The sequence below is a fragment of the Robiginitalea aestuariiviva genome (genome assembly GCF_029537735.1).
Classification (GTDB): domain Bacteria; phylum Bacteroidota; class Bacteroidia; order Flavobacteriales; family Flavobacteriaceae; genus Robiginitalea; species Robiginitalea aestuariiviva.
Map to the genome: position 1 here is coordinate 596152 of NZ_JARPUQ010000001.1, position 230686 is coordinate 826837.

Genomic DNA, 230686 nt, shown 5'->3' on the forward strand with positions numbered 1-230686 from the left:
TAATCTGAGCCTTCCCGCCCCAGGGTGGTTGTGAAATTGTTTTCGTCACTACCCAGGAACCCCTGGGTGATGAAGAGTTCGCGCGTCCCGGCCAGCTCCGATATGGCCTCCTGGGTCCGGTCCCAGTCTACATTCCCATCCCGGTAATTCGCATCGGTCTTGATATATTCTCGAATATCCAGCCAGGTATTGGACAAACCCTCGGCTTTCAGGTAAGCACTAACAATGGCCGTGGAAAGAAGTTCTCCATAGCCTACCACCTGGTCATAGACAAAACTGTATTTGGGGGACTTGTTCCAGGCCAGGAACCCGCGGACCTCGGCAAAAAGGTCCCGAACCCGGGTATAAACCGGATGGGTTGCAGCCGGGAAGAGGTCCCCGAGGATGCGCGTATGAAATTCCTCCACCTGGGCCAGGGCACCCGAGAGGGCCTCCTTATCCTCAAAATAAGCCCGCACCACGGCTTCCATGGCATTGGTGGTCTTGCCCATGGCAGATACTACCAGGAAGGTTTGTTCGGTTCCGGTCTCGCGCAGAACCTGTAAAACATTGCGTACGCCTTCGGCATCCTTTACCGATGCACCGCCAAACTTAAATACCCGCATAGGTCTTCAGATATTGGTCGATCCCTTCCCGGTCCAGCTGTACCACATCCCAGTCCCTCAGGATTCGCGCGCCCCGGGACTTGTAGAAACGGATGGCCGGTTCGTTCCAGTCCAGTACCTCCCAGCTTACCCTGCCGGCCCCGGTGTGCTGTGCATGCCGGATCACCTCGGTAAGGAGGGCGCTGCCAATTCCGGAGCCACGGGCAGGTTCGGTCACGATCAGGTCTTCCAGGTGTAGGGCAGGACCTTTCCAGGTAGAATACCGGGGGTAAACCAGGGCCATCCCGTCCACACCCATCCCGCTATCCGCCACAAAGCACTGGAATTTGGGATTGGGGCCAAACCCATCTTCCCGGAGTTGCTCCACGGTCACTTCCACCGCGTCAGGCTCCTTCTCATAGATGGCCAGTTCGGTTATCAACCGGTGAACGGCCGGCATATCGGCTTCGCGGGCAGGTCGGATCGTATAATTCATAATTGTTGCAAATAAAACATAAAGTTATATATCTTCATTTTCTTCGGGCTACGAAAACGTTATAGTTTCACAAAATAAGCGATATTTGTGGCCAGAAACACCTAACCCACCCGCTATGCAGTGGAAATCGAAGACCCTGGGCGAATTTATCATCGAAAACCAGGCCGAATTCCAGTATTCCACCGGAGAACTCTCCAAGCTCATCAATGCCATCCGCCTGGCCGCAAAGGTAGTTAACCACGAGGTAAACAAGGCCGGCCTGATCGATATCCTGGGTGCCGCCGGGGAAACCAACGTGCAGGGGGAAAGCCAGCAGAAACTGGATGTCCTGGCCAATGAAAAATTTATCCAGGCGCTCCGGAACCGGGAAATCGTATGCGGCATTGCCTCGGAGGAGGAGGAAGACTTTATTGCCATCAATTCCCAGGACGATAACCACCAGAACAAATACGTAGTGCTGATCGACCCCCTGGACGGCTCCTCCAACATTGATGTGAATGTCTCCGTGGGCACCATCTTCTCCGTGTACCGGCGGGTAACGCCCCAGGGCAGCCCGGTAACCCTGCGGGATTTCCTGCAGCCGGGGGTGAACCAGGTGGCCGCCGGGTATATCATCTACGGCACCTCCACCATGCTGGTGTATACTACCGGGCACGGGGTCAACGGCTTTACCCTGAACCCCGCCATCGGCACCTTCTACCTGTCTCACCCGAACATGCAATTCCCCGAAACGGGACGCATCTATTCAGTCAATGAGGGGAACTATATTCACTTTCCCCAGGGGGTCAAGGATTATATCAAATATTGCCAGATGGAAGAAGGCGACCGCCCCTATACCTCAAGGTATATAGGCTCCCTGGTGTCGGACTTTCACCGGAATATGATCAAGGGCGGGATATATCTGTATCCCAAGAGCAGCATCAACAATAACGGCAAACTCCGGCTGCTGTACGAATGCAACCCGATGGCGTTCCTGGCCGAACAGGCCGGGGGCAAGGCGTCGGACGGGTACCAGCGGATCATGGAAATCCAGCCCACCGAATTGCACCAGCGGGTTCCTTTCTTTTGCGGGAGCCGGAAAATGGTAGAAACCGCCGAGGAATTCATGGCCCGAAGGGCCTGAACCTCAGTGTTCTTTCTGAATCAGGTACAGGTAGTCTTCAAAGGGGATACGCCCGGTAAAGATCGCTACGGACTTGGCGATAACCTCGTCTGCCTTTTTATGGGTGAACCCGATGCCCAGGGCGTATTTTTTCACCAGCGCCATTTCCTCGTTATCGATCTGGTGGTCCGAGAAAATGATGCGGAAAAAATCGAAGAGGCGTTCGTACCGCTGTTCCATTTCGAAGGGGGCTTCTATGGGGTACTGGTTCTCCTTTTTCATCACCTCCTTGTACTCCTCGGGGGTTATGTTCAACTTGGAGGCAAACCGGTCGATCACTTCTTTTTCCGGGGGGGTGATGGCACCGTCCACGGCAGCCAGGGAAGCCAGGGCCGCAAAGTGAGCCAGATTACGCCGTTTTTCGGAGTGGTTGTACAGATCCAGGATGGGCATATTGTGCGATTGAATTTAGGGCAAATATACCGCTTTGTTCCTTTTTTACCCAGTGGGATACCGCATTTCTTACGCCGTCTCCAGGGGTCTCTGGCCCTATGGAAAATTGCAGAATTCCGTACCTTCATGCCGCTATGAGAAAGCCCCTCCTGGAATTTACGGACAAAGGGATTTATTGCGCCAGGGCCGGAGTATACCTGGACCCCTGGAAACCGGTCGAAAAAGCCCTCATAACCCACGGGCATTCGGACCATAGCCGTTGGGGGCATGGCTCTTACCTGACCCACCGCCTGAACGTCCCTATTATCCGCCACCGTTTGGGGGAGATTAAAACCCAGGGGGTGGAATGGGGGGAACCTATCCGGATCCGGGGGGTGGAATTCTGCTTTCACCCGGCCGGGCATATCATTGGCTCCTCCCAGATCCGCGTGGCCTACAAAGGTGAGGTCTGGGTATTTTCCGGAGATTACAAAGCCCATGCCGACGGCTTGGCCACCCCTTTTGAACCTGTGCCCTGCCATACCTTTATCACCGAATGCACTTTTGGGCTCCCTGCTTTTTCCTGGCTTCCCCAGGCAAGGGTTATGGAAGACATCCACGCCTGGTGGGCCCGCAACCGGGAAGCGGGTAAAACCTCGGTACTGTTCGCCTATTCTCTGGGCAAAGCTCAGCGGCTGCTTGCGGCCCTGGATACCGGGATTGGCCCCATTTACACCCACGGCGCCATCGAAAATATGAACGAGGTGGTACGCACCCTAACCCCCCTGCCTGCAACCCGACGGATCACCAGGGAAACCCCGGCCTCGGAAGTTCGTGGCCAATTGGTGCTGGCCCCTCCAAGTGCCCATGGCAGCCCTTGGATCCGGCGCATGGTGCCCTTTGAAACCGCCACGGCCAGCGGCTGGATGGCTTTTCGCGGTGCCCGCAGGCGACGGGCGGTAGACCGGGGCTTTGTGTTGAGCGATCACTGCGACTGGGAGGAGTTGCTGGCAAGTATCCGCGCTACGGGGGCGGAAAAAGTGATCTGCACCCATGGATATTCCGATATTTTTTCCCGCTACCTGCGGGAGCAGGGCTACGATGCACGCACCGAGCAGACCCAGTACGAAGCGGAAACCCCGGAATCCGAAACCTCACCCGAGGCCTGATATGGAAGCTTTTGCCCATTTGATCCGCACCCTGGACAGCACCAACAAGACCAATGTGAAGGTTGCTGCCCTGGCCGCGTATTTCCGGGAAGCCCCGGATCCGGATAAGGTGTGGACCATTGCCATCCTCTCCCACCGCCGGCCACCGCGGCCTGTAAACACGCGCTTGTTGCGGGAATGGGCTGCAGAAATGGCCGGCATCCCTATGTGGCTCTTTGAAGAGAGTTACCACATTGTGGGCGACCTGGCCGAAACCATCGCCCTGGTCCTGCCCCACCCTGAAAATGGAGGTGCCCCCCTGCCTTCCCTGTCCGAATACCTGGAGGACATGGTAGGACTCAAGCCCCTAGACGAAGTGGAAAAGAAGGCCTATGTTTGGAAACAGTGGGGACGAATGGATTACTACCAGCGCTTCGTCTTCAACAAATTTATTACGGGAGGCTTCCGAATTGGCATCAGCCAGAAACTCATGACCCGGGCCCTGGCGCAGGCCACAGGCGTGGACGAACCCCTGTTGGCCTACCGCCTGATGGGCAACTGGGACCCGGCCACCACCGGGTTTGCGGAACTCGTGCTGGAAGCGCGGGATTCCGATCGGGATGCAAGACCCTTTCCATTTTACCTGGCCTATGCCCTGCAAGATGGCCCCGAGGCCCTGGGCGACCCGGCCGCCTGGCTCATGGAACACAAATGGGACGGGATACGGGCTCAGGTACTGCTGCGCAACGGGGAGGTGTATGTCTGGAGCCGGGGGGAGGAACTCGTTACCGATCAGTACCCGGAATTCCAAAGCCTGGTGAACACCGTTCCGGAAGGCACCGTCCTGGATGGCGAAATACTGCCCTACCCGAAAGGGGAAATCGGCAGTTTCCGGGACCTGCAAAAACGCCTGGGCCGAAAAAGCATAAGCGCCGCCCTGCTTAAAAAAACCCCGGTAATCCTCAGGGCCTACGACCTGCTGGAGTGGGAGGGGAAGGACATCCGCCACCTGCCCTTCCGGGAGCGCAGGGCCCTTTTGGACCCCTTGGTTGCCCCCCTGGCCCCGGACCCGGAAATTCCCCTGGACCTCTCCGTAACAGCAGAGGTAAAGGACTGGAAAGCAGCAGCCTTAGAAAGGGGCCGGGCGCGGGAACTCCGGTCGGAAGGACTTATGCTGAAACACCGGGATGCCCCCTACGGGGTGGGTCGCAAAAAAGGCGACTGGTGGAAATGGAAGGTGGACCCCTATACGGTGGATGCCGTACTCACCTACGCCATGCGGGGTCACGGCCGGCGCAGCAACCTCTTTACGGACTACACCTTTGCCCTTTGGGACCAGAAGGAGGACGGAAAAAGGGAGCTGGTCACTTTTGCCAAGGCCTATTCCGGCCTGACCGATGCCGAATTCCGGCAGGTGGATGCCTGGATCAAACGCCATACGCTGGAACGTTTTGGTCCGGTGCGGTCTGTGGAACCGGAACAGGTCTTTGAAATTGCCTTTGAAGGTATTGCGGCTTCCGGCCGGCATAAAAGCGGGGTGGCCACCCGCTTCCCGAGAATCGTGCGCTGGAGGAAAGATAAACCGGCAGCCGAAGCCGACACCCTGCAAACCCTAAAGCGCTGGATCCCGGAATTGTGAAGCCCCGTACTCCAAAATACAGTGAATGGACCGATCAGGCACAAGCCTGGTTCCAGAGCCAGGGATGGAAGCCCTTCCCGTTCCAGGAGGAGACCTGGGAGGCCTTCATGGAGGGCAAACACGGCTTGCTTAATGCCCCCACCGGCAGCGGCAAGACCTATGCCCTCTGGTTTCCGATCCTGCTCAACTACATGCGGGCGCACCCGGACTACGCCACAAAACACCGCAAAGGGCTGAAAGCCATCTGGATTACCCCTTTAAGGGCCCTGTCCCAGGAAATCCGACAGTCTGCCGAGCGCATCCTGGAAGACCTTCAAATCCCATTTGAAGTAGGCATCCGCACCGGCGACACCTCCACGGCCGAACGCAACCGGCAGCGCAAGACCATGCCGGATTTGCTGATCACCACCCCGGAGAGTTTGCAACTGCTGCTCGCCACCAAGGGATACGCCAAACTCTTCCGGGAGTGCAGTGCGGTGGTTGTGGACGAATGGCACGAATTGCTGGGCAGCAAGCGGGGCGTGCAGATGGAGCTGGCGCTTTCCCGCCTGAAAAGCGTTTGCCCAAACCTCAGAATCTGGGGAATTTCGGCCACCATCGGCAACCTGGAGCAAGCCCGGGAGGTTTTGCTTGGGCCAGCCTCGGAAGCCCTGGAAAATTCCGTGATGATCCGGGCCCACGTCCCCAAGCGCATAACGGTGAAGAGCCTCCTCCCGGAACAAATGGATACCTTTCCCTGGCGGGGCCACCTGGGGCTGCATATGCTGGAAGCCATTATCCCCATCCTGGAGCAGAGCAAAACCACGCTGATCTTTACCAATACCCGGGGGCAGTGCGAAATCTGGTTCCAACAACTCCTGGAACGCCACCCGGAACTGGCCGGGGAAATTGCGATGCACCACGGCAGCATAGACAAGGAAACCCGGTTGTGGGTAGAACAGGCCATCCGCAACGAAAGCCTGAAAGCCGTGGTGTGCACCTCCAGCCTGGACCTGGGGGTGGATTTTGCCCCGGTAGAGACCGTCATCCAGATAGGCGGGCCCAAAGGGGTGGCCCGGTTCCTGCAGCGGGCCGGGCGCAGCGGGCACCGGCCCGGGCGTGAGAGCGTGATCTATTTCCTGCCCACACACGCCATAGAACTGGTAGAGGCCGCTGCCCTGCAACAGGCGGTAAAACTGCAGGCCGTGGAAGACCGGACCCCCTACCTGAACAGTTTTGACGTGCTGGTGCAATACCTTACTACCCTGGCCGTTTCGGATGGGTTTTACCCGGAGGATATCTACAGGGAAGTTTCACAGACCTTTTGCTACCAGGCCATGTCCCGGGAGCAGTGGGAATGGCTGCTGAACTTCCTGGTGCTGGGCAGCCAGAGCCTGCAGTCCTACGACGAGTACAAAAAGGTGGAGGTGGCCGAAGACGGCCGGCTGCAAGTGACCAACCGCGGGGTGGCCATGCGCCACCGGTTCCAGATCGGGACCATAGTCGGGGATGCCCAACTGACCGTAAAATACCAGAAAGGCGGTTATATCGGGACCATAGAGGAATACTTCATCTCCCAGTTAAAGGCGGGCGATGTCTTCACCTTTGCCGGCAGGAACCTGGAATTCCTGCGCATACGCGACATGGTAGCCCTGGTTCGTCATTCCCCGAAGAAGGCGGGCAAGACCCCCAGTTGGATGGGCGGGCGGCTTACGCTTTCCAGCGAGATGTCCCGCATCCTGAGGGAAGAACTTTATTCTGCCGCCATGCCCCTGGGCCAACAGGCTGTCGAAATCCGGGCACTGCAACCCCTCTTTGAAAGGCAGCGGCTGGAGAGTATCGTGCCCGGCCCGGACCAGTTCCTTTTGGAAACCTTCCGCACCCGGGAAGGGTACCACTATATCTTTTACCCCTTCGAAGGGCGTTTTGTGCACGAGGCCATGGCCAGTTTACTGAGTTACCGTATTAGCCTGCTGACCCCCATCACCTTTTCCCTGGCCTATAACGATTACGGCTTTGAGCTGCTCTCGGACCAGGAACTGGATGTGCAAATGGTACTGGACAACAACCTGTTCAGCCCGAAATACCTCCTGGACGATCTGCAAAAAAGCCTGAATGCCACGGAAATGGCCCGCAGAAAGTTCCGGGATATTGCCGTGATCAGTGGGTTGGTCTTTACCGGCTACCCCAACAAGGGGGTAAAGATGAAGCACCTGCAAAGCAACTCCCAATTGCTCTTTGAGGTGTTCCGGGATTACGAACCGGACAACCTCCTGTTCCGGCAAGCCTTTACGGAAACCTTCGAACACCAGCTGGAGGAAGGGCGGTTGCGTCTGGCCCTGGAACGCATCGAAGAACAGGAAATCGTATGGCGCGCCTGCGAGAAACCCACCCCTTTTTCCTTCCCGATTATCACGGACAGGCTTCGGGAAAAACTCTCCAGCGAGAAACTGGCGGATCGCATCCGCAGGATGACACGTATCCTGACCGGGGGCGGGCGCTAGGCGAAGCACGGAATTGATACCTTTGCGCCATGGTCCATACGGAAATTATTGGCGGGGAAACCCTGGAGATGCACCCCTGGGGGGTCCTGTACTGGAAGGCCCGGGGTATGCTGTTGCTGAGCGACCTCCACCTGGGGAAGGTCACCCATTTTCGGAAATATGGGGCCGCTGTACCCCTGGAAGCTCTGCAACGAAACTTCAACCGCCTTCGCCACCTGACGGACATTTACCGCCCGGAGCGCATTTGTTTTCTGGGCGACCTCTTCCACTCCCACATGAACCGGGAATGGGAGCTTTTTGAGGCCTGGGTCAAAACCTGCGCGGCCCGCCTGGATCTGGTGGTAGGCAACCACGACATCATTGATCCGGTACGCTTTGAAGCCCTGGGCATATCCTGCCGGGACCAATGGGAAATAGGCCCCTTTAAACTGACCCACCACCCGGCCGAAAGCGAAGACCGTTTTAACATCTCAGGCCACATCCACCCGGCAGTGCGCCTGGCCGGGGCTGGCCGCCAGCGCCTTCGATTGCCGGTTTTTTACCTCCGGCAACGGCAATTGATCCTCCCGGCCTTTGGAGCTTTTACCGGCACCCATGTGGTTTCCCCGGAACCCGGGGAGCGCCTTTACGCCCTTGCGGGGGAAACCGTACTGCCCCTGGATGCCCTGGACGCACGCCTGAGCCGCAGGTAACCTACAGTTTGCCCGGGTGGACGGGGCCGCGTATTTTTGCAAAAATTTTTGTCTTTGAGTCTGGCCGCTATCCGGGAACGTTTCCAACAGGCCCCCATCTTCGGGGATCTGAGAAACCTCCTATCCCAACCCAAGGCGGCCGTAAGCCTGAAAGGCCTCTCCGGGTCCTCCCTTTCCTTTGTGGTGGCCGAAGCTTTCTCCAGCCTGGAAGCCCCATTCCTGCTGGTCCTGGAAGACAAGGAGGAAGCCGCTTACTACCTGAACGACCTGGAGGCTTTGCTGGGGCAGGAGCACGTCTTGTTCTTTCCGGGTAGCTACCGCCGCCCTTATGAAATTGAGGAAACGGACAACGCCAATGTGCTGCTGCGGGCCGAGGTGCTGAGCCGGATCAATTCGCGAAAAAAGCCGGCCCTGCTGGTCAGTTATCCGGAAGCCCTTTTCGAAAAGGTGGTAACCCGCCAGCAACTCAAGCAAAATACCCTGGGCCTGCGCGTGGGCGACACTCTTTCCCTGGACTTCCTGAATGAAACCCTTTTTGAATACCACTTTAAACGGGTGGATTTTGTAACCGAACCAGGGGAGTTTTCGGTACGTGGGGGGATTGTGGACGTATTCTCTTTTTCACACGACGAACCTTATCGTATAGAATTCTTCGGGGACGAGGTAGACAGCATCCGTAGCTTCGAGGTAGAGAGCCAGCTCTCTACCGGGCCTCTGAAAAAAATAAGCATCATCCCCAACCTGGCCGATAAGATGCTGCTGGAAACCCGGGTGAGCTTCCTGGAATACCTGCCCGAAAATACGGTGGCCTGGATCAAGCAGCCCAGGTTGGGCCAGACGCGGCTGCAGGATCTCTTCAAAAAGGCGCAGGAAACCTTCGACGCCCTGGAAGGCGAAGTGGCCCGGGCAGAGCCGGCGGCCCTGTTCCTGGACGGGCAGGCCTTTGCCAACGGCCTTTCCTCCTTCCGTCGGGTGGCTCTTGGTGCAAGCTGGGAAGATCGGGCAGATGCCCCTGCCCTGGAGTGGCCTGTAACCCCCCAGCCGGCCTTTAACAAGCACTTTGATTTACTTCGGGACCGCCTGGTGGAAAACCACCAGAAAGGGATGCAGAATTTCCTGTTCTGCGCCTCCGAGCAGCAAGCCAGGCGCTTCCACGACATCTTTGATGAAATCGGCAAGGACGTACCTTATGAGACCCTGGTCCACCCCTTGTACCAGGGCTTTGAACTGGAAGCCCTGGGCCTGTGCTGCTATACCGACCACGAGATTTTTGAACGGTACCACCGATTCCACCTGCGGGACGGGTACGCCAAGAAGCAGGCCATTACCCTGAAGGAGCTCAACAAGCTGGAAATCGGGGATTACGTGACCCACATCGACCACGGGATCGGGAAGTTCGGAGGCTTGCAGAAGATACAGGTGGAAGGCAAAACACAGGAAGCCATCAAACTGATCTACGGAGACCGGGACATCCTGTATGTGAGCATCCATTCCCTGCATAAAATTGCCAAGTACAACGGGAAGGACGGCACCGTCCCGAAAATCTACAAACTGGGGTCCGGTGCCTGGAATAAAATCAAACAAAAGACCAAATCGCGGGTCAAAAAGATTGCCTTTGACCTGATTGAGGTATACGCCAAACGGCGGATGCGCAAAGGGTATGCCTATAACCCGGACAGCTACCTGCAGCACGAGCTGGAAGCCTCCTTCCTCTACGAGGACACCCCGGACCAGAGTACGGCCACCGAGGCCGTCAAAGCCGATATGGAGAGCGAGACCCCCATGGACCGGCTGATCTGCGGGGATGTGGGCTTCGGGAAAACGGAAATCGCCATCCGGGCGGCATTTAAGGCTGTGGACAACGGGAAGCAGGTGGCCGTACTGGTGCCAACCACCATCCTGGCCTTCCAGCACTTTCGCACCTTTAAAGAACGGATGGCGGATATGCCCGTTACCGTAGATTACCTGAACCGGTTCCGCTCTGCCAAGGACCGGCGCCAACTGCTGGATAATCTGGCTTCAGGAAAACTGGATATTGTGATCGGGACTCACCAGCTGGTCGGGAAGCAGGTGGCTTTTAAGGACCTGGGGTTGCTCATCATAGACGAGGAACAGAAATTCGGGGTTTCCGTAAAGGATAAGCTCAAGAGCCTGAAGGAAAACATCGACGTGCTTACCCTAACGGCCACGCCCATCCCGCGTACCTTACAATTCAGCCTGATGGCGGCACGGGACCTCTCGGTGATCAACACCCCGCCCCCCAACCGCTACCCGATTGAAAGCCGGGTGATCCGCTTTGACGAGAACGCCATCCGCGATGCCATTGCCTATGAGATCCAGCGGGGCGGGCAGGTATTCTTTGTCCACAACCGCATCGAGAATATCCGGGAAGTAGCCGGAATGCTGCAACGCCTGGTGCCGGATGCCAAGATTGCCGTGGGCCACGGGCAGATGGACGGCAAAAAGCTGGAGCAGCTCATGCTGAATTTTATGAATGGGAGCTTTGATGTGCTGGTGTCGACCACCATTATTGAAAGCGGGCTGGACGTGAGCAATGCCAACACCATCTTTATCAACAACGCCAACAATTTTGGCCTGAGCGACCTGCACCAGATGCGGGGCCGGGTGGGCCGGAGCAACAAAAAGGCCTTTTGTTACTTCATTACCCCGCCCTACGAGGTCATGACCCCGGAAGCCCGCAAACGCATACAGGCCCTAGAGCAGTTTACCGAATTGGGCAGCGGCTTCAACATCGCCATGAAGGACCTCGAAATCCGCGGAGCCGGAGACCTTCTGGGGGCCGAACAAAGCGGGTTTATCAATGAAATCGGGTTTGAGACCTACCAGAAAATCCTGGCCGAGGCCGTGGAGGAGCTTAAGGAAAATGAATTCCGGGAACTCTACCAGGAGGAGCGCGGCAAAAAACGGACCTATGTGCGGGAAACCCAGATCGACACCGATTTTGAACTGTTGTTCCCGGACGAGTACATCAACAACATTACCGAGCGCCTTACCCTCTACACCGAGCTGAACGCGTGCCAGGACGACGATGCCCTGCATACGTTCCGGGAACACCTGAAGGACCGTTTTGGCCCCCTGCCCCCTCAGGCCGAAGCCCTGCTGGAGTCCGTACAGCTCAAAGGGCTGGCCTCCAAATTGGGATTGGAAAAACTGGTAATGAAAAACGGCAAACTGGTCGGGTATTTTGTGGCGGACCAGGATTCGGACTTTTACCAGAGTCCCGCGTTTACTTCCCTGATCCGCAAGATCCAGGGCGGGTACTCCGACGGCAAACTCAAGGAGAAACAGACGCGAAATGGGTTGCGGCTGCTGCTCACCTTCGAAGGCGTGAAAAGCGTACGGCAGGCCCTGGAATCCCTGCAGGCCCTGGCCCTTTCCCCTGCCACCCCGGAAGCCTGAGGCCCGGGTGAAGTGCGGGTGAATTTCCCTATCTTTAATCGCGTTTCAAAAAATACTTTATTATGAGGCTGAAAACCCTCCTTTTCTTCCTGGCACTCGGGCCTTTGGCCTGGGCCCAACAAGTGGATTCCATTTACCTAAGGCAACATTACGACCTGCAGGAATACCACATCCCCATGCGGGACGGGGCCGAACTCTTTACTGTGGTTTACACCCCCAAAGACCAGAGCCGTACCTATCCGTTTTTGATGAACCGCACCTGTTACAATGCCTCCAATTACACGGATTACCACGCGCGCCGGTATCCGTCGGATTTTCTGATCCGTGACGGGTACATCCTGGTGTACCAGGACGTGCGCGGCCGCTATATGAGCGATGGGACCTTCGACAACATGCGGCCCAACATTCCGGGGAACGACCCATCGGACCCGGAGGCCATCGATGAGAGTTCCGATACCTATGACACCATTGAATGGCTGCTGGCCAACATCGAAAACAACAATGGCAAGGTAGGGATGTATGGGGTCTCCTACCCCGGGTTTTACACGGCGGCAGCCCTTCCGGATGCCCACCCGGCCCTGAAAGCTTCTTCCCCCCAGGCCCCCATCTCGGACTTCTTCTTTGACGACTTCCACCACCAGGGTGCCTATCTGCAGAGTTACACCGCTGCCTTTGCGGTTTTCGGCTACCAGAAGACGGAGCGTACCCGCCAGCCCTGGTATCGGGATAAAATGATGCGCTTTTACGAAGAACCCGCGGCCGACGGCTATGACTTCCACCTGCGGCAAGGGCCCCTGAAAACCATCACCGAGAAATTCCACCACGACAATTTCTTCTGGAAGCAGATTGTGGAACACCCCAATTACGATGCCTTCTGGCAAAAGCGCAACATCCTGCCCCACCTGCGCAATATTGACCATGCGGTTATGACCGTAGGCGGCTGGTTTGACGCCGAGGACCTCTATGGCCCCTTAAACATCTACAAGACCATTGAAGCGAATAACCCCAAAGCGCATAACACCATTGTGATGGGGCCCTGGGACCATGGCGGATGGGCGCGCGAACGGGGGCAGACCACCCACAACCATATCTATTTCGGAGATAGCATCTCTACCTATTACCAACGGGAAGTGGAACGGCGGTTTTTTAATTTCCACCTGAAAGGGGAAGGAACCGATACGCTGCCCGAGGCTTTTATGTTCGATACGGGCCTGAAAAAATGGGAAAGTTTTGCGCAGTGGCCCCCGGAGGAGGTGCCGCCCCTGGCCCTGCGCTTTGAAGCCGGCGGGCGCCTGGTGATGGGGCAATCCGTGGATGCCCGGGCGGAATTTTCCTATGTCAGCGACCCCGACAAACCCGTGCCTTATACCTCCCAAACCGAAGGCCTCACCTTTACGCCCCGCAGGTTCATGAGCGACGACCAGCGGCATGCCTCCCGTCGCACGGACGTACTGACCTTTGAGACGGAACCCCTGGAAGACCCGCTTACGGTAGCCGGGGAAATCCTGGCCCAGCTGCAGGTTTCCATGACCGGCTCGGATGCGGACTTTGTCGTAAAGCTAATAGACGTATACCCCCAGGACCATCCCAAATACGAACACAACCCGGATAATATTGTAATGGGCGGCTACCAGCAACTGGTGCGTTCCGAAGTATTCCGAGGGCGGTTCCGCAATAGTTTCGAGCACCCGGAACCCTTTGAACCCGGATCGGTTTCCGATGTGAATTTCAGGCTGCAGGATGTACTGCATACCTTTAAGAAAGGGCATCGGGTCATGATCCAGATCCACAGCACCTGGTTCCCGTACATCGACCGGAATCCGCAACAATATGTGGAGAATATCTACGAGGCCAAAGAAGAAGATTTTGTCCGCTCTACCATTACCGTGCACGGCAGCTCCGCCATCTGGGTTGGCGGCAAGGTGGATCAGGGCAACCCCCTGTCCAACGCTTTTGAAGGGGCCGAAGTGATTCGGGATTAGAGGGACTTCAGGTCCTTGATCACGGAAAAGGCCGTATCTACCTGCTGCTCGTCTACCAGGATGGTAAATTCATTTGTAGTGGAAATGACCTCGTAAAGCACAATGCCCTCCCAGGCCAGGCGCTGGAAGATAAAGTAATAGATGCCGGGCACGGAAACGTTTTCTGCCGGGAGCTTTACCGTGATGGAAGAGAGGTTTTCGGCCTTCTGGGTAAGGCGTTCGCCCTGGAAGGTCCGCTCCACAACGGGATTCAGGCTGTTGCTCACCACGATATTCAATTCGTTTACCCCCCTGGATGAGGTGTAAAACACATCCTGGTTACGGTTTACTTCCTCCAGCAACTTGCCCTGGTGTTTCAGGATGGTATCTGAAATCAGGAAGGTGTAATCCGTCAGGGAGGAGCGCACGGTAATCTCACCTATATTCTTGAGCACCTTTACAATGCGGTGGGTGGCGCGGAATTCCAGGTCGTCGGAAAGCCGTTTCAGCGCCATTACGATAGCCCCATTACGCACTTCCTTTCCCAGTTGGGATTCAATCTCCGGTTTTACCTGGCGCGAAAGGGAGGTCAGGTTGATAATCCCCTGGGCCAGGGCCGTCTGTAAAAAGGGCTTTTTCTTGATGTATTGCTCAACAACAGAGGAGATTGTTTTCATGGTTCCGGCGGTTTGAAATTCAAAAATAACAATTTGTTATAAAACAAACAAATGTTTAAAAATGGTAGAAGGCATCCTCCAGGTGGATCAGGTTATACCCTGAGGCCGTACGCAGCACCTGTACCACATCAAAGCGGACCTCCCCTGCCCATCGCAACTCCTGGGCCAGGTGGTTGGCTGCGGCCACCAGGCGACGGATTTTACGGGGCGGGATGCTTTCGCTCAAGGCCTCGTAGAACGCCCCCGTGCGTGTTTTCACCTCAACGATCACCAGCACCTCACCTACCTGTGCCACCAGATCAATTTCTGCCTTGCCATGGCGGTAGTTCCGCTTCAGGATCCGGTATCCCTTCCTGACCAGGAAGGCCGCAGCCTGTTGCTCTCCCCTGGAGCCCAATTCTACTGTCGTTTCCATAGGAAATTGGCTTGAAATGTGAATTTTTGCGGTATTTCATCGAAAAAAAAGCGCATTTCACCGCAATTTCCATGCAAACCCTCTAAATTTCTCATCGCAATACATCGAAAACAGGTATCCAACCATACTAAGCCGATCGTACGCGCGTTAAGAATCTGCCCCCCAAACACATGAACGTTCTTAAAGCCTACAGCGACTATGGAGTATTTCATGAACTGTAATACGGCCCCTCTGGCGCCGTATACCCCTCCTCTGGACCGCAGCCGGGTGGAACATCTGTTTCGCAGGCTGGGCTTCAGTGCTTCTGTGGACCGGGTAAACCAGGCCATAGGCCAAACCGCCAACGCCCTGGTGGACAGCCTGATTGCAGAAGCCCAGGGCCTGCCGCCCCAACCCGCCCCGGCTTGGGCCACATGGACCCGCGCCAACTATCCGGCAGACGATGATGCTGCGGGAGCCGAGGTACGCAGCCAGATTGCCGCCTGGCGCCTGGAATACACCCAGGGCTTGCTTACCAACAACCTCCGGGACCGGTTGAGCTTTTTCTGGAGCAACCATTTTGTGACCGAGATCGACATTTACCAGGGGCCGGCCTTCCTCTATGAATACACCAACTGCCTGCAGCGCAATGCCCTGGGCAACTTCAAGACCTTTGTGAGCGAAATCGGGCTCACCAACGCCATGCTCTTTTATCTGGATGGCGCCTACAACAATGGGGAGAACCCCAATGAAAACTACGCCCGGGAATTGTATGAGCTCTTTACCCTGGGTGAAGGGAACGGATATACCGAAGAGGACATCATTGAGACGGCCCGTTCCCTGTCCGGCTATACCAACCGCGGAGACATCCGCTGGACCCCGGTCACCTTTGATGCTACCACCCACGATGCGGGCAGTAAGACCATCCTGGGGCAGACCGGCAACTTTGGGTACGCCGAAACTATCGACGTGCTTTTTGCCCAGCGTGCCAACCCCATTGCGGAATTTATCTGCCGCAAGCTTTACGAGTATTTTGTGCATCCGGATTCTACAGATGCCACCGGCAATGCGCAGGCCATCATCGACGGCATGGCTTCTACCTTTGTGGCTTCCAATTTTGAGATTGCCCCGGTGCTGGCCCAGCTTTTTAAAAGCCAGCATTTCTTTGATGACAATGCCATTGGGGTAATTATTAAAAGCCCCTTCGACCTCTACCTGCACTTTATCAACGAATCGAACTTTACCTACGATAATACCAACCTCTCCTTTGCTATGGACTCGGCTGCCCTGCTGGGGCAGGAGGTATTTGACCCCATTGACGTGGCCGGCTGGCAACGGGACCGGGCCTGGATCAATACCAACTTTATCATTGGCCGCTGGCTGACCTCGGAGGTATTGATCCAGGGCTTTTTCCAGAGCAACCCGGAACAGTTCCGGACCCTGGCCATGGATGCCGTGGGGCCCGCCAATGCGAACACGAGCAACCCGGAAATCGTGACCCGTGCCCTGGTGGACAAGTTCCTGCCCAAAGGCCTGCTTACCGAGCAGGATTTCCAGAATGCCCTCTCCGTTTTTATGATCGAAGACGTGCCGGAGAATTACTACGGTTCCGACTACACCCCCGGCGGCCTGGGGCTGTGGATGCTCTCCATCAGCATGGAAGTACCCCAGCAGGTATTCCTGTTGCTGATGTACCTCTCCCGACAGCCCGAATTTCAACTTAAATAACGCCTACCACCATGTGCAATAACCATATTCCCGTACCCGGAAATCACGATCATGCGCACGACCTGGAACACAAGGTCTGGAGCCGGCGCTCCTTCCTGCAGGCCCTGGGGATTGCAGGATCCGGGTCCATGATGCTGGGCAGCAACCTGCTTACCGCTTCGGCCCCCTCCCCGCTCACCGCGGCCATTGCCAATGCCCCTGGCGATGGCATCCTGATCCTGATCCGCCTTTCCGGCGGCAACGATGGCCTGAGTACGGTCATCCCCATCCAGCAATACGACACCTATGCCAATGCCCGGCCCAATATCTACATCCCGGAGAGCAAGGTGCTGAAGCTCACGGACGACTTTGGCATCCCCTCCTATATGCAGGCCCTGGAAACGATGTGGGGCGAAGGCGCCTTTAAGGCCGTTCACGGGGTGGGCTACCAGAACCAAAGCCTGTCCCACTTTACCGGCTCGGACATCTATGCCAACACGGACCTGACCACCACCGGAATATCCGGGGAACCCACCGGGTGGATGGGCCGTTATTTTGAAAACCTCTACCCGGACTATCTGATGAATCCCCCCGCCTCCCCGGCCGCCATCCAGATCGGGCAATACGGGAACCTGGTGTTCCAGGGGGAAGAAACAAACTACGCCTTTGTGACTTCCAACGTAGACCAACTGGAGGAAATCGCCCAAACCGGCACCCAGTACAACCTGGACCCGGCCTTGTTCGGGAGCTGTATGTACGGGGACCAGCTGCGCTTCCTCCGGGGCGTGGCCAATACCACCTACGAATACGCCGGCCTGATCCACGCCGCCTATGAGCGCGGGCAGAACCAGGTGGAATACCAGGACAACGGCTTTGCGCGGCAACTGGCCCTGCTGGCCCGCCTGATCAAAGGCAACCTGGGCACCCGGGTCTATATGATTTCTATGGGCGGTTTTGACACGCACGGGAACCAGCCCCTGGCCCATGAGCGCCTGATGTCTAACCTCTCCATTGCGGTAAAGGACTTTTACGACGACCTGGCCTTTACCGAACAGGACGACAAGGTGCTGAGCATGACCTTTTCGGAATTCGGGCGACGCATCTATGAAAATGGCTCCAACGGGACCGACCACGGCAAGGCTGCCCCTACCCTGTTCTTCGGGGCAGGGCTGAACGGCAGTGCCTTTGTGGGCGAACACCCCTCCCTGGACGACCCCAACAGCCGGGGCAACCTGGAGTACACCATGGACTTCCGGGACCTGTATGCCACCGTCCTGGCCGAATGGCTCTGCGTGGATATCCCCCTGGTGGAACAGCACCTGCTGGGCCATGCCTATAACCCGGTAAACCTGGGCTTTAACTGCTCCGGCACCACCTTCCCGGACATCGTATACAGCGATGACCCGCCCACCCCGCCAACGCCCCCGGGCCAGGGCGATGGGGAAGAGGCCTCGGACGAAATGATCGACGCCATAGTGCACCGCCCCTATTACCCTTCGGATTCCAGCCCCCACATCCATGTAGAGATGCCCTTCAGCGGGCATATCGATGTGACCCTGTACAACATCCTGGGGCAAAAGGTAGGGACCCTGTTCAATGCCATGGTCTTTGCCGGCAGCCTGGACATCAATGTGCGGGACAATGCCCCCAGGCACCTGGCAACCGGAAAATACATTTACCGCATCGGGGTACAGGATCGCTTCCTGGCCAAATCCATCATGGTGGCCTGACCCTGGATTACCACAGATAATGCCCTCGGACGCCGGATGCCCCTGATGCCATATCAGTCCGGTGTCTCGGGGGCTTTTTCTTTTGGGCGCCCCCTTGCCCCGGGGCTGGCAATTTTGGTTATTTTTGTGGCGCAACAAACCCAGCCTATGCCCCAGAAGAACCCCGCTTTTAAGCGCACCACCATAACGGCTGCCCTGCCGTATACCAATGGCCCCATACATATTGGACACCTGGCTGGCGTATATGTGCCCGCGGATATCTACAGCCGCTACCTCCGGCTTAAGGGTGAGGAGGTCCTCTTTGTCTGCGGCAGCGACGAGCACGGGGTGGCCATCCCCATGAAGGCCAAAAAGGAAGGGGTAAGCCCGCAGGAGCTGATCGACAAATACGACGGCATTATCCGTAAGTCCTTCGCGGATTTTGGCATTGCCTTCGACAATTATTCCCGGACCTCGGCCCCCATCCACCACGAAACCGCCTCGGATTTTTTCAAAACCCTGCACACCCAGGGCGATTTTATTGAGGAAGTTACCGAGCAACTCTACGACCCCGAAGCCGATCAATTCCTGGCCGACCGTTTTGTAACCGGCACCTGCCCCAAATGCGGGTATGAAGAAGCCTATGGCGACCAGTGCGAAAACTGCGGCTCCTCTCTGAACGCCACAGACCTGATTGGCGCGAAATCCGTGATCAGCGGGGCCATCCCGGTCCTGAAAAGCACCAAGCACTGGTTCCTCCCCCTGGACCGGTACGAAGGTTTCCTGAAATCCTGGATTCTGGAAGGGCACCGTGAAGACTGGAAGCCCAATGTTTACGGCCAGTGTAAATCCTGGATAGACGACGGGCTTAAACCCCGGGCCGTAACCCGAGACCTGGACTGGGGCATCCCGGTACCCGTAGAGGGCGCCGAGGGCAAGGTGCTGTACGTCTGGTTTGACGCCCCCATTGGCTACATCTCCTCCACCCGGGAATGGGCGGCCCGCGAAGGGGAGGACTGGGAGCGCTGGTGGAAGGACCCGCAAACGCGGTTGCTGCATTTTATAGGGAAGGACAACATCGTATTTCACTGCATTATCTTCCCGGCCATGCTCAAGGCTCATGGGGAATACATCCTGCCGGAAAATGTGCCGGCCAACGAATTCCTGAACCTGGAAGGGCAAAAGCTTTCCACCTCCCGCAACTGGGCGGTCTGGCTGCACGAATACCTGGAGGAATTCCCGGGCATGCAGGACGTGTTGCGCTATGCGCTTACGGCCAACGCGCCCGAAACCAAGGACAACGACTTTACCTGGAAGGACTTCCAGGCGCGCAACAACAACGAATTGGTGGCCATTTTCGGCAATTTTGTAAACCGGGTTACCGTGCTCACCCACAAATACCTGGACGGCCGCCTGGCCCAGCCCGGCCCCCTGACCGATACCGACCGGGAAACCCTGGAAGCCATCCGTACCTATCCGGGAAAAATAGGAAATAGCCTGGACCGCTTCCGCTTCAGGGAGGCCTCCCAGGACCTGATGAACCTGGCCCGCCTGGGCAACAAATACCTGGCAGACGAAGAGCCCTGGAAGGTGGTTAAAACCGACCCGGAACGAGCGGCTACCATCCTTTACGTGGGGATGCAGGTTGCGGCGGCCCTGGCCGTATTGAGCGAGCCCTTCCTTCCTTTTACCGCTGCCAAACTCAAATTTCTTCTGCAGATGGATAATACGGAAGCCGCTGCCAGCTGGACATCCCTTTCCACCCTTGAAACGCTTTTGCCCGCCGGGCACCAAATCGGGGAATCCCAATTGTTATTCCGCAAAATCGAAGACACGGAAATCCAGGCCCAGCTGGAGAAGCTGGAAGCCACCAAAAAATCCAACGCCATGAACGAAACCCAGGTTACGCCACAAAAAGAAACCATCACCTTCGACGACTTTTCCAAACTGGACCTCCGGGTGGGGACCATCCTGGAAGCCGAGAAAATGCCAAAGGCAGACAAGCTGATTGTAATGAAGGTAGACACGGGCATCGATACCCGCACCATCGTTTCCGGGATTGCCATGCATTTCAAACCCGAAGAACTGGTCGGGAAACAGGTAACCGTGCTGGTGAACCTGGCCCCCCGCCCCTTACGCGGGGTAGAGAGCCAGGGCATGATCCTGCTGGCCGAGGACCATGAGGGCAAGCTCGTTTTTGTGACCCCCGAAGCCGCGATCGCCAACGGGATGGTTATCCGATGATGGCTCAAAGCATCCGCCTGGCAGTCGTTTTCCTCCTGTTTTTTGTAAACCCCCGGGCCTGGGCGCAGGACAGCCTGGCCCACCATGCGGTGGAGGTTTCCCTTTATGGCACGCCATCTTCCAGCCTTGCCATTACGGACCATGCATCGCGCACCTTACTGGTTTACACCTATCCCAATGCTTTCAGCCTCCTGGAATACGACGGACAATTTAACCTGACCGGGCAACAAACCATTTATAAGGAGGTTTCGGGCTTTGACAAGAGCCAGGGGTATGCCCTGGAACCGGGAGGGACCCTGCACCTGTATTTCTCCAAAGCTTCCCAGGAGGAATTCCTGGTAGTGAGCCTGGCCCCGGACGGCAGCGTTACCCGCACTACCGTGGCCCTGCCCATGGAAAAGGAAAAACCCATCGATGCCATATCGCACAACGGGCGCTTCCACCTGCTTACCTATACCCAGAAGAGTTCCATCGTAAACCGGTATACGTTCTCCGGTACCGGGGTGGAAAAAGTAGTCTACGACCTGGGAGAAGCCGGCTATTGTGAAAAGTGGAACGGTGAGTGCGACCTGCGGGACGTTTTCAAGAAAGGGAATATCCTTTTTGTGGAACCAGACCTGCCTACCCCCTTAGGGGAAGCGGTAAAAACCCTTAAAATCTATCCCCAGGGAAACCGCCTGAAGATTACCACGGACCACCGCCTGGGGACCACGGTGCTCTTTGATCTGAGCCTGGACACTAATCAGTACGCCATCCGCTATTACGGCTTCGATTACCATGAATTCCCCCTAAACGGGAACAAAAAATCCAATTCCTTCCTCTACGGCAACCACCTTTACCAAATCCTGGTTTCCCGCAAACAGGCCAAAATCCTGGTTAAGGACCTGGCAGATAACCGGACCGTGAAGACCCTGACGTTTAACCAGAAGGACCCCATCGCCTTCCTGAATTCGGAAATCTATCAGGATAATGGCTCCTTTTCCTCCGCATCCGAACGGCTGTCCAGCGAAAAGCAATTCCTGGCCACCCTGATGGACGGCCGCGTGGGCATTACCGCAGAACCCTATTACGGCAAAACAAAAATGGTTTTTGGGGGGACGCGTACCCGCTCTACCCCAATGTATCCGGGAATCCCACTGGGTTCTTTTCAGTTTGGCAGTCTGAATATCGGGCTCAGCTTCTTTATCTCCGCGAGCAACTCTGAGGCCACCTATGCCCGGGCCCTGCTGAACCCGGAAAATCTGGAGCAGGCACAGGGCTTTGCCGGGATCAATATTTTCGAGACCCTGGCGGTCTATAAACAGGAAGAAGCCCAGCTTAAAGGCATCGACCACGAAAATGTTTTCCTTTTCGGGGACCGCATGATCTACGGGTATAATCGCACAAAAGAGAAAACCTTTACGCTTATGGGGTTTTCCATGCGATAGTTATCCTCAGGCACAAGGCGCTTAACAGGCATCCCCTGGTGTTATACGTTCCATAAGTAGGTTTAATCTTACGCTATGGCCATTTTTTAGTATCTTATGGATGTCATTAAACCCACTAACCCTTGCGTATTGTCTACATTTTCCTGCTCGCCACCCTGTATCCATTCCTTGCCTTGGGGCAACCTGCCGACGCGGTGAACCAAACCCTCCAGGCTTTTGAGAAATACAGTGAGCTCCCAAGGGAGGTGGCCTATGTGCACCTGAACAAATCCATTTACCTGAAAGGGGAAGACATTGGGTTTAAAGCTTACGTTTACGACAAGGATAACAAGCGCCCTTCCCAGGAAACACGGAACCTGTACTGCGTAATTGCGGACAGCAACCTGCGAATCGTCAAATCTCAGCTGGTGCAGATTAGCAATGGGGTGGGCCAGGGCCTGTTTGAACTGGACAGCCTTTTCCAAACAGGTACCTATACCTTCCGCGCCTATACCAATTGGATGCGCAATTTTTCTGAAACCAACTATTTCGAACAACGCCTCAATATTGTAGATCCCGAAACGGATTCCGCCCTGCCCGTACAGGAAATAACCCCCGGCCTGGACGCCCAATTCCTGCCTGAAGGCGGGCATGCCGTAACCGGGGTGGAGACTGTGTATGGCGTAATTATTAAAGATACCCGCAGTTTCGGGGCAGCAGGTCTGGAAGGCCGCATTGAAGACAACCGGGGGCAGGAGATTACCCGGTTCAAACTGAATCGCTTCGGGATCGGGCGGTTTGCCCTTACCCCAAGCGCAGGGGACTCCTATTGGGCCTTTTTTGAATACCAGGGAAAAACCTATCGCCTTCCCCTTCCACAGGCTGAATCCCAGGGTATAGGTATGAAACTGACCGAAATGAACACGCGAATTGGTTTGGAATTCAAGGCCAAAGGAAAGCGAGCGACCAGAAACCAGAACTACCTCCTGACCCTTCATAATGGGGATAGCATCAAAGCCCTCCCGATACAACTGGATGAAAAGGACTCCCAAATTCAGATTCTTAGAAAATCGGACCTGTACAAAGGGGTGAATGTCCTCACCCTTTTTGACGCGGATATGACCCCGTTACTGGAGCGCCTGTATTTCAATGCCCAGGGATTGGTCTTCCATCGGAGCGACGGGCCATACACGCGCCAGGTTGCCGACTCCCTCGAGGTTACCTTTCACCTCCCGGAGCTCGATCCTAACTACTTCAGCAGCCTCAGCATATCCGTCTTACCCGAATGCACCAAATCATATGGCAGTCACCACAACCTGCCATCCTATACCCTGTTACAGCCATATGTCAAAGGACCGATCCAACAGGCCTCATACTACTTCCAGGATTGGGATGCCAAAAAGCAATATGAACTGGATAACCTACTGCTTACCCAGGGGTGGAGCAGTTACGACTGGCATACCCTGGCCCAAAAACCACCGCCCCAACCCATTTTTGACTTTGAGAAAGGCATTTCCCTAACCGTACGATTAAACGCTGCGCGGGAAGGGAAGTATTTGATTTTACCCACCGCGAACAATATCTCTCAAATTGTAGAAACCCTCCCCGGGCAGGAGTCCTTCGGCCTGGATGGGTATTTCCCAAGGGAAGGTGAAAAAATTTCCCTGGCGGCCGTAAAGGAAAACGGGATGTCCCGGCCCATAGGGGCCTATATACAATTTAAACCCTCGGGGATTCCCGAATTCAAAACCGGCGGTGCGGTTGTATTGCCCAACCCGGTTGGGGCGCGACTGGCGGAAGTGGATATCCCCCCAATATCCTTCGAAAACCTGGAACGGCTTCAAATGCTGGAAGAGGTAGTGATTACCGAAAACCTTCAAAGAACCCGGATGGAAATGCTCCGGGACCGTTCAATTGGAAAACTCGATTATTTTGAAACGAACGACCCCAGGCGGAACCAGTTTCTGAGCAACTACCTAAGTGGCAGGGGATACATTGTAGACGAAGGCCTGGGCACCGTACAGATCCGGGCCCGTAACCCCAATTCCCCCAATAATTCACGACCCATCGTATACCTGGACGGGGTTTTACTTACGGATTTTGACATCCTTTGGCGATTCCGGCTTGATATTGTCGACTACATTGAAGTGAACCCGGCGGGCATTGGCTCCGGAATTATGGGTGGCGGGGGTGTGATCCGGATCGTGACCGACCCGAACTTGCGGATCGGGTCCGATCCTTCCCGCAATGCCTTCAATAGTTACGATGTTCCGCTGGCCTTTGGGATTCCCAAACGCTATTACACCCCGGTGTACGCCTCCCACAGCGGACCATTCTTTGAACATTACGGCACCCTGGACTGGATTCCGGATTTGAGGCCGGGCCCGGACGGACAATTCTCGCTTCGGCTGAAGGATTACGGCCTGGAAAGCTTTACCCTCTATGTAGAAGGCATTGTGAACGGAGATGATTATATTTCGCGGGTGATTCGCGCCAGCAAGGCCGATCCCTGAAGGAATCCCTACGTGCTCAAAATCGCTTACCACCCCATCTACAAGCACCCGCTGCCTGAAGGGCATAGGTTCCCCATGCAGAAATACGATTTATTGCCCCAGCAATTGCTGCATGAAGGCACCTGTACCCCGGAGCACTTTTTTGCCCCGGAGCTGCCGGACGATGCCGACATCCTGAGGGCGCATACGCCGCAGTATTACGGAGAACTCTGTGCCGGGCGCATCCCCCCCAAAGCCATGCGGAAGGTGGGGTTCCCCTGGAGCGAGGCCCTGGTAACCCGGGAGCGCCGCATTACACAGGGCACCATACAGGGTTGCCATTACGCCTTGCAGCACGGCATTGCCATGAACATTGCCGGGGGCACCCACCACGCCTATTCGGACCGGGGGGAGGCCTTCTGTATGCTGAATGACCAGGCCATTGGCGCCCATTACCTGCTTGCCAACGGCCTGGCCCAACGCATCCTGATCCTGGACCTGGATGTACACCAGGGCAACGGCACAGCCGAAATTTTCCGGGATGTCCCCCAGGTATTTACCTTCTCCATGCACGGAAAGGCGAATTATCCCTTCAAGAAGGAGGTGTCGGACTGGGACATTGCCCTGGAAAGAGGAACGGATGATGCAGCCTATCTGAACATCCTGCATGAAAGCCTGGAATCCCTTTGGGAGCGCGTGCAGCCGGATTTTGTCTTCTACCTTTGCGGGGTGGATATCCTGGGCACCGACAAGCTGGGCACCCTGGGCCTGACCCCGGAAGGCTGCCGCCAACGGGACCTGGGGGTCCTGCAATGGTGCCGGCATCACGGCCTGCCGGTACAGTGCAGTATGGGCGGGGGGTATTCCCCCCAACTCCGGATTATTGTGGAGGCGCATGCACAGACCTTCCGCCTGGCCCAACATTTGTACTTCTGAACCACAGGCCGGAATGCTCCCGTTTTGTACCTTTATATAAAATTTAGTTCCATGCTGAGCAAAAAAGTTGAAGCTGCGCTGAACGCGCAAATCCGAGTAGAAGCCGAATCCTCACAGGTCTACCTTTCCATGGCTTCCTGGGCCGAAGTAAAAGGGTTGGAAGGTATTGCCCAATTCCTGTACCGGCATTCGGACGAAGAGCGGATGCACATGCTGAAGATGGTCAAATATGTAAATGAACGCGGCGGTCATGCGTTGGTTTCGGACCTTGCGGCCCCTGCTACCGATTTTGGCTCCTTCCAGAAACTTTTCCAGGAACTTTTTGACCATGAAATCATGGTTTCCGAGTGCATCAACAACCTGGTGCACGTGACCCTGGAAGAAAAGGATTATGCCACCCATAATTTCCTGCAATGGTATGTGGCCGAACAAATCGAGGAAGAAGCCCTGGCCCGCACCATTTTGGATAAAATCAACCTGATCGGCAACGACAAGGGCGGGCTTTATCTCTTTGACCGGGACATCCAGCAGCTTTCCGTGGATAGTGCTGCCTCAGGCACAGGCCCTGCCTAAGATGTTAAATCTTATTTAGATTTATTAAAAATTATTACCTTTGACTGTATACAGTCATGGGTAAGAAGAAAAAGACATCCAAAAAGGCCGAGAAAGCCGAAAAACTGCGCCAGAAAAGGCTGGTTACGCTGGCTGTGGCTGCCTGCCCTCCCGAAGGCTGTAAATCCAAGTGCTGTAAAAAGTATAAGAAGTGTGAAAGCAAACGCTGTAAGAAGTGCCCCTGCTTTGACCTGCTCCAATCCCTGCAGCCTGCAGGAGGCTTCTCCCAGGTAGCCTGAACCCACCCTTAGTACCGACGGTTAACCACGGTGGCCAATCCTTTTGTATCCCCGGTCATCTGGGCATAATACGAAGCCTGCAGCCAATAGTAATCCCCATGGTTGCATGCGGGCAGACAATGATGGGATGCATATACCCCCCGCTTGGCCCGGATATATATCCGGTGTGCCCGGGGTTTCTGACCCTCCAGGGATTTTTCAAAGGCGCGCTGGTCTTTCCAGTAATCCCATTCGTCCTGGGCATCGGTAAAACGCATGCGTTGCTCAAACAACCCGTCTGCCTGCCCCATCCGGGTATAAAAGGATGTCTCGTCCTTTTGCGCATAGAGCAGCCCCGGCCCGGTAAGGGCGCAAAACAACAGGAAACAGCAGATGCGTGGCATGGGTAAAGCCTTTGTTTGTTAACATGACGAGGGGGAACACTTTAAGTTACGCCTTTTCCGTAGAATCCTACAAAAAAAGAGGCCAAAAGCCTCTTTTATCGTTCTTTGATGCCCGGGGTTATTTCCCAAGCAACAACAATTCCGTGCATTTTACCTCGGTAATATACTTCCGTTGCCCGTCGTCCGTGTCGTAATGACGGTGAATAAGCTTCCCTTCCAGGGCAACTTCCCGGCCCTTTTTCAGAAACTGTTCCACGATTTCCGCTGTCTTACCCCAGGTAACCACCTGGTGCCATTGGGTGTCCGTCACTTTTTCCCCTTTACTGTTCCGGTAGGTTTCGTTGGTAGCCACAGAAAACCGGGCCATCTTTCCGCTTTCCAGGTCGCTGACTTCCGGATCCTGCCCCAGGTTTCCGATCAGTTGTACTTTGTTTCGCAATGCATTCATAGGCAATATGGGTTTGAAAGGTTACAGGTGGTAAAACTATGGGGCCAGGCGAGTTGCTTCCGTACATTAAGCAGTTGTATCCGGATATACGCGTTTATTCACGCCCGGATCTTGCCCCAGCCCGGAATGCCAGAGCGCCCCTGCCAAAGGGAATATTGTGTATCTTTCCTCTCATCGCCAACCCAACCGATTATGAAATCCGCCAAATTCCTCGCTTTTTTGCTGTTCCTGGCCCTGGCCTGCCGCCAGCAGCCCGAACCCGAAACTACCACCGCATTGCACCCCGCCCCCCCGGAGGCCGCCGGGCTCTCCCCGGAACGCCTGGCGCGAATTGACCAGATGCTGGAAGGGGCCATAGCTGAAAACCAGATCCCAGGGGCGGTGGCCCTGATTGCGCGCCACGGCAAAATAGTGTACCACAAGGCCTTCGGGCAGTCCGATGCCGGGGCGGGCACCGCCTTTAACCCCGATGCTATATTCAGGATCGCTTCCCAGACCAAAGCCATCACCAGTACTGCGGTCATGATGCTATGGGAAGAAGGGCACTTCCGCCTGGACGACCCTATTTCCGATTATATCCCTGAATTTGCCCGAACCGGCGTGATGGAAAACTTTAATGAGGCAGACAGCAGCTTTACGGTAACGCCCCTGGAAAAACCCATCACCATCCGTCACCTGCTGAGCCACACCTCCGGGATCGGATATGGTATTATTGACGGGGACCCCCGCTTCCGCAAGGCCTTTGCCAAGGCCGGGATCATTGACGCCTTTACCGCACAACCGATCCGCCTGGAGGACAACATCCCCGAACTGGCCCTTATGCCCCTGCACCACCCACCAGGGGAAGGATGGACCTACAGTGAGGGCCTGGACGTATTGGGCCGCCTGGTGGAAATCGTTTCCGGGCAACCTTTTGATGCCTTCCTGAAAACCCGCATTTTTGATCCCCTGGGGATGTCAGACACCTGGTTTTACCTTCCGGATTCCCTGGCCGGCCGCCTGGTACCCGTACAGCATTATACCGAAGGGAAATGGCAGCGCTTTCAGACCGATGTCTTCGATATCGATTACCCCATATCCGGAGCCCGGACCTATTTTGCCGGGGGCGCAGGCCTCTCGAGCACGGCCCGGGATTATGCCATTTTCCTGCAAATGATGTTGAACCAGGGCACCTACAATGGCACCCGCCTGCTGAGCCGGACAACGGTAGCAACCATGTTGGCCAACCAAATCGGAGACATGTGGGCCGGCGGGCCCAAGGATTTCGGGCTGGCCTTTGCCGTGGTCAATGCCAATGGGGTGGCCTACGGGGGGGAAGGCGGCCCCGGCACCTTCGACTGGGGCGGGTATTTCAACACCCAGTACTTTGCCGACCCCGGGGAAGGCCTGATCGGCATCCTCATGAAGCAAACCCAGAACACCCAAACCGACGAAACCGGATGGAAATTCCGCCAAATGACCTTTGCCGCCATCGCCGATTAAACCACCCAACGCCTAAACCAACGACTCATATGAAAACCTGGATGATCTCTGTAGCTGCCTGCCTTATGGTGGTGGCTACCGCCTTTCCCCAACGCCGGAAACAGGCCCCGCCTCCCCCAACCCTGAAGGATAGCCTCTACACCGGGCTGCAGTGGCGCAACATCGGGCCCTTCCGCGGGGGGCGCAGCGTGGCTGTGGCCGGGGTGGCCTCCCAACCCGGCACCTACTACATGGGCGCTACCGGGGGTGGGGTCTGGAAGACCACGGACGACGGCCTGCACTGGACCAATGTGTCGGACGGATTCTTTAAAACCGGAACGGTCGGGGCCATCGCCGTATCGGCCAGCAACCCCAACGTGGTCCTGGTGGGCATGGGGGAACACGCCGCCCGGGGGGTTATGACCTCCATGGGAGACGGGGTCTACCTTTCGCGGGATGCCGGCAAACACTGGACCCACCTGGGGCTGGACCAGAGCCGCCATATTTCGGATGTCATTATTGATCCAAGGGATGAAAACACCTTCTATGTTGCCGTGCAGGGCGCCCAGTACGGGTCCAGTGCGGAACGGGGTGTGTATCGCAGCACGGACGGGGGCGCTACCTGGAACAAAGTCCTGTATGCCGGGCCGGATACCGGGGCTTCCTCCCTGCATATGGATCCGGACAACCCGGCGGTACTTTATGCAGCGATGTGGCAGCACCGGCGCTACCCCTGGACCATGGAATCCGGCGGACCGCAATCCGGGCTCTTCCGCTCCCGCGATGGGGGTACTACCTGGGAAAAACTATCCAAGGGCCTGCCTGAAGCCTTCGGAAAAGCGGGGATTTCGGCCTCCGGAGGTCTTTCGGACCGGGTGTATGCCGTCCTGGAAGCGGATGGTGATAAAGCCGGGGTATACCGCTCGGACGATGGGGGAGACACCTGGCAACAGGTCAACAAGGACCGCATTAACGTGGCCCGTTCCTGGTATTACATGGAAATTTTTGCAGACCCCACAGACCCCAACCGGGTATATGTACTGAATGCCCCGGTAACCCGATCCATTGACGGGGGGAAGACCTTTCAGCCTGTACCTACCCCCCACGGAGACAACCACGATCTGTGGATCAACCCCAACGACCCCAACCGGATGATCAATGCCAACGATGGAGGGGCCAACATCACCAACAACGGGGGTCAAAGCTGGAGTACCCAGCAAAACCAGCCTACCGCCCAGTTTTACAGGGTGATTACAGACAACCGCTTTCCGTACTACGTCTACGGCGGGCAACAGGACAATTCGGCCATTGCCATTGCCAGCCGGACCAATTATGCAGGCATCGACTGGAAAGACTGGTACTCCGTAGCCGGGTGCGAAAGTGCTTTCCTGGCCTTTGACCCGGATAACCCCGAAGTGGTCTATGGCGGGTGCTATCAGGGCATTATCGAACGCTGGCTGGCAGCCAGTCGCGAGGGCAAGGCCATCAAGGAATACCCGGAACTTTCCCTGGGCAACGCCCCGGAGGATTTCCGCTACCGCTATAACTGGAACGCCCCCATCCTGACCGACCCTCACGACCGCAATACGATCTACCATGCAGGGAATGTGGTCTTCCGCTCCCGAGACGGTGGGCTTAGCTGGGCGGTGATCAGCCCGGACCTGACCCGGAACGAACCGGATAAACAGGGCCCCGGGGGGCAACCCTATACCAACGAGGCGGCAGGGGGCGAAAATTACAATACGCTCATGTCCCTGGCCACCTCCCCCCACCAGGCTGGTATCCTTTGGGCCGGGAGCGACGACGGGTTGGTCCACCTAACCCGCAATGGGGGTGAAACCTGGGAAAACGTAACCCCGGAGGGCATGTCCCGGGGCATTGTAAACAGCATCGAAGTGTCTCCCCACGATCCGGCCACGGCCTACATCACCCTGATGCGCTACAAAGCCATGGACCTGGACTCTTACATCTATAAAACGACCGACTACGGCAAAAGCTGGACCCGGATTACCGGAGGGCTGGACGACCCCCATGGTTTTGCACGCGTGGTGCGGGAAGACCCGGTTCGGCCCGGCCTGCTCTATGCGGGCACCGAAACGGGACTGTACATTTCACTGAACGGGGGCGGGTTGTGGCAGCGATTCCAGCTAAACCTTCCGGTAGTCCCCATTAACGACCTTACCTTCCGCCACAATGACCTGATAGCCGCTACGGCCGGGCGGGCCTTCTGGATCCTCGATGACCTGGCCCCCCTGCAGCAAACCCGGTCTGCCGGCAGCCCCCTTATCCTGGTGACGCCCAGGGACACTTATCGGTTTATAGGCGGGCATTCCGAGAAACCGGTGCCCGGCCTGGGACAGAACCCGAAAAGCGGGGTTATGCTGAGCTATTTCCTGGAAAAAGCGGCCGATTCGGCTAAATTGCAGCTGGAAATCCTGAAAGACGGTAAGGTGGTCCGGACGCTGACCAACCAGGCCCCTAAGGCCTTCAAATCCTGGCCTGGAGGGCCGGATAAGCCCCAAACTCTGCCCGCCAAAGCAGGAATGAACCGCTTTGTCTGGGATTTCCGAAGGGATCCGCTCCCGGCGGTCAACGGGGTTTTTGTCTATGGGGATTACAGCGGTGGGATCGTAGCCCCGGGCACCTATACCGCCCGGCTGCAGCTGGGGGAATCCACTGCAGAACAGGCCTTCAGCATCTTACCCCACCCGGGAATTGAGGCTTCGGATGCCGCCTACCAGGAGCAGGAAACTGTATTGATGCAAATTGAAGGAGCCATCCGGGACATGCACCAGGCTGTGAATGACCTCAGGAAGGTGAAGGACCAACTGGAGGGCTATGCGACTTTGCTGGAAGGACGGGAAGACGCCCAACCCCTGCTGGAACAGGGCAAAGCCCTGTTGGAAGAAATCTCGGCATGGGAACAGGAATTGATTCAGCCCAAACAGAAAACCTTCCAGGATGTAATCAACTACAACAACCAGCTGAACGCAGAGCTCATGTACCTGAAATCCTATGTGGATGCTGCCGAACCGGCTGTAACGGCCGGGGCACGGGAACGCCTGCAGGACCTGATGGCCGCCTGGGGCCAATTGGCCCGGAAAAGGGACCAGCTTGTAGAAGAAGGAATGGAAGCCTACAACCAAAAATACCGGGAACTGGGACTGCCTGCCCTGCTGCGGCCTGAATAAGCTGCTGGGATTTTTCAGGGGAGGCGGTGATCTTGGGGGCATGGAAAAGCCCCTTTGCCCGGAATGCCACAGCCCCATTAGGGGAAGGACAGACAAAAAGTTCTGTTCGGACCCCTGCCGTAATGCCTACCACAACCGCAGGAACCGGGAAAAGAACCGTACCATTCGAAATATCAACCGGATCCTACGGGAAAATTACCGCATCCTGCAGCACTGGGGAGAAACCTTTCCCCAACGTATCCTGGGGCGCGACTCCCTGCTGGAGGCCGGATTTTCCTTCAGGGCCCATACCTATAGCGAAAAGGGGCCGGCAGGCCTTTCCTGGTTCTGGGTTTACGATCGCGGATACGAAGTCCTGCCCGGAAACCGCTACCGAATGCTCCCAGGTGGTCCTGCCGATAAAGGGGAAGGATTATTTCCAGTTATGTGCCGTGAGTTTAAGGGCCGCAACCACAATATCCTTGCGGCTGATCTGGCCGATGAGCAACCCGTCCCGCATTACGGGTAAGCGCCTGCGGTTGTTCTTGTGGAACACCCCGGCGGCATCGAAAATACTCATATCGTGGGGGATGGTTTCCACCTCCTTGGTCATAAACCGCTCCACATTTTTATCGAGGATGGGTTGGTTGAAGTATCGGCTTTCGGAAATCTGCTTCATGCAGTCCGCTTCCGAGATAATCCCAACCAGAAAACCATTATCGTCCAGTACCGGTCCTCCGGAAATACGGTGTTTGGTGAAGGCTTCCATGACCTCGAGAATGGATTGTTCGGGATGGAAAGTAACGAGCTTTTGACTCATATAGTCCGTTACCAATATGGGGGCGTCGTACTCTTTTTTCGAGACCTCCCGGGCCCTGCGGCCTTGAAAACTCTTGATTGCCATGGACTTGTTTATTTTGTTAGGTGAACATGTAATATAGCATTTTCCTGGAATATCGGTAAAAGAAATCGTTCAACGGGCAGGCCCCCTTCAAATTTTCATACTTTTAAAAGGCCAAAAAACACCTATGAAACCGACTGTTGCCGTATTGTGCATGTTGCTGCTGGCCCTGATGGGGTTTACTGCCTTCCAGGCCTCCATGCCCGCCTACCACCCGGATGCGGATGCCCCGCAAACGGCCTTTTCCACGGACCGCGCCATGACACATGTCCGTCAGATGGCACAGGCCCCCCATGCCGTGGGTTTCCCGGCACACCGGGAAGTTCGCGACTATGTGATGGAGGTTTTGCACGAAATGGGCCTGAAACCAGAACTGCAGACCGGATATACCGCCGGGGATTGGGGCAACCTGAGCCGGGCGGAAAACATCCTGGTGCGCATTCCCGGGCGCCGGCCGGGCAAAGCCCTGATGCTGATGTCCCATTACGACAGCAACCCCCATTCCTCCCTGGGCGCCAGTGATGCGGCCAGCGGGGTGGCCGTGATCCTGGAAGGCCTAAGGGCCTATCTGGCCGGCGGGAACACCCCGGAAAACGATCTGATCGTCCTGATTACAGATGCCGAAGAACTGGGCTTAAACGGGGCCGATGTGTTTGTGAATCAGCACCCCTGGGCCGGAGAGGTAGGGCTGGTCCTCAATTTTGAAGCCCGCGGCAGTGGAGGCCCCGGGTATATGCTCATTGAAACCAACCGGGGCAATGCCCGTCTGATTGAGGAATTCGTATCCGCCAACCCGAAATTTCCCGTGGCCAATTCCCTGGCATACAGCATCTATAAAATGCTGCCCAACGACACCGACCTGACCGTGTTTCGGGAAGACCGCGATATTGAGGGCTTTAATTTTGCCTTTATCGACGACCATTTTGACTACCATACAGCCCTGGACATCCCGGAGCGGCTCGACCCCAATACCCTGGCCCACCAGGGCAGCTACCTGGTACCCCTGCTGGACCACTTTTCCCAGGCAGACCTCTCCGGGCTCAAATCCCTGAATGACCAGGTATACTTTAACCTGCCTTACCTGGGGCTGGTTCATTATTCACAGGACCTCTCCTGGCCTATGTGGGTGTTGGCACTCCTGGCCTACTTCGTCCTGCTGGTCTGGGGTCTGAAAAAGGGTCGCCTAAGCGGGACAGGGATTGCCAAAGGATTTTTACCCATGCTTTTCTTACTGGCCCTGAACGGGTTTGCGGGTTACTTTGCATGGCCAATGCTCAAAACAGCCTACCCGCACTATCAGGACCTCCTGCACGGCTTTACCTATAACGGGTATTACTATATTGCTGCGGCCGCCTGTCTGGCCATCGGCAGCGGTTTCTGGATCTACCGGAGTTTTAAAATCGGCACCCCGGATGTCCTGGCGGCCCCCATCCTGCTGTGGCTGGTGCTTTGTGCAGCGCTGACCAAAACGCTGCCCGGAGCAGCTTTTTTCCTGATACCGGGCCTGGCCTTGCTGGCATCCTGGATTGTGGTCCTATGGAGCGATAAACCGAACCCCTATGTGCTTACGGCCCTGGCCCTGCCTGCTCTGTGGATCTTTGCCCCTTTTGTAAAGATGTTTCCGGTAGGCCTGGGACTTAAAATGCTGGTAGCCGCCAGTCTGATGACCGCTTTTATTTTCTTGCTGCTACTGGCCCTGTTAATGCAAATCCCTCACCGTAAGCGCTGGGGAAGCCTTGGGTTGATAGGGGCACTTGCCCTGCTCATTGCCGCACATTTTCAAAGCGATTTTACCCCGCATCGGCCCAAGCCTACCAGCCTGGTCTACGTGCAGGATGCCGATGACGGAAAAACCTACTGGGCCACCTATGAGAAAACCCCTTCGGACTGGACCCGGGCGTATCTGGGGAATCCTCCCCAGCCGGCAGAACACCTGGGAGGTCGGATCCTCAGCAGCAAATACGGCACCGGGTTTTCCTTTATGGCCGAAGCCCCGGCAAAAACGATTCCCGGCCCGGAAGTACAGGTGTTGCAGGACACCGTAACCGGGGCCTCCCGACACCTGATCCTGGACATCCTTTCCCGGAGGGATATCAATCGCCTGGAAGTCTTTACAGGAACAGCACTAGAGGAAGCCACGGTAAACGGCATTGCCCTGGATTCCTTTTACCTGGCCCGCAGGCGCAGGGGCAAACTGATTACCCATTATGTGAGCGACAATGAACCCACCCGCCTGGAATTGACCTTCCCCGTGAGCGCCGCCCTGGAACTTGAAATCTATGAGGCATCAAATAATCTGCTCGGGCATCCTGAATTCACCGTCCCGCCCAGGCCCGAGGACCAGATCCCCATGCCCTTTGTATTGAATGACGCCGTGCTGGTGGTGAAAAAAATAGCCTTTTGAAAAAGAAGGTTGGGATATTGGGCTGCGGATGGCTGGGTGCCCCCCTCGCATTGGAACTGGCGGCCGCCGGTTATGTGGTCTGCGGCACTACAACACGGGATGAAAAGGCCAGGGAAATGGAACAACAGGGTATTTCCATGCATGTCATCCGGTTAAACGAATCCGGCTTCGAAGGCCCCATTAAAGCCTTTCTGAAGGGACTGGATGTATTGATTTTCAATATCCCACCAGGGCTGCGGCGGGATAGCTCCGGAAATTATCCGGTACGGATCAGCCACCTGAGGAAAGTCCTTGAGGACGTTGGTATTCCACGGCTCATCTATGTAAGCAGCACTTCGGTATTCGGAGCCCAGGGAGTGGTAGATGAAGACACCCTGCCTCTACCGGATTCCGAAAGCGGGAAACAGTTGCTGGAAGCCGAACGCCTCCTGGCAACAGGAAGGCCCCCATACAACCTCTTGGTCGTAAGGCCCGGCGGGTTAATGGGAGACGGGCGCCACCCGGTAAAATACCTCTCCGGCAAAACCGGGCTGCAGGGCGGGCAGGACCCGGTTAACCTGATCCACGGCACAGATGCCCGGCGCATCCTGGCCCTGGCGGTAAACGACCCCGAATGGACGGGGGTTGTCCATGCCGTTTACCCCGCACACCCGGCCAAAGCGGATTACTACCACGCCCAGGCAGAGTCTATGGGACTGCCCCCACCGAAGTACCAGCCTTCCCGGCCCAACCCCATGGCCAAAGAAGTGCATAGTAAGGTATTGGAAGCCCGGGAATTTACCTGGAATGACCCCATCGCATAAATTGTGCAGACCACGTGCAGAAGGCCGGTACGGGATGGGATAGAAATGTAAAAAATAACGTAGTTTTGCCGTCCTACCAATGTATTGCAAATGAAACGAATTGCCCTCCTCGGATGCCTGCTGATTGCCCTGGGCGCACAGGCGCAAACCAATGACGCCCTCAAGAGCCATTACCAGGCCTACTACCTGCAGATGAAAAAGCAGGGGGATGTACGCGGGGTCATCAATGCCCTTACCCATATGTATGTGCTGGAGCCATCCATGGCCCGTCGGGATACCCTGGCCTATGTATATGCCAACAATGAACAGTACATTCCTGCCCTGAACCTGATTGGGGTGGACATTAACCCGAACGATTCGGATATTGCCCTGCAGGTCAAAGCGCTTTCCCTGAAATCCATAAACCAGCCCAACCGGGCCCTGCAGCAGTTTCAGGAATTGTTTAAACGCAATCCCAACGCATACCTGGCTTATGAGATCGCAGACCTGAAAATCCAGGTTGGGGAAAATGCCGGGGCATTAACGGATATCGAATACGGGGTAAACAATGCCACCGCAGAAATGAAGTATGCTTTTTACGAACGGCAGCAACCCTATGAAGTATCCCTGAAGGCGGCCTTTATCCATCTGCGCGGGCTGGCCTTGTACAACATGAACAAGAACAACATCGACAAAGCCATTGCCAGTTTCGATGAAGCCCTGGCCATAGACCCGAATTTCAACCTGGCCAGCCTGAGCAAACAGGCGCTGGAATCCCGCAAGGCCCAGGCAGCAGAAAACCCGGAATAGGCAGAACGGCGACCTTTGGCGCAAAGACCAGGGTTTAATCTTCGGCAAGCAGGTCCCTGAAGCCCAGGGCCACCCCATTGCTCCACCCAAACCCATCCTGGGTGGGGTATTCACCCCCGCCGGAAAGCAGGGTGGTATCTGCCACATTGTACTTTTCCATCATCTTGCCGGTATCCCGATACACCTTTTCGTTCAGGTGCAACCAACGGCTGGCAATATCCCGGGCTTCCCCGGCGTAGCCGTATCGCTCCAGGCCTTTAACGGCCATCCATTGCAAGGGAGCCCATCCATTGGGGGCATCCCATTGCTGGCCTGAAGCCTTGAGGGTAGTGCGTAACCCACCGGGTTGCAGGAAATCCTCCAAAAGCCGGTCTTTAACGGCTTCGGCCTGATCCGGGGTGGCCAGGCCAAAATACAGGGGGAATACCCCTGCCAGGGTAATTTCCGGGGTCTGCACCCCATCCACCACATCGAAATCCCTGAAAAACCCACCCTGGGCATCCCACATCCGTTCCCGGATAAAAATAGCCCGTATGGCCGCCTTTTTTGCCATGGCTTCGGCCTGCTCCACATGCCCGCGGGCCCGATATCCTTCGGCCAGGAAGGTTTCCATAAAGTACATCAGGGCGTTCAGGTCCACCGGGGCCAGTTCCGTGGTCTGGGTAGAGGCAAATTCCCCCTCAGTGGCATACCAGCGGCTGCTGAAATCCCACCCGGAAGCTGCAGCAGCCCTCAGGTTCGCGTAAAGGACAGCCTTCGCACTGTCTGAAGGGAGGCCGGAAGCCAGATGAAAATCCTCGGCATAGGATTCCGGACGCGGGGTGGTGCCGCTATCCCAATAGCGATTCAGCACGGTATCCCCGCCCATGGCGAAAATGCGCTTTGTACTTCCGCCTGCGGGCAAGCCTTCAGAACCGGCCATCCAGTACGCATATTCCTTTTCTACCTGGGGGAAATACCGATCCGCCACCGTGCTGTCTTCCTGTGCCAGCAGGTCTACCATAAGGCTGAAGAACGGCGGTTGCGACCGCGTCAGGTAATAGTCGCGGGTCCCGTTCGGGATAAAACCAAGGGTGTCGATCAGGTAGGCGAAATTCGCCAGCATATCGTGTGCCAGTTCGGCCTGGTCGTCTGCCACCAGACCAATCATGGTAAAATAGCTATCCCAATAGTAGATTTCCCGGAAACGGCCACCCGGCACCACATACGGATGGGGTAAGGGAATGCGGGAAGAAAGGGAATCCGACGGGTCGGGCCCGCGACGGAGCACCCCCCACATCCCGCTGATGTGTTCATACATGGTGCGGGTGGTATCCGTATGGAAATTTTTCTGCTGGGACAGCGGTTCGGTGAAATGGGCAGCCACGAAGGCACGGAGGTCAAAATCCGGTTTGTCCTTTTCCGCTAAATACAAGGCTTCCATGTCGGAGGGGGAGCGGTCCCGCAGCAGGTCCACCACCGTTTTGGAATCCTCAAAAAACCGCGCCATCTGTATGGCGCGAAAGACCTCGGTTTCGTAAAAGGAGGTGACTTGCGGCTGGGCTTCCGGCGCCTGCCGGCATTGGAAAGTGAGCAACGCCAGGGTTGCCACTGCCATCCCGATAACATACTTTTTTATCATTCCAGGTTAGTGTTTAGGTAACAAAGCGCGCAGGCTGCGCAAAGTAATGCTGTCCTTTTCCCGTTTCAGGGCTATGGCGCCTTCCACTTTTTCATTGGGGATGGTGAGCGAAAGCACATAGTGGGCAATCTTCCAGCCCCCTTCGGTGCGCACAGCAACCCCGGAGCCCCTGCACAGCTGCATCCAGGTGTCCAGCAATTCGTCGAACCAGGCGGTTTGCCCGTCTTCGGAAAAGTAAATATGGCGCTCCACCGCCGAAAAACTCCAGGCCTTCCCATTATCGAAATAGGGTTTGGAAAACGCCATGAATTCCTCTTTGTTCCAGTTTTCGGATGCATCCGTCCCTATAAATACGGATTCGGGAGCCATGTGCCCGAAGTAGGCTTCAAAATCCGCATCCGCAGCAGCCTGATGCCACTCGGTAAGTACGCGGTCTACCGCCAGAATATCTTCCTGCTGCGCCCCGCAAATCCAGGGCATCCAAAGCAAGAGCCAGAATACATTCCTATTCATCGTCAAAAATACTGGGGTCCAGTTTACTGGACACAATATGGTTAAATTGTTCGCGCAGGCCATTGTAGGCCTCAAACGCCTCGGCCACCGGGGCATTATAATCCGTGCGGTAATGCAGGGCCGCCTGTGCCTTCAGCAAATAGGTTTTGACCAGGGTAAGGCGGCTGCGCACCGAAATGCGGTCGAAAGGACTCGGGAAAGCCGCGGTTTCTAGGTCCGTCAACAGGCCAATGAGTTCTTCCAACAGCAACCCAGCCTCTTCTGGGTTTCCCACGCCGGCCAAAACATCCATCCGGGCTTCAAGTTGTTTGAATTCCGGCCAGGAGTCCGTAACCGCCCGTGCCTCCGGGACCAGTGATGCCGGGGCTGGCAATTCCATGGCGTTCGAAGTTTCTTCTACCCCGGGGGTATTTACCTCCTCCGCAGGGGTTTCGCGACACCCGCCCAGCAAGGCCATACAGGCAGTAATAAACATGAAATACCGCATAAAGCGAATGTACAAATTTTACAATGAGTTATCTTTACGCCGCTATTAAACAAACGGCCATCATATGGGCAAAACCATTCTCATTCTGGGCGCCTGCGGGCAAATCGGGACAGAGCTCACCCTGGCCCTGCGACAGCTTCACGGCAGTGATAAAGTAATTGCCAGCGACATCCGGGAAGGCGGGACCGAACTGATGGCCTCCGGCCCCTTTGAAATCCTGGATGCCACGGACTCCAACGCCCTGGAGGAAGCGGTCATCCACTATGAAGTGGAAGAAATCTACCTGATGGCCGCCATGCTGAGTGCGACGGCGGAAAAATTTCCGGACCGCGCCTGGCATTTGAATATGAGTACCTTATTCAACGTGTTGCGCCTGGGAAAGGAGCGCATGATCAACAAGATTTTCTGGCCTTCCAGCATTGCCGTATTTGGCCCCAACACCCCTAAGGAAGACACGCCCCAGTCCACCATTATGGAGCCCAGCACGGTTTACGGGATCAGCAAGCAATCCGGGGAACGCTGGTGTGCCTATTATCACAAAAAATACGGGGTGGACGTGCGCAGCCTTCGGTACCCGGGGCTCATCAGCTGGAAAACCGAGCCAGGGGGAGGTACCACCGACTACGCCGTAGAGATTTTTCACAAAGCCCTGAAGGAAGGGCAATACACCTGTTTTCTGACCGAGGGGACCCGCCTGCCCATGATGTATATGGACGATGCCATCCGGGCTACCATTAACCTGATGCAGGCCCCGGCAGAGGCCCTGAGTGTGCGTTCTTCCTATAACCTGCACGCCATGAGTTTTGAGCCAGGCCAGCTGGCCCGGGCCATTCAGAAGCACCTCCCGGAATTCGAGATTCGCTACGCCCCGGACGAACGCCAGGCCATAGCCGATTCCTGGCCCAGCAGCATAGACGACCGCGAAGCGCGGCAAGACTGGGGTTGGGCCCCTCAGTTTAACCTGGAGGAAACCACCGCTACCATGCTGGAAGCCCTGCAACGGGCGGGGAATTAATCCTGGGGCTGGTACCTCAGTTTTTTCTCGATGGCGCGGATCATCACGTCCGCGATATCCTTCCCTGTGGCCTGCTCAATCCCTTCCAGACCGGGAGAAGAATTCACCTCCAGCAATAAGGGACCCCGGTTAGACCGGATAATGTCCACGCCGGCCACGGACAGGTTCAGTACCCGTGCCGCCTTAACCGCCAGCTTGCGTTCCTCTGCCGTGATCTTAATTTTGGAAGCTTTGCCCCCCTGGTGGATGTTGGCGCGGAATTCCCCTTTCTCGGCCTGGCGCTGCATGGCAGCCACTACCTTGCCGTCCACCACAAAACAACGGATATCCTGGCCGTTGGCCTCTTTGATAAATTCCTGCACCAGGATGTTGGTCTGCACGCTTTTAAAGGCGTTGATCACACTCTCCGCCGCCTTGTTGGTCTCGGCCAGGACCACGCCCTTGCCCTGGGTACTTTCCAGTAATTTAATAATCAATGGGGCCCCGTTTACCATTCGGATCAGATCCTTGGTATCGTTAGGGGACTTCGCAAAACCGGTAATGGGGATATGGATGTCATGCTTGGAGAACAACTGGGAGGCGAACAACTTGTCCCGGCTCTGGGAAATGGCCTCGGCAGCATTCTGGCAATACACGCCAAGATAGTCGAACTGCCGGATCAGGGCACATCCGTAAAAGGTGACCGAAGGCTTGATCCTGGGAATCACCGCATCGAATTCACCCAGGATGTTGCCTCCCCGATACCGGATTTCGGGGGCATTGGCGTCCAGTTTCATGTAGGCTAGCTCCACATTCAGAAAGACAATTTCATGCCCGCGGGCCGCAGCGGCTTCCATGATGCGTTTGTTGGAATACAATTCCGGGTTGCTGGCCAGCAGGGCAATCTTGAGCCCGTTCTTCTGTTTCAGGTAAGGCGCATAGCGCTCGTTGATTTCATCTTCGGTAAAGGGCTGCAGCCGAAAACTGGAGGCCGGATCTACGAGGTAGCGGCCGGAAAGGGCCTCCCTCCCCAACAGCATCCGGTATTCCATGGTATCGCGGCTGGCCAGGGTTACCTCGATCTCAAACTGGTCCTCCCCCAGGCGGATGGGGGTCCGGATCACCGGTCGCTCTTCTGAAATCCCCATGGAACTGCGGATTACCCTGCGGTCTACCACCCGGGCCTGGCAGGGGATGGCAATGCTGCGGTTGTCCTGCAGGGGGTTGATTTCGAACTGCACCCACTCTTCCGCATGGCGCATGAAGATGCGGATATTACTCGCCTGGAGGGAAGAGGTTTTGGCTCCGGAATCTACCCGAGCCTTCACAGCCGGAATCCCCAGGTCCTCGAATACGCACCACTCTTCGCTGCCTGCAACTTTCATCATAAAATTCTTGGATTTGATCCCCGGTGATGGGATGGCCGCACGGGGAAAAAGAAGTTATTGGGTCCGGAAAACGTCTTCCGGCTCCAGGAAATGCTTAAACTCCACCTTATACCCGTTGGGATCTTCTACAAAAAAAGAACGATGGGCCCCGGTCTTGCCTTCCAGGAAGAGCGCATTGACCTCAAAATGGACACCTTGAGCCTGTAGCCGGTCCCGCAAAGCCTCCCATTGGGAGGCACTTACCAGCACCCCAAAATGAAATGCCGGCAGCACGGCGTCCTCAAATTTGTATGTCTTGTAATGAAAGTCGAATTCGCCTTTGGTAAAAGTAATCTGGTTGCCAAACAGGTCAATGTCCGCCCACCCCGTAGCCGAACGCCCGGGGATCGCCCCCAGCACATTCAGGTAATAGGCTTTGGTCTTGGTTACGCTGTAGCAAGGCAGCGACAGGTGAAAGGCAGCTTGTTCCATAGCTCTGTTTTGGGCATCTGCCATTCCTATTCCTCCTCCGAATCTATGGGGACGTCGGGAATGGCCGTTGGGTCGTCGTCATCGAAATCGGCGTAGTCGTCTTCGTCGTAATTGGCCATGGTTTTCTCCAGTTTGGCACTGATCTTAACCAGGTATTTGGTGTCGGAGGTGGTAACCTCCACAGCCTCCACGCGCTCGCCCTGGGCGTTGCGGAAGGTAATGATATGGTCGTCGTCGTAACCGTCGGGGTATTTTTCCACCAAAAGCTTCAATACCTCCGGGGTAAGTTTCTTAAAATCTACTATGACGCGCCTGAGATTGTCCATAATTACATGTTCAAAATATAAGCAAAAATCAAAGGTGCAACAATAGTCGCATCGCTTTCCACGATAAATTTCGGGGTGTCGATACCGAGTTTTCCCCAGGTAATCTTCTCATTGGGGACAGCCCCGGAATACGACCCGTAACTGGTGGTGCTGTCACTGATCTGGCAGAAATAGCTCCAGAAGGGGGTATCCGTGCGCTCCAGGTCCTGATACAGCATGGGGACTACACAGATCGGGAAATCCCCGGCTATGCCCCCGCCAATCTGGAAAAAGCCGATGCCCTTGCCGGAGTTGTCGGTATACCAGTCCGCCAGGTAGGTCATATACTCAATCCCGGACTTCACTGTGCTGGCCGAAAGTTCCCCTTTCAGCACATAGGAGGCAAAGATATTGCCCATGGTGCTGTCTTCCCATCCCGGGCATACCAGGGGGAGGTTTTTTTCCGCGGCCGCATACATCCAGGAATCCTTGACGTCAATTTCGTAATACTGCTCCAGTACCCCGGAAAGCAGGAGTTTATACATAAATTCATGGGGCAGGTAGCGTTCGCCTTTGGTTTCGGCCTCCTGCCATAGCTCATGGATGTGTTTCTGCAGGCGCCGGAAGGCCTCTTCCTCCGGGATGCAGGTATCGGTTACCCGGTTCAGCCCCTGCTCCAGCAAATCCCATTCCTCCTGGGGCGTAAGGTCCCGGTAATTGGGTACGCGGCGGTAATGACTGTGGGCCACCAGGTTCATCAGGTCTTCTTCCAGGTTGGCCCCGGTACAGGATATGATATGGATTTTATCCTGACGGATCATCTCGGCCAGGATTTTTCCCAATTCGGCTGTACTCATAGCCCCGGCCAGGGACACAAGCATTTTGGAGCCTTGCTCCAATTGGGCTTCATAGGCCTGGGCCGCATCCACCAGGGCGGCGGCGTTAAAGTGTTTATAGTAATGGGTAATGAATTTAGAAATCGGGCCTTTCGTGCTCATTTTGGTCTAATTTACCGGACAATCCAGAGATGCCTCCTCGTTCAGGAAGGGTCCTGCTGTCCGTGGAATTTATAACTCAGCATTTTATAATAGAGTTTGGCGGCCAGGAAATCCGGGGCGCGGTTGGCCGGATTGGGGCAGAGTTCCACCAGGTCGAACCCGACCACATTGCGCTCCTCAAAAACCCTCCGGAGAAACTCCAGGGTCTCATACCAGAACAGGCCTCCGGGTTCCGGGGTGCCTGTAGACGGCATGATGGAAGGGTCCAGTGCATCCAGGTCGAAGGTAATGAAAACATGGTCCCCCATCAAGTCAATCACCTTGTCCATCCAGTACTCGTCCGTGGCCATCTCGTGCGCAAAAAAGGTCTTTTCCAGGTCCATATAGGTCTTTTCGATGGCATCCATGCTACGGATACCTACCTGGATCAGGTTGGTGGTCTGTGCTGCCTCATGCACGGCACAGGCGTGGTTATACGGCGTACCTTCATATTCCTTGCGCAAATCCGCATGGGCGTCGATCTGCAGCACCGTCAGGTTGTCGAACCCTTCATTGAAGGCCCGGATGGAACCGATGGAGAGGGAGTGTTCCCCCCCGAACAGGGTTACGAACTTATTGCGTTTAATGTAGCCTTTGGTAACGCGGTGAACTTCCTCTACCAGGGTTTTCGGATCTTCTGCGGTTACGGGGTCTGCCAGATAAATGCCCTGGCGATAGACTTCGGATTCCGTTTCGATGTCGTACAACTCCATGTTCTCAGAGGCATCCAGGAAGGCTTCCGGGCCGCGGTCGGCCCCTTTGCCCCAGGTGCTGGTTCCATCAAAAGGCACAGGGATCAGGACAACCCCTGCCTTTTCCAATTGGGCATACCCGTCCGGGATGCCGGCGTAGTTTCGTTTTGCGTTCATGAGGTCATTAAGTATTCTTTACTTTTTGTTTTTGGGGCAACACCAACGGTTCTTCGGGTTCGGTCCCGTTGTGGTAGCCCAGGGTATGTAAATGGTCTTCTGCCCGCTGCTGCCGGCTGAAGAGCTGGAAGGTGATCTCCCCGTTGGCATCCCGGTCTATGAGCAGGTGCTGCGGGTGTGGGATCAGGCAGTGCTGCAGCCCGCCAAAACCTCCAATGGATTCCTGGTAGGCACCCGTATGGAAAAACCCGATGTAAAGGGGTTTGTTCGCATGATATTTAGGCAGGTAAATGGCGTTCATATCCTGCTGGCTGTTGTAATAATCGTCGCTGTCGCAGGTTAGCCCACCAAGCAGCACCCGCTCATAGGGCTCATCCCAGCGGTTGATCGGCAACATAATAAACCGCTTGTTGATGGCCCAGGAATCCGGCAGGGTGGTGATAAAGGAGCTGTCGATCATATTCCACTTCTCCCGGTCGTTCTGTTGTTTCTGGTAGAGCACCTGATAGATGGCCCCGCCGCTCTCGCCAACGGTAAAGCTCCCGAACTCTGTAAAAATATTGGGCGGCGGAATGTTTTCCTCCTCGCAGGCCAGGCGGATCTGGTTAACGATTTCGTCTATCATATAGGCGTAATCGTATTCAAAGGCCAGGGAGTTCTTGGTCGGAAAGCCCCCGCCAATATTCAGGCTATCCAGGGTAGGGCAAATCTTGCGCAGGCGCACATACACCTTGAGGCATTTGATCAGCTCGTTCCAATAATAAGCGTTGTCCCGTATCCCCGTATTGATGAAGAAATGGAGCATTTTCAGTTCCACCTGCTCAGAATCCCGGATCTGGTTTTCATAAAAAGGCACGATATCCTTATATCCGATGCCCAGGCGCGAGGTGTAAAACTCAAATTTGGGTTCCTCCTCCGAGGCAATCCGGATACCTACCTGAAACGGAGTATCAATGGCCTCCTGCAAAAGGGCGAGCTCTTCGTAGTTATCGATAATCGGGATGCAGTTCCGGTGCCCATTGTTGATCAGGCCGGCAATATTGTCTACATAGGCCTCCCGTTTAAAGCCATTGCACAGCACATAGGTGTCGTCTGTAATCCGGCCTTCTTTTTTCAGATGTTCCACTATGGCAATGTCGAAGGCCGAAGAGGTCTCGATGTGGATGTCGTTTTTAAGCGCCTCGTGCAGCACATACCGGAAATGGGAACTTTTTGTGCAATAACAATAGTAGTATTTGCCCGGATAATCGTACTTGGTCATGGCATCGTTAAACCACTGCTTGGCCTTGTTGATGTTCTCGGAAATCTTGGGCAGGTAAGTAAATTTCAAAGGGCTGCCATAACGCTCCACCAGTTCTGCCAGGGGTACGCCGTGAAAACGGAGCCCGCGGGTATCCAGGTCAAATTCTTCGGTGGGAAAATAATACGTCTGGTCAATCAGATCGCGATAGGTAATATTCATCTTCGCATTTTTGGGTGGGAACTATTCCCATTCAGCATTTTAAGGTTGATATGGCTTGGGTCCGAAAGGCGCAAGAAGGCGTGCGCCCAATGTGGGCGGCGGGTCGCAGCCCCAAAAGGCCGGGCATAGGCAAGGCGGAAGCTAGCTTTAAATTCCGGTCGCCTATCCCATAGGCTGCGGCCGGATATAACTTCCTTTTCCCCGGCTGCCCGAACATAGAAACACTTTTCAACATGTTCAGCTACACGTTGCAGGAACCTTCCTGAAACGCGGGTGCAAATGAAGTCCTTTTTTGGAAATATCAATGCGCCATCCCATTTTTTTTTCGGACTGCCAGACCTGCCCGGACTTCGGAGGGCCTGCAAGGCATCGAAATATATTGTAAATTCGGATAACCCATTAGCCCTTGTAAATTATGAAATTATTAAATACCAAAGCTGCGGCCCTGGCCTTGTTGCTTTTAAGTACCGCCCTGCCATTATTGGCACAACCCGAACCCGGGGTATACCGGGCCACCGAATTTACGGATTCGGCAACCCGGCAATACCTACTCATGGTCTCTGACCGGTACATCCTGCATACCACTTATGAGGAAGGGCCGAACCACTTCCTGCAGACTATGGGTGGCTTTTACACTGTGGAAGAAGACAGCCTGATCATCCCGCTGGAATTCAATTCAGATTTCAAGACTACCGGGGAGAACACGCACCGGGTGTCCTACGGGTTTGTAGATGGAAAGCTGATCTTTAACGGGAATGAATCCCGGCCGTATACCCGGGAACCCGGTCTTGAACAGGACCTGGACGGCGCGTGGCTCTTTGCCACCCGCGGACCGGACACCGGGCAGGAACGACGTGGGGACAACACTCCGCGCAAAACGCTGAAATTCCTGATGGACGGCTATTTCCAATGGATTGCCTACAACACCGAAACCATGGCCTTTATGGGCACGGGCGGGGGGCGTTATGCGGCCGTGGATGGCGCCTATACCGAACTGATCCGGTTTTTTTCCCGGGACGACAGCCGGGTAGGGGCCGAACTGAACTTCGAATACGAACGCATGGGAAACGACTGGCACCACAAGGGCAAAAACAGCCGGGGAGAGCCTATGTATGAAATCTGGTCCCTGCGCGGCAGCCCCGTCGACTGAAAATTACCATTCGTCGACAGTGACCCTCCGCCTAACCCTACCGCCACGGAAAGGCGATGCCTGGGTTGTATGTTTGACACAGTTAAGTTACTCGTTCATTTATATGCTATGCTAAACACCCATTCACTAACCTACACCTCCCCATAGTAAAATGACCGAAACACCTTTCCTGGCGTTCATAGTTCCCCTTAGTCCTTAAAGGTGCTTAACAAAAAACCCAAATCTGAAAACGAAAAACGGCTGCCGAGCAGCCGTTTTTTTATGGGGTTTATTTTACGAGGATATCAGACTTTCCGCCCCGTTTTTCCAGCAGGCGGATCTTTCGGATCTCTATACCCTTATCCAGGGGTTTGAGCATGTCATAGAGGTTTAACGCCACCACGCTGGCACCGTGCATGGCCTCCACCTCCACCCCGGTTTTGTATATGGTCTTTACGGTAACCCGTATTCGGATTTCCAGGCCATCGGTCTGGTAGTCCACCCGGGCTGCCTCAATGGGCAGGGGGTGGCAGTCCGGCAAAAGGTCCGGGGTTTTCTTGATCCCCAGCAAGCCTGCAGCCCGGCTCATCTCGTAAACATTCCCCTTGGGCACCCGGTCTTCTTCTATGGCCTTAAGGGTTTCAGGATCACTGAGGCAAACCAGGGCCTCGGCAACGGCTGTTCGCAAAGTGGGGTTTTTATGTGTAATATCGACCATGCTTCAGGTATTGACTTTCCAGGAATAGCCCTGGTCCGCAAACAATTCCTTCCCGAAAACGGGAAGTTCTTTTTTTATGCGCTCCACTACATAATGCAGGGCCTCAAACACCGGCTGGCGATGGGCAGAAGACACAAAGACAAACAAGCAAAGTTCCCCCACCGGCACCTCCCCCAGGCTGTGGTAGACATGCATACAACTCAGGTCGAAGCGGGAAAAGGCATCTTCCCGTATCTCGTACATTTTTTCAAGGGCCATTTCCTCGTATGCGGAATACGCGATGGCCGTTACCGTTTTGCCTTCAATTTCATCGGCACGCACCTGCCCCAGGAATATGTCGTGGGCCCCAATGGCCGTCTTGCTTTGGTGCTTGGTGATGGACTCTGCAATGAACCCGGGCGCAATGGGTCCGTCCATAAATAAATTGATCTTTTTCTTCGGCTTCATGGGCTCTTGCTTTCCCTACGAATTTAGGGAAGTTTTGGAAAAGTATGATTAAATTCGCAGCCCCTTCGACCCCGTAGTTCAATGGATAGCCCCGATAGCTATCGGGGGAAGTTTCCCAACTCCATCTCCGGTTATGTATTATGTATACATTATAAAATCCGCAAAGGACGGTTCTTTCTACATCGGATCTACTTATCATCCAGAGGATCGGATTTTATGGCATAATGACCCCGAGCGAAATACAGGGAAATCCAGGAGTAAAATGCCATGGGAATATTTCCTGATTATGGAAGTTCCTAACAACAGAGTAGGCTTACGTTTGGAAAAACATATCAAGCGTATGAAAAGCCGCAAATACATCCAGAATCTCAAAGATTATCAGGATTTGAGAACAAAACTGATCAATCGCTTTACCGATGAGTAAAAGAAGAGTGATTTCATGCCAAGGGGCAAGGAGATTTTATTAAACAATCAGTAAATTCGCAGCCCGCTGCGGCCCCGTAGTTCAATGGATAGCCCCGATAGCTATCGGGGGAAGTTTCCCAACTCCATCTCCGGTTATGTATTATGTATACATTATAAAATCCGCAAAGGACGGTTCTTTCTACATCGGATCTACTTATCATCCAGAGGATCGGATTTTATGGCATAATGACCCCGAGCGAAATACAGGGAAATCCAGGAGTAAAATGCCATGGGAATATTTCCTGATTATGGAAGTTCCTAACAACAGAGTAGGCTTACGTTTGGAAAAACATATCAAGCGTATGAAAAGCCGCAAATACATCCAGAATCTCAAAGATTATCAGGATTTGAGAACAAAACTGATCAATCGCTTTACCGATGAGTAAAAGAAGAGTGATTTCATGCCAAGGGGCAAGGAGATTTTATTAAACAATCAGTAAATTCGCAGCCCGCTGCGGCCCCGTAGTTCAATGGATAGAATAGAAGTTTCCTAAACTTTAGATCCAGGTTCGATTCCTGGCGGGGCTACAAATAAGCGCCAAAACACCCCGGCAGATGCCGGGGTGTTTTATTTTGAGGACGCGCGTAAAAAGCTTGCTTTTTTAAGCGCGGACGAGAAATAAAACCCAGGCCTGCGCCAGCAGGGCGGAGTTTTGGTATTTTCAGCATGAGCGCCTTTCAGGAACAACGCTGCGAAGCGGCGTTATCTCCTGGCGCTGACAGAAACCCAGGCCTGCGAAGCAGGGCTGGTGTTATGGTAATTTCAACCTTCATAGGCCTCACAAGCCTCGATGATTTCCTCCAGACGGGTTTTTGCTTCGTAGTAGTATTCGAGGATAAACCCGTTTACGTAAATCCGAGAAACCAAAATGCTCTCGAAGTCCTGCATCCTGAGCAACTCTTCGTTCGATCCCGGGAATCGCGATTCATCTAACGGAAACCTTCCGCCTATATTCAGGTTCCGGTTGTTACCATTCGCTTCCAAAAAAGCAAAGTACTGCTCCCCTCCGGATACATAAAAATCGAACCAGTCTTCCAGGTTTCCGTAAAACATCTCCCATTCAATAAGTTTCTGTTTCAGGTCTTCACTACTCAATGTCGCCAGCTTTCCCGAGGTCTTGATATTGCTCAGCGTATAGGAACTCGAGTCCCAAACGTCCATCCGCGGGGTCAGAGATATAAGGCTGTCCACCGAAGTCAACGTACCGTTTTCATAGTCCGGGCCGGTAAACTGCAGTAAATACATGCCAGCCCCTTTAATCGCTTCCAACGCCTTAATACTGCCCTGCAGGTCTGCCAGGTTATTCTCGAATTCAAGCCTCAACCCCTTCACCATAGCTTTTTCCTGTTTCAATTCATTTTTGCGCTGATTCCAATTGTTGATTTGCAGGGCGATTAATATCCCGATGACCACGAGTACGATTTCTCCCAGGGCGTATACCAGGTATCGAGAAATTCGGTCTTCCCTGAGTAAATTCCTCCGGAGACTTCTGAAAAATCCTATCATCTTATGTGCTTCGGTTTCTTTAAAAATAGGATTTTTTAACCGTTTCCCCAGGCATACAGAACCCCCGGCTCCGGTCCCATTTTGCCTCCCGAACAGATTTTATTTAAAAACCAATAATTCATTTTATCTTTGCATCCGCATTGGCTCCGTAGTACAATGGATAGTATGTGGGTTTCCGGTACCCAAGATCTAGGTTCGATTCCTAGCGGAGCTACAAATAAGCACCAAAACACCCCGGCAGATGCCGGGGTGTTTTATTTTGAGGACGCGCGTAGAAAACTTGTTTTCTTAAGCGCGGACGAGAAATAAAACCAGGCCTGTGAAGCAGGGCTGGTGTTTTGATATTTTCAGCATGAGACCCTGTTAGGAACAACGCTGCGAAGCGGCGTTATCTCCTGGCGCTGTTAGAAAACCAAGCTTGCGCCACCTGCCCCGTTCGGATTCTGTGGGGTTTCAACCCAAAAAATCCTACATTTAAAGCAGCCGGGCACGGTAAATATGGCCTTTGCATCTCTGACTTAATCCCCCCGCCCCCTATGGAACCAGCATCAACCCCTCCCCAAAGCCTGAAGGTAGCCCTGGCACAAATTGCGCCGGTTTGGCTCAACCGGGATAAAACCCTGGAACGGATTGCAGCCAGCATGCGCGATGCCGGCAAGCAGGGGTGTGAACTCATCGTATTCGGAGAGGCCTTGTTACCCGGTTATCCCTTCTGGGTGGCCCTTACCAACGGCAGCGACTTTGACTCCCCTGTACAAAAGGCCCTTTATGCCCACTATGCCCAAAATGCCATACAAATAGAAAAAGGGGACCTGAACGGAATTTCGGCCCTGGCCCGGGAGTTGGGCATGGCCGTATACCTGGGTACCATCGAACGGGCCGTAAACCGGGGCGGGCATAGCCTGTATTGCTCCCTGGTTTATATCGATGCCCGGGGAGAAATCCAATCCGTGCACCGAAAACTCCGGCCCACCTACGAGGAACGTCTGGTCTGGTCCCCTGGGGACGGGAACGGTTTACGAACCCACCCCTTGAAGGCCTTTACGGCCGGCGGGCTCAATTGCTGGGAAAACTGGATGCCCCTTCCCCGCGCGGCACTTTACGGAATGGGCGAAAACCTGCATATAGCCGTCTGGCCTGGTTCCGACTATAATACCGCAGATATTACGCGCTTTATTGCCCGCGAATCGCGGTCCTATGTGTTGTCCGTTTCCAGCCTGTTGCGCACTGCGGACATCCCAAAAGACCTGCCCCACCGGGAAGCCATCCTGGAAAACGCGCCGGAGGTCTTAGCCAACGGCGGGTCTTGTATTGCAGGGCCTTCAGGGGAATGGGTGATCCCTCCCGTAATCGGGAAGGAAGGCCTGATTACCTGTACCCTGGATTTTAATAAGGTGCTGGAAGAACGGCAAAATTTTGATGTGTCGGGCCACTACGCCCGCCCGGACGTAACCCGCCTGTCCGTGAACCGGCAGCGGCAGTCTGTATTGGATATACAGGACGGAGAGTAAATAGTGGATTACCCGCTTTCTTCGGGCCTTAATCCTCCACTTCCACCACCATCTCTACTTCTACGGCAATATTGCTGGGCAGGGAACCCATACCCACCGCGGCGCGGGCATGCTTGCCCCTTTCTCCGAAGACTTCAACCATCAGGTCCGAAAACCCATTGACCACCGCAGGTTGCTGTTCAAAATCCGGGGTGGCGTTAACCATCCCCAGGACCTTAACCACCCGTTTTACCTTGCGGAGGTCTCCCAACTCGGCCTTCAGGACTGCCAGTTGGCTAATTCCGACCAGGCGCGCGGCCTGGTAACCCTCCTCCACGGTCAGGTCTTGGCCCAGCTTCCCGCTCACGTAAGTGCCATCGGCCTGTTTGGGGCCTTTCCCGGCCAGGAAGAGCAGGTTCCCGGTGCGTACGGCATTCACGTAATTGGCCACCGGGGCCGAAGGTTCCGACAGGGTTATCCCCAGCTCCTGCAGGCGCTGCTCCGGCTGATAAGCCGGATCGATGGTGGTGCTGGCTTCCGCCATAGGGCGGTCTGCCCCAGTTTCGCCACAGGCTGCAAACGCCAGGGCCAAAAGGGGTAAAATCAAAGAAAAGGTTCTCATCACATCAGGGTTTTCCTAAAGATAATGAGAACCTGTTAAATCGATGGAGGGATTTTCCGGCCCTGCCCAGCGGACATCCTATTCGCCCTGGTAATGGAATACTTCTTCTACTGTTTGCCCAAATATCCGTGCAATCCGGAAGGCAGTCGGCAGGCTGGGGTCGAATTTCTCCTTTTCTATAGCGTTGATGGTCTGTCGCGATACCCCAACCGCATCGGCCAGTTCTGCCTGGGTCAGGTTTTTCTCGGCGCGCAACACCCGTATCCTGTTTTTCATATGGATCGGGTTAAGCCCTATTGGTAGCGGCGTTTGTTGATAAGCATACAGGCGATGTAGCAAAAACCCATAAAAAAGACCAGCATCCCAATTTCCGCATCCACCGGGATCAGGTTGGTGATGTCCATTACGGAATACGCGATCCCAACCACCAGGGTCAGACCCAGGGTCAGGCCCATGGACTCCAGTTGGATTTTCCGCTCCAGTTCATCGAGCAGGCCCATCAGGTTCCGGTAGGTAAAGACCATCCCGATTCCAAAGATCAGGTTAATCACGACCCCTATGATGGTTAAGGCCCTGGAGCCTTCCCAAAGGGTGTTGTGCCCGAAGACCACCAGGGCCTCGGTCAGGACCCAGCACAGGGTCCAGATGGACAGGCGCTTTAGCACAGCCTTGCGGCGCACTTTCAAGGGGCTTTGCTTGGTTTCCATACGCAAGTGTATTTGTCTTTTTGTAAAGTTTATTTGACAAATATATTTAAATTATCCAATATGTCAACTAAACTTTACATTTATTTTGAGGCAGAGCACACTTTTTACGTGCAAAATCCCGTTTTTAGGGATATGAAAAAGATTACCTGCCTCCTTTTATTTCTGATCACTACCCTTTCCTTGTCCGCTCAAGAATGGATGACGGACTTTGAAGCCGCCCAATTGGAATCCCATAGCAGCGGTAAACCCATTGTCCTGGTTTTTCAGGGTTCGGACTGGTGCGCTCCATGTATCCGGTTGGACCGGGAGGTCTGGAATACAGAAACTTTTAAGGCCTATGCCCCCGAACATTTTGTGATGTTGCTGGCAGATTTCCCGCGACGCAAAGAAAATGCCCTGCCGGAAGCCCAGGCCCAGGCCAACGCCCGCCTGGCAGAAAAGTACAACCCCAGGGGGTACTTTCCGCTGGTCGTGGTCATGGATGCCTCGGGCAGGGTTTTGGGTGAAACCGGCTACCGGAGGCTATCTCCCGAAGCCTATATCGAAGTACTCGAATCCTTCATTCCCAAAGGGTGAAAAAACTACTGCTGCTGGCCCTACTCGCCTCCGTAACTGCCCTGGGACAGCAGCCCTACAAGCGGGTGATCCTCCTGATGGGCAGCCGGTTTGAAATTACCGTGGTTGCATCAGATTCCCTGCAGGCAGCTGCCTGGACCGACCAGGCCATTGCCGAGATCACCCGGATCGAAAAACTGATATCTTCCTGGGACCCCAATTCCCAGACCTCCGAAATCAACCGGCAGGCCGGGATTTCTCCGGTTCGGGTAAACGAGGAGTTGTTCGCGTTAATCCAGCGCAGCCTGGGTATTTCCCGGCTTACCGATGGGGCCTTTGACATCAGCTACGCCTCCATGGACCGGATCTGGAAATTTGACGGCAGCATGAAGGCCATGCCGCCAGCCGATGCCGTTGCCGCATCCGTGGCCCGCGTAGGCTACCAAAAAATACAACTGGATCCCAAAACGTACAGTGTGTTCCTCCAGGAGCCCGGTATGAAAATCGGGTTTGGGGGTATCGGGAAAGGATATGCCGCAGACCGTGCCAAAGCCCTGCTAATGGCCGCCGGCGCCCCGGCCGGGATCATCAATGCCTCCGGCGACCTGACTACCTGGGGCATACCCCCCGGGGGCAAACCCTGGCAGGTTGCCATTACCAACCCCATGGACAAAACCCATGCCTACGGAGTAGTCCCTGTGGAAAACCGGGCCGTGGTCACTTCAGGGGATTATGAAAAGTACGTTACCCTGGACGGGAAACGCTACACCCACATCATTGACCCGCGCACCGGCTACCCTTCCCGGGGCATCCTGAGCGTAACCATTTTTGCCCCCAAGGCAGAGTTGGCAGACGCCCTGGCCACCTCCGTTTTTGTGATGGGGCTGGAGGCGGGATTGGACCGGATCGAGCAACTTCCGGGCATTGACGGCATCATAGTAGATGAACACGGGCGCCTTTATACCACCCGAGATATCCAAATACAACGTAACCGATGAAACGAATCCTTTTGTGCTGCCTGCCGCTTTTGGCAACCCTGCAGTCCTGCGTGGTGGTTCGGGAATACGAGAAAGTAAGCCTGAACGACCCGGACATGTCGCTCTTCGACATGAAGTGCGACCGGAACCTTTTAACCGCCCATTCCTACCGGGAAGGGGCCTCCGGAGGAAACGGAGGAAAAACAGGAGGCGGATGCGGCTGCAATTGAGAACCCCCACATGGTGCGTCCTCGCTCTTTTTACCCTTTTGGGGCTTCAAGGCCAGGATGCCCAAGGGACCCCCTATAAAAAACGGGTGCTTGAAGCCGCAGAGGTGGACTTTCTAAGCAGCTATTACCAACAGGACGGCGAAAACGCTGCGGTGACCGGGGGCATTGGAACGGAGTCCCTTTCCGATGCCACAGCTACCATAATAGTCGCCATCCCCCTGAATACAGACGATGTGCTGCAAATTGACGCCGGGATCTCGGCCTATACTTCGGCCTCTTCCAGCAATGTCAATCCCTTCGACAGCGGCCCGCCCGATCCGTATACGGCCAGTTCCGGGGCGTCGCAGTCGGACCTCTGGTCTAACCTGGTGCTTCGCTACAGCCATAACAGCGAAGACCGCAACCGCATCTGGAATGCACAGTTCTCGGCCGCCGTGGAATACGATTACTTTTCCATAGGCCTGGGGGGCGGCTATTCCTGGCTCTTTAATGAGCGTAATACGGAGGTGAGCCTGAAGGGCAATGTGTATTTCGACAAATGGAATGCGATCTACCCCATTGAACTCCGGCCTTTCGAACCCGATGGTTTTGGGTTGAACGATGCCCTGTTTGCCTTGTATCCGGTTAGCGGGAATCCCAATTACGACCCGGATTTTGAGCCCTTTTCCAAAACCCACCGCAATTCCTATTCCCTTGGGTTGGGCTTCTCACAAATCCTGAGCCCGCGGCTGCAGGGCAGCCTGTCCGTAGATTGGGTGCGGCAGGAAGGCCTTTTGTCGACCCCCTTCCAACGGGTGTATTTTGAGGATGTGGAAGACAGTTTCCTGGGAGGGTTCCACCTGGCGGAGGATGTGGAACACCTGCCGGATATCCGGCAGAAACTGGCCGCCGGTACCCGCCTGAATTACTACCTGAACGCTTCGGTAGTATTGCGCGGATCCTACCGATATTATACGGACGACTGGGGCATCACCTCCCATACCACCTCCCTGGAGGTCCCGGTAAAGGTGAGTCCGAGTTTTACACTTTACCCGTCCTACCGCTATTACCAACAAACAGCCGCCGATGCCTTTCGCCCCTACAACCAACACCTGTCTGCCAGCGCCTACTATACTTCGGATTTTGACCTTTCCGGATATACGGCCCACCAACTTGGGTTCGGCGTGGGATATACCGACATTTTCACCCGCCTCCATATCCTGGATTTCGGTTTGAAAAGCATACAGCTAAAAGCCTACCACTACAGCAGGGATTCCCCATTTTCCAGCTTTATCATTACCGGGGGCGCTACCTTTGTGATGGATGCTCCGGGAAATTAGTCTGTAGGCGGGTTTTGGCCTTCGCCCTGCAAATGGTAGAGGTCGGCCAGGTTGCGCATCAGGTGCTCCACAATCCTGCGGTTGCCCGCCCCTTTCTGATGCATGGCAAATGCAGGGCGCATTTGTTCGCGAAGGAAAAAATCCAGATCGTCAGAACCGTAGGGGTTAAAGGATTTCCAGTTGCGCAGGCCTTCCAGCATGCGCCGGTGTGCCAGAAAACGCCGCCGCGTCACCTCCAGTTCCTCTTGTTTGGCCCGGTCGTTCTCGTACCTGGGTTGGTGCGCTTCCAGATATACCCGCTGATAGGCACGCGTAACCCGCCGGTCCGAATTCAGGGCATCCGCAATCAGCCTGAAGTATGCCCTGCTAACCAGTTTGGGATAAAGTTCCATGAATTCCGGACTCACGGTACGCAGGGTGGCCCATTGCACTTCCGGCAGGGCATAGTAGCGGGAGTCCGGGGCGGGAACCACGGCCTCAGGGTCCGAAACGGAAGCCTGCCATTGGGAAGATTCCAAGACCCCCTGCCAGGCAGCCGCATACCGGTCCTCTGTCCGGGCTGACCCGCAGCCGGTCAGGAGAAACCCTCCTAAAAACGCCATTACCAAACTGGACCTCAACATTTTATTGGTTGCTTCGCAAAAGAAACAAGATTTCCCCCGCTCCCGGAAATCCCCTTGGCAAAATCACGGATTTCCTCGACTAAAGACCCCGGGGCTGCCTCCATAAACCTAATTAGGTGGTGTCCCTGGGTAGTACAAGGCCCCAACCCCAACTTCCCTCAGGGCTTCGTTAAATGCAGGGACCTTTTCCCGGATCAGCTCCAGGGCCGTAGCCCTGTACTGTGCCCAGCGGGAATCCAGCTCGCCCAGCTTTTTTCGCGTGCCCGCATTCACCCTGGGGATGTCGCTATCTGCATGGTTCAGGGCGGTCAGGTACTCGGCCGTAAACCCATTCACAAAATTCTCAACATCGTCATAAGCCTGGGAAAGGCGTTGTACCATAAGGCCATCCCATTCCTCCAGGGATGCGGCTAGCTCCCTGGCTGCGCGGGCCTGTTGGGTATAACCCATTTCGTCCAGGTGGGCCGTTAAGGTTTGCAACCGCCCATGCATCCGTCGCAAGCGGTTGGTCATTTCGGTCATTTCACGGTAAGTAGCCTCGGCATGGGTCATAAAGGCATGGTACTGCCCAAAGTCTTCGCGTAACGCCGGCACCAGGGGGTTCTCCAGGATACGCGCCTGGGCCTCCAGGGTTTTCCCCCCGTATTCCAGCTGGATTGTGTACATCCCCGGGCTGGCACGGTGGCCCCTGAAAGACCCCTCAATATAAACCTCAGGGGCCCCAGGCAGGCTTTCATAACGCAGGTCCCACACCAGGCGGTTCACCCCTTTCCGGGCCGGGAGCAGCCGTGCGCGGGGCGGGGCGCCTTCGTAGGCCTGGTAGGAAGCATCGGCAACCGAGCTGTACTGGCGTACGAGCTGGCCCGAAGCGTCGCGTACCCGCAAGAGCACTTCGGTAGAATCCGGCAACTCCGGCAACTCGTAATACACCACCATCCCGCTGGCCGGGTTTACCCCTTCGGTAGCGGCCGTACCCGTTGGGTTGGGGCTATTCATACTGCTATACCAGTTGGGGTAATAGGTATCTTCCGGGGTGTAAAGGTGCCCTGCGGGAGCGCCCCCTCCGTATTGGCGAAGCAGGCCCATATCGTCCAGAATCCAGAAGGACCGGCCCTGGGTGGCCACGATCAGATCCCCGAAGCGAATCTGCAGGTCGGTAACAGGCACTACCGGCAGGTTAGACTGGAATGGCGTCCAGGTACTGCCCCCGTTATAGGAGAGGTAAATCCCCAGTTCCGTACCGGCCACCAGGAAGTTGGCCTTAACGGGATCTTCCCGGACCACCCGGGTGTAGGCGCCATAGGGGATACCCTGGTCTATCCGGGTCCAACGCTGGCCGTAATCGGTGCTCTTATACAGGGCCGGGGCAAAGTCATTAAACTTATATCGGGTGGCAGCCAGGTATACAGTAGCCGGATCGTGGGGGGAAACCTCAATGGCGTTGACCAGGGTCTCACCCATTCCCTTCGGGGTAATGTCTTTCCAGTTTGCCCCGTTATCGCGGGTGAGGTACACCTTTCCGTCGTCGCTGCCGGTGTAGATTACGCCAGGCTCGTGCTGGGATTCGGCCACATATGCTATAGTCCCGTAATTCTCGGCTCCTACCGCCTCGTTTGTGTAGGGTCCGCCCCCGTTGCCCTGTTTGGCATCCTGGTTCCCGGTCAGGTCCGGAGACACTACTTCCCACTGGTTGCCCTCGTCCCGGGTTCGCAACAGGTACTGGGCCGCGTGGTAATAGGTGTTGGGCTCGTGCATGGATTTGATGATGGGCGCATTCCAGTTGAACAGGTATTTCATCTCCCGCGCCGGCAGGCCCAGGTATAGGTTGGGCTCGATCATCACCTTCGTTCCCACTCCGGCAGCCACGTTCAGCAAGTCTACTGTACCCAGGTAACTCCCCCCCATCACCTTGGTTGGATTTTTCGGGTCAAAGGCCAGGAAGGCGCTTTCTCCTCCTGCGGATGCCTCCCAGTGTTCGCGCCCGATCCCGGAACCTCCCATACCAATGCTGGCGATCTTAACTGAGGAATTGTCCTGTTGGCCCCCGTACAGGTTATAGGGGAAGAGGCTGTCTGTCGCCACCCGGTAAAACTGGGCCGTGGGCATCTGGTCCTGCCTGGACCAGTGCTGGCCACCGTCAAAAGTGATCTCGGCTCCCCCATCGTCGGAGATGACCATATTGGAGGGGTTATGGGGATTGATCCAAAGGTCGTGGTAATCCCCGTGGTGCGTTTGGATTTCCTCCCAGGTGCGCCCCCCGTCCAGGGAGCGGTAGGCTGCAGCGCTCAAAACATAGACCGTATGCTCATTAACCGGGTCCGGGAAGACTTCGATGTAGTACCAGGCCCGCTGCAACAACCGGTGGTCTGCACTGACCCGGGTCCAGCTGGCGCCGGCATCCGATGACGTAAACAGCCCCCCCTGTTCTTTCTGGGAATCGCTTTCCAAGAGGGCGTACACCCGGTCCGGGTTGGCCCTGGAAACGGCAATGGCGGTCTTCCCTTTGGCTTCCGGCATCCCCTTGTGGATGGGGTTCCAGGTTTCGCCCCCGTCCACGGATTTATAAAACCCGCTCCCGGGGCCCCCGCTGATCACCTTCCAGGGTTTGCGCTCGTGTTCCCACATGGCCGCATACAATACCTGGGGGTTATGCATGTCCAGGGAAAGGTCGCTGCAACCTGTGCTGGCATTCACAAACAGGGTCTGCTTCCAGGTTTTGCCCCCGTCGGTGGATTTGTACACACCCCGTTCCTGCCCCGGGCCGTGAAGGGCCCCCTGGGCCGCTACCCAGACCACGTCCGGGTTGTCCGGGTGTATTACAATGCGCGAAATATGGCGTGTGAGCTCCAGCCCCATATGCTGCCAGGTCTTGCCTGCATCGGTGGACTTGTAGACCCCATCCCCATAGGAGGTCATCACCCCCCTCGGGGCGTGTTCGCCCATACCGACATATACCACATTGGGGTGACTCTCCGAAACCGCCACGGTACCTACCGATCCGGTTTTGAAGTACCCGTCGGAAACATTTTTCCAGTACTGCCCCGCGTCCGTGGTTTTCCAGAGCCCGCCCCCGGTGGTGCCCATATAATAAGTTAGGGGATCTCCCACCACCCCGGAGGACCCCGTGGAACGCCCGCCCCGGAAGGGCCCGATATTCCGGTATTTCACAGGTTCAAAATAGGAATTCAGATCCTGGGCGGCCACAGGGGCAACCATCAGGGAAAACAGGAGTATCGGCAAGGTCCTTCGCATGGGTTTGGTTTTGAGAATGCCCCTAAATGTAGCGGATTACGCCCGTATAAAAAACAATGTCCCACCGAAAAGTGAAGGGGATTTTTGTACATTCCATGGGCAAACCTAACCCCTACACCATGATGTCTGTACTACTGCCGCGGGCGCATTTTCTGGCCCTCTTCCTGTTTTCGTCCCTGCTTGCGGCACAACCGCCTGAAAAAAGTATGGACCAGATGATCCGCCAGGGCATAGCGGACTGGGAGGTCCCGGGGATGGTCACAGCGGTGGTCCGGGACGGCAAGGTGGTATTTTCGGAAGCCTACGGGGTAAAAGACCTGGCCTCCGGTAGTCGGGTAGACCGGCAGACCCTTTTTAATATGGGGTCTACCACCAAGGCCATGGTTTGTATGGCCCTGGGGGTCCTGGTAGACCGGGGCCAGCTGCAGTGGGAAGACCGGGTAGCGGACCACCTACCCGAATTTGAATTGTCGGACCCCTATATCCGGGACGAAGCCCGGGTAAAGGACCTGCTGACCCATAACCTGGGGATATCTGAAGCAGACCTGATCTGGTTTGTGGATAGCACCTCCACCGCCGAAGCCTTAAAACGCTTTGCCCTGGCGAAAAAGGCCTACCCGGTGCGCGGGGGCTTTCAGTACAACAACCTGATGTACGCCGTGGCCGGGGAGGTGATCCGGGCTGTATCCGGAAAACACTGGGCGGAATTTGTCCGGGAGGTCCTGTTTGAACCCCTGGAGATGCACCGGACCGTAGCCCGCGCCTCCGAGATCTTCCCGGCCGGCAACTACGTAACGCCCTATTACCCGGACCTGGAGGGCAACCTCCACCCGGTGCCCTACAACCAGTCCGACCAGATCGGGGCCGCCGGGATGATCTGGACCTGCCTGGAGGATGTGGAACATTACCTGCAAATGCTAACCCAGGGCGGGCAGTATAAGGGCAGGCAGATCCTTAGCCCGGAGACCTTTGCCTACCTTTTCGAACCGCATGCCTTTGTGCCTTCAGCGGATTTCTACCCCACCCAGAAACTCACCCGGCCCCACTGGAAAACCTATGGTCTGGGCTGGTTCCAGCACGATTACCGGGGGCAGAAACTGGACTTCCATACCGGGAGCATTACCGGCCTGGTAGCCATGGCGGGCGTAATGCACCACGCCAGGACCGCGGTTTATGTGCTGGCCAACCGCGACCACGCAGAGCTGCGCCATGCTATCCTGTACAAAGGGATGGACCTTTGGGTTTTCGGGGACGACCAGCGGGACTGGAACGGGGAAATCCTGGAATTATACCGGCCCATGCAGGAACGCACCCACCAGCAGGAGAAGGCCCTGCAGGGAAAAAGGGTGGCAGGCACCCAGCCCAGACTGCCCCTGACCGGATACACAGGCACCTACCGGCACCCCATGCTGGGTACCGCAGAAGTATTGGAAACCCAGGAAGGCCTGGAACTCGTTTTTAACGGGTTTGCCCGCTTCCGGACCACGCACTGGCACTATGACACCTTCCGCTCGGATGCGGACAACCGCTACCGCCTGCGGCTAATGGCCCAATTCCGCCTCAACCCCAACGGGCAGGTAGGCGCCCTCGAGGTCTTTGGTGAAACTTTCCAGCGGGAGCCGGAGCCCTGATAACCGGTTATTTCGGGACCGAAATGGTCATATTCCGGTATTCCACCGGGCCGTGATCCCCCTGCAGGTAAATGGGGCCAGGCTCCCCTTCTCGACTGTCCAGGGCACCCCCAGTGATCCCGGGGATAATCTGGTTGTGGATAATGGTCTTGCCGTTGGCCACTACGGTGATGCGACGCCCCACCAGGGTAATGTCGTAGGATTGCCACTCCCCGGGTTTGGCTGCTGCATTTTCATTCGGGGTAAGGAAGCCGTAAACCCCGCCAAGGAAATGCGAATTGGGCTCCTTGCCATAGCTGTCCTCTACCTGTACCTCATAGCGGCCTCGCAGGTAAATCCCGGAATTGGAATGTTCAGGGTAACGGAATTCCACATGGAGTTTAAAATCCATAAACGCCTCCGTGGTCATCAGGTTGGCGCCTGAAGCCGGGCTTTTGAGTACGCCGTTTTCCACTACCCATTGATTGGGCCCGCTGCCCGGAGTGGTGGTCCATCCCTCCAGGGATCCTTTGGCAATCAGCGGGCGGGGCTTGGTCCATTCTTCAGGTGCCGGATATAACAGCTTCGGGGCACGCACCCCCCGAAAGGCACGGGGATGGCCCATATGGTCCAGAATATGGCCTTCCATGGCGTCCTGGTTTACCGTCCCGGTCAGGTGCATGTACTGGGAGCCTATCCACTGGGGTGGGATGGAAAATGAAAACAGCCCGTCTTTCTGATGGACCTCCGCAATCGGGCGGGCGCTGCCCGCGAGGCTCACAAAGCGGCCCACCAGGGCCTTGTTCCCCGAAGCCTCTACTTCCAGCCAGGCCGGGGCCCAGCGGCCATCGTATTCCACCTCCAGATCCCAGCGTCCGGTGAGTTCATTTTCCTGCGCCAGGAGTGCCTGGCTGCTGCACATAGCAAAAAGGGCCATACATCCCCAAATAGCGATTGGTTTCATCTTGGTTTGGTTTAGGGTTTTCCCTCCTAAAGGTAGGGATAATTCCAAGTGTTGGGTCCGTTCCACATCCCGGACAGATTTGCTACCTTGGGTGGCGAACCAACTACCCGGGTCCATGACCGATTTAAAACCCGCCACCACCCCGGATGATTGCAAAACCCTGGCCAGCCTGGCCGACCGGATCTGGCGGGAGCACTACATCCCCATTATCGGGAAACCGCAAGTAGACTATATGCTTCGCACCTTCCAGTCCGAAGCGGCCATAGCCCGGCAGATTAGCGAAGGCATGGCGTATTACCTGATCTATTCAGGCCATAGCCCGGCCGGCTATTTCGCCTTCGAAAAACAGGGCGACGACCTGTTCCTGAGCAAGATTTACGTGGCCCGGGAGTACCGCGGCAAAGGCCTGGGAAAAGCATCCATGGCTTATATCCGGGAGCAGGCCCGCCTGCAGCACTGCAAACGCATCACCTTAACCGTCAACAAGGACAATTCGGACTCCATTAACGCCTATAAAAGAATGGGATTTTACCAGGAAGCAGCCACCATAAAGGATATTGGCGAAGGCTTTATTATGGACGATTACCTGATGGTGCTGGACCTAGAAACAGCAGGCACCTAACGGTCAATCCGAAAATTCTCGAGTTTGATGTCGTCCAGGCCGTCGTCGTCGAAGGGGTATTCCAACTGATCCTGAATGTTGTAGAGGGTGATCAGGATAAACTGGGTGAGCAACACGATAAAATAGACGATAAACGCCCCCAGGGCCACATGGGTGTTGTAGACAATCGTTGGGGCGTAGATTAAAGGAAAGATGTAAATAAAAAGCAGGCAATAGGCCTTGAGGGAAACCGGGGTGCGGTGGATGTTGATGGCGTTCAGGTTTTCAAAGCCCTCGTGCAGGTCGTTCAGGTACTTATAGATCCGATCCTTGAGTTTTTCCGGGGCCGCGGCCCCCAAATCCAGCAAATAATTCTTGATGGCATTGATGCTGTTGTCCACCTCGCGGGTAGACTGGTGGTTGTTCCCCAGATGGGCAATGGTACGGTCGCTGATGGTCGATAACATAGCCTCCATTTCGCCCTTCTGTGTGGCCGAGAGCACCCTGTTGCTGGTAATGTAATAATCCAGGGTCTTCAGGGCGCTGCGGAACTGGCTGAAGTGCTGCAGGGCCTTTTCCCGACGCCGGAAGGAACCCCGGATAGAAAACACCAGGGGAAATACAATGGCAATACTCAGCAGGGTGAGGTCAATATCGAACTCCACCTCGTAAAACACCGTCAGGAAGGTGATCAGCATGGAGAGGAGCAGCACCCAGAGGGTGCGCAGGTTTATTATGGAAAGGTATACGTTAATAGCCTAAAATTTAGTATCTTCAGTACGCAATCTACCTAACTAATATAGTGAATTTTAACAGTTATACCATCCTCGCATGGATACTGTTTGGCCTGCAAAGCATTTTTGCCCAGGCCGTGCCGCAACCCGTGGCCGGGGAAACTACGGCCCTGTTCCTTGAACGCACGCCCCTTGAACTGAAACTGCGTTTCAGCCAGCGTGAACTCCTCACCGAAACCAACGACTCCACCTATCTCAACAGCATGCTGCTTTTCCGGCAGGATGGGGAGCAATGGGATTCCCTCCCGGTACGCGTCCGCGCCCGGGGCAACTTCCGCCGCGAAAACTGCTTCCTGGCCCCCATAAAGCTCCGCCTGAAAAAAAAGGACACCAAAGGCACCCTGTTTGAAGGGAATAAAGAACTCAAACTGGTGTTGCCCTGTTTCGAATCGGAACGGGGGGCGGACTATGTGCTTAAGGAATACATCGCCTACCGCATGTACGAGCACGTCACCCCTTTTCATTTTAAAACCCGGCCCTTCCAAATGGAATATGCAGATGCCCGGAGAAACAAAGACCGGGTTTACCACCTGCAGGGTTTTATGATTGAGGATATAGACCGGGTGGCTGAACGGGTAGGGGGGCATAAACTCAAGCGCAGCGTGCATCCCCTGCAGCAGGACAACATCTGTTCCGTCCAGAACGATTTCTTCCAGTTTATGATTGCCAATACGGACTTCTCGGTAGCTTACCAGCACAACGAAAAACTCGTTTTCGTAGACGGGCGCAAGGCCATTCCGGTACCCTACGACTTCGACATGTCCGGATTTGTGAATACGAGTTATGCTGTGGTCTCGGAAATCCAGAATGAAAAACTAGACATCGAAAAAGTGACCCAGCGGCTCTATCGCGGCTTTCGCCGTAACCCTGAGGTTTACGACCAGGTACGTCAGGATTACCTGGCCAAAAAGGACCGGATGCTTGGGGAGTTGGATGCCCATGCCGGGCACTTTAACGGCAAAAAACAGCACCAGGAATGCCGGGAATTTCTGAAAGCTTTTTTTGAGATTCTGGAAGACAGCTCCCTTTTCCGGGAGCAAATTCTGGCTGTGGCCAGGGATAACTAAACCGACCTATTCCTTCACAATTTCCATCAAAACCCTGCCGGTATGGTCCGCCGGGGGTGGAATCCTCAGGATACGTGCCACCGTAGGGGCAATGTCCCTGGGGTGTACTTCCCGGTCGCTTTCGCCATGGGGGATACCAGCCCCAAACCAAATCAGGGGCACGTGGCTGTCGTAGTCATGCCCAGAACCGTGCACGCTGCCCTTTACAGTTTCCAGGCGCAGGCGGTAGTCCAGGGTGGCCTGCACCCCCGGGGCATAGGCCAGCAACACATCCCCCGATCTGCCCGGTAAAAAGCCCGCCCGCATCTTGGCCGCCAGCCCCTCCCAAACCGAATCCCGCTGGAGTTCGGTCGCCGTTAAAGCGAGCTCTACGTACGGCTGCTGGCTCAGGAAGTCCGCTACATCCTGCTGGAACACCTCCAGTGGTATCCCTTTTTCGGCCATTATTTCGTGGTTCAGGTAGACCTGGTCTTCCCCAAAATGCAGGATCCAGTCCTGGGCCGTGTATTTCCGGGCCAGGTAAAACTGCAGGTCCTGCCGGTATTTGGCTGCCTGGGCCAGGCCTGCCGGCTCTCCCTGGTCGTGAAGGAAAGAAACCGGGGGCAAAGCCCCATGGTCAGAGGTCAGAAAGAGCAGGTACCGCCCCACCCCGACCTTTTGGTCCAGGGTATTGAGTAAAGCGGCCAACTCCCGGTCCAGGCGCAGGTAAATGTCTTCAAATTCCACACTTTCCGTCCCATAGGTATGCCCGGCTACATCCGGGACGCTAAAGCTGATGCAGATCAGGTCCGTAACCTTGTCTTTCCCCAGGCGTTCGGCCATAATGGCCTCCTCTGCAAATTCCCGCAAAAGTGTATTCCCGGCAGGGATACCCATCAGAAACTGATAATACCCCGGTCTGTTCAGGTACGCCTCCTTAATGGCTCCAAAATCGTATGGAAAGGTGGGGGTTTGCTTCCCCCCAATGGCCGTTTCATACGGGCTGTCGTCCGGCTGGCTTTCGGTATAAGCGGTCAGGGGTTTCATAGGTTCCCACCCGGCATCCAGATAGGCGTCACTCTTACCCAGGGTATTAAAGCGACTAACCCAGGCTGGGAGGGATTTCATGTAACGGCTGCTGCTGACAAAATACCCCGGGCTGGTCTCCCAATCGTACCAATACACGGCATCCGGCGCCTGCCCCCCGGGCTGAATAGCTCCGCGGTCTTTCAGGGAAAGGCTGATGGTACGCCCGCGAGACCCTGTAGCGGCCTCCAGGGCATCGGCCAGGGTAGGGCTCAGCAGTTGGGCGGAAGAAAGGCCATAGGGGTTTTCAACTACGGAACCCACCAACCGTGCGGTGGAATCCTCCACGTTACTTACCATCCTGCGCTGCTGCCGGTCATACCAGGTATTTCCGATAATTCCGTGCACGGCAGGCGTGGTGCCCGTATAAATGGAAGCATGGCCAGGGGCGGTTACCGTAGGGGTATAATCGTATTGGTTGTTCCTGAAGTTATACCCTTCGCGCAACAAGCGTTTAAAGCCCCCTTCCCCGTAATGGTCCGCATAGCGGTTCAGGTAGTCGTACCGCATCTGGTCAATGACAATCCCCACCACCAGCCGCGGGGGCTCCTGGGCGGAAAGCAGACCCCCGAGCAGGAGCCAAAATAGCAGTAATCTTCGCATTCCCATTCGTATATCCATCCCCTCCCGTGGTCCCAAAAAGGAACTTGAGGAAAGAACAGTTGCCAATCCACAAGGTACAAATATCGGGCCAGTTGGGCATGACCTTTGTCATAGGCATGCGGGAGGGCAGCCTACTCCGATTTCACCGTAGGGTATTCCACCCCCAACTGCTCCAGGTAGCTGTCGTATTTGGTTTCGTCAAAATAAAAGGGCTCCAGCTGCGGCCGGAACGTATCCATAATCCGGGTGTTGAGCTCAATGGGCGGCGGGTCGTTTTCGGAGATCATGGGCCGGTATTGAGTCTCTTTTTGCTGCACGTTTTCAAAATAGTCTTTCGCCTGGGCCACAAGCTCTGGTTTCATCAGGAAATCCAGCATGGTGGTCGCTACTACTTTAGCGCCTGCCGTGGCTCCCTTGTGTGCAATAGGGGTGGCCATGGCAATGGCATTGGACCAGTGGTGTCCCTGCAGGCCCGGGATGTTGGAAGGGAAACGCAGGGTAACGGTGGGGACGGTCCAGGACACATCCCCAATATCGTCTGAACCTCCGCTAACAGGCTCGGTAACCGGGAGCCCCAGCTTGGCAAGTTCGGTGGCCAGGCCCGTGGTATCGCGGGAATTGACTTCCCGCTGCACGGCGCGGGCGAGCTCCTGGTCTGCCTCGGACCACTCCGGCAGGCCCACCGTCTGTATGTTGGCAAACATGGTTTCGGCAATTACCTTATTGAAGTGCCGCGGCCAGGCTGCGCCAAGTACGCGAGAATGCATTTGGGTGTCGGTCATCAGGGCCGCGCCCTGGGCAATGTGGTTGGCGTCTTCATACATGTCCATGATGCCTTCATAGGTAACATCCCGCAGGTAAAACCAGATAGACGCCTTGGAAGGAACCACGTTGGGCTGGTCCCCGGCATCCGTAAAGATGGAATGCGAACGCTTCAGGGGGTGCAGGTGCTCCCGTTTGTAGTTCCAGCCCACATTCATCAGTTCGGCTGCATCAAGGGCGCTTCGGCCCCGCCAGGGGGCACCGGCCGAATGGGCCGCTTCCCCTTCAAAAGCGTATTCCACCGAAATAAGCCCGGTACCCCGGGCCTGACCATAGGAAACGGCCAGATTACTGCTTACGTGGGTAAAGATGCAAAGGTCGATCCCGTCAAAATATCCGTCCCTGACAAACCAGGCCTTTGAGCCCAGCAATTCCTCGGCAATCCCCGGCCACAACACCAGTTTGCCCTCAAGGTTTTCAGCTTTCATAATCTCCTGCACGCTCAGGGCTGCCGTAATCAGCAGGGGCAAACCGGAATTATGCCCTTCCCCATGGCCGGGCGCCCCCTCCACGATAGGCTTGTGATAGGCCACGCCAGGGTACTGGGACGCCTTGGGGATGCAATCCACGTCACTGCCAAGTGCTATGACCGGGCCGTCCCCCTGAGACCAGGTGGCCATCCATGCTGTGGGAATACCCGAAATGCCACGCAATATGGTAAAGCCGGCATCCTCCAGGATACCGGTCAGGTAGGCCGAAGATTCCTTTTCGTGAAAGCCGAGTTCGGCAAAGCTGAACACCTTGTCTACCATGACCTGGGTCTGTTTGTGCCGCTGCGCCACTTTTTCAAGTGCCAGGGCCTTTTGTTTCCGGATATAGGATTTGGAATGCTGTGCCTGTACCGGGAGTACCATCCCGAATAGGCCGGCCAAAAACAGGCTTGCCAGAAGGCGGAAGGATAGCGTTTTCATAAGGTTGGGTTTGGGTTGAACGGCCTTAATTTACAAAATGGCCTGCGATCTCCATCTACCTCAGAAGCTATTTGCAGGATTGATCCTACAAGGAGGGGTCCCGGTTAGGACCTTTTATGTATCTTTATAACCTTATGATACGCCTCTGGTCCTTCCTATTATCGACCGTAATGCTCCTGCAGGGCCTGCACTGGAGCCTGCCGGATCTGGCACAGCTGGACGATTTGCTGGAGCATGCACGTTATCATAAAGAAACGTTCGGCGATAACTTCCTGACGTTTGTTTCCAAACATTACGGAGACCAGAAAGCCGACCACAGCCAGAAACATCAGGAAGAACAGGAACAGCACGACCAGTTACCCTTTCAACATGCGCTGCACGCCGGAGCATGCCCTGTCTTTCTCATGAAAAACCCCGGCTTTGTGCTCACGCCCCAGGAAGATCCGGACACCGAATCCCTCAGGAACTTCTATTACCTGCTAACCGGCTCCGCGGGGTATCAAACCGGTATATTCCAGCCCCCCAGACAGGCGTAATTCCTCCTTGAACTACTTCTTTTCTCATTTCCGCAGGGACCTCCGGGTTTCAACGGCTTGCTTATTATTACACTTGTCTGCTACCTATGCTTCATCGTATCATTCGTTTCAGTCTCAGAAACAAACTCATCGTCCTGCTTTTTACCCTGGTCCTGGTGGGGTTTGGCCTGTATTCACTGGGGAACATCCCTATTGGGGCCGTGCCCGACGTCACCAATAACCAGGTACAGGTCATCACCACGTCACGCAACCTGTCTACCCAGGATATGGAGCGGTTTATCACCTACCCCATTGAACTGGAAATGGCCAACCTGCCCGGGGTCGAAGAAATCCGATCCATTTCCAAGTTCGGGATATCGGTGGTCACCATCGTCTTTGAAGACGACATGGGCACCTACCTGCCCCGCCAATTGATTGCCGAAAAAATCAAAGTGGCCTCCGAACGAATCCCGGAAGGCTTTGGCAGCCCGCAAATGGGACCGATAACTACGGGCCTTGGGGAAATATACCAGTATGTACTGGATGTAGACCCCAAATACAAGGATCAGTACAGCGCCATGGACCTGAGGACCATTCAGGACTGGGTGGTCCGCCGTCAACTCTCCGGCATTCCCGGGGTGGTGGAAGTCAACACCTGGGGCGGCTACCTCAAGCAATATGAGATTGCCGTAAAGACCGACCGGCTCAAAGCCATGGACATTACCATGGGCGACCTGCTGGGCGCCGTGGAACGCAATAACAGTGTTTCAGGCGGAGGGTACATTGAAAAAATCAGCCAGGCCTACTTTATCCGGGGGGAAGGGTTGGCCACATCCCTGGAAGACCTTAAAAACACAGTAGTAAAGACCGTAAACGGGTCTCCCGTTTACATTCGGGACGTGGCTACCGTTGGTTTTGGAAATGCCACCCGCTTTGGCGCCATAACCGGAAACGGGGAAGGAGAAAAGGTACTTGGGCAGGTCATGATGCTCAAGGGGGCCAATTCCAAGCAGGTGATCGAAGCCGTCAAGGCCCGGGTAGATGCCATTGCCGGGACCTTGCCGGAAGGGATTTCCATCAATGCCTTTTTGGACCGGAGTGAACTGATTGCCCGCACCACGGCCACGGTAGAAGAAAACCTGATCCTGGGGTGCCTGATCGTGATTTTCGTGGTGGTACTGCTCTTGGGGAACCTGCGTTCCGGGCTAGTAGTGGCCTCAGTTATTCCCTTGTCATTGCTCTTCGCCCTTTCCATGATGTATGTATTCGGGGTGGATGCCAACCTGATGAGCCTGGGGGCCATCGATTTTGGGATTATCATTGACGGGGCGGTCATCATTGTGGAGTTTATCGCCTTCCGGATCACTGGCCGGGCCGCAGAACTGGAATCCCTCCAACGTGCAGACCGAAGGGCATTACAAGACGAAATTACCCTGAAAGGGGCGTCCAAGCTTATGAATTCCGCTGTGTTCGGGCAGCTGATCATCCTGATTGTCTTTATCCCCATCCTGGCCTTAAGCGGGGTGGAAGGCAAGATGTTCAGGCCCATGGCGCTTACTTTCAGTTTTGCCCTGATCGGGGCCATGTTAATGTGTTTCACCTATGTGCCGGTTATGGCTTCCCTGGTGCTCAAGCCCTCCCGGGAAAACCGCAAACGCAATATCTCCCAACGCCTGGTGCCCTGGCTTACCGACCTGTACAGCCCCAGCCTGGATTGGGCGCTCACCCACAAAAAAACCGTGATTGGCCTGGCCGCGGGCTCCCTGTTGGTAGCCGGGTTCCTCTTTGCGCGGATGGGGGCCGAATTTGTACCCACGCTGGATGAAGGGGATTTCGTTATCCAACCTGTACTGAAAACCGGAACCAGCCTCAGTAAAACTATTGAGACTACCACCAAGATCGAAAAGATCCTGATGGAACAGTTCCCGGAGGTAGACCAGGTGGTTACCCGCATAGGGGCTGCAGAAGTCCCCACGGACCCTATGAGTATGGAGGAGAGCGATGTGATCATTACCCTGAAACCGCCGTCAGAATGGGTAAGCGCAGACAGCAAGGACGGCCTGGCCAACCAATTCAAGGAGGCCCTGTCCGTGATCCCGGGCATGGAGGTGGAATTCACCCAACCCATCGAAATGCGGTTCAACGAGCTCATTACCGGGGTACGGGCAGATATCGCCATTAAGGTCTTCGGGGAGGACCTGAGCGTGCTGGCGCGTCTGGGCGAACAGATCCGGGGCCTGGCCGCGCAGGTGCCGGGAGCGGCAGACATTTCGGTGGAAAAAATTGAAGGCCTGCCCCAACTCAACATTGCATACGACCGCACCAAAATTGCCCGGTACGGGCTCAACATCCAGGACCTCAACCGCATGCTTTCCCTGGCCTATGCCGGCCAGACCGTGGGCAACGTCTTTGAGGGCGAGCGCATGTTTGACCTGGTGGTACGTTTGGACCCCGCCCAACGCAACAACCTGGAGGAGATACAGGAGTTGTATGTAGACCTCCCGGGCGGTGGGAAGGTCCCCCTGGGGGAAGTAGCCCGGATCAGCTACCAGGAAGGAGCTGCCAAAATCTCCCGCGACAATACGCGCAGGCGGCTGGTGGTTGGCATCAATGTCCGGGACAGGGACCTGCAATCTGTGGTGGACGATGTCCAGGCACTGGTTGCAGAAAACCTGATCCTGCCCACGGGGTACAGCATCACTTATGGGGGGCAATTCGAAAACCTGCAAAGTGCCAAGGCCCGACTGAAAATAGCCGTACCCATAGCCTTAATATTGATCTTCCTGATGCTGTATTTCGCCTTTAATTCCCTGAAAGAGGCACTGGTTATCTTCTCGGCCATTCCCCTGGCCGCTGTGGGTGGGGTGTTGCTACTTTGGGTCCGGGATATGCCCTTCAGCATCTCGGCCGGGGTGGGCTTTATTGCCCTTTTCGGGATTGCAGTCCTCAATGGCATTGTACTGATCGAACACTTCAAGGAACTGCGTCACGATAAGAATGAGGACATCGAACTCCTTATCCGTCAGGGGGCGCTGGACCGGCTTCGGGCCGTATTGCTCACCGCCTCTGCAGCGGCATTGGGCTTCCTGCCCATGGCCGTTTCTACCAATGCCGGGGCCGAAGTGCAACGCCCCCTGGCCACCGTGGTCATCGGGGGGTTGGTGAGCGCCACCCTACTTACCCTGATTGTCTTGCCGGTCCTGTATTCCCTCCTCTCCAGGGAGCACGGGCCCAAAGTATGGGTGGGCAAGCCATTCCGGAAAACGCTCACCGTGCTGACCCTGTTCGGGGTATTTGTCCCGGCCCTCGGCCAGCAACAGCCTGTTGGCTTGGACAGCCTGCTGCACCTGGCCGAAGTCCGGAACGCAGGGGTGGAAGCCTCCCGGATCCGATGGGAAGCTGCCGAGGCCGGGAAAGGGACTGCCCTGGATTTTGGCAAAACCGAGGTTTTCTATGGCTATGACCAGAACAACCTGGCCAATGGCCAGCCCCTGGAAGTTTTCGGCCTGCGTCAGGGCTTTGCTTTCCCTACGGTCTATGCCAAACGTTTTAAGGCAGGGCATTACCAGGCACAGGCCGCCCGCAGTGAATACGAAATGGCCAAAAGGACGCTGGGCCACCAGCTTAGCCTGTTGTATAACCGCTTTCTGGTAGCCCGGCAAAAAGCCCGGATCTATGAAAAACTGGATAGCCTGTACCTGGGCTTTGCGGCGGCGGCAGACCGAAGGTTCGAGCTGGGAGCCACCAATTACCTGGAAAAGGTAACGGCGCGTTCCCGACAACGCCAGACGCGTTTGCAATTACAAGCAGCAAATACGCGGGCCGAAGCCCTGCATCGGGAAATAACCGGCCTGGTCCAGGCCGAAAACCCATTGGTGCTGGCAGACCCGGAGCCCATAAGACTGATGGCCTCCGCCCCCGAGCTCGGCAGCCTGCCGGAAGTGCAACTGCTCACCAACCGTTTACTGGCCCAACGTTTTGCCCGGCAAACCCAGGAACACCTGCTGTTGCCCGACCTGAGTCTGGAATATTTCCAGGGTAGCAACAGCGTGGTAAGCGGCAACCTGGAAGGCTATAGCCTGGGGGTCTCGATCCCCTTGTTCTTTAATGGGCAGGCCTCCCGTATCCGGATGGCCAAGAAGGCGGAACAGGCGCAAATTCAGCAAAACAAAGACCAGGGCATACAATTGCAATCCCGGTTGGAGCAGCTGCAAACGCAACTGCGGCAACAAAATGAGGCCATGTCCTATTACGAAACCGAAGGCAAGGCCCTTTCCGAAGCCATCCTGAAAGCTGCCGAACAGGGTTTCCGCAATGGCGAAATCGATTTTTTCCAATACATACAGAGCCTGGAAAACAGCTATGAAATCCGGCTTTCCTACCTGGACCAGTTGGAACGCTACAACGAAACCGTATTGAACATAAATTATCTTTCATTTTGATCCCTATGAAATCCATTTCAACCTTCTATATGCCGGCCCTTATGGGCCTGGCCCTAGTCCTTCAGGCCTGTAAAGGCTCAGGGGATTCCGGCGCGGAAAGTGCCGCTGCTGCAGCCGATGGGCTGATCCATGTCAGCAAAGCCCAGTTCGAAACCAACCAAATGGAGTTGGGGCAGCCCACCTTGCGGGCTTTCCCCGAGGTGTTGTTGGTAAGCGGGATGGTAGATGTGCCTCCGGAAAACCGGGCGGCTATCAGCGCCGTCCGGGGCGGGTTTGTGCGCGATATTTCCCTACTGGTCGGAGACCGGGTATCCCGTGGGCAACGCCTGGTGACCCTGGAAAGCCCGGAGTTTTTACAGCTGCAGCAGGAATATCTCGAAAATGTGGAACAACTCCCTTACCTGGAAGCCGAATACAAGCGACAGAAAACCCTTTTTGAAGAACAAATCAGTTCTGAAAAACTTTTCCTGCAGGCCGAAAGCCAGTACCGGACGGCCCTGGCCCGCGCCAACAGCCTGGGGAAACAACTGGACCTGCTCCACATTTCCCGAAAAGCCACAGAGGCCGGGGAGCTCACCTCGAACAGCCCGGTATATGCCCCCATTGAAGGGCACATCACCAAGGTAATGGTACGGAAAGGATCCTATGTTTCCCCGGCCTCAGAGATTATGGAAATCGTTAACCGGGAGCACCTCCACCTGGAGCTCCTGGTCTTCGAAAAGGACGTAGACCAGGTAAAAATCGGGCAGCGCATACAATTTAACTTACCGGAGCGCTCCGAAAACCTTTATGATGCCGAAGTCCACCTGATCGGGACCTCCCTGGATGAGAACCGCACGGTAAAAGTACACGCCCATTTGATGGACGAGGACCAGGATTCCTTTCTGGTAGGAATGTTTGTAAAGGCGCGGATTGAACTCGGAGAAGCAGATGGGAAGCCCTTACTGGCCCTGCCAGAGTCCGCAGTGGTGGCTTCCGGGGGCAAGCACTACCTGTTGGTCATGGAGAATGCCTCGGAAGACGGCTATGGGTTCAGGCAGGTTGCGGTAAGCGTGGAAACCACTGCCCAGGGGTATACCGCCCTGAAGCCCGGTTCCGGCCTGGACGAAAACAGCCAGGTGCTAACACAAGGGGCCTTTAACCTGGTTTCCCCGGAGTAAGGGTTTCAGTAGGAGGCTTGCGCCCCTTGCTTAACGCGGCATCAGCACCTGTCGGGAAGCGGCATGGGCTATAATAGAGTCCCGGCTGTAATACAAAGGGAAATAGGCATCTGCAGCCCAGGTCTCGAACAGGTTCCCGTAGTACGGGCTCTGGGGATTACCGGATTGCCCGGGGCTGTTGACCGCCACCGCACCGTCCCACTCCCCTACCGGGACAATGATGCGGAAGGTAGCCCCGCTGCTTTGGTTGAGGTTGTTGCCGGTAGACCCTACTGTGTATCCATTCCCGCCCCGGGGTACCGGCCCAAAGTCCAGGCTTTCGCCCTTTGGGTCCACCATAACCTTGCTAAGCGGGTGCTCAATGGTAATATGCTTGTATGCTGCCTGCCCATAGGCCCAGTTTTCGGGGTTCGGGCCCAGCCGACCGGACAGCCAGGCCATGGCCCCTTCAAAGGATGAAGCCAGGAAGGCGTCGCGGGCCGTTTCGCTTCCAAAATGGGGATTTGGCGCCGTTATCCACTGCAGGATGCGTTCCAGTTGCAGGCTCTGGATATAGTCCTTGGCCCTTGCCGGAACAAATTGCTCGTGGGCCAGGCGCTTGATTTCATTTTCCCAGGCCACGTAGATCCCCGCTGACAGAGAACCCGGACGCAGTTGAAAATCCCAACCCGAAAGCAGCCCCCGCAGGCTATCCGCCCGTTGGGAAAGTTCCAACCCTTCCAGATAGGGTACCAGGGTACGGGCCGGGATGGAAAAATAGTCGTTTTGCAATGCCTCCATCTCGGATCGGGTAAAGGGATTTGGGCTGCCAAGCACTTCTTCAATGCGTTGGCCCCTGTAGGAATCCGACCAGGAAAAGCCAATGGCATCCCACCGGTCATAGGTTTCCGGGGTTACGTGCTGGTTGGCCGTTTCAATATAGCCGCGGTCCGGATTCAGGGCAGAAGGTTTCTCCTTGATCGGCAGGTAGCCCTCCCACTCAAAACGACCGTCGCCGGGAACCGGTACCAGGCCGGAAAACCCCTTGCGCACCGGGGCAATCCCCACGGCCTGCCAGCCAATATCACCATCCGTCCCGGCCCAGATCATATTCTCCCCGGGAATATTGCTATAGGCACAGGCATCGCGGAACATTTCCCAATTTTCGGCCTGATCCATCCGCAGCGATGCCAGGTAGGGGGCCCCGCCCGGTTCCATCCAGGCACAACGCATGGCATATGCCCGGTTTTGAACCGTATCCTGGTAGAGTACCGGCCCGTGCCGGGTATAACGAAGCTCTACCGATACGTCCGCTTTACCTTTAACGGGAATGTCTTCCCGGATCACCTGCATCTCTTCCCATGCTCCCTGATAGCGGTAGCGATAGGGATGGTCCGGATCGGTTTCGTAAACCAGCAGGTCCTCCCCATCGGTCTCAAAGACGGTGAGTCCCCAGGCCCCGTATTCGTTATGGCCGATGGATACGCCCGGGATTTCCGGTTCTCCCCCGCCAATGACGTTCCATCCCGGGGCGGAAAGGTGCACCATATACCGCAGGGAAGGCACCCGTATACTCCGGTGGGGGTCGTTGGCCATCAGGGGCTTCCCGTTGGCCATTTTTTCTCCTCGTACTACCCAGTTGTTGCTCCCAATGCCCAGGCTGTCCGGCAAGTGTTTATCCGATACAGGAAAGCGCATGGCTTCGGCCTGGTTGCGGTACGCCGGCAGCAGGTCTTCGGGCAGGAAGGCCACCGGTTTCCGGTAGGCATTGTACAGCCCCAGAATATCCTGGGAAAGACCCTGCAAACCGATGTTGTCATGCAAGGTGAGGTCAGGTTCCCTGGGGTGGAACCAGAGCAGGGCCTTCACCGAATCTGCCCCGATGGCCGCCACGGCCCTTCCGATGGCCAGTTCTTCCTCACTATTGCCCAGCAGTCCCTGATGCCGGGATATGACTACCTCGGGGGTCCACAATTCCGGCAGGATCCCCAGGGCTTTGAATTCGATGGGCAGGTTTTCCGGATTTTCCCGGGCTTCCGAAATATAGGCGTTCACCCCATCGGTGTAGGCGCGAACAATTTCCGATCCCCGCTCGTGGTACTGGTTAAGGTCTGCCTCCAGGTCGCCCCTGTACTTAAATAGCCGGGTGCCGATATCTCGCTTCAATTCGCGTTCGCCCAGCATTTCTGCCACCGTCCCGGTGGCCTGGCGTCGCCATATTTCAAACTGGAATAGCCTGTCCCTGGCTGCCAGATACCCCTGGGCGAAGAACAGATCGCGTTCATTCAGGGCATAAATATGATTAATGCCATAGGGGTCGCGGTAGACTTCAACAGCTTCGGAGAGGCCGGGCACCTGGAATTCAGTTTCAGGTACAGCCTGTTGGCGGCAGGCGGCAATAGCCAGGCAACACCCGAGGGTTGCCAGAAAGGATCGGTTCATAGGCTGGGTTTCCCCTAAAGGTAATCAATTGGACCCAAGTGCCTAAGCCGGTTAAGGGAAGCCAGTTACCTATACGAGCAATAGGAGTACGGTGAGCAGGAACCCGGCCACCGCGAAATAAAGCCCCTTCTTGTATACGGGTGCACTGATGCGGAACATAAAAAAGGCCGAAACCGAAAAGAACAAGAGGGCCAGGCCAAAAAAGATCCCCAGCCAGAACAGGGGGTTGCCGGAGTGCATCTTGTGCAGGTTGTTCATTTTTTCGAGGACTATGGGCAGGCGCTTCTCGGTATACACCGCCGCCCCGGTAGCGCGGTTGTACTGCCCTCCGCTAAAGTAGACCAGGTCCCCCTCCACACGATCCGCCTTAAAGGCCCGTCTGCGCAGGGCGGCCCCCAGGGCTTCGTCATCCAGGCCGGGCTCCAGGTTGCGGGCTACCTCCACTTCACTTTTCATGTAGTCCGTATTCCGGAAGGTGAGAACAATGCCGCTAATGGCGTAGACCGCCATAATACCCGCCAGGAAAAAGCCCAGGTAGCGGTGGAACATTCGGAATTGGTCGGAAAGAAGCGGATTTTTACGTGCCATAAGGGGAATCGAATTTATGTTTCTTATTTTTACCTGAACCGGTCGGTCTGCAGAAATGGACTCCTTAGAGTCGGCTTCAGGGTTTTGGTTTAATCCGATCCCGGAAAAAGATGCCCAACCCAAAGTGCAAACTCCTTTGCGGAAAAGGGCCGGCTGCAAACAACCCAACCGCTAACCTCATACCTATGGATAACACAAAACCGACCATTCAAATTTCCAAAACCGGAAAAGTAACTGTTTTAAACGCCAAAGATATCCAACTTCTGGATGCCGAGGGCAATGAAATCCCCACCCGCAACCGCTTCTCCCTTTGCAATTGCGGCAAGACGGGAGACGCCCCGTTTTGCGACGGTTCCCACAACGGTTAAACCCGTTGTTTTCCATCCTGCAACCAACCTCCTAACACCAATACAATGAAAAGGCTCCCGACTTCTTTAATGGCCTGTATGGGCATGCTTTTGCTTGCTGGTACAGGCTGTAATTCTACCGGAAACTACGACCTCCTGCTGAAAGGAGGTATGGTTTACGACGGTAGCGGTGGGCCGCCACAGATAGCCGATATCGGGATCCGGGGCGATTCCATCGCAGCCATCGGGGACCTTGGGGATGCACAGGCCCAACGGGTACTCGAAGTGGGGGGCATGGCCGTCTCCCCAGGGTTTATTGACCTGCATACCCACCTGGACCCTGTTATGACCCATTCGGATTGCGAAAGCCACTTGCGGCAGGGGGTTACCACCAGCCTGGGCGGGCCGGATGGCAGCAGCCCATGGCCCTTTGACGCCTATCTGGATAGCCTTTCCAACTTAGGGGTAGGCATGAATGTGGGTTACCTGATTGGCCATAATACCGTACGGCGTAATGTGATGGGCCTGGACAACCGGGCGCCAACCCCGGAGGAACTGGAACAGATGAAAGCCCAGGTGGCTCTGGCCATGGAGGAAGGCGCCTGGGGCATCTCCACCGGCCTGAAGTATTTGCCCGGCAGCTTTTCGGAAACCGAGGAGGTGGTGGCGCTTTCCCGCGTGGCTTCAGAAGCAGGGGGAATTTACACCTCCCACCTGCGGGAGGAGGGCCTGGAGATCTTTGCTTCGGTGCAGGAGGCAATCACCATTTCTGAACAGGCCGATATTACCGTAGTGCTTACCCACCATAAAGTCATTGGTAAACCCATGTGGGGCAAAAGCCGGGAAACCCTGGCCATGGTAGACAGCGCCCGGGCCAAAGGCCTGGATGTGCGCATTGACCAGTATCCCTACAATGCCAGTTACACGGGGATTTCCGTGCTGATCCCGGCCTGGGCGCGGGCCGGGGGGCAGGAGGCCTTCCTGCAGCGCCTGGCGGACCCCATACTTAGGGATAGCATCCATGCCGGGGTAGTATTCAACATCCTGAACGACCGGGGCGGGGACGACCTGGCCCGGATCCAGTTTGCGCGGGTTTCATGGATGCCGGAACTGGAGGGAAAAACCCTGAAGTACTGGTGCGAGCAACAGGGCCTGGAGCCCACCCTGGAAAACGGGGCAGACCTGGTGCTGGATGCCCAGAAAAGGGGCGGGGCTTCCTGCGTCTTTTTTGCCATGGACGAAGGGGATGTACAGCAAATCATGCAACACCCGTATACCATGATTGCCTCGGACGGCCGGCTGGTTAACCCGGGGGAAGGGCACCCGCACCCGCGCTGGTATGGCACCTTCCCAAGGGTGTTGGGCAAATACGTCCGGGAGGAAAAACGCTTGCCCCTGGAAACTGCCCTTTATAAAATGACGGGGTTACCCGCGCACACTATGGGGCTTTCAGACCGGGGATACCTCCGGGTAGGCATGAAGGCAGACGTCACAGTCTTTGATCCCGAAACGGTCGCGGACCGCGCCACCTTTGAAAAACCGCATCAATACCCGGACGGCATTCCCTATGTGATCGTCAATGGGCATCTGGCGGTAGATGAAGGCGAACTGGTCCCTGCCAAAAACGGCAGGGTGCTTCGCAAAACAAAACCCTAAACCATTACCCAATACTAAAAAACCCCCGTGCGACTGCACGGGGGTTTTGCTTGTTGAAATACACGTTTTAGTCCTCCCCTTTGATATACGGGGCACCTGCAGCTTTGAATTTCGCAGACAGGGCCGGGACCAGTTGCCCGGCTATCCGATCCACGTCAGGCTCCAGCGCAGTCAGCATCTTACCCGCAAGGGCCAGGTTTTGCCGATGCAGGGTGGTGGGGCCATAGGTGGTGGAAAGGCCTCTAAAGGCCACGCTAAAATGCGATTGCACCGAAGGCGGGTTGCGTTCCCCAATCTCCTCACGGGCGGGACTGCCTTCCATACGGAGGTTTACCTCCCGGATGGCATCTTCCAGGGCAACCACGTCTGCAGCCAGGGCAGCAGTGGGGCCCGGGGTGCGATCCAGCGCCATCTTAAACCCGTTAAGCGCGGCTTCAGCCTGGTCAAAACGATCCCGCATCACTTCCAGCCTGCGCTGCAGGCCTGCCAGTTCTTCCCGGTAAGCATTGTAGCTGTCGAAATCCATCCCATGCAGGACCCCATCATGGATGGGTTTTACCTGGAAGCGGACTTCTTCGCCCAGGGGGGTTACCTGCCCGTCTTTTTCCAGGGCCATGGTGGCCGTATAGGTTCCCGGGGTGGCCATGGGGCCGCGGCCGGTCCATCCCCCTCCCCTTCCGGCGCGGTCGGGATCGATGGCCGAAGTACTGGCATGGCGCAGGTCCCAGGCCAGGCGGTGGGTGCCTTTGGCAGCCTTTTCCTTCAGGTGGCGAATCACATTCCCGCGGGAATCGCGAACAGTGATCCAGACCTGGGCGGGTTGTTCCTGGTTTTCAGCATCTATGGCTTCATATCCCGGGAAAGGGATGTCTGCCCCCCGGTCGTTGGGCGCTTTTTCCGCCTTTTTACGGGCCTGTTTGGCCGTAGTGAATTCCCCGGAGAGGTGGTAGGTGAATACCGCCCCGAATTCCGGGTTCTTGGCCAGGTAAAAATCGGCTCCGGTATTGCCCAGGTTACTACGGGGTACATACCATTTAGCCGTCCTGGGGGCGAAGAGCACTCCTTCTTCCTGCAAGGCTTCCGGGGTCATCGCGCGCAGCGGGCTGTAGTCGTCCAGCACAAAGAAGCCGCGGCCAAAGGAGGCGGCAACCAGGTCGTTTTCCCGCTTCTGGATGGCCAGGTCCCGGAAGCCCATGTTAGGCGTGCCGGGTAATTTCTGCCAGTTTGCACCCCCGTCCAGGGAAGTATACACCCCGAATTCCGTGGCCAGGAACAGCAGGTCCTTTTTTACGTGGTCCTGCACCAGGCGCCACAACAGGGTGCGCTTGGGCAGGTCAGAAGAAAGGGAAGTCCAGGTACGTCCCCGGTCCGTGCTTTTGAAGAGGTACGGATTAAAGTCGCCTTCCTTATGATTGTCCAGCACCACATATACGGTGTTCACGTCGTGGAGGTCCGCCTTGATGTCGTTCACAAAACTCCGGGCCGGCAGGCCCAGCCGGGTTACCGGGATGCGGTCCCAGCTGCCACCCCCGTCGCTGCTTACGGCAATATACCCGTCGTCCGTACCGGCGTATAGCAGGCCTTCCTGCAGGGGGGATTCGCTCAGGGAAGTGATGGTATTGTAATTGGACATGGCCCCTACATCCCAGGCGTTATCCCAGGATTGCTGCCGCCCCATGATGGGCAGTTCCAGCCGCTCTTCGTTCCGGGTCAGGTCGCCGGAAACCGGTGTCCAGCTATCGCCCCGGTCCTCGGACTTCCAAACCCGGTAGGAGGCAAAATACAGGCGGGCGGGGTTGTGGGGGGATACCAGGATGGGCGCATCCCAGTTGAAGCGCTCATGGGGCTCCCCTTCCCGGGCCTGGGGCTGGATAAAGACCGGTTCGCCCGTGGTAAGGTCTACCCGGTGCAGCCCACCCTGCTGCGTCTCTGCATAGATAATGTTATTATACTGGGGGTCCGTGGCAGACTGATGGCCGTCCGCAAAAAGGGTCTTGTACCAGTGCTTGTTACTGATCCCCTCCCGCTCGTCCGTGGCGGAAGGCCCGCCAGCGGAACCATTGTCCTGGGTCCCTCCGAAGACATGGTAGAAGGGTTCAGCATTGTTTACCGCCACCTTGTAAAACTGGGTCAGGGGGAGGTTTTTGTGATAGCGCCAGGTTTCGGCCAGGTCAAAACTCTCATAGATTCCCGCATCGGTGCCCAGCATCAGGTAATCCGGGTCGCTCATTTTAAAGGCGAGGGCGTGGTTGTCCGAGTGTTTGTCTTGCTCCTTGAGTTGTACAAAGGTTTTACCCCCATCTTCGGAGGTGAGCACCCGAACGTTCATGAGGTAGAGCCGGTCGAACTGGTGCGGGCTGGCATAAAGTTCCTGATAATAATGCGGGCCGGTACCGCCGGATACGGTGTTGGACATCTTGGTCCAGGAGGCGCCGCGGTCTGCAGAGCGGTATACCGCCCCGGATTTCCGGTCCAGCTCAATGGCCGCGTAAAGTACATCCGGTTGCTGGGGCGAGATAGCCATGCCAATTTTACCCAGGTTGGACTGGGGCAGGCCCTGGGTGAGTTCCTCCCAGGTTTCGCCCCCATCCGTAGATTTATGGATACCGGAACCGGGACCGCCACCCATCAGGGCTGCTACAGTGCGGTGGCGGTCCCAGGTGGCGGCATAGAGTACCTGGGGGTCCCTGGGGTCCATCAACAGGTCTGTCGCACCCGTCCAGGCTTCATCGCCCAGTACGCGCTTCCAGGTAGTACCCCCGTCTGTGGTTTTATAGACACCGCGTTCCCCGCCCTTACTCCACAGCGGGCCCTGGGCGGCTACCCAGACCACGTCCGGGTTGTCCGGGTGGACCAGGATTTTGGAGATATGTTCGGAGGCTTTTAGCCCCATGTTCTGCCAGGACTTGCCCCCGTCTTTGGAACGGTAAACCCCGTCACCATAGGCCACATGTCGTCCACCCACGTTCTCGCCCGTGCCGACCCAAACGGTGTTCGGGTTTCCGGGGTCCAGGGTAATGCACCCGGTAGAATAGGACGCTTCCTTGTCAAAAAGGGGCGTCCAGGTAGTGCCGGCATTTTCGGTTTTCCATACCCCGCCGGAACCCACAGCCACATACCAGGTATTTTCATCTTCCGGGTGGATGGCAATGTCCGCAATGCGCCCGGAAAGGAAGGCCGGGCCAATGTTGCGAAAGGCAAAGGCCTGTAAAGGGAGGTCGGCTTTGGCTGCCGGGGCAGCACTTTTACGTCTTTGGGCATTCAGGGGGTTCCCCTGAAAGGCGAATGCGGCACTCAGGGCCAGCATCAGGAGTACTTTCTTCATAGTGTGATTGGCTTTTCGATCCTTTAAATGTAACAAATTAAAAGGCGGTACCCGAGACCAGGGCCCGATACCTGAAAATAAAAAATCCGGACCGTTTTGGTCCGGATTTAACGGTTTCGGGGTAACCCGGCTCAGGATGCCGGGCTGAGTAGGGTATTTTGGATCACGTCTTCCAGCACGTGCTTGGGCAAAGCCCCGGCCTGCATCATAGGCTGTTGGGCCACCGGGATAAACAGGATGCTGGGGATGCTTCGGATCTGGAAGACCGCTGCCAGTTCCCGTTCCACTTCGGTGTCCACTTTATAGATAATCACGTCCGGATATTCGTCGCTCAATTCTTCGAGGATGGGAGCTACCATTTTACAGGGTCCGCACCAGTCCGCATAAAAGTCGATAATGGCGGGTTTTTCCCCTTTGTAGTTCCACTCGGTCTCGGTAGTGTAGTCAAAAACCTCCTCCTTGAACTTCTGAGCAGTGAGTTTTACTGTAGGCATAACGCAAAGATTTTATGGGGTAAAGGTAGGCAGGGGTTCCCGGGCCGGATGTAACATTAGTTGCACAAGCCCCTGACCATCAATGACATTGTCGTTTGACATGGAAATGCCCGATTTCAGGGCGATAAGGCCGATTCTTACCGCAGGATTCCTCCCTGGGCCCTAGGGCGCAGCAGGGGCGATGGCCATTAAATCCTTCAGGAAAACGCGGGTAAAGGCTTCTTTAAAATATATGTGGTGGGAGTCCCGCATCCACTTCTCGAAACGGGCGCTGTAAAGATTCCCTCCCGGGGAATAATCCAGCCACACCCTGCCCTTAGCCGCAGCCTTCAGGTATTTATATACCTCTTCCCGGTTCTTCTGGCTACGGGCAAAGGCCCGGTCTTCAGGGGAGGTGTAAAACACCACAGGAATGCCTTTGGAATCCAGTAATTCCAGAATGGCCCCGAAAGCCTCCAGCTCCCGTTCTGCCATTTGGGATTCGCCCCCGGGAAAAGTCCTCAGGAAGCCTTCATCCCCGGGGTCAAAAACGTAATTCACCCGGGTGGAATCCTGGTTGGGGTGGCGCTTTTTGGTGGCGTCAAAATCCTGGTAAGTGGCACCGCTTCGCTCCAGGGTCCGGGCCAGGGTAAGCAGGCCATTGGCCAGTTGGTTGCGCTTGTTCAGCAGTAATTCGTCCCAAAACAAAATGGGGTGGCGATATACAAATTGGGAGGCGTATTCCTTGTAGGCCAGGCGGCGGGTGTCGAAGGAAAACCAGGAAACCCCCAGGATCACCACTTCCGGCATTTCCCGGGCCTCCTCCAGGTAGGCCCTGAGCAGGTGGTGGGTATAGGTCAGGTTGGCCTGGTTAAACGCCAGGTTATAGGTTTGGGCCCCCAGACCGCGGGTAAGGGTAGCCGCATCCAGGGAAGCCGCCACCCTGGACGATCCCAGCACCAGCACCCTGGCATCGCCGTGTTCAAAGGCCTGCTGGTAGTCCCGGGCAAAGGTGCCCCGGTCTGCATGGTATCCCGTTGCCCCTGTGGAAAAGGCCAGCACCAATAGGAGCGTCAGGCCCAGATAGACCAGATAGGCAGTGCCCAGAAACCTGAATATTTTTAAAAGGAAGGCTTTGATCAGAATTGGAAATAAATAAATTGAACTTCCGAGGTAAACATCCGGTTATACACCAGAAACCCCATGATAATATATACGGCGTAGCGCAACCCTTTGTGGCGGGAAATCACCAGGCTGCGTTCGTCCCGCCTCAGGTGCCATTCCAACAACAGCAGCGGCAGGATATAGAGCAGGCCGGTGGTAGACCCCAGGGGGGTAAGGCCCTGGCTTATAATCCCATTAAGGTACCCCCAGGCCGCTCCCAAATCCGGACTGCGGAAAAAGATCCAGGCCAGAGTCACAAACCCAAAGGTTATCGCTATGCGCCAGCACTCGTACGCCGTGGGGAACCGCGCCTGTTGGGCCACCACCCCCTCCCGGAAGCGGCGGTTGCGCTTCAGGAAAAAGGAGGGCAGGTATAAGAGGGCATGCATGCCGCCCCAGGCGATAAAGGTCCAGTTGGCCCCATGCCAGAAGCCGCTTACCAGAAAGATGATAAAGATGTTGCGGATAGCTTTGGGCCTGGATACGCGGGAACCCCCCAGCGGGAAATACAGGTAATCCCGGAACCAGGTGGAAAGCGAGATGTGCCACCGGTGCCAGAACTCGCTGATATTCCGGGAGAAATAGGGAAACTTGAAATTGGACATCAGCTCAAACCCGAATAGCTTGGACACCCCGATGGCGATATCGGAATACCCGCTGAAATCCCCGTAAATCTGAAACGCAAAATACACCGCCCCCAAAAGCAGGGTGCCGCCGCTTACGTCCTGGTAATTCGAAAAGATATAGTCCACTTCCGGGGCCAGGGAATCCGCAATGACTACTTTTTTGAACAGCCCCCACAGGATGAGCCGCAACCCGTCCACACCCTGCCGGTAGATGAAGGTCCTGGGATGCCGGATCTGGGGCAGCAGGTGGGAGGCCCTTTCGATGGGACCGGCCACCAATTGCGGAAAAAAGGACACATAGGCGGCAAAGGCTATAAAGTCGCGCGTGGCACGGATCTGCCCCCGGTAAACGTCTATGGTATAGGAGAGGGTCTGGAAGGTGTAGAAGGAGATGCCCACCGGGAGTACGATGTTCAGGGTCCAGGTATGCTCCGCCGCAAACCCCATGGCGCGGAGCATGTCCACCCAGGAATCCACAAAGAAGTTGTAGTATTTGAAAAAGCCCAGCAGGCCAAGATTAAACAGCAGGCTACCCGCCAAAATGGCTTTCCTGCGCCAGGGGATGGTTGCCTTTTCCAGACCCAGGCCGGCGAAATAGTCCACCACTACGGACATCAGGATCAAGCCCAGGAAGCGGTAGTCCCACCAGCCGTAAAAGACGCAGGAGGCTACCAGGATCAATGCGTTCTGGTGGGAAGTTTTCCGATTGAAAACAAACCAGTACAGGGCAAAGACCACCGGCAGGAAAATGACAAATTCGAGGGAATTGAACAGCATAAGGCCCGGGTGCGTAGCAACAAAGAAACAAAATGCCGTTGAATTGGCCCGGCCTGGCGAGCACCGGCCGGGCAACAGGGTACGTCTGAATTTTCACTACATTCAGGCAAACCTTAGCCCACATGAAAAAACTGCTTCTGTTCCTGCTTTTGAGTTCCCCCGTAATAGTTGCCCAACAACTCCCCACCCGCTGGGACGAGCTGGTGGCCTCGGACTGGGAGCTCGCCCTTGAAAAATCAAATTACACCTGCATCCTGCCCATCGGTATCCTGGAAAAGCACGGGCCGGGAGTGCCTATTGGCTCGGACCTGATCCGGGCCCGGCAGTGGGCCAAACGGGCCACCGCCAACGAATATGCCGTGGTCTTCCCGGATTACTTTTACGGGCAGATCAACGAGGCCAAACAACAGTACGGTACCTTTTCCCTCCCTTCCAAACTGGCCATGGAGCTGCTGGAAGCCACTACCAAAGAGATTGCCCGCAACGGGTTTAAGAAGATCATCCTGATTAATAGCCACGGCGGCAACCCCCAGATGATCCGGTATTTTATCCAGAACCAGCTGGAGACCCAAAAGGATTATGTGGTCTACTTTTTTGAGCCGGATATGCCGGCAGACGTGGCCAAACAAATCCGTGAAACGCGCAAATCCGATCCCGCAACGGACCAGCATGGAGGCGAACGGGAAGCCTCCGAAATCCTCTACCTGCGGCCGGAGCTGGTAAAGCTGGAGCGCAGCACACAGGAATCCGGGGCCAACCAGGCGCGCCTGCAATTGCCGGGAACCCTGTACACCGCCATCTGGTGGTATGCCTCCTACCCTAACCACTACGCCGGGCAGGCGGAGGTTGGTTCCGAGGCCCTTGGGCGCATCATCACCGAAAACACGGTTGCCTCACTCACGCGGGCCATCCGCGCCGTGAAAGCGGATACCATTACCCTGAAGGTGCAAAACGAATATTTTGAGAAGGTGAAGCACTAGGTCAGCCGATGTGCTGTTACAAAGGTATTTTCTCATATCCCACGCTGGCACGTGCCATTTGGTCGGTTTCCGGATCCAGGTACAGCTCCTGCCCCACAAGGAGTTTTACTTTTTTGGTTTCCATCCCTTTTATGGAAATCGTTTGGACAATTTCCCCCTTTTGCTGTATCCGGATGGAAAAGGCCACTTCGCCCAGGTTTTTGACAATGGCATAACAGTCTTCCCCGGCATACGGGTTAATGGTGCCATCCTGCCCGGGACCCTTCCCATACATCAACATGCTTTGGTTGGGGTCCAGTTCAAATTCGGTTTGCGCCTGCAGGGGGATGTGGCCCAGACATAGCAAGGCACAGGTAATCCATAAGTGCTTCATGTATCCAGTTTTCCCAAAAGTTCGGGATTAAAAGGCGTATAGCATTGGAAAATGGGAGGGTTTTAACAATTTGACAAGCCTGTACACTGCCATGGGGCGTTCTCTCCCAACCACAGTGGAAACGCTGTTTGCGGTTTTAAGCCCGGCTTTATCCCTTCAGATGACTCTAAAATAAAACGTCCGTATTCGTTAGCTTTATGAGTGCTTAAGACAGATACGCCTAACTCAACATGAATTGATCCTTATGGAATTTCTCGAAACCCTGTATCAGGAAATCGTCGGATTTCTTGGCATTCGATCGCTCTGGGAGATTTTAAGTGCCGGTAATTATGAGGCCCTAAAAACCTATGAGGGTGTGGCATCACTCATTTATCCCATCATCCCTTTACTTATTCTGCTGGAGTTTGTGCTGGGATTGGTCTACAAAAAGCCACAGACCAAGGTGTACAAGGTCAATTTTCTGATCTATGTCTTCAACCGTATTGTAGGCCGCTTCATAGCCATTGGCATGGTTGGTTTTCTCATCGGATGGCTTCAACCCATCGCACCTTTTCAAACCTCGGGCACCTGGTACTGGTTTGTCTATGGATACATCGTGTGGGAATTTGCGCATTTCATCTACCACTATCTGGGACACAAGGTGCGCCTGTTTTGGTGCCTGCATGCCACGCACCACTCCCCCGAAGACATGAATTTGTCGGTGACTCACGCGCACTTCTTTTTAGAAGCTCCTTATGCCGATACCATTCGCACCTCTATTTGTATCCTGCTGGGCGTTCGACCTGAATTGCTCTTTTTGATCATGTTCATCGACGGCACCTATGGCGCCTTTATACACGTGGGTGAAAATCTCATTAAGGACGCCCGATTCGGATGGCTCAATTCCTTGATCCTGACCCCCTCACACCACAGGGTGCATCATGCCCGTAATCCATTGTATATGGATACGAACTTTTGCAACCTTTTAAACATTTGGGATCGCGTGTTTAAAACCTATCAGGAAGAGGACATGGCGCAAAAACCCGAATACGGCATCACCCGTGAAATCAATAGCGGAAGCTTTGTAGACGTCTATTTTGGCGAAATCATTGCATTGGCCAAGGACGTTTGGAACGCTCCGGGAATAGCCAATAAGATGGCCTACATCATAATGCCTCCCGGATGGAGCCATGACGGGCATCACAAGACCGCCAAACGCCTTCGACAGGAATATCTCAAATCCCTGAGTTGATCGCTCATCATCTCTGATGGGCCTTCTCTTCCCCACTCGGACTCGAACCCGGCCGAACGTTGGTTAAAAGTGAGGCGCGAGACAGTGCACTGGTAAAGCCCCTTCAATGAACTAGGTTTCCGCCTTATTCCCTCTTAATTGCATTAAGGTATGCCGCAATATCAGCTTTAACATTCGTTTTCCCATAGTGGTCTTAAAATACCGCTCTCTTCTAAGGGCATCCGATTTGGAAAGGTAGTATTCTGAATGTATCACCATCAAAGGTCTGCGGCCTTTGGTGCTCTTGGTTTTACCTTGGTTATGGTTGGCTAAACGCGCACCCAGGTTTGTCGTAAACCCATGATATAGCAGTACATCTCTTAGACTATAAAGCACATAAACGCAATAGGGAAGCATTTGCCAAAGATGCGCCGTGATCGTGCAATTAAACGGCATAAAAAAAGCCTTCGGTTTCCCGAAGGCTTAAAACTATTTGGCAGTAAAGCAGAACTGCGTTCGCTTTACCGCCATGAAGCGAGCCTCGCTCCGCTTCATGGCTCCCCCTCTTGGGCTCGAACCAAGGACCCTCTGATTAACAGTCAGATGCTCTAACCAACTGAGCTAAGGAGGAATAGATTTCAAAAGGCGGCCTTAATTCCGCATTTTGAGGTGGCAAATATAATGCTTTCTTTAAAATACCCCAACAAAAAAATCGGGATTCTTTATCTGGTAAACGCCTTGTAAATGTCGTTCCCGTTGGCAAAAACCACCAGGGCAATCAAGAGTAAAAAGCCCACCAGCTGTGCGTACTCCATAAACTTATCGCTGGGCTTGCGGCCGGAGATCATCTCGTAGAGCAGGAACATCACATGGCCCCCGTCCAGGGCAGGGATGGGCAGCAGGTTCAGCACCGCCAGCATGATGGACAGAAAGGCGGTAATGTTCCAGAAACCCTGCCAGCTCCAGTAGTCCGGGAAAATATCAAATATGGCTTTGAACCCGCCCACGCCTTTGTAGGCACCTGTACTCGGGGTAAAGATCTTTTTAAGCTGCAGCCAGTACCCCGCAATCTGCTTTACAAACTTTTGGCTTCCCACAGGGATGCTTTCCAGGAAGCCGTACTTCTTAATAACGGTATTGAAGTAGCCGGCATCCACATAATCCTTTACGGTACCACCGCCCCCGTAGACCCCCAGTTTGCCCTGGCCGTCTACCTGCAGGGAGAGGTCCATCAGCTGGCCGTCCCGCTCTACCTGTACAGCTACCGCCGTTCCCTTCAGGGTATCCAGCATCCCGGGCAGCTGGTCGTAATAGGTAATGGGCGCCCCGTTTACCCGGCGCAGCCAATCGCCTGGCTTCAGGCCGGCCGCCTTGTTATGGGAGCTGTCCGGCACCGAACGCACCACAAAGGGAATGCGCAGTTCAAAAAGGCTGATGTCCTCGCCGGTGGAAAGCTGCCCCAGAAAATCCTCAGGGAGCTTCACCGTCCGTTCCTGTCCGTTGCGGGCCACGGTGATCTCTTCTGCGGTTATCAGGTTCCGCCTGAGATCTTCGTAATTCTCATAGCGCTGCCCGTCTATGGCCACCAGGTTGTCCCCGGTTTGGATACCCAGGTCTACCAGTACGGGGTTGGTGACCTCGTACCCGCCTTTGATGCTATCGGTGGAGATGTAGGCATCCCCATAGTACCAGGAGGTAAGGATATAGATCACCAGGGCCACCAGGAAGTTCACCGTTACCCCGCCCAGCATAATGATCAGGCGTTGCCAGGCCGGCTTGGACCGAAATTCCCAGGGTTCGGGCGGGCCGGACATCTGCTCGGTGTCCATGCTCTCGTCAATCATTCCGGCGATCTTCACATACCCGCCCAGGGGCAGCCACCCGATGCCGTATACGGTGTCCCCGATCTTCTTTTTGAAAAGGGAATATTTGATGTCGAAAAACAGGTAAAATTTCTCCACCCGGGTCTTAAAGGCCTTGGCCGGGATAAAGTGCCCCATCTCGTGCAGGACGATCAGCAGGGAGAGGCTTAGCAGGAATTGTAATCCTTGTATGAGGATAGGCGACATAGGCGCTGGTAGATTTGAAATCGCACAAAGCTACATTATTAGCAGGGTTTTTTAAAAAATTAAACTTCCGGGCCACGGGGTTTAAGAAAGATTTAGCACCCAACCGGGCGAAATTCTTGAAGGCCAACCCGGGCTTGCGTACCTTTGTGGCAAATTGCTGGAGTGCGATCTTTTTTTGCCAAATACAAGCTTTTCGGGATAACCCTGCTCGGACTTTCGGCCGTAATCGTTATCCTGTTTTACCGGGCGCTGCAACCTAAAAAAGTGCTGCCGGTATACCAACCTGCAGATTTTGACCCGGAGCTGGTGGACCCGGAAATCGGATACGTTAAAAAGTACCATACGGTTGCCGATTTTTCCCTCCTGAACCAGAATGGGGATACGATAACCCAGGCCGATTTCGCCGGGAAGATCTACATTGCCGACTTCTTTTTCACCACCTGCCCCAGCATCTGCCCCATCATGACGGACAACATGGCCTACCTGCAGGCCGAATTGATGGAAGACCCGGAAGTATTGTTGTTGTCCCATTCGGTAACACCCGGCATCGACTCCGTGCCCCAGCTCAAGAAATACGCCCTGGAAAAAGGGGTGGTCGATGCCAAATGGAACCTGGTTACGGGCGACAAAAAGCAGATCTACGCCCTGGCACGCCGCTCCTATATGGCGGTAAAATCCGATGGGGACGGCGGGCCCTACGATATGATCCACACCGAAAATTTTATCCTGGTGGATAAGGAGCGTCGCATCCGGGGCACCTACGACGGTACCAAGCGGGAGGATATGGACCGGCTGTTGGAGGACCTGGCCATCCTAAAGCAGGAGTACCGGGAGTAAGGCAAGTTTTTCCCGAAGGCATGCCGGGATTGGGTTTTTTTTGCCGTACTTTTGTTTTCGCTTTATAATCAATCTAAATAAAAATTGAGTTACACCGTAGCCCATCTGAAACGCGGAGAAAAGGGGATCATCAAGGAGTTCGCCGAGGACATCCTGCCCATCAAACTCCTGGAACTGGGCTGCCTGCCGGGCTGTGAGGTGGAACTCATACAGGAAGCGCCCCTGCGCGACCCCCTGTACATCAATGTGAACGGCTCGCACATCGCCATCCGGCGGACTGTGGCCATGCAAATCGAAATCGAACCGTTCCCTGGGCATGAGTAAGGATATCAAAGTCGCCTTAATCGGAAACCCGAACACCGGAAAGACCTCCGTCTTTAACCGCCTGACCGGGCTCAACCAGAAGGTGGGGAATTACCCGGGTATCACGGTTGAAAAAAAACAGGGCATCTGCAAACTGCCCCGCGGCGTGCGCGCCCACATTACCGACCTGCCCGGAACCTACAGCCTGAACACCACTTCCCTGGACGAGAGCGTAGCCGTGGAAATCCTCCTGAATCGAAACGCCCCGGACTTCCCGGACCTGGTGGTGGTGATTTCGGACGTGGAGAACCTGAAACGGAACCTGCTGCTGTTCACCCAGATTAAGGACCTGCGTATCCCGGCCATCCTGGTCATCAACATGGCGGATCGGATGAAGCGCAAGGGGATTTCCGTGGACGTCCCGGAACTTGAAAAACGGCTGCAAACGCGCGTAGCCCTGGTGAGTACCCGGAAGAACACAGGCATTGAAGAACTCAAGGCGATTATAGAAAACTACCGCTGCCTTTCCTGCCAGCCCTGCATGGATATCGCCAGCATAGACCCCCCGTATTTTGATCGCCTGCGCAAGGCCTTCCCCAACGAAGACCTCTACAAACTTTGGGTGGTCATTACCCAGGACGTAAATTTTACCCCCCTGCAAAAGAAGTTGCCCGGGGGGGAAAAGAGCTTTGAAATCAAATCCCGGCAGGAGCTCAAAAAGCTACAGCACAGGGAAACCATCCGTCGCTACCAGCTGATCAACGATATCCTGAAAGAAACCTACCGGGTAGACCTGAAAGCCGCCAAGGGCCTGAGGGCCGGGATTGACCGCATCCTGACCCACCGCATTTTCGGATACCTGATCTTCTTTCTGATCCTGCTGACTATTTTCCAGGCCATTTTTGACTGGAGCGGGGTGCCCATGGATGCGATAGACGCCTTTTTTGCCTCGGCCAGCGAATGGGTAAAAACCAGCCTCCCGCCAGGCATCCTCACTAACCTGATTGCCGAGGGCATCATTGCCGGGATCGGGGGCATTGTCATCTTTATCCCGCAGATTGCCTTCCTGTTCTTTTTTATTGCCATCCTGGAAGAATCCGGGTACATGAGTCGGGTGGTCTTTCTGATGGACCGGCTGATGCGTCCCTTTGGCCTTAGCGGGAAAAGCGTGGTGCCCCTGATGTCAGGGACCGCCTGTGCCATCCCTGCAGTGATGGCCACCCGGAACATCGAAAGCTGGAAGGAACGGCTCATCACCATCCTGGTGACACCCTTTATGACCTGTTCCGCCCGCCTGCCGGTTTACCTGATCATTATCGCCCTGGTGATCCCGGAAGGGCGTTTTATCGGGTTGTCCTACCAGGCCCTGGCCCTGATGATCCTTTACCTGCTTGGGTTTGTGGCCGCCATGGTGTCCGCCTGGGCGCTCAACCGCATCCTGAAGATCCCCTCCCGGAAGTTCTTTATGGTGGAGATGCCCAATTACAAGATTCCCCTCTGGAAAAATGTCTTTTATACTGTGGTGGAGAAGACCAAGAGCTTTGTGTACGGGGCGGGGAAAATTATCCTGGCCATCTCCATTGTGCTTTGGTTTTTGGGGTCCAATGGATTTTCGGAGGAATTCAAAAATGCCGACCGTATTGTAACCGAACGGGTCAAAAAACAAGGCTTTACCACCTACAGTAAAAACTATATCGCGGACAACCTGGACCGGTACCGGGAAGCCCTGGATGAGGAAGGAACCACACCCCTGGGGCCGCAACGCCTGGCCGATTCTCTGGACGCCCGGCAACAGGACCTGGAGGCCCGTGCCCTGAGCCAGGAAATATCAAGCTACCGCCTGGAGCACTCCGTGATCGGGAAGATGGGCAAGCTGATTGAACCCATGGTACAACCCCTGGGGTACGACTGGAAAATCGGCATTGCCCTGATTACCTCCTTTGCCGCCCGGGAAGTTTTTGTGGGAACCCTGGCCACCATCTACAGCGTGGGCAGCGACGAGGAGGAAACCATCAAGAACCGCATGGCCGCCGAAATCAATGAGGAAAAAGGGGAGCCCCTCTTTAACCTGGCTTCCGGCATTTCCCTCTTGCTCTTTTATGCCTTTGCCATGCAGTGCATGAGTACCCTGGCCATTGTGAAACGGGAAACCAACAGCTGGAAGTGGCCCATGCTGCAATTGGGCTTTATGACCACCTTTGCGTACCTGGTGGCCCTGCTGGCGTATCAAATCCTGTCCTGATGGAATTCTGGCAACATCTTCTGGCATACCTGATCCTGGCCGGGGCCGTATTCTACCTGATCCGGAAGTTCCTGTGGAAGCCGCGCAAATCCAAAGGCTGCGATGCCGGGGACTGCAATTGCCACTGATCAGAAGAGGTTGGCCAGGAAAGCGTAGCCCAGCATCCCCCAGGCAGCCAACAGCAGCAAGCCCCCTACAGGGGTAACCGGCCCCAGGAATTTCCATTTCCTGCCTTGGTGTCCGCTGAAAACTAACCCGTAAATAGATCCGGAGAATAGAAGTACGCCCAGTACCAGCAGGCGCACCAGCCAGGTTTCTACGGGGGCGGTAAAGCTCAGGTTAAAGGAGAGCATGAGCAGCAACAGGGCGTGCAGCAACTGGTATCGCACCCCGGTTTCGAAACTTTGAAGGCGTTCTTCGGAGAGCTTTCCCTTAAGGCGGTGGGCCCCGAAGGCCCCCAACAGCACGCCGGTAAATCCGAAAAGGGCCCCGAAAACCTGGGCCAGCAATATGGTTTCCATAACGGGAAGTTTAGGTTGCGTTAAAGTTAAACCAAAACTATTGGGCTTTCCCGGTCCGTTGCCTATCTTTCAAAAAAGACCAACCCTATGCATGCTCGTTTATTCCTGGGTACCTTCCTTCTTGCCGCCCTCCTGTTGAACTCCTGTGGTAGCTCCAAAACCGCGAACCCAAATGGGGAAACGCTCCAACAAAACCTGGACCGCCAGAACAGCGCGGTGATCCCGCTACTGACCCGTATCCGTAGAATTCCCGGTATTGCCCTGGAAAACGGCGTACCAGTATTTGTCAAAAGCAACAATGCCCTGCAATCCGGCCGCACGGGAGAACCCCTTTATGTACTGGACGGGCTGATTATCGGAAGCTCCTACCGACAGGTTAAGGATATCGTAAACCCCGTAGATGTGGAGAGCGTTAAAGGGCTTTCCGGCGCCGATGCGGCCTTCTATGGCAGCCGGGGATCCGCAGGGGTAATCCTGATCACCACCCGGAAAGGAAATTAGTCGGAACTCGGTATTCCGCAATCCCTATCCCGGTTCCGACCAGACTCCGCGTGGGCGGGTTTGACACCCCCTTTTTTCTTATTAATTTCAAGCACCAATTTACAACACGATGAAATCACTCTGGACCCTTCTCCTGTGTGCAACAGGCTTTTCGGCCACGGCACAGGGTACCATGCTATTGCGGCAACCCACCGTATCGGATTCCGAAATTGTCTTTGTCTATGCCAATGACCTGTGGAAAAGCTCCCTTGCCGGGGGCAAAGCCGTACGCCTTACCTCGGACGAGGGTCAGGAATCCTTCCCCCATTTTTCGCCGGATGGCCGGCAGATTGCCTTTACAGCCGAATACGACGGCAATACGGATGTTTATATAATCCCATCCTCCGGCGGGCAGCCCCAGCGACTCACCTGGCACCCGGGGGCAGATGTGGTACAGGGCTGGACCCCGGGGGGAAAGGTGTTGTTCCGTTCATCGCGGGAAGGGCATCCCACCCAGCTGAACCGCCTGTATACCACCGTACCGGGGCAGGGAATGCCAGAGGCAGTAAACGTACCTCGGGCGGCCTTCGGGGAAATTTCATCTGACGGGTCTAAAATTGCCTACACCCCCATTACCTTCTGGGACCCCGAATGGCGCAATTACCGCGGGGGGCAGGCCATGCCGGTATGGATTGTGGACCTGCAGAGCGGCGCCCTGCAGCGCACCCCCCAAAAGGACCGGGAGCGGCACCTGGACCCCGTTTGGCACCAGGGGCAGGTCTTCTATATTTCCGAGCGGGATTACGCGGCCAACATTTGGTCCTTCGATCCGGCAACGGGAACCGAAAAACAGCATACCTTCCACAAACAATTCGACGTTAAAAGCCTGGATGCCGGCCCGGCCGGGATTGTGTATGAGCAGGGCGGCTACCTCCACCTGTTGAACCCGCAAACCAACGCTACACAACAGCTGCGCATTTCGGTGGAAGGGGACATGAACTTTGCCCGCCCACGCTGGGAGGAAGTTTCCGGCAGCGGGCTGGAGAACCCCCGCCTGAGCCCGAACGGCAAGCGCGCCCTTTTTGAGCACCGCGGCGAGATCTTCAGCGTTCCGGCGGATGAGGGCACCTGGCGTAACCTGAGCAATACTTCCGGGGTGGCGGACCGCTTCCCGGCCTGGTCGCCCAAGGGGGACCGGATTGCCTGGTTCCGGGATGCCAGCGGGGAATACGAATTGGTGGTGGCGGATCAGATGGGCGCCATCCAGAAGACCTACTCCCTGCCGGAGCCTACCTTTTTCTTTCGGCCCCAGTGGTCTCCCAATGCCCAGTATATTGCCTATACGGACACCCACTACAACATCTGGGTGCTGGCGCTGGCCGATGGGAAAGCCGTTAAGGTAGCCACGGATCGCTACGCCCACCCCAACCGGGAAATGAGCCCCGTCTGGTCCCCGGATGGCAAGTGGATTGCTTACAGCCGCCAGCTGAACAGCCATTATAAGGCGCTTTTCGCCTATCACCTGCCCAGCGGGAATACGGTACAACTTACGGACGGCATGGCCGATGCCCTGACCCCGGCCTGGGATGCCTCAGGCAAGTACCTCTATTTCCTGGCCAGTACCAATTATGCCCTGCAATCCGGATGGCTGGACATGAGTTCCCTGGATATCCCGTACACCCGGAATCTCTATGCCATTGTACTTTCCGCCACCGGCAAGGCTCCTACCCTGCCCAGGAGCGATGAGGAAGAAAGCGGTTCGGATGCCGATACCAAGGGAAAAGATGCCAAAACAGAGGTGTCGGTTACCCTGGATGCCCGGGGCATACAGGACCGGATCATTCCCCTGTCTTTGCCCGGGCGGGAATATGTGGGCCTGGAAGCCGGGCCGGAAGGCATTGTTTTTATTGCCGAAGCCGTACCCCATGCCCAGGGCCTTACCCTGCACAAGTACGAGGTGGACAAGCAAAAGGCCACAGCCTACAGCGAAAATGTACGGGCCTATGTAGTTTCCGATTCCCGCGACCAGGTCCTGGTGCGCCAGGGGAGCACCTGGAAGCTCGGCAAATCCAAAAGCAAGGACCTGTCCGATGCCACCAGCCTGAAGACCAGCATGCAGTTGAAAGTAAACCCCAGGGAAGAATACGCCCAGATCTTCCGGGAAGGATGGCGGTATATGAGGGATTTCCTCTATGTGGACAACGTACACGGGGCACCCTGGGATGCCATTTACCAGTGGTATTCTCCCTGGATTGAGCACGTCCGCCACCGTACCGACCTGAATTACGTGGTGGACATTTTAAGCGGGGAAGTCGCTATCGGCCACTCCTATGTGTCCGGGGGGGACCGGCCGGATGTGGACCGGGTACCGGTTGGGCTGCTGGGCTGTGACTTTACCGTGGAACAGGGGCGATACCGCATTTCTCACATCTACACCGGGGAACAATGGAACCCCGATTTATATGCCCCATTGGCCTTACCGGGCATGGGGATAAAGGCAGGCGATTTCCTGCTGGCCATTAACGGGAAGGAACTGAAGGAGGGGATCAACCCCTATGCCCTGCTGGAGCAAACCGCCGGGCGGGAGATATACCTGACCCTGGCTTCAAACGCCAGGGGCGACTCCAAACGCGAGGTTCTGGTAAAGCCCGTTCGCAGCGAATCCGGCCTGCGGACCTACCAATGGATAGAGGCCAACCGCCGCAAGGTAGACAGCCTCTCCGGCGGGAAACTGGCTTATGTCTATGTCCCCAATACTTCCGGACGGGGCTTCGAATCTTTTAATCGATATTACTTTGCCCAGCAGGATAAAAAAGGCGTAATCATTGACGAAAGAAACAACGGCGGCGGCTTTGCCGCGGATTACATGATCGACATCATGGACCGGGAACGGGTGGGATACTTCAACAGCAAAACGGCCGGCAACCGCCCCTGGACCACGCCCATGGCGGGCATCTGGGGGCCCAAAGTGATGCTCATTAATGAGCGCGCCGGCTCCGGCGGGGACCTGCTGCCCTATATGTTCCGGGTGAAAAAACTGGGGCCCCTGGTGGGAACGCGTACATGGGGCGGCCTGGTTGGGACCTGGGATACCCCGCGCTTTATTGATGGCGGCCGTATGGTGGCCCCGCGTGGCGGGTTCTTTGACCTGGACGGCAAATGGGCCGTGGAAGGCGAAGGGATCGCCCCGGACATCGAGGTGATCCAGGACCCGGCAGCCGTCCTCAAAGGCCATGATCCCCAATTGGAACGCGGGGTACAGGAAGCCCTGCGCCTGCTGGAAACCCAACGTTTTGAATTGCCCAAGGAACCGGAGGCCCCGGTGCGCTGGAAGCGCCCGGACGGGTTTGACCCGACTTCCGTGAAATCGGAATAATGAAAATTACTGCAGCGGGATATGGATGACCATATCCTGCTGCAACACCAGCATGCAATCCCGGAAACTGGGCGGGCCAAAAGGCTTGACCCGGGCGTTGGAAAAGCCTATGGGTTCTTTGGGGATCCCTATCCAATTGGTGTCCAGGCGCTCGTTGGCGTTCTGGTCGTGGAAAATGGCCAGGGCGTAATTCCCGGAAGGCAGGTTTTCAATCGAAACGCGGGTGACCCCCTTGGTGGCCTTGGCGGAATCGGTGCGGAACACCCCGGCTTCTTTCAGGAATTCCTTTTCGGTATTGTAGATCGCAACATGGATCAGTCCTTCAGAAGAGCCCACGCCTTCTACCTGTACTTCCAGCCGGTTCTGGCCAAAAGCCGCCTGGGAACTCCAGACAAACAATACAAGGGTCAACAGGACCTTCACACGTGCAGATTTGGCCGCAAAAATAAGAACTTCGGTCATTTTGCGCCCGGTTCGGTTTCAGCCATTTTTAACTCCAGCCATTGATAGAGAGCATCCGTCTCTACGGAATCCTGGAGGTTCAGGTACAACCAGAGGGAATCCCGGTACCGGATGCGGATTTTACGGTGCCTCAGGTTATCGACCAGTACCAGCACCTGCTGGTCCGGGTTCAGGGAGTCCCGAAAGCGCCCCTTTTCCATGGCCCAGGCCGAAAATCCGTGCTCTCGCTCCATCTGAGGAAGGCGGGGGACCCATTCCATCCGGTCTATGTCCCCGATGGGAAGGTCCAGGGTATAGACCCCGGAAAGCAGTTGGATCCGGTCCTGCTGTAGCCGTTTCCAGGTACGGGCATGGGCAGCCAGGGCCAGCAGGCAAAACAGCACGCTAAGGGCCAGGACCAGGTTCCAGAACCAATGTCTTTTCCGTGTACCCATCTAATCCGCAGTACGGTATTTTTCCAGCCAGGCCAGGGTATGTGCCACCTTGCTGATCAGATTGCTGGGGCGGTTGGCAATGCCGTGGCTGGCCTCCGGGATCTCCACCAGGGCCGTTTCCACCTTCCGCAATTTCAGGGCATGGTAGAGCTGTTTGGCTTCGCTGGGCGGGGTCCGCAGATCGTTCATACCTACCATAACTAGCGTCGGGGTCTGAATATTGCCCACCAAAGACAGGGGGCTGAATTTCCAGTAGTTTTCGACATTTTCCCAGGGTTGCCCGGGGTAGCGGTTTTCGGCATAATAGAAATAGTTGTCTGCCACCAGGGTTTTGCTGATCCAGTTTACCACGGGTTTGGCGACCACAGCCGCTTCAAACCGGTTGTTCTTCCCAACCATCCAGGCCGTCATGATACCCCCGGCACTCCCCCCGGTCACAAAGAGCTGGTCTTCCCGGGCAATACCGCGGGCAATGCAATAATCCACCCCATCCATCACATCCTGGTAATCGTCCCCGGGGTAATTGTTATACAGCAGGTTCCCGAACTCCTCCCCGTAACCGGTACTCCCGCGGGGGTTGGGATAGAATACCACATAACCTGCCGCAGCATACAGTTGCATTTCGGCCGAAAAACGGTCCCCGTAATTGGAGATGGGCCCGCCATGGTTTTCGACCAGGAAGGGATAATTTTTGGCAGGGTCGTACCCGGGCGGGTAAACCACCCAACCCTGAATGTTGCGCCCGTCTACCGTGGAAGGGTACCATACTTCTTCCACCTTGCCGAGCTCCCTGAACGCCAGAAGCGACTCGCTAAGCTGTGTAATGCGGCGGGGCTGCTGCCCGGGTTTATCCACTATAGCCAGGTCTGCCGGGTGTTCGGGCCGGGTGAGGGTAAAGGTCAGGCGCCCTCCGCGGGACACGCTGTAAGACCCGCCCCCGTAGGGCCGCCCAATGGACGTGCCCCCCAGGTTCTGTGCCAGGGTTGAAACCTGCCCGTCCAGGGTCACAAAACCCACCTTGGTGTTCCCCGCATCGTCGAAAGTGAAATAGACGCCCTTGCCCTTCGAATCCCATTGCAAATCCCCCACGCTGCGGTCCAGGGACCCGGTCAGGACCCTTTGGCCACTGCCGTCCGTGCGCATCAGCAACAGCTGGGTTACCTGGTAGGCCTGGGTCTTTTCTTCGTACCCCCGATAGGCAATCCATTGCCCATCCGGGGAAACTACCGGCTCCTGGTCGGGGCCGTAACGGCTGGTCAGGGTACGGTATGTCCCATCGGATACCGACACCGCATAGACCTCGTTGTTCCGGAAATCGTATTCCCAATCCTCGGTGCGGTTGCCGGAAAAATAGATCTCACCCCCGTTCGCAGACCAGGAAAGCCTGCCGCGATGGTGATAATTACCGGCGGTAACCTGCCGGTACGCCCCCCCATCTGCAGGGATTACAAAAATGTGGTTGAAGCCCGGGGCAATGTAGCCCCTGCCATCCGCTTCGTGATAGAGCCGATCTGTTACCCGTGGCGCACCAGCCCACTGGGCCCCCTTGGGCGCCTTGGGCAGTTTGGCCAAAACGGGTGGGGGCTGGGGAACATGCATGGAGAAAGCAAGCTGCTTCCCGTTGGGGGACCAGGTCAGGGAAGCAGGACTGAAAGGCAATTGCGTCAGGCGGGCCACTTTCCCGCCGGCCCTCCAGTACATGTAGATCTCGGACCCCTCCTCCGTGCTGCGCACAAAGGCCAGGCGATCTCCGGACGGGGACCACCGGGGGGAGGACTCGGAACCCTCCAGGGGGGTGAGCTTCTGGTGCCCGCTGCCATCGGTATTCAGGATCCAGAGGTCGCCCACGGCCCGGTCCTTAAGGATATCGAAGCGCATACGCCGGTACACCACGGTGTTACCCTCCGGATGGATTTGGGGATCCGAAGCGTATTGCAGCTGGAAAACATCCAGGGCTTCGAAGGGTTTGGTTTGGGAATAAAGGGTTGATAGTGCAAGAAGCCCGATGAAAAGGACGGAAGTAACAGTTCTCATATTAGCAGCGTTTGGGGTCTGTGGCCTAAAAATAAAACATCCGGGGTGTTTCCCGTACACTTTTGTCGCTAAATGCCCCCGTGAGGAGCACCCGGAATACGGATCGAAAAAAAGCCGATTTATTTGTTATCTTCAGGAATTGCCCCCGACCAACAACAAACATCAACTTTTAAATCCTTTCCAAATGAAAAAATTAAGCGTAGTGCTCCTGGGGTTGGTTGCCTTTAGCGCCTGGTCCCAGGAAGCCGTTGTCGTCCCCGGGATTTCCGGCATGCTCGAACAAACCCAGGGGAATATCATCTCCCTGGCAGAGGCCTTCAGTGAAGAACAGATGAACTGGCGCCCGGCCGAAGGGATCCGGTCCGTGGGGGAAACCATCCTGCACACCGCTGCGGCCAACTATTACATTGCCATGCGGATGGGCTATGCCATCCCGGAAGGGGTAGATATCATGCAGATGGAAACCATTGAGGGGAAAGCGGCCATTATTGACACCTACAAACAATCCTGCGCCTTTATTGCGGAGGTAATGGGGCTGGTTAAAGAAGGGACCCTGGGCGAAGAGGTAGACCTGGGCTTTACCAAGCTCAACCGGCTTTCCTCCCTGCTGGTGATCCTGGAGCACAACGGGGAGCACAAGGGGCAGTTGATTGCCTATGCCCGCTCCAACGGGGTAGTACCCCCCTGGAGTCAGGGACAATAAAAAACGCCGGCCTTCGGGCCGGTTTTTTTTATCCCAACCCGACGTCCAGCACCATCATGACAATAAATCCTCCGATAAAACCCAGGGTAGCAATATCCGTGAAATCGTCCAGCTGGGTTTCCGGGATGACCTCTTCCACCACCACAAAAATCATGGCGCCGGCCGCAAAGGCCAGAGCATAGGGGAGAATGGGCTGAAAAGTGAGTACGGCCCAGGCGCCCAGAACGCCCGCTATGGGTTCCACGATAGCGGAAGCCTGACCGTACATAAAACTCTTGCGGCGGCTCAGGCCAAAACGCCGAAGCGGCATGGCCACCGCAAAGCCTTCCGGGAAGTTCTGCAGGCCAATCCCAATAGCAAGCGCCACGGCTCCTCCAATGGAAGCGCCTTCAAAGCCTGCGGCCACGCCCCCGAAAAGCACCCCGACTGCAAGACCCTCCGGGATGTTGTGCAGGGTGATGGCCAGGGTAAGCAGGGTGGTACGCCTCCAGGGCGTTTGAATCCCCTCGCTTTCCTTGAAGTTAATGTGCAGGTGCGGCAGTACCTTATCGAGTCCGAAGATAAACAGGGCACCCAGAAAAAAGCCCACGGCCGCGGGAATTACCTTGACAAAGCCCTCCCCAGGGCTCATTTCGATACCCGGGGCCAGCAAGCTCCAGAAACTGGCTGCAACCATCACGCCCCCGGTAAAGCCCAGCATGCCATCCAGTACGGCGCGGTTCATGGTTTTAAAAAAGAATACCAGCCCAGCCCCCAGGGCGGTGAGCAGCCAGGTAAACAGGGTGGCATATAGCGCCGCCAGAATCGGGTTGATGGTTTCCAGATAGGCAATTACGGCTTCCATAATCAGGTAATGGGTTTAATATACAGGTTGGTGGCAATCTGATGGGAAATTTGCAACTGCTGCTCCCCCATCTGTATGGCCATGGAATCGTCGAACTCTTCCTTTTCCAGCACAGCAATCCGCGTGCCCAGGGCAATTCCGTTTTTATCCAGAAAGCGCAGGAAGGGGGAGGAGGAATCCTTAACCCCGATGCAAACCCCTTTTTCACCGGGTTGCAGGGTAGACAGCAGTCGTTTTTCACGGGTCTTGAAATGGCCCTCCTTGTCCGGTATGGGGTCGCCATGCGGATCAAAATCCGGATAATCCAGCAGGGCATCCAGGCGGTCGATCAGCTTTTCGCTGGCAATGTGTTCCAGTTGCTCCGCCACCTCGTGTACCTCGTCCCAGCTAAAGTCCAGCTTCTCCACCAGGAAGACCTCCCAAAGCCGGTGTTTGCGAATCACCCTCAGGGCCTGGGCCGTTCCCCCAGAGGTAAGGGTTACGCCTTTGTAGGGCTGGTAATCCACCAGGTCCTTGTCCGAAAGGCGTTTCAGCATATCGGTCACGGAAGAGGGCTTGGTTTCCATATGCGCCGCAATGGCGTTGGTGGAAACCGAGGCACGCCCGGCGTGGCTCAGGTGGTAAATCCCCTTCAGGTAGTTTTCCTCGGATTGTGTCATGGACGCACTTGGGTATTCCAAAAATACATTTTTTATATTAAAAACATATTTTTAGATTTGTCTAAATTTATTTTGCAACAATATGTACTTCCGTGTTTTCCTGTGGTTTTTGTGCCTTCCCCTGGGGGTCCTGGGGCAGGGCCAGCCCGTGTCCGGCACCATCCTGGACGACCGGTTGGAGCCTATCCCCCTGGCCCATGTGCGGCTCCGGAGTACACAGTGGGGCACCGCCACGGATACCCTGGGCCGGTTTCGGCTGGAAGGGATTGCGCCGGGATCCTACCAGCTTACGGTTTCTGCCCTGGGATATCGGCCACACGTACAACGCATCACGCTGGGGCAAGCCCCCCTGCAACTTCCCCCTGTATCCCTGGAACCCGATGTGGAACGCCTGAATGAAACCGTGGTGACCGGGACCATGAAGGCCGTTAAGCGGACCGAAACGCCCGTACCCGTAGAAGTTTATAGCCCTACGTTTTTTAAACGCAACCCCACGCCAAACCTCTTTGAAGGCCTGCAAAACGTGAACGGCGTACGGCCCCAGATCAATTGCAACGTCTGCAATACCGGAGACATCCACATCAATGGCCTGGAAGGCCCCTATACCCTGGTGCTCATTGACGGCATGCCCATTGTGAGCGGCCTGGGCACTGTATACGGCCTGAGCGGCATCCCCAACAGCCTGGTGGAACAAATCGAAATCGTAAAAGGGCCCGCTTCCAGCCTGTACGGGAGTGAGGCCGTGGGCGGGCTAATCAATATCATCACCAAATCTGCCCTGTCCGCCCCCAAATTTTTTGCCGATGCCATGGGCAGCAGCTGGGGGGAATACAACCTGGATGCCGGCGGCAAAGTACCCATAGGGCCCAAAACAGATCTCTTGCTGGGCCTCAATTATTTTAATTACGACCAACCAGCGGACCGCAACGGAGACAACTTTACCGACGTGACCCTGCAGGAGCGGATTTCGGTATTCCAGAAATGGAATTTTCGAAGGCCCGATGCCAGGGTATTCCAGCTTGCCGGTAGGTTATTCTATGAAGACCGCTGGGGAGGCGAAATGCAGTGGACCCCTGCCTTTCGCGGGGGCGACCAGGTGTACGGCGAAAGCATCTACACCCGCAGGTGGGAAGTGCTGGGCCGGTACCAGTTGCCGGTGGATGAACCCCTTATGCTGGCCGTATCCTACAATGACCATCACCAGAATTCCGTCTATGGGAACATCCCCTACCTGGCAGACCAGCGCATAGGCTTTGCACAACTCACCTGGGACAAATCTGCCGGGCGTCACGACCTGTTGGCAGGGGCAGCCCTGCGCTATAACTATTACGACGACAATACCCCCGCCACAGCATCCACCACCGGGAATGCCCCGGACCAATTCCTGCTGCCGGGCATATTCCTGCAGGACGAATGGGGCTTTACCGAAGGGCATTCCCTGTTGGGGGGGCTGCGCTTTGACCACCATCCCCGCCACGGGGGTATCCTGACCCCCCGCCTGGCCTACCGCTGGAAACCCTCGGAGTCCGATATTCTCAGGTTCAATGCCGGAACGGGTTTCCGGGTCGTGAATCTCTTTACCGAGGACCACGCCGCCCTGACCGGGGCCCGGGAGGTGATAATTTCGGAAACCCTGGAGCCGGAGCGCTCCTGGAATGCCAACCTCAACTACCTGAAAAAAATCTACACCCGGGGCGGGCATTTTCTGGGGCTGGACGCTTCGGTTTTCTACACCTATTTTACCAATGCCATCCTCCCGGACTACGATTCGGACCCGAACGAGATCCGCTACCGGAACCTGGACGGACATGCCATTTCCAAAGGGGTAAGCGCCAATCTGGACCTTGCCCTGGCCGGTGGGTTTAAAGCCATGGTGGGCGCTACCCTGCAGGAAGTTACCCAAACCCGGGACGGGGTGCGCAGCCAGCAGATTCTCACCGAGCGTTTTACAAGCACCTGGAGCCTGAGTTACGACATCCGGGCCCTGCGCCTCACCGTCGACTACACCGGTAACCTTTACGGGCCCATGCGGCTTCCCTTGCTGGGAAACCTGGACCCGCGTCGGGAATATTCCCCTACATGGAGTATCCAGAACATTCAACTGACCTATAAGGCCACCGGGGGATGGGAAGTGTACGGGGGGGTGAAAAACCTGCTGGACTGGACCCCCAACCGGGGGAACCCCTTTATCATCGCACGGGCCAATGATCCCTTTGACCGGGAGGTTACCTTCGACGCCCAGGGCAATGCCGTGGCCACTGCAGACAACCCCTACGCCCTCACCTTCGACCCCTCTTATGTCTATGGACCTAACCAGGGCATCCGGGGCTTTCTGGGGGTACGCTACCGCCTGGATTAACCCGCGCCCGAATTCGTACCTTTGAGCCGGCCGATACGGGCATATGCAACACTTTGACTACATCATTATCGGGGCCGGGGCTTCCGGCCTGCTACTGGCTGACGCCATGGGCCAGGACCCCTGGTTTGCCGGAAAACGCATTGCCCTGCTCGAACAAAACCCGGCCAAAGGCAATGACCGCACCTGGTGTTTCTGGGAGCGCGGGGCGGGGGTCTTTGATCCCCTCCTCCACCAGTCCTGGAATGCCATGCAGGTTGCGGGGCCAGGGTTTCGACGCACCAGCAGCCTGCACCCCTTCCGATACAAAATGTTGCGTTCGGCAGCCTTCTATGCCGCTTATGGCAAACGCCTGGACACCTACCCCCATATCACCCGGATAACCTCAACGGTTACTGCCCTGGAGGAGGCAGACGGGATGGCCCGGGTAACCACCCCGGAGCACACCTATACCGCAGGGCATGTCTTCAGCAGCGTGCTGTTGCAGGACCGGGACCAGCTAATGCAACCCTATCCGGTGCTGCAGCAGCATTTTACCGGCTGGTTTATCCGTTCGGAAAACCCGGTATTTGATCCGGAGGCCCCTACGTTTATGGATTTTGATCTACCCCAAAACGGGAATACCCGTTTTATGTATATCCTGCCGACCAGCCCCACCGAAGGTTTGGTGGAGTACACCCTTTTTTCCAAAGACCTGCTAGCCCCCGAGGCATATGAGGCCGCCCTTCGGGACTACATAGACCAGCGCCTGGGGAGCCAGGGGTATGAGATCCTGGAGTCCGAACACGGCAGCATCCCCATGACCAGCAACGATTTTACCCGCGCCAATTCGGCCCATATTACCCATATCGGGATTGCAGGCGGGTGGGCCAAACCCAGTACGGGATATACCTTCTGGAATGCGGTGCGAAATACCCCCAAAGTGATTCGGGCGCTGAAAGCCGGAAAAAATCCGGAAATCCGCCAGCCCTGGCGGTTCTGGATGTACGATCGGTTGTTGTTGGATGCCCTGGCCCGGGAAAATGGAAAAGGGGGGCACATTTTTTCAAGCCAGCTCCGGCGCCTGCCCATTCCCCTGCTGCTGACCTTCCTGAATGAGGAAACCCACCTGTTGCAGGAAGCCCGCGTTATTGCCACCAGCCCCAAAGGCCCTTTCCTGCGGGCCGCCTTCAGGGCCCTCTTTAGAAGTCGCGCTTAAGCAACCACTCCCCGAATTGCTTCAGGACTGCTTTGGCACGGGACCTGCCTTCCAGACGGTCCAGCCCGGAAAAGGCCTTTTCGGTGTACGCCTCAATGCGCTGGCGGGCCTGCGCTGCCGCACCACTCTCCTGGAATATTTGCCGTACCCGCTCTACCTTGGCCTCCGGCCTGGCCGGTTGGATGGAATACAAGTCCTGCAATTCCCGGGCTTCCCCGGCAGAAGCCAGCTCCAGGGCCTTTAAATAGAGGTAGGTTTTTTTGTTCTCGATAATATCGCCCCCTACCTGCTTGCCAAACCGTTCGGGGTCCCCAAAGGCATCCAGATAATCGTCCTGCAATTGGAAAGCAAGGCCCAGGGCAATCCCAAAGTCGTAAACGGCCTGTTGTTCCGCAGCCCCAGCCCCGGCCACTATGGCGCCCATTTGCAGGGCGCACCCCAGGAGCACCGCTGTTTTCAGGGCAATCATGTTCAGGTACTCCTCAAGGGAAACGTCGTCCCGGGATTCAAAATCCATATCGAACTGCTGCCCTTCGCACACTTCCAGGGCGGTGCGGGAAAACAGCCGCATCAGCTGCGGATAAGCCTCGCCGGTGTACGGCTCCAGTTGTTGATACGCCAGAATCAGCATGGCATCCCCGGAAAGGATGCCGGTATTCAGGTCCCACTTCTTGTGGACCGTAGCCCGGCCGCGCCTTAAGGGGGCGGCGTCCATGATATCGTCGTGGATCAGGGTAAAGTTGTGGAAAACCTCCACGGCTGCCGCCGCCGGAAGGGCATCCGAAACGCGGCCGCCAAACAAATCCGCGCTCAGCAGCACCAGCACGGGCCGCATGCGTTTACCGCCCATATCAAGGATATACCGGATGGGGGCATACAAACCGTCTGGTTCCCGCTGGGGGGCGTTTTGCTCCAGGTAGTTTAAAAAGGATTCCCGGTAAGAGGCAATAGCTTCGATCATGCATCAAAAATACGGCAAACCCTCCTCAACTGCCAAGGGAAAAGTCTTACGCCTTCCAGGGTTCCGGGTGTGGCAGGGGCTATGTTAAAAAATGGTAAAACTTTGGAAACTTTTTTTGTTTTTAAAGTTTCCAAGGTACATTTGCCCCCTATGAAAACGCAAATCCTGGATACCGCCACCGAACTTTTCCTGAACCTCGGGTTCAAGAGCGTCACCATGGACGATCTTTCGGAACACATGGGGATTTCCAAGAAAACCATCTACGCGCATTTCAAGAACAAGACCGACCTGGTAGACCAGTGCACCATGGGGCTGTTCCATAAGATATCGCACGGGATTGACTGCATTTGCGACCTGGGCAAAAACCCGATCGAGGAGCTGTACGAGATCAAGAAATTCGCCATGCTCCACCTGAAAAACGAAAAGACTTCCCCCCAATACCAGCTCCGGAAATACTACCCGGCCATCTTCCAGCGCCTGCAGCAAAAGCAATTCGATGTGATGCAGCAATGCGTGGTGCGCAACATCCGCCGGGGAATGGAAATGGGCATTTACCGGGCCAACCTGAATGTGGATTTTGTGGCGCGGATATATTTCACCGGCGTTACCAGCCTGAAAGACGAAACCCTGTTCCCCAAAAACCTGTTATCCCAGACCGAACTCATGGACATGTACCTGGAATACCACCTGCGGGGCATTGTAACACCCAAGGGAAGAAACGTACTTAATAACATCATCAACTCAAACTGCGAATAATGCGAAATTACATCGCCTTCCTGCTGGCCCTGACGGCCACCCTGGGGTACGGTCAGGAGCCACCTGCCCAATTCAGCCTGAAGGAAGCCGTCCAGTATGCCCTGGACCACAACACCAATGCGCTGAACGCCACCCGCGACCTGGAGGATGCCCAAAAGCAAAAATGGGAAACCATTGCCACCGGGCTGCCGCAGATCAGCGGCCTGGTTACCTATCAGGACCAGCTGAAGCAGCCCCTGTTCCTGCTGCCCGGGGAACTTTCCGGCGGGGATCCCGGCACCTTTACCCCGGTTACCTTTGGCCCGCCCCAGACTACGGCGGCCACGGCCACCCTGCGCCAGAAAATCTTTGACGGCTCCTACATTGTAGGGGTACAGGCTACCCAAACCTTCCTGAAATACAGCCAAAACACCAAGGAGAAAACGGACCAGCAGGTGCGCCAATCCGTGGTAGAGGCCTACGGGAATGCCCTGCTGGCCCGCGAAAGCGTGGCCATTTTGGAGAAAAACATCGAAACGGTGGCCACCAACCTCTTCGAAACCCGGAAACTCTTCGAGAACGGCCTGGCCGAAGAGGAGCAGGTGGAACAGCTGCAGATCACCCACTCCGGCCTGGAAAACCAACTCAAAAACAACCAACGCCTGGCCGAAATCACCTTACAGATGCTAAATGTGTTGATGGGGCTCCCGCTGCAGCACCCCACCGAACTCACCCAGGACCTGGACGACCTGGCCCAACAGGAAACCCAGCTGGCCCTGCTGGAATCTCCTTTTCAACTGGAAAACAATGTGGATTTCAAACTGGTCCAAAACCTGAACCAACAACGGGAACTGGAATTAAAACTGGCCAAAAGCCGGGCCCTTCCCACCCTGAATGCTTTTATCAATTACGGCAAAACGGCCACCAGCAGCCCCTTTCAATTTTTCGATAGCGAGACCTTCTCCTACGAAACTTCCGTCCTGGGCTTTGACCTGAACATCCCCATATTCAGTTCGCTGGGCCGCAGTGCCAGTACCCAAAGGGCCCGCATCGCCCTGGACAAGGCCAAATCCCAGCTCAGGGAAACCGAGAAGCAACTGCAACTGCAACTCGAAAAAGCCCGGACGGACTACCGCCTGGCCATCGAAACCTACCAAACCAGCAAAGCGAACCTGGGGCTGGCCGAGCGCATTGAAAACAAAAACCAGATCAAATACGGGGAAGGCCTGGCCTCCAGCTTTGAATTGCGGCAGGCACAAACCCAGTTATACGCCGCCCAGCAGGAATACCTGCAGGCCATGGTAAACGTGATCAACCGCAAAACGGCCCTGGAGAATATCCTGAACCCGGAATAAGACCATGCAACCCATCCAAAGCCCTTTTACTGAAAACCATCATTCCATCATGAAACGAACTGCAATTTTAATTTCCCTTTCCCTGTCCATCCTGCTGGCTTCCTGCGGGGGCCAGGGGGAGCAATCCCTGGATACCCTGCTGGCCAGCGGAAACCTGGACGCCATCAAGGCCCGGAAAAAAGAACTGGTAGCCCAGCAGAACAGCCTTTCCGAAACCATTGCCCAACTGGATTCCGCAATTGAAGCCCGGGGGGAGAAATCCAATGTACCCCTGGTGAGTACGCATCAGGTGAGCCCGTCGGTCTTCCGGCACTTCCTGGACCTGCAGGGCGACGTACAGACCCGCCAGAACGTCCTGCTCTATCCGGAAATGCCCGGTACCCTGGAGCGGGTGCTGGTCAAGGAGGGGGACCGCGTACGCAAAGGACAGGTCCTGGCCCGCATTGACGATGGGGGCCTGAGCAGCCAGTTGGAGCAATTGCGCACCCAGGCAGCCCTGGCCAAGACCACTTTTGAGCGACAGCAAAGACTCTGGGAGCAGCAAATCGGGTCCGAGATTCAGTACCTGCAGGCCAAAACCCAATACGAAGCCGGGGTAAGCGCCGTGCGCCAGGCAGAGGCCCAGCTGGCCAAGGCGAGCATCCGCGCCACCTTTAACGGCATAGTGGACGAAGTCCTGCTGGAAGAAGGCAGCACGGTAAACCCTGCAGCGGGCATGGCCGTTTTCCGCCTGGTTAACCTGTCGGACATGTACGTGGAGGTAGACGTTCCGGAACGCTTCCTCTCCAGCGTACAGGTAGGTAAGGATGTACAGATCTACCTCCCTGTACTGGGCGACACCATCCGGACCCAAATTCGGCAAACCGGTAACTTCATCAACCCCGCCAACCGCTCTTTCCGTGCAGAAATCCCCGTACCCAACCCCGATGGGCGGGTTAAGCCCAACCTGACCGCCAAAGTTCGCATTAACGACTATACCAAAGAAGGTGCCCTGGTAATCCCCCCGTCGGTAATTTCTGAAAATGCCGAAGGGGAACAATATGTATACCTGGCCACCGGGGCCGCGGAAGGCGGCCTGGCAACCGCCGTGAAGCGGGTGGTGGAAACCGGCCTGGTTCAGGGGAACCAGGTGGAGGTTTTGAACGGGATCGACGCCGGCGAAGTGTTAATTATTGAAGGGGCACGTCGCGTGCGCGACGGGCAGCAAATCCAAATCCTGCAGTAGGTATGAGCAAGCAGCAACGCAACGCGAGCAAGGAATTCCGGCCCTCTTCCTGGGCCATTGACAACCCTTCGGTAATCTATGTGATGATAGCCATCTTCTTTGTGGTGGGGATCAGCTCGTACTTCGGGATGCCCAGGGAAGATTTTCCCGAGGTTCAGGAAACCAAGATCTATGTAAGTACCCCATACCCCGGAAACACCGCCGAGGACATCGAGCGCCTGATCACGGACCCCCTGGAGGACCGACTGAAAAACGTGAGTAACATCGTTGACCTGACCTCGACTTCCCAGGAAGACTATTCCATGATTGTAGTGGAGTTTGACGAGAACATTAGCGTGCAGGATGCCAAGCTGAAGGTGCAGGACGAGGTGGATGCCGAAAAAGCCAGCGAGGACTGGCCCATCTTCAATGGGGCCAAGGTAGAGCCCAATGTCTTTGACCTGGTACTCTCCGAGTCCTTCCCTATCATGAATGTGAACCTGACCGGGGATTATCCGGTGGACCAGCTTAAGGCTTTTGGCGAAATGCTGGAAGACGAGATTGAAGACCTGGACGAAATTAAGGAGGTGGACATCCGGGGGGCGCAGGACAAGGAGGTGGAAGTAGCCGTGGACATCTACAAAATGATGGCCGCCAAGGTGAACTTCGACGACGTGCTGGGGGCCATTGCCAACGGCAACATGACCATGTCTGCCGGGAACCTGAAATCCGGGGGGCAGCGGCGCACCGTGCGTATCCTGGGCGAAATCGAAAACCCGGCCCAGCTGGACGATTTTGTGGTGAAGTCGGAAAATGGGAATGCCGTTTACCTGAAAGACATCGCCCAGGTGCACTTCCGCGAAGAGGACAAAACCACCTTCGCCCGAGAAAAAGGGGAGAGCGTGGTGATGCTGGACATCAAGAAACGCTCCGGAAAAAACGCCATAACTGCGGCCGACAAGATCCGGGAGATCGTTGCAAATGCCAAGGACACTTATCTGCCGCCGGACCTGAACGTAACTATTGCGAATGACTCTTCCAGCCGGACCCTGAACCAGGTAGACGACCTGGTGAACAACATCATCTTCGGGATCCTGCTGGTGGTTACCGTACTCATGTTTTTCCTCGGGTTCCGCAATGCCCTGTTTGTGGGCTTTGCGATCCCCATGTCCATGTTTATGTCCTTTATGATCCTCTCGGCCCTGGGGTATACCCTGAACACCATGATCCTCTTTGGCCTGGTGATGGGCCTGGGGATGCTGGTAGACAACGGGGTGGTGGTGGTAGAAAACGTGTACCGCCTGATGGATGAGGAAGGTATGTCTCGCATTGAAGCCGCCAAAAAAGGGATAGGCGAAATTGCTATCCCTATTATCATTTCCACAGCCACCACCGTGGCCGCCTTTGTGCCCCTGGGGATGTGGCCGGGCATTATGGGGGATTTTATGAAGTTCTTCCCCATTACCCTTTCCGTGGTCCTGGGCTCGTCCCTCTTTGTCGCCATCTTTATGAACTCCATGCTGGTATCCAGCTTTATGGAAACCGGGCAGAAGGAACTCAGCCGCAAACAGCTGGTGCGGGTAACCCTGATCCTGGTGCCCCTTGGCATGCTGATCTTTGTGCTTGCAGGCCCCATCCGCGGGCTGGGCAGCCTTTTGGTGGTAACCGCCGGTATGTTCTGGCTGTACAAATACGCCATCAAGAAATCCGCCAACCGCTTCCAGGATAAAACCCTGAAGAAGCTGGAGAATTTTTACGAAAACCAGCTCCAAAGGGCCCTGCGCGGAAAAAATGTTTACTGGTATTCCGGAGCCATGTTCCTGCTGTTGCTGCTGGCCTTTATCGGCTTTGGCCTTTCCCTTGGCAGCCAGCGCACCAAGGTGGAATTCTTCCCGGACAATACCCCTAACGAGATTTACGTCTATATCGAATACCCGCAGGGGACCGCTATTGAAAAGACCAACGCCCTTACCAAGGAAATCGAGAAGCGGGTTTACGCCATTACAGACGGGGATGAATACATGAAAGGCGAGGTAAACCTGCTGGTGGAGTCCACGGTTTCACAGGTGGGCCGCGGGGCCGAAAACCCTTTTACGGATGGGGGCTCTGCCGCCGAAATGCCCAACCGCGGGAAGATCACCCTCTCCATGCGGGAGTTCAAATACCGCAACGGTAAGGATACGGAGGTGCTTCGCGGAAAAATCTCCGAAGCCCTGGCCGGGATTTACCCCGGGGTGGAAATCTCCGTCGAAAAAGATCCGGTAGGCCCGCCGGCCGGATACCCCATCAATATAGAACTGGAAGGGCAGAATTACGACACCCTGATCCAGGTAGCCGAGCGGATGCGCACCTTTATCAATGCCCAGGGGATTGAGGGCATTGAGGAACTCAAAATAGATGTCAATAAAAGCAAGCCCTCCATGGAGGTGGTGGTAGACCGGGAGAAAGCCGGAGAACTGGGTGTTTCCGTGGGGCAGGTAGGTATGCAGCTGCGCCGCTCCCTCTTCGGGGACAAGGCCGGCATCTATAAAGAGGACGGGGAAGACTACGACATCAACGTCCGGTTTAACGAAGACCTGCGCTATAATACCAGCGCCCTGTTTAACCAGAATATTATCTTCCGGGATCCCTCCAACGGGCAGATCAAGGAAATCCCGGTTTCGGCCGTGGCCCGGCAACGCAACACCTCCGGCTTTAGCGCGGTGAAACACCAGGACGCCAAACGGGTGGTGACCGTGTACTCCGGGCTAAAGCCCGGCTTTACCGACGCGGGGGCCATTGTGGCCGAGATCCAGGATGCCATGAAGGATTTTTATGGGATGCCTGCCGGGGTAAAGGTGGACTACACCGGGCAGATCGAGGAGCAGAACAAGCAGATGCAGTTCCTGGTGGGCGCCTTCTTCAGCGGCCTGGGACTGATCATGTTACTGCTGGTCTTCCAGTTTGGAGGCATCTCCAAACCCACCATTATCATGACGGCGATCTTCCTGAGTTTTATCGGGGTCTTTGGCGGGCTGATTATCACCGGCTGGTCCTTTGTGATTATGATGACCATGATGGGGATTATTTCCCTGGCAGGGATTGTGGTGAACAACGGGGTGGTGCTGCTGGATTACACCCAGATCCTGATAGACCGCCGCAAGGTGGCCCTGGGCCTTGGCGACCGCGACCTGCTGCCACTCCCTGAAGTAACCGAAGCCATTGTAAAAGGCGGGCGGGCCAGGCTGCGGCCGGTACTGCTCACCGCCATTACCACGGTCTTGGGGCTGATCCCGCTGGCCATAGGCCTGAACATCGATTTCTTTGGCCTCTTTGCCCGCTTTAACCCGGATATTTACATGGGGGGGGATAACGTGGTCTTCTGGGGGCCACTGGCCTGGACGGTAATTTTCGGGCTGATTGTGGCCACCTTCCTGACCCTGATCATCGTGCCGGTACTCTTTAACATTACCTACCGCATTAAGCTGGGGCTGCGCAAGCGCCGGGGGCAAACGGCAGGAGAGGAACGGAGCCTTGGGCAGGCCGCCTGAGGCACAAGTCCGTTACCGGATATCATAGCGGCGGGAAGTTTAGAAAACCCTTGTAAGCTTCCCGCTTTCTAATGTACCTTTGCAGGCATAAAACGCTAACAGCATGTACCGATCGCATACCTGTGGGGAATTGAACGAATCGCATATCGGCCAGCAGGTCCGCCTGGCGGGCTGGGTCCAGAAAGTGCGGGACAAAGGATTTGTGGTATGGATCGATTTGCGCGACCGCTACGGGATTACCCAGCTGGTATTTGACCAGGAGCGCAGCGCCCAAGGCCTGCTAGAACAGGCCCGCAACGCCGGGCGAGAATTTGTGCTGCAGGTAGAAGGGGAAGTGATTGAACGGGCTTCGAAGAACCCCAAAATGCCCACCGGCGCCATTGAGGTACTGGTACGGGAATTCCGGGTCCTGAACCCTGCCCAGACTCCGCCTTTCACCATAGAGGACGATACAGACGGAGGGGAAGAACTCCGCATGAAATACCGCTACCTGGACATTCGCCGCAACCCGGTAAAAGAGAAGCTTATTTTCCGTTCCCGCGTGGCCATGGAGGTGCGCAATTACCTGTCCGGACAGGGTTTTATTGAAGTGGAAACCCCTTACCTGATCAAATCCACCCCGGAAGGCGCCCGGGATTTTGTGGTCCCCAGCCGTTTGCACGAAGGGCAATTCTACGCCCTGCCCCAATCCCCCCAGACCTTTAAGCAGTTGCTCATGGTTGGGGGCATGGACAAATACTTCCAGATCGTAAAATGCTTCCGGGACGAGGACCTTCGGGCAGACCGGCAGCCGGAATTCACCCAGATCGATTGCGAGATGGCCTTTGTGGAACAGGAAGACATCCTCTCCACCTTTGAAGGCCTGACCCGCCACCTGATCCAGGCCATCCACGGGGTAGACACCGGAAATTTTCCCCGCATGACTTACGACGATGCCATTCGCCGCTATGGGTCGGACAAGCCGGATATCCGTTTCGGAATGGAATTCGGGGAGCTCAATGCCGTGGCCCAGCACCGGGATTTTAACGTCTTCAACCAGGCCGAACTGGTGGTGGCGATTGCCGTTCCGGGTGCTGCAGCCTACACCCGTAAAGAGATCGATGCCCTGGTAGAGTGGGTGAAACGCCCCCAGGTGGGCGCCATGGGCATGGTATATGTAAAGTGCCTGGAAGACGGCAGCTACAAGTCTTCCGTAGACAAATTCTACACCCAGGAAGACCTGCAGCAATGGGCCGAAGCCACAGGTGCGCAACCGGGCGACCTTATCTGCGTCCTTTCCGGGGATGCGGGCCCCACCCGCACGCGCCTGAGTATGCTGCGTATGGAGATGGCCCACCGCCTGGGCCTGCGGAACCCGAAAGAATTCGCACCCCTATGGGTAGTGGATTTCCCCTTACTGGAATTCGACGAAGAAAGCGGCCGCTACCACGCCATGCACCACCCCTTTACGGCCCCCAAACCCGGGCAATTGCACCTGCTGGATACCGACCCGGCAGCCGTGCGCGCCAACGCCTACGACCTGGTTTTGAACGGGAATGAAATCGGCGGGGGATCCATCCGGATCCACGACAAGGAAACCCAGGCCGTAATGTTCAAACACCTGGGCTTCACGGCAGAACAGGCGCGGGCCCAATTTGGCTTCCTGATGGACGCCTTCCAGTTTGGCGCCCCGCCCCACGGGGGGATTGCCTTTGGCCTGGACCGGCTGGTGGCTATCCTGGGCGGGCAGGAATCCATCCGGGATTACATCGCCTTCCCGAAAAACAACAGCGGCAGGGATGTGATGATAGATGCCCCTTCGCCCATAGACGGGGAACAACTGGAGGAGCTCCATTTGGAGATCCGCCCCGGGCAGGCGTAACAGCCCCCCTGCAGGCCGGGCAATTTTTGTATTTTTAAGCGAATCCGAGCCAAAATGGGAAACCAACCCAACAACCTGCTTACCCGGTTCCTGAAATGGCGGTATAAGCACATTTCCCACAAGACCTTCACCCACCTGGTGAGTGTGGCCCTGGGTTTTTTGGCGGGCCTGGTTTCGGTTACCCTGAAGAACAGCACCTACCTGATTGAGTCTACCCTGGAACACGGGGTGCTCTTCCTGAGCACAGAGCTGTATTTCATCCTGCCCATTGTAGGCCTTACCCTGGTATTCCTCTATGTAAAATACATCCATAAGGAACGGCTGGAACACGCCGTGTCTTCCATTCTGTACGCCCTTTCCCGGAAAAAAGGCATTATCACCGCCAAGAAAATCCTCACCCCGCTGATCACGGCCCCTTTAACGGTAGGTTTCGGGGGATCCGTAGGATTGCTGGGGCCTGCAGTCGCTTCGGGGGCCGCCCTGAGTTCCAACGTCTCCCGCCTGCTGCACATCAGTTCCAAAGAACGCTCCCTGCTCATAGCCTGCGCCTCGGCCGGCGCGATTGCCTCGGTCTTCCAGGCCCCCATTGCCGCCATCATCTTTGCGGTGGAAGTCTTTAGCCTGGACCTCACCATGATTTCCATGCTGCCGCTCTTGCTGGCTTCCATTTCCGGGGTGCTTACCTCCTATTTTTTCCTGGGGGATGAATCCCTGTTCACCTTCGACCTGCAGGACAGCTTTGAGGTGCGGGACAGCTTCTATTACATCCTGCTGGGTATGGGTACGGCCATGGCCTCCATATATTTCTCCAAGATCTACTTCACCATCATGCGGTGGTTTAAACCCCTGCGCAGCCCCAAATACAGGCTGCTGGTAGGTGGGCTGGCCATCGGGGTGATGCTCTATTTTATCCCCCCGCTCTACGGGGAAGGCTTTGGATTTATCAACAACCTGCTGGACGGCAACCACCTGAAAGCCCTGGGGGTGACCCCTTTTGACGCCTATACCGGCAATATATGGGTGGTGATCGGGTTGCTCTTCGGGATTACCCTCTTTAAAGCAGTGGCCATGACCACCACTTTTGCGGCCGGGGGTGCCGGGGGGATATTTATCCCCACCATGGTGATGGGCAGCGCCCTGGGGAATGTGATGGCCAAGGTCCTCAACAACCTGGGGCTGGGCATTTCGGTGAGCGAATCCAACTTTACTCTGGTGGGGATGGCCGGGCTTATTGCCGGAGTGATACATGCCCCCCTCACAGCCATCTTCCTGATTGCGGAAATTACGGGCGGTTACGACCTGTTTGTACCCCTGATGATCACGGCGGCCATGTCCTACCTCATTACCCGCAGCACCATGGAGCACACCATCTATACCAAGGAACTGGCCCGTATCGGGGCCCTGCTTACCCACAACAAAGACCAGACGGTGCTCACCCTTATGGAATTAGACGAAGTAATCGAAACCGAATTCAAAACCGTGCACAAGGATATGACCCTGGGCCAGATGCTGCACCAGTCCGTGGCCAAATCGCCCCGGAATATCTTTCCCGTGGTAGACGGGGAAGGAAAGCTGCAGGGTATTGTGCTGTTGGACGACATCCGCGAGTTTATGTTCGACACGGAACTCTACGACAAACTGCAGGTCTCCACCTTTATGCAAAACCCCCCGGAACAGATTTTCTACGAACAGGATAATATGAAAAAGGTAATGCGGAAATTCCAGGACAGCGGTGCCTGGAACCTGCCAGTGATCCGGGAAGGGAAATACATCGGCTTTGTTTCCAAATCCAAGCTCCTAACCGCCTACCGCAGGAAGTTGATTACCTTTACCCCCTGAAGATGAAAAAGCCATCCCGCTATATCGTAGCCGCCATAGTCCTGGCCTCCCTGGGAGCCATCGCCTATGGATTTTCCCTGATGGACACGCGGGAGACCCTGGCTAACCAATATATCGGTTTTGGGGTAGTTGGGCTGTTTTTACTGGCCATGCCGCTGTTTCTGATTACCGAAAGCCGGGGCAAGCAGTTAAAGGATTATATGCTTACGGATGAGAACATTCGAAAAATGCGGGAGCGAAAGGAAAATACCCCTGAAAATCAATAATTTCTGAAATTTATTTCTGCTTTTCAAAGGACGATTCCATTTTTGCCCTAACTTCGCAGCATAATTGCTTATTTATTTTTTTAATGACTGGTACTGTTAAATTTTTCAACGAATCCAAAGGTTACGGCTTCATCACTAACGACGCCACCGGAAAGGACACCTTTGTACACGCAACCGCCCTGGGTGGTCTGCAACTGAACCAAGGAGACAAAGTAGAATACGAAGAGACCGAAGGTCGCAAAGGCATGGTTGCCGCCAACGTGCAGGTAATCGGATAACGATATTTTATTTTGAGCGTTTGAAACGCCGCCCCTCCCGGGCGGCGTTTTTTTTAGTTGAGGTTTCGCTTTTCAATAAAAAAGCGCTTAAGTAAATCGGAGGCCTCAGGCTCCATTACCCCGCCCGAAATCTGGGTTTTGGGGTGGAGCTTTCCGCCAAAGGCGGTAAAGCCGCGCTGGGGATCGTATGCCCCGAAGACCACCCGGGCCACCTGGCTCCAGTACAGGGCCCCGGCACACATCTGGCAGGGCTCCAGGGTTACATAAAGGGTGCACTGGGAAAGGTATTTGCCTCCCAGGAAATTGGAGGCGGCGGTAATGGCCTGCATCTCTGCGTGGGCAGTCACGTCCCGGAGTTGTTCAGTGAGGTTGTGGGCCCGGGCTATGATCCGGTCCTGCACAGCCACCACGGCCCCCACGGGTACTTCCCCTTTTTCGAAGGCCAATTCGGCTTCCTGCAGGGCCTTCTGCATAAAAAAGCGATCGTCCAGTACAAATTCCATGGGGTTAAAAATACAACATCCGGCATATACCAGAGCCGTCCCGGCATCGGCCAATTTACACTACCTTTACCGGGCCTATGGAGCTGTTGCCGCATATCGATACCCCGGCCGATCTCAGGAAACTGCCCGAAAGCGACCTGCCGCGCCTGGCCGAAGAGTTGCGGGCGTTCATCATAGATGTCCTTTCGGTAAAAGCGGGCCACCTGGGCGCGAGCCTGGGCGTGGTAGAGCTTACCCTGGCCCTGCATTACTGCTATAATACCCCTGAAGACCGCCTGATCTGGGATGTAGGCCACCAGGCCTACGGGCATAAAATCCTGACGGGACGGCGGGATGCCTTTCACACCCAGCGCCAATGGGGCGGGCTCTCCGGTTTCCCGAAACGGGAAGAAAGCCCGTACGATGCCTTTGGCACCGGGCATTCCTCCACCTCCCTTTCCGCCTTGCTTGGGATGGCCCTGGCAGGCCGCTTGCAGGGGGAAGCCCGAAAACACATTGCCGTAATCGGAGATGCCTCCATTGCCAGCGGGATGGCCTTTGAAGCCCTGAACCATGCCGGGGAAGCGGGGGCAGACCTGCTGGTGGTGCTTAACGACAACGGGATCGGGATAGACCCGAGTACAGGTGCGCTAAAGGCCTTCCTGGCCCGGGCCCGTTCCGGCAACCGCACCCAGGGCAACCTGTTTAGGGACCTCAACTTTGCCTACCACGGCCCGGTGGATGGCCATGACCTGCCGGCCCTGCTGGAGGCCCTGGGACGCATGCAGGCCCTGGACGGGCCCAAACTCTTGCATGTGGTCACCACCAAAGGCAAAGGCCTGAAGCGGGCGGAGGAAGACCAGGTCATTTACCATGCGCCCGGGCCTTTTGACAAACGTACCGGAGACCTGATCCGGTCCCGGAAAAACCCCGGGCAGGGCCCGAAATACCAGGATGTCTTTGGGCATACCCTGGTAGAATTGGCCCGGCAAAACCCCAGGCTGGTAGGGATTACCCCGGCCATGCCTACGGGGAGTTCCCTGAAGTATATGATGGAGGCGTTCCCTGAGCGTGCCTTTGATGTAGGCATTGCCGAACAGCATGCAGTTACCCTGGCCGCCGGGATGGCGGCCGAAGGCATGGTGCCCTTTTGCGCCATATATTCTACCTTCCTGCAGCGCGGTTACGACCAGCTGATCCACGATGTGGCCTTGCAGGGTTTACCAGTGGTGTTCTGTGTGGACCGGGCCGGGCTGGTTGGCCAGGACGGCCCCACCCACCACGGGATTTTCGACATCGCCTTTTTACGCTGCATCCCCAACCTGATCCTGATGTCGCCCATGAGCAACCGGGAGCTGCGGCATATGCTATACACCGCCCAACTCGAGCTTCCCGGGCCAGTGGTCATCCGGTATCCCAGGGGGTACAGCCAGAATGCGGATTGGGAAGTGCCCTTTGAAAAGATCCTGATCGGAAAGGCACGAAATTTGCAGCAGGGGGATACCGTAGCCGTTTTGAGCCTGGGGCCCCTGGGGCAGCGGATAGCCGACCTGTTACCCGAAACCCGGCGCCCCGAAGCCTTCGGGCACTTCGACATGCGCTTTGTGAAGCCCCTGGACCGGGAGGCACTGCAGGAAATCTGCGTAGGCTACCGGGTGGTGGTAACTGTGGAAGATGGTTGCCGCACGGGCGGCTTTGGCAGCGCGGTCCTGGAGGCCCTGAGCGATATGGGGTACACGGGAAAGGTGGTCCGCCTGGGCGTGGAAGACCAGTTCCCTCCACACGGCACTGTAGACGAACTCTACCAGCAACAGGGGCTGGACAACCCGTCCCTGCTGCGCATCCTAAACCAATTGACCGATGACGAAACTTAAGCGATCGTTATGGCCCCTTTTTGTGTTTGCCCTTGGCCTTGCTACCCCGGCCCTGGGGCAGGACAGCATTCCCACTACGGAAGCGGACAGTATCCCGATGGCCACCGTAGTGATCCGGGACATCCAATACCCCATCCGGATTGTGCCCCGGGGGGTAACCCTAAGGGTCCCGAGGATCTCCTTTAATGCTACCAAACCCCTGACCAAACCTTTTAAACGCTTTAAAATTCCCTCCTTCTGGGACCGGACCAACGAGCTGGACCTGCAGTTTAGCGAAGTGGCCTTTGTAAACTGGAATGCCGGGGGGGATAATGCCATTTCGGCCAACGGCCGGGTGTACTTTGGCCGGAATTATAAATTCGGGAATTTCCAGTGGGACAACGACCTGGAACTCCGCTTTGGATGGAATGCCCAGGAAGGCCGGAAATGGCGTAAAACAGACGACGCCATCCGGCTGAGCAGCACCATCGGATACCGGCGCGACACCCTAAGCCATTGGTTTTATTCGGTGAAGCTGAACTTCAACACCCAGTTTGCGGACGGGTTTAAATACCCGGATCGCAGCCAGCCCATTTCCCGGTTTATGGCCCCTGGTTATATGTTCTTTGGGGCAGGTACCTCCTATATCATAGAGGAAAAGAAGTTTAACCTCTACCTGTCCCCCATCACGTTCAAAGGTACCTTTGTGACCGACCAGGCCCTGGCAGACCGGGGGGCGTTCGGGGTGGAAAAAGCCGTGCTGGATGCCAATGGCAATGTGCTGGAACCCGGGAAAAACCTCTTTGCGGAAATGGGGTTTCTGCTTACCCACAAATGGGAACACCCCCTGGCGCGCAACATTACCATGAACCATAACCTGACACTGTTTTCGGACTACCTGCGCGTGATCTGGCATGTGGATGTGGACTGGCAGATGAAATTCAACTTTAAGGTGAATGAATATGTGAGTGCCAACCTCCTCGCCCACCTGATTTACGACAACGACATCCTGTTTGACCGGGTAGTGGACCCGGACGGGACAGTGATCAATCCCGGTTCTCCCAAAACCCAGTTCAGGCAACAGCTGGGGATAGGAATAAACTATAAGTTTTAGGTTTTTTCCTTTTTCTTAGGTGGTGAAATTCGATGCGACGCGGCGCAGCCGCGTCGCTTTTCTCCTCTTTCTTTTGCGGGTCAAATGCTTTGCCTTCGCTTCGGAATGGTTTTGCTCCGCGACTGCGTCGCGGTAGGATCATTCTTTTATGACCGGACATTATTAGCTCCGCGGCTGCGCCGCCTCGCTTTTACTCCTCTTTCTTTTGCTGGTCCAAATGCGAAGCATTCATGAACTCCGATAAAAGCAAATGAACTAGAGCGTGAATAAAAGAAAGAGGGAAAGAAAAGGACCTTTTTCGAAGAATTGGAGGCGATTTTTGCTTGCGCAAAACCACGGCTGGCGCTGGTCGCTCCATGCTTTCCATTTGCTTCGCAAATCGCAATTCCGCTAGCGCCACCGCTATCGCTGGCAATTCTTCGGGATCAGTCTAGTAAATGACTTTATTCCAGGCTCACCCCCCTTGCTCAGAGCTGTTTCCCCGTAATCTTATTGTGCATATGCACAGCAGAGCCATCGGAAAGGGAGGCCACAAAGGAGGCGGCAGTAAGCAGGCATTCATAAACCGTATGGCAGGGTTGGTCCACCAGAGCCGGGGGCAGCATCCGGAGCACCATCTGGTCGTAGGCAGAGGCCTTGTCCCTCAGGCGCCCGACCAGCGCCTGGGCCACCACCTCTAAGATGTCCGAGAGGATCCGGTACCCGGCTACTTCTTTTTCGATCACTTCCTGGGAACGGTAAATCCGCTCCACGCTTACATCCAGGATATCGCGTACCTGGGCCTGGAAGCGGCTCCGATCCAGCAGGGCAACCGGCATCTCGCCGGCCAGGATGGCTTCTTCCTCTTCCATGAATACCCGTACGGCATCCTGTACCAGGGTCCCGATGGCAATGGCCCGCAAATATCCCAGGCGGTCGCTCATGCTTTTTATCCCCCTGTATTTTTTGGTATCGATCCGGTCCTGTACCAGTTTGATGAGGAACTCCAGGGCGTAGTCTTCCGGGATCAGCCCCAGGTTAATACCGTCCTCAAAATCGATAATGGTATAACAGATATCGTCCGCAGCCTCCACCAGGTAGGTCAGGGGGTGGCGACAAAAGCCGGAACCCCCGGAGAGGCCAGCGGGCAGCAGGCCCAGGTCCTCGGCTACTTCCGAAAAGGCGTCCTTGTCCGCCTGGAAGAAGCCGTATTTTTTAACGGCTATATGCCTGGAAGGTTTATGCGGCAGGGATTCCTTGGGATACTTCATAAAGGCCCCCAGGGTAGCATAGCTCAGGCGCAACCCGCCGGGCACCCCTTCCCGGGGTGCGGTCAGCAGCCGGAAACCGTGGGCATTCCCTTCAAAGCGCAACAGGTCTTCAAACTCCTTTTCCGTCACCTCGTCCCGGTAGGCCTGCCCCGCCCCATGGCTAAAAAAGGTGCCTATGGCCTTTTCCCCGCTATGCCCAAAAGGGGGGTTCCCGATATCATGCGCCAGGGCGGCGGCGGCTACAATGGCCCCGAAATCATTAAACCGGTACCCATGGGTTTGTTCCAGGTAGGGGTGTTTCTTAAGTACTGCCGCCCCGGCCAGCCGGCCCAGGCTGCGCCCAACTACGGATACTTCCAGGCTGTGGGTCAGGCGGGTATGGACAAAGTCGGTTTTGGAAAGGGGAATCACCTGGGTTTTATCCTGCAGGCTCCGGAAATAGGGAGAGAAGATAATCCGGTCGTAATCCACTTCAAACCCCAGGCGGGCTTCGTCCTGTTCCTCGCGTAACCTTTTATGCGTATCCCCTTGTCTTTTAAGGGATAACAGCTGTTCCCATTGCATCATATCCTGTAGAAAAACCGCAAGATACCACTTTTTTCAGGGCCTGTGGGCAGGGCATTTCCTACTCCTTAACATTGGCTTAATCTGTTAACCTTGGCCTAACAAAAACGCAATAAAGGTTTAATCCCAAGCTAACCCAGGACTTACACCCACTGGCGTTCTTTGCGGCAAAATTCAATTCTTAGCATTAGCAATGAAACAACTCATACTCGTTCTCGCATTATTCCTTGGCCTTGCAGCCAGTGCCCAGCAAACGGGCAGCGTGGTGGGCAAACTCATCGACCGGGAAATGAACGACGAACCCCTTCCTTTTGCCAACGTCCTGATCAAAGGCACCACCAAGGGGACTACTTCCGACTTTGACGGCTTATATGAAATAGGCGGGCTGGAGCCCGGCACCTATACCGTGGTGTTCAGCTTCCTGGGATACGAGACCGTGGAAATCCCGGATGTGGTGATTGAAGCCGGGAAAGTAACCGAACTGAACGTACCCATGGCGGCCAACGAAGGCGTGGCCCTGGACGAAGTAGTAGTAACCACCTCTGCCGCCCGGGATTCCGAGGTGGCCCTGCTGATCCAGCAGAAAAAAGCCCTGGTGATCCAGGAGGCCATCAGTGCAGAGGCCCTGGCCCTGAAGGGCATTGACGATGCCGCTGCTGCGGTATCCCAGATTGCCGGGATCTCCAAGCAACAGGGGTCTAACGACGTCTACGTACGCGGCCTGGGAGACCGCTACCAGAACACTACCATGAACGGGTTGTCCCTCCCCTCGAACGATGTCAATAAAAAGAACATCGACCTGAACCTCTTTTCTTCCGGCATTATTGAAAATGTGGCCGTAAGCAAGGCCTATGCCGCAGCGTTCTACGCGGACTTCGCGGCCGGGAATGTAAATATCGACTCCCGGGAATACACCGGGGACGGCTTCTGGAAGGTATCCCTGGGCAGCGGGCTGAACACCAACGCCTCCGGCCTGAATTTTATGCGTTCCGAAGGGCCCAGCAATTACGGGTTCTACAACCGCTACGATAACGACCCCTTTGCCGTAGTCCTCTCCCACGGGGTGGACCCGCAAAATGCCTGGGACCCCATCAACCTGAACGGTTCCGCCGAACTGGGCGAATCCTGGCTGATCGGGGAAGAATCCCGCCTGAGCCTGTTTGCCTCGGCCAGCTTCGACAGCGGATACACCTATCGCGAAGGCCCGGCCCGGGACTTTACCAACGTATTGAAGGTAGATTTCCCGGAGGTGAACGAATACGAGTATGCCACCAACACCACGGCCATGGCCAACCTCACCTTCCGCATTAACCCCTATCACAAGCTCAGCTACAGCTCCCTGTTTATCAACAGTGCCGCAGATGCCGTGGGCTATTACGGGGTGAACGGACAGGGGACCAACCGGGATGCCATCCTGGATACGGACCAGGGCTTCTACGTAATGAACGTACAGTTTAACCAGGACATGATCTTCGTGAACCAGCTGAACGGCCAGCACAACTTCAACGAGGCCTGGACCTTCGACTGGGGCGTGGGCTTCAACAAGGTTCTTTCGGACGAACCGGACCGGAAGCGGATTACTCTGGAGAACTACCAGCTGGCGCTGGACAACGACCCGGCCACCAATCCGGTATTCTACACCAACATCCCCTTCGACAACCAGCGTTTCTTCCAGAGCATTGACGAAAGCGAACTAAACAGCTATATGAACCTGGGCTACAAGGCCTCCGAAAAACTGACCCTTGGGTTTGGGTACAACGGCCGCCGCAAGGAACGCCGGTTCAACAGCATCCGCTACGGGTATGAAATCCAGGACCGGGACGGCAGCCCCGTTACCGACGTGAACAACCTGAACAGCATCTTTGCGGTGGAGAATATCGACATCCCCGACGGCAGCGGCCTCTGGGACCTGCTGGTGCTGAACCCCATCAGCAACGAAATCGGGAACCGCAACCGCCCTGGGCTTCCCGAGAACACCTATAAAGGAAACCTGAACGTGCACGCCGGGTTTGTGACCGCCCAGTGGACCCCCAGCGAAAAGTGGCTGGTGGTACCGGGTATCCGCCTGGAATCCTATTCCCAGGAGGTGGTATACGACGTAATCAACATCCGCCCGGACGACCCCGGACAGCGGAGCGTATACGAAAACATTTTTGCCCCCTCCCTGAACGTACGGTTTGCGCTTAATGAGGATACCAACCTGCGCTTCGCCTTCAGTAAAACGGCTTCCTTCCCTGAATTCAAGGAAGTGGCGCCCTTTGTTTACGAATCCGTAACCCAGCGCGTAGGGGGGAACCCAGACCTACTGGGCGGGCTGGATGGCAATGCCGCTACCTATTCCGACGTCTACAACTTTGACCTGAAATACGAGTGGTTCTTTAACCGGGGGGAGCTGTTCTCCCTAACCGGCTTTGCCAAGACCATCATGGACCCGGTAAACCGGGTGGTGGCTGCAGATGCTACAGGAACCCAGCGCTATTTCCGCACCGGCGAAAAGGCCGAAGTGTATGGGGTAGAGCTGGAATTCCGCAAGAACCTGCTTACCGATGCGGACGATGCCCCCCTGCTCTCCATGGGCCTGAATGCCGCGTACACCCACACCCGGCAGGACCTTCGGGACATTCCCGCCGGGCAGGCCAATACCTTTGGCACCTCCTTTGACCGGGAATCCGATAAGCTGGAAGGCGCCTCCCCCTTTATCATCAACACCGACCTGAGCTACAGCCCGGTGTTCGGGGAATATAAGCCCAAAGCCACCCTGGCGTTCTCTTATTTTTCCGACCGCATCTTTTCCCTGGGGGCGGGAAGCCTGGGCAACATTGTAGAGCGGGCCGTGCCCACGCTGGATTTTGTATGGCAGAATGCCATAGGGGAACACCTGCAACTGAATTTCAATGCCAAAAACCTCCTGAATCCGGATGTATCCTTTGTTCGCGAAGGGACCGGAATCGGGGATGTAACCATACGCGAATATACTCTGGGGCTGAACCTGGGGATGTCCGTAACCTACAAATTTTAAACCCTTTAAACCGCATCTTATGAAAAAGTCCATCCTAATGCTCGGAATCGCAACCACCCTGTTGGTTGCCTGCGAGGCCGACGATACGGCAGAAATTATCATTAACGACAACAGCGTTACCAACAACAATTCCGGGGGTGACGGCTCCGGGAATGACGTGGTTAACCTCAGTGGGGTGTATACCCAGAACCTGGTACTGGACGCCAACACCGAATACGTGGTAACCGGGCCCGTTCTGATGGCCAGCGGCACCACCCTGACCATCCCGGCCGGGATGACCATCAAGGCGCAACCCGTAGGCGTGAACGCCTATATCGCCATCCAGCAGGGGGCCCAAATCAATGCCGTGGGTACGGCTTCCCAACCCATTGTCCTGACCTCCAATGCCGGCACTCCCGGCTCCGGGGACTGGGGCGGACTGGTGATGTGCGGGCGCGCACCCATCAACTCTACAGCAGACGGCTCCGAAGACACCGCTACCTCCGAAGTAGGCGGCCTGTCTTACGGCGGTAACAGCGACACCGATAATTCCGGGTTCCTGCAATACGTGCGGATTGAATACGCTGGCGGGGCCATTGACGGGAATGCGGAGCTGAACGGCCTCTCCCTGTACGCCGTAGGTAGCGGCACCACCATAGACCACATCCAGATCTACGAAGGCTCAGACGATGGAGTGGAATTCTTCGGGGGTACCGTTAACGTTAGCCAGATTGCCGTAGTGAACTGCGAGGACGATTCCATTGACTGGACCGAAGGCTTCAAAGGCAGCCTCACCGATGTATACGTACAACACGGTGCCAGCCATGACAAAGCTTTTGAGTGCGATGGCTACAACACCGACTTCAGCAACGAAGGCGGGTACTTCTCTGCCCCGAATGTGACCAATGTAACGGTGGTAGGCGCTAACGACGCCAGCGAGGCCATCCGCCTGCGGGCCGGCACCCAGGGAATCTTCACCAACATTGTGCTGAACGACTTTGACGAAGGTTTTGACCTGGACGGCGACACCGGTAGCAACCCCACCGGGCAAGGCGTACTGGACGACCTGCTGCAGGTCATTAACGTGACCTTCAACAACGTAACCACCAAGCTGAAAAACGACACCGGCTATACCTTTACCGAAGCGGATTTTATTTCCGGCGACGGCAACGGTACCGGCACGGATGTGTCTGCCTGGGGTTCCGGCTGGACCGTGGGAATCAACTAAATTTCGCGGAGGACAAAAAAGAAAGGGCCGTACTGTTTAGTACGGCCCTTTTTTATTTTAGGATGTTGAAGCTTAATCCTGTAAGGCCAGCCGGCTTGTGGATTTCCACTCCTGTACGGAGGCCACTGCATTAGACTGATAATCCACTTCGCGAAGCAGATCGTCTTCCCAGAAGAACCATTTTCCCTGGCGTTTTCCTTCCACATAAGTACCCATGGCCACCTTGCGGCCATCTTCTGCATAACTCACCCAATTGCCGTGTAACTTACCATCCAGGGTAAATGTGCCTTGCTGGCTCATTTTTCCGCTTTCGTAGTAGTACGTAGCTTCGATCAGGTTTTCATCTTCCAACAAACGCACCTGGCGTTCCTGTTGGGAAAGCACGGTGGCGGGCAGGGCGAACATCAGGGCAACAATCAAAAACTTCATCTCTTTCGCGTTTAAAACCTAAAGATAGGGGGTTTTAACCATTTTTCAACTTTTACGTAACATTAAATTTACATTAAAAACGCAACTATTTGATTATTAGTATTTGTCCTACCGGGTTTCACCTCAAAAGTTTATGTTTACTTAAACTTGGCGTTACGCACGGATTAACTTCGAATTTGTTATTTGTAGCGTGTTTAAACACAACCCGAGGATTCATCACAAGTTTAGTTTTGTCACTGTTTTTTGTATGAATACTCCTAACTGCCTCTGGCCAAGGCAGTTTTTTTTTGGGCATTCATGATGTTTTGGTAACTTTTTGTTAATATAGAAGTTGCTTTTTTGCGGTGACAAAACTAAACTGATCTTCTATCATGAATCGCCCTCTTGGGGTGGCGTTGTTTTTTTTACTTCTGGCCTCCCCCACCATCGCACAAGAATCGAATGCGCCTGCCTTCGGAAAAGGTTTGTTTAACCTGGTAGGTAAAGACAGCAGCTGGACCATGAAAATTGGTGCCCGCATGCAATTCCTGACCCTTAACGAGTGGACCGAAAACAACGGCAGCGGATTTGCCGACCCGTCCAGCAACTTCCTGATCCGCCGTTCCCGCCTGAAGTTTGACGGGTATGCCCTGGACCCTAAGTTTGAGTACAAAATCGAATTGGGTTTATCCAACCGGGATATGTCCGGCGCCTCTCCCTTTACCCGAAACAGCCCGCGATTTATTATGGACGCGGTAGTTAAATGGAATTTCCATGGCAATTTTGTGCTCTGGGCAGGCCAGACCAAACTACCTGGGAACATCGAGCGGGTAATTTCCTCCGGAAACCTGCAGCTGGTAGACCGCTCCCTGCTGAACAGCCGGTTTAATATAGACCGGGATATCGGATTCCAGCTTCGCCACCACCACTACCTGTCCGGAAAATTCTTAGTCCGGGAAATCGTAGCCTTCTCTCAAGGGGAGGGGCGGAATGTAACGGAAGGAAACCTGGGAGGCCATCAATATACGGCTCGCCTGGAAGTATTGCCTATGGGTGCTTTCACCAAGAAAGGAGAATATTCCGGAGCCGACCTGGACCGGGAAACCGAACCCAAGCTGTTCCTTGCAGCCACCTACGACTATAACGACGACGCCGTGCGGACCCGGAGCAACCTGGGCAGCTATATGTTTACCACCGACGGACTTTACGAAACGCCTATCCAAACGGTTTTTGTGGACGCCATGTTCAAATACCGGGGCTTTTCGGTTATGGGGGAATACGCATCCCGATCTGCAGACGACCCCCTTGCCCGCAATTCCGATGGCACCCTCACCGGGGACATTGTGGAAGTGGGAAAGGCCATAAACCTGCAAAGCGGTTATCTTTTTAAATCAAATTGGGAAGTAGCGGGTCGCTATACGCACCTGAACCTGGACGCTGTAACCGGCAGGGGGAACCAAACGCAATACACCTTAGGGCTTTCCAGATATATTGTTGGGCACAAGCTGAAAGTACAGACGGATTTTAGCTACCTTGACTTCGCCGGAAATGCGAATGAACTTATGTGGAGACTGCAGATGGATCTCCATTTTTAATGGTCTAAAAAATAACTATTTGGTAACACCTTCCAGCGGGAATGGAAGGATATTTGAAGCACAATTTAAGCCAGCAATATGGACAACATTTATCTCTTGATGATCATTGCCCTTGCAGCCCTCGCCATTGCGGATTTGGTGGTTGGGGTCAGCAATGATGCCGTAAACTTTCTGAATTCGGCCATCGGATCCAAAGCCATTTCCTTCCGCACCATCATGATTGTGGCGAGCCTTGGTATTGCCATGGGAGCTATTTTTTCCAGCGGGATGATGGAGGTTGCCCGGAAAGGGATTTTTAACCCCGGGGAATTCTATTTTAATGAAATCATGTTCATTTTTATGGCCGTGATGATCACGGACATCCTCCTTCTGGATTTCTTCAACACCCTGGGGATGCCGACTTCCACCACGGTTTCCATTGTGTTTGAACTGCTAGGGGCGGCAGTGGCCATGTCCATGATCAAAATTGCCGCGGATGGCGGTTCTTTTGGCGACGTGCTGAACTACATCAACACCACCAAAGCCACCGAAATTATTCTGGGTATCCTGTTATCCGTGGTGGTGTCATTCTCCATAGGGGCAATCGTCCAATGGATTTCCCGTTTGCTGCTCTCCTATAATTTTGAGAAGAAGGCACAGTGGGTGGCTGCACTGTTTGGCGGGGTTGCCCTTAGTGCGATTACCTACTTCATTTTCATGAAAGGGATCAAGGGGACTCCCTATGCCGGGCAGACCTTCGATATCATTGGCGGGATGACCATTTCGAAATTCCTGGAGGACCAGGTGTTTCTCATTATCCTGGTGAGCGTGGTCTTCTGGTCTGCGCTTTCCTACCTGCTTACCGCACTGGCCAAGGTAAATATCTATAAGCTGATCATTGCCGTGGGCACCTTTGCCCTGGCCCTGGCCTTTGCAGGAAACGACCTGGTCAACTTTATCGGGGTGCCGATTGCTGCTTACCAGTCATACGAAGCCTGGGTGGCTTCCGGTGTGGACGCCTCTGCTTTTAGCATGAATGTGCTTGCCACCAAAGTTCCCACCCCTACTGTTTTCCTTTTCATTTCCGGTTTGGTGATGGTCGTTACCTTATGGCTTTCAAAGAAGGCGCGTTATGTGGCTGACACCGAAATCAACCTGGCGCGCGAGGGCGAAGCCCGGGAACGGTTCGAACCCAACTACGTTTCCCGCATACTGGTGCGTTTCTCCATGATGGCGAATACCTACACGCGCACGGTGATTCCCGCCAGTGTACAGGCCAAAATCGAAAAGCGCTTTGAAAAACCCGTAATCAAACTCCACAAAGGAAAGGTACATGAACTGCCGGCCTTTGATATGGTTCGGGCCGCGGTAAACCTTATGGTTGCCGGGATCCTGATCTCCATTGCCACCTCCTACAAACTCCCGCTTTCCACTACCTACGTAACCTTTATGGTGGCCATGGGTACCTCCCTGGCCGATAAGGCCTGGGGCAGTGAAAGTGCGGTCTATCGTGTGGCAGGGGTTCTCAATGTGATTGGCGGTTGGTTTATGACGGCGCTTATCGCTTTTGTAGCTGCCGGGCTTATCCTTACCGTGATCAGCTTTGGAAAAGGTACTGCGATTGGCATTCTGTTGTTTGCCGCCATCCTGCTGCTGGCGCGGAACTATATCTCCCATCGCAAGAAAAGCATTGAAATCAAATCCGGCGAGAGCCTGCAACGGGCAGAAAGCAGCCATCTTAAGGGGGTAATCCAGGAAAGCGCGCACAACATTTCCAATGTCCTGAAACGCAGCAACAAGATTTACACCAATTCCATCAACGGCCTGGCCAAACAGGATCTGGACCTGCTCAAGAAAAATAAGAAGCAAGGCGCCAAACTGCTGGCCGAAATTGATGAGCTGCGCAACAGTATTTTCTACTTTATCAAGAACCTGGATGAAGCCAGTGTGGGCGCCAGTAATTTCTATATCAATATCCTGGGGTACCTTCAGGATATGGCACAATCCCTGGAGTATATCGGCAAGGTGAGCCATTCTCACGTGAATAATAACCACAAAAAGCTGAAGTACAACCAGGTGAAGGAACTGAAGGAAATTGACGAGCGGCTGGAACAAATCCTCTTGCTGGCCGAAAATTCCTTCGACCATGCCAAATTTGAGCAAATTGCCTCCATCGTAGCTCAGAAGCAGGAGCTCTACGACCTGGTGACCCAGAAAATTGACAAACAGGTGGCACGCACCCGGACGGAAGAATCCAGTCCGAAAAACACCACCCTGTATTTCTCCCTCCTACTGGAAACCAAAGATTTTGTAACAGCAACCATGAACCTGCTGGAGCAATATCAGGAAGCCTATCAGGGGAATATCGGGCAGGAAGTTACCGAGAACTAATTCTACGGTTACCCCCCATAAAAAAAGAAACCCGCAGCATCGAGCTGCGGGTTTTTTTATTTGCTTCCTAGTAGGTGCTTACCTCGGATACAACACCTGGGCCACCCCGATCAGGTTCTGGATCATGTCGTTTACATTATCATCGTCATTCACCAGGGAAGACGCCATTTCCGGGGTAATTTTCCGGTTGCGGATCAGGGCATCGATCTTCAGGTTCCCCTGCTCGATATTGCGGCGGGCTTCTTCTGCCAGTCGCTCCAGGCGGGCGTCGTAGGTGGCATTGGTCTGGGAAGAATAATCGTAGATGCTGCGCAGCACCTTGACCACCTTCTTCCGGTATCCATCGTATTGGGCGGCCATTTCGGCCGGCTCGGCATTCAGGTACAGGGTCACATTGCGGTTGAGCTCCCCGGCATCCCGGATGACCTCCACCATGCGCCGGTTGGCGCGTACCAGGTCCATTATGCGGTGCAGTTGCCCCTTATTCAGGCTTAAGGATTCCTCCGCCCGTACGGCAAAGGCAATGATCTGGCTGTAGATGTGCTTCACCTTCCGGATGTATAGTTCCCGTACGTCCGTACCCAGGTCTTCCCGGGCCCGGCGCACCACTTTCTGGGGCTTGCGGTCTGAAAAGACCTCGGTGCGGTGCAGGTGCAGGGCATGGGTCACAATTTCAAAGAGGGCGTGCTCATAGAGGTATCTGGATTCCTCCTCCAGGGCAGCTATGGCGGTCTGGGGATACTTCAGGGCGCGGTCGTTCAGGAATTTGGGCACGTCGATTTCCTTTTCCTCCGGGGCCCGCTCCGGCACGAGTTTGCGCACCAGCCAGGCCAGGGGGTGCACCAGCCAAACCATGAGCAGGGTATTGCAGACATTGAAGCTGGTATGAAAAAGGGAGATCGCTACGGGAATGGCCCCGGCCTCCAGGTAAGGCGAACCGCTGCCCAGTTTTCCGCTTAACCAGGCCACTGCTTCCAGGAACGGATAGAACACCCCCAGCATCCATACTACCCCTAAGAGGTTAAATATCAGGTGCGCCCTTGCCGTCTGTCGCGCCTGGTAATTCCCCACCAGGGATGCCAGGTTGGCCGTGATGGTAGTTCCGATATTCTCGCCCAGCACCATGGCGGCAGCCAGCTCGTAGGGAATCCACCCCTGGGCCGTCATCACCAGGGTCAGGGCCATGGTGGCACTGGACGACTGCAGCACAATGGTCAGTAGGGTGCCTACCCCCAGGAAGAGGAGCACAGAGCCAAACCCCAGCTCCGTATACCGCTGTAAAAAGGCCAGCAACTCGGGCTGTTGCCCCAGGTCCGGCATGGCCAGTTTCAGGAATTCGAGCCCCAGGAACAACAATCCGAACCCGATCACAAAACTGCCTACCTGTTGCCATTTCCTGCGCTTGGCCAGGGTCAGGCCAAAACCGATCCCAATAACCGGGATGGCCAGGGCGCTCATGCTCACTTCAAAGCCCAACAGGGTAATGAGCCAGGCCGTAATGGTGGTCCCGATATTGGCCCCCATGATTACGCTGATGGCTTCGGTAAGGGATAAAAGGGAGGCATTGGCAAAGCTCACCACCATCAGGGTAGTGGCCGAGGAGGACTGGATCACAGCAGTAATGAGCAACCCTGTGCCGATGCCCTTCAGGCGGTTGGAGGTCATCCCGGCCAGGACCGAACGCATGGCGTTCCCGGCCAGGTGCTGCAGGGCATCGCTCATCACCTTCATCCCGAACAGGAAGAGGCCCAGCGCGCCCAGGAGTTGCATGATATCCGAAAATCCGAATTCCAAAAGCGTGGGGGCAAACGCCCCGGGTATTAGTTGTATCTTGCCTTGAAGATAACGAAAACCCAACGTCCCGTAACTATGAAAACAGCCCTTCGCCCCTGCCTGGTCCCCTGCTTGTTGTTACTGCTGGCCCCCGCGCTTTATGGCCAGACCCCCTCGGCTTCCGAAGTGTTGGGGCGCAGCATGGCCTACCACGACCCCCATGGGGTCTGGGGCAGCTATAAAGGCGAATTCGCCGTAGTGGCCCAGTATCCGGAGCGCAGCGAGCGCGTAAGCCGGATTTATATGGACCAGCCCGCCTCTGCCTTCGAAATCCACATGGAGCGGGACGGGGTGGAAAAAACCCTGGCCCTGACAGCAGGGGAATGCCGGCTCACCTATCAGGGGAAATCCGAATTTTCGGAGGAGGTGGCGGAAAAAGAGCGGCTAACCTGTGATCGTGCCCGGATGTGGCGGGATTACTACACCTACCTCTACGGCCTGCCAATGAAGCTCAAAGACCCGGGAACCCATCTGGACCCTGAGGTACAGCATAAAACCTTTAAGGGAAAGGCCTACCTGGCGCTTAAGGTCACCTACGATGCCGAAGTTGGCAAGGACACCTGGTACTTCTACCTGGACCCCGAAACCTATGCCATGGAGGTATATCAGTTTTTTCACGACGAGTCCAAAAACGACGGGGAATACATTCTTCTAGAGGGGGAAGTGACCCTTGGCGGGATGCGCCTGCCGGCTAAAAGGAGCTGGTACACCAATCAGGAAAACCGCTTCCTCGGGACGGACCTTCTGCGCCTTTAAACGAAAAAAGAAAGCCGACAGGCCGGGCGCGGGCCGGATTTTTGTACTTTGTACATATAAAGGGGAACACTTGTGGATACGGGAACGCTAAGCGAACTACTCCGGGCAGCGCAGCACCTGGATTTTGGCACCTTCTGGTTTTACCCCAACCTGGTTGTGGGGGAGGTCCGGGGAGGCATGCGTGTGAACGCCAATCACGCCCTGCACCTGATGACCATTGCCGCAGAATATTACCCCCCGGAAACCCCGGTTGTTTATCTGTCGGACCGCAAATATTCCTACTCTATTGATCCTACCCTGCACCTGGAAATCCAGGAATTCTTTCCGAACCTGATCGGGTACGGCGCAGTGGTCTACAACGACCTGAACGCCCGGGTAGCCCAACTGGAACAACGTTTCCTGCCCTGCCATACGGGGATTTTCAGGTCCATGGATGCTGCTACGGACTGGGCCAGGGACCTGCTACTGCGAAATGGGTCGGCAGGCAAAAAAAGTTAGCGGTAAAAATTCATCTCGTCCAGATACGTCCACACCCGTTCGGGCAGCAATGGCCGTATATTCTTGCCTGCTTTGTGTTCCCTTCGGATAAAGGTAGAGGAGATTTCCATGATGGGGGCATCTACCCTATGGATGCGGGGGTGCTCCTGAAACGCATCCGGTACCTCGGCTTCCGATATGCGGGGGTATACATACAGATGATGGTGCTCCAGAATGCTCTCGTAGCCCTTCCATTTGTGAAAATGCTTCAGGTTGTCTTCGCCCATAATCAGGGCAAACTCCCGGGAATCTCCATATTCCTCATACAAATGGGTTAGGGTGGCGATGGTATAATTGGGTTGGGGCAGGCCAAACTCAATGTCGCTGGCCCGGAGTTTGGGATAGGGAGACACGGCCTCGTATACCATCTGATACCGGTGGTGGTTATCCAGCAGGCTTTCCTTGGCCTTAAAGGGGCTTTTTGGGGTCACCACCATCCAAACCTCTTCCAGGTCCGAGAATTCCACCATATGGTTGGCAATGACCAGGTGCCCGATATGAATCGGGTTGAACGTCCCAAAAAACAGGCCGGTGCGTTTCATGCCAAAGGGTTAGGACTGTTCTGCTTCGGGCGCCGAAGGGGATACGTCTGCGTCCGACACATAAGCGGCCACCAGGTCGTAGGCTTCCTGCAGGGCCGTATCCAGGTCGTAGTTTTTGATGATCCGGTCAAACTGAGGGGCGGTGGCCAACTCTACCGAAGCCTTGGCAATGCGCATGTTGATTTTATCCTCGCTTTCCGTGCTGCGCTTTTTCAGCCTGATCTTAAGCTCGTCCACACTGGGGGGCTTCACGAACACGGCAAGGGTTTGCTCCGGAAATTTACGCTTGATGCGCAACCCGCCCGCCACGTCAATGTCGAAGATCACGTTCTTGCCCTCGGCCCAAAGACGCTCTACCTCGGTTTTCAGCGTGCCGTAAAAATTGTCCCGGTACACCTCTTCCCACTCCAGGAAATCCTCGTTTTTGATGTGTTGTTTAAACTCGGAGATAGTCATGAAGTAATAGTGTTCCCCGTGCTTCTCCCGGGGGCGGCGCGGGCGCGAAGTGGCCGAAACCGAAAAGGCCAGGTTTAGTTCGGGTTTCCCCAGCAGGTGCCGGACAATGGTAGTTTTCCCGCTGCCCGAAGGTGCCGAAAATACGATGAGTTTCCCTCCTGCCATGCTCAGAGTACGTTTAGGATTTGTTCCTTGATTTTTTCCAGGTCGTCCTTCATCTGCACCACTACCCGCTGCATATCCGCATCGTTGGCCTTGGAGCCCATGGTATTGATCTCACGCCCCATTTCCTGGCTGATAAACCCGAGTTTCTTACCATTGGATTCCGGCGCCTCCAGGGACTGCCGGAAGTGATCCAGGTGCTTGGTCAGGCGGACCTTTTCTTCGGTAATATCGTATTTCTCGAGGTAGTAGATGAGCTCCTGTTCAAAGCGGTTGGCATCTACCTGCTCCCGCAGGTCGGCTACGGCTTTCTCCAGGCGCTGGCGCACAGCGGCCAGGCGCTGCTGGTCCAGACGCTCTACCTCCTCCAGGGCCCGGGTGATCGCCCCCAGCCGTAGGTTAAATTCCTCCAGCAGGGACCTTCCCTCTTCTTCCCGGAAAGCCTGCAGGTGCTGCAGGGCCTCTTCCAGGGCCGCATCCACCGCCCGGAATTCCTCCGGGTCCAGCTCTTCCCGTTCGGTTTTGAGGGCCTCCGGCAGGCGCAGGGCCATTTCAAGAAGCTTTACTTCCTCTCCCGGCGCAATCCCGCGTAACTGTTCCATATACTTCCGGACCACTGCCTCATTGACTTCCGCAGTACTCTGGTCTCCGGTGAGCTCCACATACAGGCTGAAATCTACCTTCCCGCGCTGCAATACCCGGGAGATATGGTTGCGGAATTCCAGCTCCCGTTCCCGATAGGTTTGCGGGACCCGCGCATTGATGTCCAGGTTCTTGCTGTTAAGGGATTTTACCTCTACCGTAATTTTCTTTCCGGGCAGCTGTACCACATGCTTCCCGTATCCGGTCATGGATTGGATCATACCTGTTGGGATGGTTTGGTCAAAGGTACTAAAATTTAAGACGGGCCTCCCCTGAAAAGGGAAGGCCCGCCGGTGGTTTTGAGGAGATCTAATCCCGGATTACAATTCCCGGATCCAGATGTTCCGATAGCTTACCCGGCTATTGTCTCCGTGGTCCTGCAGGCGCAACGGCCCCTTGCCATGCGGGGGGTTTTTGGGCCATCCGATATATGGGGTGGTGCCCTTAATCTCCACATGGTCCTGTACCAGTACCCCGTTGTGGATCACGGTCATGGTCCCGGATTTGATCTTCTCCCCGGCCTCGTTAAACTCCGGCATGTGGTAGATGATGTCGTACGTATTCCAATCCCCCGTAGGCACTGAAGCCTTGGCCAGAGGAATGTGCTGCTTGTACAGGGAAGCCACCTGCCCGTTTACATAGGTGGGGTTGTCGTTGTTGTCCAGCACCTGTACCTCATAAAGGTCGTTCAGGAAAATCCCGCTGTTGGCCCGGCTCTGGTTTTCGCCCTGCACCTCGGCAGGGGAACGCCATTCGATGTGCAGCTGCACGTCCCCGAAATTCTGCCTGGTCTGGATGTCACCGGTCTTGTCGTTTACGGTCATACTGCCGTCTTCGTTCAGGTGCCAGGTCACTGCGCTGCTGTCGCGGGTCATGATCCACTGGTCAAACCCACTCCCGTCAAACAGCACAATGGCATCCGAAGGGGCGCCATTCTGGCCAAAGGGATCCACCGTGGGCGGCACAGGCTCGTAAAGCTCGGTCTGGGCCGGTTCAGTGGGCTCTTCCCCCTGGTATTCCTCATGGATGATCGCCTGGGGGGTGTCGGGAGGTGTCGGGGCATCCGGCATTTCCGCTGTCTGGGGCTTACAGGAAGCCAGGACCAGCAGCCCGCACAAAGTCAAAAGTCTCAAAATCATATTAAAGGGGTTTTATCTTAATATTCCTGAAGGCCACAGGGTCTCCGTGGTCCTGTACCCCAAGCTTGCCGCTGGGGTATTTGCCAAAGCCTTCCCAGCCGGCAAATTTGGAGCCGGCCACCATGGTGTCCCAGGCTTGATTGCCCAGGGGGAATTCCACGATCCGCGTCCCGTTCAGGTCTACCGAACCCTGCTGGTTGGCGTAATCCACCGTAATCACCATCAGGTTCCATTCCCCAACCGGACGGGTCACATCCGCAGCCGGGGCCACCATGTCGTACAGGGCACCCGCCTGGTGGGTGGTACCGGCTTTGGCATCCGGGTGGCGCTGGTTATCCAGCACCTGGATTTCAGGGCCGGTCAGGTAAGGCTGGCCAAACTGCTCGCCTTCCTCTACCCCCCAAAAGACACCGCTGTTGCCGCCTTCGCCTATGCGCCATTCCAGGGAGAGGACAAAGTTGGTATAGGTACCTTCGGTAACCAGGTTGTAGTTGGCCCCCTGCGGGCGTTCTTCCGGCGGGGTAAACACCATGGCACCGTCTTCAATACTCCAGGTTTCGGGCACGCCCTCCTGGTTATAGCCTTTCCAACCCTCAAAAGAGGTACCGTCAAACAGGCTGATCCATTCCCCCGCTTCAGAAGCCTGGGCTTCCGCCATGGCGGGGGTTTCTTCGGCCGCCCCTTCTTTGGGTGCCTGCCTGCAGGCCGATTGCAGGCTAAGCACGGCTGCGATACACAGCCCGATCCCTTGGCGCGCTCTCATGAGTCCTGCCCCAGGATTTTGCGCAGCATCTTCTCGTCGATGGCCCCTCCGGCAAAATCGTCGAAGGTTTTCTCGGTGGCCTCGATAATGTGGTCCTGGATAAAGGCGGCCCCTTCCCGGGCGCCCTGCTCCGGGCTCTTAATGCAGCATTCCCATTCCAGCACCGCCCAGACGTCGCATCCGTACTGGGTCAGTTTGGAGAAAATGGTGCCGAAGTCAATCTGCCCGTCCCCCGGGGAACGGTAGCGGCCGGCGCGGTCGCCCCAGTCGTTATAGCCGCCAAAGGCACCTTTTTTACCGGTGGGGTTAAACTCGGAGTCCTTCACGTGGAAGGCCTTGATAAATTCATGGTAATGATCGATGTACTCAATATAATCCAGCTGCTGCAGCACAAAGTGGCTGGGATCGTACAGGATGTTTACCCGCGGGTGGTTGCCGGTGGCAGCCAGGAATCGCTCAAAGGTGTCTCCATCGTGCAGGTCTTCCCCTGGATGGATTTCGTAGCAAACGTCCACGCCCTCTTTGTCAAAATGGTCCAGGATGGGTTTCCAGCGCTTGGCCAGTTCCGAAAAACCCAATTCCACAAGCCCGGGCGGGCGTTGCGGCCAGGGGTGGAAGGTATGCCAGAGCAGGGCCCCGGAAAAGGTAGCGTGGGCGTTCAGCCCCAGGCGCCGGCTGGCCGTGGCCGCCTTTTTCATTACATCCACAGCCCATTCGGTACGGGCCTTGGGGTTGTTTTTATAGGCATCGGGGGCAAAATTGTCGAACATCAGGTCATAGGCCGGATGCACAGCCACCAGTTGGCCCTGCAGGTGGGTGGAAAGCTCGGTGATTTCCAGCCCGTAGGATTGGATTTTACCTTTGAGTTCATCGCAGTAATCCTGGCTTTCGGCCGCCTTGTCCAGGTCGATCAGGAAGGATTCCCAGGTGGGAATCTGTATCCCTTTATACCCCAGGTCCGCAGCCCACTGGCACATGCCGTCCAGGCTGTTGAATGGCGCTTTGTTGTCTACAAACTGGGCCAGGAAAATAGCAGGCCCTTTAATTGTCTTCATTGGGTTAGATTTTAGCGTTTTGGTTCATTGTCGGGCTGTCTGGCAGGCGGGAATCGAAAGCGGCAGTCGGGCGGGAATTCCCTAAGACCGATTGCCGAAAATGCCCTATATTTAGATTCGATGATCACAATGGGCGCCTACTCCTGTGCAGCGCTTATAAATATAGGAATTACCCAAGAATTAACCTTTTCGAAATGGACCCCAATTCAGAACAATACGACGCCATTGTAGTGGGTTCCGGCATAAGCGGGGGGTGGGCTGCCAAGGAACTCTGCGAGGCCGGGCTCAAAACCCTGGTGCTGGAACGGGGCCGCATGGTCAAACACCTGGAAGACTACCCCACGGCCAATCAGGACGACTGGGACCTGCCCAACAGGAACCAACTGAGCCGCAAACAGCGGGCCGAATACCACAAGCAGCTGCGGGTGGGGTGGGCGCCCAGGCCGGATGTAGCGCACTTTTTTGTGAACGACCTGGAACACCCCTACCAGGAAACCAAACGCTTCGACTGGATACGCGGGTATCAGGTTGGGGGCCGTTCCCTGACCTGGGGCAGGCAAAGTTACCGCTGGAGCGACCTCGATTTTGAGGCCAACCTCAAGGAAGGCATTGGTGTGGACTGGCCGGTACGCTATGCGGACATTGCCCCCTGGTACGACAAAGTAGAACAATATATTGGCGTTAGCGGGGAAGCCCTGGGGCTGCCCCATCTGCCGGACGGGAAATTCCAGCCGCCCATGGACCTGAACTGCGTGGAGCGCGAATTCCAGGGTGCCCTGAAAGGCGCTTTCCCGGATGGCCGCCTGGTAACTATTGGCCGGGCTGCGCACATTACGGACCCGGAGTCCAGCCACCCCGGGCGCACCGCCTGTCAGTTCCGGGACCGATGCTGGCGCGGCTGCCCCTTTGGCGGGTATTTCAGCAGCAACTCCTGCACCCTGCCAGCGGCCGAACGTACGGGCAACCTCACCCTCCGGCCGGATTCCATTGTTCACGAAGTACTGTACGACCAGGCCAGCGGCCTGGCTACCGGAGTGCGTGTGATTGACCGTGTGACCCAAGAAAAACTGGTTTTCAAAGCCAATATCGTCTTCCTATGCGCCTCGTCCATGGCTTCCGTAGGCATCCTGTTGCAATCCAAAAACGAGCGCTTCCCGGATGGGATCGGCAACAACCACGACCAGGTGGGCCGCAACATCATGGACCACCACTACCAGCTGGGCGCCACGGCCAAGGTAGACGGGCATAAGGATTCCTACTATAAGGGCCGGCGGCCCAACGGCTTCTATATTCCGCGCTTTGTAAACCTGGGCAAAGGGGCCGCGCAAAAAGAATACCTCAGGGGCTTTGGTTACCAGGGTTCCGCCAGCCGCGAAGACTGGAGTGCCGCTGTGGCCGAAATGGGCTATGGGGCAGACCTGAAAGCAGCCCTGATGGAACCCGGAGACTGGACTATTGGCGCCACCGGTTTCGGGGAGATGCTGCCCTACCACGACAACCGGGTAACGCTAAGCCAAACCGAAAAGGATTCCTGGGGCCTGCCCCAACTGGATTTCGATGTGGAATTCAAAGAAAACGAATACCGGATGCGGGAAGACATCCTCCGCCAGATCGTAAGCATGTTTGAAGCCGCGGGCTATCGGGACATCCGCACCTATGAGCGGGAAACCGGACCGGGCCTGGGCATCCACGAAATGGGCGGCGCCCGTATGGGCAAAGACCCGAAGACTTCGGTGGTAAACCGCTTTAACCAGGTGCACGATGTACCCAACCTCTATATTACCGACGGGGCTTTTATGAGTTCCGCCAGTTGTGTGAACCCCTCCCTTACCTATATGGCCTTTACGGCCCGTGCGGCAAACCACGCCGCCGAACAATATAAGGCAGGGGCATTCAGTTAATAGCTTATAGGCATGCTATGAAAAATAAATCTGCAAAACGGCTTTGGGGGGACTTCCTGGACCACCACCTGGAATACGCCTTTGCATCCGAACCCCGGGTGGAACACTTTGGCGACACTCCCGAAATTGCAAACACCTGCCTGGATCTGGTGATGAAAGGCCGCAAGCGCGCCACAACCCCATCCCTGCTGGGGTTGCAGTGCCGCAAGGAACCCCTGCCCAAAATCGGGGACTTTACTATCCTGACCAATTGGGAAGGGGAGGCCAAATGCATTGTGCGCACAGTTGGGGTACGCCTGAAACCCTTTTTCAGCATCCACGCTTCTTACGCCAAGCTGGAAGGGGAAGGCGACGGCTCCCTGGACTATTGGAAAAAAACGCATTGGGACTACTACACCCGGGAACTGGAACCCTTTGGAAGGGTGCCCCGCGAAAGTATGATCGTAGTCTGTGAGATTTTCGACAAGGTGTACTAACCCAAGGATTTGTAACCGCAGCGGCTGGCCATTGTACGCGGTTTAACGCCAGGTTACGCAAGGGGGCTACCCCCCCCACCCCTGTTTCAAGGTAATACCCCACCCTGCAAGTGCCCATCAGCCGGAATAAAATCTAACGGCCACCCCATGGGGTTTTTCACTCCCGGCACGAACAGGACAGCGAATGCCTCTCCCATTCTTAAATGCACAATTCTTCAAATAAAAAAACCCGGCCAATAGCCGGGTTTTCTCATTCCTTTTTATGGGATTAATCCAGATCTACCCAAACGTTGCCCCCTTTGTGGGAGGCTACGGTAGCCTCGATGAAATTAAGGCCGCGGACCCCGTCCTCCATGGTCGGAAATTCCCCGTCGTTGTAGGTCTCCCCACGGATGGCCCGTGCGGCGCCCCGGTAGATGTTCCCCATGGCGTCAAAGATCCCTTCCGGGTGCCCGGCGGGGAGTTTGCTGCCATCCAGGGAAAGCACTGAGTTATACGCGTGGCCCGGTTTGTACACCTGTACCGGCTCGGTATCGCTAAGCACATAGAGGAAATTCGGGCGTTCCTGCTCCCAGCGGAAGCCGGCCTTTTCCCCATAAATGGTAATAGCCAGCCCGTTTTCTTCCCCAGTAGCCACCTGGCTGGAACGGAGCACGCCTTTCACGTGCTCGCCCAGGCGCAACAGGCAGGTGCCATCCACATCCATCACGTTGTCCTCGTACAGGTAGTTAAAGTCGCATAGCAGCGACTTTACCTTGAGGCCCGTGGTGAATTCAATCATGTTGAAGGCGTGTACACCGATGTCTCCCATACAGGAACTGATCCCCGCTTTCTTGGGGTCCAGACGCCATACGGTACTGCGCTTAGCCTTGTCGTGGATAATGGGGTTAATCCAACCCTGATAATAGCGCGCGTCCACCTTGTGGATCTTGCCCAGGAATCCCGCCTTGATCATCTCGCGCATCTGGCGCACCATGGGATAGCCCGTATACGTATGCGTCACGGCAAAGACCTTTCCGGACTTCTTGTGGAGGTCCTGCAGGATTTTGGCCTCTTCATACGTGGTGGTCATCGGCTTCTCGCAAATCACATTAAAGCCGTTTTCCAGTAAGGCTTTGGCCATCGGGAAATGCAGGAAGTTCGGGGTTTGGATCGAACAGACCTGCATCCGCTCGGATTCCGGCAGCTTCATCTCCTCGGCAATGAGGGTGTCCAGGTCCGGGTAAATCCGGTTGGTGGCAATGCCGAGTTCCCGGGCAAAGGCCAGGCTGGCCTCAAGGTCCGGGTTAAATACGGCCCCGACGATCTCGTAACAGTCATACATGTGGGCGGCTACCCGGTGCAGCACACCAATAAGGGAGTCGCCTCCTCCTCCTAATATTCCTAATCTGATTTTTTGCGGCATGGATCTTGGATTCTGATTTTTATGTGATTAATCGTGTTTGATTCGTTTTTCTTCCAGTTTGTTGCGCATGGCAAAGAGGATCCCGAAAAGGACTATCAGGATTACCGGCAGCCACATGATATTCCCCAGGGTAGCCTGCCCGGCCACCAGGTCTGCAGCCTGCTCATCCACCCCGGATTCCAGGGCAGCCGTCCTCTCGGCATCCAGGGTATTGCCGATCAGCGGCAGGGAAACCCCCGTGATCAGCATCCCGAATCCGCCGATAATGGACATCCCCAGGGCACCGGTTTTATGCCTGTACTCGCTTATAAAGCCCACCATGGTTGGCCAGAAATACATGACCCCCAGGGAGAACAGGATGGCCGCAACGTATACCATGCCTCCGGTAGCCTGAGACAACAGGAAGAGGGCCAGGGTGGCAACCACGGATGAAATCAGCAATACCCCGATGGGGTTCAGTTTGTGGATGATGGGGCCGGCAAAATAGCGCCCTACCGCCATCAGGCCGGTCACAATGGCCAGGATGATCAGGGGCGGTGCGCCAGCGGCGCCCAGCAGGCGCTCAATAAACTGCCCTGTACCCAGTTCTGTGGTAGCCGTCAGGCCCATACAGATCAGCATAAACAGGAACAGGGGGGTGAACATGGATTTGATATTCATGCTCAGGTCGGATTCGATATTTTCGGCCTTGGGGAATTTCTGCCCCAGGATCAGGTAGCCGTAAATCAGGGTCGGGATGATCATAATGGCGATCTGCAACTGCCAGGACCAGCTCAGGCTGCCCATCAGCTGCCCCAGCAGGGCCCCGATCACGATCCCCCCGGGGAACCACACGTGAAACTTGTTGAGCATGGTGGTTCGATTGGTGGTATACATATCGGCAATAAGCGGGTTACAGGCCGCCTCTACCGCCCCGTTGGCAAGGCCTACAAAGAAGGTAGACACCAACAGGGGTACAAAACTCTTGGCCACAATGGTCAGGACCAGCCCCAGTAGGTGGCAGACAAAGGCCACCCAGAGGATGGGTTTGGGACCGACTTTGGGATAAATAAGCCCGCCGATAATCATGGCTACCGGAAACCCGTAGAAGGCCATGGAGTTCATCCAGCCCAACTGGGTGTCGTTAAAGCCGAAATCGACGATGAGCTCTTCCATGATGCCCGCCCTCAGGGCAAAGGTCATGGCCGTTACGATGAGCGCAACGCAGCTGGCCAGGAATAGCCGGTTTTTGTTGATGTCTTTCATAGTGGATGTTTGTTTAGTTGAAGGGTTTAAGATATAAAATTATGGATGATAGTTCACTTTCTCATTGCGGAAGAAGAGGATAAACAGCAGCAGCACCAGATAGGCAAACCCCGCCGGATACAGCCATATGGTGTCCCATAGATGGCCGCCCTCTTCCAAGTAGTGGTCTACGATAACCCCGGATACCCGGTAGCCGATGAGCATCCCCACCCCGTAGGTGGCCAGGGTAATCAGGCCCTGGGCGGAACTCCGGATTTTTTCACCGGCCTTCACATCGGTATAGATCTGCCCGGACACAAAAAAGAAGTCGTAACAGATGCCGTGCAGGATAATCCCCCCAAAGAGCATCCAGGCGCCCGAACCGGCATCGCCCATGGCAAACAGGGTGTAGCGCAGGCCCCAGGCCAGCATGCCCGCAATCAGGGTCCATTTCAGCCCAAAACGGTTCAGAAATACCGGCAACAGGAGCATAAAGAGGACTTCCGAGATCTGGCCAATGGCCATGTTTCCGGCTGCGTTGGCCATTCCCACTTCATTGAGGAAGGGGTTGGCAAAGCTGTAATAAAATGCCAGCGGGATACAGATTAGTACACTGGAAAGCAGGAAGACCAGGTAATTCCGGGCCTTGAGCAACCGCAGGGCATCCAACCCCACAATGCGGGCCAGGGTAACTTTTTCACCCTTGGCGCCAGGAGGCGTTTCGGGCAGCGTAAATGAAAACAATCCCAGAACCAGGGAGCTTCCTGCCCCCAGGATAAATGTGTATTGCAGTAATTCCCGTCCTTCCCACTGCAGCACATAGCCTATGAGCATCCCGGCCGCAATCCAGCCTACCGTACCCCACACCCGTACCCGGGCAAACTGGGCAGAAGGGTCGTGCATCTGATGGAAGGCCACGCTGTTGGCCAGGGCCAGGGTGGGCATATACAGCACCATATAGGCCAGCAGTAAGGGATAAAAGGCAACGAAATCCTCAGCCACCCCAATGCGGTAGAGCAAATACGCCCCGGCCAGATGGATCAGGCCCAGGAGTTTCTGTGCCTGGAAATACCGGTCTGCGATCAGGCCTACAATAAAGGGAGCAAGGATGGCCCCCCAGGCCTGGGTCATGTAGGCGGTACCGATCTCACCCCCGCCGGAACCCAGGGCGCGCCCCATATAGGTCCCCATGGTTACAAACCAGCTGCCCCAAACAAAGAATTCGAGGAACATCATCAGGGAAAGCTGGATGGTGATTCGGCGTTTCATCTTATTCGGCCCGCTTGTAGTGGATGTAGTCCAGCACCGGGGGCTGTATCCCTGCCCCGCGCAGAAGAGCCAGGATCTGGGCCCTGTGATGGGTGCCGTGGTTGATCATATGAAAAAGGATATCCTGCAGGCTGTTGGAAAATTGCCTGCCCTCTGAATTCTCATAGGAAATGCGCCGGTCAAAATGTGTAGCCTGGGTAAGGATCTCAAAGGAATTGCGTTGGTTTTCATAGTGCAGATCCGCCCAGCCGGCCGGGTCCTGTTCAAACCAGGCATCGTACCGCGGGGGCTCTTCTGCAATGCGCGCATTCCAGATGTGGTGGGCATTGAGCACATGGGAAAACAGGGAAGTAAAACCCTCCGGAACCGCCCCGGCCCCGGAGTGCACTTCCATGAGTTGCTTGTTGGCGTAAAAATTGTAGTCAAACAACTGTTGAAAAAAGGCTTTCATCCCCCATGGATTGCATTAGGTCATGGCAGCGGCCGCTTTCAGCAAGAGGTCTCGCGTGGCAATGATCCCGGCTTCCTCGCCCAGGGTATTGCCCTCGTATTCCACGCCGACAAACCCTGTGTACCCCGCATCCTTTACGATTTGCATCATACGCACATAGTCAATCTGGGCCTCGTTCCCTTCGGCGTCAAAATCGTGGGATTTTGCGCTCACGGCCTTGGCATAGGGCATAAGTTCGGTTACGCCCTGGTAGATGTCGTACATCTCTGCACATCCGGAGCCATAATCGGCCGGGTCATTCCTGCGGATGCAGAAGTTGCCGAAATCCGGGAGGGTCCCGCAATTGTCCATCCCCACCTGGGCCATAACCGATGCCAGCATCTGGGCATTGGAAGACAACCCGCCGTGGTTTTCGACCAGGATGTTAATGTTTTTGTCCGCCGCGTAGGTGGCCAGACGGGTTAGCCCGTCCACAGAATTGGGTACCCAGGCCTCAGGGTCATTGCTTCCGGCCAGGTTTACACGGATGGAATGGCACCCCATGGCTGCGGCGGCATCCACCCATTTATGGTGGTTCGCGACAGCGGCTATGCGAGCTGCCTCATCGGAAGTGGCCAGGTCTCCCTGCCCGTCAATCATAATCAGCAGGTTGGTCATGCCGTGCTTTTCGGCCTCTGCATTGCACTTATCCACAAACTCCTGCATGGCCTCCGGGCTGTAACCGGCAGGTTCCAGGGTTCCCCGGTACAACTGGCTTACGTACTCCAGGCCCTCGAAGCCCCAGGCCTTGGCCTTTTCGGCAAAGGAATAGGGGTCCGCACCTTCGTTAAAGATCATGCGGTGGATGGACCACTGGGCCAGGGACAGTTTGAAAAAGGGCGCAGCGGCCATTGTGGCAGCGGCTTCTTCCGCTTCCGGAGAAGCGGTTTTGGTCTTGTCTTTACAGGCGGCCATGCCCAGGAGGGAAAACGCCGCTCCGGCTCGGGCACTTTGGTGGATAAAGGTTCTTCTTTTCACGGTTAGGTGTTGGTTTTACATTTATTTCGGCTAAACCCACGAATTTGACCCGGGAAATCCCGGGCGCGATAAGGGCTTAGCTTTCATTGCATTATCCTCGGAAAACCCAGCAAAACAGTGCGAATCCAGAGGGTTAGGGATCGTTTAAATGTAGAAAATTAATTTAATATTTAATACTTTTAAAAACTAAACAATTTATGGATGAGCAAGTTCTATTACAATGAACCGCAGGAAACCTACGACGCTATTGTGGTGGGAAGCGGGATCAGTGGAGGCTGGGCGGCCAAGGAGCTCTGTGAGGCAGGGCTGAAAACACTGGTGCTGGAGCGCGGTCGGATGGTAAAACACCGGGAAGACTACCCCACGGCCAATATGGACGACTGGGATTTTCCACACAACGGCCAACTCCCCAGGGAGGAAGCCGCTAAACAATTCAAACAGGCACGTACGGGATATACGGTACGTGCCCAGCACAATTTCTGGTTTGTAAATGACCTGGAACACCCCTACAACGAAACCAAGCGTTTTGACTGGATGCGCGGGTACCACGTGGGCGGGCGTTCCATTATGTGGGGCCGCCACAGCTATCGCTGGAGCGACCTGGACTTTGAGGCCAACCAAAAGGACGGCATTGCCGTAGACTGGCCGGTGCGCTATACGGATATTGCCCCCTGGTACGACAAGGTGGAAGCCTACATCGGGGTAAGCGGGGAAGCCCTGGGGCTGCCCCAGCTCCCGGACGGGATCTTTGAGCCCATGATGGACCTGAACTGTGTGGAACAGCATGTCCGGGAGCAGCTCATGGAACAGTACGGCGGGCAGCGCGTCATGACGGCCGGCCGTGTGGCGCATATCAACAGCGACAAGGAATTCGACGGCCGTATCCGCTGCCAGTTCCGCAACCGCTGCATCCGGGGCTGCCCGTTCGGGGGCTACTTCAGCAGTGTATCTTCTACCCTGCCGGCTGCCGAACGCACCGGTAACCTGACCCTGAGGCCGGACAGCATTGTACACGAGGTCATCTACGACCCGGACACCCAGAAAGCCACGGGCGTCAAGGTCATTGACCAGATTACCAACGAGAGCTATGAATTCAAGGCCAAGGTGATTTTCCTCTGCGCCTCGGCCATCGCCTCCACTGCTATCCTGATGCAGTCCAAATCCGACCGGTTCCCGAACGGGATGGGCAACGATTCGGACCAGCTGGGGCGCAACATTATGGACCACCACCTGAATGTGGGGGCTTCCGGGAAATTCGATGGCTTCGAAGACAAATACTACAAGGGCCGTAAACCCAATGGCATTTATCTGCCCCGCTTCCGGAACCTGGGCGGCGACACCAATACAGACAGCTTTATCCGGGGCTACGGCTACCAGGGCGGTGCCAGCCGCGGAAACTGGGACGAGGTCATTTCCGAGCTCTCCCATGGCAAAGACCTGAAAGATGCCATCCTCAAACCCGGGGGATGGACCTTCGGGATGGGTGGCTTCGGGGAAATGCTGCCCTACGAGGACAACCGCATGACCCTGGATTACGAGAACACCGACCAGTGGGGCCTGCCCACGGTAACCTTTGATGCGGAGTACAAGGAAAACGAACTCAATATGCGCAAGGACATGATGGAACAGGCCGCCGAAATGCTGGAAAAGGCCGGGTTGCGGGAAGTAACCCCCTTTGACGGCAACAGCGCCCCTGGCCTGGGCATCCACGAGATGGGTACCGCCCGTATGGGACGGGATCCCAAAACCTCGGTGCTGAACGGGTACAACCAGGTACACGCCGTGAAAAACGTCTACGTAACCGACGGGGCGTTTATGACCTCGGCCTCCTGTGTGAACCCCTCCCTTACCTATATGGCCTTTACGGCCCGTGCGGCAAGCCACGCCGTGGAAGAACTCAAAAAAGGAAATATCTGATGGAGCGTAGAAAAGCATTAAAACATATGGGATGGGCCATGGGCATTACCGTGGCCACCCCCACGGCCTTGAGCCTGTTGCAAAGTTGCCAGCAAAATGCCGACACGGCCTGGATTCCGGTCTTCTTCACTGAAGCCCAGGGCGGTGCCCTCATCCAGCTGGTAGACCTGATCATCCCCAAAACGGATACGCCTTCGGCCTCGGAGGTACAGGTACATAGCTTTATTGACAGTTATATGAAAGAGGTTCCGGAAAAACCGGAGCAGGACCTGATGACCATGGCCTTTACGGCCTTTTTGAACAAAGCCCTGAAGGACTCCGGCAAAACGGAAATCTCCGACCTTGCGGCGGAAGACCTGGAACCCGTACTCGCCCAGTCCCTGGCCCAGCGTTCCGAAGAAGAGGAGGCTGCTGCCATGGAATCTTTGGGCGCCTACATGCAGGCCGTACAGGAAGGGCAACCCGCCATCCTGGACGAGGCCGTTGCCCGGAGCATGTTTGCGGGTAACCTGCGCAGCACAGTGATCTGGGCCTATAAGACCTCGGAATTCGTCGGGGAGCAGGTACTTACCTATCTGCCGGTTCCCGGGGAATACATCGGGTGCGGAGACCTGGACCAGCTTACCGGCGGCAAGGCCTGGTCCATCTAAAACCTTCGTCTTGAAACGCAGATCGTTTATCGGAAAAACCGGGATGGCCGCCGCCTTTATGGCGGCCGGCCCGGCTTCCCGTGCGCATGGTTCCGGCCGGCCGGTCAGTGCTGATTCCTTTTCCATGAAATTTGCCCCCCACCTGGGGATGTTCCGCCACCACGCCGGGGAAGACCCTATAGACCAGCTGCATTTTATGGCCGACCAGGGCTTCCGGGCTTTTGAGGACAACGGGATGCGGGAGCGCCCGGTGGAACTGCAGGAAAAAATGGCCCGGGTCATGGCCGAAAGGGGGCTGGAAATGGGGGTTTTTGTAGCCCATACCATTTCCTGGAATACCCCGAACCTGGCTTCCGGCGACCCCGGGGCGCGAGCGGTTTTTCTGGAAGAAATCCGGGCCTCCATAGAGGTGGCCAAACGGGTAAATGCCAAATGGATGACAGTGGTCCCCGGGCACCAGGACCTCCGTCAACAACTGGGGAGGCAAACCGCTCATGTGACCGAATCTCTGAAACAGGCTTCGGCCCTTTTGGAACCCCATGGATTGGTCATGGTACTGGAGCCCTTGAATTTCAGGGACCACCCGGGGCTGTTCCTTTCCCGTTCGGACCAGGCCTATGCCCTGTGTAAGGGTGTGGGGTCCCCCTCCTGTAAAATTCTTTTCGACATCTATCACCAACAGATTACCGAAGGTAACCTGATCCCCAACATCGGGGCTTTCTGGGACGAGATTGCCTACTTCCAGATCGGAGACAACCCGGGCCGCAAAGAACCCACCACCGGTGAAATCCATTATCAGAATGTTTTTCGCTTTATTTCCGACAAAGGCTTCAACGGTATCCTTGGGATGGAACACGGCAATTCCACAGCGGGTAAAGCCGGGGAGCAGGCCGTGATCGACGCCTATCGGAGCGTTGCGCCCTAAACATGCCCCCAGGGCCTCAGGGAGCGTTTTTAAGCCCGTTTTGACCCCTTCGTGATCCATAGGCCTGTTTTATACCGTATATCGGTTAAACAGCGCCTATTATGGAACTCCATATGCTTATCCTTTTGGGCTACCTGACCGTGCTGGTCCTCGGAAGGTTGGCTGCCAGCCACTATCTGGAAAAATAAGCCCGCACCTGGCAGGGGAGCCCCGGCGCACTCCTCCGCGATTTCAAAAAAACACCCGGGCATCCGCTGTGGCGGATGCCCGGGTGTTTGCTTTCCCGGCTGTAGTTCCGATCAGGAACCGCACATCAGGCAGTCGTCGTCTGGCTTGCCCGAAGCGGCTTTGGCCTGGGCAATAAGCGCCTTCATCTCTTCCGGACTCATGGGCTCTACATTCACGTCCTGGGACTGGACCGGGGTGGTTTCCACCGGCAGGTTCTGGGCCTGGCTAGCAGCGTCTACCGCATCGGCGCTGACTGCTTCCACGGCCACGGGCACCTCTTTCTTCTTGGAGTTGTCCAGGGTGAATTTGATGGCATCTACCGCTGCCTTGGTGCGCAGGTAATACATACCGGTCTTCAGGCCGCTTTTCCAGGCGTAGAAATGCATGGAGGTAAGCTTGGCGAAGTTGGCATTCTCCATAAAGAGGTTCAAAGACTGACTCTGGTCGATAAAGTACCCGCGGTGGCGGCTCATGTCGATGATGTCCTTCATACTCAGCTCCCACACCGTGCGGTACAGTTCCTTGATGTCCTCGGGGATGGCGTCGATGTGCTGGATGGAACCGTTGGCCCGCATCAGCTCCTGCTTCATCTCCTCGTTCCAGAGACCCAGACGCACCAGGTCTTCCAACAGGTGTTTGTTTACTACGATAAATTCCCCGGAGAGTACCCGGCGGGTATAGATGTTGGAGGTATAAGGCTCAAAACATTCGTTGTTGCCCAGGATCTGGGAAGTGGAAGCCGTGGGCATGGGGGCCACCAGAAGGCTGTTGCGCACCCCGTGCTTTTTAACGCTTTTGCGGAGCTTCTCCCAATCCCAGCGGCCGGATAATTCTTCGTCCTTGATCCCCCAGAGGTTATGCTGGAACTGCCCTTCCGAGATGGGGCTCCCCTTGTAGGTGGAGTATGCCCCTTCTTCCCTGGCCATTTCCATGGAAGCCGTTACGGCCGCAAAGTACAGCGTCTCAAAAATTTCCTGGTTCAGTTTCTTGGCCTCGTCCGAGGTAAACGGCAGGCGCATCATAATAAAGGTATCCGCCAGCCCCTGTACCCCGAGCCCGATCGGGCGGTGGCGCATGTTGGAGTTCTCGGCCTCCTTCACCGGGTAGTAATTCCGGTCGATTACCCGGTTCAGGTTGCGGGTTACCCGCTTGGTTACCTTGAAGAGTTCCTTATGGTCGAAGGCCCCGTTTTTGACAAACATCGGCAGGGCAATGGAAGCCAGGTTACACACCGCAATCTCGTCTTCAGAGGTGTATTCCAGGATCTCGGTACACAGGTTGGAAGAGCGGATTGTCCCCAGATTCTTCTGGTTGCTCTTGCGGTTGGCTGCATCCTTGTACAGCATGTAAGGCGTTCCCGTCTCAATCTGGGATTCCAGTATTTTCTCCCAGAGCTCCCGGGCCTTGATGGTTTTGCGTCCCTTGCCTTCCTCCTCGTATTTCAGGTAGAGGGCTTCAAATTCCTCGCTGTGGGTGTTAAACAGGTTGGGGCACTCGTTGGGGCACATCAGGGTCCAGGTCTGGTCTGCCTCCACCCGCTTCATAAACAGGTCCGGGATCCACATGGCGTAGAACAGGTCCCGGGCCCGCATTTCTTCCTTCCCGTGGTTTTTCTTCAACTCCAGGAAATCGAAGATGTCGGCGTGCCAGGGTTCCAGGTAAATGGCAAAGCTACCTTTGCGCTTACCCCCGCCCTGGTCTACATACCGGGCCGTGTCGTTAAATACGCGAAGCATGGGCACCAGGCCGTTGGAGGTCCCGTTGGTTCCCGCAATGTAAGAACCGGTAGCCCGTATGTTATGCACGGAAAGGCCGATCCCCCCGGCGGACTGGGAAATTTTTGCGGTCTGCTTCAGGGTGTCGTAGATACCGTCAATGCTGTCGTCCCGCATGGCCAGCAAAAAGCAGGAAGACATCTGCGGCTTGGGCGTACCGGAGTTAAACAGCGTGGGGGTGGCATGGGTAAAATACTTTTTGGACATCAGCTCGTAGGTCTCCTGTACGGCGTCCAGGTCCTCCAGGTGGATCCCCACGGCAACCCGCATAAGCATATGTTGCGGGCGCTCGGCGATGTTTCCGTTGATTTTGAGCAGGTAGGAGCGCTCCAGGGTTTTAAACCCGAAATAGTCATACCCGAAATCCCGGTTATAGATGATCATGGAATCCAGCTGTTCCCCGTGCTGTTCCACGACTTTCCAGACCTCATCGGAAAGCAGGGGTGCTTTCTTGCCGGTACGCGGGTTCACATACTCGTACAGGTCCTGCATGGTTTCGGAAAAAGACTTTTTGGTGTTTTTGTGCAGGTTGGAAACCGAGATGCGCGCCGCCAGTTTGGCGTAATCCGGGTGGGTGGTGGTCATGGTGGCGGCAATTTCGGCCGCCAGGTTGTCCAGTTCGGAAGTGGTTACCCCGTCATACAGGCCTTCAATGACCCGCATGGCCACTTTCACGGGATCCACCAGACCGTTAAGCCCGTAACATAATTTGCGTACACGGGCCGTGATCTTGTCGAACATAACCGGCTCCTTTCTCCCGTCTCTTTTTACTACGTACATCTTTTTCCTTTTATTGAGTTATACCTTGGTTGCTTGGTCCCGTCGGGATGCCGGGCGGGGGGTTCCCGGCAATTCCGTTCGGATTGTTTTTAGAAGTCGGCGTCGAAGCTGATTTTCTCGGATCCTGAATCTGATTCCTGCTTGAGCACCCCTGCCTTCTGGTACTCGGAAACCCGCTTCTCGAAGAAGTTGGTTTTTCCCTGCAGGTTGATCATATCCATAAAATCGAAGGGGTTGGTGGAATTGTACACCTTCTCACACCCCAGTTCCACCAGCAGGCGGTCCGTCACGAATTCCAGGTACTGGGTCATCAGTTTGGAATTCATCCCGATCAGGCTCACGGGCAGGGACTCGGTGATGAATTCCCGCTCGATGTCCAGGGCGTTGGTCAGGATGTGGGTGATGCGTTCCTTGGGCACCTTATTCACCAGGTGGTTGTTATGCAGGTGCACGGCAAAGTCACAGTGCATGCCCTCGTCCCGGGAGATCAGCTCATTGGAAAAGGTGAGGCCGGGCATCAGGCCGCGCTTTTTCAGCCAGAAGATGGAACAGAAGGCCCCGGAAAAGAAGATGCCTTCTACTGCAGCAAAGGCGATAAGGCGGTCCGCAAAGCTGGGAGACTCCACCCATTTCAGGGCCCAGTCCGCTTTTTTCTTGATGGCCGGGAAATTTTCGATGGCCTTGAAGAGGATGTTCTTTTCCTTTTCGTCCTTCACATAGGTGTCGATCAGCAGGGAATACGTCTCGGAGTGGATGTTCTCCATCATGATCTGGAAGCCGTAGAAGAACTTCGCCTCAGTGTACTGTACTTCGCTCACGAAGTTTTCCGCCAGGTTTTCGTTAACGATCCCATCCGAAGCGGCAAAGAAGGCCAGGATGTGCTTGATAAAATACTGCTCGTCTGCGCTCAGCTTGTTGTTCCAGTCCGCAAGGTCCTGCTGAAGGTCAATTTCCTCGGCCGTCCAAAAACAAGCTTCCTGTTTCTTGTACCATTGCCAGATATCGTGGTGTTGGATGGGAAAAATGACAAAGCGATCCTCGTTTTCCTTCAATATAGGTTCTTCAGCTACGGACATAGTTATAGGTGATTTTGTATTAAAAAAATGTGAAATTTTCCTTGTGATAGGGACTAACAAAGATTGAAAAAGTCCTTCAATATCTAAAGGCACTTCCGCCCCGCAAGGGTCAAAGTTTTTAACACAAACTGTTGAAATCTAAGCTCGCAGGCCACGGGGCGGAGGCTGGGCCTGCTCAAAAAAAATCGGGCTTTAACACAATTCGGAAAAGTGGAAAAAAATAAACCGGACAGTATGCCAAAAGCTACTGCCCGGTTTAATTCGGGAGGTCAATCCCGGTTAACAACTATCAAACCGTACGGCTCCGCGGCGTGTCAAAATTGGAATGTCATCCGGATGTCAATCTAGGTAGTTCCCCCGAAACCTAAAATCGAACCATTACCCTTGCCCATATGGGCACGGTAGTGCCGGATGACTTAACGCCCAACGCAGCTGCTATTTACATAACAAGCTTATGGAGCCGTACTTGCGTTTGACAGTATTTCAATGATCGGCCCCGGCCTAATGGCTGGAGCTCCGGTTCAGGGGCCGGGCGTGGAACGGACCTCTCAGTTCCATGCTGTGCCCCCCATTATCGGTAAGCCTCAGGTCTACTATTCCGCTTACTTCCTGAGTACTCGCATATTGTATGGAAATGCTCCCCGACTCCGTAAAGTACAGGGAACTGCCTTCCTCCAGGGTATCGGCATACCCGAAGACCGATTCGTATCGGTTCAGGAAACCCTTGTCGGTATCCGGTACCTCATATTGGTCCGCCGCGATGGTTTGCAGGTCGGAACTGATAGGGATCATCAGGCCAAACCCGGCGCCTGCGGCGTCCCTGGCGTTGATGAAATGCAGTTTAAATACCGAAGACCCTTTGATCCCGTTTACCTGGGGGGCCACTTCAAAATACACCTGCCCTTCCAGCACCTGTTGCTCCTGACCCATCCAGGAAGTTATGGCATAGGTGCCCTTCTCCGGAAGCGCCTGGGTGCCCGTGCGCTGCGGAACCGTATGGGAAATGGAAACGGCCAGCAGGAAGACCACTGAAACCAGCACGCCCAAACGCAATTTCCAGGTGGCCTTACTCATGGATTTTGTTTTGGGTCTCCAGTTGTGTTTGTGCAGTGCTGCGGTCCGGGGCCATGTAGGCTGTTTTATCCAGTTTCGCCATACCCGTGTATTCCTCCTGCCCCAATCCGGTGCGTTCCGGCTGGGTAAAGGCATTGCTGACTAACGCAAGGGTCAGGGCCAGCAGCACTCCCAGGAAGTAAAAGAGACAGCGTTTCATGGGTTTCCTGTTTTATCAGGTCGGTAGCGAAGCTAGGAAAGGGAGGGCCTGTGCCAAATCCAAATTGTATAATCGGCCACAAATCCTGTATAATTGGCACTAGCTACAGGAAGAATCGGAAATTCTATTTTAATTATCTGTTTTTCAGCGTTTTAAATCTCTTTCACTCGTGATTCTTACCCGCGTATCACAGGCCGGCACACCCGTTTAGCCCCACAACTACCCTATTCCCAACCATCCATAAGAGATTTACAGCGGTTTGTACAACTTCCGGGCAGGGGCCGGAAGCACACCCGTATTTTTACGTACATTAGAATCCCTAAGTCCTTGCCATGTTAGAGGCCGTACTAGTAGACGACGAAGAAAAAGCCCTGCAGAGCCTGCAATGGGAACTCACCCATTTTTCGAATGAGATCTCCGTGGTAGCTTCCTTTACCGATCCGTTTGAGGCTCTGGGATACCTGGACAAACACCAGCCGGACTGCTTGTTCCTGGATATTGAAATGCCTACCATGGACGGGTTCCAGTTCATCCAGAAAATGCAGAATCCGGAGGTTGCTGTGGTTATTACCACGGCATACAACCAATACGCCATCAAGGCCCTGAAAAATGAGGCCATCGATTATTTACTGAAACCCATCGATTCGGACGACCTGAACGAAACGATTGCCAAAATCCGCAAGCACCTGGCCCGCCAACTCTCTTCAGAACGCCTGGAAAAGCTACTGATCAACCGCAACAAAACGAACTCCCACCGGAAGATCACCCTCAACACTGACGGGCGGCTGATGTTCCTGGACAACGAAGACATCCTCTTTGCGGAGTCCGACGGGAATTACAGTACCGTACACCTGGCCGACGGGCAAAAGATCCTCCTCACCAAAAAATTGAAAGAAGTAGGCGAGCTCCTGCCTGCCGACACCTTTTTCAGGATCCATAATTCGTATATTATCAACCTGAACAAAATCAAGGAATTCCTGAAGACGGACGGGTATGTGATCCTGAAATCCAACCACAAAATCCCGGTTTCCCGCCAGAAAAAGTCCGATTTTCTGGATTTGATGTAAGTTCGCTTCCATGGGAAAGAAAATAACTGCCTTTATTATGGCCCTGTTGGGCGCCACTGCCCTTGCCGCACAGGCTCCCTCCATCCAGCCCCCCGCGAAAACGGCAGTGGACCAGACCGTTCGCAGTGCCCCGACCACCTTCAGGGAAATAGACAGCCGGCTGCAGGCTTACAGCCAGGACACCCTGATGCTCACCTATTTTATTCGTCAGAGCGAAATGCACGCCTACCGGGAAGGCCTGGCCTACGCCTATAACCAGATCGGAAGCTATTACCGAAGTCGTTCGGACTTCGAGCGGGCCATGGATAACCACAACAAGGCCCTAAACCAGGCCAAGGCCGCAGAGAACCGGGAATTCCAGATCTACAGCCTGAACCAGCTAGGGGCCACAGACCTGGCCATGGAGTCCATCAAATCCGCCCTGGATTATTATCAGGAAGCCATGAACCTGGCAGAGAACCTGAAAGACCCTTCCGTGGAGATCCAAAGGGAAATCAATACCTCCATCAATGGGATCGGGCATATCTACCGGCTGTTGGAATTGTATGACCTGGCCATTGAATACTTTCAGAAATCCCTGAGCTACGATCTTGCCCTGGGGAATTTGCGGGGGCAGGCCATCAACCACCAGAACATTGCCGAATGCCTGGAGGCCCGGGGCCGGCTGGAAGAGGCCATGGCCGCATACCAGGCGTCCGAGGCCGCCAACCGGGAAGTAAGTTCCCCGCGGATTGAGGTGGTCAACAAATACGGCATGGCCCATGTACTGGCCCACGAAGGGGAAGACCTTGATTCCGTAAACCTGATCCAACGGGCCGTGGGCCTTTTGGCATCTGCCATCCCCACGGCCGAGGCCCTGGGCGACCAGGAAGTGCTCTCTTCTTCATATATCCAGATGGGCTGGGCCCTGAGCCTGTTGCGGCGGTTTCCCGAAGCCCGGGACTACCTGCAGAAAGGCCTGGAAATCTCCATGGAATACCAGCTTTTCAGCAACATCTACCAGGCCAACACCTTTTTGCACGACATTGCCAAGGAGCAGGGGAATTTCCGGGAAGCCCTTGAGTTGTACGACCGGGCCCAGAGCGCCCGCAGAAAAATCTCGAACGACCGCAACCGGCGGTATGTCTACGAATTTATTTCCCGCTCTGAGGAAGAGAAGCGCATCAGTCAGATTGAGCTCCTCTCCCGGGAGAACGAGATTGTAAAGCTGCAGTTGAGGCGCAACCGGACCACCCTGCTGGTGGGGGCCCTGATCCTTACCCTGTTTATCCTGATCCTCTATATCATCTACCGCCAGTACCAGCTCAGCAGCGAGCGCAAGGTGATAAGCCTGGAACAGAGCATGCTCCGCAGCCAGATGAACCCGCATTTCCTGTTCAATTCCCTGAATTCCATCAAGCTGTACATCATCAACAACGAACAGAAAAATGCCGTCCACTACCTGAACAAGTTCTCCAAATTGGTTCGGAAAATTCTGGAGGCTTCCTCCGTGAGGGAAATCCCCCTGGAGGAAGAACTGGAAACCGTGGAGCTCTACATGAACATTGAAAACATCCGCTTCAACAACGAGATTGATTTCAGCGTAGAGGTAGCCCCTGAGATCGATACCTCCCTGGTTCGAATCCCATCCCTGATCCTGCAACCTTTCCTGGAAAATGCCTTGTGGCACGGCCTTTCATCCAAAGAAGGCCGCAAAGTTATCCGCATTGAAATATCGCGCTCCGGACCGGGATATATTGACATCCGCATCCGCGACAACGGGATTGGCCGGGCCGCGGCCGAAGCCCTGAAGCAGCAACGGGTACTGAAGCGCAAGTCGCTGGGGCTGGAAATTACCAAGGAGCGTATGGCAAACTTCTCCAAGGATTACCAGAATACGTACGACATGAAGATGGAGGACCTTTTTGACGAAGCGGGCAACCCCTGCGGCACCCTGGTGACCCTGCGGATCCCTACGGTTTAAGGTATTCCCGGGCTGCGACTTCCAATTCCTGGTACCAGGCTTCCCCGAATTTGCGGATGAGCGCGGCTTTCACAAACCGGTATACCGGCACCTTGAGTTCCGCCCCCAGCTGGCAGGCCGGGTCGCAAATGTGCCACCGGTGGTAATTCACAGCCGTAAGGGCCGTATATTCCCGGATGCGCACCGGGTACAAATGACAGGACACGGGCTTGGGCCAGTCTACAGCCCCATCCTTACAGGCTGCCTCTATGCCGCAGAGGGCCTTGTCGCCTTCAAAAATAACATAGGCGCATTCCTTGCCATGCACCAGGGGAGTTTCCCATTCCCCATCCTCTCCTTTTACATAGGGGCCCTGCTGCTCAATAGCCTCCAGGCCTTCGGGCCGCAGGTATGGCTTAATACGGGGTAGGATTTCCTGCAATTTCTCCATTTCGGAAGGCTCCAGGGGCGCCCCGGCGTTGCCGTCCACACAGCAGGCACCTTTGCAGGCGTTCAGGTCGCAAACAAAAGCTTCTTCCAGGATTTCCTCCGAAACAACGGTTTTGCCGAGTTCAAACATAGGTGGGGTACTGTGCGGGCAAAGATATTCCTTCTGGTCGAACTCCACCTTAAAATTGCATTGAGGTTCAGGCAAAGGATTTACCTTTGCGCCAGTAAACGCAACCCTATGGAACTGAACCTTCGTGAAATTGCTTCGGCTACCCTGGTCCTGTTTGCCGTTATCGATATTGTGGGCAGCATCCCCGTGGTGATCTCCCTGCGCAAAAAAGTAGGGCACATCCAGTCCGGGAAAGCTTCTATCGTGGCCGCCAGTATTATGGTGGCTTTCCTGTTTGTGGGGGAAGAAATCCTGAAACTGATTGCCATTGATGTCAATTCCTTTGCCGTGGCGGGCTCCTTTGTGCTCTTCTTTATCGCTATTGAGATGATCCTGGGCATTACCCTCTATAAGGATGACGAACCCCATACCGCCTCCATAGTTCCCCTGGCCTTCCCCCTGATTGCCGGGGTGGGAACCCTCACCACCCTGCTTTCCCTCCGTGCCGAGTATCAGGTGGTCAACATTGGCGTCGCCATTGTTCTGAATATTATCTTTGTGTATCTGGTGCTGAAAAGCTCCACCCGCATTGAGCGCATCCTGGGGCCCAGCGGGCTCAGCATCATCCGCAAGGTGTTTGGCGTGGTGTTGCTCGCCATAGCGGTAAAACTATTTGCCTCCAACATTCAGGGGCTGTTCCAGGCCTGATTGGCCCCTTTAAGAATCATCAGATATGAACAAGTACCTGCTTATTGTCCTCGTTATCCTTGCCCTGGGGCTAATTGCCTATAACGCCACTATGCTGGATCCGGAAAACCTTTTTAAGGGAGATAGCCTGGTGGCCCTGATCGGGATTATGGCCGCCCTTTGCGCTCTGGTCCTGTTGATGGTATACCAGACTTCCCGGAAAATCCAGAAAAAGCTCGACGAGGATTAATCCCGGGGCACTTCCGGGTTCAGGGTAGGCCGGTCCAGTTCCATCACCTCCCGCAAAACGGAATCGTAGGGGACCAGTACCTTGGCCTTCAGGTCCGGGGAGAACAATTGCTCGGCAATCCCGGCCTTAATATGGGCTTTCAGCAGGCCTTCGTAATCGTAGTAGTTAATGCTCAGCTTAAACGGCGTCAGGAATTCCACCAGGCGGTCAAAGAGGATGTCGTCCGGCTGGTATTCGGCATAGAACCGTTCTTCATCAAAATCTGCAAAACGGGAGCGGTCTTCCTCCAGATATTCAAAGACAAAACTTGAAAAATAGCCTCGGCTGTCCAGGGCGGCAATGGCTTCCTCCTCGTTTCCGTCTATGGGCACGAACACATCCGGGATAATTCCGCCCCCGCCGTAGACCGTTTTTCCGCCCGGGGTGGTGAACTTCAGGGAATCCGCTACCGGAATGCTGTCGCGGGAGGTGAGTTCGCCATTGTGGTACCTGCGCAGATACTGGTCGTAATAGTCCTCACTCCCTTTCCCGTAATTGCGCTGGATGGAACGCCCGGTAGGAGTGTAGTAGCGGGATACCGTCAGGCGGACAGCAGAGCCGTCTCCGAGGTCCATCTCCCGTTGCACCAGGCCCTTCCCGAAGGAGCGGCGGCCCACGATGGTCCCGATATCATTGTCCTGCAGTGCCCCTGCAATGATTTCGGAAGCCGAGGCCGAACGCTCGTTAATCAGCACGTAAACCGGGCGGTTTTCGAACCGGCCCCGGGCAGTGGCATAGGTAGAATCTACCTGCCCCTTTTTGTTGCGGGTGAAGAGGATGAGTTTTCCTTTAGGCAAAAAGGCATCCGCAATGCGTTCGGCAATGTTCAGGTACCCCCCGGGGTTGTCCCGAAGGTCCAGAGTTAATTTTTCAGCCCCTTCGGCCTGCAGCTCCTTTAAGGCATGGCTGAACTCCTCGTAGGTAGATTCCGCAAAGCGGTTCATCCGGATATAGCCCATATCCGGGGTGAGCATAAAGGCGGCATCGATACTTCGGATGGGTACATGGTCCCTTTTCAGGTTTACCTGCAGGGTGCGATCTTCGGTTTTACGGTAAACGGTCAGGCGCACGGAAGACCCTTCTTTGCCCTTGAGGCGGGAAACAATTTCCTGGTCGGGAAGGCGCTTTCCATAAAGGGTGTCCGCGTCGGCCATCAGGATTTTATCGCCAGGGAGCAATCCGGCCCGGTCGCTTGGGCCATCTTCGATAGTACGGGTCACGGTAATGGTATCCCGGAATTTGTAGAAGTTGATGCCGATCCCCACAAAATCGCCCTTCATGTTTTCGGAAACCCGCTTCATCTCGGACTTGGGGATATACACGGAATGCGGGTCCAGCTTATCCAGGATGTTGTTTACGGTCACATCCACAATGCTGTCCGTATCCACCTCATCTACATATTCGTAGTCTATGTAGTCGATTAACCGGTTTAGCTTATCCTTTTTGGAATTGGTAGTGAAGAGCCGCTCCGGGGTGTCGTTGAAGTGGAGCTTCCCCCCTATAAAAATACCCAAAGCCAGGGCCAGGGCCACCACGGCAGGTCCGATGTAATAGCTCTTCTTCAAATCACTCTTCATTAACGGCCACCGTGGAGTCTATGACCGGCAGGTGTACCAGTTCAACGCCAGCGCGCGATAAAAATTGCAGGCCTGAGTCGTCCTTGTAGGCCCGCTGGTAAACCACCCTCCGAATCCCGGACTGGTGGATAAGCTTGCTGCATTCCCGGCAGGGAGACAAGGTAATGTACAGGGTTGCCCCGTGGCAGGACTGGGTGCTGGAGGCCACCTTAGAAATGGCATTGGCCTCGGCATGCAGTACATACCATTTTGTATACCCCTCTTCGTCTTCGCAGAAATTTTCAAAGCCGGTAGGGGTACCGTTGTACCCGTCCGAGATAATCATCCGGTCCTTCACGATAATGGCCCCCACCTGTTTGCGGTTGCAATAGGAGAGTTTCCCCCATTCGTGGGCCATACGTAAATAGGCTTTGTCGTATTTTTCCTGTTTCCTCGCTTTCAAGGGCTAAAGCAGTTAAGGCCGGGACAGGGCCATGCACGAATATACCGGCTTTCGCGACGCCCCACAACCCGCAGGGGGTTAATTTTTAGTGAAAATCAGAAGGGCCAGGCCTTTACAGCCAGCCAGATGGAAACCCCTGCAATGGCCAGGCTCAGCAGGCGCACGTACCGTTTCCGGTCCAGGCCCATGTAACCGGTAATCAGGGAAGAAAGGCTCAGGACCACCACCAGCACCAGCAGCTGGGCGGCCTCAATCCCCAGGGCAAAACCAAAGAGCGGGCCGCTCTTGTCTGTTTCCCCGGTCATCAGCATGCGAAAGTAATTGGAAAAGCCCAGGCCGTGGATCCACCCGAAAAGGGCCGTAGCCAGCAGGTGCGTCCTGAGGGTAGCTTTTGGCCCGGTCAGGTAGAGGTTGAACAGGGCCGTAAGCAGAATGGTAACCGGGATCAGGAACTCCACCAGACCCTCATTTACTGAAACCCAGCCAAAAGCCGCCAGGAAAAGGGAAAGGCAGTGAGCAATCGTGAACAGGGTGGCCAGCCAGAATACCCGTTTCCATTGCGGCCATCCAAAAGGCAGGGCCAGAGCCATCAAAAACAGGACATGGTCGTATCCCTGCAGGTCCAGGACGTGAAAAAGCCCGAGTTCTCCGTAAAAGCCAAAATTTTCCATAAGTCCAATAATGTGTTTCGGGTATTACCCCATACCCCGTTCCCGCTGTATGGTTTCGTAGGCCTTTTGTACCTCCTTGAATTTCTCCTCCGCGCCCCGGCGGATGGCTTCGTCCTGGGTATTGACCCGGTCCGGGTGGTACTTCTTGGCCATGGCGCGGTAGGCCTTTTTGACCTCCTCGTCCGTGGCCGATCGCTCAATTTCCAGGATGGTATAGGCCGTATCTGCCGAACGCACGAACATAGCCATGATGCTTTCAAAATCGGTGGCCCCAACCCGGAGGTACCCGGCAATTTGCCGAAGCTTGGCCACTTCCGCCTTGCTCACCTGCCCGTCTGCCTGGGCAATGCCGAACAGGAAATGCACCAGCTGCAGGCGCACTTCATACCGGGTGTGCGTATTGAGGTAGGAGCAGATGCGCTGGGCGGAGATTTCCCGCTTTTTAATGACCTCATTAAAGGTCCTGAAAATGGCATTGGCCCGCTCCTTCCCATAGGTCTGTAAAAAATAGCGGCGCACGTAATCCAGTTCCTGCTGGCTTACCTTCCCGTCGGCCTTGATCACTAGGGAACAAAGCGAAAGGAGGTTCAGTTCAAAGTCGGCCGGGGACACCTGCGGCCGGGTAAAATCCCGGAACACCGTACTGCCATTGCTGTTGAGGCTGTCCGCCAGGCTACCGAGCATAAACCCGACGATGGCACCCGGAAAGCGGAGGAAGAGATACCCCAGAAAAGCGCCAAACCATTTGAGCATGCGAAAATTTTTGCCAAAGATAGGGCTTCGCAGCAGATCTCGCCGGCTACCACAGCCCCTTGGGATGGGCATGGTGATTTGCAGTCCTTTTCATACCTTTGCCGAAACGTTAAAAAGAAGCGCTATGTATCCTCCTGAACTCGTTAAACCCATGCGGGAAGACCTGGCAGTTGCCGGGTTTGAGGAACTCTATACCTCAGAAGCAGTGGAAGCTGCCATCAAGCAACCCGGGACCATCCTGGTTGTGGTGAATTCCGTATGCGGTTGTGCCGCCGCCAATGCGCGGCCGGCTGCCAAACTCAGTCTGTCCAATACCAAAACCCCGGACCGCCTGGCCACCGTCTTTGCAGGTGTGGACCGGGAAGCCGTAGATGCTGCCCGTCACCTGATGGTGCCTTTCCCGCCTTCCTCCCCCAGCATGGGGCTGTTTAAAGATGGGGAGCTGGTCCATATGATTGAGCGGCACCACATTGAAGGTCGCCCCGCAGAGATGATCGCCGAAAACCTCAAGCAGGCCTTCGACGAATTTTGCTAGAACAAATTGGCATTCCCGAAAAACCGCTGGCATCCAGCGGTTTTTTATTTTTGTGATATGGCCCGACTCCTGGCATACCCGCTCTCTGCCCTGTACCTCCTCTGTTTCGGGATGGTGCTGGTGGTCTTCCACCCCATCCAGTGGATCTGCCTTAACCTATTCGGATACGAAGCCCACAAGCGCAGCGTAAGCTGGCTGAACCTCTCCATCATGAGGTGCACGCACATTCTGGGCACCCGCTACCGGATTACCTACCCGGAATCCATGCCTGAAAAGGGTCCCCTGATTATTGTGACCAACCACCAGAGCATGTACGATATCCCCCCAATTATCTGGTATTTCAGGCGATTCCACCCCAAGTTTGTCAGTAAGAAAGAACTGGGGAAGGGTATTCCCAGCGTTTCCTATAACCTTCGCCACGGGGGTTCTGCCCTGATCGATCGCCGGGACCGGAAACAGGCTTACGCCGCCCTCAAACACCTGGGGGAATATATAGAAAACACCGGGAGGAGTGCAGTAATTTTTCCCGAAGGCACCCGTTCCCGAACCGGCCATCCCAAGCCGTTTAAAACCTATGGCCTTAGCGTCTTGCTGGAACACGCCCCGTCCGCCTCGGTGGTACCCATCACCATAAACCAATCCTGGAAAATGTTCCGCTACGGGAAGTTCCCCAATGGCCTTGGCGCCCGGATTACCTTTACCGTACACCCGCCCATGCCGGCCAGCCAAATGGACGAAGCAGGCCTGCAGCGGCTGGAAGAAACCATTGTAGCTGCAATCGAAACCACCCCATGACCGACAGTGAACTCGTAGAACGCACCGTAGCTTTTGTACGGGACACCCTCAAAGGGGCCGAAGGAGGACACGACTGGTTCCACACCCAGCGCGTGTTCCGCAATACCCTGCAGATTGCCCGGGAAGAGCCGGTAGACCTGCTGGTAGTGAGCCTGGCGGCGCTGCTCCACGACATTGCAGACGCCAAATTCCACAACGGAGACGAAACCGCAGGCCCGAAAAAGGCCGATGCCTTCCTGAAGACCCTGCCGGTGGCGGATAGTGTGCGCAAGCATGTGGTTCAAATCGTCCGGCATATCTCCTTTAAAAACAGCCTGGAAAAAGGACAGGGCTTCGAATCTGCCGAACTCCATGTGGTGCGGGATGCAGACCGCCTGGATGCCCTGGGAGCCATCGGGATTGCACGGGCCTTCAACTATGGCGGGTTTAAAAACCGGCCCCTGTACGACCCGGACATCCCCCCGCGCACCGACCTCACCAAAGAAGCGTACAAAAAATCAGACGGGCCCACCCTGAACCACTTTTACGAGAAATTACTGCTGCTCAAGGACAGGATGCATACGGCTACGGGTAAGGAACTGGCCGAACAGCGCCACGCTTTTTTGCTGCAATATCTGGAGCAGTTCTACGACGAGTGGAACGGGCGTCGCTAGCCCTTCCGTTTGAACAGGCCTGCTTGCCTGTCCTGCCTTGTAATGCGAAGGAATTCGTATCTTCTTTCCCGATTTCAAACCCAAAACCAAGATGAAACGAAGAACCTTCCTGAAACAATCTGCGGCTACTTCCGCTGCCTTTAGCATTGTCCCTTCCTATGTGTTGGGAAAACAACATGTACCGCCAAGCGACACCCTGTATATAGCCGCCTTTGGCGTGGGTGGTCGGGGCGGAGGCGTGATCCGGGGCCTGCAGGAAACCGGCAAGGTAAAATTTGTGGCGTTCTGCGATGTGGACGAGCAACGGGCAGCGCCCACGTATGAGGCTTTCCCGGATGTAAAACGCTACAAGGACTACCGGAAGGTCTATAAAAAACACCTCAAGGACATGGACGCCATCATGGTGGCCACTCCGGACCATACCCATGCTACCATTGCCCTGCCTTTTATGCGGGAGAAGAAACACGCCTATGTGGAAAAACCGCTAACCCATAACATACGCGAGGCCCGGCTGATGACCGAAGTGGCAGCGCAGATGGGCATTGTGACCCAGATGGGGAACCAGGGCGCCTCCAGCGACGGCAGCCGCGAGGCCCGGGAATGGATTGATGCCGGCATTATCGGGGAAGTACAAAAGGTAGATTGCTGGACCAACCGCCCGGTTTGGCCCCAGGGAGTACCCCTGCCCACCGAAAAGCAGGCCATTCCGGATACCCTGGATTGGGACCTCTGGCTGGGACCAGCCGCCATGCGGGATTACAACGCAGCCTACCTGCCCTTCAAATGGCGGGGATGGTGGGATTTTGGCACCGGCGCCCTGGGAGATATGGGCTGCCATATCATGGAAACCCCATTTAGCGTCCTGGACCTGGGATACCCCACCGAAGCCGAAGCCAGCTGTACCACTAACTGGGTGGGCGACTTTGTGGAAGCCGATTACAGCGCCTCCTGCCCCTCCTCATCCATCGTGCGCCTGAAATTCGACACCCCCAACCACGGCAAGGTGGAATTAAACTGGTTTGACGGCGGCCTGAAACCAGATCTCCCCGATGCCCTGGCAGACGGGGAAACCATTGGCGACAATGGGGGAGGCAGCATTTTTTACGGCACCCGGGGCATCCTGGTGTGCGACACGTATTCCCGCAACGCCCGCCTGCTGCCTTCTTCCCTGATGGGCCTGATAAACAAACCCGCTCCGGTTCTGCCCCGTGTAGAAGGCGGCACCGGTGGTCACCAGCAAAACTGGGTAGACGCCTGCCTGAATGGCACGCCTACCTCTTCCCCCTTCTCCCGGGCGGGGAAACTCACGGAATCCGTGCTGATGGGGAACCTGGCCATCCGGGCCTACCAGTATAAGGTGCGCAAGATCAATGAACGCAACGGCAGAGCCTATTTTGAATATCCCGGACGGAAAAAAATCCAATGGGATGGGGAAAACATGACGGTGACCAACTTTGACCTGGGGAACGAATGGGTACGCGGGTCTTACCGAAAGGGTTGGGAGTTAGTCTGACACCCGTCAAAACAGGGAATACTGGCCGGATTTATATGCGGCGTGTAACCCGCAATTCAGGGCCGGCATTTGGCGGCCCTTGAAGTAACGCCGCCGGGCTACCTGAGCCAGCTGGCGGATGTGTTCGGCAACCGGCCCCTCCCCTTTAATGCGGGTGCCAAAGCGGCTATCGCGCAACTGCCCGCCGTGGCATTGGCGGATCTGGGACAACACCTTTTCGGAACGCTCCGGCATGGTTTGTTGTAACCATTCGGCAAAGAGGTCGGCAATGGCCCCGTTAAGCCGCACCACGGTATATCCAAAACTAAGGGCCCCGTGTTCCGCTGCCGCCTTGGCCAGCGCGGGAATTTCCGCACTGTTCAACCCCGGGATAATCGGGGCCAGCATGGCATTTACCGGAATTCCTGCCCCCAAAAGGGCCTTAATGGTCTGTAACCGTCTTTGGGCACTTGCCGTGCGGGGTTCCAGCTGCCTGCGCAGGGATTCGTTCAGGGTGGTCAGGGAAATATGCACCGCCACCAGCCCATGGGCATGGAGCTCCTGCAGCAGATCCAGGTCCCGCAGTACCAGGGCGTTTTTGGTGATGATACCCACCGGATGCCGGTACTTCAGAAAGACCTCCAGGCAAGCGCGGGTGATGCGCAGCTCCCGTTCCAGGGGCTGGTAGCAATCCGTGTTCCCGGAAAGCACAATAGGAGAGGCCTTCCAGGAGGGTTTTTTCAGAAAAGCTTCCAGGAGGGTTGGGGCGGTTTCCTTCACCAAAATGCGGCTTTCAAAATCCAGGCCCGGCCCAAGGCCCCAGAATTCATGCGAATTGCGCGCATAGCAATACACACACCCATGCTCGCATCCCTGGTAAGGGTTCATGCTGTAGGGCATCCGTACATCCGGGCTTTCCACCTTATTGACAATGGTCTTGGGAAAGATACGGGTATGGGTGGTGCGGGGGGATAGCGCTTCGCCCTCTTCATGGCAGTGCTGGAGGAATTCCTGTAGCACTTCGTGACGCTGGGCGTCAAATCGATTTTGACGACGGCTTTGCGCCCCCCTTCCTTTCAGGGGGTGACCGGGAATTTCAGACATAAAAATCGGGATATAATCCAAATATATGGAATATATCCTGATTAGCCTTGAATTTGAATGGCGACCAATTGCTTTTTGCCCCCGCGCTTGGCGTAGAAGAAGAGGGTATCCTCAGAAGGACGGATCAGGGGCTGGGAAACCATCATAGGAAGGCGCGCCTCGTCGTGGCTGATGATTTTTTCATAGCTCATTTGCCCCTGGGCATCCAGGCGGATCAGGAATATATTCCGGTTCCGGCTCAGGCCCTGGCGAAATATCAGGCGTTCGTTATTCAGCAACTGGGGATTGTCCGCCGCCGAACTGATAAAGAAATAGGTGTTGCCATCTTTGGTAAAAGCGCTGTAGGAGATATAGGCGCCGTCGTTCTGGGTGACCTCCGTTTTATTGATGTTCCGTGCCCAGACCAGACGGCCCTGAGGATCGAGCTTTACGCTTACAATGTCGTTGTGGTGGAAGCGTTCCACCTGCACCCGCCCCCCGCTGGGGCTCATTTCCATCCCCCTGGTGACAAAGTATTCCTCGGCGTTAAACAACAGGTTGCCCTGGGCGTCAAATCGCACCTCTTTAAAGGCCAGGTTCTTCACCACCTTTTCGTCTTCCGTTCCAAACTTATCGAACATAAACTGCTCGCTAAAGGGATTGTACTTCAGGTTGGACCCTTCCAGGCTTACGGGGTCTACCTCAAAATACTGCAGCCCGTTGTAGCGATTGTCCTTCCGGTCTGCGTAAAAGCCCACGCAAACCAGGGTATTCCCTTTCCAAATGGGCTTAAGCCCTTCGGCATATTTGCCGGGTACATCATAGGTAGCGGTCTGGCTGCCGCCCGGGGTAAGCTTGACGAGTTCGTACTGGAACCGGCGTTCTTCGGCCTTAAAGCGGCGTTTCTTGAAATAGGCCTTCCCGATAAGGAAGGCAGCGGAGAGATCCGGTGCCATTTCCAGGGCTTCAAAGGCGTAGTTCTTCTCTTCGATTTCGCCTGAAAAATCCACATCCAGCATAGGGCGCAGGTTGTAATTGTACACCAGGATGCGATGGCGATCATCTTTACCTTTCTTGTAATGCAGGCTAATGGCAAAGGCGCGTTGCTCCCGGTCAAAGAGGACGGTGGTAGTAAAACCAGAATTGAATTTTCGGTTGAAATAGTTCTTGTCCAGGGCATTGTCCACGTAGACTGAAGGGACGGTCAACAGGACTTTCTGCGTGAAATTATAAGCCCCTACCGGACTCTGATGAACGGTATAAATATAACTGAGTCGCTCGGGATCATACTCTAAAAACAAAAGGTATATTTGGCCATTGGCCGTAAACCCGTCCACAAAATCCGCCCCGCGGAACTTGTAATTATATTCATCCAAAAGTTCAAGCTGGGCATTGTAACGCTCTATCAAATATCCCTTTGGACGGAGCACAATCCCTGTGTAATAGGCCCGGACCAGGAGCTTTTCCCCGGATTCCACCTCCGAGAAGTTCAGGAGGTTCGAATATTTATACCGATCGCTATATTTTTCGCCAAAGCGGTACTCCACGGGCATTTCTTGCCCCTGTGCAAACAGGGCCATCAGCAGGGTGACCCACAGGACAGGCAGGTATTTCATATTGGGTGGTTTGGGCTTAGCGACCCGGGAATTCGGGCTTTCGTTTTTCGAGGAATGCCTGGGTGCCTTCCCTGAAATCCTCGGTCCCGAAGCAATGGCCAAACTGCTCTATTTCGGCCTGATAACCGGTATCGCTACTCCTAAAACCCGCATTGACCGCTTTTATTGCATTCGAAATGGCCGTAGGCGCATTTTTGGCGATGCGCCCGCCCAGCTTCAGGCAGTATTCCTCCAGGTCCTCCAGGGCAGTAACGTGATTCACCAGTCCGTAGTCCTGTGCCTTTTCGGCCTCGATCATCCCGGCGGTGAAAATGAGTTCCATCGCCCGGCCTTTCCCGATGAGCTGTGGCAGGCGCTGGGTGCCTCCGTAGCCGGGAATCAGGCCCAGGGAAACCTCAGGTAACCCCAGGCGGGCATTGTGGCTGGCTACCCGGATATGGCAGGCCATGGCCAGCTCCAGGCCGCCGCCCAGGGCGTACCCGTTAATAGCCGCAATGACCGGGGTGCTCAGCTGTTCCACAAAATTAAAGAGCAGCTCCTGGCCCCGTGCCGCAAGCTGCTGGCCTTCCCCGGGGCTAAAACCGGCAAATTCAGCGATATCCGCTCCGGCCACAAACGCCTTGGGGCCGCTACCCCTCAGAATGATCGCCCGCACCCCAGGATCTGCATCCAGGGCTGCAAACGCCTCATGCAGCGCCTCAATGGTTACCCGGTTCAGGGCATTGAGTTTTTTGGGACGGTCCACATAAACCATGGCAACCGGCCCATGCATCTCCAATTTCAGGTTCTTGTACTTCATGTATTTGGATTATTCGGGTTCTACGATCCGGGGCAGGCGCACGGTAAAGACCGTGCCCTTCCCGGGTTGTGAGGTAAAGTCAATACTCCCGCTATAGGTTTCAACAATGGTGCGGACCATCCCCAGGCCCAGGCCCATCCCGCTGGATTTGGTGGTGAATTTGGGTTCAAAAACCTTATCGCGGTTGGCGTCTGCAATGCCCACTCCGTTATCCGCCACCATGATTTTGACCCATTTGCCCTCTGCGGCCACAGAGACCAGGATTCGCGGCTGGGGCACCTCCGGTACCGCCTGGATGGCATTTTTCACCAGGTTGGTTACCACCCGGATCAGCTGGGTACGGTCCATTTTGGCGATGAGCTCTTCGGAGTCGGTCATGAAATGGATATAGGGCTCGTTAAAGATATCCAGGGCCAATTTCACAATTTCGGGCACATTCAGGGTTTCGTTCTGTTGTGCGGGCATTTTGGCGAAGTTGGAAAAGGCCGAGGCAATACTGCTCAGGGTATCGATTTGCTGGATAAGCGTCTTGGAAAATTCCGCCATGCGCTGGCGAATTTCCGGATCTTCCGGATTAAACTTCCGTTCAAAACTCTGTACGCTCAGCCGCATGGGGGTAAGCGGGTTTTTGATTTCATGGGCCACCTGCTTGGCCATCTCCCGCCAGGCCTGCTCCCGTTCGCTGCGGGCCAGTTTGGCTGCACTGAGTTCCAGCTCGTCAATCATGCCGTTATAGGCCGTGATGAGTTTGGAGATTTCTTCGCTGGCGTCGTCCAGGAAGATTTTTTCGTTGGTCCGTGCCAGCCGGGTCTGGATAAGTTTGTCGGAAACCGTCTGCAGGGACCGTGTGATGTATTTGGAAATGAAGTAGGCCAGGGCTACTGCGCTGAATAGCATGAGCAGGTACACCCCGCCCAGGCGGAACAGGAATTCCCGCAATTCGGAATAATAAAAGGAGTTCTCTTCAAAATACGGCAGGTGCAGGATACCGATGGGCTTGAATTTGCCATCCAGGATATAGGTGTAAGATGCCTGGTATCGCTCCCCCGCTGCGGCTGCAGCCTCCACATAGCGCTTATCCACGCTACCCCTCAGGGCATTCAATACATGGGTTTCCAGGCAGAGGGATACGGAGTCATTGTCAAATTTGGGACGGGAACTCTTGATGAGTTGGCCTTCCAGGTCGTACAGGTTGAAATTGGCATTTTCAATGATGGCAATACGATAGATTTCATCCTTGAAGATCAGGCCCAGGTTTGCCGTGGTAATGGGGTAGGTGGTGCGCTGCAGGGTAAAGGTAATGGCCTGCCGGATTTGCTCTTCCTTGCGCTCCAGGCGGTTTTCGTGGTAATCTTTGGCCTGCTCCCGGTACTGGATTACGGTAACCCCAGCAATCAGGACCGAGGCCACCAGCACCAACAGGATCATGGAGAGGAAAATCCGCGTCCGTAAAGACATTTTTTTGAACAAACTCCAGGGGTTTACCCGCTAAGATAGCAATAATCGCACCAAAAAAAGGCGACAGGCGCGCCCCTTGCCATGGGGTTTTTTCCGGGGCTTACCGCCCCTGTTCTTCCCGTTGGCGAATGCGTTTGTAAAGCCGGATGCCGAGCATCAGCAATACCGCCAGCAACACCAGGCCCAGCAGGCCAAAGATCCAGTCGATGGTGCTCTTCAGGATGGCCAGGAAGACCACCGCAAATAGGATCAGGGTGGCGCCTTCATTCCAGATGCGCATAAAGCGGGACGTATATGAAAACGATTCCCGCTGGAACTGCAGGTACATGCGGTGCATGGCCAGGTGGTAGGCCAGCAGCAAGGCTACAAAACCCAGCTTTACCCACATCCAGGGCTGGGAAAGCCAGCCGGGCATGAGCCACAAGAGGAGCCCGGCCATCAGGATGCAAAGTACGGCGGATGGCCAGGTAATGATCTTCCAGAGCCGGCGTTCCATAATGCGAAACTGGGCCGAGAGGACCCGGGATTCGGCCTCGGGTTTTTCCCGGGCCTCGATGTGGTAGATAAACAGGCGGGGCATATAAAAAAGCCCCGCAAACCAGGTAACCACAAAGATCAGGTGCAGGGATTTGATGTAGTTGTAATACTCCGCCATAGGGCCGGGAATTTTATCCAAACTTACGCTTTCCGGGCAGGGGAACCAAGCCCTTGGGATGAATTCAGGAAGGCGCCTGCCGCCCGGAAACCACCCGCAGCAGCAGGTGGAGAACCAAAAAGGCCAGTCCGGCCGGAAGTACCCAGCCCATCTGGTAGGCACTCAGGGGCATCCATGCCGTCCAGGCGCCGGTAACCCCCTCAAGCCCAAGGCTGCCCAAAAAATCCGGCAGGCTGCTCAGAAGGGTTACGACAACCACCCCCCGGAACACCAGGGAAGGGGCCCATTTGTCCGGCATCGCATTGAGGAAGATCAGCACAATGGTAAGGGGGTAGATAAACATCAGGGCCGGCACCGCCACCGCAATGATGGCCTCCACCGGCAATTGCCCCATTCCTACCCCGAGAATGCACCCCAGCAGGGCGGTGATCCGGTAGGCCCGGTCGGAATTTCCAAACCGGGATTTGACAAAATCCGAAGCCCCGGTTACCACCCCTACTGCGGTGGTGAAACACGCCAGGCCAATGAGCAGGCTCAGGAACCGCTGCCCCCATCCCCCCAGGGCCCGGAAACTCAGGGTACTCAGCAATTCGGTACGGCCGGGACCTGCCTCTCCCGGAACATACAACAGCGCTCCGGAATACATCAGGCCGGCATAGAGCAGCATCAGGGCCAGGGCGGCCAGCACGCCTGCACCGCTGATCATGCGGAACCGTTCCCCAAAGGAAAGGTCGGGTTGCTCCAGGTTCAGGGAGATCAGGATTACGCCTCCCACCACCACGGCCCCAATGGCATCGAAGGTCTGGTAGCCTTCAAGAATACCGGCACTGACCGGGAATTCAAACTGGGCCGGGCCGGGCACGCCGCCCTGAAAGAGGATCATACTGCCAATGAGCAACACCAAAACGGCAAAGATGGCCGGGGTGAGCCATTTGCCGATCAGCTGGGTAACCCTGGAGCGGTTCAGGGCAAAGACAAATACCAGGGCAAAATATAGCAGGCTGGTGCCCAGGGGCGGAAAATCCAATAAGGGAGCCACCGCCATTTCGTGGGTTACCGAGGCCGTTCGAGGCGCCGGCAGGACCAGGGCAATGGCGTAAACCAGATAGCAATATACCAGGCTAAACCCGGGGGAGATTTTCCGGGCAAAATCGAACATATCGCCCTGCAGGCGGGCATGCGCCAGGATGCCCAGCATCGGGATCAGGACGGCCGAAAGAGTAAAGCCGAACCCCACCACCCACCAAAGGGAACCCGCCCGGTACCCGAGCAAGGGGGGAAGGATCAGGTTTCCAGCCCCGAAGAACAGGGAAAACAGGGCCAGGCCCAGGATCCAAACCGATCTGTTTTTCAGCAAATTGTGTGTTTTTTCGAGTTATTCATCCGGGGATATCCTCCTGAAATCGGGCATTTGCGGATGCCTTTCTCCGGAAGCCCCCGAAAAATACACAAAAAACCAGGGATTCATCCAATAAATATACGGGCCCAGGCGTTAGGTCTAAACACGACGGAACCAAGTAGTTAACCTAACCCATTGTCTCCTTCATGAAAAACACGGGCCACCCCTGGCCCATATGCCCGAACTTTCAAAACCTACTGCCATGAAAAAAGTCCTCTGCTCGCTTTTCGGCCACCACTTCACTATCTCCAAAAGGGTAACCTCCCACATCAATGAATATGCCTGTGTGCACTGCGGCAAGCAGGTAACCACAGACGTGAGCGGCAACCTTTCGCTGCTGACTCCCGAGTTGCGGGAAATCAACAATACCCTGGAGTACATCTACCAGAAAAAACACACCGTAGGCGCCCACCAACAACAGGTGGCGTAACCCTTACTCTGCATCAAAGGCATTCCAGCCCCTGGCCTGCAGGGGAATGGAAGTTCCTGCACGTGTGATCAGGTGTGTCCCGGCCGAAGCCTCCGTCATATGGCCGATCACCGTAAGGTTTGGGTTTCCTTTGATTTTCGGGTAATCTTCCTGGGCTATGGTAAAGAGCAGTTCATAGTCCTCCCCCCCGCTTAGCGCTATGGTAGTACTATCCAGATTGAATTCCTCGCAAACCGAAATAACGGTAGGGTCCAGCGGGATCTTTTCCTCGTAGAGGGCACAGCCTACCTCTCCGGCCTGGCAGAGGTGGAGGGTTTCGGAAGACAGCCCGTCGCTGATGTCGATCATGGCCGTGGGGCGTACCTCCAGTTTTTGCAGCAACTCCACCACATCGGCCCGGGCTTCGGGCTTGAGTTGGCGTTCCACAATGTAGGCATAGGGCTCCAGGTCCGGGCGGTGGTTGGGATTGGCCTTAAAGACCTCTTGTTCCCGCCTCAGCACCTGCAGGCCCATATAAGCCCCGCCCAGGTCTCCCGAAACCACGAGCAGGTCGTTGGGGGAAGCGCCCTTACGCAACACCGGGGCATCCTCGGAGGCCATGCCCATTACCGAAAGGCTCAGGATCAGGCCCCGGGTAGAGGAGGTGGTATCGCCCCCCACCAGGTCCACCTTGTACACCTCACAGGCCCGTCGGATCCCCGAATACAGTTCTTCCAGGGCTTCCAGCGGAAAGCGGTTGGAAACGGCCAGGGAAACGGTAATATGGCTGGGGGTCATGCCCATGGCACAGATGTCGCTCAGGTTTACCACCACCGCCTTGTACCCCAAATGGGCCAGGGGGGTGTACGCCAGGTCAAAATGCACGCCTTCCACCAGCATGTCGGTGCTCCAGGCCATAGCGCCCGCTTCTGTTTTCAGTACGGCGGCATCGTCTCCCACCCCTACCCGGGTAGCCGGGTGGGTCATTTTGAATTCACGGGTCAGGTGATGGATCAGCCCGAATTCCCCCAGGGATTCCAGGCTGGTGCGTTGCGGATCTTTGTCTTCAAACATACCGCAAAAGTAAGGCGGAACGTTTATAAGGTGTATCTTTAGCCCAAAAGCGCATGAAAAAGCCTGGTTTTCAACAGACCTGCATGGCCTTCCTGGCCGTGATTCTCGTCCTGGCGGCCTGTTCGAAGAATGAACCGGCACCCCCGGTAGACGGGGGTAATGGCAACCCGGACCCGCCTGTGGAAAACCCCGACCCGGACCCTGTGGACCCCCCGGCTACCGGCGGCATACTTGCCCCCTGCGAAAATGGCATGGCCGGCAGCTTTCCCTGTTCGGGCTACGATCTGGTAAGCCGGCAGAACCTGACGGCCCTCTTCGCCAACTCAGCCAATGACATCTGGGGCTGGACCGACCCCGCAGACGGTACGGAATACGCCCTGGTGGGCCTGGACAACGGCACGGCCTTTATTTCCCTGGCAGACCCTGTTGCCCCGGTCTACCTGGGCAAGCTCCCCACCCAAACTGCCAACAGCCTCTGGCGGGACATCAAGGTCTACGCCAACCACGCCTATATCGTTTCGGAAGCTGCCGGCCACGGGATGCAGGTGTTTGACCTGACCCAGCTGCGCAATGTGAGCAATCCCCCGGTCTCCTTTACCCCTACCGCCGTATACACCGGTTTTGGGAATGCACATAACATTGTGATCAATGAAGCCTCAGGCTTTGGTTATGCCGTGGGCACAGGAACTTTTGGCGGAGGTCCGCATTTTGTAGACCTCAGTAACCCGGCCAGCCCCCAGGCGGCAGGCGGGTTCTCCGGGGGCGGCTATTCCCATGACGCCCAGGTGGTCACCTACGCCGGGCCCGATACCGCCTACACCGGGCGGGAAATCTACATTGGTGCCAATGAAAATGAGGTGGTGGTGGCCGACGTTACCGACAAAGCCAACCCGATACGCATCAGCGGGCTGGGATACTCCAATCTGGGCTATACCCACCAGGGCTGGTTTACTGAAGACCAGCGGTATTTTATTTTGGGGGACGAACTGGACGAAATTAACTTTGGGCTGAATTCCCGCACCCTGATATTTGACCTTGGGGACCTGGACAACCCGGTGCTCTCCTTTAGTTATTCCGGCCCTACTACAGCTATTGACCACAACGGCTACGTGGCCGGCAACACCTTTTTCCTGGCCAACTACACCGCCGGGGTGCGGATGATAGACCTCTCCGGCATAGGCACCGGCAGCCTTGCAGAAACGGGATTCTTCGATACTTTTCCCGCTTCCAATTCCCCCCAGTTTGACGGAGTCTGGAGCATTTACCCCTACCTGGAAAGCGGGCATATCCTGGTGAATGACATCAGCAATGGCCTGTTTGTCCTGAAAGCCACCCCATAAGCCAGGCGATATGATTGGTTCCATCCACTGCATTTCATTGCGCGGCCCGCTGCCGCAACCGCTCCTGGCCCTTTTCCTGCTGCTGGCCCTTGCCGCCTGCGACCGGGGGGAGGCCCCGGATGGGCCCGTTACACCCCCCTTTGGAGGCACCCTGGAATGGGCGCGCCTGTATGGGGGCAGCGGGGCGGAAAGTGCCCGGGCCGTGATTCCCACCGAAGATGGCGGGTTTGCCGTGCTTGGATATTCCGAGAGTACAGACGGCGATCTACAGGGCAAGACGCAGGCCGTTAGCGACTATTGGCTGCTTAAATTTGACGCCGCGTCCAACCTGGAATGGAGCCGGACCTACGGGGGCAGCAAGGAAGACCTGGGGCAGGCCCTGATCCAGACCGCAGACGGCGGCTACGCCCTGACCGGCTACGCCATGAGCGACGACGGGGATGCCAGCAGCAATCAGGGCTTCCACGACAACTGGGTGCTGCGGCTGGATGCAGAGGGAAATGTACTTTGGGAACAAAGCTTCGGGTTTTCGGGCCACGACCACTCCTACGATATTTTGGCCACAGCAGACGGGGGGTTGCTCTTCACCGGCTTCCTGGACCTGACGGCCGCCCGTGCGGACGGATATACCGAAAAGGGAGGCGCCTCTGCCTACCATGGGGTGGGAGAATTCTGGTGCACCAAATTGGAAGCGGACGGGACCCTGGCCTGGCGTTTCTACTTTGGCGGCAGCAACAATGACAGGGCCCATGCCGTAACGGCCGCCCCGGACGGCGGCTTTGTACTGGCTGGGTTTTCGGAAAGCGGGGATTACGATATTACCGACCCCAGGGGCAGCTACGATTTCTGGGTCGTAAAATTGGACCCCCAGGGCCGGATGGTCTGGGAGCGGAACCTGGGCGGCAGCGGCATCGATACCGCGGCAGACCTGGTGACCCACCCGGAAGGCGGCTACCTGGTTACCGGACACAGCTTCAGTACGGATGGCGACATTAGCAACCCCCTGGGTGAGGCCGACCTTTGGCTGGCCCGCCTGAGCGAAGGCGGGGACCTGCTCTGGGAGCAAAGCTTTGGCGGCCCGGCCTTTGACGCCGCCGAGGCCATCGCACCCGGGCCGGAGGGCAGCTTTTTCCTGGCCGGGAATACCCGGAGTACCCCGGGCAGCCTGGCCAATGCCGGGGAAAACGACCTGTACCTGGTGCGGATGGACGCCGGCGGCAACAACCTATGGCAGGCCACCTTTGGCGGTGCCGGGATAGACCTGGGGTTTGACGCCGCTTACCTGGCAGATGGCTCCCTGGTGGTGGTAGGCGAATTGGCGGCCGAAGGAGCCGCAGGCCTTAACCCTCTGGGTATGACAGATCTGCTGATCCTGAAGTACCACTGATTTCCTTCCTGGCAGGCATAGAATTCCCCAATGCCGATATACGTTATAATAATGTTACCAAATGCGGTAGAATAGGCCTTTGTACGTATATTTGTGAACTATTTAGATTAAATCCAAATTTAGAATGATCAAAGTATCCGATACCGCCCGGGACCGTGTGGTTTCGCTCATGAAGGAGGAAGGCTACGACGCCCAGTCGGATTATGTCCGGGTAGGGGTGAAGAGCGGCGGATGCAGCGGGTTGTCCTACGAGCTGAAATTTGACCGGGAAGCCGGGGAAGCAGACCAGGTTTTTGAGGACAACGCCGTACGCATCATTGTGGATAAGAAAAGTTTTCTCTACCTGATCGGTACCGTCCTGGAATACTCGGGGGGGCTGAACGGGAAAGGATTTGTTTTCAATAACCCAAACGCCCAGCGCACCTGCGGCTGCGGGGAAAGTTTCTCGCTCTAGGGCGGGGTTGGCACTAACGCAAGGCATTGCATATGGCATATACCGAAGAGGAATTAAAGAAAGAACTGGAAACCAAAGAGTACGAGTACGGTTTCTATACGGACATTGAGTCGGACACCCTCCCCGTTGGCCTCAGCGAGGAGATTGTCATTGCCATTTCCAAGAAAAAGGAAGAGCCCGAATGGATGACCGAGTGGCGCCTGGAGGCCTTCCGCATCTGGAAGGAAATGGAAGAGCCGGACTGGGCCAACGTGACCTATAAAAAACCGGATTTCCAGGCCATCTCCTATTACTCCGCCCCCAACAAGAAACCCAAGTACGAAAGCCTGGACGAGGTAGACCCCGAACTGCTGGAGACCTTCAAGAAACTGGGGATCCCCATCGAAGAGCAGAAAAAACTGGCCGGGGTAGCCGTAGATTTTGTGATGGATTCCGTTTCCGTGGCCACCACCTTCAAAAAGACCCTGGCGGAGAAAGGCATTATCTTCTGTTCCATCTCCGAGGCCATCCGGGAGCATCCGGAACTGGTCCGGAAATACCTGGGTACCGTGGTGCCCCAGAAAGACAATTTTTACGCCGCCCTGAACTCTGCAGTATTCTCCGACGGTTCCTTCTGCTACATCCCCAAAGGGGTGCGCTGCCCAATGGAACTCTCCACCTACTTCCGCATCAATCAGGCCGGGACCGGCCAGTTTGAGCGGACCCTGGTGGTTGCCGACCAGGGCAGTTATGTCAGCTACCTGGAAGGGTGCACAGCGCCTTCCCGGGACGAGAACCAATTGCACGCCGCCGTAGTGGAACTCATTGCCCTGGACGACGCGGAGATCAAATATTCTACGGTGCAGAACTGGTTCCCCGGCGACAAGGACGGGAAAGGCGGGGTCTTCAATTTTGTGACCAAGCGCGGCCTTTGCGAGCGCAACGCCAAAATTTCATGGACACAGGTAGAAACCGGATCCGCGGTAACCTGGAAATACCCCTCCTGCGTGTTGAAAGGGGATAACTCCATCGGGGAATTCTATTCCATTGCCGTGACCAACAACCACCAGCAGGCCGATACGGGCACCAAGATGATCCACCTGGGGAAAAACACCCGCAGTACCATCATCTCCAAGGGAATTTCCGCCGGCCGTTCCCAGAACAGCTACCGTGGCCTGGTACAGGTAGGGCGCCGGGCACAAAACGCCCGGAACTTCTCCCAGTGCGATTCCCTGCTGATGGGCAACGAATGCGGGGCCCACACCTTCCCCTACATCGAGGCGCGCAACAAGACCGCACAAATTGAACACGAAGCCACCACCAGTAAGATCGGGGAAGACCAGATTTTCTACTGCAACCAGCGGGGTATCGATACCGAAAAGGCTATTGCCCTGATCGTAAACGGGTTCAGCAAGGAAGTGCTGAACAAACTGCCCATGGAATTTGCGGTGGAGGCGCAAAAACTTTTGGAAATCAGCCTGGAAGGCTCAGTAGGATAAGCTATGATCAGAACCGTGACTAAACCCCTTGCCCTGCTAGCGGCCCTGGCCGTATTCACGGGTTGCAAGGAAAAAGCCGAGAAAACGGAAGCAGCCGCAGAAAACCCTGCCAAACCGGAAGTACACCTGTATGCCCTGGATGGGGGAACCGTGCAGGTGAACAACCTGGAAATCTTTGCCCAGGATTCCGTGTACCGGGGCGAAAGCACCACCTTTGCCGATGCGTACTATGTGATTGTTCACCCCAAAGGCACCCTGATGTGGGATGCCGGCCTGCCGGAAGCCCTGGTGGGCCTGCCGGAGCCCTTTACCTCCCCTGACGGTAATTTTACCGTGTCCCGCCCGGACTCTTTGGCTGCCCAACTGGCTGCCATTGGCCTGAGCCCGGAGGATATTGATTACTTGTCCCTGTCCCACACCCACTTTGACCACAGCGGGCATGCGGAAAGCGTTCCCAATGCCACCTGGCTGGTACAGGATACCGAATACGCCTGGATCAGCAGCCCCGAGATGGAGGCGGCCCAGCCGGATATGTTTAACGCTGTGAACGACCTTACAAAAGTGCAGCAAATCTCCGGGGATTTTGATGTCTTTGGAGACGGTAGCGTGATGATCAAGGCCATGCCCGGCCACACCCCGGGGCACTCTGCCCTGTATGTGGACCTGGCCGAAAACGGCCCGGTTCTGTTGAGCGGCGACCTCTACCACCTGAAGGAAAACCGCCTGCACAAGCGCGTACCCGTATTTAACACCGATGTAGACCAGACCCTTGCCAGCATGGAAGCCTTTGAAGCATTTGCCGATTCCACCGGCGCCAAGGTAACCCTGCAACACAGCAAGGAAGATTTCGAATCCATGCCTAAAGCACCTGAGTTTTTAAAGTAAGCCCCTATGTTGAAGATAAAGAACCTCCACGCCGGTATTGAAAATAAAAAGATCCTTAAGGGGATCAACCTGGAAATCAAACCGGGCGAAGTCCATGCCATCATGGGCCCCAACGGCTCCGGGAAAAGTACCCTGGCTTCCGTGATTACCGGGAAGGAAGATTTTGAAGTAACCCGGGGTCAGATCCTCTTTGACGGGACCGACCTGGACGATATGGCGCCCGAAGAACGCGCCCACCTGGGTATTTTCCTGTCCTTCCAGTACCCGGTGGAAATCCCCGGGGTTACTGTAACCAATTTTATGAAGACCGCCATCAATGAGACCCGTAAGGCGCAGGGGCTGGAAGAAATGCCGGCCAACCAGATGCTGAAGCTGATCCGGGAAAAGGCGGAACTGCTGGAAATTGACCGGAAATTTTTATCCCGCTCCCTGAACGAAGGGTTCTCCGGCGGGGAAAAGAAACGGAATGAAATCTTCCAGATGGCCATGCTGCAGCCCAAACTCGCCATCCTGGACGAAACGGATTCCGGCCTGGATATCGATGCCCTTCGGGTAGTTGCCAATGGAGTAAACCGCCTGAAAAATGAACAAAATGCCTTTTTGGTGATCACCCACTACCAGCGCCTGCTGGATTACATCGTGCCCGATGTGGTACACGTAATGCACGATGGGAAGATCGTGAAGTCCGGGGATAAAGAACTGGCCCTGGAACTGGAAGAAAAAGGATACGACTGGATCAAACAGGAAGCCGTCCTGTAAGGAACCCGGCACCTAAAGCAAGTACCATGGATCTAAAAGAGAAGCTCCTCTCCTCCTTTATGGCCTTTGAGAATCAGGTGGACCTGGACCACCCCATCCACGAGATGCGCTCCGAGGCCCTGAAGAATTTTGAAACCAAGGGATTCCCCCACCGCAAGATGGAGGCCTGGAAATACACCTCCCTGGCCGGCCTGCAACAGGTAGACTTCAGCATCTTCCCCAAGGAAGACAACAACCTGGAGTACCGGGAGGTAAAGCCCTACTTCCTGCACGAGATCGACACCTATAAGATTGTGTTTGTGGACGGGGTATACAGCTCTTACCTTTCCGAAACCACGCACGACGGGGTAGACATCTGCCTGATGAGCGCGGCGCTTTCCAAGCCCATGTACCGCCCCATCATTGATGTCTACTTCAACAAGGTGGCTTCCAGGGAAGACTCTTTGACCTCCCTAAATACGGCCTTTACCAAGGAAGGGGCCTATATCTATATCCCAAAGAACAAGGCGCCCCGCAAGCCCGTGGAAATCCTGCATTTCTCTACCGGCAACGAGGCTGCCCTGATGGTACAGCCGCGCAACCTCATCATTGTGGAGGAAAACGCGGAGCTGCAGGTCATTGAGCGCCACCAGAGTCTGACCTCCAACGAGGTGCTCACCAATTGCGTGACGGAGATCTTTGCCGCTAAAAATGCCATTGTGGATTATTACAAGGTGCAGAACGACATGCCCGGGGCTTCCCTGATCGACAACACCTACATTGACCAGAAGGACAACAGCCAGGTAAGCGTGCACACCTTTTCCTTCGGGGGGAAACTTACCCGGAACAACCTGAATTTCTACCAGGACGGGGAACACATCAATTCCATCCTGAAAGGGGTGACCATCCTGGGGGAAAAACAGCATGTAGACCACCATACCCTGGTGCACCACCAGCAGCCCAACTGCGAGAGCCACCAGGACTACAAGGGTATTTACGGCTCCCGCTCTACCGGGGTGTTCAACGGGAAGATCATTGTAGACAAGATTGCCCAGAAAACCAATGCCTTCCAACAGAACAACAACCTGCTGATTTCGGACCAGGCCGAGGTAAACACCAAGCCGCAGCTCGAAATCTTTGCAGACGACGTGCGTTGCTCCCACGGATGTACCATTGGGCAGCTGGACGAAGAGGCGCAGTTCTACCTGCGTTCCCGCGGGATCCCGGAAAAAGAGGCCTCGGCCCTGCTGATGTACGCCTTTGCAAATAATGTGCTGGAGAGCGTGCGTATCCAGGAAGTTAAGGCCCGGATCAATAAACTGATCGCCAAAAAACTGGGCGTGAATATTGGCTTTAACCTGTAAACCAACAGGACTTAAAGAAATCTCAATTAACGTTTTTGTAGGAATTATCGGCAATTTTATCGGGTAGGTTTGGAAGACTAACATTTCAAACCCAACCGTATGATTCGATTATTACTCCTCCTGGTATTATGGCTACTGGGACATGCTGTGCAGGCGCAAACGCAGCCCTGGAACGCCAGCGTCCATTACCCGATTTCCATTGGCGATAGTTTCCGGTCATCCAATCAGGGGATCATTGGCCTGGAAATTGGCCGAACGTTCGCCCAATGGGGTAAAGCGCGCATTGGCGCCTCCCTGGCTGGCAGCTGGTTTGCCACTACGATCATCAACGACTCAGATCCCGTACAGGAAAACAAGTATCGGGACGCCTTTTTTTCCGGTAAGTTTTTTGCCGAATGGGACCTGGACCAGGCAAAACGCCTACATCTGCAAACAGGCCTGGGCTGGGGCTATCAAACCAGTCGTTTTTCACCGGCTTTTTTTGATGCCAATGGACGGTTGCAAGGTGAAGAGACCAGCCATGGTCCGGTGATCAGCCTTGGACTGGGTTACGACCTTACCCCCAACTGGTATGTACAAACCCAGGTAGAAGGTATGGGCCTGTTCGGCAAGTCGCCTACCAGTTATGTAGGGCTCTTGCGCATTGGGACGGGTTTCCGGTTTTAAGGGCTCCGACCCGCATAATCCCCTGGAAACAGGCCCTAAAAAACCCTGGCGTTCGGTATCTTTGTACCCTATGAAAACACCCGTGCTGGACGTAGCTAGAATCCGAAAAGATTTTCCCATCCTTACCCGAGAGGTAAACGGGCAGCCCTTGCTGTACCTGGACAATGCGGCCACCTCCCAGACCCCGGTACAGGTGATCGACACCATCGTAGATTACTACAGCCGATACAACGCCAACATTCACCGGGGGGTGCATACCCTTTCCCAGGAAGCCACCGATGCCTACGAGCAGGCCCGGGTGAAGATCCAGAAGCATTTTAATGCAGCCAAAGCCCATGAAATCCTTTTTACCTCGGGCACCACGCACGGGATAAACCTGGTAGCCCAGGGGTTTACCGAATTCCTGAAACCAGGCGATGAAATCTGGGTCTCCGCCCTGGAACACCACTCCAATATTGTACCCTGGCAGATGCTCTGCCAGCGTACGGGCGCCCGGCTGCGGGTGATCCCCATGGATGAAAAAGGGGAACTGGTGCTGCAACCCTTCCGAGAAGGCCTGTCCAATAAAACCAAGCTGGTCTTCTGCAACCACGTCTCCAATGCCCTGGGGACGGTAAACGACATTGAAGCCATCATTGCCGCCGCCCATGAGGTTGGCGCTGCCGTGCTGGTAGACGGGGCCCAGGCCGCCCCCCATATTGCCGCAGACCTGCAGGCCCTGGATGTGGACTTCTATACCGTTTCCGCACACAAACTCTGCGGCCCTACCGGGGTAGGCATCCTGTATGGGAAAGAAGCCTGGCTGGAAAAACTCCCGCCCTACCAGGGAGGGGGCGAAATGATCGAAACGGTCACCTTTGATAAAACCACCTATGCCGGGCTGCCCCACAAATTCGAAGCCGGTACCCCGAATATCTGCGGCGGCATCGCCTTTGGCGCAGCCCTGGACTACCTCAATGCCATTGGCATGGATGCCATTGCGGCCTACGAAGACCAATTGCTGGCCCATGCCACGGAAGCCCTGATGAAGATCCCGGGTATGAAAATTTATGGGGAATCCGCTCGTAAAACCTCCGTGATCTCCTTTAACCTGGAGGGGATTCACCCCTACGATGTGGGGACCCTGCTGGATAAAATGGGGATTGCGGTGCGTACAGGCCACCACTGCGCCCAGCCCATCATGGACTTTTACCGCATCCCGGGCACCGTTCGGGCCAGTTTCAGCTTCTACAATACCCTGGAAGAAGCGGACCGCCTGGCGGCCGGGGTAGAGCGGGCCCGGCAGATGCTGTCCTAGCTTCCCCCTAAACCGGTTGAAAGACAGGCTTTATTATCGTATTTTTGCGGCTATGGAACAGCAAGATATCGCCAGCATACAACAGGACATCGTGGAGGAATTCTCCATGTTTGACGATTGGATGCAGCGCTACGAATACATGATTGAACTGGGCAAGTCCCTGCCGCAGATTGACCCACAGTACAAGACAGACGACCACCTGATTAAAGGGTGTCAGAGTAAAGTTTGGGTTCATGCGGCCCTGGAGGACGGGCGCCTGGTCTTTACGGCGGATAGCGATGCCATTATCACCAAAGGTATTATCGGGATCCTGATCCGGGCCTTCAGCCACCAGAAACCGTCTGATATCATTGCCGCCAAAACGGAATTTATCGACGAAATCGGGCTGAAGGAACACCTCTCGCCCACCCGGGCCAATGGCCTGGTGAGCATGATCAAACAGTTGAAACTCTACGCCGTGGCGTACGAAACCCAGATGGAGTCCTGAGGCTCCCAACCCAATACAAATGGAAGAACAAACAGGCATAGATACGCAGGAACTCGGCGAGAAGATCGTCCGGGTCCTCAAGACCATATACGACCCGGAAATCCCGGTGGACATCTACGAGCTCGGGCTTATTTATGACGTCTTTGTCAATGAAGCCCGCGACGTGAAGATCCTGATGACCCTGACCTCCCCCAACTGCCCGGTAGCCGAAAGCCTGCCCGTAGAGGTGGAGGAAAAGGTAAAATCCCTGGACCTGGTCAATGACGCCGAGGTGGAAATCACCTTTGATCCGCCCTGGACCCAGGAATTGATGAGCGAGGAAGCCAAACTGGAACTCGGCCTCCTCTAATTTCCGCTGCGCACATGGAAGGTGAAATTGTAAACCGCGTTGCCCAAAGCTCCCTGAGGACGCTGGACCTGGAGGAACTCTACCCCCAGGGTCCGCGGCATGGCCTGGACATCAGCCCCTGGCTGGACCAGGGCATAATCCTGAGGGAACAGCCCTTCCGGGAAGCGGTAAAGGCCCATGACTGGGCAGCCTACCAGGACGCCTTCGTGTACCTGTACTGCAGCTCGGATGCCATTGTGCCTACCTGGGCCTATATGTTGATAAGTACCCACCTGGCCCCGGTGGCCCGCAAGGTGGTAGTGGGTTCCCGCGAGCTCCTGGAGAGCGTTATTTTCTCGGAAACCCTGGCTGCCATGGACGTGGAGCCCTTCCGGGACAAGCCGGTTATTATAAAGGGTTGCAGCCATTTGCCCGTGCCGCCTACCGCCTATACACAAGCCGTGGACCGGCTACTGGGGGTGGCCCGTACCATACAGTTCGGGGAGGCCTGTTCTTCCGTGCCCCTCTATCGTCGAAAATAGTGTTGATAACCAGCCGCATATATCAACAATGATTATTTTTGTTGTTGATAAACTAAACACTATCCCATTATGAAAAAAATCGTTTTGGCCCTTAGCGGGCTGCTGATCACTGCGTTTGCCCATGCGCAAACCGAAGCGGAACTCAAAGCCACTTTAGGTGAAAAGAAAGATTCCATTGCGGCCATTCAGGGCCGCGCCAACGCCATCCAGGCACAGATTGACGCCCTGCCGGGGTGGAAAATAGGAGCCTTCGGGGTCATTGGCGGGAGCATTTCCAACTTCAGCAACTGGTACGCCCAGGGCATCCCGAACAACGCCTCCGGGAACATCGGGTTTACCGTAAATGCCTTTGCCAACCTGCAGGAGGAAAAGTTTTTTTGGAGGAATTCCGGGAACCTGAACCTGAGCTGGGTGAAGCTGGACGACAAGGACGACCCCAATGACGAGTCCGGCTTCCGGGAAGCGGTGGATGTCTTTAACATCACCTCCCTTTACGGCCGAAAACTGAGCGAGACCTTTGCCATCTCCACCTTAGGGGAATACCGGACCACCCTGTTGAACAACTTCAACAATCCCGGGTATTTGGATATCGGGGTCGGGGCCACCTGGACGCCTGTACAAAACCTGGTGGTGGTGATCCACCCGCTCAACTACAACTTTGTCTTTTCGGATGCCGACGACATCTTCGAGTCTTCCATGGGGGCCAAAGTGGTTGCCGACTACACCCGGCAGCTGGGTGCCATTGCCTTTAAGTCCAACCTCTCTGCCTTTATGAGCTACAAGAGCAGCAACCTGAGCAACTGGACCTGGATTAATTCCTTCAGCTATACCCTCTGGAAGAAAATCGGGGTAGGCTTCGATTTTGGCCTGCGCGGCAACAGGCAGGAAGCCCTGAACTACGCCATCAATACCCTGGGCAATGCCGGTGCCACCTTCGACAACACCGACAACGAACTGCAGTCTTACTGGACGCTGGGGATGAGCTACAAGTTCTGAGCCTCAGGCCCGCACCATAAAAAAAGCCCTGGTTTTTCGCCAGGGCTTTTCTGTTGGGGTAGGTTCATACCATCTGATTACGTAACATGTCTTGTGGTACGATCCGGAATAAACACTATCACTTAAACACTGCATAAAGATAGCAGGATATCCGTATTAAACCGCATATTTTCAAGGTAAATTGCCTGATCGAGTGGGAAGTCCGACAAGCCGGGCGTTTTCATCGACGAGATTCGCCCGCTACTCCCCCCCTTCCTGGCTGTAGTCGTCCAGGTTTTCCGGATAGAGGAAATTATTGTAGGGAAAACGGGTCACGTGGATGTCACGTACCGCCCGGTAAACCCGCTTGCGGAACTCGTCCATATTCTCCTTTTCCAGGGCCGAAATGAAAATAGCGTCCCCGGAGACACGTTGCATCCAGGTGGTCTTCCATTCCTCTATGGAATAGTGGCGCGAGGTACGCTCGGTTACCAGGTCGTCCTCGTCCAGGGGCTCCGCTTCGTACAGGTCAATTTTGTTGAACACCATCAGGGTATCCTTGTCCGTACACCCGATTTCCGAAAGGATCTGGTTCACCGAATCGATATGGTCTTCAAAGCTGGGGTGGGAAATGTCCACCACGTGCAGCAACAGGTCCGCCTCCCGCACCTCGTCCAGGGTACTTTTAAAACTTTCCACCAACTGGGTGGGCAGCTTGCGGATAAACCCCACCGTATCGCTGAGCAGAAAAGGCAGGTTGCCCAACACCACCTTGCGCACCGTGGTGTCCAGGGTGGCAAAAAGCTTGTTTTCCGCGAAGACCTCGCTTTTGCTGATCACATTCATGAGGGTGGATTTCCCCACGTTGGTATATCCCACCAGGGCCACGCGTACCAGGGAGCCGCGGTTCCCCCGCTGGGTCTCCATCTGCTTGTCGATCTTGGTGAGTTTCTTTTTAAGCAGGGCAATGCGGTCCCGCACAATCCGGCGGTCGGTTTCAATTTCCGTCTCCCCGGGGCCGCGCATCCCGATCCCCCCGCGTTGGCGTTCCAGGTGGGTCCAGAGGCCGGTCAGGCGGGGCAAGAGGTATTCGTACTGGGCCAGTTCCACCTGGGTGCGCGCATAGCTGGTGGCGGCCCGCTGGGCAAAAATATCCAGGATCAGGCCGGTGCGGTCCAGGATCTTGCACCGCAATTCCTTTTCGATATTACGTTGCTGCACCGGGGTGAGCTCGTCGTCAAAAATAACCGACCCCACTTCCTGGGCCTTGACGTACTCCTGTACCTCGGCCAGCTTCCCACTGCCGATAAAGGTTTTAGGGTTGGGCACGTCTATACGCTGCACAAAACGCTTTACCACTTCCCCCCCGGCCGTATAGGTGAGGAACTCCAGTTCGTCCAGGTATTCGTTAACCTTTTCCTCCGGTTGCTCCCGGGTAATTACCCCGATGAGTACCGACTTTTCGTATGCGATTTCCTTCTTCTCGAGCATAATGCGTATGCGACCCTGCAAAACTACGCAATCGCAGCGAAGTCTTTATTGTATCTTTAGAATCCTTACCCGATTTCACCATGGCCAGACATTCGCAGTGCATTGTGGGGTTCTACAACCTGGAAAACCTGTTCGACACCCGGGACCAACCGGGGGTGCTGGACGACGACTTTACGCCCGGGGGCTTTAAGCGATGGACCCCGGAGCGGTATGAAAACAAACTCCATAAACTGGGGCGCACCATTGCCAACCTGGGGCAGGTAGGCCCCCTGGAAGCCCCGGCCATCCTGGGGGTGGCCGAGCTGGAAAACCATACCGTGCTGGACGACCTGTTGCAAACCGATGCCCTGGAGGGCAGTGGCCTGGAATATATCCATTACGATTCCCCGGACGAACGCGGCATTGATACGGCCCTGTGCTACCACCGGGAGTTGTTTGAGCCGGATGCCCAACAGACCATCCCCCTGATGCTGTATGAAACGGATGGCCGCCGGGATTATACCCGCGACATCCTGCACGTGAGCGGGAAACTGAACGGGGAACCGGTTCATATCTTTGTAAACCACTGGCCCTCCCGCCGGGACGGAGATGCAGAAACCGCACACAAGCGGATGACCGCCGCCCAAACCCTGCGGGAAACCATTGAACCCCTGCAGGCCGAAAACCCGGAAACCAATTGTATTGTGATGGGCGACTTTAACGACGACCCGCATTCGGAATCCCTGCGTTTTTTGGAAGAAGCCTCGGGGCTGCACAACCCCATGCGCACCCTCTTCCATCCGGAGCGGGGTTCTGCCAAATACAAAGACCAGTGGATGCTTTTTGACCAGATCCTGCTCTCCCACTCCTATTTAAATTACCAACCCGGCACCCACCGCCTGGGCCGGGCCGATATTTTTAACCCCGAATTCCTGCAGGAATGGAACGAGCCATTCAAGGGCAAGCCCTTCCGCACCTATGCCGGGCGCAAGTACCTGGGCGGGTATTCGGACCATTTTCCGGTGTATGTGCAGCTTACCCTGGAACCCTAACTCTTAATCATCTATACGAGTAATATTCCCTTCGGGCAAAAGATCTTCTCCACGCAGCCTGAGGAAAACCTGCGCTGTGGTGATCACATCCAATTCGCAGTATTTCCGGATGCGTTCCACATCCTGCTCTTCATAATATACCGATCGTATTTGACTGCCGTCCAGGTCTTGCTTGGGCGAGGGGATGCCCAGGATATGGGCCAGTAACCGAAGGGAGGTATAGTGTTTGAAATCGCCGAATTTCCAGAGCTCCATGGTATCCAGGTGGGGCACTTCCCAGGGCTTTTTGCCAAAGAGGTTCAGTTTGGCCGGCAGGGGCAGGCCGTGGATGATCATGCGCCGGGCCAGGTAGGGAAAATCGAATTCCTTCCCATTATGGGCGCAAAGCAATTTGCGCGGCCCCCGGAAATACCCCTCCAGCAGGGAGGAAAATTCCCGGAGCAACTCCGGCTCCGAACCCGTAAAACTCTTCACCCGAAAGGTGCGTGGGCCCCCGGACTCCTGAAAGAAACCCGCAGAGATGCATACCACCTTCCCGAACTCGGCCCAGATGCCCGCGCGCTCATAGAATTCGGCCGGGGTAAATTCCTCCTTGCGCTGGTAACGCGTTTTATGTTCCCACAGCTCCCGGGCCTCCTGTGTCAGGTCTTCATAATCGGCCTGCTCAGGTACGGTTTCAATATCCAGGAAGAGGATGTTTTCCAGAGGGATTTTTTGCAGCATGGAACTGTTTTCGGACTAAAAAAATACAAAGAAAGTGCACTTTCCCATCAGGGCCTGCGCGGGAAATATCCCCAATCTGGCCAAATCCCGCCCAAATACCGTTTTCCGACTGCCGGGTCGGTTTGGCGGTGGCTTCTCCAAGAGGGTTTCTGGATTAACGCCGGACAGGCCGCAGAAATCCCCTGTAAAATGCAGGAATCCGGGCCATTGAGCCGATAAAAAGTCAGTTATCCGACCAGTGGGTCGGTTTTCTAACCGAATAACGAGTGTTGGGGCGTTGGGCTCTCGTGGTTTAAAAGCCATTTCTTCCGGTGAATGCCCCCGGCGTATCCCGTCATAGAGCCGTCGGAACCGATCACGCGGTGGCAGGGCACCACAATCCAAAGGGGATTCTTGCCATTGGCGGCCGCCACGGCGCGGATGGCCTTGGGATCGCCCAGGCGCAGGGTGAGTTCCTGATAGGAAACCGTTTGTCCGTAGGGTATGGCCTCCAGGGCCTGCCAGACCCTTTTCTGGAAGGGCGTGCCTTCGGGTTGCATGGGGAAATCAAACTGGGTAAGCTCCCCTTCAAAATAGGCCTTCAATTGGGCGCAGGGTACTTGAAGGGTTTCAGGGATGCGCTCCTGCTTTAGGGTGCCGTCTTCCACCGAAATAGCGCTAACCCCGTCCTGGTTCCCACGGATCACCGCAATCCCCAGGGGGGTCTGTATCCGTGCCTCTTCCATACTATTCGATTATCCCGCTGCGTTTGGCCCGGTCTTCCCAGCGTTTGCGGGCCAGGGCCTGCAGGTCTTCCACGTTGTCACTTTCGTCCATGATTTCCATGCCCAAAAGGGTTTCGATCACGTCCTCCATGGTCACCAGGCCGCTCACCGAACCGTATTCGTCCACTACCAGGGCAATGTGCTCCCGCTTGCGGATCAGGGTGTCGAAAAGTTGCGGGATGGGGGTATTGCGGCGGGTTACCTGCAGGTCCCTCCGGATTTCCGAAAGGGGCTGGTCTCCGTTTTCGTTGATCATTTCCTCCAGTACATTGTCTTTGAGGACAAAGCCGGTAATCATGTCTTCCTGCTCCTGATACACGGGGATACGGGAGAAACGCAGGCGGGGATTCTCCCGGAAAAAGTCGGCTATGGTCTGGTTTTCCGGGGCAATTTTCATGACCGCTCGTGGCGTCATGATATCCTTCACCTGGATCTCGTCAAATTTCAGGAGGTTCTTAATCACCTTGCTTTCGGACTCCTCAAAAACCCCTTCCTCGTGGGCCACATCGGCCATGGCCGTAAAGTCCTCCCGGCTGAGCACGCTGTGGGCGTGTCCTTTTCCGATAAGTCGGGTAAACAACTGCAGCAGCCACAACAGGCCGGTAACCCGCAGGAACCAGACCATACCGTTCAGCAGGCGGGCCGAAATGGGCGCCAGCTTGCGCCAGTAGGTGGCCCCCAGGGTTTTGGGGATGATTTCCGAGGCCACCAGGATCAGGATGGTCATCAGGGCGGATACCACCCCAACCATCAGGTCTTCGGTAAAAGTGACGCCGAGTACCTGGTGTACCTCATCCCCGAACCGCTCCGCATAGGCCACCTTGGCCTGTACCCCCACCAGGATGGCCCCTACGGTGTGGGCAATGGTGTTCAGGGTCAGGATGGCGATCAGGGGTTTGTCCACATCCTTTTTCAATTGCTCCAGGGAAGCGGCGTAGTGCCGGCCTTCTTTTTTGCGGATGTTGATAAAAGTCGGGGTCACGGATAGCAATACCGCCTCCAGGATTGAACAGAGAAAGGAAAAGAAAATCGAAATAAAGGCGTAAAAAAGCAATAAGCCCATATATAGCGAATGTGAAGTCTAAGTTACAATAATTTCCCTATGGCCACCCGGCCTGGCGGAGGGCTTCATAAAAAACCTGCTGCACCCGGGTGCGCAGGTTCATTTCGTAGAGCTGCCGGTGTTCCCGGCTGGGGTAAACCCGGTTGGACAGAAATATATATACCAATTGGTACTTTGGGTCCACCCACACGAAAGTGCCCGTAAAACCACTATGTCCGAAGCTTTCGGGGCTGGCCAGGGGGGCTGGGTAGGCCGCATCCAGGCCCAGGGTGTCATTGCCGAAGAGCGGCTTGTCAAAACCCAGGCCGCGGCGGTTCTCGTTTTCCGGGAATTGCACCCGGATGCTTTCGCGGACCACGGCAGAATCCAGCACCTGCCGCCCCCCAAAATTCCCATATTGGGCATAACACTGCAGCAGCACCGCCAGGTCCCTGGCAGAGCCGAACAGGCCTGCATTTCCGGAAATCCCTCCCCTAAGGGATGCATTCTCATCGTGCACCCACCCGCGGGTCAGGGTATGCCGATAGAGGGTATCTACCTCCGTGGGCACGGTGCGCGCACCGGGGCGGTTCAGGGCCGGGAGAAAGACCAGGTCCTGCAACCCCAAAGGCCCATACACCTCCTGGCGGAGGTACTGGTCAAAAGGCATCCCGCTCAGGTCTTCCACCACCTGGGGAAAAACGAGAAAGGCCAGGCCGGAATAGCGATAGGTCTTATCCGCAGAAACCCGGGATCGGTTTACCTGCCGGTACATTTTTCGTATAAAGCGATTACGTACATACAACCCCTCATAGGCCTGCAAGCGGAACCGGCGGGAAGGTGTATCCCGCACAAACCGGTTTTTAAGGCCCTGGGCTGTGCGCACTTCACTGAGGAAAACGATATAGGGCACCAGGCCTGCCTGATGTGCCAGGATTTCCCGCAGGGTCAGATCCCTTTTATCCCGGTGCCACTTCCAGGGGGTCCAGTACTGGCTGAAAGGGGCATCCAGGTCTAATTTACCTTCACCCACCAGCTTTAACAGGGCCGGAAGGGCCGCCGTGATTTTGGTAACCGATGCCAGGTCGTACAAGTCGGTTGGGGCCACCGGAACCAGGCTATCGTAGGTATGGAAGCCATAGGCCTGGTGAAAAAGGACCTGCCCCTGATATGCCACCAGTACCTGCCCGCCCGGAAAGGCCTCCTCCCCAATCCCGGCAGCCATCAGAGAATCAACCTTTCGGTATAATTCAAGAGAATCCACCCCCAGTGCATCCAGGCTGACCGAGGGCATCTCCAAACCAGTATCAGCCAGCGGTATTTGAGGCGCCTCGGCCTGTGACCAAGCCTTATTAATACTGAATAGTATGCTTAAAGCAAAATATACAGCTAATCCCTGTAAGGCATTTAAAACAAAAATATTAGAACGAATATCTTTCATAGCCCTCAGGCGTTATCCCAGCAGGCGAACGGCATCCTTCGCAAAATAACTGGCCATGAGGTCTGCCCCTGCCCGTTTAATGGCGGTTAGCTGTTCCAGCATCACCGCATCGTGGTCCAGCCATCCTTTTTCGGCAGCCGCCTTTAGCATCGCATACTCCCCGGAAACCTGATATACGGCCACCGGTACATCTACCGCATTGCGCACTTCCCGTACAATGTCCAAATAGCACAACCCGGGTTTTACCATCACGATGTCTGCACCTTCCGCTACATCCATCCGGGTTTCCCGAAGGGCTTCGGTGCGGTTGGCCGGATCCATCTGGTAGGTCTTTTTGTCCCGGGGGGCTTCAACGCCTTTCACGGGGGCGGAATCCAGGGCATCGCGAAAGGGGCCATAAAAGGCACTCGCATATTTGGCGCTGTAGCTCATGATCCCGGTATCCTGAAAGCCTTCGGCATCCAGATGCCGGCGGATGGCGCCAATACGGCCATCCATCATGTCGCTGGGGGCCACCATATCGGCTCCTGCCTCGGCGTGGGAGGCCGACATTCGGGCCAGGACCTCCACCGTGGGATCATTGGCAATCCTGCCTTCGGATACAATCCCATCATGGCCAAAAGAGGAATAGGGGTCAAGGGCCACGTCCGTCATCACCCATAGGTCCGGGCAGGCATCCTTTACCGTTTTGACAGCCCGCTGCATCAAACCTTCCGGATTCAGGGCTTCGGTTCCGGCATTGTCCTTCAGGGTATCCGGTACTTTTACAAACAGGAGGACGGATTTCAGGCCCATGGCCCAGAGTTCCCGGGCTTCCTGAGCCAGGGTGTCCAGGCTCAGGCGGTAATACCCGGGCATGGAAGGGATCTCCTCCCGCAGGCCGCGGCCTTCCGCTACAAAGAGGGGAACGATAAAATCCCCGGGGTGCAGGTGGGTTTCGCGCACCATGGCACGGATGGCCGGGGTGGTTCGCAAGCGTCGGTTTCTTCGCATCAAGTCCATAGGTTTATAGGTTGGGCAGGTAGATTTCTCCTTTCAAATAAGTGATGGCCTGCCCGCCAATGTGTACGCGGGGGCTGTTATAGGCATACCGCAACATGCCACCGCGGGGGGAGCGCTGCTGGGCGGACAGGGTGGTCTTGCCCAGGCGGTCTGCCCAGTAGGGAATCAGCATGGTGTGTGCCGATCCGGTTACGGGGTCCTCGTCTATCCCTGCGGCGGGGGCAAAAAAGCGGGACACAAAATCCACCGCTTCCCCGGGGGCAGTGGCGATAATCCCGCGCACCTGAAAAGATTTCAGGGCAAAAAAGTTCGGGTCAAGGGCATCGATGGCGGCCTGGTTGTGATACACCAGCATATAATCTGTGAGTCCCTTAAGGCAGGCTTGGGGTTCGGCCCCCATGGCCGCGGCCAGGCCTTCCGGCAGGGCAGCTTCTGCCGGTACGTCCGCAGGAAAATCCAGCACCAGCCACTCTGCATCCCGGGATACGGTCAAAGGTCCGCGTTCCCGGCTGTGAAAGGTTATTTCGCTGGTTGCGGTTTCACGGGTCTGAAACAAAACATGGGCAGTGGCTAAAGTAGCATGTCCACAAAGGGCCACTTCCACGGCTGGGGTAAACCAGCGTATGGCGTATCCATCCGCTTGTGGCACCGCAAAGGCCGTTTCCGCGAGGTTGTTTTCGGCGGCAATGGCCTGCATCAGGCTATCCGGTAGCCAGGTATCCAAAATGCACACCGCGGCCGGGTTGCCGGTAAAAGGTTCCGGGGCAAAAGCGTCTACCTGGTACAACTCCAAGGTTTTCATCCGGTGAGGTTTAGGTTTAAAGGTACAATTTATTCCTGCCATCCGTTGGGCGGAAACATTCCATATACCTATTGGTTTATCTGTGAGTTAACCCTCTGATATCCAGTCCCTGGGATGCATCAATACTTCCACAAGGGCAGCCTCCCGCGTGCCTTCCGCAGGGTGGTGGTCGTATTGCCAGCGCACCACGGGCGGCAGACTCATCAGGATGCTTTCAATGCGGCCGTTGGTGCGTAACCCAAATAAGGTACCCTTGTCGTGCACCAGGTTGAATTCCACATACCGGCCCCGGCGTACCTCCTGCCATTCCCGTTCGGCAGGGCCATAAGGCAGGTCCTTGCGCCGTGCCGCAATGGGCAGATAGGCATCCAGGAAGGAATCCCCCACCCCGGTTACAAAGGCGTACCAGGCTTCGGCATCCCTGCCAGGCTCCGGGCGCAGGTAATCAAAAAACAACCCGCCCACCCCGCGGGCCTCACCCCGGTGGTGGTTCCAGAAGTACTGGTCGCATTTCTGCTTGTAGCGGGGGTAGAATTCAGGGTCGTGGGCATCGCAGGCCCCCTTGCACACCTGGTGGAAATGCCGGGCGTCTTCTTCGAACAGGTAATAGGGGGTCAGGTCCTGCCCCCCGCCAAACCACTGGTCCGCCACCTGCCCATCCGGGCCGTACAATTCAAAATACCGCCAGTTGGCGTGTACGGTAGGAACCATCGGGTTCTTCGGGTGCAGCACTAGGCTTAACCCACAAGCGTAAAATTCCGAAGGGCCCACCTTAAAATAGGCCTGCATGCTTTCCGGCAGGGTACCGTGTACAGCCGAAATGTTGACACCCCCTTTTTCAAATACGGCCCCTTCCTCGATCACACGGGTGCGCCCCCCGCCGCCCCCGGGGCGTTCCCAGAGGTCTTCCCGGAACCGGGCCTGCCCGTCCAGGGTTTCCAGGGCGCCGGTAATCCGGTCCTGCAAATCGCAGATATAGGCGTAGAACTTATCCTTCATATTCCTGTACGGCTTTAATAAAGGCCCCAGCGTGCTCCAATGGGATATTGGGCAGGATACCATGGCCCAGGTTGGCAATATAGCGGTCCTTGCCAAAGCCGCGGATCATCTCGTGCACCATGGCGCGGATGGTTTGGGGGGGAGACAGCAAACGGGACGGGTCAAAGTTCCCCTGCAGGGTGATCTTGCCCCCGCTTAGCCTGCGGGCTTCCTGGGGGGAAACGGTCCAATCCACGCCCAGGGCAGCTGCCCCGCTTCCGGCCATTTCCTCCAGGGCAAACCAGCACCCCTTGGCAAAGGCAATTACAGGCGCCAGATCCTTCAGGGCATCCACAATCTGCTGGAGGTACTGCCAGGAGAATTCCCGGTAATCTCCGGGGGAGAGCATCCCACCCCAGGAATCGAAGAGTTGTACGGCGTGTACCCCGGCTGCCACTTTGGCTTTCAGGTAGGCAATGGTGGTGTCCGTGATCTTTTGCAGCAACGCATGGGCCGCTTCCGGGTCTGTAAAGCACAAGGCCTTGGCCTGGTCAAAATTCTTACTCCCCTGCCCCTGCACGGTATAACAGAAAATGGTCCAGGGAGCGCCCGCAAACCCGATCAGGGGTACGGCCCCGTCCAGCTTGTCCAGGGTCATGCGGATGGCCTCCATCACATACCCCAGGCGGTCCTCCACATCCGGAACGCCCACCCGGGCCACATCGGCCGCCGTGCGTACCGGGTTGGGGAGCCAGGGGCCCACCCCCGGCTTCATTTCCACCTCAATATCCATGGCCTGGGGCACCACCAAAATGTCGCTGAACAAAATGGCAGCGTCCATCCCATACCGACGGATGGGTTGCACCGTAATCTCGGACGCCAGTTCGGGGGTCTGGCAGCGGGTAAAGAAATCGTATTGCTCGCGCAGGGCGATAAACTCGGGCAGGTAGCGCCCCGCCTGCCGCATCATCCAGACCGGCGGCCTGGAAACGGTTTCGCCCCTCAGGGCCCGAAGGAATAAATCGTTCTTGGGTGTATTCATGGCTGAAGTTCCATTTCAGAAATCAAGGTTTGCAGCACAGCCTCCACACTGGGGTGAAGCGCATTGCAATACCGGTTAGTATATTTTTTTGCCGCTGCAGCGGTAGTGGGCCCGATACAAACGGCCAAAGCCTTGCCAATAGGGTTCGCGGAGGTAAACGCGGCTATCCCGCTGGGACTGAAAAACAGGAGGGCGTCGAAATTCTGCCCGAATTTCTTCTGGACCAGGGTGGTGGCATACACCTCCCGGGCTTCCATCGGGATACCGGCCTGGGCCAGGGCCTCCGGCAAGGTATCCAGGCGGCGGTTGCCGCAGAAAAAGATAATATTCTGTTTGGTATTTTCTTGAATTAAAGCCTGGGCCAGGGCCCCGGCATTCTCATATACCCCCAACACCTCCTGCCCGGCTTCGCGAAGGGCTTCCGCTGTTTTGGAACCCACGCAATAACAAGAATTAACCTGGGTGGCCTTTTGGGCAAAACAGGCACGAACTGCATTGCGGCTGGTGAAGACCAGTAGGTCTTCCGCGGACCAATCCTGTGCTACGGGGAAGCAAGTGACCTCCAGGGCATCGTATGCCACTAATTCAACGGAATCCGGCAAAAGCAGCCGTTGTTCCGGGGTCAGTATGCGCGTGGAGAGCACCCGAACCATCAGGAAAGGGTTTTTCGGATTTCCTGCATCAGTTCGGCCCCGCCATTTTCCAGGATTTCCCGGGCGCAGGCTATCCCGAAAGTTTCGGGATCTCCGGCAGGGCCACTCTGGGCTACCCGCACTTCCCGGGTGCCATCCAGGGAAAACAGGGCCCCTGTAAAATCCAGTTGCCTGGCTTTTAGCTGGGCCAAAGCCCCAATAGGCGCGGTACAACCGCCCTCCAGTTCCCGCAGGAAAGCCCGTTCCGCTCGTACGCAGGCGTCCGTTGGGGCATGGTGAAGGGATTGGGCGGCAGCGGCGGCTTCGGCATCGTCTGCCCGGGCCACCACCAGCATGGCCCCCTGGGCCGGGGCCGGCACCATCCATTCCAGGGTGGTGTAGGTCTGCGGCAACAGGCCAATACGCTCCAGGCCGGCGGCGGCAAACACGGCGCCGTCCCAGCGGTTGTCTTCCAATTTCTGTAATCGGGTATTTACATTCCCCCTCAGGTCTACCACCTCGTGCAAGGGGTAACGCCGGAGCCACTGGGCTTTGCGACGCAGGCTCCCGGTGGCCACAATCCCTTCGGCATTCAGGAAATCCAGCCCCTTATGGACCAGGATGTCCATGGGGTTGGCCCGCTCCAACACGGCCACCGGCACAATGCCTTCGGGCAGGGCGGTAGGCACATCTTTCATGGAATGGACGGCCAGGTCAATGCTGCCGTTTAACAGGGCAATGTCCAGGGTTTTGGTGAAGATCCCGGTTACGCCCAATTCATAGAGGGGCTTATCCAAGATCAGGTCTCCCGTAGATTTTACCGGGACCAGGGTAGCTTCCACCCCATGGGCGGCCATGGCCTCCTGTACGGTGCGGGCCTGCCACAGGGCCAGTTCGCTGTCGCGCGTCCCAATGCGCAGGGAACGATTCATGTCCGGTCGGTTTCTAACTGGAATACCCGGCTGATCAGCTCCATGTACTCGTCCGTATCGGTCTCGGAGTCCTTCAGCTGGTTGGCAAATTGCCGGGTGATTTTGTTGATGATGCGATCCGTAACCACATCGGCCTGCTCCATATCGAAGCCTGTCATTTTACGGGATTGGAAATCCAGCTCCTCGTCTTTCATGGTCTGCAGCTTGCGCTTCAGGGCGCGCAACACCGGGGCAAACCGCCGGGATTCCAGCCACTGGTTAAAATCCGCATGTACTTCGCGGATAATGTTTTCGGCATCCGGGATAAATTGCTCCCGCTGGCGCAGGGTCTGGTCCGTAATGCGGGACAGCTGGTCCAGGTCTACCACGGTGGTGCCTTCCACCGCTCCAACCTCAGGGGCTACGTTGGCCGGGACGGATAAATCCAGCACCCAGCGCGGTTTTCCGGGCCGGATCATACTGGCGGTAAGGGTGGGGGCGGCCGCGCCGGTGGCCACCACAATCACATCAGCCTGGTCCACCTCGGCCTCCAGGATTTCGATGGGCTTTACCTCCAGGTGCAGCTTCTGCCCCAGGGCCTCGGCCCGTTCCAGGGTGCGGTTAATAAGGGTGATATGGTCGTGCCCGGTGTGCTTGACCAGGTTTTCGCAGGTGTTGCGGCCAATTTTGCCGGTGCCAAACAACAGGATCTTCTTTCCGGAAATTTCAGGCACCCGGGCCAGCAGGTATTGCACAGAGGCAAAGGCCACGGAAGTAGCGCCGCTGGAGAGGCCGGTTTCATTTTTGATGCGCTTGCTCGCCTGGATTACCGCATTGGTCAGCCGTTCCAGGAAAGGGTTGGTGATCCCCTTCTCCCGGGCATTGACAAAAGCCTTTTTCAGCTGGCTGATGATTTCAAAATCCCCCAGGATCTGGCTGTCCAGGCCAGAACCAACACGGAACAAATGGGAAATGGCATCCTGGTTTTCGTAAACGTAGCCCACAGCATCGAACTCGGCTTCGCAGCCCTGGCTGTGCTGGCACAACAGGCGGATCAGGTGCTGGGGGGCTGCAGCAAAGCCGTGCAGTTCGGTTCGGTTGCAGGTACTGGTAACCAGCAACCCGTCAATCCCTTCCTGCCGGGCTTGTTCAAGCAACGCCGCTTCGGCCTCCGGCAACAAGGCAAACCGACCCCGGGTTTCGACGTCGGCTTTCTCATAATTCAATCCAACCGTGATAAACCGGTTATGCTTGGAAATATGATACTTTTTCATAAAGACCGCACAAAAGTAGGGCGATTGTCGGACGAAAAATAACGCCAGAAGTTCTTTTAATACCGATAAGGGAGTTGAAAAGGGGGGATAAGGCCCAATTGCACGAAATCCCGTACTTTTGCCCGTATGACGCCCCTTGGGACGTTTTTTATTTAGAACAAATCTAAATAACATAGTCATTTCCCACGTGAAACCCTCCATCGAAAATATCGCCAGCGGTTCAATCCAGGCCCTTGAGGTAGAAACGGACTTTACCCTGTTGCGGCTGGACAATGCCGAAGACCGGGATGTGCTGGCCCAATATCCCGTAAAACAAGGGCTTTTACAGGTCCACTGCTGCCTGAAGGGCAATGCCCGTTTTCTCTATAACCAGGGGGCTTATGCCATGGAAGTACCGGCAGAACAATCCTTACTGCTCTATAACCCACAGACCACCCTGCCCATGGAGGTGGTGCTGGCCCCGGGTACCCGCATGCTCTCCCTGCTGATTCCCATCCGCAGCTTCCACGCCCTGTTTTCGGCCGAGGCAGATACCATCCCTTTCCTGAACCCGGATTACAAGGACAAGAAGTACTACCAGCAAAACCCCATTTCGCCTTCCCTGTCTGTGGTATTGAGCCAGCTCTGGAACCAGCATATGCACCCCTCGGTGATACAGTTGTACCATAAGGCCAAGGTGTACGAATGGCTATCCTTATACTTTAACCGCAATACCGACCCCCAGGCGGAACAATGCCCGTTCCTGGTGGACGAAGACAACCTGGGGCGCATCCGCCGGGCCAAGGAGATCGTGATTGAACGCATGGCCGAGCCGCCCAGCCTGAAGGACCTGGCCGCCGAAATCGGGTTGCCGCTTAAAAAATTGAAAGAAGGGTTTAAACAGATTTATGGGGATTCCGTCTACAGTTTCCTGTTCGACTATAAAATGGAGATGGCCCGCAAGATGCTGGAAACAGGGAAATACAATGTAAATGAAGTGGGGTTGAAGGTGGGCTACAGCACCGCCAGCCATTTTATTGCGGCCTTCCGCAAGAAATACCACACCACGCCCAAGAAATACCTGCTTTCCCTGGCCCAACCCGGGCGGTAATGCCTTTAGGGGGTCAGGGGCCGGGCCACCACGATCCCGATATTGCTTTTGATCTTTTTCAGGTAGTCTGCCAGGGGCTCTTCGCTGATCACCACCTCCCCCACGGTTGAGGCGTGCAGCAGGTGGATGCGCCCACTATCCAGACGAATGGCCAGGCCCGTGTGCGTTACATCCAGGCCGTCTATTCGCGTGGCCAGGGCAATGATATCGCCGTCCTGCAGCAGGGCCTCCCGCTTGGCTACTTCCTCCCGGGGCAGGATGCAAACCGGGGCATCCGAAAGGGCGGCCTCCACATCCCGCAGGGCCTCGTAGTTCGTATCGTCCGCCAGGAAAGGGTAAAGCTCCCGGTGTTCCCCCATAAAATTCAGGGGCTTGTACACGGTTACCCCGTACAGCTCCTCGGTGATGTCCCGAACCAGGCCCTTTTCCTCATTGTCGCGAATCCAGTCTGTGAAATAATGCAGGCGGGAAACATAGCCATCCAATTTGCCCTTGCGATAACGCACCTCTTCCAGACCTTTCAGGTAATGGTCCCATTTCCAGTCGCCTTCCCGGGCCAGGCGGCTCAGCACCAGCACATTTTCCACATAGGTGGTGCAATCCAGGCCCCGCAGGTTTACCACCAGCATCTCCGTTTCCCCTTCCTCCAAAGTTTTGGCCACATAGGGAGTGCCCAGAAAGGCCTTGCCCACCTGTACCATGGCCGGGCCCATGGCGGAATCTTCCAAATGCCCCAGGCCCCTGGACAGGCTGTCGAAAACCGCCTGGTCGTAGGAATGGAAATGGACCTTGCGGTGTTGGGCTTGCAGCCCGAGGGTTGCGGAAAGGAAGAACAGCAGGAAAAACCGCATAGCAATGATTTTAAATTAAAGGTACATTACATTCCCCTATCCGGCAGGGGGGCTGGGGTTAAAATTTTCTGTGGGCTGCAGCAAAACCCGCGTGCGTGCCAGGTGGTCCGGATAGTGCTCCTGCAGGTAGGCGATCAGTTTTTCACGCACATATACCCTGAGGTCCCAGGCTTTGGTGGCATCCGAGGCACTCACCAGCACCCGCAGTTCCACAAACCCCGGCTTGCTGTCCGTTACCTGGATGTTGGCCACCTGTCCGTCCCACAATTCGTGCTCCGAAACCAGGCGCTGCAGCTCCTTGCGCACGGGTTCAATGGGCAGGGTATAGTCGGTGTACAGGAAAACCACCCCGATCAGGTCCGAGGAAGTCTTGGTCCAGTTCTGGAAGGGCTGTTCAATAAAATAAGTGGTGGGCAGCACCAACCGACGCTTGTCCCAGATGCGCACCACCACATAGGTGAGGGTGATCTCCTCGATATTGCCCCATTCCCCTTCCACGATTACCACATCGTCCAGGCGGATGGGCTGGGTGATGGCAATTTGTATCCCGGCCAGGATGGTGCCGATCATTTTCTGGGCAGACAACCCGATAATAATCCCGGCCACCCCGGCGGAGGCAAAGACGCTCACCCCGATTTCCCGGATGCTCTCAAAACTCATCAGGGCCAGGCCCAGGGCCAGGATAATGACAATAAAGATCACGATGCGTTCCAGGATGGTGAATTGGGTGTAGACCTTCCGGGCCTTCAGGTTGTCCGACTCCCCGATGTCGTATTTGGCAATGATGAGTTTCTTGACTACCCTCAGGGCGCGGATCACCAGCCAGGTAAAGGAAAAGATAAACAACAGGGTGCTGGCCTTGCGAAAGTACCAGCCAAAATCTCCCATCCCCAAAACCTCGCGCAGGGATTGCATCCGCAGGATAAGGGATACCACCAGCAAAAACAGGGGGATAGCTACCTGGCGCACCGTGCCCCTGGGCAGGAGGTAGTCCGGGTTTTTACCATAGCGTCGCAGCAGATAGGCCAGGACCAGGTAGGCCATCAAAAAGGCAAAAAGCGCCAGGCTCAGGTACAGGATCGCGCGTTGGGATTCGTCCTTCAGGATTTCGTTAAGCATGGCCGGCGAGTTTTTCGGGAAGCTAAAAAAATTCAGGGGCATTGCCAATGACCGGGGTCAGAGATTGGTTTTGTTTATGCCGGTATTGGGATTTGAAGGCTGGCTTTTCGGCGGAATTGCGCGGCTTGGCTTATTTTTGCGCAGCAAACAACCTTCCTGTAATCCCTGCCTGTATGAAAGGTGTACTACTGGTTAACCTGGGCTCGCCGGACAGCCCCACCCCCAAGGACGTAAAACCGTACCTGGACGAATTCCTGATGGACGAACGGGTGATCGACGCCCCCAAATGGCTCCGGACCCTGTTGGTGCGGGGCATTATCCTGAACACCCGCCCCAAACGCTCCGCCAAGGCCTATGCCAAAATCTGGTGGGAAGAGGGCTCGCCCCTGATTATCCTCTCCGAGCGTTTCCGCGAGAAGGTACAGGCCCATACGGAGATGCCTGTGGCCCTGGGGATGCGCTACGGCTCCGGCAGTATTGAAGAAGGGATGCGGGAACTGGAGGCCAAAGGTGTGGATGAGGTGCTGCTAGTGCCCCTCTACCCCCACTATGCCATGAGCTCCTACGAAACCGTGGTGGTGAAGGCTCTGGAAGTACAGGCGGCCCATTTCCCGAACATGCGGGTAACTACCTTCCCGGCTTTCTATAAAGACCCCCGCTATATTGAAGTGTTGTCCCGTTCCATTGCCGAAGGGCTGGAGGGCTTTGAATACGATCACATCTTATTTTCTTACCACGGCATCCCGGAGCGGCACATCCGCAAGTCCGACCCCACGCACTTTCACTGTAAGATTGACGGGCAGTGCTGCCAGACCAATTCCGTGGCCCACCACACCTGTTACCGCCACCAGTGTTACGACACCACGGAGCTGGTTACCCAGGCGCTGAACCTGCCTAAGGACAAGGTGAGTACTTCTTTCCAGAGCCGCCTGGCCGGAGACCCGTGGCTGAAGCCGTATACGGATTACGAGCTGGAGCGCTTTGCCAAGGAAGGCAAAACCCGTCTGGCGGTAATTACCCCGGCCTTTGTTTCGGACTGCCTGGAAACCCTGGAGGAAATTGCCATGGAAGGAAAGGAAGATTTCCTGGAAGCCGGGGGCACGGACTACATCCACATCCCCTGCCTGAACGACCGGGAAGACTGGGTGGCTCTGATGGGGCAGTGGATAAACACGTGGAAAGAAACCGCTGCGCTGCCCGTCTAGGGGCTGCTTTTGTTTTGCAGGATAGCATCCGATCTTGCACCCTAGGGCGGGGGGGCACCCCCAAAGGATGCAATCGATTTAAAAAATGCCCGCCCAAAAGCGGGCATTTGCGTATTTTTAAGCTCCCCTGAAAACCCAACCCTATGAAACGTTTTGTACTGCTTTCCTTTTTCCTGTTTACCCTCTTCAGCCTCCATGCCCAGGACCGGATTACCGGGGCGCTAAACGTGACCCGTTCCGAGGTCCTGGCCCAACATGGCATGGTGGCTACCAGCCACCCCCTGGCCACCCAGGTGGGGCTGGACATCCTGAAAAAAGGCGGCACGGCTATAGACGCGGCCATTGCCGCGAATGCCACGCTGGGCCTGATGGAGCCCACCGGCTGCGGAATAGGCGGAGACCTGTTTGCCATTGTCTGGGACGCTAAAACCCAGCAGCTTTACGGCCTGAATGCCAGCGGCCGCTCCCCCCAGGCCCTGACCCTGGACTACTTTAAAAAAGAGGGGCTGGAAAAGATCCCATCCCACGGCCCCCTGCCGGTAAGCGTACCCGGGGCGGTTAGCGGGTGGTTTGAACTCCATGGCAAGTTCGGGTCCATGCCCATGTCCGACCTGCTTGCCCCGGCCATTGACTATGCCGAAAACGGCTTTCCCTTAACCGAGCTTATTGCGTGGTACATGCAGAATTCCGTGCCCTTCTATATGCGGCAGGGCTTCCCGAATATCCGGGAGACGTACATGGACCAGAATGGCGGGAAACTGCCCGGGGAAGGCGATATCTATAAAAACCCCTTTCTGGCCAACACCTACCGGGCCATTGCCAAAGGCGGGCGGGACGGCTTTTACAAAGGTCGCATTGCCCGCACCATTGCGGACTTTGTACAATCCCAGGGCGGCTTCCTCTCCGAGAAAGATTTGGCCAGCCACACCGCGGAATGGGTAACCCCGGTATCCGTGAATTACCGGGGGTACGACGTTTGGGAGCTGCCGCCCAACGGGCAGGGGATTGCCGCCCTGCAGATGCTGCAGATCCTGGAGGGCTACGACTTTTCCAACATCCCTTTTGGCAGTGCAGAGCACCTGCACCTCTTTACCGAGGCCAAGAAACTGGCCTTTGAAGACCGGGCCCAGTACTATGCAGACATGGACTTTGCCCAGGTGCCGGTAGAGACCCTACTCTCGGACATCTATGCGGACAACCGCCGCCAGCAGATTACCGACCGGGCCGGGGAATACAAGGCCGGGCAGATTTCTGCCGGGGAAACCATTTATATGACTGCGGCGGACCAGTATGGGAATATGATTTCCCTGATCCAGAGCAACTACCGCGGCATGGGCTCCGGGATGGTGCCCCCCGGGCTGGGCTTTATGCTGCAGGACCGGGGCGAGCTCTTCAGCCTGACCGAGGGGCAGGCCAATACCTACGAACCCGGAAAACGTCCCTTCCACACCATTATCCCGGCCTTCATTACCAAGGACGGGAAGCCCTGGGTGAGCTTCGGGGTGATGGGCGGGGATTTCCAGCCCCAGGGCCACTCCCAGATTGTGATGAACCTCATCGATTTTGGCATGAACCTGCAGGAAGCCGGGGACGCCCCCCGCTGGGACCACACCGGGGGCTCCAGCCCTACCGGGGCACGCGGGGGCGAAGGCCGGGTGCGCATTGAATCCGGCATCCCCTACGAAACGGTACGCGGCCTGATGGACCGCGGCCACACCGTGCAATTTGCCCGGGGCGTTTACGGCGGGTACCAGGCCATCCTTTGGGATGCCGAACAGGGCGTGTATCACGGCGCCTCCGAAAGCCGGAAGGACGGGCAGGCAGCGGGGTATTAACAGATGCCCCTAAAAGGTTTGAGGTGAGTCCCAACCTGGGGCTCGAAGTTGATCCGCGACTGCCTCGCGGTAGGATCATTCTTTTTTGACCGGACATTATATGCTCCGCGGCTGCGTCGCGTCGCCACTTTATGTTCATTTTCTTTGCTGGCCCAAAGAAAACGAACCAAAAGAAAAGGCCTTTCCGGCGAACTTCTGTCCCTTGAAATCTACGTCAGGGGTGCTGCCCGCCGCTGACTTACTCAGTGCTCAGGCGAATGTATCCATAGTCCCCTCACTTAAATTCATCCACTGGATGAATTTTGGTCGTTCGGCCCTGAAGCGGCTCAACTTCGTTGTCAGCACGCCCTTCCTCGATTTACTACGGTTCAGAACTTATGCCGGGATTGGGCCCAAACCAAAGAATTGCTAGCGCTAACGAAAGCAAAACTTTACCCAAATCCTAGCCCGTAAATTTTACTTCCGCCGCAGGCGGAAAACCCCCGAGGTTCAGCGTAAGGTATCGGAAGCGTTAAGAAGGCGGGAAGCCTTGGACCGTCTTTAGCTTCCGGTGCCTGGTTTTGCAGTGCAAACTGCAAAAACGCCTAAGCGAGGGCGCCGTTTTCTTTGCTTCGTTTCTTTTATTCACGCTCTAGTTCATTTGCTTTTATCGGAGTTCATGAATGCTGCGCATTTGGGCGAGCAAAAGAAATGAAGAGATAGCGCGAGGCGGCGCAGCCGCCGAGCATACCCCCTTAAAGGAAAATTCTCTGGCTTTGCCATCCAATTCAATTACCTTTGAACCTCCCTTCAAACCCCTATGGCTAAAGTAACCTCAGACCAACTCGGCACCCAACTCATCGGGCCATTGCTGATCCGGCAGGCTGTGCCCGCAGCGATCGGGATTTTGGTGATGAGCCTGAACATCCTGGTAGATACCATCTTTGTGGGCAACTGGATTGGGTCTATCGCCATTGCTGCCATCAATGTGGTGCTGCCGGTGTCCTTTTTTATTGCGGCCCTGGGGATGGCCATTGGCATTGGGGGCAGCAGTATCATTTCCCGCGCCCTGGGGGCGGACCACAAGGAAAAAGCGCTGCGCACCTTCGGGAACCAGCTTAGCCTGACCCTCCTGATCACGGTGTCTATGGTGGCCCTGGGCCTTTGGTTTGCCGACGGGCTAATCCCGGCCTTCGGGGGGAAAGGCGGCATCTTTGAGCCGGCCAAAACCTATTACACCATTGTACTCTACGGGGTGCCCTTCCTGGCGCTGTGTATGATGGGGAACACGGTAATCCGGGCCGAAGGCAAGCCCAAGTTTGCCATGATTGCCATGATCATCCCCTCGGTGGGGAACCTGGTTTTTGACTACATCTTTATCTACGTGTTCGACTGGGGGATGGAAGGGGCCGCCTGGGCCACCACCGGCAGCTACCTGGTCTGTTTTGCCTACATTTTCTGGTTCTTCCTCTCCCAAAACTCCGAACTCAAGATCGGGTGGCACCACCTGGGGCTGGAACCCGGCATCCTGAAGGAGATGGGCGCCCTGGGCTTTGTAACCCTGGCGCGGCAGGCTGTGACCTCCATCACCTACCTGCTGCTGAACAACATCCTCTTTGAACTGGGCGGGGAGCCCATGGTGGCCGTCTATGCCATTATTGGGCGCATGCTCATGTTTGCCCTGTTCCCGGTATTCGGGGTTACCCAGGGCTTTTTACCCATTGCCGGGTTCAACTACGGGGCGCATAAATACGCCCGGGTGAAGGAAACCATCTATACCGCCATCAAATATGCGGCTGCCGTGGCCACCCTGGTCTTTATTTTGCTCATGGCTTTCCCTGCAGAAATTGCCGAGCTTTTCCTGAGCAACCGGGCGGGGTTGTCTGCGGAGCAAATGGCCAACAATGCCTTTGTGCTGGAGCACACCCCGGGGGCCATGCGGTGGGTGTTTGCCGCCACCCCCATCATTGCGCTACAGCTTATTGGGGCGGCTTATTTCCAGGCCATCGGGAAAGCCATTCCGGCCCTTTTGCTTACCCTTACCCGCCAGGGCTTTTTCTTTATCCCCCTGATTTTGATCCTGCCCCGCTTTTTCGGGGAGCTGGGGGTGTGGATCAGCTTTGCCATTGCCGATGTGCTGGCCACCCTAGTGACCGGGTACTTCCTGAAACAGGAGGTAGACCGCACCCTGAAGTAAGCCGGGTTACACCTCCCCTTTCCAAACGGTATTGAGGCATTCCCCTGAGGGGTTTTGCCGGGCGATCAATTGCTGTTGCCGCTCCGGCGGCCAGGCGCGGATCTCCCGCTCCCGCCGGCGGGCACTACGAAAATCCGGATAGGTTTCCAGGTAGAGCAGACAGTAACAGCCGTGCTTCCCGGCATAGGAAAACCGCAGCCCTTTGCTGTCGTTTTCGTGTTCGGTCAGGCGGCGGTGCAGGTTACGGGTAACCCCAACGTAATAAACCGTGCGGGCCGTATTGGAGGTGATGTATAACAGATGGGCTGGTGGCATACCCAAAGGTGCGAAGCCACCCTGCAACCCCATTGCAGGAATAAAAAAACCACGCCCGGAGGAATCCGGACATGGCCTTTTCACGTGTTTAAGCAGTGGGGGATGTTATTCCTGGATCTCGCCCAGCTTGCGGAGTTGTTCTTTCTTCTCCTCCAGCTTGACCTTGCCTCTGCGGATGGTCTCTTCCAGTTCGTTGAGCTTGGTTTCCACCTCGCCCAGTTTTTCTTCCTTTTGGGCAATGACCTCCTGGTCTTCCCCGGCCTCTTTGGCTTTTTCTACCCGTTGGCGGGCTTCGTCAAGCGCAGTGCGGCCGCGGCGCAGCACGCGCTCATCTTCCTCCAGGGCCACCTGGGCTTCGTCCAGCTTCTGGCGGGCCTGGGAAGCGCGGTACTGTCCAAATTCCCGGCCGGTCATATCGCCTTTGAACTGGCCGTAAGCGTTGCCCTTCTTCTCGGCCTTCTCTTTCATCTTGCCGGCCTGCTCGCGCATTTCTTCCCGGCCTTCTTCCATTTCCTCTTCCATCTCACGGGCTTTCTCGCGGGCTTCTCCAGCCTGCTCCTTGCCCTTCTCCTGCATCTCACGGGCTTTCTCCTTGCCTTTTTCGGCCTGGGCTTCCGCCTCTTCCATGGTGCCTTCGGCCTGGTCCTGGGCCTTCTCTTTCTTCTGCTGCGCCATCTCGCGCTTCTCTTTGGCTTTTTCCTTGCCCTTATCCTGGGCTTTTCCCTGAGCCAGGCCTGTAGCGGTGTACATCAGGGCCAGCAGGGCTGCAAATACAATACGTTTCATACGGTTAGGGTTTAATTAAATACTGTCTAATTCTTTAATGAGGGCGTCTACCTCTTCGGCCTTTTCCTTGATCACAGTAGTGGTGGAATCTACCGCCTGTTCTACGGATTCAATGGCTTTTACCTGTTTTTCCACGGCTTCCTGCTCCTTGGCGGAGTCCTTGCAGGAGGTGGCGAAAAATCCCAGCATCAGGATGCCGGCGAGTAGGGTTTTTGCTTTCATAATGGTATTGGGTTTGTAGCTATATACGTTCAGACACCGGTTTTGGACGTGGGTCACATCCGGGCCGGGCCCAAACAAAAAAAATCCACCTTGCGGTGGATTTTTCTTCGGGGCCTGTGCCTTACTCGGGCGACGCCTCCGATTCGGGGGCGGCAGGGGGCTCCTGCCCGCCGGCCTCCGGGGTTTTCCCCTTGAGGTAATCCGGCAGTTGCATCCCCGCCATATTGAACATTTCCTGCAGGGGCGGTACCGACTTGTACATGCCGGAAATAAAATTGGAGGTAGCGGTTTTGCCGTCCTCCCCGGAGCCGCTCTCCCATACCGTAATCTTGTCGATCTTGATGTTTTGGATGGCTTCGGCCTGCAGCTTCACCAGCTCCGGCAACTTGTCCGCAATAAGCAGCAGCACCGCATCCTTGGAGTTGTTGCCTGCCGCTTTTACAATCTCGTCCAGACCGGCTGCCTGCTTGGTGAGGACCTCGTAGATCCCCTTGGCTTCGGCCTGGGCCTTAAAGAGGATGGCATCGGCCTCCCCCTTGGCCCTGCGGCGGATCTGCTCGGCCTCGGCTTCGGCATCGATCTCCACCTTGTTCTTGTCGATCTGGGCGGGGACGATAATGTCTGCCATCTGGGAGGCGCGCTCCCGCTCTGCCCGGGCCTTTTCGGCCTCCTGCTCTGCGGCATAGGACTCTTCCAGGGCCTTAGCGGCCTGTACCTTCTCGGAGGCGATGGCCAAACGCTCGGCCTCGGCTTCCCGCTGGCGGCGCTCCGCATCGGAGTTGGCAATCTCGATCTTGGCCCGGTTCTCGCCTTCCACTGCCTTGGCGTTGGCGGCCGCTACCTGGCTGCGCTCGTCCTGCTGGGCGTTGGCTTCCCCAATGGACCCGTCCCGGTTCTTCTCGGCCACGGACTTCCGGGCGGCGTTAATGGCATGGGCTGCCGCTTCCTTCCCGAGGGCCTCGATATAGCCGGACTCATCCACGATGTCCGTGATGTTTACGTTAATGAGCTTCAGGCCCACCTTCTTCAGTTCGGACTCCACGCTCTGGGAGATGTTGGCCAGGAACTTGTCGCGGTCTGCATTGATCTCTTCAATGTCCATGGAAGCCACCACCAGGCGCAACTGCCCGAAGATGATTTCCTTGGCGAGCTCCTGTATGTCCTGCAGGCCCAGCCCCAGCAGGCGCTCGGCTGCGTTCTGCATCACCCCGGGCTCTGTGGAGATCCCGATGGTAAAGCGGGAGGGCACGTTCACCCGGATGTTTTGCTTACTGAGCGCATTGACCAGGTTTACCTCGATGGACATGGGGGTGAGGTCCAGGAATTCGTAGTCCTGGATCACGGGCAAAATAAAGGCCGCACCCCCGTGGATGCATTTGGCGGACTGGCCCCCGCCCACTTTTCCGTAGACCACCAGGATGCGGTCGGACGGGCAGCGCTTGTAACGGCGCACCAGGATAATAAAGAGGATAAAGACAAAGAGGATGGCAAAGCCGATGGTGACCACCTGGGCAAAGCCGTTGCCCTCCTGTGCCTGTAGCAATAAAAAGAGGTTGATCATTATGTGTTAGTGTTTAAAGGTTCTACAATCAGGATGCCGTTGGCCGTGGTTTCGGTAACCTCTACCACGGTGGCCTGCAGCAGATCTTCGGGGTGGTCCGTAAGGGCCTCCAGCTCGCGCAGGGACCCCTGTACGGTAATCTGCACCTTCCCAATCCGGGAGCGGGCGCCCCCAACGGTCAGGTATACTTCCCCGATCAGGCCCACGGCGTTGGCAATCTTAAGGGTGCCGCTGCTGGCCAGCTTGTGGATCTGGTAGATCATAAAGGCCATCACAAACATCATGGCCAGGCCGCATAGAAAAGAGAGCAGCACTACCATGACCTTAGACATGCCGGCGTCCAGAAAGGCAATGCCGGACCAGCCAAAGATGGTAAAGAAGCCTACCAGGTTTTTGAAGGTGAAGAACTGGAACCCGATGCCGGTATCCCCATCCACCTCCGCGTCCACGTCCCCGTCGATCTCGCCGGCGTCGCCACCCAGCACAGTGCTGACCAGGACAAATACGAAAAAGACGGAGGCTATCAGGGCAATGCCCCAGTAGACCTGCTCAAAGCCCGTTAGGGCAGAAAACCATTCGTTCATAGGTGTTGGTATTTAGTGTACTCAATATAGGGACTTTCCCTTTCGAAAGGGGCCTTTGCGCGTGCAAAAAATGCGAAAAGGATTACATAGTAGGCCCGGCCGCAACGGGGCGCCGGCCTTAAGGGTTCCCCCGGCCCACCACTCTGGGTGGCCTGGGGATATTCGGAAAACATCTTTTGGGAATACCGCCTTATTATGAGTCGCAAATGTGGGTTATTTGTTACACGTTGAAGACGTATTTTTTGTATATGCGTATAATATTCTATTTATGAGCGCTTTATATGAGTATTTAGCGATTATAGTTGTTGTTTGTTCGGGTGTGATACATAGCTCCGCAACTGCGTTGCGTCGCTCTATCTCTTCATTTTTTTTGCTGGTCAACCGCTTTTCCTTCCCTTCGGAATGGTTTTGTTCCGCAACTGCGTTGCGTCACCTCTTTATGTTCATTTTCTTTGCTGGCCCAAAGAAAACGAACCAAAAGAAAGGGCCTTTCCGGCGAACTTCTGCCCCTTGAAATCTACGTCAGGGGTGCTGCCCGCCGCTGACTTACGCAGCGCTCAGGCGATTGAATCTATAAACTCCTCACTTAAATTCATCCACTGGATGAATTTTGGTCGTTCGGCCCTGAAGCGGCTCAACTTCGTTGTCAGCACGCCCTTCCTCGATTTACTACGGTTCAGAACTTATGCCGGGATTGGGCCCAAACCAAAGAATTGCTAGCGCTAACGAAAGCAAAACTTTACCCAAATCCTAGCCCGTAAATTTTACTTCCGCCGCAGGCGGAAAACCCCCGAGGTTCAGCGTAAGGTATCGGAAGCGTTAAGAAGGCGGGAAGCCTTGGACCGTCTTTAGCTTCCGGTGCCTGGTTTTGCAGTGCAAACTGCAAAAACGCCTAAGCGAGGGCGCCATTTTCTTTGCTTCGTTTCTTTTGGGCGAGCAAAAGAAATGAAGAGATAGGGCGACGCGACGCAGTCGCGGAGCCATCCTCCTGAAAAGAAAAAAAAAGTTCTTGCAACGCGGAGCAAACTTCAGCTCAGGCGTCAGCCAAGTATTGCTTTTAAAATCGGTTCCGAAAAGTCTTCCTTCGCCATTTCAGCCCCCAGGGCGGCAGCCTGTTTGTGGTAGGCGGGGTTCTCCCAAAGGTCTTTTAGCAACGGTAGTAGCCGGGCTTTGGAGAGGCGGGTAATCCCGGGGCCTTTGGGGCCCAGGCCCTGTTCGGCCAGCAGGCGGTTCCACATAAACTGGTCTATGATGTGGGGGATGACCAGGCTGGGGCAGCCGTATTTTACGCCCAGGTGGGTGGTGCCGGATCCCCCATGGTGCACCATGGCATATACCCGGGGCAGGGCCCAGTCATAAGGGATACCGTCTACAAAATAAAACAGGGAGGTGTCATAGGTCCCGGGAACCACCAGCCCGCCCCCTGCCGTGTTAATCAGGGCCGGGATGCCCAGGCGCTCCAGGGTACTAAGCAGGATTTCCGTTTTGCGGGCAGGCTCCGGGTTGGTCATGCTGCCAAAGGTTACAAACAGCACTTTAGGATGGCCCTCTAACCATTGCACAAGCTCCGGAGGCGGGGTCCAGTTCCGGGTTTTGTTGCGTTCCTGGTAGCCCAGCACCTGTACATGGGGCGGCCAGTACGGCGGGCGCTTAAACAGGGCAGGGGAAATGGTATAAAGGGTGGGTTGCCTGCGGAGGATGTCCTTTACCCCGGCCCGGGTAGGCCGGGTGGGCATAGGGATCTTTTTGGTGTCGGACAGGATGGATTGCACCAGGCCAAAATTGGCCAGGCCATAAGAAGCCCGGTTACCCCGCCTGCCCCAGTTTTTGTTGAACGCAATATGGCTGTGGTGGTTCGTGGGGTGTAACATATAGGGCACAGGGCTCAGCAGGGTGGCCTGCCCGGGGTGCTGCATGCCCCACACAAATCCATAAATGGTCTTGGCGTGGTGAACCACCCTATCGGGCTGTTCCTGTTCCATGCAAGCGGCCTGCCGCTGGGCCAGTACCCGCCGCATAGGTGCAAAGACCCTGGCCAGTTTGGCGTAGGCCTTGATCTTCTGCCAGGTAGTCCCGCTGCCGCCCATGGCTGTTTTCCCCAAAGGGCTTTCCAATAACTCCATGAATTCCGGGCCCAGGCTGCAAAAGCGGTGGCCACCGTCTTCGGCCAGGTTGCGGAACTGCTCCGGGAACAGACAAACGGTTTCATGCCCGGCGGCCCGCAACAGGTCTGCCACGGCCAGGAAGGGTTCCATATCGCCTCGGGTGCCCAGGGAAGTAAGGAGGATCTTCACCTTTCTAAGGTAATGAAATGTGATTGCTTTAGTCGGGAACAGAATTCCGCGGCTGCCAAGGAAAATGGAGTTAAAGCGAACCGCTGCGCAGCAGCGGTGAGCTCAAAACCGATTTCTTCTAAAGAGGTTCCCTATCCTCCTAAAGATATTAGAACGGTACACCGCAAACCCTCCTAGGACATCTTCCGTCATCTCCACCTGAAAGGTAATGTTCGCCCCTTGCCCGGGCTTAACCCGGATTTGCTGGGGGTAAAAGCCCAGATAACTCGATACCAGCAGGAGCTCCTTTTCGGCCAGGACGGAGGCCAGGCGAATGGTGAAGTTGCCGTCAAAATCGGTTTGGGCAGCCAGGCGGGTGCCTACCACAGAAACCCGGGCGCCAGGGAGGGGTACCCCATCGGCATCCATAACCACGCCTTTGATTTCGGTACCGGTTTCGGGCATGGGCAGGGACTCGCGGATAATGCCACCCAGCACGGTCTCGGTTTCTACTTCTTCGGGTTCCTCCTGGGCCACCTGCACTACTTCCACTTTGGTTTCCTGGGCGGAGACCTCGGCTGCGGTGAACATCAGGGAAGTAAAGCCCAGGGCGGCCACCCCTTCCCGCCACCGCCGCCGCGACGGGTTAGGCAAGGGAGTATCCAGCTGGTCGGGGCGGAAGCGGCCGCAGAGGTTTTGCCCGCCCTGCAGGCGGCGGCCCAATTCGGCCAGGGAGGTTTGGGTAAAGTCGATGACTTCTTTTTCGCAGGACGCGCAAAAGGCGCCTTTTTGGGTGGGGGTCATGTGGTGCCAGTTCTCGGAACAGGGCTCGGGGATGTGGATGCGGTAGGCCATGGGGTTGGTTTTTTACGCCAAGTACGGCCACTACCTATCAAAAGAAAAGCCCCAATGCGTGAACGGGTGGTTTCCGTGCGCAAGGGGACTTTTAGGGTGTGTTAAGTGAGCGGCCTTAGAACCACAGTGTTTTCAGGGATACATGGGCAGGGGTTTATTCCTCTCCCTTCCCGGCGTCGGTATCCTTGTGGGTACAGCTGTAGAAGGCGTCGTAGGCGGCGTACATGGCCTTTTCGGAAGACTTGCCGGCTTCGCGGGCGGCTTCCAGGGACTTGCGCATAAAGAAGTGCAGGTCTCCCAGCTTGCCTACCGTACCGGCTTTCTTGGCATTCTGGTAGGCCTCTTCGGCAAAATCCCGGGCGTCTATGGCGGCGCTTTCCGCGTTAATGGAAAAGGTTACCACATCGTCCAGGCCGCAGATCTCTGCGTGGAACTGGGCCTCGGAGGCAAATTGTACGGCCTCGTGGGCGGCAGCCAGGGCCTGGCCCGCCAGGGCTTCCACCTTGCCGGCGTTGTCTTTGCCATCGGCAAAACGGGCGGCATAGGCGGCGGCTTCGGCATAGACCTTCAGGGAGTCCGTAAGCTGGCCTACGGTAATCTCAAAGTCCTTTACGTCGTTGATTTCGCTTTTGAACAACGCGCATTGCTGCGCCTGGGCAGAGAGCCCGCCCAGGACCAAAAGGAGCAGGCCCGCAAATCGGGCTTTCAGGGTAGTTTTTAAAGGCATCACAGGGGTATCAGTAGGTTATTTACGTATGGTTTTAGCGGATTTGGGTCTAGCTATAACGTAAAAATGGGGTGGGGATTGTGTATTGAACAATCACGTCGGTAAGATTAAGTGAATTCTTCTAAATTTGATGAAAATGTATAAAATGACTTATTCCGGTCACGAAACCTTTCATTGCAGATTGTTTTGGCTTAAAAAAGGGTACGATTATCTGACTGTTAACGATAATTTTTCGGAAGAGTCAGGGGTTGATTTAGGTGTAGGTAAGAATATGATTAATTCCATCCGCTATTGGATGAAAGCATTCGGCGCATTGGATGAAGATAACAACCTAAGCGCCTTATTTCAGCAACTTTTGAATGATGAGGGGTGGGATCCTTACTTGGAACATCAAGGCACTAATTGGTTGCTTCACTATATGATTTGCAAAACGAATAATGCTAGCATATACCGAGAGATTTTTTCTGAGCTCCGAAAACTAAAACCTGAATTTAGCAAAGAACACTTTGTTTCATTTGCCAAGGGTAATAATTCCCGTCTTCGTGACAATATACTCGGGAAAGACTTTTCTGTCTTCATTCGCACATACATGGATAAAGGATCTGATGGTGATGGGTTCACTTCAGGTCTGTTAGCCGATCTAAACTTGGTTCATGAGTTGGGCAAGAACTATTCCGGGGAAATTGTATATCGAATAGAAAATCGATTTCCCGATGATCTCCCGAACAAAATTTTATTATTCAGCATTTTAGACAATCCCGAATATTCTAATTCTATTGACTTCAATTCACTCTATTCTTCAGTAAATGGGCCTGGAAACATTTTTGCATTGAATGAGAGAGATCTTGAATCAAAATTGGAAGAATTAGCGGATAATTACCCAAGTATAGTTTACAAAAATGAAGCTGGGGTAAAGGAGTTACAATTCAAACAGCCAATTGATAAATGGGAAATACTTGATGAATTTTATGCCGAATAACTATTCCACTTCTGTAAATGTAATTAGAGATGAAAATATTGACTTTAATTACATCCCCACTCCCAATGCTTCAAAGGCAGCATTAGATATTTTCAATAATATACGCGTAACCCATGCATTTAATATTATTGGGTCTTATGGTACGGGGAAGTCATCCTTTTTATGGGCTTTAGAAAAAAGCCTTAAAGGAGAGAAGCCATATTTCGGTTTAAACCGGGGCAATTTTAATGACTCTTTCGGCTTCATTAAACTAATTGGTGAATATGCCTCTCTCAGGAGCTCGTTTAATGAATACTTCGGAATTAAGGAGGATTACAAGGGCAATCAACTTCTGTTTGAGAAGATTTTCGAAGAATACGAAAAACTAAATTCAGGATTGCTTGTCATTATAATTGATGAATTTGGAAAACATTTGGAATACGCTTCTAAGAATTCCCCTGAGGAGGAGATATATTTCATCCAAAAGTTGGCTGAATTTGTCAATGCCCCAAATAGAAATATAATTCTGATTACCTCCCAACACCAAAATTTTAATGCCTACAGTCAAGGATTAGAAGAAGTCCTGGCAATTGAATGGAGAAAAATCGAAGGCCGATTTAAACAAATATTGTTCAATGAGCCTATTGAACAGCTGCTTCATTTAGCGTTTAGAGGCATACAAAAACCAAATCAGAATATTGCCCAATCCGAACTTCTGGATCTATTATCAAGTCACCACTTATTTAAATGTTCTAAGGCTCAATTACAGGAAATTGTTGAAGGTATTTATCCCTTCGATATCATTTCCATTTATGCATTGGCTATTTGTATTCAGAAATATGGACAAAATGAAAGGTCTCTTTTTAACTTTCTCAATTCAGACACCTTCTTGCAGGCTGAAAAAGGGGCAAAGAGAATTTCATTAGATTTTATCTATGACTATGTCTATTCGGAATTCTATTCATTCATTGTAAGCAAAGTAAATCCAGATTATTCTCATTGGGCTATTATAAAGGATTCAATTGAACGAGCGGAATCTCTTGTTGAGGGCGAACAAGACACTGCTCTTAAATTAATCAAATCAATTGGCTTATTGAATCTACTAGCTACAAAGGGTGCTAGAATCGACCTTTCGTTTTTAAAGTCCTATTATTCTAATATTAAAAATCTGACGTCAGGCATTAAGGAACTTGAAGCCTATCAGATAATTAGATACAATAAATTCAGTCATTCTTACAAACTATTTGAAGGCACAGATCTGGATATTAACCATGCACTTGCAACAGCGCAGAATCAGATAGATGCATCAATTGACATTTATAGCCGACTTGGTGCTCATTTAAACCTTAAGCCAGTAATTGCCAAAGCCATTTCTTTTAACAAAGGAACTCCTAGGATCTTTGAGTTCATTATATCCAACACTCCTGTTAGTAAGATCCCTATTGGTGAAGTCGACGGTTATATTAATCTAATCCTTAACAATGAATTAGATATAACCAATCTTATTCAAAGTTTTGAGGCTAATGATGAGGCAATATTGTTTGGAATACTTAGTAAGTCCCATGAAATAGAACTGTCTCTTATTGAAATTGAAAAAGTTGAAACTGTTTTAAAAAACGCCACCAATCAACATGACAAAATTGCGCAACGGGAATTAAAATCCATAAAAGAAAGCCACCTTAAGTTGTTGGAACACTATGTTACAAAGAGTTTTTACAATGGTAACATCCGTTGGTTTGACAATACAGAAGAATTAACATTTCAAAATATTGGAGCATTAAATCAAAGACTTTCTCTTATTTGCCAAAGGGTTTATCACGCCACTCCTACATTCTATCATGAGCTAATAAATAGACATAAAGTTTCCGGTTCCATTTCTACGGCTCGAAACAACCTATTTAAGGCTCTTGTTCAAAGTTGGGAGGAAGAAAATTTTGGATTTCCGGAAAAAAAATGGCCTGCAGAGAAAACAATCTATTACTCTCTTTTAAAGCGCACTGGTATTCATCGGAAACAAGAAAATCAATTTGAGCTTGGAAGGCCAGAGGAAGTTTCATTTCATGCGCTATGGGATACGTGCGATTCATTTCTCGGTGAATCGGTCCATTATCCCTTGCCTATTACGGAATTGCAGGAGCGATTGAAGACAAAACCATTCAAGTTAAAAGAAGGGTTTATTGATTTTTGGATCCCCATATTTCTTTTTATTCGTAGAAGTGATTTTGCTTTATATAAAGAGGGTAAATATTTGCCTCAAATTAAAGATAACACCCTGCATTTCTTAATTCGATCGCCTAAAGATTTCGCCTTAAAGGGCTTTCAACTTAGCGACCTAAGGTTGGAACTTTTTAACCGTTATAGGGCATTCTTACATGGGAAAAAAGTAAGTCGATTTAATAACAGTTCTTTTATAGAAACAATTCGTCCTTTACTTACCTTTTATCAAGGTCTCCCTGATTATTCCAAGAAAACAAATTCAATTTCCCTTGAGGTTAAACAATTCAGAGAAGCTATAGTCTCCGCTAAAGACCCGGAGAACACTTTTTTTGTGGACATACCAAACGCATTGGGTTATAATGCTGAACTACTAGTAAATGATTCGAAAAATTTTGACGTCTACATTCAAAAACTTCAATCCGCAATTGAAGAACTTCGAACCGCTTTCCAAGCTCTAATCGAGCGTCTTGAGGCCTGTTTTCAGGAAGAAGTATTCAAGGAGAAGTTGGAATTCCCAGAATATAAATTACGTCTAATTGATCGGTATAGTAACATACGCGATTATAAACTAAACAATGCTCTAAGGAATTTCATCAATAGGCTAGGTGCGCCAATTGATGATCGTGACTCTTGGATATCTTCACTCTCTTTCGTTGTGCTTAATAAACCATTAGAGCAACTTTTAGACACTGAGGAACCATTGTTGAAAGAAAAGTTTATTGAGATCTTTAGGTCATTAGATAATCTTTCCGACCTCTCGAATACTAAACCTGTATCGGGTGAACGCTTAGTAAAGCTGGATATCACGACGGAAGAAAATGGCATGTCTAGCCAAATTGTCCGAATTCAAAAAAATGAGTTAGAAGCCAGAGCTGATCGCATATCAGAAATTGAAGCCTTGCTAGAAAAAGAAAATAGCATGAAAATTCCTATATTGACTGAACTCCTCCGAAAAGCACTTACCAATGAGTAATGTAAGGCATGTACTAGGAATCTCCGGAGGCAAGGATAGCGCAGCCTTAGCGATCTATCTGCACGAGAAATATCCTCAGATAGACTTTGAGTATTATTTCTGTGACACAGGGAAAGAATTAGATGAGACTTATCAATTAATTGAAAAGCTGGAGTCTTATTTAGGTAAATCAATCCTAAAACTCGAAAATGAGGAATTGCATGGATTGAATGAAGACCCCTTCGATTATTACTACAAAATTTTTCGAGGTTACCTCCCCTCATCTCAAGCTCGTTGGTGTACGGCAATGATGAAGCTAAAACCCTTCGAAAATTTCGTACAAAACGATCCTACTCTTTCGTATGTGGGTATCCGAGGTGACGAGGATCGGGAAGGATATATTTCTAGGCAAGAAAATATTCAGTCCATCTTCCCATTTCGTAAAAATATTTGGAGCGTAGATGTGCTCAACTTGATTTTTAATCCTAGCAATATTGATCACATTCTCGATTGTTATAACGAGTATTTAAGCGGTGACAAATTGGATTATGTGCATCATGTTTTTTCTAAACCTATCCCATTTGACCGAAATAGAAGGGCTGAAAAAAATGCACTAATAAAAGAAAGTACTGAAAGTCTTCTAAACCTGGGTGTTCCGGAATTCAATCATGTCGTTTTCAAATTCCTTAAATCGACAAACTATAGCGTCGCCTTATTGGATGATTTTCCACTCTTAGACAACGAAGATGTTTTGATTCGAGATGATATCTTCAAAATCCTTGAAGAAAGACCAGTGGGTGTCCCGAAATACTACGAAAAGATTCCTTTCGAGGTCGATGGTCAAAAAGGAGAATATGCAAGAAGTCGTTCCGGTTGTTATTTCTGTTTCTTTCAGCAAAAAATAGAATGGGTTTGGCTTTATGAACAACATCCCAATTTGTTTAGGAAAGCCATGCATTATGAAAATGTAGATGAACATTTTACTTGGACATCCGATGAAAGTTTAGAGGAATTAATCCAACCTGAAAGAATCCGCCAAATTAAGCTGGATCATATTCATAGATCCAATCGTGAAAAGTCAAATAATTCCCCCTTTCTGATTGACATTTTGGAAGGTACCGAAAGGGATGGGTGTAATACTTGTTTTTTGTAGTCATGGACTATCATTTTAAATCAATGAAAATAAGCGATATCGTAGACTTGATAGACAAAGACAAAGTCAATCTATCGCCTTATTATCAACGCAAGGATATTTGGACGAAAAATGATCAGGAAGCACTAATTGATTCTATTCTTAACAACTATCCATTACCAAATTTATTTATTTATAATAATGAAGGGATAATGGAAGTCGTTGATGGTCAACAAAGAATTAGAACTATTTATCGGTTTGTTAAAAACAATATTTCATCTTCCAGGGGTGAATATTTCAATTCTATTAAAAAAGAAGAATTCCTAAATTATAAGCTTCCTATTATCGAAATATTCAACTTGGATGCCGATGATGATATAGCTGAATTCTATGTTTTAGTTAATAAAAAAGGTAAGCACTTAACAACACCTGAATTATATAAAGCTGAGTTTCATGACAAAAAATTTATGAAGCTCGCTGAAGAGATTTTGGATGAGCAATCATTCATTGACCTCAATTTGTTTACAGAGGCAAGCTCAAAAAGAATGAATGATAGAAGCTATGTTGAAGAATTATTGGCCTATTTGAAATACGGAATACAGGACAAAAAATCAAATATTGAAACTATATATAAGAACGATATTAGTGACGAGGAGTATGAATTTCTAAAGGACCTTTTTATAAAAGTTTTAACCCCGATTCACGCTTTAAATGATGTCCATAATTTGAGCAGGACACGATATAAACAAAAGAATGATTTCTATACTTTGTTCAACTTTGTTCATCAAAATTTAAATCAGGATCTCAAAACATTCAAAGCACAATATAAAGTCCTCTTGTTAATTTCAGAATATATATCTCCTTCAAACGACGATTGTGAACCTCTTAAGAACTATGCTTTGGATTGTGTTTCACAATCCAATTCCAAAAAAGCGCGGGAAAGGAGATTGATGTTTTTCAATTACATTTTAAAGAACAAATCTGAATCATTAGAGGATAATGAAGTTCTTGGTGAGATTGCCAATTACATTGAAAAAGGACAATTTTTCCCCTTTACCTTAAATAAGGTAGATGAATATTACTTGTTAGATATTAAATGAGTATTGTGAAAATTACTTTCCCAAAAACAATAGTCATTAATAAATATGTAATTAGGATAGATCTATCCAAACCTTTCATGAATATCGTCAATATAGATGGGGTGGATTATATACCATATTACTTAGATAACCATTCGCCAGGAAATAGAGGAGGTAATTCTCATGTCCTAAAGCTAATTGAAGCACAATCCTTCGATGAGGATGAAGGCTATCCCGATGAACCTGATTTAGTTATAAAAATCTGCAACTCAGAAAAAGGGAGAAAGCGTGAGGATAACAGGAGTAAAAGATTTGATATAGAAATTCAGGCTTTACTTGAGTGTTCTGCTAAACGTATACCTAATCTAATGAAAATATATCACAATGGATTGGCGCAAATTGAAGACAAACGAGGATTAAAGTGCCAGCATAGGTTCTATACTATGCAATATGCGGCATGCGATTTATCTACATATCTTGCTAATAATAAGCTGAGCCTGATTGATAAAATTCAACTTTTAATTGATATCGCCAATTCACTGAAGAATCTTTGGGAGTTAAAGTATTATCATAGGGATCTCAAGCCTGATAACATTCTTTTTATTGACAATGAATGGGTTATTTCAGATTTGGGATTAATCGATAAGAGGGATGAAAATTTTGAAATCGATAAACCAGCAGAATGGATTGGTCCAAGAGGTTGGATGAGTCCCGAATCAATGAACAAATTTTTGTGTGAAGGGAGGCCTTGGGAAAGTCATCATGACTGTAAGATCGATCATAGTTCAGATCTATATCAGCTTGGTAAGATTTATTGGTTTATTCTTCAAGGTAACTCACCAGAAGGTGGCATTAGACGTTCAGATTTTCAAATTCAAGATGAAGGGCTTTATCAAATCATTAGAACTTTGCTGAACAATTCGAAAAATCGAAGAATTTCTGATATAGAAGACTTAATAGGCTTATTAAAAAGGCAATATTTTAGATCTATCGAAAAATATTCCTTTCAAAAGTCCATAGCTTAGTAAAGATGAATAGTTTAATCTCATCATTCTCATTTTATGAGATTCTAAGAATATTACTTCCCGGGACATACCTTTATTTGGGATTAAAGGAGTCAATTATCGGCGAAATAGCTAGAAACTTAAATACTGATCCTGGGATTTACCAAAACACTTTAGTTGAGGTTATTTTAATTTGTGTGTTTGGATTGTTTATCTATGCTTGGGATTTTCCAAAAATGTTCAAGAAATTTCAAAAAGATCTACCCACAAATAAAATTCAAAAAATTACGGGCATCGAATACAAAAAGGTGTTAATTAATTATTATGATTTCTATTCGACATTATCAGAAAGTGAAAAATTAAAGACTGAGAAATATAGTGGATTCTTTCACCTCAGTGTAAACCTTTCATGCTGTGCCTTTTTTCTTATTTGCCTTGAAATCATTTCAATAATGAAAATGGGTTTAACCAATTTTTTATTGTTGAATATCTTGATTTTTGTATTATCTATCTCAACGGTATTTTTGATCTATACTAGAAGACTAAAAGTTGCTTTTATTAGGCATTTGGACCAACATTTTGAGTCGAAATACTTTCAAAAATTACAATCAGGAATTAATAACCCCTAATCCTCTAGTCCTTGCATCATCTCTTCCATACCTCCAAAATTCAAAATAAAAGTGGAATAATAATGATCAAAAAGATCCTTTAGGTATTGTCCTAATTCCACATGCTCTAATTCCTCCTTACCCTCCATTTTCTGGCGAATCTCATACCCGCGATTTTTACTAATTGTATATAAGAACAGAGTATGGAAATAAACAGAAGTATAAAACTTCCTATTCGCCAGTTCCAATTGCTCTTGGTTGGGATTTTTATACTTAGAGATAAAGTTTCTTAGGACAGCCGAATCCATATTTATAAAAATGGATTTCAAAACGTCTCCCTCGGCCTCAGGCACCATGACCGTCTGCCAATCTATTGCCAATCCTGTTGCCTCTTCTACCGCTTCCCATGCAACTTGAGCTTCAATTTCAGGATTCGGTTCCTTATATGTGAATATTAGTTGTGGTAGGCCTAATGGCTCTTGCCCTTCGTCCTCCTTGGGTTTCTTTTCCTTAGGCTTTTCTTTGTCTGCAATTTTCACCCAAAAAATTTCATCAAAGTCTTTCCCAGGACTTGTTAGGGTAACCTTCATTTGAACGGCATCGCCCACTGAAACCTCATCTTTTGGATTCAGGGAGATCTTTATGGTTCCTCTATTTGGACTACTTCGAACGATATTAAATAACTCGGATGGCTCCTTTGGCTCCCCTGGTTTATTCCCACCTTGAGTCTCATTATTCTGAATATTTAGAATGGCAATCTGAAGATCACCTGGTTCCTCAATACGATCAAAATAGTCGTTTTCTACATCCGTAGTAAACTTGATGATTCGCTCCCCTCCCAAGGGGATTTTAGTGATTTCCGTTTTACCATCGTTTCTCGCCTCTACCTTAAACTGTGATGGGAATCGTTGGGGATTAAATGGCACTACTTCTTTCTCGTGTTTAGAAGGCCTTTTATTCTGTTTTGATTTCTTATCCTTTTCGAGATCTAATTTGAATGTCTGATTAAGTAATTTTAAAAGATCAGAATCCAATGGTAAATCCTTGGTGAAGCTTTTTAATAATTCCCCTGTGTTTGAAGAGGTATCTATGTTTACCGCTTCCTTCCTTCTCTTTTCAATTTCAGCCAGCCGCCCATCTTTTTTACTTAGTTGGGTTGCCAAATACTGTCTGAGATATTGTGTTTCATCGCCGTCCTTAAGGCGATCCCTTGAGGCCATAAAGAGTTCTTTGCGGAACTCATACTTCATCTCTGTACAATCCACATGAATAAGCAAATGGTTCTTAAGGAGATTTAGTTTTAAAGACCTTGTGATGAACTCAGAGGTGTAATTTCCGTGAACCTGTCCGTTTAATGAAAACATTACAGACATATAGTTCTTGAAGTATCTGTTCTGAATAACTTCCTTGGAACGTTTTAAATCAAAGTCTCGAATTTTCGTTTTAAATACGAAACAGGAAACTTTCATCTTCCCTATTGTATCGTCTTCAAATATCTCCGAAAATTTGTCGTCTAAATATTCTGATTCTTCGCTGGTTAACCTTCGTTTAAGTCCATACAAATCTTGAACCAATACCTTGTTATTAGGGTACCTTTCTGCAGTATCTTTTGTAAGGATTGGGAGTGCAGGACTGAACAAAAACTCATTTATGCTTTGATTCAGGTCTTGCGCAAAACCAGAATACCCCTTAGGAAACTGATACGAATACATCTTAATAATGGTTCCTGTCTGGAATAACCTGTCTTCCAATCCGAGATCCAATTGAGTAATTGGAAAAGAAGGAATTTTACCATCAATTAATAGATACTCATACCAAGTTTCCTTTGCATGGTCAGATTCCCTTTTGGGGTGTTCCCGAATAAGGGTAAAACCAAAATCACCATCATTAGTGAATCGCTTTGAGGCAATTAACTGATACCGTTTTTTCCCACAAAAAACAATAGCACCACTTCCTCCCATATTGTACTTACCCTGAACAAAATGTACATCATTCTTATTACCTCTTAGTAAGGACAGAAAGGTGTTTTCAAAATCGGCCGGATGTTGACCTTCGCCATTATCGTAGACCAAAACCGAGGTTGGATATTGGCTTCTTTGAGTACGTGGACCCTTTCCATCGGCGATGATTTGAATATCCTGTGCCTGTTTCCGTCTAAAGCTTTGAAGATCCCAATTATTATCAGGAAAAAATAATTCGATTGCCTCGTCCATTGATTTAGGAGCATTCTCGGAGGCTGGATCTATTTTCTCTTCTTGACATCTTTTGGTCAGAAGTGCATCAATAGAATTGGTAACTTTCTCAATTAGAGCCGCTACTGGATTGGATTGTTGGTTCTTTACAACACCATAATTGCTTTTATTGTTGCCGAGAGGTTTCCAATTGGAATCTTCGAAAATTTTTGGTGATTCATCAATAATGGCAACGAGATCCTCCTCATCTTTTGCGTGGAAAAGTTGGAAAAAGATCTTTTCCGTTTCTATCTTTTTCATTCGCGCTGAATACAATTATTAAACTTGCTGCTCTTACTTCTGACGCTTAACTATTTGCTTTAATTCTATTGTTTTATGAAAATATCTAATAGCTCTCTGAGCTCTTTCGCCTTCTGTTTGTCGAACTGAATATTCTGTTTTGACCCTCGCCCCCTTGTTAAATCGCCCATAGCATAAGTTCTTATTTGCATCCAATGTTTTTCGATAATAACATCCCCTATCACACTCCCTTGGCGAATACTAATGTTATCCTCTGTTTCTTTGATAATTCTTCCTAAAACTGCCATGATTTTATTTTCAAATAGTATGATATCTAGAATAACATTGTGCCGGATTCGAAATAAACCCCGCCCATAATTGAACATGGATAATAGCCTAATTCGTAAAAATCCCTCTCACATCTCATGAGTTAGAGCTGAGTTCACTCCTGGATTCGATATGAAGTTAGCTTCGGCTTAAAACTTCCGATACTTCCCCTTTAAAAACTTATTCGCCTTCCCTTCCTTAAAGCGGGCTTTTTTGGCATCCCAATGCAGGGTTTCCCCGGGGAAGTTGCCGGCAATGACGCCTAAGAGGATGGTTTCGGTCAGGCGGGCGGCATAGCTAAAGGGGGCAGAGGTTTCGCCCTTGCCCAGGCAGGCGTCCACAAACTGGTGGTAGTGCTTGGGGCTCTCGGTGGCGTAATTGCGAATGGGGGTGCCCAGGTTGTATTTGGCCACGTCTATGTCCTGATACTGCCCATCTACAATCAGCTTGGGTTCCAGCATAAAGTGCGGGAGGTAGAGGCGGCCCTTTTCGCCCATAAACATCGCGCCCTGGTCGTGCAGGGCCTCGCCTCCGGGGAGTTCCAGGTCCGGATGGGGGGCGGGGGCGCCGGGGCCGTCGGACCAGATCCAGGTAAGGGTTTCCGCCGTTTGGGGCGTGCCCGGGAATTCATAGGTTACCGTATTGTTTTCCGGGTAGCCAAAGCCATTGGGCGGGCGGCAATCCGTCTTGATGGTGCGGGGTACGTCCAGTTCCAGGGCGTTGTAGGGGGTGTCGAAGATGTGCACGCCCATATCGCCCAGGGTGCCGCAGCCGTAGTCCACAATCTTACGCCAGTTGGTGGGGTGGTAAAAGCCTTCCTTGTACGGGCGTTCCGGGGAGGTGCCCAGCCAGAGGTTCCAGTCCAGGGTTTCCGGTACGGGGTCTGCCCCTTCCGGCACCGGGCCGTTGTAGCCCCAGGTCTTGGGGCTCCAGGCGCGTACGGTGTGCACCTTGCCAATAATGCCGTCGCGAATCAGCAGGGTGCCCAGCATATAGTCGTAAAAGCTGTGTACCTGTATGCCCATCTGGGTGACCAGGCCTTTTTCCTCGGCCAGTTTTTTCATGTCGCGGGACTCGGACACAAAGTGGGTAAGGGGCTTCTGGCAGTACACCGGCTTGTCCATCTCCATGGCCATCATGGCTACGGGGGCGTGCATGTGGTCCGGGGTGGCTACAATAACGGCGTCAATGCCGTCTCCCATTTCCTTGAGCATTTCCCGGTAGTCCTTGTAGGTCTTGGCGCCGGGGTGCAGGGCCAGGCAGCGTTCCAGGTTGTTCTGGTCCACATCGCAGAGGGCCACCACATCTACCTGGGGGTGGGAGGAAATGTCCCGCAGGTCGTCAAACCCCTGGAAGCCCAGGCCTACGTGGGCGGTGCGCAGGCGCGCATCCGGACCCAGGTGTTTCATGTTTTGTAAAAAGGAGGGGGCCAGGGCTACCCCAAGGGCGCCCAGGCTGCTTTTCTTGATAAAATCCCGTTTGTTCATATCGGTCGGTTTGGGTTTAACGTTTGCGAATTTTAATGTTGCGGAACCAGATGGGGCTGGCGTGGTCCTGCAGGGCAATGTAGCCGGATTTGTGGATGCCGTAATCCGGGCTGGTTTTCCATTTGTCGGAGTTCTTCTGGGCCTCCCAGGCCTCGTCCCAGGGCACGAAGGATAGTACCATTTTCCCGTTCAGCCAGTGCTCTACCCGCTCTGGGGTAAAGACAATTTTGGAGGAATTCCACTCCCCTACCGGGTGCAGGATTTTCCCCGGGTCCGGGGGGTGCATGGCGTAGTCCGCCCCGGTAGATTGCAGGGGCTTTAACTGCTCCGGGTGGTCCGTATAGCCCAGGCTAAGGTTGTATTCGGTGAGGTCGTGGATGTTCTCGTAATTCTCATCGTCTATGAGCTGGTATTCCGGGGCCACCTGGGGGATGCCGTCATAGCCCTCCTTTACGTGGTAGAAGATGCCGCTGTTGCCGCCCGCGGGCAGCTTCCATTCCAGGTAAAGCTCAAAGTTGTCGAACTCCTCCGCCCCGTAAAGGATGTCTACCCCGCCGGTGTATTCCTGCTCCAGGCCCAGCTGGGTATCGAAGGCCAGGGTGCTGTCCTGAATGGTCCAGCCGGGGGGCAAGCTGTCCAGGTTGTAGCCGCGCCACCCCTCCAGGGAGGTGCCATCAAAGAGGTATTGCCATTCGGATTCCACAACCTCGGCTGTGTCTTCCGCAGCGGGTTCCATTTCTTTTTTGGG

204 protein-coding genes and 3 tRNA genes (2 of these 207 running past the window's edge) are annotated in these 230686 nt (G+C 54.8%); 104 read left to right on the forward strand and 103 right to left on the reverse strand.

Going from position 1 to position 230686, the window contains the following annotated elements; translation table 11 throughout:
- Together OZ410_RS02680 and OZ410_RS02685 are read right to left on the reverse strand one after the other, a co-directional pair.
- On the reverse strand, positions 1-605 hold the beginning of the coding sequence (locus tag OZ410_RS02680; RefSeq protein WP_277706363.1) for an aspartate kinase. The gene continues 646 nt to the left of window position 1, outside the view; 605 of the gene's 1251 nt are visible here — the first part of the coding sequence; it begins with the start codon at positions 603-605; its stop codon lies beyond the left edge, outside the window.
- Positions 592-1080: a GNAT family N-acetyltransferase gene (locus OZ410_RS02685; RefSeq protein WP_277706364.1), complete on the reverse strand. Its 489-nt coding sequence runs from the start codon at positions 1078-1080 to the stop codon at positions 592-594. The genes OZ410_RS02680 and OZ410_RS02685 overlap by 14 nt, the downstream gene beginning before the upstream one ends.
- Before the next feature lie 115 nt (positions 1081-1195).
- On the opposite strand from OZ410_RS02685, the gene fbp reads away from it, so the two are divergent.
- Complete coding sequence (fbp, locus tag OZ410_RS02690; RefSeq protein WP_277706365.1) at positions 1196-2203, forward strand: class 1 fructose-bisphosphatase; 1008 nt, start codon at positions 1196-1198, stop codon at positions 2201-2203.
- Between the two features lie 3 nt (positions 2204-2206).
- Here fbp and OZ410_RS02695 read toward each other — a convergent pair whose 3' ends face one another.
- A complete protein-coding gene (locus OZ410_RS02695) occupies positions 2207-2635 on the reverse strand; it encodes a TerB family tellurite resistance protein (protein WP_277706366.1) in 429 nt (142 codons plus the stop codon).
- A 134-nt stretch (positions 2636-2769) separates the two neighbouring features.
- Here OZ410_RS02695 and OZ410_RS02700 point away from each other — a divergent pair, with 134 nt between their 5' ends.
- From OZ410_RS02700 to OZ410_RS02725, 6 genes are all read left to right on the forward strand, one after another.
- Positions 2770-3783: a ligase-associated DNA damage response exonuclease gene (locus tag OZ410_RS02700; protein ID WP_277706367.1), complete on the forward strand. Its 1014-nt coding sequence runs from the start codon at positions 2770-2772 to the stop codon at positions 3781-3783.
- Between the two features lies 1 nt (position 3784).
- The gene (locus tag OZ410_RS02705) at positions 3785-5401 is read left to right on the forward strand and encodes an ATP-dependent DNA ligase (protein ID WP_277706368.1); all 1617 of its coding nucleotides are present in this window, start codon (positions 3785-3787) and stop codon (positions 5399-5401) included.
- Complete coding sequence (locus OZ410_RS02710) at positions 5398-7884, forward strand: ligase-associated DNA damage response DEXH box helicase (RefSeq protein ID WP_277706369.1); 2487 nt, start codon at positions 5398-5400, stop codon at positions 7882-7884. Before OZ410_RS02705 ends, OZ410_RS02710 begins: the two co-directional genes overlap by 4 nt.
- 29 nt (positions 7885-7913) lie before the next feature.
- Positions 7914-8576: a ligase-associated DNA damage response endonuclease PdeM gene (gene pdeM, locus OZ410_RS02715; RefSeq protein ID WP_277706370.1), complete on the forward strand. Its 663-nt coding sequence runs from the start codon at positions 7914-7916 to the stop codon at positions 8574-8576.
- A 54-nt stretch (positions 8577-8630) separates the two neighbouring features.
- Positions 8631-11996: a transcription-repair coupling factor gene (gene mfd / locus OZ410_RS02720; RefSeq protein WP_277706371.1), complete on the forward strand. Its 3366-nt coding sequence runs from the start codon at positions 8631-8633 to the stop codon at positions 11994-11996.
- 62 nt (positions 11997-12058) lie between these two features.
- Complete coding sequence (locus OZ410_RS02725) at positions 12059-13978, forward strand: CocE/NonD family hydrolase (RefSeq protein WP_277706372.1); 1920 nt, start codon at positions 12059-12061, stop codon at positions 13976-13978.
- Here the strand turns inward: OZ410_RS02725 and OZ410_RS02730 are convergent.
- Together OZ410_RS02730 and OZ410_RS02735 are read right to left on the reverse strand one after the other, a co-directional pair.
- Positions 13975-14634 (reverse strand): aspartate kinase, encoded by a 660-nt coding sequence (locus tag OZ410_RS02730; RefSeq protein WP_277706373.1) that lies wholly within the window; start codon positions 14632-14634, stop codon positions 13975-13977. The genes OZ410_RS02725 and OZ410_RS02730 overlap by 4 nt on opposite strands.
- 55 nt (positions 14635-14689) lie before the next feature.
- Positions 14690-15049 (reverse strand): YraN family protein, encoded by a 360-nt coding sequence (locus tag OZ410_RS02735; RefSeq protein ID WP_277706374.1) that lies wholly within the window; start codon positions 15047-15049, stop codon positions 14690-14692.
- A 198-nt stretch (positions 15050-15247) separates the two neighbouring features.
- Between OZ410_RS02735 and OZ410_RS02740 the strand changes: the two genes are divergently transcribed.
- The 8 genes from OZ410_RS02740 to OZ410_RS02775 all read left to right on the forward strand — a co-directional run bounded on the left by OZ410_RS02740 (position 15248) and on the right by OZ410_RS02775 (position 26373).
- Complete coding sequence (locus tag OZ410_RS02740) at positions 15248-16756, forward strand: DUF1800 domain-containing protein (protein ID WP_277706375.1); 1509 nt, start codon at positions 15248-15250, stop codon at positions 16754-16756.
- An 11-nt stretch (positions 16757-16767) separates the two neighbouring features.
- On the forward strand, positions 16768-18465 hold the full coding sequence (locus tag OZ410_RS02745; RefSeq protein WP_277706376.1) for a DUF1501 domain-containing protein: 1698 nt from the start codon (positions 16768-16770) through the stop codon (positions 18463-18465).
- 147 nt (positions 18466-18612) lie between these two features.
- Positions 18613-20688, forward strand: a complete 2076-nt coding sequence (metG, locus tag OZ410_RS02750; RefSeq protein ID WP_277706377.1) for a methionine--tRNA ligase — start codon at positions 18613-18615, stop codon at positions 20686-20688.
- Positions 20685-22115, forward strand: coding sequence for a hypothetical protein (locus OZ410_RS02755; RefSeq protein ID WP_277706378.1), 1431 nt, complete (start codon positions 20685-20687; stop codon positions 22113-22115). Before metG ends, OZ410_RS02755 begins: the two co-directional genes overlap by 4 nt.
- 122 nt (positions 22116-22237) lie before the next feature.
- The gene (locus OZ410_RS02760) at positions 22238-24607 is read left to right on the forward strand and encodes a hypothetical protein (protein ID WP_277706379.1); all 2370 of its coding nucleotides are present in this window, start codon (positions 22238-22240) and stop codon (positions 24605-24607) included.
- Positions 24608-24619: 12 nt separating this feature from the next.
- On the forward strand, positions 24620-25522 hold the full coding sequence (locus OZ410_RS02765) for a histone deacetylase family protein (protein ID WP_277706380.1): 903 nt from the start codon (positions 24620-24622) through the stop codon (positions 25520-25522).
- A gap of 51 nt (positions 25523-25573) precedes the next feature.
- Entirely contained in the window at positions 25574-26095 is a 522-nt protein-coding gene (locus tag OZ410_RS02770) for a ferritin (RefSeq protein ID WP_277706381.1), read from the forward strand.
- A 56-nt stretch (positions 26096-26151) separates the two neighbouring features.
- Positions 26152-26373, forward strand: a complete 222-nt coding sequence (locus OZ410_RS02775; RefSeq protein WP_277706382.1) for a hypothetical protein — start codon at positions 26152-26154, stop codon at positions 26371-26373.
- A gap of 8 nt (positions 26374-26381) precedes the next feature.
- On the opposite strand, the gene OZ410_RS02780 is transcribed toward OZ410_RS02775, so the two are convergent.
- Together OZ410_RS02780 and OZ410_RS02785 are read right to left on the reverse strand one after the other, a co-directional pair.
- Entirely contained in the window at positions 26382-26756 is a 375-nt protein-coding gene (locus tag OZ410_RS02780) for a hypothetical protein (RefSeq protein ID WP_277706383.1), read from the reverse strand.
- Positions 26757-26874: 118 nt separating this feature from the next.
- A complete protein-coding gene (locus OZ410_RS02785) occupies positions 26875-27204 on the reverse strand; it encodes a single-stranded DNA-binding protein (protein WP_277706384.1) in 330 nt (109 codons plus the stop codon).
- A 192-nt stretch (positions 27205-27396) separates the two neighbouring features.
- Between OZ410_RS02785 and OZ410_RS02790 the strand changes: the two genes are divergently transcribed.
- The gene (locus OZ410_RS02790; RefSeq protein WP_277706385.1) at positions 27397-28686 is read left to right on the forward strand and encodes a serine hydrolase domain-containing protein; all 1290 of its coding nucleotides are present in this window, start codon (positions 27397-27399) and stop codon (positions 28684-28686) included.
- Positions 28687-28715: 29 nt separating this feature from the next.
- The gene (locus tag OZ410_RS02795) at positions 28716-31856 is read left to right on the forward strand and encodes a VPS10 domain-containing protein (RefSeq protein WP_277706387.1); all 3141 of its coding nucleotides are present in this window, start codon (positions 28716-28718) and stop codon (positions 31854-31856) included.
- Between the two features lie 412 nt (positions 31857-32268).
- Here the strand turns inward: OZ410_RS02795 and OZ410_RS02800 are convergent, their stop codons facing one another.
- The gene (locus tag OZ410_RS02800) at positions 32269-32739 is read right to left on the reverse strand and encodes a CBS domain-containing protein (RefSeq protein ID WP_277706388.1); all 471 of its coding nucleotides are present in this window, start codon (positions 32737-32739) and stop codon (positions 32269-32271) included.
- A 124-nt stretch (positions 32740-32863) separates the two neighbouring features.
- On the opposite strand from OZ410_RS02800, the gene OZ410_RS02805 reads away from it, so the two are divergent.
- The 3 genes from OZ410_RS02805 to OZ410_RS02815 all read left to right on the forward strand — a co-directional run bounded on the left by OZ410_RS02805 (position 32864) and on the right by OZ410_RS02815 (position 36732).
- Positions 32864-35140, forward strand: a complete 2277-nt coding sequence (locus OZ410_RS02805) for a M28 family peptidase (protein WP_277706389.1) — start codon at positions 32864-32866, stop codon at positions 35138-35140.
- A complete protein-coding gene (locus OZ410_RS02810) occupies positions 35137-35943 on the forward strand; it encodes an NAD(P)-binding domain-containing protein (RefSeq protein WP_277706390.1) in 807 nt (268 codons plus the stop codon). Before OZ410_RS02805 ends, OZ410_RS02810 begins: the two co-directional genes overlap by 4 nt.
- A gap of 90 nt (positions 35944-36033) precedes the next feature.
- Positions 36034-36732, forward strand: coding sequence for a tetratricopeptide repeat protein (locus tag OZ410_RS02815; protein ID WP_277706391.1), 699 nt, complete (start codon positions 36034-36036; stop codon positions 36730-36732).
- A gap of 34 nt (positions 36733-36766) precedes the next feature.
- Here OZ410_RS02815 and treF read toward each other — a convergent pair whose 3' ends face one another.
- From treF to OZ410_RS02830, 3 genes are read right to left on the reverse strand one after another with little or no spacing between them, the layout of a single operon-like run.
- Positions 36767-38353 (reverse strand): alpha,alpha-trehalase TreF, encoded by a 1587-nt coding sequence (gene treF, locus OZ410_RS02820; protein WP_277706392.1) that lies wholly within the window; start codon positions 38351-38353, stop codon positions 36767-36769.
- Positions 38354-38359: 6 nt separating this feature from the next.
- Entirely contained in the window at positions 38360-38866 is a 507-nt protein-coding gene (locus OZ410_RS02825; RefSeq protein WP_277706393.1) for a nuclear transport factor 2 family protein, read from the reverse strand.
- The gene (locus tag OZ410_RS02830; protein WP_277706395.1) at positions 38859-39353 is read right to left on the reverse strand and encodes a hypothetical protein; all 495 of its coding nucleotides are present in this window, start codon (positions 39351-39353) and stop codon (positions 38859-38861) included. The genes OZ410_RS02825 and OZ410_RS02830 overlap by 8 nt, the downstream gene beginning before the upstream one ends.
- A 64-nt stretch (positions 39354-39417) precedes the next feature.
- On the opposite strand from OZ410_RS02830, the gene OZ410_RS02835 reads away from it, so the two are divergent.
- Positions 39418-40368: an NAD-dependent epimerase/dehydratase family protein gene (locus tag OZ410_RS02835; protein WP_277706397.1), complete on the forward strand. Its 951-nt coding sequence runs from the start codon at positions 39418-39420 to the stop codon at positions 40366-40368.
- Here OZ410_RS02835 and rimK read toward each other — a convergent pair.
- From rimK to OZ410_RS02865, 6 genes are read right to left on the reverse strand one after another with little or no spacing between them, the layout of a single operon-like run.
- Positions 40365-41735, reverse strand: coding sequence for a 30S ribosomal protein S6--L-glutamate ligase (rimK, locus tag OZ410_RS02840; protein ID WP_277706398.1), 1371 nt, complete (start codon positions 41733-41735; stop codon positions 40365-40367). The genes OZ410_RS02835 and rimK overlap by 4 nt on opposite strands.
- 54 nt (positions 41736-41789) lie before the next feature.
- Positions 41790-42206, reverse strand: a complete 417-nt coding sequence (locus OZ410_RS02845) for a VOC family protein (RefSeq protein ID WP_277706400.1) — start codon at positions 42204-42206, stop codon at positions 41790-41792.
- 26 nt (positions 42207-42232) lie between these two features.
- Positions 42233-42532: a hypothetical protein gene (locus OZ410_RS02850; RefSeq protein WP_277706402.1), complete on the reverse strand. Its 300-nt coding sequence runs from the start codon at positions 42530-42532 to the stop codon at positions 42233-42235.
- Between the two features lie 2 nt (positions 42533-42534).
- Entirely contained in the window at positions 42535-43509 is a 975-nt protein-coding gene (locus OZ410_RS02855) for a deoxyhypusine synthase family protein (RefSeq protein WP_277706404.1), read from the reverse strand.
- A gap of 41 nt (positions 43510-43550) precedes the next feature.
- Positions 43551-44417, reverse strand: a complete 867-nt coding sequence (gene speB, locus OZ410_RS02860; RefSeq protein ID WP_277706405.1) for an agmatinase — start codon at positions 44415-44417, stop codon at positions 43551-43553.
- Positions 44418-44424: 7 nt separating this feature from the next.
- Positions 44425-45879, reverse strand: coding sequence for a type III PLP-dependent enzyme domain-containing protein (locus tag OZ410_RS02865; protein ID WP_277706406.1), 1455 nt, complete (start codon positions 45877-45879; stop codon positions 44425-44427).
- Between the two features lie 415 nt (positions 45880-46294).
- Here OZ410_RS02865 and OZ410_RS02870 point away from each other — a divergent pair, with 415 nt between their 5' ends.
- Complete coding sequence (locus tag OZ410_RS02870; protein ID WP_277706407.1) at positions 46295-47029, forward strand: hypothetical protein; 735 nt, start codon at positions 46295-46297, stop codon at positions 47027-47029.
- Between the two features lie 268 nt (positions 47030-47297).
- Here OZ410_RS02870 and moaC read toward each other — a convergent pair whose 3' ends face one another.
- Positions 47298-47726, reverse strand: a complete 429-nt coding sequence (gene moaC, locus OZ410_RS02875; RefSeq protein ID WP_277706408.1) for a cyclic pyranopterin monophosphate synthase MoaC — start codon at positions 47724-47726, stop codon at positions 47298-47300.
- Between the two features lie 3 nt (positions 47727-47729).
- Positions 47730-48173, reverse strand: a complete 444-nt coding sequence (locus OZ410_RS02880; RefSeq protein ID WP_277706409.1) for a molybdenum cofactor biosynthesis protein MoaE — start codon at positions 48171-48173, stop codon at positions 47730-47732.
- Between the two features lie 133 nt (positions 48174-48306).
- Between OZ410_RS02880 and OZ410_RS14480 the strand changes: the two genes are divergently transcribed.
- The 3 genes from OZ410_RS14480 (at position 48307) to OZ410_RS02885 (ending at position 49166) form a co-directional block, all read left to right on the forward strand.
- On the forward strand, positions 48307-48597 hold the full coding sequence (locus tag OZ410_RS14480) for a GIY-YIG nuclease family protein (RefSeq protein ID WP_420917741.1): 291 nt from the start codon (positions 48307-48309) through the stop codon (positions 48595-48597).
- Positions 48598-48733: 136 nt separating this feature from the next.
- A complete protein-coding gene (locus OZ410_RS14485; RefSeq protein WP_420917741.1) occupies positions 48734-49024 on the forward strand; it encodes a GIY-YIG nuclease family protein in 291 nt (96 codons plus the stop codon).
- A 70-nt stretch (positions 49025-49094) separates the two neighbouring features.
- Positions 49095-49166: transfer RNA gene (locus OZ410_RS02885), tRNA-Arg, on the forward strand.
- A 235-nt stretch (positions 49167-49401) separates the two neighbouring features.
- Here OZ410_RS02885 and OZ410_RS02890 read toward each other — a convergent pair.
- Positions 49402-50145 (reverse strand): DUF6090 family protein, encoded by a 744-nt coding sequence (locus OZ410_RS02890; RefSeq protein WP_277706410.1) that lies wholly within the window; start codon positions 50143-50145, stop codon positions 49402-49404.
- Between the two features lie 142 nt (positions 50146-50287).
- Here OZ410_RS02890 and OZ410_RS02895 point away from each other — a divergent pair.
- Positions 50288-50359, forward strand: a tRNA-Arg gene (locus OZ410_RS02895).
- 322 nt (positions 50360-50681) lie between these two features.
- Positions 50682-51656, forward strand: a complete 975-nt coding sequence (locus tag OZ410_RS02900; RefSeq protein ID WP_277706411.1) for a carbon-nitrogen hydrolase family protein — start codon at positions 50682-50684, stop codon at positions 51654-51656.
- Positions 51657-51684: 28 nt separating this feature from the next.
- Here OZ410_RS02900 and OZ410_RS02905 read toward each other — a convergent pair whose 3' ends face one another.
- From OZ410_RS02905 to OZ410_RS02915, 3 genes are all read right to left on the reverse strand, one after another.
- Positions 51685-52257 carry a RidA family protein gene (locus OZ410_RS02905; RefSeq protein ID WP_277706412.1) on the reverse strand — a complete coding sequence of 191 codons (573 nt, stop codon included), beginning with the start codon at positions 52255-52257 and terminating at the stop codon, positions 51685-51687.
- 78 nt (positions 52258-52335) lie between these two features.
- Positions 52336-52533 carry a helix-turn-helix transcriptional regulator gene (locus OZ410_RS02910; RefSeq protein ID WP_277706413.1) on the reverse strand — a complete coding sequence of 66 codons (198 nt, stop codon included), beginning with the start codon at positions 52531-52533 and terminating at the stop codon, positions 52336-52338.
- A 17-nt stretch (positions 52534-52550) separates the two neighbouring features.
- Entirely contained in the window at positions 52551-52964 is a 414-nt protein-coding gene (locus tag OZ410_RS02915; protein ID WP_277706414.1) for a hypothetical protein, read from the reverse strand.
- A gap of 132 nt (positions 52965-53096) precedes the next feature.
- Between OZ410_RS02915 and OZ410_RS02920 the strand changes: the two genes are divergently transcribed.
- Genes OZ410_RS02920 through OZ410_RS02935 form a run of 4 tightly spaced genes read left to right on the forward strand, consistent with a single transcriptional unit; the run spans position 53097 to position 56045 of the window.
- Complete coding sequence (locus OZ410_RS02920) at positions 53097-53540, forward strand: thioredoxin family protein (protein ID WP_277706415.1); 444 nt, start codon at positions 53097-53099, stop codon at positions 53538-53540.
- Positions 53537-54517, forward strand: a complete 981-nt coding sequence (locus OZ410_RS02925) for an FAD:protein FMN transferase (protein ID WP_277706416.1) — start codon at positions 53537-53539, stop codon at positions 54515-54517. The genes OZ410_RS02920 and OZ410_RS02925 overlap by 4 nt, the downstream gene beginning before the upstream one ends.
- Positions 54514-54726 carry a DUF4266 domain-containing protein gene (locus tag OZ410_RS02930; protein WP_277706417.1) on the forward strand — a complete coding sequence of 71 codons (213 nt, stop codon included), beginning with the start codon at positions 54514-54516 and terminating at the stop codon, positions 54724-54726. Before OZ410_RS02925 ends, OZ410_RS02930 begins: the two co-directional genes overlap by 4 nt.
- A complete protein-coding gene (locus tag OZ410_RS02935; RefSeq protein WP_277706418.1) occupies positions 54711-56045 on the forward strand; it encodes a DUF3570 domain-containing protein in 1335 nt (444 codons plus the stop codon). The genes OZ410_RS02930 and OZ410_RS02935 overlap by 16 nt, the downstream gene beginning before the upstream one ends.
- Here OZ410_RS02935 and OZ410_RS02940 read toward each other — a convergent pair.
- Both OZ410_RS02940 and OZ410_RS02945 read right to left on the reverse strand, forming a co-directional pair.
- Positions 56042-56665, reverse strand: a complete 624-nt coding sequence (locus OZ410_RS02940; protein WP_277706419.1) for a hypothetical protein — start codon at positions 56663-56665, stop codon at positions 56042-56044. The two genes, OZ410_RS02935 and OZ410_RS02940, sit on opposite strands and share 4 nt — an antisense overlap.
- Positions 56666-56776: 111 nt before the next feature.
- Entirely contained in the window at positions 56777-59920 is a 3144-nt protein-coding gene (locus tag OZ410_RS02945) for a VPS10 domain-containing protein (RefSeq protein WP_277706420.1), read from the reverse strand.
- Between the two features lie 119 nt (positions 59921-60039).
- Here OZ410_RS02945 and OZ410_RS02950 point away from each other — a divergent pair, with 119 nt between their 5' ends.
- On the forward strand, positions 60040-61551 hold the full coding sequence (locus tag OZ410_RS02950) for a serine hydrolase (RefSeq protein WP_277706421.1): 1512 nt from the start codon (positions 60040-60042) through the stop codon (positions 61549-61551).
- 7 nt (positions 61552-61558) lie between these two features.
- Here OZ410_RS02950 and OZ410_RS02955 read toward each other — a convergent pair whose 3' ends face one another.
- Positions 61559-62494, reverse strand: a complete 936-nt coding sequence (locus OZ410_RS02955; protein ID WP_277706422.1) for a 3-keto-disaccharide hydrolase — start codon at positions 62492-62494, stop codon at positions 61559-61561.
- 115 nt (positions 62495-62609) lie between these two features.
- Here OZ410_RS02955 and OZ410_RS02960 point away from each other — a divergent pair, with 115 nt between their 5' ends.
- The gene (locus OZ410_RS02960; RefSeq protein ID WP_277706423.1) at positions 62610-63116 is read left to right on the forward strand and encodes a GNAT family N-acetyltransferase; all 507 of its coding nucleotides are present in this window, start codon (positions 62610-62612) and stop codon (positions 63114-63116) included.
- Here OZ410_RS02960 and OZ410_RS02965 read toward each other — a convergent pair.
- Positions 63113-63808, reverse strand: a complete 696-nt coding sequence (locus OZ410_RS02965; RefSeq protein ID WP_277706424.1) for a hypothetical protein — start codon at positions 63806-63808, stop codon at positions 63113-63115. The two genes, OZ410_RS02960 and OZ410_RS02965, sit on opposite strands and share 4 nt — an antisense overlap.
- 89 nt (positions 63809-63897) lie before the next feature.
- Here OZ410_RS02965 and OZ410_RS02970 point away from each other — a divergent pair, with 89 nt between their 5' ends.
- Positions 63898-64956: a hypothetical protein gene (locus tag OZ410_RS02970; RefSeq protein ID WP_277706425.1), complete on the forward strand. Its 1059-nt coding sequence runs from the start codon at positions 63898-63900 to the stop codon at positions 64954-64956.
- Between the two features lie 6 nt (positions 64957-64962).
- Here the strand turns inward: OZ410_RS02970 and OZ410_RS02975 are convergent, their stop codons facing one another.
- Both OZ410_RS02975 and OZ410_RS02980 read right to left on the reverse strand, forming a co-directional pair.
- The gene (locus tag OZ410_RS02975) at positions 64963-66624 is read right to left on the reverse strand and encodes an alkaline phosphatase family protein (RefSeq protein WP_277706426.1); all 1662 of its coding nucleotides are present in this window, start codon (positions 66622-66624) and stop codon (positions 64963-64965) included.
- A gap of 131 nt (positions 66625-66755) precedes the next feature.
- Positions 66756-68357, reverse strand: a complete 1602-nt coding sequence (locus OZ410_RS02980) for a zinc-binding metallopeptidase family protein (protein ID WP_277706427.1) — start codon at positions 68355-68357, stop codon at positions 66756-66758.
- Positions 68358-68491: 134 nt separating this feature from the next.
- Here OZ410_RS02980 and OZ410_RS02985 point away from each other — a divergent pair, with 134 nt between their 5' ends.
- The 3 genes from OZ410_RS02985 to OZ410_RS02995 all read left to right on the forward strand — a co-directional run bounded on the left by OZ410_RS02985 (position 68492) and on the right by OZ410_RS02995 (position 74474).
- Positions 68492-68893, forward strand: a complete 402-nt coding sequence (locus OZ410_RS02985; RefSeq protein ID WP_277706428.1) for a hypothetical protein — start codon at positions 68492-68494, stop codon at positions 68891-68893.
- 86 nt (positions 68894-68979) lie between these two features.
- The gene (locus OZ410_RS02990) at positions 68980-73314 is read left to right on the forward strand and encodes a CusA/CzcA family heavy metal efflux RND transporter (protein WP_277706429.1); all 4335 of its coding nucleotides are present in this window, start codon (positions 68980-68982) and stop codon (positions 73312-73314) included.
- 5 nt (positions 73315-73319) lie between these two features.
- Positions 73320-74474 carry an efflux RND transporter periplasmic adaptor subunit gene (locus OZ410_RS02995; RefSeq protein ID WP_277706430.1) on the forward strand — a complete coding sequence of 385 codons (1155 nt, stop codon included), beginning with the start codon at positions 73320-73322 and terminating at the stop codon, positions 74472-74474.
- A gap of 30 nt (positions 74475-74504) precedes the next feature.
- Here OZ410_RS02995 and OZ410_RS03000 read toward each other — a convergent pair whose 3' ends face one another.
- Both OZ410_RS03000 and OZ410_RS03005 read right to left on the reverse strand, forming a co-directional pair.
- Positions 74505-76895 carry a penicillin acylase family protein gene (locus OZ410_RS03000; RefSeq protein WP_277706431.1) on the reverse strand — a complete coding sequence of 797 codons (2391 nt, stop codon included), beginning with the start codon at positions 76893-76895 and terminating at the stop codon, positions 74505-74507.
- A 69-nt stretch (positions 76896-76964) separates the two neighbouring features.
- On the reverse strand, positions 76965-77483 hold the full coding sequence (locus tag OZ410_RS03005; protein ID WP_277706432.1) for a PepSY domain-containing protein: 519 nt from the start codon (positions 77481-77483) through the stop codon (positions 76965-76967).
- Positions 77484-77668: 185 nt separating this feature from the next.
- On the opposite strand from OZ410_RS03005, the gene OZ410_RS03010 reads away from it, so the two are divergent.
- Both OZ410_RS03010 and OZ410_RS03015 read left to right on the forward strand, forming a co-directional pair.
- Positions 77669-77851 carry a CDGSH iron-sulfur domain-containing protein gene (locus OZ410_RS03010; protein WP_277706433.1) on the forward strand — a complete coding sequence of 61 codons (183 nt, stop codon included), beginning with the start codon at positions 77669-77671 and terminating at the stop codon, positions 77849-77851.
- Positions 77852-77896: 45 nt separating this feature from the next.
- Positions 77897-79486: an N-acyl-D-amino-acid deacylase family protein gene (locus OZ410_RS03015; protein ID WP_277706434.1), complete on the forward strand. Its 1590-nt coding sequence runs from the start codon at positions 77897-77899 to the stop codon at positions 79484-79486.
- Positions 79487-79553: 67 nt separating this feature from the next.
- Here the strand turns inward: OZ410_RS03015 and OZ410_RS03020 are convergent, their stop codons facing one another.
- The 4 genes from OZ410_RS03020 to OZ410_RS03035 form a co-directional block, all read right to left on the reverse strand.
- Complete coding sequence (locus OZ410_RS03020; RefSeq protein WP_277706435.1) at positions 79554-82811, reverse strand: WD40/YVTN/BNR-like repeat-containing protein; 3258 nt, start codon at positions 82809-82811, stop codon at positions 79554-79556.
- Between the two features lie 131 nt (positions 82812-82942).
- The gene (gene trxA / locus OZ410_RS03025) at positions 82943-83305 is read right to left on the reverse strand and encodes a thioredoxin (protein ID WP_277706436.1); all 363 of its coding nucleotides are present in this window, start codon (positions 83303-83305) and stop codon (positions 82943-82945) included.
- A 162-nt stretch (positions 83306-83467) separates the two neighbouring features.
- The gene (locus OZ410_RS03030; RefSeq protein WP_277706437.1) at positions 83468-84346 is read right to left on the reverse strand and encodes a hypothetical protein; all 879 of its coding nucleotides are present in this window, start codon (positions 84344-84346) and stop codon (positions 83468-83470) included.
- A gap of 77 nt (positions 84347-84423) precedes the next feature.
- Positions 84424-85851: an MBOAT family O-acyltransferase gene (locus tag OZ410_RS03035; protein WP_277706438.1), complete on the reverse strand. Its 1428-nt coding sequence runs from the start codon at positions 85849-85851 to the stop codon at positions 84424-84426.
- A 122-nt stretch (positions 85852-85973) separates the two neighbouring features.
- On the opposite strand from OZ410_RS03035, the gene OZ410_RS03040 reads away from it, so the two are divergent.
- Positions 85974-86831, forward strand: coding sequence for a creatininase family protein (locus OZ410_RS03040; protein WP_277706439.1), 858 nt, complete (start codon positions 85974-85976; stop codon positions 86829-86831).
- 16 nt (positions 86832-86847) lie between these two features.
- Here the strand turns inward: OZ410_RS03040 and OZ410_RS03045 are convergent, their stop codons facing one another.
- Positions 86848-87204: a hypothetical protein gene (locus tag OZ410_RS03045; protein ID WP_277706440.1), complete on the reverse strand. Its 357-nt coding sequence runs from the start codon at positions 87202-87204 to the stop codon at positions 86848-86850.
- 244 nt (positions 87205-87448) lie between these two features.
- Here OZ410_RS03045 and OZ410_RS03050 point away from each other — a divergent pair, with 244 nt between their 5' ends.
- The gene (locus tag OZ410_RS03050; protein WP_277706441.1) at positions 87449-88435 is read left to right on the forward strand and encodes a sterol desaturase family protein; all 987 of its coding nucleotides are present in this window, start codon (positions 87449-87451) and stop codon (positions 88433-88435) included.
- A gap of 111 nt (positions 88436-88546) precedes the next feature.
- Here the strand turns inward: OZ410_RS03050 and OZ410_RS03055 are convergent, their stop codons facing one another.
- The 3 genes from OZ410_RS03055 to rseP all read right to left on the reverse strand — a co-directional run bounded on the left by OZ410_RS03055 (position 88547) and on the right by rseP (position 90483).
- Positions 88547-88870: a GIY-YIG nuclease family protein gene (locus OZ410_RS03055; RefSeq protein WP_338156640.1), complete on the reverse strand. Its 324-nt coding sequence runs from the start codon at positions 88868-88870 to the stop codon at positions 88547-88549.
- A 98-nt stretch (positions 88871-88968) separates the two neighbouring features.
- Positions 88969-89045 (reverse strand) — tRNA-Asn (locus OZ410_RS03060).
- Positions 89046-89136: 91 nt separating this feature from the next.
- Complete coding sequence (gene rseP, locus OZ410_RS03065) at positions 89137-90483, reverse strand: RIP metalloprotease RseP (protein WP_277706442.1); 1347 nt, start codon at positions 90481-90483, stop codon at positions 89137-89139.
- 162 nt (positions 90484-90645) lie between these two features.
- On the opposite strand from rseP, the gene OZ410_RS03070 reads away from it, so the two are divergent.
- The 4 genes from OZ410_RS03070 (at position 90646) to OZ410_RS03085 (ending at position 93993) form a co-directional block, all read left to right on the forward strand.
- Positions 90646-91320 carry an SCO family protein gene (locus OZ410_RS03070; RefSeq protein WP_277706443.1) on the forward strand — a complete coding sequence of 225 codons (675 nt, stop codon included), beginning with the start codon at positions 90646-90648 and terminating at the stop codon, positions 91318-91320.
- An 84-nt stretch (positions 91321-91404) separates the two neighbouring features.
- Positions 91405-91644, forward strand: coding sequence for a FeoA family protein (locus OZ410_RS03075; RefSeq protein ID WP_277706444.1), 240 nt, complete (start codon positions 91405-91407; stop codon positions 91642-91644).
- Positions 91637-93865 carry a ferrous iron transport protein B gene (gene feoB, locus OZ410_RS03080; protein ID WP_277706445.1) on the forward strand — a complete coding sequence of 743 codons (2229 nt, stop codon included), beginning with the start codon at positions 91637-91639 and terminating at the stop codon, positions 93863-93865. Before OZ410_RS03075 ends, feoB begins: the two co-directional genes overlap by 8 nt.
- Complete coding sequence (locus OZ410_RS03085; protein ID WP_277706446.1) at positions 93865-93993, forward strand: FeoB-associated Cys-rich membrane protein; 129 nt, start codon at positions 93865-93867, stop codon at positions 93991-93993. The genes feoB and OZ410_RS03085 overlap by 1 nt, the downstream gene beginning before the upstream one ends.
- Here OZ410_RS03085 and OZ410_RS03090 read toward each other — a convergent pair whose 3' ends face one another.
- Positions 93994-94386 (reverse strand): DUF423 domain-containing protein, encoded by a 393-nt coding sequence (locus tag OZ410_RS03090; RefSeq protein ID WP_277706448.1) that lies wholly within the window; start codon positions 94384-94386, stop codon positions 93994-93996.
- 87 nt (positions 94387-94473) lie between these two features.
- Here OZ410_RS03090 and OZ410_RS03095 point away from each other — a divergent pair, with 87 nt between their 5' ends.
- Both OZ410_RS03095 and OZ410_RS03100 read left to right on the forward strand, forming a co-directional pair.
- A complete protein-coding gene (locus OZ410_RS03095) occupies positions 94474-94887 on the forward strand; it encodes a TonB-dependent receptor plug domain-containing protein (protein WP_277706449.1) in 414 nt (137 codons plus the stop codon).
- Positions 94888-94996: 109 nt separating this feature from the next.
- Positions 94997-98242, forward strand: a complete 3246-nt coding sequence (locus OZ410_RS03100) for a S41 family peptidase (protein ID WP_277706450.1) — start codon at positions 94997-94999, stop codon at positions 98240-98242.
- Between the two features lie 6 nt (positions 98243-98248).
- Here the strand turns inward: OZ410_RS03100 and OZ410_RS03105 are convergent, their stop codons facing one another.
- From OZ410_RS03105 to OZ410_RS03115, 3 genes are read right to left on the reverse strand one after another with little or no spacing between them, the layout of a single operon-like run.
- Complete coding sequence (locus tag OZ410_RS03105) at positions 98249-98704, reverse strand: DUF2141 domain-containing protein (RefSeq protein ID WP_277706451.1); 456 nt, start codon at positions 98702-98704, stop codon at positions 98249-98251.
- Positions 98701-99138 carry a hypothetical protein gene (locus OZ410_RS03110; protein ID WP_277706452.1) on the reverse strand — a complete coding sequence of 146 codons (438 nt, stop codon included), beginning with the start codon at positions 99136-99138 and terminating at the stop codon, positions 98701-98703. Before OZ410_RS03110 ends, OZ410_RS03105 begins: the two co-directional genes overlap by 4 nt.
- Positions 99139-101172, reverse strand: coding sequence for a S9 family peptidase (locus tag OZ410_RS03115; RefSeq protein ID WP_277706453.1), 2034 nt, complete (start codon positions 101170-101172; stop codon positions 99139-99141).
- A 184-nt stretch (positions 101173-101356) separates the two neighbouring features.
- On the opposite strand from OZ410_RS03115, the gene OZ410_RS03120 reads away from it, so the two are divergent.
- Positions 101357-101875, forward strand: coding sequence for a DinB family protein (locus OZ410_RS03120; protein WP_277706454.1), 519 nt, complete (start codon positions 101357-101359; stop codon positions 101873-101875).
- 28 nt (positions 101876-101903) lie between these two features.
- On the opposite strand, the gene OZ410_RS03125 is transcribed toward OZ410_RS03120, so the two are convergent.
- Complete coding sequence (locus OZ410_RS03125) at positions 101904-102719, reverse strand: ZIP family metal transporter (RefSeq protein WP_277706455.1); 816 nt, start codon at positions 102717-102719, stop codon at positions 101904-101906.
- A 2-nt stretch (positions 102720-102721) separates the two neighbouring features.
- On the reverse strand, positions 102722-103378 hold the full coding sequence (locus tag OZ410_RS03130) for a metal-dependent transcriptional regulator (RefSeq protein WP_277706456.1): 657 nt from the start codon (positions 103376-103378) through the stop codon (positions 102722-102724).
- An 82-nt stretch (positions 103379-103460) separates the two neighbouring features.
- Between OZ410_RS03130 and OZ410_RS03135 the strand changes: the two genes are divergently transcribed.
- Together OZ410_RS03135 and OZ410_RS03140 are read left to right on the forward strand one after the other, a co-directional pair.
- Positions 103461-105737 carry a TonB-dependent receptor gene (locus tag OZ410_RS03135; RefSeq protein ID WP_277706457.1) on the forward strand — a complete coding sequence of 759 codons (2277 nt, stop codon included), beginning with the start codon at positions 103461-103463 and terminating at the stop codon, positions 105735-105737.
- Between the two features lie 43 nt (positions 105738-105780).
- Positions 105781-106932, forward strand: coding sequence for a lycopene cyclase family protein (locus OZ410_RS03140; RefSeq protein WP_277706458.1), 1152 nt, complete (start codon positions 105781-105783; stop codon positions 106930-106932).
- On the opposite strand, the gene OZ410_RS03145 is transcribed toward OZ410_RS03140, so the two are convergent.
- Entirely contained in the window at positions 106916-107890 is a 975-nt protein-coding gene (locus tag OZ410_RS03145; RefSeq protein WP_420917748.1) for a polyprenyl synthetase family protein, read from the reverse strand. The genes OZ410_RS03140 and OZ410_RS03145 overlap by 17 nt on opposite strands.
- A gap of 153 nt (positions 107891-108043) precedes the next feature.
- Here OZ410_RS03145 and OZ410_RS03150 point away from each other — a divergent pair, with 153 nt between their 5' ends.
- The 8 genes from OZ410_RS03150 (at position 108044) to OZ410_RS03185 (ending at position 118961) form a co-directional block, all read left to right on the forward strand.
- Positions 108044-108649, forward strand: a complete 606-nt coding sequence (locus OZ410_RS03150; RefSeq protein ID WP_277706460.1) for a TetR/AcrR family transcriptional regulator — start codon at positions 108044-108046, stop codon at positions 108647-108649.
- A complete protein-coding gene (locus OZ410_RS03155) occupies positions 108649-109983 on the forward strand; it encodes a TolC family protein (protein ID WP_277706461.1) in 1335 nt (444 codons plus the stop codon). Before OZ410_RS03150 ends, OZ410_RS03155 begins: the two co-directional genes overlap by 1 nt.
- A gap of 49 nt (positions 109984-110032) precedes the next feature.
- Positions 110033-111208 (forward strand): efflux RND transporter periplasmic adaptor subunit, encoded by a 1176-nt coding sequence (locus tag OZ410_RS03160; protein ID WP_277706462.1) that lies wholly within the window; start codon positions 110033-110035, stop codon positions 111206-111208.
- Between the two features lie 2 nt (positions 111209-111210).
- Complete coding sequence (locus tag OZ410_RS03165) at positions 111211-114717, forward strand: efflux RND transporter permease subunit (RefSeq protein ID WP_277706463.1); 3507 nt, start codon at positions 111211-111213, stop codon at positions 114715-114717.
- Positions 114718-114820: 103 nt separating this feature from the next.
- Complete coding sequence (gene aspS / locus OZ410_RS03170; protein ID WP_277706464.1) at positions 114821-116578, forward strand: aspartate--tRNA ligase; 1758 nt, start codon at positions 114821-114823, stop codon at positions 116576-116578.
- Between the two features lie 54 nt (positions 116579-116632).
- Positions 116633-118417, forward strand: coding sequence for a chloride channel protein (locus OZ410_RS03175; protein WP_277706465.1), 1785 nt, complete (start codon positions 116633-116635; stop codon positions 118415-118417).
- 2 nt (positions 118418-118419) lie between these two features.
- A complete protein-coding gene (locus OZ410_RS03180; RefSeq protein WP_277706466.1) occupies positions 118420-118683 on the forward strand; it encodes a hypothetical protein in 264 nt (87 codons plus the stop codon).
- Between the two features lie 83 nt (positions 118684-118766).
- Positions 118767-118961, forward strand: a complete 195-nt coding sequence (locus tag OZ410_RS03185) for a cold-shock protein (RefSeq protein WP_277706467.1) — start codon at positions 118767-118769, stop codon at positions 118959-118961.
- A 53-nt stretch (positions 118962-119014) separates the two neighbouring features.
- Here the strand turns inward: OZ410_RS03185 and OZ410_RS03190 are convergent, their stop codons facing one another.
- The gene (locus OZ410_RS03190) at positions 119015-119464 is read right to left on the reverse strand and encodes a nucleoside deaminase (RefSeq protein ID WP_277706468.1); all 450 of its coding nucleotides are present in this window, start codon (positions 119462-119464) and stop codon (positions 119015-119017) included.
- A 77-nt stretch (positions 119465-119541) separates the two neighbouring features.
- Here OZ410_RS03190 and OZ410_RS03195 point away from each other — a divergent pair, with 77 nt between their 5' ends.
- Both OZ410_RS03195 and OZ410_RS03200 read left to right on the forward strand, forming a co-directional pair.
- Positions 119542-121317, forward strand: coding sequence for a 1-deoxy-D-xylulose-5-phosphate synthase (locus OZ410_RS03195; protein WP_277706469.1), 1776 nt, complete (start codon positions 119542-119544; stop codon positions 121315-121317).
- Positions 121304-122410 carry a DUF3078 domain-containing protein gene (locus OZ410_RS03200; RefSeq protein ID WP_277706470.1) on the forward strand — a complete coding sequence of 369 codons (1107 nt, stop codon included), beginning with the start codon at positions 121304-121306 and terminating at the stop codon, positions 122408-122410. Before OZ410_RS03195 ends, OZ410_RS03200 begins: the two co-directional genes overlap by 14 nt.
- A 467-nt stretch (positions 122411-122877) precedes the next feature.
- Here the strand turns inward: OZ410_RS03200 and dgt are convergent, their stop codons facing one another.
- On the reverse strand, positions 122878-124224 hold the full coding sequence (dgt, locus tag OZ410_RS03205) for a dGTP triphosphohydrolase (protein WP_277707165.1): 1347 nt from the start codon (positions 124222-124224) through the stop codon (positions 122878-122880).
- A 193-nt stretch (positions 124225-124417) separates the two neighbouring features.
- Here dgt and OZ410_RS03210 point away from each other — a divergent pair, with 193 nt between their 5' ends.
- Together OZ410_RS03210 and OZ410_RS03215 are read left to right on the forward strand one after the other, a co-directional pair.
- Positions 124418-127243 (forward strand): TonB-dependent receptor, encoded by a 2826-nt coding sequence (locus OZ410_RS03210; RefSeq protein ID WP_277706471.1) that lies wholly within the window; start codon positions 124418-124420, stop codon positions 127241-127243.
- A gap of 19 nt (positions 127244-127262) precedes the next feature.
- Positions 127263-128450, forward strand: coding sequence for a multidrug transporter (locus tag OZ410_RS03215; RefSeq protein ID WP_277706472.1), 1188 nt, complete (start codon positions 127263-127265; stop codon positions 128448-128450).
- Positions 128451-128522: 72 nt separating this feature from the next.
- Here the strand turns inward: OZ410_RS03215 and OZ410_RS03220 are convergent, their stop codons facing one another.
- On the reverse strand, positions 128523-128879 hold the full coding sequence (locus OZ410_RS03220; RefSeq protein WP_277706473.1) for a toxin-antitoxin system YwqK family antitoxin: 357 nt from the start codon (positions 128877-128879) through the stop codon (positions 128523-128525).
- A gap of 371 nt (positions 128880-129250) precedes the next feature.
- Between OZ410_RS03220 and OZ410_RS03225 the strand changes: the two genes are divergently transcribed.
- Together OZ410_RS03225 and OZ410_RS03230 are read left to right on the forward strand one after the other, a co-directional pair.
- The gene (locus OZ410_RS03225) at positions 129251-130453 is read left to right on the forward strand and encodes a porin (RefSeq protein ID WP_277706474.1); all 1203 of its coding nucleotides are present in this window, start codon (positions 129251-129253) and stop codon (positions 130451-130453) included.
- A gap of 78 nt (positions 130454-130531) precedes the next feature.
- On the forward strand, positions 130532-132823 hold the full coding sequence (locus OZ410_RS03230) for an inorganic phosphate transporter (RefSeq protein ID WP_277706475.1): 2292 nt from the start codon (positions 130532-130534) through the stop codon (positions 132821-132823).
- Between the two features lie 78 nt (positions 132824-132901).
- Here the strand turns inward: OZ410_RS03230 and OZ410_RS03235 are convergent, their stop codons facing one another.
- Positions 132902-134593, reverse strand: coding sequence for a Na/Pi cotransporter family protein (locus OZ410_RS03235; RefSeq protein WP_277706476.1), 1692 nt, complete (start codon positions 134591-134593; stop codon positions 132902-132904).
- Positions 134594-134692: 99 nt separating this feature from the next.
- Between OZ410_RS03235 and OZ410_RS03240 the strand changes: the two genes are divergently transcribed.
- Both OZ410_RS03240 and OZ410_RS03245 read left to right on the forward strand, forming a co-directional pair.
- A complete protein-coding gene (locus OZ410_RS03240; protein ID WP_277706477.1) occupies positions 134693-135412 on the forward strand; it encodes a DUF6503 family protein in 720 nt (239 codons plus the stop codon).
- A gap of 72 nt (positions 135413-135484) precedes the next feature.
- Positions 135485-135910: a hypothetical protein gene (locus tag OZ410_RS03245; RefSeq protein WP_277706478.1), complete on the forward strand. Its 426-nt coding sequence runs from the start codon at positions 135485-135487 to the stop codon at positions 135908-135910.
- Here OZ410_RS03245 and nadD read toward each other — a convergent pair.
- The 6 genes from nadD to OZ410_RS03275 form a co-directional block, all read right to left on the reverse strand.
- Positions 135907-136491, reverse strand: a complete 585-nt coding sequence (nadD, locus tag OZ410_RS03250) for a nicotinate (nicotinamide) nucleotide adenylyltransferase (RefSeq protein WP_277706479.1) — start codon at positions 136489-136491, stop codon at positions 135907-135909. The two genes, OZ410_RS03245 and nadD, sit on opposite strands and share 4 nt — an antisense overlap.
- A 9-nt stretch (positions 136492-136500) precedes the next feature.
- Positions 136501-137112: a guanylate kinase gene (gene gmk, locus OZ410_RS03255; protein WP_277706480.1), complete on the reverse strand. Its 612-nt coding sequence runs from the start codon at positions 137110-137112 to the stop codon at positions 136501-136503.
- A gap of 2 nt (positions 137113-137114) precedes the next feature.
- Positions 137115-137972 carry a YicC/YloC family endoribonuclease gene (locus tag OZ410_RS03260; protein ID WP_277706481.1) on the reverse strand — a complete coding sequence of 286 codons (858 nt, stop codon included), beginning with the start codon at positions 137970-137972 and terminating at the stop codon, positions 137115-137117.
- Between the two features lie 99 nt (positions 137973-138071).
- A complete protein-coding gene (locus tag OZ410_RS03265) occupies positions 138072-138890 on the reverse strand; it encodes a 3-keto-disaccharide hydrolase (protein WP_277706482.1) in 819 nt (272 codons plus the stop codon).
- 1 nt (position 138891) lies between these two features.
- Positions 138892-139653 carry a 3-keto-disaccharide hydrolase gene (locus OZ410_RS03270; RefSeq protein ID WP_277706483.1) on the reverse strand — a complete coding sequence of 254 codons (762 nt, stop codon included), beginning with the start codon at positions 139651-139653 and terminating at the stop codon, positions 138892-138894.
- Entirely contained in the window at positions 139650-140708 is a 1059-nt protein-coding gene (locus OZ410_RS03275) for a sugar phosphate isomerase/epimerase family protein (protein WP_277706484.1), read from the reverse strand. Before OZ410_RS03275 ends, OZ410_RS03270 begins: the two co-directional genes overlap by 4 nt.
- A 194-nt stretch (positions 140709-140902) precedes the next feature.
- On the opposite strand from OZ410_RS03275, the gene OZ410_RS03280 reads away from it, so the two are divergent.
- Positions 140903-142609: a GMC oxidoreductase gene (locus OZ410_RS03280; protein ID WP_277706485.1), complete on the forward strand. Its 1707-nt coding sequence runs from the start codon at positions 140903-140905 to the stop codon at positions 142607-142609.
- Positions 142610-142626: 17 nt separating this feature from the next.
- On the forward strand, positions 142627-143085 hold the full coding sequence (locus tag OZ410_RS03285; protein WP_277706486.1) for an ASCH domain-containing protein: 459 nt from the start codon (positions 142627-142629) through the stop codon (positions 143083-143085).
- A gap of 268 nt (positions 143086-143353) precedes the next feature.
- Here the strand turns inward: OZ410_RS03285 and OZ410_RS03290 are convergent, their stop codons facing one another.
- From OZ410_RS03290 to OZ410_RS03310, 5 genes are read right to left on the reverse strand one after another with little or no spacing between them, the layout of a single operon-like run.
- Positions 143354-144490 (reverse strand): Gfo/Idh/MocA family protein, encoded by a 1137-nt coding sequence (locus OZ410_RS03290; protein ID WP_277706487.1) that lies wholly within the window; start codon positions 144488-144490, stop codon positions 143354-143356.
- A 27-nt stretch (positions 144491-144517) separates the two neighbouring features.
- Positions 144518-145735 carry an MFS transporter gene (locus OZ410_RS03295; RefSeq protein WP_277706488.1) on the reverse strand — a complete coding sequence of 406 codons (1218 nt, stop codon included), beginning with the start codon at positions 145733-145735 and terminating at the stop codon, positions 144518-144520.
- 39 nt (positions 145736-145774) lie between these two features.
- The gene (locus OZ410_RS03300; protein ID WP_277706489.1) at positions 145775-146983 is read right to left on the reverse strand and encodes a nucleoside permease; all 1209 of its coding nucleotides are present in this window, start codon (positions 146981-146983) and stop codon (positions 145775-145777) included.
- Position 146984: 1 nt separating this feature from the next.
- Complete coding sequence (locus tag OZ410_RS03305) at positions 146985-147434, reverse strand: DinB family protein (RefSeq protein WP_277706490.1); 450 nt, start codon at positions 147432-147434, stop codon at positions 146985-146987.
- A 15-nt stretch (positions 147435-147449) separates the two neighbouring features.
- Positions 147450-148451, reverse strand: a complete 1002-nt coding sequence (locus tag OZ410_RS03310) for a sugar phosphate isomerase/epimerase family protein (RefSeq protein ID WP_277706491.1) — start codon at positions 148449-148451, stop codon at positions 147450-147452.
- Positions 148452-148652: 201 nt separating this feature from the next.
- Between OZ410_RS03310 and OZ410_RS03315 the strand changes: the two genes are divergently transcribed.
- From OZ410_RS03315 to OZ410_RS03325, 3 genes are read left to right on the forward strand one after another with little or no spacing between them, the layout of a single operon-like run.
- Positions 148653-150368 (forward strand): GMC oxidoreductase, encoded by a 1716-nt coding sequence (locus tag OZ410_RS03315; protein ID WP_277706492.1) that lies wholly within the window; start codon positions 148653-148655, stop codon positions 150366-150368.
- Complete coding sequence (locus tag OZ410_RS03320) at positions 150368-151018, forward strand: gluconate 2-dehydrogenase subunit 3 family protein (RefSeq protein ID WP_277706493.1); 651 nt, start codon at positions 150368-150370, stop codon at positions 151016-151018. Before OZ410_RS03315 ends, OZ410_RS03320 begins: the two co-directional genes overlap by 1 nt.
- 10 nt (positions 151019-151028) lie before the next feature.
- Complete coding sequence (locus OZ410_RS03325) at positions 151029-151943, forward strand: hydroxypyruvate isomerase family protein (RefSeq protein WP_277706494.1); 915 nt, start codon at positions 151029-151031, stop codon at positions 151941-151943.
- Between the two features lie 299 nt (positions 151944-152242).
- Here OZ410_RS03325 and OZ410_RS03330 read toward each other — a convergent pair whose 3' ends face one another.
- The 4 genes from OZ410_RS03330 to OZ410_RS03345 form a co-directional block, all read right to left on the reverse strand.
- Positions 152243-154726: a ribonucleoside-diphosphate reductase subunit alpha gene (locus tag OZ410_RS03330; RefSeq protein ID WP_277706495.1), complete on the reverse strand. Its 2484-nt coding sequence runs from the start codon at positions 154724-154726 to the stop codon at positions 152243-152245.
- Positions 154727-154815: 89 nt separating this feature from the next.
- Entirely contained in the window at positions 154816-155802 is a 987-nt protein-coding gene (locus tag OZ410_RS03335; protein ID WP_277706496.1) for a ribonucleotide-diphosphate reductase subunit beta, read from the reverse strand.
- Between the two features lie 501 nt (positions 155803-156303).
- Complete coding sequence (locus OZ410_RS03340; protein WP_277706497.1) at positions 156304-156876, reverse strand: hypothetical protein; 573 nt, start codon at positions 156874-156876, stop codon at positions 156304-156306.
- Positions 156869-157075, reverse strand: a complete 207-nt coding sequence (locus OZ410_RS03345) for a hypothetical protein (protein WP_277706498.1) — start codon at positions 157073-157075, stop codon at positions 156869-156871. The genes OZ410_RS03340 and OZ410_RS03345 overlap by 8 nt, the downstream gene beginning before the upstream one ends.
- 332 nt (positions 157076-157407) lie before the next feature.
- Between OZ410_RS03345 and OZ410_RS03350 the strand changes: the two genes are divergently transcribed.
- Together OZ410_RS03350 and OZ410_RS03355 are read left to right on the forward strand one after the other, a co-directional pair.
- Positions 157408-158142 carry a LytR/AlgR family response regulator transcription factor gene (locus OZ410_RS03350; RefSeq protein WP_277706499.1) on the forward strand — a complete coding sequence of 245 codons (735 nt, stop codon included), beginning with the start codon at positions 157408-157410 and terminating at the stop codon, positions 158140-158142.
- A gap of 10 nt (positions 158143-158152) precedes the next feature.
- Complete coding sequence (locus OZ410_RS03355) at positions 158153-160105, forward strand: tetratricopeptide repeat protein (RefSeq protein WP_277706500.1); 1953 nt, start codon at positions 158153-158155, stop codon at positions 160103-160105.
- On the opposite strand, the gene OZ410_RS03360 is transcribed toward OZ410_RS03355, so the two are convergent.
- Entirely contained in the window at positions 160095-160664 is a 570-nt protein-coding gene (locus OZ410_RS03360) for a DUF3109 family protein (RefSeq protein WP_277706501.1), read from the reverse strand. The two genes, OZ410_RS03355 and OZ410_RS03360, sit on opposite strands and share 11 nt — an antisense overlap.
- 108 nt (positions 160665-160772) lie before the next feature.
- On the opposite strand from OZ410_RS03360, the gene OZ410_RS03365 reads away from it, so the two are divergent.
- The gene (locus tag OZ410_RS03365) at positions 160773-161351 is read left to right on the forward strand and encodes a MarC family protein (RefSeq protein ID WP_277706502.1); all 579 of its coding nucleotides are present in this window, start codon (positions 160773-160775) and stop codon (positions 161349-161351) included.
- 25 nt (positions 161352-161376) lie between these two features.
- Positions 161377-161580: a hypothetical protein gene (locus OZ410_RS03370; protein ID WP_277706503.1), complete on the forward strand. Its 204-nt coding sequence runs from the start codon at positions 161377-161379 to the stop codon at positions 161578-161580.
- Here the strand turns inward: OZ410_RS03370 and OZ410_RS03375 are convergent.
- The 4 genes from OZ410_RS03375 to OZ410_RS03390 all read right to left on the reverse strand — a co-directional run bounded on the left by OZ410_RS03375 (position 161577) and on the right by OZ410_RS03390 (position 165062).
- On the reverse strand, positions 161577-163196 hold the full coding sequence (locus OZ410_RS03375) for a S41 family peptidase (protein WP_277706504.1): 1620 nt from the start codon (positions 163194-163196) through the stop codon (positions 161577-161579). The two genes, OZ410_RS03370 and OZ410_RS03375, sit on opposite strands and share 4 nt — an antisense overlap.
- On the reverse strand, positions 163186-163638 hold the full coding sequence (locus OZ410_RS03380) for a deoxycytidylate deaminase (RefSeq protein ID WP_277706505.1): 453 nt from the start codon (positions 163636-163638) through the stop codon (positions 163186-163188). The genes OZ410_RS03375 and OZ410_RS03380 overlap by 11 nt, the downstream gene beginning before the upstream one ends.
- Positions 163639-163733: 95 nt before the next feature.
- Positions 163734-164309: a HupE/UreJ family protein gene (locus tag OZ410_RS03385; RefSeq protein WP_277706506.1), complete on the reverse strand. Its 576-nt coding sequence runs from the start codon at positions 164307-164309 to the stop codon at positions 163734-163736.
- Positions 164310-164333: 24 nt separating this feature from the next.
- Positions 164334-165062: a TerB family tellurite resistance protein gene (locus OZ410_RS03390; protein WP_277706507.1), complete on the reverse strand. Its 729-nt coding sequence runs from the start codon at positions 165060-165062 to the stop codon at positions 164334-164336.
- A 124-nt stretch (positions 165063-165186) separates the two neighbouring features.
- Between OZ410_RS03390 and OZ410_RS03395 the strand changes: the two genes are divergently transcribed.
- The 4 genes from OZ410_RS03395 (at position 165187) to OZ410_RS03410 (ending at position 168558) form a co-directional block, all read left to right on the forward strand.
- The gene (locus OZ410_RS03395) at positions 165187-165597 is read left to right on the forward strand and encodes a BrxA/BrxB family bacilliredoxin (protein WP_277706508.1); all 411 of its coding nucleotides are present in this window, start codon (positions 165187-165189) and stop codon (positions 165595-165597) included.
- Positions 165598-165654: 57 nt separating this feature from the next.
- Positions 165655-166392: a lysophospholipid acyltransferase family protein gene (locus OZ410_RS03400; protein WP_277706509.1), complete on the forward strand. Its 738-nt coding sequence runs from the start codon at positions 165655-165657 to the stop codon at positions 166390-166392.
- Entirely contained in the window at positions 166389-167045 is a 657-nt protein-coding gene (locus OZ410_RS03405) for an HD domain-containing protein (RefSeq protein ID WP_277706510.1), read from the forward strand. Before OZ410_RS03400 ends, OZ410_RS03405 begins: the two co-directional genes overlap by 4 nt.
- Before the next feature lie 91 nt (positions 167046-167136).
- Positions 167137-168558: a Gfo/Idh/MocA family protein gene (locus OZ410_RS03410; protein WP_277706511.1), complete on the forward strand. Its 1422-nt coding sequence runs from the start codon at positions 167137-167139 to the stop codon at positions 168556-168558.
- A gap of 6 nt (positions 168559-168564) precedes the next feature.
- Here the strand turns inward: OZ410_RS03410 and OZ410_RS03415 are convergent, their stop codons facing one another.
- From OZ410_RS03415 to OZ410_RS03440, 6 genes are all read right to left on the reverse strand, one after another.
- On the reverse strand, positions 168565-169641 hold the full coding sequence (locus OZ410_RS03415) for a PA0069 family radical SAM protein (RefSeq protein WP_277706512.1): 1077 nt from the start codon (positions 169639-169641) through the stop codon (positions 168565-168567).
- 41 nt (positions 169642-169682) lie between these two features.
- Positions 169683-171236, reverse strand: coding sequence for a hypothetical protein (locus tag OZ410_RS03420; RefSeq protein ID WP_277706513.1), 1554 nt, complete (start codon positions 171234-171236; stop codon positions 169683-169685).
- A 16-nt stretch (positions 171237-171252) separates the two neighbouring features.
- A complete protein-coding gene (locus OZ410_RS03425) occupies positions 171253-172035 on the reverse strand; it encodes an enoyl-CoA hydratase/isomerase family protein (RefSeq protein ID WP_277706514.1) in 783 nt (260 codons plus the stop codon).
- 9 nt (positions 172036-172044) lie between these two features.
- Positions 172045-173463 carry a sensor histidine kinase gene (locus tag OZ410_RS03430; protein ID WP_277707166.1) on the reverse strand — a complete coding sequence of 473 codons (1419 nt, stop codon included), beginning with the start codon at positions 173461-173463 and terminating at the stop codon, positions 172045-172047.
- 130 nt (positions 173464-173593) lie between these two features.
- Positions 173594-174148, reverse strand: coding sequence for a CopD family protein (locus OZ410_RS03435; RefSeq protein WP_277706515.1), 555 nt, complete (start codon positions 174146-174148; stop codon positions 173594-173596).
- 64 nt (positions 174149-174212) lie between these two features.
- Entirely contained in the window at positions 174213-175505 is a 1293-nt protein-coding gene (locus OZ410_RS03440; protein ID WP_277706516.1) for a branched-chain amino acid transport system II carrier protein, read from the reverse strand.
- A gap of 244 nt (positions 175506-175749) precedes the next feature.
- Between OZ410_RS03440 and OZ410_RS03445 the strand changes: the two genes are divergently transcribed.
- Complete coding sequence (locus OZ410_RS03445) at positions 175750-175977, forward strand: hypothetical protein (RefSeq protein WP_277706517.1); 228 nt, start codon at positions 175750-175752, stop codon at positions 175975-175977.
- Between the two features lie 3 nt (positions 175978-175980).
- Here the strand turns inward: OZ410_RS03445 and thiL are convergent, their stop codons facing one another.
- Positions 175981-177030: a thiamine-phosphate kinase gene (gene thiL / locus OZ410_RS03450; RefSeq protein WP_277706518.1), complete on the reverse strand. Its 1050-nt coding sequence runs from the start codon at positions 177028-177030 to the stop codon at positions 175981-175983.
- 53 nt (positions 177031-177083) lie between these two features.
- Between thiL and OZ410_RS03455 the strand changes: the two genes are divergently transcribed.
- The 13 genes from OZ410_RS03455 to OZ410_RS03515 all read left to right on the forward strand — a co-directional run bounded on the left by OZ410_RS03455 (position 177084) and on the right by OZ410_RS03515 (position 188992).
- Positions 177084-178370 (forward strand): choice-of-anchor B family protein, encoded by a 1287-nt coding sequence (locus OZ410_RS03455; protein WP_338156642.1) that lies wholly within the window; start codon positions 177084-177086, stop codon positions 178368-178370.
- 10 nt (positions 178371-178380) lie between these two features.
- Complete coding sequence (locus OZ410_RS03460; protein ID WP_277706519.1) at positions 178381-179757, forward strand: hypothetical protein; 1377 nt, start codon at positions 178381-178383, stop codon at positions 179755-179757.
- A gap of 124 nt (positions 179758-179881) precedes the next feature.
- On the forward strand, positions 179882-180211 hold the full coding sequence (locus OZ410_RS03465) for a HesB/IscA family protein (RefSeq protein WP_277706520.1): 330 nt from the start codon (positions 179882-179884) through the stop codon (positions 180209-180211).
- Positions 180212-180243: 32 nt separating this feature from the next.
- Complete coding sequence (gene sufB, locus OZ410_RS03470; protein ID WP_277706521.1) at positions 180244-181689, forward strand: Fe-S cluster assembly protein SufB; 1446 nt, start codon at positions 180244-180246, stop codon at positions 181687-181689.
- Positions 181690-181704: 15 nt separating this feature from the next.
- A complete protein-coding gene (locus tag OZ410_RS03475) occupies positions 181705-182574 on the forward strand; it encodes an N-acyl homoserine lactonase family protein (RefSeq protein WP_277706522.1) in 870 nt (289 codons plus the stop codon).
- Positions 182575-182580: 6 nt separating this feature from the next.
- Positions 182581-183333: a Fe-S cluster assembly ATPase SufC gene (sufC, locus tag OZ410_RS03480; RefSeq protein ID WP_277706523.1), complete on the forward strand. Its 753-nt coding sequence runs from the start codon at positions 182581-182583 to the stop codon at positions 183331-183333.
- A gap of 26 nt (positions 183334-183359) precedes the next feature.
- Positions 183360-184676: a Fe-S cluster assembly protein SufD gene (gene sufD, locus OZ410_RS03485; RefSeq protein ID WP_277706524.1), complete on the forward strand. Its 1317-nt coding sequence runs from the start codon at positions 183360-183362 to the stop codon at positions 184674-184676.
- Between the two features lie 99 nt (positions 184677-184775).
- Positions 184776-185342 carry a hypothetical protein gene (locus OZ410_RS03490; RefSeq protein ID WP_277706525.1) on the forward strand — a complete coding sequence of 189 codons (567 nt, stop codon included), beginning with the start codon at positions 184776-184778 and terminating at the stop codon, positions 185340-185342.
- Positions 185343-185412: 70 nt separating this feature from the next.
- A complete protein-coding gene (locus tag OZ410_RS03495; RefSeq protein WP_277706526.1) occupies positions 185413-186639 on the forward strand; it encodes an aminotransferase class V-fold PLP-dependent enzyme in 1227 nt (408 codons plus the stop codon).
- A 52-nt stretch (positions 186640-186691) separates the two neighbouring features.
- Positions 186692-187126 carry a SufE family protein gene (locus OZ410_RS03500; RefSeq protein ID WP_277706527.1) on the forward strand — a complete coding sequence of 145 codons (435 nt, stop codon included), beginning with the start codon at positions 186692-186694 and terminating at the stop codon, positions 187124-187126.
- Between the two features lie 19 nt (positions 187127-187145).
- A complete protein-coding gene (locus OZ410_RS03505) occupies positions 187146-187475 on the forward strand; it encodes a DUF59 domain-containing protein (RefSeq protein ID WP_277706528.1) in 330 nt (109 codons plus the stop codon).
- A 14-nt stretch (positions 187476-187489) separates the two neighbouring features.
- Positions 187490-187996 carry a DUF2480 family protein gene (locus OZ410_RS03510; protein ID WP_277706529.1) on the forward strand — a complete coding sequence of 169 codons (507 nt, stop codon included), beginning with the start codon at positions 187490-187492 and terminating at the stop codon, positions 187994-187996.
- Between the two features lie 69 nt (positions 187997-188065).
- Positions 188066-188992: a DUF3078 domain-containing protein gene (locus OZ410_RS03515; protein WP_277706530.1), complete on the forward strand. Its 927-nt coding sequence runs from the start codon at positions 188066-188068 to the stop codon at positions 188990-188992.
- Between the two features lie 240 nt (positions 188993-189232).
- Here the strand turns inward: OZ410_RS03515 and hflX are convergent, their stop codons facing one another.
- Complete coding sequence (hflX, locus tag OZ410_RS03520) at positions 189233-190462, reverse strand: GTPase HflX (protein ID WP_277706531.1); 1230 nt, start codon at positions 190460-190462, stop codon at positions 189233-189235.
- 80 nt (positions 190463-190542) lie between these two features.
- Here hflX and OZ410_RS03525 point away from each other — a divergent pair, with 80 nt between their 5' ends.
- On the forward strand, positions 190543-191493 hold the full coding sequence (locus OZ410_RS03525; RefSeq protein ID WP_277706532.1) for an endonuclease/exonuclease/phosphatase family protein: 951 nt from the start codon (positions 190543-190545) through the stop codon (positions 191491-191493).
- A gap of 3 nt (positions 191494-191496) precedes the next feature.
- Here OZ410_RS03525 and OZ410_RS03530 read toward each other — a convergent pair whose 3' ends face one another.
- The 11 genes from OZ410_RS03530 to hemA all read right to left on the reverse strand — a co-directional run bounded on the left by OZ410_RS03530 (position 191497) and on the right by hemA (position 202104).
- Positions 191497-192216 (reverse strand): 3'-5' exonuclease, encoded by a 720-nt coding sequence (locus tag OZ410_RS03530; protein ID WP_277706533.1) that lies wholly within the window; start codon positions 192214-192216, stop codon positions 191497-191499.
- 251 nt (positions 192217-192467) lie between these two features.
- On the reverse strand, positions 192468-192941 hold the full coding sequence (locus tag OZ410_RS03535; protein ID WP_277706534.1) for a methylated-DNA--[protein]-cysteine S-methyltransferase: 474 nt from the start codon (positions 192939-192941) through the stop codon (positions 192468-192470).
- A gap of 1 nt (position 192942) precedes the next feature.
- Positions 192943-194043, reverse strand: coding sequence for a CNNM domain-containing protein (locus OZ410_RS03540; RefSeq protein ID WP_277706535.1), 1101 nt, complete (start codon positions 194041-194043; stop codon positions 192943-192945).
- A gap of 37 nt (positions 194044-194080) precedes the next feature.
- Positions 194081-195316, reverse strand: coding sequence for a serine hydrolase domain-containing protein (locus OZ410_RS03545; RefSeq protein WP_277706536.1), 1236 nt, complete (start codon positions 195314-195316; stop codon positions 194081-194083).
- A gap of 159 nt (positions 195317-195475) precedes the next feature.
- A complete protein-coding gene (hemB, locus tag OZ410_RS03550; RefSeq protein ID WP_420917742.1) occupies positions 195476-196456 on the reverse strand; it encodes a porphobilinogen synthase in 981 nt (326 codons plus the stop codon).
- A 13-nt stretch (positions 196457-196469) separates the two neighbouring features.
- Positions 196470-197267, reverse strand: coding sequence for a PhzF family phenazine biosynthesis protein (locus OZ410_RS03555; RefSeq protein WP_277706538.1), 798 nt, complete (start codon positions 197265-197267; stop codon positions 196470-196472).
- Positions 197268-197354: 87 nt separating this feature from the next.
- Positions 197355-198266, reverse strand: a complete 912-nt coding sequence (gene hemF, locus OZ410_RS03560) for an oxygen-dependent coproporphyrinogen oxidase (RefSeq protein WP_277706539.1) — start codon at positions 198264-198266, stop codon at positions 197355-197357.
- A complete protein-coding gene (hemE, locus tag OZ410_RS03565) occupies positions 198256-199287 on the reverse strand; it encodes a uroporphyrinogen decarboxylase (protein ID WP_277706540.1) in 1032 nt (343 codons plus the stop codon). The genes hemF and hemE overlap by 11 nt, the downstream gene beginning before the upstream one ends.
- A complete protein-coding gene (locus OZ410_RS03570) occupies positions 199284-199940 on the reverse strand; it encodes a uroporphyrinogen-III synthase (protein WP_277706541.1) in 657 nt (218 codons plus the stop codon). The genes hemE and OZ410_RS03570 overlap by 4 nt, the downstream gene beginning before the upstream one ends.
- Complete coding sequence (gene hemC / locus OZ410_RS03575; protein ID WP_277706542.1) at positions 199940-200851, reverse strand: hydroxymethylbilane synthase; 912 nt, start codon at positions 200849-200851, stop codon at positions 199940-199942. Before hemC ends, OZ410_RS03570 begins: the two co-directional genes overlap by 1 nt.
- Positions 200848-202104 (reverse strand): glutamyl-tRNA reductase, encoded by a 1257-nt coding sequence (gene hemA, locus OZ410_RS03580; protein WP_277706543.1) that lies wholly within the window; start codon positions 202102-202104, stop codon positions 200848-200850. Before hemA ends, hemC begins: the two co-directional genes overlap by 4 nt.
- Positions 202105-202291: 187 nt before the next feature.
- On the opposite strand from hemA, the gene OZ410_RS03585 reads away from it, so the two are divergent.
- Positions 202292-203194, forward strand: a complete 903-nt coding sequence (locus OZ410_RS03585) for a helix-turn-helix transcriptional regulator (protein ID WP_277706544.1) — start codon at positions 202292-202294, stop codon at positions 203192-203194.
- A 5-nt stretch (positions 203195-203199) separates the two neighbouring features.
- Here OZ410_RS03585 and OZ410_RS03590 read toward each other — a convergent pair whose 3' ends face one another.
- Entirely contained in the window at positions 203200-204045 is an 846-nt protein-coding gene (locus OZ410_RS03590) for an N-acetylmuramoyl-L-alanine amidase-like domain-containing protein (RefSeq protein ID WP_277706545.1), read from the reverse strand.
- Between the two features lie 36 nt (positions 204046-204081).
- A complete protein-coding gene (locus OZ410_RS03595; RefSeq protein ID WP_277706546.1) occupies positions 204082-205164 on the reverse strand; it encodes a mechanosensitive ion channel family protein in 1083 nt (360 codons plus the stop codon).
- A gap of 173 nt (positions 205165-205337) precedes the next feature.
- Between OZ410_RS03595 and hemH the strand changes: the two genes are divergently transcribed.
- From hemH to OZ410_RS03610, 3 genes are all read left to right on the forward strand, one after another.
- On the forward strand, positions 205338-206369 hold the full coding sequence (hemH, locus tag OZ410_RS03600) for a ferrochelatase (protein WP_277706547.1): 1032 nt from the start codon (positions 205338-205340) through the stop codon (positions 206367-206369).
- 143 nt (positions 206370-206512) lie between these two features.
- Positions 206513-208204, forward strand: a complete 1692-nt coding sequence (ggt, locus tag OZ410_RS03605; RefSeq protein ID WP_277706548.1) for a gamma-glutamyltransferase — start codon at positions 206513-206515, stop codon at positions 208202-208204.
- Between the two features lie 799 nt (positions 208205-209003).
- Positions 209004-210380 (forward strand): MATE family efflux transporter, encoded by a 1377-nt coding sequence (locus OZ410_RS03610; RefSeq protein WP_277706549.1) that lies wholly within the window; start codon positions 209004-209006, stop codon positions 210378-210380.
- 6 nt (positions 210381-210386) lie between these two features.
- On the opposite strand, the gene OZ410_RS03615 is transcribed toward OZ410_RS03610, so the two are convergent.
- The 8 genes from OZ410_RS03615 to OZ410_RS03650 all read right to left on the reverse strand — a co-directional run bounded on the left by OZ410_RS03615 (position 210387) and on the right by OZ410_RS03650 (position 217703).
- Entirely contained in the window at positions 210387-210695 is a 309-nt protein-coding gene (locus OZ410_RS03615; protein WP_277706550.1) for a GIY-YIG nuclease family protein, read from the reverse strand.
- A gap of 105 nt (positions 210696-210800) precedes the next feature.
- Positions 210801-211481 carry a hypothetical protein gene (locus OZ410_RS03620; protein WP_277706551.1) on the reverse strand — a complete coding sequence of 227 codons (681 nt, stop codon included), beginning with the start codon at positions 211479-211481 and terminating at the stop codon, positions 210801-210803.
- A 15-nt stretch (positions 211482-211496) separates the two neighbouring features.
- The gene (locus OZ410_RS03625; RefSeq protein WP_277706552.1) at positions 211497-211703 is read right to left on the reverse strand and encodes a hypothetical protein; all 207 of its coding nucleotides are present in this window, start codon (positions 211701-211703) and stop codon (positions 211497-211499) included.
- Positions 211704-211824: 121 nt separating this feature from the next.
- The gene (locus OZ410_RS03630; RefSeq protein ID WP_277706553.1) at positions 211825-213264 is read right to left on the reverse strand and encodes a flotillin family protein; all 1440 of its coding nucleotides are present in this window, start codon (positions 213262-213264) and stop codon (positions 211825-211827) included.
- The gene (locus tag OZ410_RS03635) at positions 213264-213848 is read right to left on the reverse strand and encodes a hypothetical protein (RefSeq protein WP_277706554.1); all 585 of its coding nucleotides are present in this window, start codon (positions 213846-213848) and stop codon (positions 213264-213266) included. The genes OZ410_RS03630 and OZ410_RS03635 overlap by 1 nt, the downstream gene beginning before the upstream one ends.
- Positions 213849-214888: 1040 nt before the next feature.
- A complete protein-coding gene (locus OZ410_RS03640) occupies positions 214889-216142 on the reverse strand; it encodes a glycosyltransferase (RefSeq protein ID WP_277706555.1) in 1254 nt (417 codons plus the stop codon).
- 102 nt (positions 216143-216244) lie between these two features.
- Complete coding sequence (locus tag OZ410_RS03645; RefSeq protein WP_277706556.1) at positions 216245-216976, reverse strand: carboxypeptidase-like regulatory domain-containing protein; 732 nt, start codon at positions 216974-216976, stop codon at positions 216245-216247.
- A gap of 154 nt (positions 216977-217130) precedes the next feature.
- A complete protein-coding gene (locus tag OZ410_RS03650) occupies positions 217131-217703 on the reverse strand; it encodes a hypothetical protein (RefSeq protein ID WP_277706557.1) in 573 nt (190 codons plus the stop codon).
- Positions 217704-217833: 130 nt separating this feature from the next.
- Between OZ410_RS03650 and OZ410_RS03655 the strand changes: the two genes are divergently transcribed.
- The 6 genes from OZ410_RS03655 (at position 217834) to OZ410_RS03680 (ending at position 225674) form a co-directional block, all read left to right on the forward strand.
- Positions 217834-218682, forward strand: coding sequence for a DUF4007 family protein (locus OZ410_RS03655; RefSeq protein WP_277706558.1), 849 nt, complete (start codon positions 217834-217836; stop codon positions 218680-218682).
- Positions 218672-221851: a hypothetical protein gene (locus OZ410_RS03660; protein WP_277706559.1), complete on the forward strand. Its 3180-nt coding sequence runs from the start codon at positions 218672-218674 to the stop codon at positions 221849-221851. The genes OZ410_RS03655 and OZ410_RS03660 overlap by 11 nt, the downstream gene beginning before the upstream one ends.
- Complete coding sequence (locus tag OZ410_RS03665) at positions 221844-222983, forward strand: phosphoadenosine phosphosulfate reductase family protein (RefSeq protein WP_277706560.1); 1140 nt, start codon at positions 221844-221846, stop codon at positions 222981-222983. Before OZ410_RS03660 ends, OZ410_RS03665 begins: the two co-directional genes overlap by 8 nt.
- Before the next feature lie 2 nt (positions 222984-222985).
- Positions 222986-224062 (forward strand): DUF262 domain-containing protein, encoded by a 1077-nt coding sequence (locus OZ410_RS03670; protein ID WP_277706561.1) that lies wholly within the window; start codon positions 222986-222988, stop codon positions 224060-224062.
- A 77-nt stretch (positions 224063-224139) separates the two neighbouring features.
- Positions 224140-225066, forward strand: a complete 927-nt coding sequence (locus OZ410_RS03675; protein ID WP_277706562.1) for a protein kinase domain-containing protein — start codon at positions 224140-224142, stop codon at positions 225064-225066.
- A 5-nt stretch (positions 225067-225071) separates the two neighbouring features.
- Entirely contained in the window at positions 225072-225674 is a 603-nt protein-coding gene (locus tag OZ410_RS03680) for a hypothetical protein (RefSeq protein ID WP_277706563.1), read from the forward strand.
- On the opposite strand, the gene OZ410_RS03685 is transcribed toward OZ410_RS03680, so the two are convergent.
- From OZ410_RS03685 to OZ410_RS03700, 4 genes are all read right to left on the reverse strand, one after another.
- Entirely contained in the window at positions 225671-228145 is a 2475-nt protein-coding gene (locus OZ410_RS03685; protein WP_277706564.1) for a hypothetical protein, read from the reverse strand. The genes OZ410_RS03680 and OZ410_RS03685 overlap by 4 nt on opposite strands.
- A 65-nt stretch (positions 228146-228210) precedes the next feature.
- On the reverse strand, positions 228211-228432 hold the full coding sequence (locus OZ410_RS03690) for a hypothetical protein (protein WP_277706565.1): 222 nt from the start codon (positions 228430-228432) through the stop codon (positions 228211-228213).
- Between the two features lie 168 nt (positions 228433-228600).
- Positions 228601-229938, reverse strand: a complete 1338-nt coding sequence (locus tag OZ410_RS03695) for a Gfo/Idh/MocA family protein (protein ID WP_277706566.1) — start codon at positions 229936-229938, stop codon at positions 228601-228603.
- A 16-nt stretch (positions 229939-229954) separates the two neighbouring features.
- Positions 229955-230686, reverse strand: the 3' portion of a protein-coding gene (locus OZ410_RS03700) for a 3-keto-disaccharide hydrolase (RefSeq protein ID WP_277706567.1). The gene runs 60 nt beyond the window's last position; only the last 732 of its 792 coding nucleotides appear in the window; its start codon lies off the right edge, out of view; its stop codon occupies positions 229955-229957.

Excerpts from the sequence above, each read along its gene's own strand:
- OZ410_RS02685 (WP_277706364.1), bottom strand. The coding sequence starts at position 1,080 with ATGAATTATACGATCCGACCTGCCCGCGAAGCCGATATGCCGGCCGTT.
- fbp (WP_277706365.1), top strand. The coding sequence starts at position 1,196 with ATGCAGTGGAAATCGAAGACCCTGGGCGAATTTATCATCGAAAACCAG.
- OZ410_RS02695 (WP_277706366.1), bottom strand. The coding sequence starts at position 2,635 with ATGCCCATCCTGGATCTGTACAACCACTCCGAAAAACGGCGTAATCTG.
- OZ410_RS02700 (WP_277706367.1), top strand. The coding sequence starts at position 2,770 with ATGAGAAAGCCCCTCCTGGAATTTACGGACAAAGGGATTTATTGCGCC.
- OZ410_RS02705 (WP_277706368.1), top strand. The coding sequence starts at position 3,785 with ATGGAAGCTTTTGCCCATTTGATCCGCACCCTGGACAGCACCAACAAG.
- pdeM (WP_277706370.1), top strand. The coding sequence starts at position 7,914 with ATGGTCCATACGGAAATTATTGGCGGGGAAACCCTGGAGATGCACCCC.
- OZ410_RS02725 (WP_277706372.1), top strand. The coding sequence starts at position 12,059 with ATGAGGCTGAAAACCCTCCTTTTCTTCCTGGCACTCGGGCCTTTGGCC.
- OZ410_RS02730 (WP_277706373.1), bottom strand. The coding sequence starts at position 14,634 with ATGAAAACAATCTCCTCTGTTGTTGAGCAATACATCAAGAAAAAGCCC.
- OZ410_RS02735 (WP_277706374.1), bottom strand. The coding sequence starts at position 15,049 with ATGGAAACGACAGTAGAATTGGGCTCCAGGGGAGAGCAACAGGCTGCG.
- OZ410_RS02740 (WP_277706375.1), top strand. The coding sequence starts at position 15,248 with ATGGAGTATTTCATGAACTGTAATACGGCCCCTCTGGCGCCGTATACC.
- OZ410_RS02745 (WP_277706376.1), top strand. The coding sequence starts at position 16,768 with ATGTGCAATAACCATATTCCCGTACCCGGAAATCACGATCATGCGCAC.
- metG (WP_277706377.1), top strand. The coding sequence starts at position 18,613 with ATGCCCCAGAAGAACCCCGCTTTTAAGCGCACCACCATAACGGCTGCC.
- OZ410_RS02755 (WP_277706378.1), top strand. The coding sequence starts at position 20,685 with ATGATGGCTCAAAGCATCCGCCTGGCAGTCGTTTTCCTCCTGTTTTTT.
- OZ410_RS02770 (WP_277706381.1), top strand. The coding sequence starts at position 25,574 with ATGCTGAGCAAAAAAGTTGAAGCTGCGCTGAACGCGCAAATCCGAGTA.
- OZ410_RS02775 (WP_277706382.1), top strand. The coding sequence starts at position 26,152 with ATGGGTAAGAAGAAAAAGACATCCAAAAAGGCCGAGAAAGCCGAAAAA.
- OZ410_RS02780 (WP_277706383.1), bottom strand. The coding sequence starts at position 26,756 with ATGCCACGCATCTGCTGTTTCCTGTTGTTTTGCGCCCTTACCGGGCCG.
- OZ410_RS02785 (WP_277706384.1), bottom strand. The coding sequence starts at position 27,204 with ATGAATGCATTGCGAAACAAAGTACAACTGATCGGAAACCTGGGGCAG.
- OZ410_RS02790 (WP_277706385.1), top strand. The coding sequence starts at position 27,397 with ATGAAATCCGCCAAATTCCTCGCTTTTTTGCTGTTCCTGGCCCTGGCC.
- OZ410_RS02795 (WP_277706387.1), top strand. The coding sequence starts at position 28,716 with ATGAAAACCTGGATGATCTCTGTAGCTGCCTGCCTTATGGTGGTGGCT.
- OZ410_RS02800 (WP_277706388.1), bottom strand. The coding sequence starts at position 32,739 with ATGGCAATCAAGAGTTTTCAAGGCCGCAGGGCCCGGGAGGTCTCGAAA.
- OZ410_RS02805 (WP_277706389.1), top strand. The coding sequence starts at position 32,864 with ATGAAACCGACTGTTGCCGTATTGTGCATGTTGCTGCTGGCCCTGATG.
- OZ410_RS02815 (WP_277706391.1), top strand. The coding sequence starts at position 36,034 with ATGAAACGAATTGCCCTCCTCGGATGCCTGCTGATTGCCCTGGGCGCA.
- treF (WP_277706392.1), bottom strand. The coding sequence starts at position 38,353 with ATGATAAAAAAGTATGTTATCGGGATGGCAGTGGCAACCCTGGCGTTG.
- OZ410_RS02825 (WP_277706393.1), bottom strand. The coding sequence starts at position 38,866 with ATGAATAGGAATGTATTCTGGCTCTTGCTTTGGATGCCCTGGATTTGC.
- OZ410_RS02830 (WP_277706395.1), bottom strand. The coding sequence starts at position 39,353 with ATGCGGTATTTCATGTTTATTACTGCCTGTATGGCCTTGCTGGGCGGG.
- OZ410_RS02835 (WP_277706397.1), top strand. The coding sequence starts at position 39,418 with ATGGGCAAAACCATTCTCATTCTGGGCGCCTGCGGGCAAATCGGGACA.
- rimK (WP_277706398.1), bottom strand. The coding sequence starts at position 41,735 with ATGATGAAAGTTGCAGGCAGCGAAGAGTGGTGCGTATTCGAGGACCTG.
- OZ410_RS02845 (WP_277706400.1), bottom strand. The coding sequence starts at position 42,206 with ATGGAACAAGCTGCCTTTCACCTGTCGCTGCCTTGCTACAGCGTAACC.
- OZ410_RS02850 (WP_277706402.1), bottom strand. The coding sequence starts at position 42,532 with ATGGACAATCTCAGGCGCGTCATAGTAGATTTTAAGAAACTTACCCCG.
- OZ410_RS02855 (WP_277706404.1), bottom strand. The coding sequence starts at position 43,509 with ATGAGCACGAAAGGCCCGATTTCTAAATTCATTACCCATTACTATAAA.
- speB (WP_277706405.1), bottom strand. The coding sequence starts at position 44,417 with ATGAACGCAAAACGAAACTACGCCGGCATCCCGGACGGGTATGCCCAA.
- OZ410_RS02865 (WP_277706406.1), bottom strand. The coding sequence starts at position 45,879 with ATGAATATTACCTATCGCGATCTGATTGACCAGACGTATTATTTTCCC.
- OZ410_RS02870 (WP_277706407.1), top strand. The coding sequence starts at position 46,295 with ATGAAATTATTAAATACCAAAGCTGCGGCCCTGGCCTTGTTGCTTTTA.
- moaC (WP_277706408.1), bottom strand. The coding sequence starts at position 47,726 with ATGGTCGATATTACACATAAAAACCCCACTTTGCGAACAGCCGTTGCC.
- OZ410_RS02880 (WP_277706409.1), bottom strand. The coding sequence starts at position 48,173 with ATGAAGCCGAAGAAAAAGATCAATTTATTTATGGACGGACCCATTGCG.
- OZ410_RS14480 (WP_420917741.1), top strand. The coding sequence starts at position 48,307 with ATGTATTATGTATACATTATAAAATCCGCAAAGGACGGTTCTTTCTAC.
- OZ410_RS14485 (WP_420917741.1), top strand. The coding sequence starts at position 48,734 with ATGTATTATGTATACATTATAAAATCCGCAAAGGACGGTTCTTTCTAC.
- OZ410_RS02890 (WP_277706410.1), bottom strand. The coding sequence starts at position 50,145 with ATGATAGGATTTTTCAGAAGTCTCCGGAGGAATTTACTCAGGGAAGAC.
- OZ410_RS02900 (WP_277706411.1), top strand. The coding sequence starts at position 50,682 with ATGGAACCAGCATCAACCCCTCCCCAAAGCCTGAAGGTAGCCCTGGCA.
- OZ410_RS02905 (WP_277706412.1), bottom strand. The coding sequence starts at position 52,257 with ATGAGAACCTTTTCTTTGATTTTACCCCTTTTGGCCCTGGCGTTTGCA.
- OZ410_RS02910 (WP_277706413.1), bottom strand. The coding sequence starts at position 52,533 with ATGAAAAACAGGATACGGGTGTTGCGCGCCGAGAAAAACCTGACCCAG.
- OZ410_RS02915 (WP_277706414.1), bottom strand. The coding sequence starts at position 52,964 with ATGGAAACCAAGCAAAGCCCCTTGAAAGTGCGCCGCAAGGCTGTGCTA.
- OZ410_RS02920 (WP_277706415.1), top strand. The coding sequence starts at position 53,097 with ATGAAAAAGATTACCTGCCTCCTTTTATTTCTGATCACTACCCTTTCC.
- OZ410_RS02930 (WP_277706417.1), top strand. The coding sequence starts at position 54,514 with ATGAAACGAATCCTTTTGTGCTGCCTGCCGCTTTTGGCAACCCTGCAG.
- OZ410_RS02935 (WP_277706418.1), top strand. The coding sequence starts at position 54,711 with ATGCGGCTGCAATTGAGAACCCCCACATGGTGCGTCCTCGCTCTTTTT.
- OZ410_RS02945 (WP_277706420.1), bottom strand. The coding sequence starts at position 59,920 with ATGCGAAGGACCTTGCCGATACTCCTGTTTTCCCTGATGGTTGCCCCT.
- OZ410_RS02950 (WP_277706421.1), top strand. The coding sequence starts at position 60,040 with ATGATGTCTGTACTACTGCCGCGGGCGCATTTTCTGGCCCTCTTCCTG.
- OZ410_RS02955 (WP_277706422.1), bottom strand. The coding sequence starts at position 62,494 with ATGAAACCAATCGCTATTTGGGGATGTATGGCCCTTTTTGCTATGTGC.
- OZ410_RS02960 (WP_277706423.1), top strand. The coding sequence starts at position 62,610 with ATGACCGATTTAAAACCCGCCACCACCCCGGATGATTGCAAAACCCTG.
- OZ410_RS02975 (WP_277706426.1), bottom strand. The coding sequence starts at position 66,624 with ATGCGAAGATTACTGCTATTTTGGCTCCTGCTCGGGGGTCTGCTTTCC.
- OZ410_RS02980 (WP_277706427.1), bottom strand. The coding sequence starts at position 68,357 with ATGAAAACGCTATCCTTCCGCCTTCTGGCAAGCCTGTTTTTGGCCGGC.
- OZ410_RS02985 (WP_277706428.1), top strand. The coding sequence starts at position 68,492 with ATGATACGCCTCTGGTCCTTCCTATTATCGACCGTAATGCTCCTGCAG.
- OZ410_RS02990 (WP_277706429.1), top strand. The coding sequence starts at position 68,980 with ATGCTTCATCGTATCATTCGTTTCAGTCTCAGAAACAAACTCATCGTC.
- OZ410_RS02995 (WP_277706430.1), top strand. The coding sequence starts at position 73,320 with ATGAAATCCATTTCAACCTTCTATATGCCGGCCCTTATGGGCCTGGCC.
- OZ410_RS03000 (WP_277706431.1), bottom strand. The coding sequence starts at position 76,895 with ATGAACCGATCCTTTCTGGCAACCCTCGGGTGTTGCCTGGCTATTGCC.
- OZ410_RS03005 (WP_277706432.1), bottom strand. The coding sequence starts at position 77,483 with ATGGCACGTAAAAATCCGCTTCTTTCCGACCAATTCCGAATGTTCCAC.
- OZ410_RS03010 (WP_277706433.1), top strand. The coding sequence starts at position 77,669 with ATGGATAACACAAAACCGACCATTCAAATTTCCAAAACCGGAAAAGTA.
- OZ410_RS03015 (WP_277706434.1), top strand. The coding sequence starts at position 77,897 with ATGAAAAGGCTCCCGACTTCTTTAATGGCCTGTATGGGCATGCTTTTG.
- OZ410_RS03020 (WP_277706435.1), bottom strand. The coding sequence starts at position 82,811 with ATGAAGAAAGTACTCCTGATGCTGGCCCTGAGTGCCGCATTCGCCTTT.
- trxA (WP_277706436.1), bottom strand. The coding sequence starts at position 83,305 with ATGCCTACAGTAAAACTCACTGCTCAGAAGTTCAAGGAGGAGGTTTTT.
- OZ410_RS03035 (WP_277706438.1), bottom strand. The coding sequence starts at position 85,851 with ATGCTGTTCAATTCCCTCGAATTTGTCATTTTCCTGCCGGTGGTCTTT.
- OZ410_RS03040 (WP_277706439.1), top strand. The coding sequence starts at position 85,974 with ATGAAAAAACTGCTTCTGTTCCTGCTTTTGAGTTCCCCCGTAATAGTT.
- OZ410_RS03045 (WP_277706440.1), bottom strand. The coding sequence starts at position 87,204 with ATGAAGCACTTATGGATTACCTGTGCCTTGCTATGTCTGGGCCACATC.
- OZ410_RS03050 (WP_277706441.1), top strand. The coding sequence starts at position 87,449 with ATGGAATTTCTCGAAACCCTGTATCAGGAAATCGTCGGATTTCTTGGC.
- OZ410_RS03055 (WP_338156640.1), bottom strand. The coding sequence starts at position 88,870 with ATGCCGTTTAATTGCACGATCACGGCGCATCTTTGGCAAATGCTTCCC.
- rseP (WP_277706442.1), bottom strand. The coding sequence starts at position 90,483 with ATGTCGCCTATCCTCATACAAGGATTACAATTCCTGCTAAGCCTCTCC.
- feoB (WP_277706445.1), top strand. The coding sequence starts at position 91,637 with ATGAGTAAGGATATCAAAGTCGCCTTAATCGGAAACCCGAACACCGGA.
- OZ410_RS03085 (WP_277706446.1), top strand. The coding sequence starts at position 93,865 with ATGGAATTCTGGCAACATCTTCTGGCATACCTGATCCTGGCCGGGGCC.
- OZ410_RS03090 (WP_277706448.1), bottom strand. The coding sequence starts at position 94,386 with ATGGAAACCATATTGCTGGCCCAGGTTTTCGGGGCCCTTTTCGGATTT.
- OZ410_RS03095 (WP_277706449.1), top strand. The coding sequence starts at position 94,474 with ATGCATGCTCGTTTATTCCTGGGTACCTTCCTTCTTGCCGCCCTCCTG.
- OZ410_RS03100 (WP_277706450.1), top strand. The coding sequence starts at position 94,997 with ATGAAATCACTCTGGACCCTTCTCCTGTGTGCAACAGGCTTTTCGGCC.
- OZ410_RS03105 (WP_277706451.1), bottom strand. The coding sequence starts at position 98,704 with ATGACCGAAGTTCTTATTTTTGCGGCCAAATCTGCACGTGTGAAGGTC.
- OZ410_RS03110 (WP_277706452.1), bottom strand. The coding sequence starts at position 99,138 with ATGGGTACACGGAAAAGACATTGGTTCTGGAACCTGGTCCTGGCCCTT.
- OZ410_RS03115 (WP_277706453.1), bottom strand. The coding sequence starts at position 101,172 with ATGAGAACTGTTACTTCCGTCCTTTTCATCGGGCTTCTTGCACTATCA.
- OZ410_RS03120 (WP_277706454.1), top strand. The coding sequence starts at position 101,357 with ATGAAAAAATTAAGCGTAGTGCTCCTGGGGTTGGTTGCCTTTAGCGCC.
- OZ410_RS03125 (WP_277706455.1), bottom strand. The coding sequence starts at position 102,719 with ATGGAAGCCGTAATTGCCTATCTGGAAACCATCAACCCGATTCTGGCG.
- OZ410_RS03130 (WP_277706456.1), bottom strand. The coding sequence starts at position 103,378 with ATGACACAATCCGAGGAAAACTACCTGAAGGGGATTTACCACCTGAGC.
- OZ410_RS03135 (WP_277706457.1), top strand. The coding sequence starts at position 103,461 with ATGTACTTCCGTGTTTTCCTGTGGTTTTTGTGCCTTCCCCTGGGGGTC.
- OZ410_RS03140 (WP_277706458.1), top strand. The coding sequence starts at position 105,781 with ATGCAACACTTTGACTACATCATTATCGGGGCCGGGGCTTCCGGCCTG.
- OZ410_RS03150 (WP_277706460.1), top strand. The coding sequence starts at position 108,044 with ATGAAAACGCAAATCCTGGATACCGCCACCGAACTTTTCCTGAACCTC.
- OZ410_RS03155 (WP_277706461.1), top strand. The coding sequence starts at position 108,649 with ATGCGAAATTACATCGCCTTCCTGCTGGCCCTGACGGCCACCCTGGGG.
- OZ410_RS03160 (WP_277706462.1), top strand. The coding sequence starts at position 110,033 with ATGAAACGAACTGCAATTTTAATTTCCCTTTCCCTGTCCATCCTGCTG.
- OZ410_RS03165 (WP_277706463.1), top strand. The coding sequence starts at position 111,211 with ATGAGCAAGCAGCAACGCAACGCGAGCAAGGAATTCCGGCCCTCTTCC.
- aspS (WP_277706464.1), top strand. The coding sequence starts at position 114,821 with ATGTACCGATCGCATACCTGTGGGGAATTGAACGAATCGCATATCGGC.
- OZ410_RS03175 (WP_277706465.1), top strand. The coding sequence starts at position 116,633 with ATGGGAAACCAACCCAACAACCTGCTTACCCGGTTCCTGAAATGGCGG.
- OZ410_RS03180 (WP_277706466.1), top strand. The coding sequence starts at position 118,420 with ATGAAAAAGCCATCCCGCTATATCGTAGCCGCCATAGTCCTGGCCTCC.
- OZ410_RS03185 (WP_277706467.1), top strand. The coding sequence starts at position 118,767 with ATGACTGGTACTGTTAAATTTTTCAACGAATCCAAAGGTTACGGCTTC.
- OZ410_RS03190 (WP_277706468.1), bottom strand. The coding sequence starts at position 119,464 with ATGGAATTTGTACTGGACGATCGCTTTTTTATGCAGAAGGCCCTGCAG.
- OZ410_RS03195 (WP_277706469.1), top strand. The coding sequence starts at position 119,542 with ATGGAGCTGTTGCCGCATATCGATACCCCGGCCGATCTCAGGAAACTG.
- OZ410_RS03200 (WP_277706470.1), top strand. The coding sequence starts at position 121,304 with ATGACGAAACTTAAGCGATCGTTATGGCCCCTTTTTGTGTTTGCCCTT.
- dgt (WP_277707165.1), bottom strand. The coding sequence starts at position 124,224 with ATGCAATGGGAACAGCTGTTATCCCTTAAAAGACAAGGGGATACGCAT.
- OZ410_RS03210 (WP_277706471.1), top strand. The coding sequence starts at position 124,418 with ATGAAACAACTCATACTCGTTCTCGCATTATTCCTTGGCCTTGCAGCC.
- OZ410_RS03215 (WP_277706472.1), top strand. The coding sequence starts at position 127,263 with ATGAAAAAGTCCATCCTAATGCTCGGAATCGCAACCACCCTGTTGGTT.
- OZ410_RS03220 (WP_277706473.1), bottom strand. The coding sequence starts at position 128,879 with ATGAAGTTTTTGATTGTTGCCCTGATGTTCGCCCTGCCCGCCACCGTG.
- OZ410_RS03225 (WP_277706474.1), top strand. The coding sequence starts at position 129,251 with ATGAATCGCCCTCTTGGGGTGGCGTTGTTTTTTTTACTTCTGGCCTCC.
- OZ410_RS03230 (WP_277706475.1), top strand. The coding sequence starts at position 130,532 with ATGGACAACATTTATCTCTTGATGATCATTGCCCTTGCAGCCCTCGCC.
- OZ410_RS03235 (WP_277706476.1), bottom strand. The coding sequence starts at position 134,593 with ATGCAACTCCTGGGCGCGCTGGGCCTCTTCCTGTTCGGGATGAAGGTG.
- OZ410_RS03240 (WP_277706477.1), top strand. The coding sequence starts at position 134,693 with ATGAAAACAGCCCTTCGCCCCTGCCTGGTCCCCTGCTTGTTGTTACTG.
- nadD (WP_277706479.1), bottom strand. The coding sequence starts at position 136,491 with ATGAAACGCACCGGCCTGTTTTTTGGGACGTTCAACCCGATTCATATC.
- gmk (WP_277706480.1), bottom strand. The coding sequence starts at position 137,112 with ATGGCAGGAGGGAAACTCATCGTATTTTCGGCACCTTCGGGCAGCGGG.
- OZ410_RS03260 (WP_277706481.1), bottom strand. The coding sequence starts at position 137,972 with ATGATCCAATCCATGACCGGATACGGGAAGCATGTGGTACAGCTGCCC.
- OZ410_RS03265 (WP_277706482.1), bottom strand. The coding sequence starts at position 138,890 with ATGATTTTGAGACTTTTGACTTTGTGCGGGCTGCTGGTCCTGGCTTCC.
- OZ410_RS03270 (WP_277706483.1), bottom strand. The coding sequence starts at position 139,653 with ATGAGAGCGCGCCAAGGGATCGGGCTGTGTATCGCAGCCGTGCTTAGC.
- OZ410_RS03275 (WP_277706484.1), bottom strand. The coding sequence starts at position 140,708 with ATGAAGACAATTAAAGGGCCTGCTATTTTCCTGGCCCAGTTTGTAGAC.
- OZ410_RS03280 (WP_277706485.1), top strand. The coding sequence starts at position 140,903 with ATGGACCCCAATTCAGAACAATACGACGCCATTGTAGTGGGTTCCGGC.
- OZ410_RS03285 (WP_277706486.1), top strand. The coding sequence starts at position 142,627 with ATGAAAAATAAATCTGCAAAACGGCTTTGGGGGGACTTCCTGGACCAC.
- OZ410_RS03290 (WP_277706487.1), bottom strand. The coding sequence starts at position 144,490 with ATGCCGCAAAAAATCAGATTAGGAATATTAGGAGGAGGAGGCGACTCC.
- OZ410_RS03295 (WP_277706488.1), bottom strand. The coding sequence starts at position 145,735 with ATGAAAGACATCAACAAAAACCGGCTATTCCTGGCCAGCTGCGTTGCG.
- OZ410_RS03300 (WP_277706489.1), bottom strand. The coding sequence starts at position 146,983 with ATGAAACGCCGAATCACCATCCAGCTTTCCCTGATGATGTTCCTCGAA.
- OZ410_RS03305 (WP_277706490.1), bottom strand. The coding sequence starts at position 147,434 with ATGAAAGCCTTTTTTCAACAGTTGTTTGACTACAATTTTTACGCCAAC.
- OZ410_RS03315 (WP_277706492.1), top strand. The coding sequence starts at position 148,653 with ATGAGCAAGTTCTATTACAATGAACCGCAGGAAACCTACGACGCTATT.
- OZ410_RS03320 (WP_277706493.1), top strand. The coding sequence starts at position 150,368 with ATGGAGCGTAGAAAAGCATTAAAACATATGGGATGGGCCATGGGCATT.
- OZ410_RS03330 (WP_277706495.1), bottom strand. The coding sequence starts at position 154,726 with ATGTACGTAGTAAAAAGAGACGGGAGAAAGGAGCCGGTTATGTTCGAC.
- OZ410_RS03335 (WP_277706496.1), bottom strand. The coding sequence starts at position 155,802 with ATGTCCGTAGCTGAAGAACCTATATTGAAGGAAAACGAGGATCGCTTT.
- OZ410_RS03340 (WP_277706497.1), bottom strand. The coding sequence starts at position 156,876 with ATGAGTAAGGCCACCTGGAAATTGCGTTTGGGCGTGCTGGTTTCAGTG.
- OZ410_RS03345 (WP_277706498.1), bottom strand. The coding sequence starts at position 157,075 with ATGAAACGCTGTCTCTTTTACTTCCTGGGAGTGCTGCTGGCCCTGACC.
- OZ410_RS03350 (WP_277706499.1), top strand. The coding sequence starts at position 157,408 with ATGTTAGAGGCCGTACTAGTAGACGACGAAGAAAAAGCCCTGCAGAGC.
- OZ410_RS03355 (WP_277706500.1), top strand. The coding sequence starts at position 158,153 with ATGGGAAAGAAAATAACTGCCTTTATTATGGCCCTGTTGGGCGCCACT.
- OZ410_RS03360 (WP_277706501.1), bottom strand. The coding sequence starts at position 160,664 with ATGTTTGAACTCGGCAAAACCGTTGTTTCGGAGGAAATCCTGGAAGAA.
- OZ410_RS03365 (WP_277706502.1), top strand. The coding sequence starts at position 160,773 with ATGGAACTGAACCTTCGTGAAATTGCTTCGGCTACCCTGGTCCTGTTT.
- OZ410_RS03370 (WP_277706503.1), top strand. The coding sequence starts at position 161,377 with ATGAACAAGTACCTGCTTATTGTCCTCGTTATCCTTGCCCTGGGGCTA.
- OZ410_RS03375 (WP_277706504.1), bottom strand. The coding sequence starts at position 163,196 with ATGAAGAGTGATTTGAAGAAGAGCTATTACATCGGACCTGCCGTGGTG.
- OZ410_RS03385 (WP_277706506.1), bottom strand. The coding sequence starts at position 164,309 with ATGGAAAATTTTGGCTTTTACGGAGAACTCGGGCTTTTTCACGTCCTG.
- OZ410_RS03390 (WP_277706507.1), bottom strand. The coding sequence starts at position 165,062 with ATGCTCAAATGGTTTGGCGCTTTTCTGGGGTATCTCTTCCTCCGCTTT.
- OZ410_RS03395 (WP_277706508.1), top strand. The coding sequence starts at position 165,187 with ATGTATCCTCCTGAACTCGTTAAACCCATGCGGGAAGACCTGGCAGTT.
- OZ410_RS03400 (WP_277706509.1), top strand. The coding sequence starts at position 165,655 with ATGGCCCGACTCCTGGCATACCCGCTCTCTGCCCTGTACCTCCTCTGT.
- OZ410_RS03405 (WP_277706510.1), top strand. The coding sequence starts at position 166,389 with ATGACCGACAGTGAACTCGTAGAACGCACCGTAGCTTTTGTACGGGAC.
- OZ410_RS03410 (WP_277706511.1), top strand. The coding sequence starts at position 167,137 with ATGAAACGAAGAACCTTCCTGAAACAATCTGCGGCTACTTCCGCTGCC.
- OZ410_RS03415 (WP_277706512.1), bottom strand. The coding sequence starts at position 169,641 with ATGTCTGAAATTCCCGGTCACCCCCTGAAAGGAAGGGGGGCGCAAAGC.
- OZ410_RS03420 (WP_277706513.1), bottom strand. The coding sequence starts at position 171,236 with ATGAAATACCTGCCTGTCCTGTGGGTCACCCTGCTGATGGCCCTGTTT.
- OZ410_RS03425 (WP_277706514.1), bottom strand. The coding sequence starts at position 172,035 with ATGAAGTACAAGAACCTGAAATTGGAGATGCATGGGCCGGTTGCCATG.
- OZ410_RS03430 (WP_277707166.1), bottom strand. The coding sequence starts at position 173,463 with ATGATCCTGTTGGTGCTGGTGGCCTCGGTCCTGATTGCTGGGGTTACC.
- OZ410_RS03435 (WP_277706515.1), bottom strand. The coding sequence starts at position 174,148 with ATGGCGGAGTATTACAACTACATCAAATCCCTGCACCTGATCTTTGTG.
- OZ410_RS03445 (WP_277706517.1), top strand. The coding sequence starts at position 175,750 with ATGAAAAAAGTCCTCTGCTCGCTTTTCGGCCACCACTTCACTATCTCC.
- thiL (WP_277706518.1), bottom strand. The coding sequence starts at position 177,030 with ATGTTTGAAGACAAAGATCCGCAACGCACCAGCCTGGAATCCCTGGGG.
- OZ410_RS03455 (WP_338156642.1), top strand. The coding sequence starts at position 177,084 with ATGAAAAAGCCTGGTTTTCAACAGACCTGCATGGCCTTCCTGGCCGTG.
- OZ410_RS03460 (WP_277706519.1), top strand. The coding sequence starts at position 178,381 with ATGATTGGTTCCATCCACTGCATTTCATTGCGCGGCCCGCTGCCGCAA.
- OZ410_RS03465 (WP_277706520.1), top strand. The coding sequence starts at position 179,882 with ATGATCAAAGTATCCGATACCGCCCGGGACCGTGTGGTTTCGCTCATG.
- sufB (WP_277706521.1), top strand. The coding sequence starts at position 180,244 with ATGGCATATACCGAAGAGGAATTAAAGAAAGAACTGGAAACCAAAGAG.
- sufC (WP_277706523.1), top strand. The coding sequence starts at position 182,581 with ATGTTGAAGATAAAGAACCTCCACGCCGGTATTGAAAATAAAAAGATC.
- sufD (WP_277706524.1), top strand. The coding sequence starts at position 183,360 with ATGGATCTAAAAGAGAAGCTCCTCTCCTCCTTTATGGCCTTTGAGAAT.
- OZ410_RS03490 (WP_277706525.1), top strand. The coding sequence starts at position 184,776 with ATGATTCGATTATTACTCCTCCTGGTATTATGGCTACTGGGACATGCT.
- OZ410_RS03495 (WP_277706526.1), top strand. The coding sequence starts at position 185,413 with ATGAAAACACCCGTGCTGGACGTAGCTAGAATCCGAAAAGATTTTCCC.
- OZ410_RS03500 (WP_277706527.1), top strand. The coding sequence starts at position 186,692 with ATGGAACAGCAAGATATCGCCAGCATACAACAGGACATCGTGGAGGAA.
- OZ410_RS03505 (WP_277706528.1), top strand. The coding sequence starts at position 187,146 with ATGGAAGAACAAACAGGCATAGATACGCAGGAACTCGGCGAGAAGATC.
- OZ410_RS03510 (WP_277706529.1), top strand. The coding sequence starts at position 187,490 with ATGGAAGGTGAAATTGTAAACCGCGTTGCCCAAAGCTCCCTGAGGACG.
- OZ410_RS03515 (WP_277706530.1), top strand. The coding sequence starts at position 188,066 with ATGAAAAAAATCGTTTTGGCCCTTAGCGGGCTGCTGATCACTGCGTTT.
- hflX (WP_277706531.1), bottom strand. The coding sequence starts at position 190,462 with ATGCTCGAGAAGAAGGAAATCGCATACGAAAAGTCGGTACTCATCGGG.
- OZ410_RS03525 (WP_277706532.1), top strand. The coding sequence starts at position 190,543 with ATGGCCAGACATTCGCAGTGCATTGTGGGGTTCTACAACCTGGAAAAC.
- OZ410_RS03530 (WP_277706533.1), bottom strand. The coding sequence starts at position 192,216 with ATGCTGCAAAAAATCCCTCTGGAAAACATCCTCTTCCTGGATATTGAA.
- OZ410_RS03535 (WP_277706534.1), bottom strand. The coding sequence starts at position 192,941 with ATGGAAGAGGCACGGATACAGACCCCCCTGGGGATTGCGGTGATCCGT.
- OZ410_RS03540 (WP_277706535.1), bottom strand. The coding sequence starts at position 194,043 with ATGGGCTTATTGCTTTTTTACGCCTTTATTTCGATTTTCTTTTCCTTT.
- OZ410_RS03545 (WP_277706536.1), bottom strand. The coding sequence starts at position 195,316 with ATGCCCTCGGTCAGCCTGGATGCACTGGGGGTGGATTCTCTTGAATTA.
- hemB (WP_420917742.1), bottom strand. The coding sequence starts at position 196,456 with ATGCGAAGAAACCGACGCTTGCGAACCACCCCGGCCATCCGTGCCATG.
- OZ410_RS03555 (WP_277706538.1), bottom strand. The coding sequence starts at position 197,267 with ATGAAAACCTTGGAGTTGTACCAGGTAGACGCTTTTGCCCCGGAACCT.
- hemF (WP_277706539.1), bottom strand. The coding sequence starts at position 198,266 with ATGAAGGATAAGTTCTACGCCTATATCTGCGATTTGCAGGACCGGATT.
- hemE (WP_277706540.1), bottom strand. The coding sequence starts at position 199,287 with ATGAATACACCCAAGAACGATTTATTCCTTCGGGCCCTGAGGGGCGAA.
- OZ410_RS03570 (WP_277706541.1), bottom strand. The coding sequence starts at position 199,940 with ATGGTTCGGGTGCTCTCCACGCGCATACTGACCCCGGAACAACGGCTG.
- hemC (WP_277706542.1), bottom strand. The coding sequence starts at position 200,851 with ATGAATCGTTCCCTGCGCATTGGGACGCGCGACAGCGAACTGGCCCTG.
- hemA (WP_277706543.1), bottom strand. The coding sequence starts at position 202,104 with ATGAAAAAGTATCATATTTCCAAGCATAACCGGTTTATCACGGTTGGA.
- OZ410_RS03590 (WP_277706545.1), bottom strand. The coding sequence starts at position 204,045 with ATGCGGTTTTTCCTGCTGTTCTTCCTTTCCGCAACCCTCGGGCTGCAA.
- OZ410_RS03595 (WP_277706546.1), bottom strand. The coding sequence starts at position 205,164 with ATGCTTAACGAAATCCTGAAGGACGAATCCCAACGCGCGATCCTGTAC.
- hemH (WP_277706547.1), top strand. The coding sequence starts at position 205,338 with ATGAAAGGTGTACTACTGGTTAACCTGGGCTCGCCGGACAGCCCCACC.
- ggt (WP_277706548.1), top strand. The coding sequence starts at position 206,513 with ATGAAACGTTTTGTACTGCTTTCCTTTTTCCTGTTTACCCTCTTCAGC.
- OZ410_RS03610 (WP_277706549.1), top strand. The coding sequence starts at position 209,004 with ATGGCTAAAGTAACCTCAGACCAACTCGGCACCCAACTCATCGGGCCA.
- OZ410_RS03615 (WP_277706550.1), bottom strand. The coding sequence starts at position 210,695 with ATGCCACCAGCCCATCTGTTATACATCACCTCCAATACGGCCCGCACG.
- OZ410_RS03620 (WP_277706551.1), bottom strand. The coding sequence starts at position 211,481 with ATGAAACGTATTGTATTTGCAGCCCTGCTGGCCCTGATGTACACCGCT.
- OZ410_RS03625 (WP_277706552.1), bottom strand. The coding sequence starts at position 211,703 with ATGAAAGCAAAAACCCTACTCGCCGGCATCCTGATGCTGGGATTTTTC.
- OZ410_RS03630 (WP_277706553.1), bottom strand. The coding sequence starts at position 213,264 with ATGATCAACCTCTTTTTATTGCTACAGGCACAGGAGGGCAACGGCTTT.
- OZ410_RS03635 (WP_277706554.1), bottom strand. The coding sequence starts at position 213,848 with ATGAACGAATGGTTTTCTGCCCTAACGGGCTTTGAGCAGGTCTACTGG.
- OZ410_RS03645 (WP_277706556.1), bottom strand. The coding sequence starts at position 216,976 with ATGGCCTACCGCATCCACATCCCCGAGCCCTGTTCCGAGAACTGGCAC.
- OZ410_RS03650 (WP_277706557.1), bottom strand. The coding sequence starts at position 217,703 with ATGCCTTTAAAAACTACCCTGAAAGCCCGATTTGCGGGCCTGCTCCTT.
- OZ410_RS03655 (WP_277706558.1), top strand. The coding sequence starts at position 217,834 with ATGAAAATGTATAAAATGACTTATTCCGGTCACGAAACCTTTCATTGC.
- OZ410_RS03660 (WP_277706559.1), top strand. The coding sequence starts at position 218,672 with ATGCCGAATAACTATTCCACTTCTGTAAATGTAATTAGAGATGAAAAT.
- OZ410_RS03665 (WP_277706560.1), top strand. The coding sequence starts at position 221,844 with ATGAGTAATGTAAGGCATGTACTAGGAATCTCCGGAGGCAAGGATAGC.
- OZ410_RS03670 (WP_277706561.1), top strand. The coding sequence starts at position 222,986 with ATGGACTATCATTTTAAATCAATGAAAATAAGCGATATCGTAGACTTG.
- OZ410_RS03675 (WP_277706562.1), top strand. The coding sequence starts at position 224,140 with ATGAATATCGTCAATATAGATGGGGTGGATTATATACCATATTACTTA.
- OZ410_RS03680 (WP_277706563.1), top strand. The coding sequence starts at position 225,072 with ATGAATAGTTTAATCTCATCATTCTCATTTTATGAGATTCTAAGAATA.
- OZ410_RS03685 (WP_277706564.1), bottom strand. The coding sequence starts at position 228,145 with ATGAAAAAGATAGAAACGGAAAAGATCTTTTTCCAACTTTTCCACGCA.
- OZ410_RS03690 (WP_277706565.1), bottom strand. The coding sequence starts at position 228,432 with ATGGCAGTTTTAGGAAGAATTATCAAAGAAACAGAGGATAACATTAGT.
- OZ410_RS03695 (WP_277706566.1), bottom strand. The coding sequence starts at position 229,938 with ATGAACAAACGGGATTTTATCAAGAAAAGCAGCCTGGGCGCCCTTGGG.